185 protein-coding genes, 4 tRNA genes, 3 rRNA genes, 5 pseudogenes, 1 riboswitch and 1 other annotated feature (1 of these 199 only partly in view) are annotated in these 230,686 nt (G+C 63.4%); of the genes and pseudogenes, 98 read left to right on the top strand and 99 right to left on the bottom strand.

Translation table 11 applies throughout. The features are described from left to right. Positions 1 to 601 carry the 3' portion of a LysR family transcriptional regulator gene (locus tag MB84_RS19185; RefSeq protein WP_245725416.1) on the top strand. 341 nt of this gene lie to the left of the window's left edge, so the window shows 601 of its 942 coding nt (coding positions 342-942); its start codon lies beyond the left edge, outside the window; its stop codon occupies positions 599 to 601. Here the strand turns inward: MB84_RS19185 and MB84_RS19180 are convergent. Beyond that, positions 588 to 1,457, bottom strand: coding sequence for an MBL fold metallo-hydrolase (locus tag MB84_RS19180; RefSeq protein ID WP_046292918.1), 870 nt, complete (start codon positions 1,455 to 1,457; stop codon positions 588 to 590). The genes MB84_RS19185 and MB84_RS19180 overlap by 14 nt on opposite strands. Before the next feature lie 131 nt (positions 1,458 to 1,588). On the opposite strand from MB84_RS19180, the gene MB84_RS19175 reads away from it, so the two are divergent. Genes MB84_RS19175 through MB84_RS19165 form a run of 3 tightly spaced genes read left to right on the top strand, consistent with a single transcriptional unit; the run spans position 1,589 to position 2,875 of the window. Continuing rightward, positions 1,589 to 1,960 carry an ArsR/SmtB family transcription factor gene (locus tag MB84_RS19175; RefSeq protein WP_084009871.1) on the top strand — a complete coding sequence of 124 codons (372 nt, stop codon included), beginning with the start codon at positions 1,589 to 1,591 and terminating at the stop codon, positions 1,958 to 1,960. Between the two features lie 22 nt (positions 1,961 to 1,982). Then, positions 1,983 to 2,429: a YeeE/YedE family protein gene (locus MB84_RS19170; protein WP_046292916.1), complete on the top strand. Its 447-nt coding sequence runs from the start codon at positions 1,983 to 1,985 to the stop codon at positions 2,427 to 2,429. Further along, a complete protein-coding gene (locus MB84_RS19165; protein ID WP_046292915.1) occupies positions 2,426 to 2,875 on the top strand; it encodes a DUF6691 family protein in 450 nt (149 codons plus the stop codon). The genes MB84_RS19170 and MB84_RS19165 overlap by 4 nt, the downstream gene beginning before the upstream one ends. An 11-nt stretch (positions 2,876 to 2,886) precedes the next feature. Here MB84_RS19165 and MB84_RS19160 read toward each other — a convergent pair whose 3' ends face one another. Next, the gene (locus MB84_RS19160; RefSeq protein WP_046294002.1) at positions 2,887 to 4,221 is read right to left on the bottom strand and encodes an MFS transporter; all 1,335 of its coding nucleotides are present in this window, start codon (positions 4,219 to 4,221) and stop codon (positions 2,887 to 2,889) included. Between the two features lie 105 nt (positions 4,222 to 4,326). Further along, positions 4,327 to 4,965 (bottom strand): GNAT family N-acetyltransferase, encoded by a 639-nt coding sequence (locus MB84_RS19155; protein WP_157122790.1) that lies wholly within the window; start codon positions 4,963 to 4,965, stop codon positions 4,327 to 4,329. A gap of 823 nt (positions 4,966 to 5,788) precedes the next feature. Between MB84_RS19155 and MB84_RS19150 the strand changes: the two genes are divergently transcribed. Continuing rightward, positions 5,789 to 6,082: an H-NS histone family protein gene (locus MB84_RS19150; protein ID WP_046292914.1), complete on the top strand. Its 294-nt coding sequence runs from the start codon at positions 5,789 to 5,791 to the stop codon at positions 6,080 to 6,082. A gap of 303 nt (positions 6,083 to 6,385) precedes the next feature. On the opposite strand, the gene MB84_RS19145 is transcribed toward MB84_RS19150, so the two are convergent. After that, positions 6,386 to 7,663: an ATP-binding protein gene (locus MB84_RS19145; protein WP_046292913.1), complete on the bottom strand. Its 1,278-nt coding sequence runs from the start codon at positions 7,661 to 7,663 to the stop codon at positions 6,386 to 6,388. After that, positions 7,660 to 8,379, bottom strand: coding sequence for a response regulator (locus MB84_RS19140; protein ID WP_039400753.1), 720 nt, complete (start codon positions 8,377 to 8,379; stop codon positions 7,660 to 7,662). The genes MB84_RS19145 and MB84_RS19140 overlap by 4 nt, the downstream gene beginning before the upstream one ends. A gap of 628 nt (positions 8,380 to 9,007) precedes the next feature. On the opposite strand from MB84_RS19140, the gene MB84_RS19135 reads away from it, so the two are divergent. The 5 genes from MB84_RS19135 (at position 9,008) to MB84_RS19115 (ending at position 19,546) form a co-directional block, all read left to right on the top strand. Then, positions 9,008 to 10,372, top strand: coding sequence for an MdtA/MuxA family multidrug efflux RND transporter periplasmic adaptor subunit (locus MB84_RS19135; protein ID WP_046292912.1), 1,365 nt, complete (start codon positions 9,008 to 9,010; stop codon positions 10,370 to 10,372). 32 nt (positions 10,373 to 10,404) lie between these two features. Next, a complete protein-coding gene (locus MB84_RS19130) occupies positions 10,405 to 13,590 on the top strand; it encodes an MdtB/MuxB family multidrug efflux RND transporter permease subunit (protein WP_046292911.1) in 3,186 nt (1,061 codons plus the stop codon). Next, on the top strand, positions 13,587 to 16,751 hold the full coding sequence (locus MB84_RS19125; RefSeq protein ID WP_046292910.1) for a multidrug efflux RND transporter permease subunit: 3,165 nt from the start codon (positions 13,587 to 13,589) through the stop codon (positions 16,749 to 16,751). The genes MB84_RS19130 and MB84_RS19125 overlap by 4 nt, the downstream gene beginning before the upstream one ends. Before the next feature lie 157 nt (positions 16,752 to 16,908). Further along, positions 16,909 to 18,489, top strand: a complete 1,581-nt coding sequence (locus tag MB84_RS19120) for an efflux transporter outer membrane subunit (RefSeq protein WP_425415870.1) — start codon at positions 16,909 to 16,911, stop codon at positions 18,487 to 18,489. 418 nt (positions 18,490 to 18,907) lie between these two features. After that, the gene (locus MB84_RS19115) at positions 18,908 to 19,546 is read left to right on the top strand and encodes a response regulator (RefSeq protein ID WP_046292908.1); all 639 of its coding nucleotides are present in this window, start codon (positions 18,908 to 18,910) and stop codon (positions 19,544 to 19,546) included. 46 nt (positions 19,547 to 19,592) lie between these two features. Here MB84_RS19115 and MB84_RS19110 read toward each other — a convergent pair whose 3' ends face one another. Beyond that, the gene (locus MB84_RS19110; protein ID WP_046292907.1) at positions 19,593 to 21,815 is read right to left on the bottom strand and encodes an FUSC family protein; all 2,223 of its coding nucleotides are present in this window, start codon (positions 21,813 to 21,815) and stop codon (positions 19,593 to 19,595) included. Positions 21,816 to 22,138: 323 nt separating this feature from the next. On the opposite strand from MB84_RS19110, the gene recC reads away from it, so the two are divergent. The 3 genes from recC to recD are packed head-to-tail and all read left to right on the top strand — an operon-like array spanning position 22,139 to position 31,643. Continuing rightward, entirely contained in the window at positions 22,139 to 25,573 is a 3,435-nt protein-coding gene (gene recC, locus MB84_RS19105; protein WP_046292906.1) for an exodeoxyribonuclease V subunit gamma, read from the top strand. Further along, positions 25,570 to 29,454 carry an exodeoxyribonuclease V subunit beta gene (gene recB, locus MB84_RS19100; RefSeq protein WP_065225804.1) on the top strand — a complete coding sequence of 1,295 codons (3,885 nt, stop codon included), beginning with the start codon at positions 25,570 to 25,572 and terminating at the stop codon, positions 29,452 to 29,454. Before recC ends, recB begins: the two co-directional genes overlap by 4 nt. Then, a complete protein-coding gene (gene recD / locus MB84_RS19095; RefSeq protein WP_245725414.1) occupies positions 29,451 to 31,643 on the top strand; it encodes an exodeoxyribonuclease V subunit alpha in 2,193 nt (730 codons plus the stop codon). Before recB ends, recD begins: the two co-directional genes overlap by 4 nt. Here the strand turns inward: recD and paeA are convergent. Next, entirely contained in the window at positions 31,591 to 32,952 is a 1,362-nt protein-coding gene (gene paeA, locus MB84_RS19090) for a polyamine export protein PaeA (protein WP_046292904.1), read from the bottom strand. The genes recD and paeA overlap by 53 nt on opposite strands. 499 nt (positions 32,953 to 33,451) lie before the next feature. Between paeA and MB84_RS19085 the strand changes: the two genes are divergently transcribed. Further along, complete coding sequence (locus MB84_RS19085) at positions 33,452 to 34,582, top strand: hypothetical protein (RefSeq protein ID WP_046292903.1); 1,131 nt, start codon at positions 33,452 to 33,454, stop codon at positions 34,580 to 34,582. Between the two features lie 176 nt (positions 34,583 to 34,758). Here MB84_RS19085 and thiC read toward each other — a convergent pair whose 3' ends face one another. Continuing rightward, positions 34,759 to 36,675: a phosphomethylpyrimidine synthase ThiC gene (gene thiC / locus MB84_RS19080; RefSeq protein ID WP_046292902.1), complete on the bottom strand. Its 1,917-nt coding sequence runs from the start codon at positions 36,673 to 36,675 to the stop codon at positions 34,759 to 34,761. A 73-nt stretch (positions 36,676 to 36,748) separates the two neighbouring features. Beyond that, positions 36,749 to 36,847, bottom strand: a riboswitch (TPP riboswitch). Positions 36,848 to 36,946: 99 nt separating this feature from the next. Next, complete coding sequence (locus MB84_RS19075; RefSeq protein WP_046292901.1) at positions 36,947 to 38,602, bottom strand: hypothetical protein; 1,656 nt, start codon at positions 38,600 to 38,602, stop codon at positions 36,947 to 36,949. 302 nt (positions 38,603 to 38,904) lie between these two features. On the opposite strand from MB84_RS19075, the gene blaOXA reads away from it, so the two are divergent. Further along, positions 38,905 to 39,783 carry an OXA-62 family carbapenem-hydrolyzing class D beta-lactamase gene (gene blaOXA / locus MB84_RS19070; RefSeq protein WP_052653498.1) on the top strand — a complete coding sequence of 293 codons (879 nt, stop codon included), beginning with the start codon at positions 38,905 to 38,907 and terminating at the stop codon, positions 39,781 to 39,783. A 72-nt stretch (positions 39,784 to 39,855) separates the two neighbouring features. On the opposite strand, the gene wrbA is transcribed toward blaOXA, so the two are convergent. From wrbA to MB84_RS19055, 3 genes and pseudogenes are all read right to left on the bottom strand, one after another. Beyond that, positions 39,856 to 40,488: an NAD(P)H:quinone oxidoreductase gene (wrbA, locus tag MB84_RS19065; protein WP_046292900.1), complete on the bottom strand. Its 633-nt coding sequence runs from the start codon at positions 40,486 to 40,488 to the stop codon at positions 39,856 to 39,858. Between the two features lie 134 nt (positions 40,489 to 40,622). After that, a complete protein-coding gene (locus tag MB84_RS19060) occupies positions 40,623 to 40,916 on the bottom strand; it encodes a hypothetical protein (RefSeq protein ID WP_046292899.1) in 294 nt (97 codons plus the stop codon). A 256-nt stretch (positions 40,917 to 41,172) separates the two neighbouring features. Further along, a pseudogene (locus tag MB84_RS19055) lies at positions 41,173 to 42,122 on the bottom strand (LysR family transcriptional regulator). 224 nt (positions 42,123 to 42,346) lie between these two features. Between MB84_RS19055 and MB84_RS19050 the strand changes: the two are divergent. Together MB84_RS19050 and MB84_RS19045 are read left to right on the top strand one after the other, a co-directional pair. After that, positions 42,347 to 43,414 (top strand): bile acid:sodium symporter family protein, encoded by a 1,068-nt coding sequence (locus MB84_RS19050; protein ID WP_046292898.1) that lies wholly within the window; start codon positions 42,347 to 42,349, stop codon positions 43,412 to 43,414. Between the two features lie 307 nt (positions 43,415 to 43,721). Then, entirely contained in the window at positions 43,722 to 45,230 is a 1,509-nt protein-coding gene (locus MB84_RS19045; protein WP_046292897.1) for a DEAD/DEAH box helicase, read from the top strand. Between the two features lie 128 nt (positions 45,231 to 45,358). Here the strand turns inward: MB84_RS19045 and gluQRS are convergent, their stop codons facing one another. Beyond that, positions 45,359 to 46,204, bottom strand: coding sequence for a tRNA glutamyl-Q(34) synthetase GluQRS (gluQRS, locus tag MB84_RS19040; protein ID WP_046293998.1), 846 nt, complete (start codon positions 46,202 to 46,204; stop codon positions 45,359 to 45,361). 134 nt (positions 46,205 to 46,338) lie between these two features. Continuing rightward, entirely contained in the window at positions 46,339 to 47,223 is an 885-nt protein-coding gene (locus tag MB84_RS19035; RefSeq protein ID WP_046293997.1) for a sulfurtransferase, read from the bottom strand. A gap of 174 nt (positions 47,224 to 47,397) precedes the next feature. Between MB84_RS19035 and dnaE the strand changes: the two genes are divergently transcribed. Beyond that, a complete protein-coding gene (gene dnaE, locus MB84_RS19030; protein WP_046293996.1) occupies positions 47,398 to 50,988 on the top strand; it encodes a DNA polymerase III subunit alpha in 3,591 nt (1,196 codons plus the stop codon). Positions 50,989 to 51,135: 147 nt separating this feature from the next. Further along, positions 51,136 to 51,987 (top strand): glycosyltransferase family 2 protein, encoded by an 852-nt coding sequence (locus MB84_RS19025; protein WP_046292896.1) that lies wholly within the window; start codon positions 51,136 to 51,138, stop codon positions 51,985 to 51,987. Positions 51,988 to 52,121: 134 nt separating this feature from the next. Here MB84_RS19025 and MB84_RS19020 read toward each other — a convergent pair whose 3' ends face one another. Both MB84_RS19020 and recQ read right to left on the bottom strand, forming a co-directional pair. Further along, the gene (locus tag MB84_RS19020) at positions 52,122 to 52,874 is read right to left on the bottom strand and encodes a glycosyltransferase family 2 protein (RefSeq protein ID WP_046292895.1); all 753 of its coding nucleotides are present in this window, start codon (positions 52,872 to 52,874) and stop codon (positions 52,122 to 52,124) included. A gap of 14 nt (positions 52,875 to 52,888) precedes the next feature. Next, a complete protein-coding gene (gene recQ / locus MB84_RS19015; RefSeq protein ID WP_046292894.1) occupies positions 52,889 to 54,697 on the bottom strand; it encodes a DNA helicase RecQ in 1,809 nt (602 codons plus the stop codon). 163 nt (positions 54,698 to 54,860) lie between these two features. Here recQ and msbA point away from each other — a divergent pair, with 163 nt between their 5' ends. From msbA to rfbC, 5 genes are all read left to right on the top strand, one after another. Next, on the top strand, positions 54,861 to 56,609 hold the full coding sequence (gene msbA, locus MB84_RS19010; protein WP_046292893.1) for a lipid A export permease/ATP-binding protein MsbA: 1,749 nt from the start codon (positions 54,861 to 54,863) through the stop codon (positions 56,607 to 56,609). 97 nt (positions 56,610 to 56,706) lie between these two features. Beyond that, positions 56,707 to 57,291, top strand: coding sequence for a peroxidase-related enzyme (locus tag MB84_RS19005; protein ID WP_046293995.1), 585 nt, complete (start codon positions 56,707 to 56,709; stop codon positions 57,289 to 57,291). A 28-nt stretch (positions 57,292 to 57,319) separates the two neighbouring features. Next, positions 57,320 to 58,384, top strand: a complete 1,065-nt coding sequence (gene rfbB / locus MB84_RS19000; RefSeq protein WP_046292892.1) for a dTDP-glucose 4,6-dehydratase — start codon at positions 57,320 to 57,322, stop codon at positions 58,382 to 58,384. A gap of 7 nt (positions 58,385 to 58,391) precedes the next feature. Then, positions 58,392 to 59,279 (top strand): glucose-1-phosphate thymidylyltransferase RfbA, encoded by an 888-nt coding sequence (gene rfbA, locus MB84_RS18995; RefSeq protein WP_046292891.1) that lies wholly within the window; start codon positions 58,392 to 58,394, stop codon positions 59,277 to 59,279. A 41-nt stretch (positions 59,280 to 59,320) separates the two neighbouring features. Further along, complete coding sequence (gene rfbC, locus MB84_RS18990; protein ID WP_046292890.1) at positions 59,321 to 59,869, top strand: dTDP-4-dehydrorhamnose 3,5-epimerase; 549 nt, start codon at positions 59,321 to 59,323, stop codon at positions 59,867 to 59,869. A gap of 125 nt (positions 59,870 to 59,994) precedes the next feature. Here rfbC and MB84_RS18985 read toward each other — a convergent pair whose 3' ends face one another. The 16 genes from MB84_RS18985 to MB84_RS18910 form a co-directional block, all read right to left on the bottom strand. Further along, the gene (locus tag MB84_RS18985; protein ID WP_046292889.1) at positions 59,995 to 61,248 is read right to left on the bottom strand and encodes a cation diffusion facilitator family transporter; all 1,254 of its coding nucleotides are present in this window, start codon (positions 61,246 to 61,248) and stop codon (positions 59,995 to 59,997) included. A gap of 100 nt (positions 61,249 to 61,348) precedes the next feature. Then, complete coding sequence (locus MB84_RS18980; protein WP_046292888.1) at positions 61,349 to 62,386, bottom strand: methyl-accepting chemotaxis protein; 1,038 nt, start codon at positions 62,384 to 62,386, stop codon at positions 61,349 to 61,351. 197 nt (positions 62,387 to 62,583) lie between these two features. After that, the gene (gene rng / locus MB84_RS18975; protein WP_046292887.1) at positions 62,584 to 64,053 is read right to left on the bottom strand and encodes a ribonuclease G; all 1,470 of its coding nucleotides are present in this window, start codon (positions 64,051 to 64,053) and stop codon (positions 62,584 to 62,586) included. 41 nt (positions 64,054 to 64,094) lie between these two features. Then, the gene (locus MB84_RS18970; RefSeq protein ID WP_046292886.1) at positions 64,095 to 64,694 is read right to left on the bottom strand and encodes a Maf family protein; all 600 of its coding nucleotides are present in this window, start codon (positions 64,692 to 64,694) and stop codon (positions 64,095 to 64,097) included. A 269-nt stretch (positions 64,695 to 64,963) separates the two neighbouring features. Further along, positions 64,964 to 65,758, bottom strand: coding sequence for a glycerophosphodiester phosphodiesterase (gene ugpQ, locus MB84_RS18965; protein WP_046292885.1), 795 nt, complete (start codon positions 65,756 to 65,758; stop codon positions 64,964 to 64,966). Continuing rightward, positions 65,755 to 66,849 carry a sn-glycerol-3-phosphate import ATP-binding protein UgpC gene (locus MB84_RS18960; RefSeq protein ID WP_046292884.1) on the bottom strand — a complete coding sequence of 365 codons (1,095 nt, stop codon included), beginning with the start codon at positions 66,847 to 66,849 and terminating at the stop codon, positions 65,755 to 65,757. The genes ugpQ and MB84_RS18960 overlap by 4 nt, the downstream gene beginning before the upstream one ends. A gap of 2 nt (positions 66,850 to 66,851) precedes the next feature. Continuing rightward, positions 66,852 to 67,697 (bottom strand): sn-glycerol-3-phosphate ABC transporter permease UgpE, encoded by an 846-nt coding sequence (gene ugpE / locus MB84_RS18955; protein ID WP_046292883.1) that lies wholly within the window; start codon positions 67,695 to 67,697, stop codon positions 66,852 to 66,854. Then, complete coding sequence (gene ugpA / locus MB84_RS18950; RefSeq protein WP_046292882.1) at positions 67,694 to 68,590, bottom strand: sn-glycerol-3-phosphate ABC transporter permease UgpA; 897 nt, start codon at positions 68,588 to 68,590, stop codon at positions 67,694 to 67,696. The genes ugpE and ugpA overlap by 4 nt, the downstream gene beginning before the upstream one ends. A gap of 168 nt (positions 68,591 to 68,758) precedes the next feature. Beyond that, positions 68,759 to 70,027, bottom strand: a complete 1,269-nt coding sequence (gene ugpB, locus MB84_RS18945; RefSeq protein WP_425415917.1) for a sn-glycerol-3-phosphate ABC transporter substrate-binding protein UgpB — start codon at positions 70,025 to 70,027, stop codon at positions 68,759 to 68,761. Positions 70,028 to 70,443: 416 nt separating this feature from the next. Beyond that, a complete protein-coding gene (gene rlmH, locus MB84_RS18940; RefSeq protein ID WP_046292880.1) occupies positions 70,444 to 70,914 on the bottom strand; it encodes a 23S rRNA (pseudouridine(1915)-N(3))-methyltransferase RlmH in 471 nt (156 codons plus the stop codon). A gap of 24 nt (positions 70,915 to 70,938) precedes the next feature. Then, the gene (rsfS, locus tag MB84_RS18935; protein ID WP_046292879.1) at positions 70,939 to 71,379 is read right to left on the bottom strand and encodes a ribosome silencing factor; all 441 of its coding nucleotides are present in this window, start codon (positions 71,377 to 71,379) and stop codon (positions 70,939 to 70,941) included. A gap of 61 nt (positions 71,380 to 71,440) precedes the next feature. Beyond that, the gene (locus MB84_RS18930; protein WP_046292878.1) at positions 71,441 to 72,172 is read right to left on the bottom strand and encodes a nicotinate-nucleotide adenylyltransferase; all 732 of its coding nucleotides are present in this window, start codon (positions 72,170 to 72,172) and stop codon (positions 71,441 to 71,443) included. 13 nt (positions 72,173 to 72,185) lie between these two features. Next, complete coding sequence (hemF, locus tag MB84_RS18925) at positions 72,186 to 73,121, bottom strand: oxygen-dependent coproporphyrinogen oxidase (protein ID WP_046292877.1); 936 nt, start codon at positions 73,119 to 73,121, stop codon at positions 72,186 to 72,188. A 143-nt stretch (positions 73,122 to 73,264) separates the two neighbouring features. Further along, positions 73,265 to 74,173: a mechanosensitive ion channel family protein gene (locus MB84_RS18920; protein ID WP_046292876.1), complete on the bottom strand. Its 909-nt coding sequence runs from the start codon at positions 74,171 to 74,173 to the stop codon at positions 73,265 to 73,267. Positions 74,174 to 74,473: 300 nt separating this feature from the next. After that, positions 74,474 to 75,751, bottom strand: coding sequence for a phosphoribosylamine--glycine ligase (gene purD / locus MB84_RS18915; protein ID WP_046292875.1), 1,278 nt, complete (start codon positions 75,749 to 75,751; stop codon positions 74,474 to 74,476). A 2-nt stretch (positions 75,752 to 75,753) separates the two neighbouring features. Next, positions 75,754 to 76,479: a YebC/PmpR family DNA-binding transcriptional regulator gene (locus MB84_RS18910; protein WP_046292874.1), complete on the bottom strand. Its 726-nt coding sequence runs from the start codon at positions 76,477 to 76,479 to the stop codon at positions 75,754 to 75,756. Positions 76,480 to 76,909: 430 nt separating this feature from the next. Between MB84_RS18910 and MB84_RS18905 the strand changes: the two genes are divergently transcribed. Both MB84_RS18905 and MB84_RS18900 read left to right on the top strand, forming a co-directional pair. Beyond that, positions 76,910 to 78,421, top strand: coding sequence for a helicase HerA-like domain-containing protein (locus MB84_RS18905; protein WP_046292873.1), 1,512 nt, complete (start codon positions 76,910 to 76,912; stop codon positions 78,419 to 78,421). 122 nt (positions 78,422 to 78,543) lie between these two features. Further along, positions 78,544 to 79,461: a DMT family transporter gene (locus MB84_RS18900; RefSeq protein ID WP_046292872.1), complete on the top strand. Its 918-nt coding sequence runs from the start codon at positions 78,544 to 78,546 to the stop codon at positions 79,459 to 79,461. 86 nt (positions 79,462 to 79,547) lie between these two features. Here MB84_RS18900 and upp read toward each other — a convergent pair whose 3' ends face one another. Next, positions 79,548 to 80,198, bottom strand: coding sequence for a uracil phosphoribosyltransferase (gene upp / locus MB84_RS18895; RefSeq protein ID WP_046292871.1), 651 nt, complete (start codon positions 80,196 to 80,198; stop codon positions 79,548 to 79,550). A 309-nt stretch (positions 80,199 to 80,507) separates the two neighbouring features. On the opposite strand from upp, the gene MB84_RS18890 reads away from it, so the two are divergent. The 3 genes from MB84_RS18890 (at position 80,508) to MB84_RS18880 (ending at position 82,798) form a co-directional block, all read left to right on the top strand. Continuing rightward, positions 80,508 to 81,287 carry an SDR family oxidoreductase gene (locus MB84_RS18890; RefSeq protein WP_046292870.1) on the top strand — a complete coding sequence of 260 codons (780 nt, stop codon included), beginning with the start codon at positions 80,508 to 80,510 and terminating at the stop codon, positions 81,285 to 81,287. 64 nt (positions 81,288 to 81,351) lie between these two features. Beyond that, positions 81,352 to 81,765 carry a methylglyoxal synthase gene (locus tag MB84_RS18885; RefSeq protein WP_046292869.1) on the top strand — a complete coding sequence of 138 codons (414 nt, stop codon included), beginning with the start codon at positions 81,352 to 81,354 and terminating at the stop codon, positions 81,763 to 81,765. A 58-nt stretch (positions 81,766 to 81,823) separates the two neighbouring features. Further along, positions 81,824 to 82,798 carry a quinone oxidoreductase family protein gene (locus MB84_RS18880; RefSeq protein WP_046292868.1) on the top strand — a complete coding sequence of 325 codons (975 nt, stop codon included), beginning with the start codon at positions 81,824 to 81,826 and terminating at the stop codon, positions 82,796 to 82,798. A 120-nt stretch (positions 82,799 to 82,918) separates the two neighbouring features. Here the strand turns inward: MB84_RS18880 and MB84_RS18875 are convergent, their stop codons facing one another. After that, a complete protein-coding gene (locus tag MB84_RS18875) occupies positions 82,919 to 83,200 on the bottom strand; it encodes a YkvA family protein (RefSeq protein ID WP_046292867.1) in 282 nt (93 codons plus the stop codon). 424 nt (positions 83,201 to 83,624) lie between these two features. On the opposite strand from MB84_RS18875, the gene MB84_RS18870 reads away from it, so the two are divergent. Beyond that, positions 83,625 to 85,115, top strand: a complete 1,491-nt coding sequence (locus MB84_RS18870; protein WP_046292866.1) for a type 1 glutamine amidotransferase — start codon at positions 83,625 to 83,627, stop codon at positions 85,113 to 85,115. 157 nt (positions 85,116 to 85,272) lie between these two features. Here the strand turns inward: MB84_RS18870 and MB84_RS18865 are convergent, their stop codons facing one another. Beyond that, positions 85,273 to 86,433 carry a porin gene (locus tag MB84_RS18865; protein WP_046292865.1) on the bottom strand — a complete coding sequence of 387 codons (1,161 nt, stop codon included), beginning with the start codon at positions 86,431 to 86,433 and terminating at the stop codon, positions 85,273 to 85,275. 917 nt (positions 86,434 to 87,350) lie between these two features. Here MB84_RS18865 and MB84_RS18860 point away from each other — a divergent pair. Continuing rightward, positions 87,351 to 88,571, top strand: a complete 1,221-nt coding sequence (locus MB84_RS18860) for an ISL3 family transposase (protein WP_046289972.1) — start codon at positions 87,351 to 87,353, stop codon at positions 88,569 to 88,571. A gap of 48 nt (positions 88,572 to 88,619) precedes the next feature. On the opposite strand, the gene MB84_RS18855 is transcribed toward MB84_RS18860, so the two are convergent. Further along, positions 88,620 to 89,876 (bottom strand): sigma-54-dependent Fis family transcriptional regulator, encoded by a 1,257-nt coding sequence (locus MB84_RS18855; RefSeq protein WP_084009868.1) that lies wholly within the window; start codon positions 89,874 to 89,876, stop codon positions 88,620 to 88,622. Between the two features lie 181 nt (positions 89,877 to 90,057). Here MB84_RS18855 and MB84_RS18850 point away from each other — a divergent pair, with 181 nt between their 5' ends. Further along, entirely contained in the window at positions 90,058 to 91,002 is a 945-nt protein-coding gene (locus MB84_RS18850; RefSeq protein ID WP_039400645.1) for a LysR family transcriptional regulator, read from the top strand. Positions 91,003 to 91,055: 53 nt separating this feature from the next. On the opposite strand, the gene MB84_RS18845 is transcribed toward MB84_RS18850, so the two are convergent. The 3 genes from MB84_RS18845 to MB84_RS18835 form a co-directional block, all read right to left on the bottom strand. Further along, positions 91,056 to 91,811 carry an SDR family NAD(P)-dependent oxidoreductase gene (locus tag MB84_RS18845; protein WP_046292864.1) on the bottom strand — a complete coding sequence of 252 codons (756 nt, stop codon included), beginning with the start codon at positions 91,809 to 91,811 and terminating at the stop codon, positions 91,056 to 91,058. A gap of 102 nt (positions 91,812 to 91,913) precedes the next feature. Then, on the bottom strand, positions 91,914 to 93,776 hold the full coding sequence (locus MB84_RS18840) for a TRAP transporter large permease (RefSeq protein WP_046293993.1): 1,863 nt from the start codon (positions 93,774 to 93,776) through the stop codon (positions 91,914 to 91,916). A 15-nt stretch (positions 93,777 to 93,791) separates the two neighbouring features. Continuing rightward, complete coding sequence (locus tag MB84_RS18835; RefSeq protein ID WP_046292863.1) at positions 93,792 to 94,811, bottom strand: TRAP transporter substrate-binding protein; 1,020 nt, start codon at positions 94,809 to 94,811, stop codon at positions 93,792 to 93,794. Between the two features lie 673 nt (positions 94,812 to 95,484). Between MB84_RS18835 and MB84_RS18830 the strand changes: the two genes are divergently transcribed. From MB84_RS18830 to MB84_RS18815, 4 genes are read left to right on the top strand one after another with little or no spacing between them, the layout of a single operon-like run. Then, positions 95,485 to 96,651, top strand: a complete 1,167-nt coding sequence (locus MB84_RS18830; protein WP_046292862.1) for an acetyl-CoA acetyltransferase — start codon at positions 95,485 to 95,487, stop codon at positions 96,649 to 96,651. 28 nt (positions 96,652 to 96,679) lie between these two features. After that, entirely contained in the window at positions 96,680 to 98,257 is a 1,578-nt protein-coding gene (locus MB84_RS18825) for an acyl-CoA synthetase (protein WP_046292861.1), read from the top strand. After that, on the top strand, positions 98,254 to 98,790 hold the full coding sequence (locus MB84_RS18820; RefSeq protein ID WP_046292860.1) for a PPC domain-containing DNA-binding protein: 537 nt from the start codon (positions 98,254 to 98,256) through the stop codon (positions 98,788 to 98,790). The genes MB84_RS18825 and MB84_RS18820 overlap by 4 nt, the downstream gene beginning before the upstream one ends. Then, positions 98,787 to 99,209, top strand: coding sequence for a PPC domain-containing DNA-binding protein (locus tag MB84_RS18815; protein ID WP_046292859.1), 423 nt, complete (start codon positions 98,787 to 98,789; stop codon positions 99,207 to 99,209). The genes MB84_RS18820 and MB84_RS18815 overlap by 4 nt, the downstream gene beginning before the upstream one ends. 84 nt (positions 99,210 to 99,293) lie before the next feature. On the opposite strand, the gene alaC is transcribed toward MB84_RS18815, so the two are convergent. Then, positions 99,294 to 100,511, bottom strand: a complete 1,218-nt coding sequence (gene alaC / locus MB84_RS18810) for an alanine transaminase (protein ID WP_046292858.1) — start codon at positions 100,509 to 100,511, stop codon at positions 99,294 to 99,296. A gap of 254 nt (positions 100,512 to 100,765) precedes the next feature. Here alaC and MB84_RS18805 point away from each other — a divergent pair, with 254 nt between their 5' ends. Beyond that, positions 100,766 to 101,095 carry a DMT family transporter gene (locus MB84_RS18805; RefSeq protein WP_046293992.1) on the top strand — a complete coding sequence of 110 codons (330 nt, stop codon included), beginning with the start codon at positions 100,766 to 100,768 and terminating at the stop codon, positions 101,093 to 101,095. A 35-nt stretch (positions 101,096 to 101,130) separates the two neighbouring features. Here MB84_RS18805 and rocD read toward each other — a convergent pair whose 3' ends face one another. Beyond that, positions 101,131 to 102,336 (bottom strand): ornithine--oxo-acid transaminase, encoded by a 1,206-nt coding sequence (rocD, locus tag MB84_RS18800; RefSeq protein ID WP_046292857.1) that lies wholly within the window; start codon positions 102,334 to 102,336, stop codon positions 101,131 to 101,133. Positions 102,337 to 102,530: 194 nt separating this feature from the next. On the opposite strand from rocD, the gene MB84_RS18795 reads away from it, so the two are divergent. Both MB84_RS18795 and MB84_RS18790 read left to right on the top strand, forming a co-directional pair. After that, positions 102,531 to 102,607: transfer RNA gene (locus MB84_RS18795), tRNA-Arg, on the top strand. 81 nt (positions 102,608 to 102,688) lie between these two features. Then, positions 102,689 to 103,147, top strand: coding sequence for a YaiI/YqxD family protein (locus tag MB84_RS18790; protein ID WP_046292856.1), 459 nt, complete (start codon positions 102,689 to 102,691; stop codon positions 103,145 to 103,147). Positions 103,148 to 103,182: 35 nt separating this feature from the next. On the opposite strand, the gene MB84_RS18785 is transcribed toward MB84_RS18790, so the two are convergent. Further along, on the bottom strand, positions 103,183 to 104,055 hold the full coding sequence (locus tag MB84_RS18785; RefSeq protein ID WP_046292855.1) for a LysR family transcriptional regulator: 873 nt from the start codon (positions 104,053 to 104,055) through the stop codon (positions 103,183 to 103,185). Positions 104,056 to 104,372: 317 nt separating this feature from the next. Here MB84_RS18785 and MB84_RS18780 point away from each other — a divergent pair, with 317 nt between their 5' ends. The 3 genes from MB84_RS18780 to MB84_RS18770 are packed head-to-tail and all read left to right on the top strand — an operon-like array spanning position 104,373 to position 110,283. Continuing rightward, positions 104,373 to 105,650: an efflux RND transporter periplasmic adaptor subunit gene (locus MB84_RS18780; RefSeq protein WP_046292854.1), complete on the top strand. Its 1,278-nt coding sequence runs from the start codon at positions 104,373 to 104,375 to the stop codon at positions 105,648 to 105,650. A gap of 5 nt (positions 105,651 to 105,655) precedes the next feature. Then, positions 105,656 to 108,826 carry a multidrug efflux RND transporter permease subunit gene (locus tag MB84_RS18775; RefSeq protein ID WP_046292853.1) on the top strand — a complete coding sequence of 1,057 codons (3,171 nt, stop codon included), beginning with the start codon at positions 105,656 to 105,658 and terminating at the stop codon, positions 108,824 to 108,826. Between the two features lie 17 nt (positions 108,827 to 108,843). Further along, a complete protein-coding gene (locus MB84_RS18770; RefSeq protein WP_245725413.1) occupies positions 108,844 to 110,283 on the top strand; it encodes an efflux transporter outer membrane subunit in 1,440 nt (479 codons plus the stop codon). A 120-nt stretch (positions 110,284 to 110,403) separates the two neighbouring features. Here MB84_RS18770 and MB84_RS18765 read toward each other — a convergent pair whose 3' ends face one another. Further along, positions 110,404 to 111,003 carry a nitroreductase family protein gene (locus MB84_RS18765; RefSeq protein ID WP_046292852.1) on the bottom strand — a complete coding sequence of 200 codons (600 nt, stop codon included), beginning with the start codon at positions 111,001 to 111,003 and terminating at the stop codon, positions 110,404 to 110,406. 202 nt (positions 111,004 to 111,205) lie between these two features. Between MB84_RS18765 and MB84_RS18760 the strand changes: the two genes are divergently transcribed. Next, entirely contained in the window at positions 111,206 to 112,159 is a 954-nt protein-coding gene (locus MB84_RS18760; RefSeq protein ID WP_046292851.1) for a LysR family transcriptional regulator, read from the top strand. On the opposite strand, the gene MB84_RS18755 is transcribed toward MB84_RS18760, so the two are convergent. Beyond that, positions 112,059 to 113,234, bottom strand: a complete 1,176-nt coding sequence (locus tag MB84_RS18755; RefSeq protein WP_046292850.1) for an MFS transporter — start codon at positions 113,232 to 113,234, stop codon at positions 112,059 to 112,061. The two genes, MB84_RS18760 and MB84_RS18755, sit on opposite strands and share 101 nt — an antisense overlap. A gap of 175 nt (positions 113,235 to 113,409) precedes the next feature. Here MB84_RS18755 and MB84_RS18750 point away from each other — a divergent pair, with 175 nt between their 5' ends. The 3 genes from MB84_RS18750 to MB84_RS18740 all read left to right on the top strand — a co-directional run bounded on the left by MB84_RS18750 (position 113,410) and on the right by MB84_RS18740 (position 115,887). Further along, positions 113,410 to 114,303, top strand: coding sequence for a LysR family transcriptional regulator (locus MB84_RS18750; RefSeq protein ID WP_046292849.1), 894 nt, complete (start codon positions 113,410 to 113,412; stop codon positions 114,301 to 114,303). A 148-nt stretch (positions 114,304 to 114,451) separates the two neighbouring features. Next, positions 114,452 to 115,219 carry an autoinducer binding domain-containing protein gene (locus MB84_RS18745; protein WP_046292848.1) on the top strand — a complete coding sequence of 256 codons (768 nt, stop codon included), beginning with the start codon at positions 114,452 to 114,454 and terminating at the stop codon, positions 115,217 to 115,219. A 404-nt stretch (positions 115,220 to 115,623) separates the two neighbouring features. Beyond that, the gene (locus MB84_RS18740; RefSeq protein WP_046292847.1) at positions 115,624 to 115,887 is read left to right on the top strand and encodes a DUF4148 domain-containing protein; all 264 of its coding nucleotides are present in this window, start codon (positions 115,624 to 115,626) and stop codon (positions 115,885 to 115,887) included. A 274-nt stretch (positions 115,888 to 116,161) separates the two neighbouring features. Here MB84_RS18740 and MB84_RS18735 read toward each other — a convergent pair whose 3' ends face one another. From MB84_RS18735 to MB84_RS18715, 5 genes are read right to left on the bottom strand one after another with little or no spacing between them, the layout of a single operon-like run. Continuing rightward, positions 116,162 to 117,667: an efflux transporter outer membrane subunit gene (locus MB84_RS18735; protein WP_425415869.1), complete on the bottom strand. Its 1,506-nt coding sequence runs from the start codon at positions 117,665 to 117,667 to the stop codon at positions 116,162 to 116,164. Next, positions 117,664 to 118,635 carry an efflux RND transporter periplasmic adaptor subunit gene (locus MB84_RS18730; RefSeq protein WP_046292846.1) on the bottom strand — a complete coding sequence of 324 codons (972 nt, stop codon included), beginning with the start codon at positions 118,633 to 118,635 and terminating at the stop codon, positions 117,664 to 117,666. Before MB84_RS18730 ends, MB84_RS18735 begins: the two co-directional genes overlap by 4 nt. Next, positions 118,632 to 118,841, bottom strand: coding sequence for a DUF1656 domain-containing protein (locus MB84_RS18725; protein ID WP_046292845.1), 210 nt, complete (start codon positions 118,839 to 118,841; stop codon positions 118,632 to 118,634). The genes MB84_RS18730 and MB84_RS18725 overlap by 4 nt, the downstream gene beginning before the upstream one ends. Continuing rightward, complete coding sequence (locus tag MB84_RS18720; protein WP_046292844.1) at positions 118,838 to 120,853, bottom strand: FUSC family protein; 2,016 nt, start codon at positions 120,851 to 120,853, stop codon at positions 118,838 to 118,840. Before MB84_RS18720 ends, MB84_RS18725 begins: the two co-directional genes overlap by 4 nt. A 15-nt stretch (positions 120,854 to 120,868) precedes the next feature. Next, positions 120,869 to 121,342 carry a MarR family winged helix-turn-helix transcriptional regulator gene (locus MB84_RS18715; protein WP_046292843.1) on the bottom strand — a complete coding sequence of 158 codons (474 nt, stop codon included), beginning with the start codon at positions 121,340 to 121,342 and terminating at the stop codon, positions 120,869 to 120,871. A 210-nt stretch (positions 121,343 to 121,552) separates the two neighbouring features. Between MB84_RS18715 and MB84_RS18710 the strand changes: the two genes are divergently transcribed. The 8 genes from MB84_RS18710 to MB84_RS18675 all read left to right on the top strand — a co-directional run bounded on the left by MB84_RS18710 (position 121,553) and on the right by MB84_RS18675 (position 132,913). Further along, entirely contained in the window at positions 121,553 to 122,722 is a 1,170-nt protein-coding gene (locus MB84_RS18710) for an acyl-CoA dehydrogenase family protein (protein WP_046292842.1), read from the top strand. Next, positions 122,723 to 124,126: an MFS transporter gene (locus MB84_RS18705; protein ID WP_046292841.1), complete on the top strand. Its 1,404-nt coding sequence runs from the start codon at positions 122,723 to 122,725 to the stop codon at positions 124,124 to 124,126. Positions 124,127 to 124,481: 355 nt separating this feature from the next. Continuing rightward, positions 124,482 to 126,959: a nitrite reductase large subunit NirB gene (nirB, locus tag MB84_RS18700; RefSeq protein WP_046292840.1), complete on the top strand. Its 2,478-nt coding sequence runs from the start codon at positions 124,482 to 124,484 to the stop codon at positions 126,957 to 126,959. A 9-nt stretch (positions 126,960 to 126,968) separates the two neighbouring features. Continuing rightward, on the top strand, positions 126,969 to 127,334 hold the full coding sequence (gene nirD / locus MB84_RS18695; RefSeq protein WP_046292839.1) for a nitrite reductase small subunit NirD: 366 nt from the start codon (positions 126,969 to 126,971) through the stop codon (positions 127,332 to 127,334). Positions 127,335 to 127,413: 79 nt separating this feature from the next. Continuing rightward, positions 127,414 to 130,122, top strand: coding sequence for a nitrate reductase (locus tag MB84_RS18690; protein ID WP_046292838.1), 2,709 nt, complete (start codon positions 127,414 to 127,416; stop codon positions 130,120 to 130,122). Between the two features lie 183 nt (positions 130,123 to 130,305). Continuing rightward, positions 130,306 to 131,100, top strand: coding sequence for a uroporphyrinogen-III C-methyltransferase (gene cobA / locus MB84_RS18685; protein ID WP_245725412.1), 795 nt, complete (start codon positions 130,306 to 130,308; stop codon positions 131,098 to 131,100). A gap of 28 nt (positions 131,101 to 131,128) precedes the next feature. Then, positions 131,129 to 131,704 carry an ANTAR domain-containing response regulator gene (locus MB84_RS18680; RefSeq protein WP_039404017.1) on the top strand — a complete coding sequence of 192 codons (576 nt, stop codon included), beginning with the start codon at positions 131,129 to 131,131 and terminating at the stop codon, positions 131,702 to 131,704. Between the two features lie 9 nt (positions 131,705 to 131,713). Then, the gene (locus MB84_RS18675; RefSeq protein WP_046292837.1) at positions 131,714 to 132,913 is read left to right on the top strand and encodes a CmpA/NrtA family ABC transporter substrate-binding protein; all 1,200 of its coding nucleotides are present in this window, start codon (positions 131,714 to 131,716) and stop codon (positions 132,911 to 132,913) included. Positions 132,914 to 132,922: 9 nt separating this feature from the next. On the opposite strand, the gene MB84_RS30015 is transcribed toward MB84_RS18675, so the two are convergent. Next, on the bottom strand, positions 132,923 to 133,183 hold the full coding sequence (locus MB84_RS30015) for a hypothetical protein (protein ID WP_157122788.1): 261 nt from the start codon (positions 133,181 to 133,183) through the stop codon (positions 132,923 to 132,925). A 251-nt stretch (positions 133,184 to 133,434) separates the two neighbouring features. Here MB84_RS30015 and MB84_RS18665 point away from each other — a divergent pair, with 251 nt between their 5' ends. Both MB84_RS18665 and MB84_RS18660 read left to right on the top strand, forming a co-directional pair. Beyond that, entirely contained in the window at positions 133,435 to 133,773 is a 339-nt protein-coding gene (locus tag MB84_RS18665; RefSeq protein ID WP_065225803.1) for a GFA family protein, read from the top strand. 139 nt (positions 133,774 to 133,912) lie between these two features. Continuing rightward, complete coding sequence (locus tag MB84_RS18660) at positions 133,913 to 134,212, top strand: Hcp family type VI secretion system effector (protein ID WP_046293988.1); 300 nt, start codon at positions 133,913 to 133,915, stop codon at positions 134,210 to 134,212. Between the two features lie 31 nt (positions 134,213 to 134,243). Here the strand turns inward: MB84_RS18660 and MB84_RS30010 are convergent. Beyond that, positions 134,244 to 134,534: pseudogene (locus tag MB84_RS30010) on the bottom strand (integrase core domain-containing protein); the annotation flags it as partial. A gap of 127 nt (positions 134,535 to 134,661) precedes the next feature. On the opposite strand from MB84_RS30010, the gene MB84_RS18655 reads away from it, so the two are divergent. Next, the gene (locus MB84_RS18655) at positions 134,662 to 135,927 is read left to right on the top strand and encodes an IS256 family transposase (protein WP_046291943.1); all 1,266 of its coding nucleotides are present in this window, start codon (positions 134,662 to 134,664) and stop codon (positions 135,925 to 135,927) included. A gap of 90 nt (positions 135,928 to 136,017) precedes the next feature. Here MB84_RS18655 and MB84_RS18650 read toward each other — a convergent pair whose 3' ends face one another. Continuing rightward, positions 136,018 to 137,103, bottom strand: coding sequence for an IS110 family RNA-guided transposase (locus tag MB84_RS18650; RefSeq protein ID WP_046289963.1), 1,086 nt, complete (start codon positions 137,101 to 137,103; stop codon positions 136,018 to 136,020). 289 nt (positions 137,104 to 137,392) lie between these two features. Continuing rightward, positions 137,393 to 138,312 (bottom strand): annotated as a pseudogene (locus MB84_RS29115) (IS3 family transposase); the annotation flags it as partial. Then, positions 137,915 to 138,031: a sequence feature (AL1L pseudoknot), on the bottom strand. Its footprint overlaps the pseudogene before it by 117 nt. A 127-nt stretch (positions 138,313 to 138,439) precedes the next feature. Here MB84_RS29115 and MB84_RS18630 point away from each other — a divergent pair. The 5 genes from MB84_RS18630 (at position 138,440) to MB84_RS18620 (ending at position 142,276) form a co-directional block, all read left to right on the top strand. After that, a protein-coding gene (locus tag MB84_RS18630; RefSeq protein ID WP_425415910.1) for an IS3 family transposase occupies positions 138,440 to 140,013 on the top strand; the annotation gives its coding sequence in 2 pieces (ribosomal slippage) (positions 138,440 to 138,905 and positions 138,905 to 140,013; 1,575 coding nt in all). A 224-nt stretch (positions 140,014 to 140,237) separates the two neighbouring features. Further along, a complete protein-coding gene (locus MB84_RS18625) occupies positions 140,238 to 141,221 on the top strand; it encodes an IS110 family transposase (protein ID WP_046289961.1) in 984 nt (327 codons plus the stop codon). A 60-nt stretch (positions 141,222 to 141,281) separates the two neighbouring features. Further along, positions 141,282 to 141,449 carry an Hcp family type VI secretion system effector gene (locus tag MB84_RS29110; protein WP_245725411.1) on the top strand — a complete coding sequence of 56 codons (168 nt, stop codon included), beginning with the start codon at positions 141,282 to 141,284 and terminating at the stop codon, positions 141,447 to 141,449. A gap of 46 nt (positions 141,450 to 141,495) precedes the next feature. Continuing rightward, positions 141,496 to 142,023 carry a DUF2778 domain-containing protein gene (locus MB84_RS29105; RefSeq protein ID WP_084009864.1) on the top strand — a complete coding sequence of 176 codons (528 nt, stop codon included), beginning with the start codon at positions 141,496 to 141,498 and terminating at the stop codon, positions 142,021 to 142,023. Then, positions 141,995 to 142,276, top strand: a complete 282-nt coding sequence (locus tag MB84_RS18620) for a hypothetical protein (RefSeq protein ID WP_046292835.1) — start codon at positions 141,995 to 141,997, stop codon at positions 142,274 to 142,276. The genes MB84_RS29105 and MB84_RS18620 overlap by 29 nt, the downstream gene beginning before the upstream one ends. A gap of 88 nt (positions 142,277 to 142,364) precedes the next feature. On the opposite strand, the gene MB84_RS18615 is transcribed toward MB84_RS18620, so the two are convergent. Then, a complete protein-coding gene (locus MB84_RS18615) occupies positions 142,365 to 142,706 on the bottom strand; it encodes a zinc ribbon domain-containing protein YjdM (RefSeq protein WP_046292834.1) in 342 nt (113 codons plus the stop codon). Positions 142,707 to 142,931: 225 nt separating this feature from the next. Here MB84_RS18615 and MB84_RS18610 point away from each other — a divergent pair, with 225 nt between their 5' ends. Then, a complete protein-coding gene (locus tag MB84_RS18610; RefSeq protein ID WP_046292833.1) occupies positions 142,932 to 143,342 on the top strand; it encodes a hypothetical protein in 411 nt (136 codons plus the stop codon). Positions 143,343 to 143,486: 144 nt separating this feature from the next. Here MB84_RS18610 and MB84_RS18605 read toward each other — a convergent pair whose 3' ends face one another. From MB84_RS18605 to MB84_RS18595, 3 genes are read right to left on the bottom strand one after another with little or no spacing between them, the layout of a single operon-like run. Beyond that, positions 143,487 to 144,005 (bottom strand): phage tail protein, encoded by a 519-nt coding sequence (locus MB84_RS18605; RefSeq protein ID WP_046292832.1) that lies wholly within the window; start codon positions 144,003 to 144,005, stop codon positions 143,487 to 143,489. A gap of 20 nt (positions 144,006 to 144,025) precedes the next feature. After that, complete coding sequence (locus MB84_RS18600; RefSeq protein ID WP_046292831.1) at positions 144,026 to 144,559, bottom strand: phage tail protein; 534 nt, start codon at positions 144,557 to 144,559, stop codon at positions 144,026 to 144,028. A gap of 9 nt (positions 144,560 to 144,568) precedes the next feature. After that, positions 144,569 to 145,069 carry a phage tail protein gene (locus MB84_RS18595; protein ID WP_245725410.1) on the bottom strand — a complete coding sequence of 167 codons (501 nt, stop codon included), beginning with the start codon at positions 145,067 to 145,069 and terminating at the stop codon, positions 144,569 to 144,571. A gap of 587 nt (positions 145,070 to 145,656) precedes the next feature. Here MB84_RS18595 and MB84_RS18590 point away from each other — a divergent pair. Continuing rightward, entirely contained in the window at positions 145,657 to 150,954 is a 5,298-nt protein-coding gene (locus tag MB84_RS18590; RefSeq protein WP_169835025.1) for an IPT/TIG domain-containing protein, read from the top strand. 63 nt (positions 150,955 to 151,017) lie between these two features. Here MB84_RS18590 and MB84_RS18585 read toward each other — a convergent pair whose 3' ends face one another. Then, positions 151,018 to 151,518, bottom strand: a complete 501-nt coding sequence (locus MB84_RS18585) for a PaaI family thioesterase (RefSeq protein ID WP_046292829.1) — start codon at positions 151,516 to 151,518, stop codon at positions 151,018 to 151,020. 79 nt (positions 151,519 to 151,597) lie between these two features. Here MB84_RS18585 and MB84_RS18580 point away from each other — a divergent pair, with 79 nt between their 5' ends. Both MB84_RS18580 and MB84_RS18575 read left to right on the top strand, forming a co-directional pair. Then, the gene (locus MB84_RS18580; protein WP_046292828.1) at positions 151,598 to 152,965 is read left to right on the top strand and encodes an aminotransferase-like domain-containing protein; all 1,368 of its coding nucleotides are present in this window, start codon (positions 151,598 to 151,600) and stop codon (positions 152,963 to 152,965) included. Between the two features lie 139 nt (positions 152,966 to 153,104). Next, complete coding sequence (locus tag MB84_RS18575; RefSeq protein WP_046292827.1) at positions 153,105 to 154,073, top strand: bifunctional helix-turn-helix transcriptional regulator/GNAT family N-acetyltransferase; 969 nt, start codon at positions 153,105 to 153,107, stop codon at positions 154,071 to 154,073. An 11-nt stretch (positions 154,074 to 154,084) separates the two neighbouring features. On the opposite strand, the gene MB84_RS18570 is transcribed toward MB84_RS18575, so the two are convergent. The 4 genes from MB84_RS18570 to MB84_RS18555 form a co-directional block, all read right to left on the bottom strand. Continuing rightward, positions 154,085 to 154,609, bottom strand: coding sequence for a cysteine hydrolase family protein (locus tag MB84_RS18570; RefSeq protein WP_046293985.1), 525 nt, complete (start codon positions 154,607 to 154,609; stop codon positions 154,085 to 154,087). Positions 154,610 to 154,866: 257 nt separating this feature from the next. After that, positions 154,867 to 154,943: transfer RNA gene (locus MB84_RS18565), tRNA-Met, on the bottom strand. Between the two features lie 125 nt (positions 154,944 to 155,068). Then, positions 155,069 to 155,797, bottom strand: coding sequence for a transporter (locus tag MB84_RS18560; protein WP_046292826.1), 729 nt, complete (start codon positions 155,795 to 155,797; stop codon positions 155,069 to 155,071). 140 nt (positions 155,798 to 155,937) lie between these two features. Then, positions 155,938 to 156,135, bottom strand: coding sequence for a hypothetical protein (locus tag MB84_RS18555; protein WP_157122787.1), 198 nt, complete (start codon positions 156,133 to 156,135; stop codon positions 155,938 to 155,940). A 65-nt stretch (positions 156,136 to 156,200) separates the two neighbouring features. Here MB84_RS18555 and MB84_RS18550 point away from each other — a divergent pair, with 65 nt between their 5' ends. Continuing rightward, positions 156,201 to 156,611 (top strand): metal-dependent hydrolase, encoded by a 411-nt coding sequence (locus MB84_RS18550; RefSeq protein ID WP_245725409.1) that lies wholly within the window; start codon positions 156,201 to 156,203, stop codon positions 156,609 to 156,611. Between the two features lie 90 nt (positions 156,612 to 156,701). Here MB84_RS18550 and MB84_RS18545 read toward each other — a convergent pair whose 3' ends face one another. Continuing rightward, the gene (locus MB84_RS18545) at positions 156,702 to 157,712 is read right to left on the bottom strand and encodes a serine/threonine protein kinase (protein WP_046292823.1); all 1,011 of its coding nucleotides are present in this window, start codon (positions 157,710 to 157,712) and stop codon (positions 156,702 to 156,704) included. A gap of 600 nt (positions 157,713 to 158,312) precedes the next feature. Between MB84_RS18545 and MB84_RS18540 the strand changes: the two genes are divergently transcribed. The 5 genes from MB84_RS18540 to rrf all read left to right on the top strand — a co-directional run bounded on the left by MB84_RS18540 (position 158,313) and on the right by rrf (position 163,538). Then, positions 158,313 to 159,845: ribosomal RNA gene (locus tag MB84_RS18540) — 16S ribosomal RNA — on the top strand. 64 nt (positions 159,846 to 159,909) lie between these two features. Then, positions 159,910 to 159,986, top strand: a tRNA-Ile gene (locus MB84_RS18535). A 51-nt stretch (positions 159,987 to 160,037) separates the two neighbouring features. Beyond that, positions 160,038 to 160,113, top strand: a tRNA-Ala gene (locus MB84_RS18530). Positions 160,114 to 160,418: 305 nt separating this feature from the next. Next, positions 160,419 to 163,296: ribosomal RNA gene (locus MB84_RS18525) — 23S ribosomal RNA — on the top strand. Positions 163,297 to 163,425: 129 nt separating this feature from the next. Further along, a 5S ribosomal RNA gene (rrf, locus tag MB84_RS18520) occupies positions 163,426 to 163,538 on the top strand. The 16S, 23S and 5S rRNA genes sit together here with 2 tRNA genes alongside, the layout of an rRNA operon. Before the next feature lie 324 nt (positions 163,539 to 163,862). On the opposite strand, the gene aac(6') is transcribed toward rrf, so the two are convergent. The 12 genes and pseudogenes from aac(6') to MB84_RS18455 all read right to left on the bottom strand — a co-directional run bounded on the left by aac(6') (position 163,863) and on the right by MB84_RS18455 (position 177,970). Further along, positions 163,863 to 164,339: an aminoglycoside 6'-N-acetyltransferase gene (aac(6'), locus tag MB84_RS18515; protein WP_046292822.1), complete on the bottom strand. Its 477-nt coding sequence runs from the start codon at positions 164,337 to 164,339 to the stop codon at positions 163,863 to 163,865. Between the two features lie 219 nt (positions 164,340 to 164,558). Further along, positions 164,559 to 165,158 carry a peroxidase-related enzyme gene (locus MB84_RS18510; protein WP_046292821.1) on the bottom strand — a complete coding sequence of 200 codons (600 nt, stop codon included), beginning with the start codon at positions 165,156 to 165,158 and terminating at the stop codon, positions 164,559 to 164,561. Then, positions 165,155 to 167,091: pseudogene (locus MB84_RS18500) on the bottom strand (acyl-CoA thioester hydrolase/BAAT C-terminal domain-containing protein). Before MB84_RS18500 ends, MB84_RS18510 begins: the two are co-directional and overlap by 4 nt. Positions 167,092 to 167,165: 74 nt before the next feature. Beyond that, positions 167,166 to 168,746, bottom strand: a complete 1,581-nt coding sequence (locus MB84_RS18495) for an ABC transporter substrate-binding protein (protein WP_046292819.1) — start codon at positions 168,744 to 168,746, stop codon at positions 167,166 to 167,168. Between the two features lie 81 nt (positions 168,747 to 168,827). Then, the gene (locus tag MB84_RS18490; RefSeq protein ID WP_046293983.1) at positions 168,828 to 169,826 is read right to left on the bottom strand and encodes an ABC transporter ATP-binding protein; all 999 of its coding nucleotides are present in this window, start codon (positions 169,824 to 169,826) and stop codon (positions 168,828 to 168,830) included. 68 nt (positions 169,827 to 169,894) lie between these two features. Further along, positions 169,895 to 170,905 carry an ABC transporter ATP-binding protein gene (locus MB84_RS18485; RefSeq protein WP_245725408.1) on the bottom strand — a complete coding sequence of 337 codons (1,011 nt, stop codon included), beginning with the start codon at positions 170,903 to 170,905 and terminating at the stop codon, positions 169,895 to 169,897. Between the two features lie 8 nt (positions 170,906 to 170,913). Further along, entirely contained in the window at positions 170,914 to 171,858 is a 945-nt protein-coding gene (locus MB84_RS18480) for an ABC transporter permease (RefSeq protein WP_046292817.1), read from the bottom strand. Then, on the bottom strand, positions 171,858 to 172,832 hold the full coding sequence (locus MB84_RS18475) for an ABC transporter permease (protein ID WP_046292816.1): 975 nt from the start codon (positions 172,830 to 172,832) through the stop codon (positions 171,858 to 171,860). The genes MB84_RS18480 and MB84_RS18475 overlap by 1 nt, the downstream gene beginning before the upstream one ends. After that, on the bottom strand, positions 172,829 to 174,340 hold the full coding sequence (locus MB84_RS18470) for a flavin-containing monooxygenase (protein ID WP_046292815.1): 1,512 nt from the start codon (positions 174,338 to 174,340) through the stop codon (positions 172,829 to 172,831). The genes MB84_RS18475 and MB84_RS18470 overlap by 4 nt, the downstream gene beginning before the upstream one ends. Then, positions 174,337 to 175,317, bottom strand: a complete 981-nt coding sequence (locus MB84_RS18465; protein ID WP_046292814.1) for a LysR family transcriptional regulator — start codon at positions 175,315 to 175,317, stop codon at positions 174,337 to 174,339. Before MB84_RS18465 ends, MB84_RS18470 begins: the two co-directional genes overlap by 4 nt. A 390-nt stretch (positions 175,318 to 175,707) precedes the next feature. Then, entirely contained in the window at positions 175,708 to 177,468 is a 1,761-nt protein-coding gene (locus tag MB84_RS18460) for an exonuclease domain-containing protein (RefSeq protein ID WP_052652573.1), read from the bottom strand. 37 nt (positions 177,469 to 177,505) lie between these two features. Continuing rightward, entirely contained in the window at positions 177,506 to 177,970 is a 465-nt protein-coding gene (locus tag MB84_RS18455) for a DUF2471 family protein (protein ID WP_052652571.1), read from the bottom strand. A 168-nt stretch (positions 177,971 to 178,138) separates the two neighbouring features. Here MB84_RS18455 and MB84_RS18450 point away from each other — a divergent pair, with 168 nt between their 5' ends. After that, positions 178,139 to 178,843 (top strand): glutathione S-transferase C-terminal domain-containing protein, encoded by a 705-nt coding sequence (locus tag MB84_RS18450; RefSeq protein WP_046292813.1) that lies wholly within the window; start codon positions 178,139 to 178,141, stop codon positions 178,841 to 178,843. Positions 178,844 to 178,907: 64 nt separating this feature from the next. Here the strand turns inward: MB84_RS18450 and MB84_RS18445 are convergent, their stop codons facing one another. Then, entirely contained in the window at positions 178,908 to 180,086 is a 1,179-nt protein-coding gene (locus MB84_RS18445) for a GGDEF domain-containing protein (protein ID WP_046292812.1), read from the bottom strand. 134 nt (positions 180,087 to 180,220) lie between these two features. Between MB84_RS18445 and MB84_RS18440 the strand changes: the two genes are divergently transcribed. After that, entirely contained in the window at positions 180,221 to 180,799 is a 579-nt protein-coding gene (locus tag MB84_RS18440; RefSeq protein ID WP_084009861.1) for a DUF4019 domain-containing protein, read from the top strand. Between the two features lie 123 nt (positions 180,800 to 180,922). Here the strand turns inward: MB84_RS18440 and MB84_RS18435 are convergent, their stop codons facing one another. Continuing rightward, a complete protein-coding gene (locus MB84_RS18435) occupies positions 180,923 to 181,561 on the bottom strand; it encodes a GntR family transcriptional regulator (RefSeq protein WP_052652567.1) in 639 nt (212 codons plus the stop codon). An 899-nt stretch (positions 181,562 to 182,460) separates the two neighbouring features. On the opposite strand from MB84_RS18435, the gene MB84_RS18430 reads away from it, so the two are divergent. Further along, complete coding sequence (locus tag MB84_RS18430; RefSeq protein WP_065225802.1) at positions 182,461 to 183,612, top strand: alpha/beta fold hydrolase; 1,152 nt, start codon at positions 182,461 to 182,463, stop codon at positions 183,610 to 183,612. Between the two features lie 24 nt (positions 183,613 to 183,636). Here MB84_RS18430 and MB84_RS18425 read toward each other — a convergent pair whose 3' ends face one another. Together MB84_RS18425 and MB84_RS18420 are read right to left on the bottom strand one after the other, a co-directional pair. Next, on the bottom strand, positions 183,637 to 184,236 hold the full coding sequence (locus MB84_RS18425; RefSeq protein ID WP_046292810.1) for a GNAT family N-acetyltransferase: 600 nt from the start codon (positions 184,234 to 184,236) through the stop codon (positions 183,637 to 183,639). After that, positions 184,236 to 184,826 (bottom strand): helix-turn-helix domain-containing protein, encoded by a 591-nt coding sequence (locus MB84_RS18420; protein ID WP_046292809.1) that lies wholly within the window; start codon positions 184,824 to 184,826, stop codon positions 184,236 to 184,238. Before MB84_RS18420 ends, MB84_RS18425 begins: the two co-directional genes overlap by 1 nt. 135 nt (positions 184,827 to 184,961) lie before the next feature. On the opposite strand from MB84_RS18420, the gene MB84_RS18415 reads away from it, so the two are divergent. The 6 genes from MB84_RS18415 (at position 184,962) to MB84_RS18390 (ending at position 192,559) form a co-directional block, all read left to right on the top strand. Continuing rightward, positions 184,962 to 185,483, top strand: coding sequence for a GNAT family N-acetyltransferase (locus MB84_RS18415; protein ID WP_046292808.1), 522 nt, complete (start codon positions 184,962 to 184,964; stop codon positions 185,481 to 185,483). Between the two features lie 610 nt (positions 185,484 to 186,093). Next, positions 186,094 to 189,075, top strand: a complete 2,982-nt coding sequence (locus MB84_RS18410; RefSeq protein WP_046292807.1) for a xanthine dehydrogenase family protein molybdopterin-binding subunit — start codon at positions 186,094 to 186,096, stop codon at positions 189,073 to 189,075. Further along, the gene (locus tag MB84_RS18405; RefSeq protein ID WP_046292806.1) at positions 189,072 to 189,770 is read left to right on the top strand and encodes a (2Fe-2S)-binding protein; all 699 of its coding nucleotides are present in this window, start codon (positions 189,072 to 189,074) and stop codon (positions 189,768 to 189,770) included. The genes MB84_RS18410 and MB84_RS18405 overlap by 4 nt, the downstream gene beginning before the upstream one ends. 160 nt (positions 189,771 to 189,930) lie before the next feature. Then, complete coding sequence (locus MB84_RS18400) at positions 189,931 to 191,181, top strand: c-type cytochrome (protein ID WP_046293978.1); 1,251 nt, start codon at positions 189,931 to 189,933, stop codon at positions 191,179 to 191,181. A 90-nt stretch (positions 191,182 to 191,271) separates the two neighbouring features. Further along, on the top strand, positions 191,272 to 191,955 hold the full coding sequence (locus tag MB84_RS18395) for a helix-turn-helix transcriptional regulator (protein ID WP_046292805.1): 684 nt from the start codon (positions 191,272 to 191,274) through the stop codon (positions 191,953 to 191,955). A gap of 229 nt (positions 191,956 to 192,184) precedes the next feature. Next, on the top strand, positions 192,185 to 192,559 hold the full coding sequence (locus tag MB84_RS18390; protein ID WP_039402439.1) for a VOC family protein: 375 nt from the start codon (positions 192,185 to 192,187) through the stop codon (positions 192,557 to 192,559). Between the two features lie 121 nt (positions 192,560 to 192,680). Here the strand turns inward: MB84_RS18390 and msrA are convergent, their stop codons facing one another. From msrA to msrB, 3 genes are all read right to left on the bottom strand, one after another. Next, positions 192,681 to 193,427, bottom strand: a complete 747-nt coding sequence (gene msrA / locus MB84_RS18385; protein ID WP_046293977.1) for a peptide-methionine (S)-S-oxide reductase MsrA — start codon at positions 193,425 to 193,427, stop codon at positions 192,681 to 192,683. Between the two features lie 146 nt (positions 193,428 to 193,573). After that, positions 193,574 to 195,421, bottom strand: a complete 1,848-nt coding sequence (locus tag MB84_RS18380; RefSeq protein ID WP_046292804.1) for a cytochrome c biogenesis protein DipZ — start codon at positions 195,419 to 195,421, stop codon at positions 193,574 to 193,576. 76 nt (positions 195,422 to 195,497) lie between these two features. After that, the gene (gene msrB / locus MB84_RS31045) at positions 195,498 to 196,112 is read right to left on the bottom strand and encodes a peptide-methionine (R)-S-oxide reductase MsrB (RefSeq protein ID WP_084009860.1); all 615 of its coding nucleotides are present in this window, start codon (positions 196,110 to 196,112) and stop codon (positions 195,498 to 195,500) included. 246 nt (positions 196,113 to 196,358) lie between these two features. Here msrB and MB84_RS18370 point away from each other — a divergent pair, with 246 nt between their 5' ends. Next, positions 196,359 to 197,114, top strand: coding sequence for a response regulator transcription factor (locus tag MB84_RS18370; RefSeq protein ID WP_046292802.1), 756 nt, complete (start codon positions 196,359 to 196,361; stop codon positions 197,112 to 197,114). Then, positions 197,111 to 198,601 carry a sensor histidine kinase gene (locus tag MB84_RS18365; protein WP_046292801.1) on the top strand — a complete coding sequence of 497 codons (1,491 nt, stop codon included), beginning with the start codon at positions 197,111 to 197,113 and terminating at the stop codon, positions 198,599 to 198,601. Before MB84_RS18370 ends, MB84_RS18365 begins: the two co-directional genes overlap by 4 nt. Here MB84_RS18365 and MB84_RS18360 read toward each other — a convergent pair. From MB84_RS18360 to MB84_RS18335, 6 genes are all read right to left on the bottom strand, one after another. Beyond that, positions 198,585 to 199,610 carry an RHS repeat protein gene (locus MB84_RS18360; RefSeq protein ID WP_046292800.1) on the bottom strand — a complete coding sequence of 342 codons (1,026 nt, stop codon included), beginning with the start codon at positions 199,608 to 199,610 and terminating at the stop codon, positions 198,585 to 198,587. The genes MB84_RS18365 and MB84_RS18360 overlap by 17 nt on opposite strands. A gap of 287 nt (positions 199,611 to 199,897) precedes the next feature. Then, positions 199,898 to 201,277 carry a DASS family sodium-coupled anion symporter gene (locus tag MB84_RS18355; protein ID WP_046292799.1) on the bottom strand — a complete coding sequence of 460 codons (1,380 nt, stop codon included), beginning with the start codon at positions 201,275 to 201,277 and terminating at the stop codon, positions 199,898 to 199,900. Positions 201,278 to 201,546: 269 nt separating this feature from the next. Further along, positions 201,547 to 202,221, bottom strand: coding sequence for a glycosyltransferase family 2 protein (locus MB84_RS18350; protein ID WP_046292798.1), 675 nt, complete (start codon positions 202,219 to 202,221; stop codon positions 201,547 to 201,549). Beyond that, positions 202,218 to 202,817 (bottom strand): class I SAM-dependent methyltransferase, encoded by a 600-nt coding sequence (locus MB84_RS18345; protein WP_046292797.1) that lies wholly within the window; start codon positions 202,815 to 202,817, stop codon positions 202,218 to 202,220. The genes MB84_RS18350 and MB84_RS18345 overlap by 4 nt, the downstream gene beginning before the upstream one ends. Then, positions 202,814 to 203,572 carry a PIG-L deacetylase family protein gene (locus MB84_RS18340; protein WP_046292796.1) on the bottom strand — a complete coding sequence of 253 codons (759 nt, stop codon included), beginning with the start codon at positions 203,570 to 203,572 and terminating at the stop codon, positions 202,814 to 202,816. The genes MB84_RS18345 and MB84_RS18340 overlap by 4 nt, the downstream gene beginning before the upstream one ends. Further along, on the bottom strand, positions 203,560 to 204,627 hold the full coding sequence (locus tag MB84_RS18335) for an acyl-CoA dehydrogenase family protein (protein ID WP_052652563.1): 1,068 nt from the start codon (positions 204,625 to 204,627) through the stop codon (positions 203,560 to 203,562). Before MB84_RS18335 ends, MB84_RS18340 begins: the two co-directional genes overlap by 13 nt. Positions 204,628 to 205,002: 375 nt before the next feature. On the opposite strand from MB84_RS18335, the gene MB84_RS18330 reads away from it, so the two are divergent. Together MB84_RS18330 and groL are read left to right on the top strand one after the other, a co-directional pair. Beyond that, positions 205,003 to 205,293 carry a co-chaperone GroES gene (locus MB84_RS18330; RefSeq protein WP_039396568.1) on the top strand — a complete coding sequence of 97 codons (291 nt, stop codon included), beginning with the start codon at positions 205,003 to 205,005 and terminating at the stop codon, positions 205,291 to 205,293. A 49-nt stretch (positions 205,294 to 205,342) separates the two neighbouring features. Beyond that, positions 205,343 to 206,989 carry a chaperonin GroEL gene (groL, locus tag MB84_RS18325; protein ID WP_039396571.1) on the top strand — a complete coding sequence of 549 codons (1,647 nt, stop codon included), beginning with the start codon at positions 205,343 to 205,345 and terminating at the stop codon, positions 206,987 to 206,989. A 180-nt stretch (positions 206,990 to 207,169) separates the two neighbouring features. On the opposite strand, the gene MB84_RS31620 is transcribed toward groL, so the two are convergent. Continuing rightward, on the bottom strand, positions 207,170 to 207,505 hold the full coding sequence (locus MB84_RS31620; protein ID WP_342672608.1) for a LysR substrate-binding domain-containing protein: 336 nt from the start codon (positions 207,503 to 207,505) through the stop codon (positions 207,170 to 207,172). A gap of 23 nt (positions 207,506 to 207,528) precedes the next feature. After that, positions 207,529 to 208,113 (bottom strand): annotated as a pseudogene (locus tag MB84_RS31615) (LysR family transcriptional regulator); the annotation flags it as partial. Between the two features lie 101 nt (positions 208,114 to 208,214). Between MB84_RS31615 and MB84_RS18315 the strand changes: the two are divergent. Further along, a complete protein-coding gene (locus MB84_RS18315; protein ID WP_046292795.1) occupies positions 208,215 to 209,426 on the top strand; it encodes an MFS transporter in 1,212 nt (403 codons plus the stop codon). 99 nt (positions 209,427 to 209,525) lie between these two features. On the opposite strand, the gene MB84_RS18310 is transcribed toward MB84_RS18315, so the two are convergent. After that, positions 209,526 to 210,104 carry a MarR family winged helix-turn-helix transcriptional regulator gene (locus tag MB84_RS18310; RefSeq protein WP_084009859.1) on the bottom strand — a complete coding sequence of 193 codons (579 nt, stop codon included), beginning with the start codon at positions 210,102 to 210,104 and terminating at the stop codon, positions 209,526 to 209,528. A gap of 79 nt (positions 210,105 to 210,183) precedes the next feature. Between MB84_RS18310 and MB84_RS18305 the strand changes: the two genes are divergently transcribed. Next, the gene (locus tag MB84_RS18305) at positions 210,184 to 211,062 is read left to right on the top strand and encodes an EamA family transporter (protein ID WP_046292794.1); all 879 of its coding nucleotides are present in this window, start codon (positions 210,184 to 210,186) and stop codon (positions 211,060 to 211,062) included. A gap of 79 nt (positions 211,063 to 211,141) precedes the next feature. Here MB84_RS18305 and moaC read toward each other — a convergent pair whose 3' ends face one another. Continuing rightward, positions 211,142 to 211,621, bottom strand: coding sequence for a cyclic pyranopterin monophosphate synthase MoaC (moaC, locus tag MB84_RS18300; protein WP_046292793.1), 480 nt, complete (start codon positions 211,619 to 211,621; stop codon positions 211,142 to 211,144). Positions 211,622 to 211,839: 218 nt separating this feature from the next. Between moaC and MB84_RS18295 the strand changes: the two genes are divergently transcribed. Then, complete coding sequence (locus tag MB84_RS18295; protein WP_245725405.1) at positions 211,840 to 213,432, top strand: M48 family metalloprotease; 1,593 nt, start codon at positions 211,840 to 211,842, stop codon at positions 213,430 to 213,432. Positions 213,433 to 213,465: 33 nt separating this feature from the next. Then, positions 213,466 to 214,458, top strand: a complete 993-nt coding sequence (locus tag MB84_RS30005; RefSeq protein ID WP_157122786.1) for an MFS transporter — start codon at positions 213,466 to 213,468, stop codon at positions 214,456 to 214,458. 5 nt (positions 214,459 to 214,463) lie between these two features. Here the strand turns inward: MB84_RS30005 and MB84_RS18285 are convergent, their stop codons facing one another. From MB84_RS18285 to MB84_RS18265, 5 genes are all read right to left on the bottom strand, one after another. Next, positions 214,464 to 215,108, bottom strand: a complete 645-nt coding sequence (locus MB84_RS18285; protein ID WP_046292791.1) for a DUF2946 family protein — start codon at positions 215,106 to 215,108, stop codon at positions 214,464 to 214,466. Positions 215,109 to 215,153: 45 nt separating this feature from the next. Then, positions 215,154 to 216,185: a YheT family hydrolase gene (locus tag MB84_RS18280; RefSeq protein ID WP_046292790.1), complete on the bottom strand. Its 1,032-nt coding sequence runs from the start codon at positions 216,183 to 216,185 to the stop codon at positions 215,154 to 215,156. Between the two features lie 16 nt (positions 216,186 to 216,201). After that, the gene (locus MB84_RS18275; protein ID WP_046292789.1) at positions 216,202 to 216,657 is read right to left on the bottom strand and encodes a nuclear transport factor 2 family protein; all 456 of its coding nucleotides are present in this window, start codon (positions 216,655 to 216,657) and stop codon (positions 216,202 to 216,204) included. 57 nt (positions 216,658 to 216,714) lie between these two features. Continuing rightward, the gene (gene waaF, locus MB84_RS18270; RefSeq protein ID WP_046292788.1) at positions 216,715 to 217,740 is read right to left on the bottom strand and encodes a lipopolysaccharide heptosyltransferase II; all 1,026 of its coding nucleotides are present in this window, start codon (positions 217,738 to 217,740) and stop codon (positions 216,715 to 216,717) included. Between the two features lie 79 nt (positions 217,741 to 217,819). Next, the gene (locus tag MB84_RS18265) at positions 217,820 to 218,014 is read right to left on the bottom strand and encodes a zinc-finger domain-containing protein (RefSeq protein WP_039396595.1); all 195 of its coding nucleotides are present in this window, start codon (positions 218,012 to 218,014) and stop codon (positions 217,820 to 217,822) included. A 453-nt stretch (positions 218,015 to 218,467) separates the two neighbouring features. Between MB84_RS18265 and MB84_RS18260 the strand changes: the two genes are divergently transcribed. The 5 genes from MB84_RS18260 (at position 218,468) to fba (ending at position 223,839) form a co-directional block, all read left to right on the top strand. Continuing rightward, positions 218,468 to 219,319, top strand: a complete 852-nt coding sequence (locus tag MB84_RS18260; protein ID WP_245725404.1) for an AzlC family ABC transporter permease — start codon at positions 218,468 to 218,470, stop codon at positions 219,317 to 219,319. Then, a complete protein-coding gene (locus MB84_RS18255; protein ID WP_046292787.1) occupies positions 219,319 to 219,642 on the top strand; it encodes an AzlD domain-containing protein in 324 nt (107 codons plus the stop codon). Before MB84_RS18260 ends, MB84_RS18255 begins: the two co-directional genes overlap by 1 nt. Positions 219,643 to 219,728: 86 nt before the next feature. Next, positions 219,729 to 220,934, top strand: coding sequence for a phosphoglycerate kinase (locus MB84_RS18250; protein WP_046292786.1), 1,206 nt, complete (start codon positions 219,729 to 219,731; stop codon positions 220,932 to 220,934). Positions 220,935 to 221,208: 274 nt separating this feature from the next. Beyond that, positions 221,209 to 222,642: a pyruvate kinase gene (pyk, locus tag MB84_RS18245; protein ID WP_046293972.1), complete on the top strand. Its 1,434-nt coding sequence runs from the start codon at positions 221,209 to 221,211 to the stop codon at positions 222,640 to 222,642. Positions 222,643 to 222,774: 132 nt separating this feature from the next. Continuing rightward, on the top strand, positions 222,775 to 223,839 hold the full coding sequence (gene fba, locus MB84_RS18240; RefSeq protein WP_046292785.1) for a class II fructose-bisphosphate aldolase: 1,065 nt from the start codon (positions 222,775 to 222,777) through the stop codon (positions 223,837 to 223,839). A 156-nt stretch (positions 223,840 to 223,995) separates the two neighbouring features. On the opposite strand, the gene MB84_RS18235 is transcribed toward fba, so the two are convergent. Together MB84_RS18235 and MB84_RS18230 are read right to left on the bottom strand one after the other, a co-directional pair. Then, positions 223,996 to 225,216, bottom strand: coding sequence for an ISL3 family transposase (locus MB84_RS18235; RefSeq protein WP_046292470.1), 1,221 nt, complete (start codon positions 225,214 to 225,216; stop codon positions 223,996 to 223,998). A 32-nt stretch (positions 225,217 to 225,248) separates the two neighbouring features. Continuing rightward, positions 225,249 to 225,833, bottom strand: a complete 585-nt coding sequence (locus MB84_RS18230; protein WP_046292784.1) for a hypothetical protein — start codon at positions 225,831 to 225,833, stop codon at positions 225,249 to 225,251. A gap of 498 nt (positions 225,834 to 226,331) precedes the next feature. Here MB84_RS18230 and MB84_RS18225 point away from each other — a divergent pair, with 498 nt between their 5' ends. The 4 genes from MB84_RS18225 to MB84_RS18210 all read left to right on the top strand — a co-directional run bounded on the left by MB84_RS18225 (position 226,332) and on the right by MB84_RS18210 (position 230,609). Further along, positions 226,332 to 227,804 carry a hypothetical protein gene (locus tag MB84_RS18225; protein ID WP_157122785.1) on the top strand — a complete coding sequence of 491 codons (1,473 nt, stop codon included), beginning with the start codon at positions 226,332 to 226,334 and terminating at the stop codon, positions 227,802 to 227,804. A 157-nt stretch (positions 227,805 to 227,961) separates the two neighbouring features. Beyond that, positions 227,962 to 228,852 carry a phosphoribosylaminoimidazolesuccinocarboxamide synthase gene (locus tag MB84_RS18220; RefSeq protein ID WP_046293971.1) on the top strand — a complete coding sequence of 297 codons (891 nt, stop codon included), beginning with the start codon at positions 227,962 to 227,964 and terminating at the stop codon, positions 228,850 to 228,852. A 16-nt stretch (positions 228,853 to 228,868) separates the two neighbouring features. Then, entirely contained in the window at positions 228,869 to 229,375 is a 507-nt protein-coding gene (purE, locus tag MB84_RS18215) for a 5-(carboxyamino)imidazole ribonucleotide mutase (RefSeq protein ID WP_039396619.1), read from the top strand. 40 nt (positions 229,376 to 229,415) lie between these two features. Then, positions 229,416 to 230,609 (top strand): 5-(carboxyamino)imidazole ribonucleotide synthase, encoded by a 1,194-nt coding sequence (locus tag MB84_RS18210; protein ID WP_046292782.1) that lies wholly within the window; start codon positions 229,416 to 229,418, stop codon positions 230,607 to 230,609. Positions 230,610 to 230,686 lie beyond the last annotated feature (77 nt).

The following is a 230,686-nucleotide window of genomic DNA, read 5'->3' as shown; positions in this document are numbered from 1 at the left end:
TCTCGGCGTGGCGTATCCGTCGTTGCGCATCCACGTGACGATTCTGAAAAGCGGCGTAATCGAGAGCGGTTACGACGCGGGTGACTTCGATATCGGCTTGTCGATGCGCATTCTTGGCAAGTCGCTGGGGCGCGATGCCGTCGCAGGCACCCGTGCGCTCGGACGCGAGCCGCTCGACTGGGTGGCGTCTTCGGATTTCACGCTGGACGCGGATGCGCCGCTACCGCTGCTGGTGCTGCCCGACACGTGCGCGTTGCATCGCTTCACGACGCAATGGCTCGACGAGCAGCAGGTGCCGTACACGATCGCGCATGTGGCGTCGGGGGTGGCGGGCTTGCAGTTGGCGCTGAGTGCGGGGTTGGGCGTGGCGTGTCTGAATACGTCGGCGGCGGGCCCATCGCTCGCGCGTGTCGACAAGCTGATGCCGGGGCGGCGCTTGCCGCCGCTGCCGGAAGCCGAGTTTCATCTGCTACCAGCGCGCCGGGGTGAGCCCGAGTGGGTGACGCAGGCCCGCGACGCGCTGGCCGAACATCTGACGACGTCTGCGTCGCTGCCTTCGGCTACATCGGCTATGTCGGCTATGTCGGTTACAGCGCGTTGAGCGGAATCTTCAGATAGCGCGTGCCGTTCGCCTCCGGCGCGGGCATGTCGCCTGCGCGGATGTTCACCTGCACGGCGGGCAGGATCAGCGTCGGCATGTCGAGCGTGCGGTCGCGCGCTTCGCGCATCGCGACGAAGGCGTCCTCGTCGATGCCCTCGTGCACATGGATGTTCGCGCGCCGTTGCTCGCCCACGGTCGTCTGCCAATGCGCCGTGCGCCCAGCCGGTGGATAGTCGTGACACACGTAAAGACGCGTCGATTCGGGCAGGGTCAGCAGGCGTCGGATCGAGCGGAACAACGTGTGCGCGTTGCCGCCGGGGAAGTCGCATCGTGCGGTGCCCACGTCGGGCATGAACAGGGTGTCGCCCACGAAGACGGCATTGCCCACCCGGTACGCCATGTCCGCTGGCGTGTGGCCCGGTACGAACATCGCCTCGGCCTGCAATGCGCCGATGGCGAACGTCTCTCCATCTTCGAACAGATGGTCGAATTGCGAGCCGTCGGGCGGCACGTCTGCGCCCAGATGGAACAGCTTCTTGAAGACGTGCTGCACGTCGCGGATGTGCGCGCCGATGGCGATTCGTCCGCCCACACGCTCCTTGAGCCAGCGGGCCGATGACAGGTGGTCGGCGTGCGCATGCGTCTCGAGAATCCAGTCCACCGTCAGCTTCTGCGCAGCGACGAAGTGGAGCACGCGCTCGGCCGAACCGGTGTGCGTGCGACCGGCCTTCGGGTCGTAATCGAGCACCGGGTCGATGATCGCCGCGCGACCGCCGGGCGCATCGAATACGACGTAAGTCACCGTGGAGGTGACCATGTCGAAAAAGGCTTCGATGTGTGCTGGCGTGGCTGACATGACCGGCTCCTGCGAAAATTTATCGATTCATATATTATAAATCGGTAAAGTGTACGCGTTACACGTGACATCCTGCGAAAGGGCGCGACATTGGGTCGCGGTCCGGTTTCCTGATTTGCATCGATCCTGCCATGCTACGAGTCACTGCGCTATCCCATGTTGCGCCTGTCGCCCCTTCTGAGGCTGTCGCCTGGGCTGCGTCGCTCGACCTCGCGCGCTTGCGTGCCGCTGCGCACGACGCGACGGCGCTGTTGCGTGCCCTCGCCAACGAGGACCGTCTGCTTATCCTGTGTCAGCTCACTCAGGGCGAGCGATCGGTGGGCGAACTTGAAGCGCAGCTCGATATTCGGCAGCCCACGCTCTCTCAGCAACTCGCCGTGCTGCGCAGCGAAGCGCTGGTGACGACCCGACGCGACGGCAAGCGCATCTACTACGCCGTGGCGCAAGGCGCCGTGCTCGCCGTGCTGGCGTGTCTCTACGATCAGTTCTGTCCGCGATCCTGACTCCACGACGGAGCCTCTCCTCATGACACTCGACACCCTTCATTTCACGCCGTGGGCATCGCTTGCGGGTGGTGTGCTGATCGGCATTGCGGCCGTCTGGCTGATGTTATCTGCCGGCCGGATTGCAGGCATCTCCGGCATCGCGGGCGAGTTATTGCGGCCTCGTGCGGGCGACGTGGCCTGGCGCGTCGCATTCATCGTCGGCCTGATGGCTGCACCGTGGGTGTACCGCGCCGTGGCGATCGTGCCTGACGTGCAGGTGGAGGCGAGCACGGCGATGCTCGTCGCTGCGGGCCTGCTGGTCGGCTTCGGCACCCGGCTCGGCTCTGGCTGCACCAGCGGACACGGTGTGTGCGGGCTGTCGCGCCTGTCCTGGCGCTCGCTCGTCGCGGCGCTGTGCTTCATGGCGACGGGACTCCTGACGGTGTATGTCGTGCGTCATGTGCTTCATGTCGGAGGTGCCGCATGAAAAAGATGCTCTTCGCTCTCATCGGCGGCTTGGCGTTCGGGCTGGGACTGATTCTCGCGGGCATGGCGAATCCCGCGAAGGTGCTCGGATTTCTGGACATCGCAGGCAAATGGGATCCGTCGCTCGCTTTCGTGATGGGCGGCGCAATCGCGGTGGGACTCGCGGGGTTTCGGCTTGCGCACTCGCAAGCGCTGGCGTGGACCGGCGAGCCTCGCGCCTGGCCTGCCATGAAGGGTCTCGACAAGCGGCTGGTGAGCGGCGCGTTATTGTTCGGCGTTGGCTGGGGGATCGCGGGGATTTGCCCCGGTCCCGCGCTCGTGCTGCTTGGCGCGGGATCGGGCAAGGCGCTGGTGTTCGTCGTCGCGATGATCGTTGGCATGGCGGTGCATGCCGTCGTGACCTCTGGCGATTCGGCCACGTCTGCCAGCGGGGAAGGGGCGAAGTAACGCCTCCGCTTTCAGTGCTTGCGTGCGAGTTCCGTGCCCGCGTCCGCCGGCAGTTGCCGTGTGACGGGAATGGACAGCCATGAGAAGAGGCCGACCACGAGGAAGGCGGGGATGAAGTCGCTCGCCACCAACTCGGTATGGCCGGCCAGTCGGCTGCTCGCCTGCAGCACCATCCCCGAAATCGTTACCCCAAGCCCCAGGGACAATTGCTGAACGACGCTGGCGAGACTGGTGGCGCGACTTGCGTCCTCGCTCGCGATGTCGGCGTAGACGATGGAGTTCAGACAGGTGAATTGCAGCGAAGGGAAGAAGCCGCCGAACGCCACGACGCCAAGCATGACGATGACCGGCGTATTGTGTGTGAACAGTCCGTACGAGGCGAGCGCCAGCCCGGCCAGTCCGGCGTTCACGATTAGCACCTGGCGGAAGCCGAATCGCGCCAGCACTCGCTGGGCAATCGCCTTCATGAAAATCGCGCCGAACGCCGAGGCGCAGGTGATCATGCCGGACTCGAACGGGTCCATGTGCAGACCTTCCTGTAGCGCCAGCGGCAACAGGAACGGCACCGCACCCAGGCCGATACGAAAGAGCGAACCGCCGAGCACGCTTGCATGGAACGTCGGAATGCGCATCAGACGGAAGTCCAGCAGCGGTGCTTCGACGCGGTTGGCGTGTCGCCAGTAGGCGTAGACGAATACGCCGCCCAGCACGCACATGGCGATCACGACCGTGTCGCTGACCTGATGCTCGCCGATCATCGCCAATCCCAGCATCAGCAGACCGCTGCCGAGTGCCGAGAGGATGAAGCCAATCGCGTCCAGCGGGCCTGCATCGCCACCGCGCTCGTTATCGATGTACTTCCCCGCGAGATAGATGCCGAGCAGGCTCACGGGAATATTGACGAAGAAGATCCAGCGCCAGTGCAGATACGCGGTGATGGCGCCTCCGAGCGGCGGCCCGATGACCGGGCCGAGCAGGGCGGGCATGGTCAGATACCCGATGGCTTTCACCAGATCGTGCTTGGGTACCGCGCGGAAGATCACGAGCCAGCCGACCGGCACCATCATCGCGCCGCCCACGCCTTGCAGGAAGCGGGCAAAGACGAAGGTCGGCAGCGAAAACGACACCGCGCAGAGAATCGAACCGGCCATGAAGATGCCGATGGCGGTGCGGAATACATTGCGCGCACCGAAGCGGTCGGAGACCCATCCGCAGATCGGAATGAAGATGCCCAGCCCGACCACGTATGCGGTGAGCGCCATCTTCAGTGAAATCGGATCCTGATGGAGGTCGCGTGCCATGGCTGGCAGCGAAGTGGTGATCACCGTGGCGTCGATGTTCTCCATGAACAAAGCGCAGGCGATGATGAGCGGGATGATGACGGCGCGCGACACGATGGGGGGAACGGCTGGCGCAAAGAGTCGGATTCTCCCACGATTTAAGCGTCCGCTTCAATCTCGCAAGCGACGTTCATCCCTTATTTGCCGCCAATCGGCGGCGTCCAGCCGGTAAAGCACGTGACGGCGCAGCCGGTGGCCGGGCGGAATCAGCGGGTGCAGAAAGTCTTCGTCGGGGCAGTGGCGCATGCCGATGCGTTGCATTACGGCGCGTGATCGAGCGTTGGCGGGCACCGTGAACGAAACGAGATCGTCCATGCCCAGCGTCTCGAAGGCGTAGCAAGCCGCGGCGTTGGCCGCTTCCGTCGCATATCCCTTCGACCACCAGGCGCGGGCGAGCCGCCAGCCAATTTCCACGGCCGGGACGAAAGGCGCATCGAACCCGACGCGCATCAGTCCGACGAAGCCCCCGAACGGCGTGACGCCAGGGATCTCCAGCGCCCACGGGCCGTAGCCGTGGGTGTCCAGATGCTGCGCCAGCCGCAGCGCGACTGCGTCGCTTTGCGCACGATCGAGCGTCGTCGGAAAGTGGCGCATGACGTCTCGATCGGCGTTGAGCGCGGCGAACAGCGGCAGGTCGCTGGTGCGCCACTGGCGCAGGATCGTGCGGCCAGTCGTGATGGTGGGTGCCTCGGTGTCGAAAGGCGAGGGTGAATCCGAGGCCGTCGTCGATGTCGTCATGCGTTCCTTCATGCGTCTCAATCCGTAGGAGATCGGTGCCAATTCAATTCGGGAATTGGCGAATTCGGTTAATCAGCAAATGCTTAATTCGACCGCCGAGGTTATGGCATTCGATCCGGATGGCCCGACAGTGCTGGCTTTGGCGGGCATCGGGGCGCTGGCGAATTAGCTTATCTTACGAAAACTTCCCGGATTCGTGAAATCAGATTCCCGTATGAGTTTGACGTATACGTCAACAAAAAATGACAGTTTGCCTGGTGCCGCAATTTGTTCGTATGCCGACTCGTGGACGCTCTTCACCTGTAATGCGGACGAGATGTTGACGTATTTCGTTAAATCCTCAACTCAACTTATCCGTAAATTGCGGCAGTCGGTTGAGAATTGTCCGAATGATTGCAGTGCTTCGGATAACAGAATGATCGGAATGCGCTTAAATATTTGTGATCGTATATTTTGATGCGTCGATTTATGTGAAAACGCGATGTGCCGGGCGACTCGAAGGGATAGACGAGGAAAGCTTTCTAACCCTTGCAGCATGAAGCGTGAACCAATAGTGCCGTGTGGAGTCCTCAGCAGCGGCCAGAGGATTCATCTCATATCGCGGCGGAATTGCCGGTGGCCCCAACTTGTTTTCGGAGGGGTTATGGGGTGAAGGATGGTGACGGCAATCCCGGATATATGCCCCGACTCTGTGCATTTTCTGAAGTGTCCCTCGGACAATTCAATGCAATTTCTGCGTCCACAGACTCATTTGATGGAAATGCGGTTTTCAAATTATTAAAACTCGTGCTATTTTAAGTGGCGATCCATTTTTAACAAGGTAAGGACACGCCAGATGGCAAGCTATAAGGAACTCGTCGCGCAACGCGACAAAATCGAAAAGCAGATCGAAGAGGCCCGCGCCCGTGAAGTGGCTCAGGTCATTGCCGCAGTCAAACAGAAGATCGAGGAATACGAACTCACCGCGAAGGATCTCGGTCTTGCGACGACGGACGGCCGCCGCCGCCCGGCCCGCGCGCCCATCGCTCCGAAGTACCGCAACCCCGAGACCGGCGAAGTGTGGTCGGGCCGTGGTCGCGCGCCGAAGTGGATTGGCAAGAACCGCGAGAAATTCCTGATCGCGAAGTAATTCGCCGGCGTTAGCCGGACTGGCATTGCCGGTCACATGCCAGGGAGGTTGGGGAGTCAATATCGCTGTGCCTCACTCGCACAGTCTTTGCCATCTCTCCATCGTGTCCCTGTGAGCAGTAAAGCGCAGCCCAGTAGTCGCATTGCCCCCCAACCCGGATCGCCTGGCTGTGGCTTGATGTGATGCAGTGCCGTAAAAGTCAAAACCCGCCGTTCGTTCATCGACGGCGGGTTTTTTCATTCAGCGGGAATCGGCGCGGGCGTCCGGTATTCGAAGCACTTTGTCCCCCTGTCCGTCGTTCTCTTACCCCTCTGCACCGGGATCGTCCGGCGGGAACATCAACGTGACCTGCAAGCCACCGGAGGCGCGGTTGGCGAAGGAGACGCGTCCGCCGAGTTGCTGAGTGAGCTTATCGACGATGGCGAGACCGAGGCCGCAATGGGCATTGCCGCCGCGCGCCGGGTCGAGGCGCACGAACGGGCGCACGATACGATTGATGTCTTCGTTTGGAATGCCCGGGCCGCTGTCCTCGATCACAAGACGCCAGCCACTTGCGTCTTGCGACGTGCGGATCGTCAGCGGCGCGCGGCCATACGTCACGGCGTTATCGAGCAGATTGTTCACGATGCGCTCCAGATACGTCTGGCGCAGTTTGAAGCCTGGCCCGGCCTGCAAGTCCAGGTCGATGGTGTATCCCAGATCGAGGAACGGCGCGATCAGCGAGGGGATACGGGCTTCGACGGGCGAGGCGGCGCTGTCGAGCTCGACGCCACGCGCGAACAGCAGGAACTGGTCGACGATGCGCGTCATCGATTCGGCGTCGCGGGTGATGCCTTCGCTCATCTGCACGTCGTCGAGCATCTCGGCGCGCAGACGTAGTCTTGCGAGCGGCGTTTTCAGATCGTGCGCAATGCCGGCGAGCATCGTATTGCGCTCCCGGTCGGTCTGGACGATGTCCTGACTCATGCGATTAAAACGCTCAGTCAATTGCCGCAGTTCCAGCGGGCCGCGCTCTTTGACCTGCGTTCGAACGCGATGGGTCGCCAGTTGTTCGGCGGCGGCCGCCATGTCACGTACGGGGCGCTGCAATTGCCACGCGGCGAACAACGCGAAGATGACGGTGATCCCCAGCACGGCGGCCAGACCCGGAAGAATCGTTGCGGTCCCGGGCGGATTTCGTACGGACAGTACGGGTGTCGCAATCCAGTAGTCACGGCCCGGCAGACGCGCCCAGATCCGTGGCGGCGGCGTGCGTTCCACACGCAATTGCGTGCCGGCAGGCAGACGACGGGCGAGTTCGGTCGTCAGGCGCGCGCTCTTGCTGGCCGGTTCGAAAACATCGCCGTGCGCGAACGAGACGGGCACGACCTGAACGAGATCGGGCAGCGTGAGCGTCGAATTACCTTCGTGGACCTCGGACGCCGCCTTGATGATGAACGCCATCTGTTCGGCGGCGTTCTGCACGCGCATCTCGTCGTGATCGCTGCGAAGAATCGTGAGATACGAGAAGTGACTGATGACCAGCGCCGCGATGATAAGCACCGCGAGTCGGCCGAACAGCGTGTCGAAACGGCCCTTCATGCGGTGGCCATGTCGGCGCGTTGGCCGTCGGGAACGAAGATATAGCCGCGTCCGCGCACGGTCTGAATAAAGCGCGGGCTTTGGGCATCCTCGTCGAGCAGACGGCGCAGGCGCCAGATCTGCACGTCGATGCCGCGATCGTTCACGTCGCTGTCGGCACCGTACAGCAGTTCGATAATGCGTTCGCGCGACAAGACCTGCATCGCGTGGTTTACCAGCAGGCGCAGCAGGCCGTATTCACCGTCCGAGAGCGTGAGCAATTGCGAGTCGCGGGTCAGCGTGCGGCTGCGGAAGTCGAGCATGAACGGGCCAAACGCGTAATTCTCGCGCTGCTCCGGAACGGCGGCGTCGGGCGTCTTGCGACGGCGCAGCACGGCGTTGATGCGCGCGAGCAGTTCGCGCGGGCTGAAGGGCTTGCCCAGATAGTCGTCGGCGCCGATCTCCAGTCCGACGATACGGTCGATTTCGTCGCTGCGTGCAGTGAGCAGAATCACCGGCACGTCGTCGTTGCGCGCGCGCAGGTCGCGCAGTGCAGTCAGACCGTCCACCTTGGGCATCATCAGATCGAGCACGATCAGGGCCGGGCGCTCGCGCTCAAGGCGTGCGGCCAGCCCTTCGCCGTCGTGCATGACTGCGACGGAGAAGCCGTGGCGGCTCAAATACTCGCGCAGCAGGTCACGCAGATCGGGATCGTCGTCGACAACAAGAATCTTCATATTCGCTCGGACAGGTTGTGTCGTCATGATAGTGGCCCCGCTGCGCGGCTTTGCACGTGTTTTGTTTCCGGAAATTACAGTCTTGGTCGCCTGTAACGATGCGTAATAATAGTGCGAGCCGCGATAACACAGGAAACACGCGCGGATTTCATCCGGGTCGAGTAAGCTTCGGTCTCTTAATCAGACTGCCTGATGAGCCCTGACGGAATCGGTTTTGCCGGTGTTTCGTCGCGCGTCATCCTTCATCGGCGGTCGGTCTGGCAGTCAATCGCACACCCAATCGCACGTCTCACCTCACGGGAACGCTGCGCCAAGGCACTGCACAGCGATGCACGGCAAGACGATGTAAGGCCTCTGCGGACATGACCGGCAGGCACGTGCGAACCATCGCTCGTCCGGCCGGTCATTTAGCAGCGTCGGACAATTCCGATCGACGGCACAGAGAAAACTCTTGTAACAAGCGATCCCATCGAGCTGTTACAACCGTCTGCTATGCTGGTCAGCCAATGAGGTGCATGCCGCTGTTCCTGGGCTTTCCGGGCAGTTTGCCGCACCGCAGCAAACCAAAGAAAAGAACGTCGTCCGCATTGGACGAATCCGCCAACTACTCCGCTGTTACGAGGAAGTCATGACCGAGCACGGTCCCCACGGTTCCGAAAAACCGAACGGTTCTGAGCGTTCGCCTGCCCCGCAGGTGCCGCCGACGCCCCCGGTTTCGCCGACATCCACCGAGCCGTCGCGCAAGCGCCGTTGGCTTGTGCCGGGCATTCTCGGACTGATCGTCGTGCTTATCGCCGGGGGTGTTTACTACCGTCTGCACTCGCAGAACGCCCAGGGGCCTGCGCAGGCCGGTGGCCGCCGGGGCGGGCCGCCGGCGGGCATGGCGGGCGCGGGCGCGCCGGCTACACCGGTCACAGCCGTCACGGCAAAGACCGGCGACCTGCCAGTCTTCCTCAACGGGCTGGGTACCGTCACGCCGACGCGTAGCGTCACCGTGCACTCGCGCGTGGACGGCCAGCTCATGAAGGTGCATTTCAAGGAAGGCGATCTCGTCAAGGCGGGGCAACTGCTCGCCGAGATCGATCCGCGTCCGTTCCAGGTGCAGGTCACCCAGATGGAAGGCCAGTTGGCGCGCGATCAGGCGCTGCTCAAGAATGCGCAGCTCGACCTCGCACGATACGAAACGCTGCTCAAGCAGGATTCGATTGCCACGCAGACGGTCGACACGCAGCGCGCACTCGTCAAGCAATACGAAGGGACCGTCAAGTCAGATCAGGGCCAACTCGACAATGCACGCTTGCAATTGACCTATGCGAGCGTCACGGCGCCGGTCTCCGGCCTCGCCGGGTTACGTCAGGTCGATCCGGGCAACATCATCCACGCTTCGGATACCAACGGGATCGTCATTATCAACGAGGTCACGCCGATCACTGTCGTCTACACCATTCCCGAAGACAGCCTGCCGAAGGTCGTCAAGCGCTCGCGCGGCGGCGAGACGCTGCCCGTCGAGGCGTTCGACCGGGCAGGCAAGATCAGGCTGGCCGACGGCAAGCTCGCCTCCATCGACAACCAGATCGATACGACGACGGGCACGGTCAAGCTCAAGGCCGAGTTCGCCAACGCCGACGGCATGCTGTTCCCGAATCAGTTCGTCAACGTGAAGATGCTGGTGGACACGCTCAAGGGCGTGACGCTCATTCCGAGCGCCGCGGTTCAGCGCGGCACGCAGGGCAGTTTCGTGTACACCGTCCAGCCGGACCAGACGGTCAAGCTCAAGACGGTGAAGCTCGGACCGACCGACGGCACGAACATGGCGGTGGAGTCCGGGATCGATCCTGGCGAGAAGCTCGTGATCGACGGCATGGACAAGCTGCGCGACGGCGCGAAGGTCGAAGTGATCACGGCAGAGAGCCGAGCCGCAGCGGTCGCGCCGCGCGCCCCGGGCGAGAGGCGTAACGGCAACGGCGGCGGGTCTCGCCGTCAGGCGCAGTGAGCCGCAGTGAGCCATACCCACCAACGTCGCTCATGAATCCGTCACGTCAGTTTATTCTCCGACCGGTCGCCACATCGTTGCTGATGCTGGCGATTCTGCTTGCCGGTTTCGTTGCCTACCGGCTGCTGCCGCTCTCCGCACTGCCGGAAGTCGACTATCCGACCATTCAGGTCGTCACGCTGTATCCGGGCGCGAGCCCGGATGTAATGACCTCATCGGTGACCGCGCCGCTGGAGCGTCAGTTCGGGCAGATGCCGGGCCTGAACCAGATGTCGTCGACCAGTTCGGGTGGGGCGTCGGTGATCACGCTCCAGTTCTCGCTCGACCTCGGCCTCGACGTGGCCGAGCAGGAGGTGCAGGCCGCGATCAACAGCGCCAGCAACCTGCTGCCGAGCGATCTGCCGATGCCGCCGATCTATAACAAGGTCAATCCGGCGGATACCCCGATCCTGACGTTGGCGATCATGTCGAAGACCATGCCGCTGCCGAAGCTGCAGGATCTGGTCGACACGCGCGTGGCGCAGAAGATTTCACAGTTGCCGGGCATCGGTCTGGTGAGCATTTCCGGCGGGCAGCGCCCGGCCGTGCGGATTCAGGTCAACCCGCGTGCCATCACGTCCTATGGGCTGAACATCGAAGACGTTCGTACTTCGATTGCGGCCGCTAACGTCAATCAGGCGAAGGGGAGTTTCGACGGTCCGCTGCGCGCGTCGGCCATCGACGCGAACGACCAGTTGGCGTCCGCAGACGAATATCGCAATCTCGTCATCGCCTATAAGAATGGCGGGCCGATTCGTCTGTCCGACATCGCCGATGTGATCGACGGCGCGGAGAACACCAAGCTCGCTGCGTGGGCCGACACCACCCCGGCCATCGTGCTGAACGTGCAGCGTCAGCCGGGGGCGAACGTGATCGAGACCGTCAATAAGGTCAAGGCTTTGCTGCCGCAATTGCAGGCAGCGCTGCCGGGCAGCATCGACGTGCAACTGCTGACCGATCGCACCACGACGATCCGTGCGTCGGTCTCGGACGTTCAGTTCGAATTGATTCTTGCCGTCGCTCTGGTGGTGATGGTGATTTTCGTCTTTCTGCGCAATGTATCGGCCACCATTATTCCGAGTGTGGCGGTGCCGCTCTCGCTGATCGGTACCTTTGGCGTCATGTATCTCGCCGGCTTCTCGATCAATAACCTGACGCTCATGGCGCTGACCATTGCGACTGGCTTCGTGGTCGATGACGCCATCGTGATGATCGAGAACATCGCCCGGTATATGGAGCAGGGTGAGAAGCCGTTGCAGGCGGCGCTCAAGGGGGCCGAGCAGATCGGCTTCACCATCATTTCGCTCACGTTCTCGCTGATCGCCGTGCTGATTCCGCTCCTGTTCATGGGCGACGTGGTGGGCCGTCTGTTCCGCGAGTTCGCGGTTACGCTGGCGGTTTCGATTCTGATTTCGGCGGTGGTGTCGCTGACGCTGACGCCGATGATGTGCGCCAAGTTGCTGCGTCACGTGCCGCAGGAGAAGCAGGGCAAGTTCTATCGCAAGACCGGCGAGTTGTTCGATCGCATTATTGCGAAGTACGGCGAATGGCTCACGTGGGTGCTTGATCGCCAGCGGGCCACGCTGCTCGTCGCGCTCGGCACGCTGGTGCTGACGGTGTTGCTCTACCTGTGGGTGCCGAAGGGCTTCTTCCCGGTGCAGGACACCGGCGTGATCCAGGGCATTTCCGAAGCGCCTCAATCCATTTCGTTTGCGGCGATGGGCGAGCGTCAGCAGGCGCTCGTCGCGCAGGTGCTTAAAGATCCCGCCGTCGAATCGGTGTCGTCGTTCATCGGCGTGGATGGCGTGAACGCCACGCTCAATAGCGGGCGTTTGCTCATCAACCTGAAAGACAAGGCGGCACGCGGGATCGACGCCTCCGAGGTGATTCGCCGGATTCAGCCCGAAGTCGCGAAGGTCCCCGGCATCGCGCTCTATATGCAGCCGGTACAGGATCTGACGATTGAAGACCGTATCAGCCGCACGCAGTATCAGTTCACGTTGCAGGATCCCAGCCTCGATACGCTGGGCGTCTGGGTGCCGAAGCTGGTCGACAAGTTGCAACACGTGCCGCAACTGGCCGATGTGACAAGCGACTTGCAGGTCAACGGCTTGCAGGCGTATGTGGAGATCGACCGCGATACGGCGAGTCGTCTGGGCGTGACGCCTGCGGCTGTCGATCAGACGCTATACAGCGCTTTCGGCCAGCGCCTGATTTCTACGATCTATACGCAGGCGTCGCAGTATCGCGTGGTGCTGGAAGTGGCCAACGACTTCCAGCGCGGGCCGGATGCGCTCAAGGGTATTTACGTCGCGTCGACGACGGGCGTGCAGGTGCCGCTCACGTCGTTCGCAAAGATTATCGAGAAACCCACGCCGCTGGCGATCAACCATCAGGCGCAATTCCCGGCGGCAACAATCTCGTTCAATCTGGCCAAGGGGGCATCGCTCGGTGACGCGGTGAAGGCGATTACCGAAGCGGAACAGTCCATCGGCTTGCCGGTGAGCACGCAGACGACTTTCCAGGGCGCTGCACAGGCGTTCCAGGCGTCCCTCTCGAATACGCTGTGGCTGATTCTCGCGGCGGTCGTCACGATGTATATCGTTCTGGGCGTGCTCTACGAGAGCTACATTCATCCGATCACCATTTTGTCGACGCTGCCGTCGGCCGGCGTGGGTGCGCTGCTTGCGCTCATGGTTTCGGGCAACGACATCAGCGTCATCGCGATCATCGGCATCATTCTGCTGATCGGCATTGTGAAGAAGAACGCCATCATGATGATCGACTTCGCGCTCGAAGCGGAGCGCGAGCATGGCATGGCACCGCGCGAGGCGATTTATCAGGCGTGCCTGCTGCGGTTCCGGCCGATTCTGATGACGACGATGGCCGCTGTGCTGGGCGCGTTGCCGCTGATGCTCGGCTCCGGTGTCGGCTCCGAGTTGCGTCAGCCGCTCGGTATCACGATGGTCGGCGGTCTCATGGTCAGTCAGGTGCTCACGCTCTTCACCACGCCGGTGATCTACCTGTGGTTCGACCGCTGGGCGATGCGGGCGCGTGCATGGCGCGAGCGTCGCTTCGGACCGTCGGATAGCGAAGGTCACGACGATCATGGCGGTCATGGTGGCCCGGGGGGGGCCGGTCCTGCCGGTGCGGTGACAACGGACGGTCCGGCACGATGAACCTGTCGGCTGTCTTCATCAAGCGCTCGGTCGCGACCGTACTGCTCACCATCGGGGTGACGCTGGCGGGCATCGTTGCCTTCGGGTTGTTGCCGGTCTCGCCATTGCCGCAGGTGGACTTTCCGACGATCTCGGTGTCGGCGTCGCTGCCCGGCGCGAGTCCGGAAACGATGGCGGCCAGCGTGGCCACGCCGCTGGAGCGTTCGCTCGGACGCATCGCCGGTGTTACGGAAATGACGTCGAACAGCACGCTCGGCTCGACCCGCATCACACTGCAATTCGACCTGTCGCGCGATATCAACGGCGCGGCACGCGACGTGCAGGCGGCGATCAACGCGGCACGCAGCTTGCTGCCAACGGGCTTGCCGAGCAATCCGACCTATCGCAAGGTGAACCCGGCGAGTGCGCCGGTGATGATCATTGCGCTGACGTCCGAGAGCATGACACGCGGCCAGATGTACGACGCGGCATCGACCATCCTCGCGCAGAAGATCTCGCAACTCGAAGGGGTGGGCGACGTCACGGTGGGCGGCAGCTCGCTACCGGCCGTGCGCGTCGAACTCAATCCCACGGCGCTCAACAAGTATCAGATTCCGCTTGAGACGGTGCGTACTGCGATTCAGGCCGTGAATGCGAACCGACCGAAGGGCGCGCTTGAAGACGGCGACCGCCGCTGGCAGATTCTTGCCAACGATCAGGCGAAGACCGCCAAGGAATATCTGCCGGTCATCGTCGCCTATCAGGACGGACGTCCGGTGCGACTCTCCGATATCGCCGATGTGGTCGACTCGGTGCAGGACGTGCGCAATGCCGGTTCCGCCAACGGCAAGCCCTCGGTGCTGCTCATCATTACGACGCAGCCCGGTGCGAACATCATTCAGACGGTCGACGGCATCAACAAGATCCTGCCGAACCTGCGCGCTTCGATTCCGGCGGCGATCAATCTCGACGTGGTGATGGACCGGACGCCGACGATCCGGGCGTCGCTCAAGGAAGTCGAGCGCACGCTGCTGATCTCGATTGCGCTCGTGATCATGGTCGTGTTCCTGTTCTTGCGGAACTGGCGCGCCACACTGATTCCGAGCGTGGCCGTGCCGGTCTCGCTGATCGGCACATTTGGGATCATGTATCTGTGCGGCTTCAGTCTCGATAATCTGTCGCTCATGGCGCTCACCATTGCGACGGGCTTTGTCGTCGACGATGCCATCGTGGTGCTGGAGAACATCTCCCGGCATATCGAAGAGGGCTTGAGTCCGTTCGCGGCGGCGCTCAAAGGGACGCGCGAAGTCGGCTTCACCGTACTCTCGATGAGCATTTCGCTGGTGGCGGTGTTCATCCCGCTGCTGCTCATGGGCGGCATCGTCGGCCGCCTGTTCCGCGAGTTTGCGGTCACGCTGTCGGCGGCGATCATGGTCTCGCTCGTCGTGTCGCTGACGACCACGCCGATGATGTGCGCACGGCTGCTCAAAGGGCGGGCCGCGCCGGGTGTGCCCGCCGACACCGCGCCGCTTGCGTCTGAACCGCCCAAACCGCCGTCCGTCTGGATGCGCATGGGCAACTGGACCGAGCGCATGTTCGAGGCGATGCTGCGCGAGTACGAGCGCTCGCTTGCCTGGGCGCTGCGCCACGGTCCGCTCATGCTGCTGATTCTGCTGGCGACGATCTGTCTGAACGTCTGGCTCTACATGGTGGTGCCGAAAGGCTTCTTCCCTCAGCAGGACACCGGGCGGATGATCGGCTTCATTCAGGCCGACCAGGCGATCTCGTTCCAGGCCATGGAGAAGAAGCTCGCAGACTTCATCAAGATCGTGCAGGCCGATCCCGATGTCGCAACGGTCACGGGTTTCACTGGCGGTTCGAATCGCAACGGCGGGTCGATGTTCGTCACGCTCAAGCCGCTGGGCGAGCGAAAGGTGACGGCCGATCAGGTGATTGCACGTTTGCGGGGCAAGCTGGCCAAGGAGCCGGGCGCGATGCTGTACCTGCAATCCGTGCAGGACATCCGCGTGGGCGGGCGTTCGAGCAATGCGCAGTATCAGTACACCTTGCAGGCGGACGACCTCCAGCAGTTGCGGGAGTGGGAGCCGAAGGTGCGCAATGCGATTTCGCGTCTGCCGAATCTCACCGACGTGAACACCGATCAGCAGGACAAGGGCCTTCAGACTACGCTCGACGTCGATCGCGATCAGGCGTCGCGGCTCGGTCTGACGATGAGCCAGATCGACAACGTACTCAACGACGCGTTCGGTCAGCGCCAGGTCTCGACCATCTACAACCCGCTCAATCAGTACAAGGTCGTCATGGAAGTGGCCCCGCAATGGTGGCAAAGTCCGGAGTCGCTCAAGGACATTTACGTGGTGACGTCGGCGGGGGCTCAGGTGCCGCTTTCGGCCTTCGCGCGTTATCGTCCGACGAATACGGCATTGGGCGTGTCGCATCAGGGCCAGTTCGCCGCGAGTACGATTTCGTTCAATCTGCCGGCGGGCGTGTCGCTTTCGCAGGCGCAGGCGTCGATCAACGATGCGGTGGGGCGTCTTGGCATGCCGACGTCGGTGCAGGGCAGTTTCCAGGGCACGGCGCAGGCGTTCCAGTCGGCATTGTCCTCGCAGCCCATCCTGATTCTGACGGCGCTGTTGACGGTGTACATCGTGCTGGGGGTGCTCTATGAGAGTTACATCCACCCGCTCACGATTCTGTCGACGCTGCCGTCGGCGGGCGTGGGCGCGTTGCTGGCGCTGCTGTTGTTCAATACCGAGTTCAGCATCATCGCGCTCATCGGCGTGATTCTGCTGATCGGCATCGTGAAGAAGAACGCGATCATGATGATCGACTTCGCGCTCGATGCGGAGCGACGTCACAACTTGCCGCCGCGCGAGGCGATCTTCAAGGCGTGCGTACTGCGTTTCCGTCCGATCATGATGACGACGATGGCGGCCATGCTTGGCGCGATTCCGCTGGCGCTGGGTACCGGCGACGGCGCCGAACTGCGCCAGCCGCTGGGCATCTCCATCGTGGGCGGCCTGCTCGTGAGTCAGGTACTCACGCTCTATACGACGCCGGTGGTGTATCTGTATCTCGATCGTGTGCGGCTGCGCTGGATGCGTTGGCGCGCACGTGGCCAGACCGGCCACAGCGACGTCGGGGAGATTGGCCATGGCTGATGCAATGCGTGATGCGCTCCCGTCGACGGCTGCGCTGGCGCCCCTGACTCCCGGCGCGTCCTCAACGTTTGACGCCTTTGCCGTCTCAGTTAATTCAGTGACCTCTGTTGCGGCCGAAGGGCCGATGTCCGCTATGCCTCGTACCGTAAATCGTCAAATGTCCAACGATCGCTCTCACGCCGCTGCCGTGAGGGGGGCGAATGCACCCGGGCGTGGATTGGGAGTGTCGCCGCGCGTGCGTCGTTCGGCAACGGTCCTCGCGGCGAGTGCGGTGTTGTGGCTTGCGGGGTGCGCGCTGGGGCCGGACTACGTTCGCCCGGAGATCGACACACCGGCGGCGTTCAAGGAAACCGGTGACTGGAAACTGGCCGAGCCGAACGACGCAGCCGACAAGGGCGAGTGGTGGGCCATTTATCAGGATCCGGTGCTTGCCGATCTGATGTCTCAGGTCGACATCAACAACCAGAACATCAAGCTAGCGGAGGCGAACTATCGTCAGGCGCTCGCGGTGGCGGGGCAGGCCCGCGCGGCCTTCTTCCCGACGATCGGTGCCGATGCGGGTGTGACGCGCAGCAGTTCGCGCGTGAGCAATACGGCCATCAGCGGCTCGGGCGTGGGAGGGATTTCCAACAGCTACAGCTTGTCGGGAACGGCAAGCTGGGAACTGGATATCTGGGGCAGCGTGCGCCGGTCGGTGGAGGCCGGTAATGCGAGCGCCGAGGCAAGCGCGGCGGATCTGGCGAACGCACGTCTGTCGGCGCAGGCGTTGCTCGCCCAGAACTACTTCGATCTGCGCGTGACAGATGCGCAAAAAGCGCTGCTTGGGCGCACCGTCGCAGCCTACGAGCAGACGCTGAAACTCACGCAGAACCAATATGCCGTGGGCGTCGCGCAACGTTCGGACGTCATTCAGGCGCAGACACAATTGCAGCAGGCACAAGCGTCCGCGCTCGATATCGAAGTGACGCGTGCGCAGCTCGAGCACGCCATCGCGCTACTCGTCGGCAAGGCCCCGGCCGTGTTCTCTCTGACGCCTGCACCACTGCGCGCCGCCTTGCCACCCGTGCCGGTCAGCTTGCCGTCGAAACTGCTGGAGCGTCGTCCCGACATCGCGTCGGCGGAACGTTCGGTGGTCGCCGCGAACGCGAAGATCGGCGTGGCGAAGGCCGCATTTTTCCCGACGCTTTCCCTTTCGGCCACGGGGGGATTCCAGAGCAACAGCTTTGCGGACTGGCTGACATTGCCGAGTCGTTTCTGGTCGGTCGGCCCGGCGCTCGCGGCGACATTGTTCGATGGTGGCTTGCGACGCGCACAGACCGACGCGGCGATTGCCGCCTACGACGCGCAAGTCGCGACGTACCGCCAGACCGTGCTCACGGCATTCCAGTCGGTCGAGGACAATCTGGCGGCGCTTAACTATCTGGGACGCGAGGCCGCCGTACAGAATCAGGCGGTCCAGTCGGCTCAGGAAGCGGCGCAACTGATCCTCAACCAGTACAAGGCTGGGACCGTCGGATTCCAGAATGTGCTGACGGCGCAGGCGACTGCGTACACCACGGAGCGTACGGCCCTGACCATTCTCGGCCGGCAGTTCACCGCGAATGTGTTGCTCGTGACGGCACTCGGCGGTGGCTGGCATGGACTGCCGCAGGACGGTGCGGCAGCAAGCGGCGCGGCCAGTGGCGGGGCCGAAGCGCCGAACGGCGGCAAGGCGTCGGGGCCCTCCGCGCAGGAATAACTACGCATCTCGGGAGGCGCGCAACGCGCCGACCATCAAATCCAGCGCAGGTGTTTAAGGTAATTCCGACTTTCGCAAACGGAATGCCGCAAACCCGAGCTGCGAATCTTCCGGTCGACGGTGACGCGAGTAGCACAAACTCCCTCGTTGTGTGTCTGTGCAATTTCACGTCCGTGCAAGTCGCTTCAAGTAGTTAGCGTGCAGTACCCGCTCTATCAGGCTGCATGCGGGCCTCCCCCGGATGGACCACACTGCGTGGCAAGCGGCTGCGTCCGATACAACTATGTGACGTTTCCCATCCGGTCGGCCTGTTCCCTTTTTGCCAGAATGGACCCGCTTCGTTGTGACGGCCGACGCGAAGCACCGTGTGCGTCCCACGGTCACCAAGGTCTGCCAAACGAAGAGAAGGGGGGACAAAATGACGATCAATGTCGTGGTCGCTGACGACCATCCGATTGTGCGATTTGGAATACGTCGTCTGCTCGAAGAGCGAGAGATGATCCATATGGTCGGGGAGGCAGGAAATTCGTCGGAGTTGGTCAATCTGCTCGCCAAAGCGCCGTGCGACATCCTCGTCACCGACTTCTCCATGCCCGGCGGCAACTTCAAGGACGGGCTCTTTCTCATCGGCTATGTGCGCCGTTACTTCCCCAACATCAAGATTATCGTCGTCACGATGCTCGAGAATCTCGCCATTCTGCGCGGCATGCTAAAGCTCGGCGTGCACTCGATTCTCTCGAAGCTCGATGAGCAGAGCTCGATTGCCGACATCGTGTGCGTGGTGGCCTATGGCAGCCGTTATATTCCCGCTGGCCTCGCGACGCGCCTGCACGACTCTCTGATCGACGACCTCGAAATCGATGCGTCGAAGCTCTCGGGACGCGAAGTCGAAGTGGTGCGCTTGTTCGTCTCCGGGCTGACCATCAGCGAGATCGCATTCCAACTGAGTCGCAGCGTGAAGACCGTGAGCTCTCAGAAGACCAACGCCATGCGCAAGCTGGGGTTGGATCGAGACGTCGATCTCTATCACTACGCAACGCGAACCGGCATCACCTGAAGCACAGGCGGTCCGGCCCGGTGCGGCCCGGTGCGGCATGACGCGTTCACGCGGGCAGACGAATCGCCCGCATGTCGCGCAGAATCAGCTCGCCCGCGCGCAACATCTGTTTGAGCTGGTGCACGACCTGCTTGATCTCCTGCACGTGCGCGTCGACGGCGTCGGGTTGCTGTTCCTGCGCGACGACAAGAGCATCGAGACGCTTCGTGTAATCGCGCATCGCTTCGGTGGCGGCCTGCGTGTCCGTCGGCACGGATGCCGCGGGCGCGGCGACTGCTTGCGAGAGCAGGTCGCTGATCGCAGCGACTACCTGCCCCAGCTCCCCGCTCTTGTCTGCTGCGATCTGTCGCGGCAGCACGTCCGACAGGCCCGTGATGTACGACGCCATCACATGGTTCTGCACCAGCAAATCGTTCAGCTCCGCAACGGCGACCTGCTTGGACTTCGGTTCCAGCATCATCCGCTTGAAGGCGGCACCGAAATTCCCGAAGGCAATGTGCATGTCCTTGCGCGCCATGCGATAGGCGAAGTCGTCGCGTTTGCCGTCCAGCGCGGCGCTCGATTCGAGATAGGTGCGCGTGGACTGGACCGCGTTGCGGATCAGCGGCCCCATCAACCGGTATTCCCAATACGGGAACAGATACGAACACACCAGCGCAATGGCCGATCCGATCAGCGTGTCGATCGCGCGCTCGCCGATCACCGAGAGCGAGCCTGGCAGCAGGAAGTGGAACAGCAGCAGCACGTACGACGACATGAAGACGACCGACAAGCCGTAGTTGAACAACGACAGGCTGTTGCCCATGACCATGCAGAAGAACATGAGCGCGAGCAGAATCCAGGCCTTGTGAACGAAGGACAAAATCACCAGCACGCTCACACAGCCGATCAGCGTGCCGGTCAGACGCTGCGCGTTCTTCTGCTTCGTCAGGCTGAAACCCGGCTTCAAAATCACGATGATCGTGAGCAGTACCCAATAGCTGTGGTCCTGCCCTGCAAGCAACGACCAGTTTTCGCAGATGAGCAGCCCGGCGGCGATGGCAATCGTCACCCGCAATGCATGACGGAAACTCGGCGACGAAAAAGTCAGATTTTTCCAGAGAAGTTTCGGAGAAAAGCTCTGTCGTGAGGTAAAGCGTTGCAGAGCCTGGTCGATCTGCACTTCGGTCGCGCTGCCCGCGGTGCTCACGTCGGTGTTGCGGTGCATCCGCTCGACGATACGTGTGGTGCTCCACACGCGGCGGAACGTGCTGGTGAGCGCCTGATAGGCCTCCGGGGATTTCTGTTGCAGCGACTGCTTGCGCATCAGTTCGATTTCGTACTCGATGGCCCGGAACTCTGCGCGCCAACTGCGTTGTGCCCGCGAGGGCTCGTTGGTCGCGATGGCGTAGCCGATCGCATCCACCTCGATGGCGATCTTGCGGATCATGTCGCGGAAGAACAGGAGCACGTCGTTGTTGGCGAACTCGCGACGCAGCATCGGATAGTCGGTATGCACCGACACCACCGTCTCATGCAGGTCGACGATATTGATGAACAGATTGAACAGCATGGTGCGGCGGGGTTCCAGCGCACCGATGCGCAACCGGGGCAGGTTACGCAGAATGATCTCGCGTGCCGCCTGCTGCTTTTCCACCACATTGACCTGTGCGGCAATCAGACGGCGGTAGCAGTCGTCGATATCGGTCGACGTATCGTAGAAGGCCGCTTTGGCTTCCAGATACTCGGACGTGACGAAGAAGCACTCCGCCAGCGTTTGCTGCTCGATGCGAAACCACCAGATGCGACAGACGAACAGACTGAAATAGGTGTACCAGAGCCCGCCGGCGAGTACGGCCCCGGCGTCGAGCACCGCCTGATGGCGGGTGAGGTCCGCCTCGACGTTGAGGACCATCATCATGAGGCAGGCGAAGCTCACGAGCGAGGCGCGAAATCCATAGACCACGAGCATCGACAGACCGAACGTCAGAATCAGCGAGGTGATCCAGAGTTGCCACGGCTGTGCGGCCGTCGCCATGCCGGTGATCAGTACCGTCAAGGCGCCGAGGAGCGTGCAGCTCAGCAGTTCGGTGTGCTTGTGACGCAGCGGCCCGTTGATGTCGACCACGCTCGCGCAGAGCGCGCCGGAGGCGACCTCGATGCCGAGCAGGTGCTGATCCATCCCCCAGAACAGGACGAGCGCGGGCAGGATGACGCCGACCGCCTGCCGGGTGCCGCTGAAAAAGTAGTGGCTATAGAGAAACTTCTTGATATCGGTCTGGTAGTCCATGCGTCGGTTGCGAGGGTTCCTCAGCAAAGCTGGCCGCGCGTTGGGGTGGGGCGCGGCGCAGTGAGAGTCTAGCCGATGCCCGGCGTGCCGCGAAGTGGGGATACCGCCGGTTACACGCGGGCCGCCGATGGGCGCCGTCGTGTGCGCCGGGCGTGGCGTCGGGCCGCCGTCACGCTGTCGTCCACCCCGCAGTCACCCCGCAGTCACCCCGCAGTCACCCCGCAGTCACCCATGACGGGGTGAGCTTTCGGATCTGTCCGATGGGCTTTGGCACAGGGCATTTGTTATGCTTGCGAACAGACTCGCTAAGCCGCCACGCCCGCATGCTCCATCTATTCTTCTCCAACCGGTTCACCACGCTCGAAGCCGCCCTGTTGCGCGACATCGCACAGGCGCCTGACGCGTCGGCGGGGGCGGGCAATCCCTTCGAGACGGAAACCATCGTCGTGCCCAGCGTGGCGGTGCGCCGCCGACTCGAACTGGACTATGCGGACGTCTTCGGTGTGTGTGCAAACGTCCGCCTGACGTATCTGGCGCAATGGCTCTGGGACATGGCAGGCAAACTACTCACCGTGCCGGAGAGTTCGCCGTTCGCGCCCGATCGGCTGGTCTGGCCGCTGTATCAGTGTCTCGCGCAGCCGTGGGTGGAGGCGTCGCCGCGGCTGGCCGGATATCTGGCCGGGGCAGACGACGTCATGCGATTCGAGTTGGCCGACCGACTGGCCCACATCTACGATCAATACCTGACTTACCGGCCGGACTGGCTGGAGCGGTGGCAATCCGGTGAAGTCATTTCGCCGGGGACGTCGACGGCCTGGGGCGACATCCAGCGGGCCGACGAGGCCTGGCAAAGCGCCTTGTGGCGGCAGGTGCTGGCGCATCTGGAGATTCGCGAGCGCCACCCGACGCTGCGGGCCATCGACCGGATCGAACAACTGACGCCCGAGAGCGTTCCTGCTGGCTGGCCGTCCCGGGTTTCCGTGTTCGCGCTGTCGTCGATGCCGCCGCTTTCCATGGCGTTGCTCAAGGCAATGTCCCGCCTGATCGACGTGCACCTTTATGTCCTCAATCCCTGCGAGAGCTACTGGTTCGACATCGTGCCACCGTCGCGGCTGTCGTATCTGACACAACGTGACGGCAAAGCGCACCGCGAGGTGGGGCACCCCCTGCTGGCGGAATGGGGACGGCAGACGCAGTCGCACATCGATGCGTTGTACGCGGACCTTGCGCCGCAAGCGGTGGAGGACCACGCGCTGTTTCAGCCGAATCCCGAGCCCACGCTGCTGGCCGCGTTGCAGAACGGCATTCTTTCCCTGGACGATGGTCGTCATGGCGCACCCGATGGGGTCGCGGCCGATGGCTCGGTGCAGGTGCATGTCTGCCATAGCCTTGCGCGTCAGATCGAGGTGCTGCACGACCGCCTGCTGGCGTGCTTCGACGAAATCCCCGATCTGCGTCCCGACGACGTGTTGATTACCGTGCCGGACCTTGGCCGTGCGGCGCCTCTTATCGATGCCGTGTTCGGCACGGCAACGCCCCGCATTCCTTATCTGGTGACCGGCCTGCCGCCGACGCGCACCAACCCAGTCGCACGCGCTTTCGCGTCGATTCTGGCATTGCCGCAGCAGCGGGTGGCAGCGTCGAGTCTTGTCGAACTCGCACGCACGGAAGCGGTAGCAGAACGTTACGACCTCGGCGGCAATGTGCTCGACGCCATTCAGAACTGGCTGCACAGCGCCGGCGCACGCCGGGGCTGGCGCGGAGATGCCTTGCTGCGGCTTGAGGGCACCGGCCAGACGTCACGCGATGGCGCGATGGCCGGCGCCGGTGTGGACGCACCTCCTGCGCTGGAGCGCCATACGCTGGGCGACGCCATGATGCGCCTGTTCCTCGGCTACGCTTTGCCGGACGACGCCATGCCGGTCGACGACTGGCTGCCCGTCGGCGGGATCGAAGGCGGCAGAGCCGAGCTGCTGGGACAACTGGCGCGGCTGATCGACGATCTCGATATGACGGCGGTGTCGCTCCAGACCGAGCGGACCGGCCTCGCGTGGCGCGATCAGTTACTGGCAATGCTGGAGCAGTTCTTCTCGGATGAGCCGCGTTTTGCCGACGACGTCGCCGAAGTGCGTATGGCCATCGAACAGATCGGTACCGCCATCGCCGACGGTGCGCCTGAGGTGCATGTGCCGGTGGAAGTGGTGGCGCGCGTGTTGGCCGACGCGCTCGACGATCCGACGCGCGGCGGGGTACCGTCGGGACGCGTGACGTTTGCCGCGATTCCGAGCTTGCGTCTGTTGCCGTACCGCGTGGTCTGCATGATCGGCATGGACGATGGCGTCTTACCCGGGCGCGTGCGCGCCGACGAGTTCGATCTCATGCGGGCGCTCCCACAACGTGGCGACCGCCAGCGTCGCGATGACGAGCGCAATCTGTTCCTCGATTTGATGCTGAGCGCACAGGACCGCTTTCTCATCACCTATACGGGGCGAAGCGTTCGCGATAATGCGCCGTTGCCGCCATCCACCGCCGTGGACGAATTGCTGGACTTCACGGGGCAGTTGCTCGCGCCGGTATCGCAGGGATTCGACCTCGACGAGCAGCGCAAAGCCCGTGACACGCTTGTCGTCCTGCATCCGCTTCAACCGTTCTCACCCGCGTACTTCGACGGGCGCGCGCCGTCGCTGTACAGCTATGACGTTGCCAACGGCGAGGCCGCTCAGCAATTGGCCGGTCAATTGGCGTCCCCTGCGCCGGACGCAGCCGCAACGCCATTCGTCCACGCGCCATTGCCCGCCATTGCGCAGACGCATCTGACGCTCGACGACTTGTTACGCTTTTGGCGCCACCCGGGGCGGGCATGGGCGCGCGACCGGCTGGGCTTGTCGCTCGGCGACGTGCTTACCGAAGTCGAAGACGAAGAGCCGTTCGTACTCGACTGGTCGGGGCGCGACGCGCTCGCCGCGCGGCTGCTACCGCGTCTGTTGCGTGACGACGCTCAGGATGCCCGGGCACAGGCGGCGGCGATCGAGCGTATTGCGAACGTCAGTCACGAGCTGCCAGGAGGGGCGACGGGTGCGGTATGGCGTCGACGTGAACTCGGTGGACTGCGCGCACTGGCCACGCGAGTGAGGGAAGCGCAGGCGGAGGGCACACAGGAGTTGCTCGTGACGTTGCCGCTCAAGCCCGCGCTCCCACCGTCGTGGACGGCATCGACGGATGCGATCTGGCACGGCGATGCGACGCTGTGCGCAGATTGCTTGCTGCAAGGGCGTCTGGCCCCGGTGTCGCGCCACGGACTCGTCATGCACCGCTATGGCAGCTTGCGTCCGAGCGATCTGCTCGCCGCCTGGCTCGCCCACCTCGCGCTATGTGCCCATTTGCAGCAGCCGGAACATGCGGGGCTTGAAGTCGCACCTCGAACGCTATGGTACGGAGAGGACGAGACATTTGCGCTGCGTCCCGTGGACGATGCGGCGGCGCTGCTCGCGCAATGGGTGGCGCTGTTTCGCCTTGGGCAGACGCGGCCTTTGCCGTTTTTTGTGCGCAGCGCCTGGAAGCTGGCGAGCACCGGGAAAATGACGGATGCCGAAAGCGCATGGTCCGGCTCTGCGTTCGCGCGCGGCGATGCCGACGATCCCTATACCAAGCTGATCTGGCGGGGCGTGGAAGACCCGCTGGCGTCACCGTTCGACTTGCTGGCGAACACGGTGTTCGGACCGATGGTGCAGCACCTTGAACTCGTGGAGGGCGCATGACGCAACTCATCGACCTCGACGTTTTCGGTTGCGATCTCGATGGCGTCTGCCTGATCGAAGCGTCGGCCGGTACAGGCAAGACGTGGAACATCTGTGCGCTCTATGTACGGTTGTTGCTGGAGAAGCAACTAAGCGTCGAGCAGATTCTGGTCGTGACATTCACGAATGCCGCAACGGCAGAATTGCGTGAGCGGATTCGGGGGCGGCTGGCAGGACTGGTCGCCGCGATGGCCCCGGTCTTCGATGAGGACGAAGGCGAGGGCGGCGAAGATGACCGAGACAATGACGGAGACGACTTCCCCGACTTCGACCCGGATGCCAGCGACGATCCGCTATTCAACGTGATGATCGCCGGGCTGATCGAGCGCGGGGATATGTCGCCGAAGGCCGTTCGCGAATGCCTCCAGCGTGCGTTGCGCGGTTTCGATCAGGCGTCGATTCACACCATCCACGGTTTTTGCCAGCGAGCACTCGCCGAAGTGCCGTTTGCCGCCGGGCTGCCATTCGCTTATGAGTTGGTGCCGGACGACAATGGCGTGCGGCACGATCTGGCGGTGGAATTCTGGCGTCGTGTTGTCGAGCCGATGGCGGCGCAGGACGACAACTTCGCCGCATGGCTGGTGGACCGCAAGCGTTCGCCGGGCACGCTCACGGATCAACTGGCGCGTCGTCTGAAGAAGCCGATGTCCGAATTGCGTTGGCCGGAGGCCGTGCAAAGCGATGCGCAAACGTCGCCCGATTCGGCGTTGCTGGCGACGTATTTGGCGGCATGCGATTGCTGGGAGGCCGAGGCATCGGTGATTGCCGACCTGATGCGCGCGGTACTGCCTTCCTATAAGAAGAACATCTACAACGAGACGTCTCTCCCGCAGGCTGTCTCGGCATGGCAGCGATATCTCGGCGCGCGCGATGCCGGTGCGCTGCTGGCACCGAAGGCCGAGTTGCTGACGACGACGCGGCTCGCCAGGGACATCAAGAAAGGGGAGACGCCCCCCGAACATCGCTTCTTTGAAATGGCGGACGTACTCGTTCGGGCGCGCGCAGATGCCGACGAGCGCTACGCGATGCAGTGGCTGCGAATCTTGCGTGAGTGGCTGATGCAGGCGCCGGAACAGCTGGCGCTGCGCAAGCGCGAACTGCGCGTGGTGTCATTCGACGACCTGCTTGGCAATATCGCTCGCGCGTTGCATCAGCATCCCGATCTGGCGGACGCGCTGCGCGAGCGCTATCCGTGCGCATTGATCGATGAATTCCAGGATACCGATCCGCTGCAATTCGCCATCTTTAACGCCGTGTACGGGCATCGGCCCGCAGCATCGGGGGACGCTTGGGACGAAGCGACGCAAACAATGCCAGCGGCCAGCGGACGCGGCCCGATGTTCATGGTCGGCGATCCCAAGCAGGCCATCTACAGTTTCCGTGCGGCGGATCTGCATACTTATCTGGCCGCGCGCGAGAACGCCGACGCGGCGTACACGCTCGCCGTCAATCAGCGCTCCACGCCTGCCATCATCGAAGCCGGCAACCGCTTGTTCGGTGCCAACGATCGTGCGTTCGTTCTTGACGGGCTGACGTACCCGCCAGTGCGTCCAGGCACGCGTCGTCGTCCTCCCTTGACGGACGTGCGGGATGTCGCCGACTTGACGGTCTGGTGGCTGCCCGACGCCGACGAGCCGCTACCCAAGGACGAGGCGCAGCAAGCGTGCGCGCGCGCAACGGCGGCCGAAGTGGCGCGCTTACTGGCGGGGGCGTCGCGCGGTGAGGTAATGGTCGGCGACGAGCCGCTCGCGCCCGGCGACATTGCCGTGATCGTACAGACGCACCGTCAGGGCGCGCTGATGAAGTCGATGCTTGCCGAACATGCGGTAGGGAGCGTGGAGTTGACGCAGGACTCGGTTTTCGCGAGCGAAGAGGCGGAAACCTTGCTGCGTGTCCTTCGTGCGGTAGAGGCACCGGGCGATGTCCGAGCCCTTCGCGCTGCGCTCGCGACCGAGTTGTTCGGACTCGATGCCACGGCGCTTTACCGTATGCAGACAAGCGATGCCTCCGATGCGGAAGCGATCGCGTGGATCGAGCGCCTGCAACGATATCGTCAGTTGTGGACGGATCGTGGGTTCTCGGCAATGTGGCGCACGCTCATGCGCGAGCTTGGACTTGCGGCACGGTTGGTTGCGCAGCCCGGCGGAGAGCGTCGTCTGACCAACTTCATGCATCTGGCCGAACTTGCACAAGCGCGATGGGCAGAGCAGCCGGGCATGCCTGCGTTGCTGCGCTGGCTGGCGTCGCAGCGCAATGCCAGCGGCGGCGAGGAGGCGCAGTTGCGACTGGAGTCGGATCAGAATCTGGTCCAAATCGTGACCGTTCACAAATCGAAAGGCCTTGAGTACGGCGTCGTGTTCTGCCCCTTCCTTTGGGACGGTTCGGTGCGCGACGGTGGCGGTCTCGAAGGTCTCGAGTACCACGATGGTGCGACGGCAGTCATCGACTTCACCGACGCGGCGGGCAAGGGCTCGCCTGCCGCTGCCGCCTTGCGACAGGAACAGTCGGCGGAGCAGGCACGGCTGCTGTACGTTGCGCTGACGCGCGCGGTGTACCGCTGCTATCTTGCTGCGGGCATGTATTCGTCGCGTCGTAGTGTGAAGGAGGCGTGCGGCGGCATGCTCAACTGGTTAGCTGCCGGGCAAGGGACGACGTTCGACGCATGGATTGCTTCGAACATCGATGCCGATGAGCGCGTTGGGGCGATTCGCTCGGCGTGGAAAGCGCTTGTTGGCGGGCCACTTGACGTCGTGCCGTTGCCAGTGGGCGATGCGCTCGGCGGCGACACGCGCGTCGTGCACGACGCTGCGCCGCAACTGACCACGCGTGCGAGTACGCGCGCCTTGCGCGAAGCATGGCGCATCGGCAGCTTCTCCGGATTGCTTGCGGGCATGCACACCGGACCGCAACTCGGTGGTGGGCAATTGAGTGCACCGGAACGCACGCGGCCTGATTACGACGCGCAAGCCAATGCGGGACCGACGTTTGCGCTGCCGCCGGAAGGCGATGACGCCTGGCCGCCTGCCGACGACATTCTTCGCTTTCCGCGTGGCCCTGCTGCCGGGGAGAGCTTGCACCGAGTGTTCGAACTGGCCGATTTCCAGTCGCGCGCCCAGTGGTCGCATGCGGTGTCGCGGGCGCTGCGCGAGCGTCCGCCGGGACGTGGCGCGGAGCAAAACGACACATGGCGCGCCATGATGACGAACATGTTGAGTGACACGCTCGCCACGCCGTTGCGTCCCGGCATGCAACTGGCGGATGTCTCGCTGGCCGAGCGTCTTACCGAGATGGAGTTCACGTACCCGGCGGATGCGGTGTCGCTCGACGCACTGCGCGGCCTGTTGCGCCAGTTCGGGTATCCCGATTTGCCGCTGGACGCGACGGTCCTGCGGGGCTATCTCAAAGGCTTCATCGATCTGGTGTTCCGTCACAGCGGTCAATGGTGGATTCTCGACTGGAAGTCGAACTACCTCGGCACCGCCCCCGAGAACTACGGCGGCGAAGGTCTGCGCGAGGCGATGGCCGAACACGGTTATCACCTCCAGTACCTGCTTTACACGCTGGCGCTGCATCGCTATTTGCGGCGTCGCTTACCTGATTACGATTACGACCGCGATATGGGCGGCAGCCTCTATTTGTTTGTGCGGGGCGTGCGTCCGGACTGGGCCAGCGCGCATCTTGCCGGTGATGAAGTCCCGGGCGTTTTCTTCGACAAGCCGTCGAGGGAAATGGTCGATGCACTCGATGGCCTGTTCGCCGCGGGTGAAAACGCGGCGCTGGCTCAGGCGCTCTCGCTGGATACGCGAGGTGCTTCGGCCGTGACCCACGGAGAGGACGCATGAGCGATAGGCGCCACATGGGCGATGCGTCCGGCGCACCGCTGGCCGACAGCGGCGCGGTGCGACTTGCGCAAGGTTTCGCGCGTCGCATGGGCTTGCTCGCGCGAGGCAACGGTGCCGATGAGCTCACGTGCCGCTACGTTCGGCGGGCGGCGCTCGAAGTGAGCCTTGCCACGTCGGAAGGTCACGTATGCGTGCCGCTCGACAACCTGCTCGACGCGCAGGCCAGCGGCGAGCTGTTTCCCGGTGACGCACCGGCATTGTCCGTCTGGCGAGAGGCCCTCTTCGCAAGCGGCTTGTGTGCCCCGGCCAGCCTGGCGCACGTGATCGCAGGCGATGTCCAGGCAGATGCTTATCCGCTCTTGCTCGACGACCGGGATCGTCTGTATCTGGCTCGCTACTATCACTATGAAGCGCGCCTTGCGCTCGCGCTGGGACGAAAACTGACCCTGAGCGGCGAGGCGACGTCGGCATCGACGGCACCGACTTCGGCGATCACGGAAGAAGACCGTCAGCGCTTGCAACGCTACTTCCGCAATGGCGTGCTGCACTCGCCCGAAGGCGAGCGCGAGCCAAATTGGCAGATGGCGGCAGCGGCGCTCGCATTGCAGCGTTCGCTGGTCGTGCTCAGCGGCGGTCCGGGAACGGGGAAGACGACGACGGTCGTCGGTCTGATTGCGTGTCTGCTGGAGCGTGACGCCAACCTGCGCGTTGCGCTCGCAGCACCCACTGGCAAAGCGGCACAGCGCATGCAGGAAGCCCTGACGGCCCGTCAGGACTTGCCGGAAACGGTGCGACTCGCGCTCCCTGACGCGGCGGTGACGTTGCATCGACTGCTCGGTGTATTGCCGGAATCGGCGGAGCACGTCGGGCGACGCTTTCGTCATCACGCAGGCAACCCGTTGCCCTATGACCTCATCGTGGTGGACGAAGCGTCCATGATCGATTTGTCGATGGCGACGCAACTGCTGGAAGCGGTGCCGGAGGGCGCGCGTCTGGTATTGCTGGGCGACAAGGATCAGTTGGCGGCCGTCGAGGCGGGAGCGGTGTTCGGCGAACTGAGCGCCCAGCGGGTGTTTTCGCCATCGATGCGCATGCAGTTGCTGTCGGCACTCGGCTGGCCGTCAAACGACTTACCTCGATCGGGGCCGTTGGCCGTGAGTCGCGACAGCGCGTCGAAAACGAGCGCTGGGCCGACGGCACAAGCTCGGGCCCCGCGCGGTCTGGAGGACGCCGTCGTCTGGCTGGAACGCACCTATCGCTTCGGCGCGAACTCGGCGATCGGTCGTCTGGCCACGGCCATCAAGACGGGAAAGGTTATCGATGCGCGCAAGGAGTTCACTGTTATCGAGCGCGAGTCCGCTCGCATCAATACTGGGGGAGAGCCGGGTGACGCACGCTCAGACGCCAGCCCGGTAGACCGCGTGCTGTTAAGCGAAGATGGCGGAATCCAGTTGTCGCCAGTAACACTGAACGCGCTGGCCGATGGCTACGGCGAATACCTCGATGCGCTCGCTCAGGCGTTTGCGACGATTGAGCAACTGGGCGATCCCGCTGCGGCCACGACCGCCGACATTGCGATGGTTGCTCAGCCCGTCTTTGCCGCTTTTGGGAAGTTCCGCGTGCTGTGCGCGACGCGGGGTGGGCGACGAGGCGTCGAGTTTCTCGGTGCACAACTGACGGCACTGCTGGCGCGTCGTGCGGGTGTAGCGTTGGGCGCGGGGGGCGGTGCGTGGTTTGCGGGGCGTCCGGTGCTGGTGACGCAGAACGAATACGCGCTGAACCTCTTCAACGGCGATATCGGCATTGCGTTGCCGCTTGGACCTTCCGGTACGCTGCGTGTGACGTTCGCTACGCCGGACGGCGGCTATCGCCTCTACTCGCCTGCCAGTTTGCCCGCGCACGAAACGGCGTTCGCAATGACGATTCATAAGTCGCAGGGATCGGAATTCGAGCGTGTCGCGATAGTGCTGCCCGAGCAGGCAAGTCGGGTGTTATCGAGAGAACTGATCTATACGGGGGTCACGCGTGCGCGCCGGGAGGCGTGGCTATATGCGCCGTGGCCGGTGATCGCCTCGGCCATCGCGCGCCCGACGCAGCGCGATGGCGGACTGACCGACCGTCTGACGGAGGTGCTGACTACGATGTCTGATTCTCCGACGGATTCGCCTTCAGCTTTGCCGCTGCGATAGCGGCCTCGGCAACGGCACCGATGCGGGTGACGAGCAACTGGTCGATCTTGTAGTTGTCGATGTCGACCACTTCGAACTTGTAACCCGCCGCCTCGGTGGCTTCCGACTTCTTCGGAATGCGCTTGAGCTGATAGATCATGAATCCGGCGATGGTCTCGAACTCACCCTCGCCGGGGAGTTCGTCGATATCGAGCGCCTTTTTCACGTCCTCGACCGACGTGACACCGTCGACGAGCCAGGAGTGTTCGTCACGCTGCACGATCTGGTCTTCGTCGGCCGGGTGGACGACGTCGCCCATGAGTGCGCCAACGATGTCGTTAAGCGTCACCACGCCGACCACCAGACCGTACTCGTTGATGATGACGGCGAAGCCTTCCCGGGTTTCCTTGAAGCGTGCCAGCGCTTCGGACAGGTTGAGCGTGTCCGGGATCACCAGCAGTTTCTTGGCGTAGAGACGGTCCAGATTGCGGATTACGCTGGAGAGGTCTTCGCTCGCAATGCGCTGGAGCAGGTCCTTCGAGTCGACGTAGCCGAGCACGTTGTCGATTTCGTCGCGACACACGAGATACTTCGAATGCGGACTTTCCGTGATTTTCTGACGGATGCTGCGCTCGTCTTCGGCGATGGTGAAGTACACCACGTCGTCGCGGAAGGTCATGACCGAGCCAACGGTGCGCGACTCCAGTTCGAACACGTTCTCGATCAGATGCAGTTCCTGCTTGCGTAGCACACCGGCCTGCGCTCCGGCGCCGACCATTGCTGCGATGTCTTCCGACGTGATGTTGTCGATCGCATGGGTGGGCAGCTTGAACATGCGCAGAAACAGATTCGCTACACCGTTAAAGAGATAGACCAACGGGCGCAGGACTTTGAGGCAAAGCAGCATCGGATCGATGATGGCCATTGCGACGCGCTCGGGATTGACCATGGCGAGACGCTTCGGAATCAGATCGGCGAACTGGATGAAGGCGATCGTAATGAACAGGAACGACCCGATGCCAGCCAGTCGGAGCGCGAGCGCCTCATCGGTGAATGGCGATAGCCAATCGAACAGATAACCGGTGAGGAAGCTCTCGCCGAGCACCCCGCCGAGCACGGCGACGGCATTCACGCCGATTTGGACGACGGTGAAGAAGTTGCCGGGCTGTTCCTTGAGCGCGAGCACTTTGACCGCCTGTTCGTCGCCCTTCTCCATGAGCACCTGGAGTTTGGTGCGCTTGGCGGCAGTGAGCGAGATTTCGGAAGCGGAAAAGAAGGCGCTTGCCAGCACTAGCAAGAGAATACTGAAAAGAAAGCCATAACCGCTCATATTGTTGTCCCTGTAAGTGCGAGTGCGGATACATAGCCGCGACGCAGGCCGGACCGGTTCGCACGGGAGTGGGTCCGGGAGCAGGGAGACATTTCGAAACAAGGCCGGCGGGCCATCATTTTGAGATGCCTTCGGGCTGGAGCGCGGGCGCAGCGTACCCGCAGGGCGGGTCGCGTCAGCCGCGTCGGCTGTACCGCTGTCCGATAGCATGCCATAAGTTCGGGGCACTCCGACAGCGCGATCCCCGCGTACCGGAAGCCCACCGCGCGCATTCGGACGGCCCGGCTGTCCACTCCGAGGCGGTCGCTTGCACGAGCTGCGAGAGTCCGCGTGCAGAACCGAAAATTCCCGAACGACCGTTCGGGCATCGTGGACGCCGTCTCGAGCACGCCTGGCGGCGCCATCCGAGTCGTGTCGGCGTCTGTGGGTCCGGCGCAGGCGACGTCGAGACCGTGGTGCACGCCACGCATCTCCCTTTCCCCTATTTGAGGACTTATCGATGACTTTCGGTATGCAGTTAGCGAATCACGCGTCCGCCATGGGCGGCCTTGCCCCGATGCCCGTCACACTTCATCCCGCCGGACTCAACAACGTCGCAGGCATGCCGCTCACGCGCATCGCAAACATACGAGGCGCTGCCTTGGAGCATCCCCGGACCGTGGGGGCGTCGCAGGCGAGCGCTGCAGTGCAAGCAACGGGTCACGCCAATCGCGACACGGGGCGTTTTCAGTTCGCGGCCGACTTCACGGCCGATCTCGCGGACGTATCGTCGCAGGAGGGGCGGGCCGGTGAGACATCTTCGGGCAGGCTCGTGGACGTCGACAGTGTGGATGTCCTTGAAGCACCGATGACCGGGGACGTGCTGGGAACCCTTCTCGCACCGCGCGTCGCGCAACCGGTCCTGTCGCCTGCGGCGCTGGCAACACTGCACGTCTGTGCCAGTGCGCATCAGGTCAGCACTCGCGTCGCCTCGCTGGACGGGCGCAATCACCCGGTCGTCATGCCGGACGGACGCAGCGAACGCGCGCAAGTCTGTCGCGACATCGTCAACGGTTCGTTGCTCGGGACCGACGGACGTAACGGCACGGTGCCGTACGAGCCGACGCGTGCCGACGTAACGAAGACGGTGGCGGACACGGCGCGTCGATGGACCGGCAAGCCCGCACTGGCAGGCAAGAAGGAATGGTCGACGGCATGTCTCGTGCGCGAGACGCCATCCAAATTCATTGGCAAGCTGAATGCGCGTCTGCAAGGCGGCACGCGTCCCATGCCTGCGAGCGAAAGGACCGAGTGGATGCTCCGTGTGGGGTTTGCCGCCGGGCTGCCGATGCATCAGGCGATCGTGCGCGGCGATCTGCCCGCGTCGATCGGGTTGGGCACGGACGAGTGGGCGAAGCTCGCGCTCGGCGTCGAGCAACTGGGCGAGCGTCACTGGGAGATGCGTCACACCGAAGTGATGGATGCCGCAGCCATGCCCGCGACGAACACGGAGGCGTTCACGGCGCTCGCAACGTCGATGCATTCGGTCGCCAAGCACATCGCCACAGAGCGGCTGCGCAACTATCTCACGCAGCGTGGCGTGCCCACGGTGCCAGCCGCAGTCACCAGCGAATCGCCTTCCGTCGTATAACGACGGGGTCAAACCTGTCGGCAATGCCGTCTGCCTGACTTAGGCAACGGCAGTCGACGACGTCATCGAAACAAAAAACGCGCCCGGTATCACCCGGGCGCGTTCTTTGCTGCGCGATGGTTTGCCGCACTCGGCAGCGACTTCGATGCTCGCTGCCGCGCACGTTCTCGCGTTAATCAGGTGCGACGATAGATTTCCGCACCGCTCTTCACGAACTCGACCGCCTTGACCTCCATCCCTTGCTTGAGGGCGGCTTCATCGGTGAGCCCCTGCTTGGCGGCGTAATCGCGCACGTCCTGCGTGATCTTCATCGAGCAGAAGTGCGGTCCGCACATCGAGCAGAAGTGAGCGACCTTGGCCGAATCCTTCGGTAGCGTCTCGTCGTGGAATTCACGCGCCTTGTCCGGATCGAGACCGAGGTTGAACTGGTCTTCCCAACGGAATTCGAAGCGTGCCTTCGAGAGCGCATTGTCGCGAATCTGCGAGCCCGGGTGACCCTTGGCGAGGTCGGCCGCGTGGGCGGCGAGCTTGTACGCGATGATGCCTTCCTTCACGTCGTCCTTGTTCGGCAATCCAAGGTGTTCCTTCGGCGTGACGTAGCACAGCATGGCGGTGCCGTACCAGCCGATGGTGGCCGCGCCGATACCCGACGTGATGTGGTCGTAACCCGGAGCGATGTCCGTCGTCAGCGGTCCGAGCGTGTAGAACGGGGCTTCGTCGCAGTACTCGAGCTGGAGATCCATGTTCTCCTTGATGAGCTGCATCGGCACGTGGCCCGGGCCTTCGATCATGACCTGCACGTCGTGCTTCCACGCGATCTGCGTGAGTTCGCCCAACGTCTTGAGCTCGGAGAGTTGCGCTTCGTCGTTGGCGTCGTAGATCGAGCCGGGACGCAGGCCGTCGCCCAGCGAGAACGCGACGTCATACGCCTTCATGATTTCGCAGATCTCTTCGAAGTGCGTGTACAGGAAGCTTTCCTTGTGGTGGGCGAGGCACCACTTGGCCATGATCGAGCCGCCGCGGCTGACGATACCCGTCATGCGGTTAGCCGTCATCGGCACATACGCGAGACGCACGCCGGCGTGGATCGTGAAGTAGTCGACGCCTTGCTCGGCCTGCTCGATAAGCGTGTCGCGGAACATTTCCCACGTCAGGTCTTCGGCCTTGCCGTTGACCTTTTCGAGCGCCTGATAAATCGGCACCGTGCCGATCGGCACCGGGCTGTTACGCAGGATCCATTCACGCGTTTCGTGAATGTGCTTGCCGGTCGACAGATCCATGACCGTGTCGCCGCCCCAGCGGATCGCCCACGTCATCTTGTCCACCTCTTCGCCGATCGACGACGTCACGGCCGAGTTGCCGATGTTCGCGTTGATCTTCACGAGGAAGTTACGGCCGATGATCATCGGCTCGGATTCCGGGTGGTTGATGTTGTTCGGGATGATGGCGCGCCCGCGTGCGATCTCGTCGCGCACGAATTCCGGCGTGATTTCGGCGGGAATGCTGGCACCGAAATGCTGACCCGGGTGCTGGCGGGTGAGCAGCTTCGCGAGACGCTCGCCTTGCGGGCCCGCGGCGCGCACGCTTTCGATGTACTCCTGACGGCGCAGGTTTTCACGAATCGCGATGTATTCCATTTCGGGCGTGATGATGCCCTGACGCGCGTAATGCATCTGCGTCACGTTCTTACCCGCCTTGGCGCGGCGCGGCGTGCGGTGCAGGCCCGGGAAACGCAGATCGGCGGTCGCGCTGTCGTCGGCGCGCTCGCGGCCGTAGGCCGAGGACAGGCCCGGCAGGGCTTCGGTGTCGCCGCGCTCTTCGATCCACTTCGCGCGCAGCGCGGGCAGGCCGGAGCGGATGTCGATGGTCGCGTTCGGATCGGTGTACGGGCCCGAGCAGTCGTAGACGTAGATCGGCGGATTCTTCTCGCCGCCGAAGCTCGTCGGCGTGTCGGCTTGCGAGATTTCGCGCATCGGGACCTGAATGTCCGGGCGCGAGCCTTCGACGTAGATCTTGCGGGAATTGGGCAGCGGTGCGATCGCGGCTTCGTCCACGCGCGCGTTGGCTGAGAGGAACTTCGGATTGGCGTTCATGCAATGTCTCCTGGCGGGGCACGTGTTGACGCCGACAATTTCGGCGCAAAGCGGCTCAGGAGCATGAACGGGGGCGAGGAATTTCTACGCTCCCTGCGCTGGCATTATCCAGATCAGGTTCTAAGGGTATTTCTCACCCACAACTCACGTTGCAGGACCCCTGCGCTTAGCTTTGCGGCAACGATACACCGACACGCGGGGCAAAACAAGCACGATGTGTCCCGAAAAACGTGAACTGGAAATGGTGCGGTGCGACATATCGACGGGCGTGTCAACCCTCCAGCGCCACCCGCACCTCGCGTTGAAAATCGCGCGGCATCAGGCGTAGCGCATCACGGAAAAAGCGCCGGTCGGGCGGCGGCAGCATCGGCAGTACACGACCGAGCGATTGCGCGGCGTGGAGTGCCTGCGGCGAGTCGCCATCCTGATGCAGCGCGAACCACAGCATTTCGAACCACAGATTGGCGAGCTGCAACGGCTCGAAGCGCACGCGTCCTTCCTCGTGGTCGGCGAGTGTGGTGGCCACGACATCCGTCCAGCGCAGGAAACCCTTGGCGCGCGAGAAGGGCGCGCCGAATGGCTGGACGGCATCGAGAAACGCATCGACCGCGAGGGGCGTACTCGCGCGCAGCGTCTCCAGATCGGGATCGCGTCGCACCGGGACGGCACCACGCGCTATGCGCAGCAGGAACACCGTATTCCAGACGGAATTCCCGCCTACGCCGAAGCGGTCGCAGATCCACTCCGACAAACCGATCCACCGCAATGCCTGACGCTGGACGTCGGCCGCCGCAAGCCTTCTGCCCGGATCGATCAGCGCCTCTTGCCAGAACAGCCAGAGCGACAAGCCGATGTTGGCGGCGACGTGCTGGGCCAGCTCGATGGAGTCGGCTTCGAACGCCGCTTGCAGGGCGTCGGAGAAGGCCGCCAGCGCATCGGCGGCGGATTGCGCTCGGGCAGGCATCGGGCCGTTGCGCGCGGCGTGCGACTTGTACAGCAATGCCTGGAGATTGCGGCTCTCGAAGCGAATGCGCGGGTTGTAGACGAGGCACGGGGCGAGCGATGCGTCGTCGCTGATGCGTTGCAGATGCGCGAACGCACCCGCCTCGTCACGTAATGCGTAGGCCTGCCATGCCTGCACGATCCAGTGCATGGCGCGTAACGTCGGCGAGCCGGGTTGGCTCGCACCGAAGGTGGCCGCGAGCGTGGCTAACGTCTGCTTCGTGCGCGCGGCGTCTCCCATGCGACGCCACACGATGGTCTCGGCGAGCAGCGCAATGCCACGCTGTACGCCGTCCACGGCACACACCTGCGCTGCATGGAAGCACGGGATTGCGCCTGTGCGCTGGCGTCTGGCTTCGCTTTGCGTCGAAGGCGGCGGCGGCGCGAAGAACACGCCGTCCTGCATGTCGCGCTTGCCGAGCGTCAGGTGATGCCAGAACGCGATGTCCTGCATGACGTAGTCGAGTGCGGGCGACTGGGCGTCGGGCGCGCTGTCCTGCGGCAAACCAAGAAATGCGGCGATTGCGCGGCGTGGATCGGCAGGTGTCGTGTCGCCGATGACGATGACGATGCGCGACATCTCGTGCGCAGCGAGCCAGAACGGTCCTTTGCCACGTCCGCGCGTCGGCAGCAAACGCACATCAGCATGATGGTCGTCGCCCGAGCCGACCGCGACGCCCCATCGCGCAAAGTCCGAAAACGCGCGGCTGATGAGCATGCGCAGATCGCCCCCGAGGCCCGCCTGATCGAAACGGATCTTCAGCGACGCAAGCGTTACCGGCGACGCCTCGAAATGCGCCGCGTAATAGACGCGCATCAGCAACCACAGGCTTTGGTATCGCACCGGCTGACCGTCGATTTTCTGCGGCGCGTCGAGTCGCACGACCAGGGCGGAAGGGAGCGACGGCTCGGAGGTGTCGTTCATGTTGACTGAGTGACTTGGGCAGCAAGCTTGGCAGGGACCGGTGCCGTGCGTTGTGGCGCGAACGGCGTGCGCACGTCCCACGCATTCATGGAAGGGGCGAGCCGATGATACGGCGGTTACGTCGGTTACGGTAGCTTTGCTTTGCAGCTATCGAAACCCACACTAAGCTGCAAACGCTTTCGAAAAAGTAGTGCCTGGCCAGCGCGACTCGTATCGGCAGCGACGACGTTTCGACGTCGCTGCCACACTCGGTGTGTCATCTTCATGTCACCACCGGTCTTCTGAAAAATAAGGATAACGAAATGAAACGTATTCTCTCTCGCTGGCGACGCGTGACCATCGTGCTGCGTCTGGCGTCGGCGCTCGTCGCGCACGGTCTTTTGGCCTCGCCGGCGCACGCGCTGGAATTGTCGCAGGCGTCCGTGCCGGGCGCACCTTCCGTGGCCGCCCCCGTCAACTTGACCGAGCGTGCCGACTGGGGCAAGTTCTTCGCGGCGGAAAACGTGAAGGGCACGGTCGTTGTGCTCGATGGCAAGACGCAGACGTATCAGGCATACGATTCGGCGCGCGCCGAGCGGCGCATGTCGCCGGCGTCGACGTACAAGATCTTCAACAGTTTGCTGGCGCTGGAATCGGGCGCGCTGAACGACGAGCGCGAGACGATTCCGTGGGACGGAAAGCCGCGCCGGATGAAGACGTGGAATGCGCAGATGAATTTGCGAGAGGCGTTTCGCGTGTCTTGCTACCCCTGCTATCAAGTCGTCTCGCACAAGATCCCGCGCGCGTATGCGCAGGCGAAGCTCGACGCCGTCGGGTACGGCAACCGGACCATCGGCCGTGTGAACGACACCTATTGGGTGGACGACAGTTTGCAGATCTCGGCGCGCGAGCAAGTCGATTTCCTGCAACGTCTGGCGCGCGGCACGTTACCGTTTTCGGCGCGTTCGCAGGACATCGTCCGGCAGATTTCCATTGTCGAGGCGAATGCCGACTATGTGCTGCACGGCAAGACCGGCTGGTTCGTCGACAAGAAGCCGGATATCGGCTGGTGGGTGGGCTGGCTGGAGCGAGACGGCAATCTGACGATGATCGCGCTCAACATCGATATGAACGGAGACGCCGACGGGCCGAAGCGTGCGCGTATCGTGCGCGAGGTGCTGAAGAACCTGAAGTTGATCTGATTCCGATGCCGTACGACGCGAACGCCGGCGGGCGTCGCGTCGCACGCATTGCCGGAGACTGGCCGACGCGTTTTACAGCGTGCGTCCGTGTTTGAGTGCCGCGGCGATTTCCGCGACGTGACGGCCTTGCGTCCTTGCAATCGTCAACTCGTTCTCGCTCGGCTGACGTGAGCCGTCGGCGGCTGCGAGTGTCGTGGCGCCGTAGGGAGAGCCGCCGGTGATCTCTTTCATATTGGTGAGCGCTGGCTCGGTGTACGGCACGCCGACGATGATCATGCCGTGGTGCAGCAGCGTGGTGTGGAAGCTGGTGATGGTCGTTTCCTGACCGCCGTGCTGCGTCGCGGTGCTCGCGAACACGCTGCCGACTTTACCGGCGAGCGCACCTTTGGCCCAGAGGCCGCCGGTCTGATCGAGGAAGTTGCGCATCTGCGCGGTCATGTTGCCGAAGCGCGTCGGGGTGCCGAAGACGATCGCGTCGTACTCGGGCAACTGGTCGACGCGCGCGACGGGCACGCTGGCGAAGGCAGCGCGTGCGGCCTTTGCGCCGCTCTTTTCCAGCACGTCGTCGGGGACGAGTTCGGGGACTTGCATGACATCGACGTCGGCGCTGGCGACGCTGCGTGCGCCTTCGGCGACTGCTTCGGCCATCTTGTAGATGTGCCCGTACATGCTATAGAACACCACCAGGATCTTGGCGTTGGCCATGGAATTCTCCTTTGGGGTCGAAAGATGCCAGCGTCGCGGACCGTCGGCCGCGCGAGGCGAGCCGTTCCATCATAGTCGACGCGGGTGACGCTTTGGCGTAGCCGCGACCCGCTTCAGCGTAACCGCGACTCGCTTCAGCGTAACCGCGACCCGATAAGGCAACCCAGCGCCAACGCTGCCATAAGCACCGTCACGCTCGCTGAGAGGCCGCCAGCCAGCGCGAGTCCCGTGGCGGCGAGCCCATGCGCCATCACGGCCGCAGGCACGAGTAGCGTGGCGCTCACGACACACCAGCGCATGACGTAGCGCCACATGAAGCGACTCACGATCTGCATACGCGCGTCGAGTTGATGCCGCTGCCAGAAAGACAGATCGGCTGCCGCGTGGAAGAGCCACAGCGGGCTGAAGTATTTGATGAACAAGTCCATGACGCCGTACCGGAAACACAATGCCCGCACGGCGCGGGCATGTCGTCGAGGCACGATGGCGGGGCAGACGCCCGATGGCACATTCACGCACTTGGGGGGGAGTCGACGCATGGGTATTGTAGCAGGCGCTCACTTACTTTGATGTGTCGACACCCGCCCCGATAAGGCATTTTTTTGCTGAATTTCGCTCAACGGCACGCAAACTCCATGTATCCGCCTGTTATTCCCATCATGTCAAGGAGAGGCGCCTGGCGTGTCACTTGCGAGGCTTGCCCGACGCAAGCGGGTGTGGCGTGTTGGCTGTGATCTGCTGGATCAATTCCCAGACGGACTGCGCGGCGGGGGAGAGCGTCCGGTTCTTGCGGCGTACCAGCATGATGGTACGGTCGATCTGTGGCGTGAGCGGCAAGGCCACGAGCCGGCTGTCTGCCTCCGGGCCGTTCGCCGCGAGCCCGGGTATTGCAGGCAACGCCAGCGCAGGCATGATGCTGATGCCGATACCCGCTTCGACCATCCGGAAGACCGTGATCGCGTGCCCGACTTCCTGCGCCACCTGACAGTACGCACCGTGTTCGGCCAGTGCGCGGTCGATCAGCGGTCGGCTGCCGGACGCGTAGTCGAGCAACACCAGCTTCTCGCCATTGAGTTCCTTCCACGTCACCTCGGTCTGCTTCGCAAAGCGATGTGAGCGATCGCATACCACGAGAAACGGCTCGACCATGATGGGTTCGCCCACCAGATCGTCCATACCCTCCGATGCGACGATCACGCCAAAATCGACTTCGCCGTGTCGCACGCTGTCCGTCGCGAGCGTCTGGACCTGATCGCGCAGCATCAGGGTGATGTCCGGATAGCGGGCGGCGCACGCCGAGATGCATTCGGGCATGAGATTCGCGGAAATGTCGGCGCGCTGGCCACGCGCACCCGGCCGCGACGCTCCTCCGCCAGCCCGTGCGTGTCGCGCAGGGCGCTCTCCAGTTCGTCGAGCACCCGGGCGAGGGTGGCAGAGAGGCTAGCGCCCACTTCGGTCAGTGTGACCTCCCGTGTGGTTCGGTCGACCAGCTTGAGCCCGAGTTCTTGCTCCAATTCCCGGATGCAGCGGCTCACGGCTGGCTGAGTCAGGCCGATATCCTCGCCCGCGCGGCTGAAACTGCCGTGCTCGGCCACTGCGAGGAACACTTTGAGCTGGCGCAGCGAGATATTCATGCGTCTTTGGTATGAATAAAATTTTTAAATGAATTTGTATTTTAACTACCCTTGCGCTCTAATACGTAAAAACCCGTAGCGCGAGCGCACACTTCCGGTCACTTTCCTGTCATTTTTTGACACAGTCGACCTCGCTGGCGGCCCCCAATGCCGTCGCGTCCCGTGTTCTGGCGGAACGGGCTTTGTCATTTCAGACGTATCCGAGAGAGTATTCAAGAGCAACGATGGCCAGACCGCGTTTCCTTCCCGACAATTTCACGTTGATGCTGGTGGCTGCCGTTGCGCTGGCCAGTTTCCTGCCTGCGCACGGCGAGGGCGAAGTCGCCTTCAACCTGCTGACCAACGTGGCGATTGCCGCATTGTTCTTCCTGCATGGCGCGAAGCTGTCGCGCGAAGCCGTGCTCGCTGGCGCGACCCACTGGCGTTTGCATCTGCTGGTGTTCGCCAGCACGTTCGCCATTTTTCCGATCGTCGGCGTGGCGCTCAAGCCCGTGCTGTCGTGGATGGTGACCCCGGAGTTGTATCTGGGCATCCTCTTCCTGTGCACGCTGCCCGCCACGGTTCAGTCGGCCATTGCCTTTACCTCGATGGCGCGCGGTAATGTACCGGCCGCGGTGTGCAGTGCCTCGGCGTCCAGCCTGTTCGGCATCTTCATTACGCCGCTGCTGGTCGGCCTGATCGTGATCCATCACGACGGCACCGGCGGCGCGTCGCCGTTCGACTCCATCGGCAACATCATGTTGCAACTGCTCGTGCCGTTCATTGCCGGGCAGTTGTCGCGCAAGGCTATCGGCAAATGGGTGGAGCGCAACCGCGGGCTGCTCAAGGTCGTGGATCAGGGCTCGATTCTGCTGGTGGTCTATACCGCGTTCAGCGAAGCCGTGAACACGGGGCTGTGGCATCAGATTCCCCCGCTGGCGCTGCTGGGCCTGCTGGGCTGCTGCGCAGTCATTCTGGCGATCATGCTCGCGATCACGACGTATTCGGCGCGCTGGCTCGGATTTTCGCGAGAAGACGAGATCACCATCGTCTTCTGCGGTTCGAAAAAGAGTCTGGCGAGCGGCATTCCCATGGCCAAGGTGCTGTTTGCGACCGGCCCGCTCGGCGCGATTGTCCTGCCGCTCATGCTGTTCCATCAGATGCAACTGATGGTGTGCGCGGTGCTGGCGACGCGTTACGCCAATCGCCAGCGGGCTGCGCAGGCGGCGAAAGCCGTCGCGGGCAAAGCCGCGCCCGGTGCCAAGTCCGGCAAGCCGGAGAGCGGCAGCGCCAACGCGGGCGCGGGCCGCTGAGCGCCTGAAGCGCATGTGCCTGGACGCATTCGCCAACGCCTGACCCCACGTATTATCCGATCGACACGGCCCGGCAAGGGCCGTTGTCACACGTTGGTCGTGCGCAAGTGCTAGAATTGCGTCTGTTTCGCTTCTTGACGACCACCCCGGTCCGGCGGCGCCCGACGCATCTGTTACATGACAGACCCCTCTCGCGCCAGCCTTGAGCATGGCGCGCAGCGCCCCTTGAATCTTCGCGAGTGAGCTTTGATGCGGAAACCCTTCCGCGTGGCGGCCCCCGTTTTTTTAAAAGAGATGTCCCTTCATCATGGCTGATGTAAATGCTGTTCCGATCCCCGGCTTCGATAGCTTTGGGCTGCATGCGGACATCTTGCGGGCCATCGCCGAGCAGGGCTACACCCAACCGACCCCCATTCAGGCACAGGCCATTCCGGTGGTGCTGTCCGGTCGCGACGTCATGGGTGCCGCACAAACCGGGACCGGCAAGACTGCCAGCTTCTCGCTGCCGATCATCCAGCGCCTGCTGCCCGATGCCAACACGAGTGCATCGCCCGCCCGTCACCCGGTGCGCGCGCTGATCCTCACGCCGACGCGCGAACTCGCCGATCAGGTGGCTGACAACGTGCGCTTGTACGCGGCTCATACGGCGTTGCGCAACACCGTGGTGTTCGGCGGCGTCGACATGAATCCGCAGAAGGATGCCCTGCGCCGTGGCGTCGAAATTCTGATCGCCACGCCGGGCCGTCTGCTCGACCACGTCGAACAGAAGACGGTGAACCTGAGCCAGGTGAAGATGCTGGTGCTCGACGAAGCCGACCGCATGCTCGACATGGGCTTCCTGCCGGATCTCCAGCGCATTCTGAATTTGCTGCCGAAGCAGCGCCAGACGCTGCTCTTCTCGGCTACGTTCTCGAACGACATCAAGCGGCTCGCATCGAGCTACCTCGCGAACCCGGTCACGATCGAAGTGGCGCGTCGCAATGCGACGGCCGATACGGTCGAACAAGTCGTCTACGAAGTGGATGAAGACGACAAGCGTGCGGCTGTGGTCCAGATTCTTAACGAACGCGATCTGAAGCAGGTCATCGTGTTCGTGAACAGCAAGGTCGGCGCAAGCCGTCTGGCGCGTCAGCTTGAGCGTGACGGCATCGTGACGGCCGCCATTCACGGCGACAAGTCGCAGAACGAGCGTATGCAGGCGCTCGAGGCGTTCAAGCAGGGGGGTATCCGCGCGCTTGTGGCGACCGACGTCGCTGCACGGGGTCTGGACATCTCCGATTTGCCGGGCGTCATCAACTACGATCTTCCGTACAACCCGGAAGATTACGTGCACCGCATCGGCCGTACCGGTCGTGCCGGCGCGTCCGGCGAAGCGCTCTCGCTGTGCGCACCGGACGAGCGCAAGCAACTCGTGGAAATCGAGAAGCTGATCAAGCGCGAACTCAAGCGTGGCGAGTTGGTGATGGAGCGCCGCAGCCGTTCGCGTGACGACCGTGGCGATCGCTACGAGCGCAGCGACCGCGGTGAGCGTGCGGAACGTGGCGAGCGCAGTGATCGTGGCGAGCGTCATAGCCGTCATGACGGCCTGCGTGCTGGCCGTAGCGGCGGCAGCACGCCGCGTCGCGTGCGTCCGGAAGATGAATTCTTCTACAAGCCGTACGAGCCGTCGCCGTCGGCGGGTGAGTCGCAGCGCGACCATCGCACGTCGATCGACGCTGCTGCACCGACGACCTTCGGGGCGCCGTCGGAAAAGGCCCCCAAGCGTCAGGTCGCCGCACTGCTCGCGGGCTTCCCGCGCAAGGCGCAGGACCGCTAAGCAAAGGGTGAGCGCCGGGTGCGGTCGTCTCGGCGCCGCGCGGTCGTCGAAAAAAAGCCAGCGTAAGCACGCTGGCTTTTTCATTGGGCCGTCCCATCCGAACGGGACGGGACAGTGAGCCGAAGATGTCAGCGGGCGTGCTGCGCCTGCCACGCGAGCGTGGCTGCCGCGTAGAAATCATTGCGATGGGAGACGTCGGCGAGTGCCGCTGGCAGCCCGAGGTGCGAGGCCGCTTCCTTGAGGGCTGCGAGGACCGCGTCGGGTGTATCGAGCGACAGCGGCGCGGCACCGTTCTGCTTGCTCAGCTTCTCGCCGTCGTCGGCCATGACGAGCGGCACGTGCAGATAGCGAGGCGTCGGTGCACCGAGGCAGGCTTGCAGGTAGATCTGACGGGCGGTCGAGTCGAGCAGGTCGGCCCCGCGCACGATGTCCGTGATGCCCTGCAACCGATCGTCGACGACGACCGCCAACTGGTAAGCCCACTGTCCATCGGCACGCTTGAGCACGAAATCCCCGACTTCCGTCGCGAGGTCCTGCGTGTGCGATCCCATCCAGCGGTCTTCGAAGTGCATATGCGCGGCGTCGCCATCCGGCACCCGAAGACGCCATGCGCGCGCCGTCTTGCCGTGCAGACCATCGCGGCAGGTGCCCGGATAAGCCAGCGTGCTGTGACGCGCATGCACGCGCGTGAGCGAGTCCGCGATTTCGCGACGGGTACATCCGCAGGGATAGACGCGACCATTTGTCGTCAGGGACGCGAGCGCCTGCTCGTAAAGCGCATGGCGACGGCTTTGCCAGACAATCGGTTCGTCCGAATGCAGGCCGAGACGCGTGAGCGTGTCGAGAATGTTGTCGGCCGCACCGGGCACGCAGCGCGGTTCGTCGAGATCCTCCATGCGCACGATCCAGACGCCCCCGTGCGCGCGGGCGTCGAGCCAACTGGCCAGTGCCGTGACGAGGGAGCCGCGATGCAGCGGTCCGGTCGGGGAGGGAGCGAAGCGTCCGCGATAGGTGCCGACGCTTGCGCGGGCCGACGACGTCGGGGCGTCGGCGGCTGGAGGGGCGGATGAGGCGGCGTCGTGCGCCGAAGCCTGCGCCACCCGGGGTCTCAGGCCAACGTTGCCGCCACAGCCGCAGCGGTATCGGCGGCGGTGGCGCTTGCCTTGTCCCGCACGCAAGCCGGGCACTGCTCGCCTTCGATGTAATCGGGGCTGCGCTGGCCCTCAGCTGTCACCACGGCGCGGCAGGCGAAGCACTGCTTGGTCGTCGACGGGGCGAGGTCCGGCGTGAGCGCGGTGCGGTAGTCGAACACGAAGCAGTCGCCCTGATAGTGCGCGCCGCCCACCTCCTCGAAGTACTTGAGAATGCCGCCGTCGAGCTGATACGTGTGCTCGAGCCCGATGTCGCGCATATAGATGGCGGCCTTCTCGCAGCGGATGCCGCCGGTGCAGAACGACACGATGGTCTTGCCCTCGAAGTCTGCGCGATGTGCGGCGATAACGTCAGGGAATTCCGAGAATTTCGTAAGGCGGTAGTCGACGGCGTTGTCGAACGTGCCCACGTCCACTTCGAAGTCGTTGCGGGTGTCGAGCATCACGACCGGACGACCTTCGTCGTCCTGTCCGGCGTCGAGCCAGCGCTTGAGCGTGGCGGGATCGACGCCCGGCGCGCGTCCGTCTGCCGGTTTGATGACCGGCATCTTCATGGTGATGATCTCTTTCTTCTGGCGCACCAGCATCCGGCGGAAGGGCTGATCGTCGGAGAGACTTTCCTTCACTTCCAGATCGGTGAACCGCGCGTCGGCGCGCAAGCCCGAGAGGAAGGCGTCGATCGACTCGCGCGACCCCGCGAGGAACAGGTTGATGCCTTCCGGCGCGAGCAGGATGGTACCTCTCAGGTCGAGCGCGTTGCAGCGCTCAAGCAGGGCCGGGCGCAGGGTCGCGATGTCGTCGAGCGTGACGAACTTGTACGCAGCGATGTTGACGATAGACATGGCAACGAAATTCCGCAAAAGCGTGAAGCAATAAACCGCCATTATCGCCGATTCGGTGCAAGTTCGCGCTTGATTCAGGACAAAGCCGGGCAAATGAGGGTGACGCTGGCTTTGCACGCGGGCCGCTGCGAGACAGCCCGGGCGCGCGGCGAAATCCGGCGACGCCGCGTTACAATACGGCCCATGTCAGAACCTCGCTTCGTCCACCTCCGTCTCCACTCCGAATATTCGATCGCCGATGGCATCGTGCGGCTCGACGACGTCGTCAAGGCCGCCGCCCGCGACGGCCAGGGCGCGCTCGCGCTCACCGATCTCGCGAACATGTTCGGAGCCATCCGTTTCTATAAAGAAGCCCGTGGCAAGGGCGTCAAGCCGATCATCGGCTGCGATGCCTGGATCACGAACCCGGCCGACCGCGACAAGCCCTCGCGTCTGCTGCTGCTCGCGCGCGACCGGGAAGGCTATCTGAACCTGTGTCAGTTGTTGTCCAAGGCCTGGCTCGGCAACCAGTACCGGGGACGCGCGGAGATCGAGCCGTCGTGGCTTCAGCCCGATGGTCTCGCCCGTGGCCTGCTGGCGCTCTCCGGCGCGCAGATGGGCGACGTGGGGGCGGCATTGGCCGCAGGCAACCCCGATCTGGCGTTGCAGTGCGCGAAACATTGGGAAAGCGTTTTCCCGGGGGCGTTCTACATCGAACTGCAACGCACCGGCCAGCAAGGCATGGAGGCGTACGTGCAACAGGCGGTGCAGTTGGCGGCGAAGGCCGGGCTGCCGGTCGTTGCCACGCATCCCATCCAGTTCATGACGTCCGACGATTTCACCGCGCACGAGGCGCGCGTGTGTATCTCCGAGGGCGAGATGCTGGGCAATGCCCGCCGTGTGCGCCGTTTCACGCAGGACCAGAGTTTTCGTACGCAGGACGACATGCTGGCTGCATTCGAGGACGTGCCGTCCGCGCTGGCCAACACTGTCGAGATTGCCAAGCGCTGCAACCTGACGCTCGAACTGGGCAAGCCGAAGCTGCCGCTGTTCCCCACGCCGGACGGCATGTCGCTCGACGACTATCTCGTCCAGTTGTCGAAGGAAGGGCTGGAGACGCGCCTCGCGCAGTTGTTCCCGGACGAAGCCGAGCGCGACAAGCAGCGTCCCGAGTATTACAAGCGGCTCGATTTCGAGACCGGCACCATCATCAAGATGGGCTTCCCGGGCTACTTCCTGATCGTGGCCGACTTCATCCAGTGGGCGAAGAACAACGGCGTGCCGGTCGGACCCGGTCGTGGCTCGGGGGCCGGCTCGCTCGTCGCCTATGCGCTGGGCATTACCGACCTCGACCCGCTCAAGTACAACCTGCTGTTCGAGCGCTTCCTGAACCCGGAACGTGTGTCGATGCCCGACTTCGACATCGACTTCTGTCAGGACGGCCGCGACCGGGTCATTCAGTACGTGAAGGAAAAGTACGGCGCGGACGCCGTTTCGCAGATCGCCACCTTCGGCTCGATGGCGGCCAAGGCGGCGGTGCGCGACGTGGGCCGCGTGCTCGATCTCGGCTACAACTTTGTCGACGGCATCTCGAAGCTGATTCCGTTCAAGCCGGGCAAGCACGTCACCATCGACGATGCGCTCAAGGAAGAACCGCAACTCGCCGAGCGCTTCCAGACGGAAGACGAAGTGAGGCAACTGATCGAGCTGGCGCAACGGGTGGAAGGGCTCACGCGTAACGTCGGCATGCACGCGGGCGGTGTGCTGATCGCCCCGGGCAAGCTCACCGATTTCTGCCCGCTCTACACGCAGGGCAGCGGCGAAGATGCCAGCGGCGTGGTGAGTCAGTACGACAAGGACGACGTGGAAGCCGTCGGCCTGGTGAAGTTCGACTTCCTGGGCCTGACGACGCTCACGATCCTTAACTGGGCCGAGCGCTACATCAAGCGTCTGCATCCGGAGATGGCGGATTGGTCGCTCGATCAGGTCTCGCTCACGGACCCGGCTGCGTTCAGCATTCTCAAGAAGGCCAACACGGTCGCCGTGTTCCAGTTGGAAAGTCGCGGCATGCAGGGCATGTTGAAGGACGCCCAGCCTGACCGCTTCGAGGACATCATCGCGCTGGTGGCGTTGTATCGTCCGGGCCCGATGGATCTGATCCCGAGCTTCTGCGCGCGTAAGCACGGCCGCGAGAAGACGGAATATCCGGATCCGCGCGTGGAGCCGGTGCTTCAGGAGACCTACGGCATCATGGTCTACCAGGAGCAGGTGATGCAGATGGCGCAGATCATCGGCGGATACTCGCTCGGTGGCGCCGACTTGCTGCGCCGCGCGATGGGTAAGAAGAAGGCCGAGGAAATGGCCGAGCACCGCGAAATTTTCGCCAAGGGTGCCGCCGAGAATGGCCTGACGCGCGAAAAGTCGGACGAAATCTTCGACTTGATGGAAAAGTTCGCGGGCTACGGCTTCAACAAGTCGCACGCCGCCGCGTATGCGCTGCTGGCCTACTACACCGCGTGGCTGAAGGCCCACCATCCCGCCGAATTCATGGCCGCGAACATGAGCTTGGCCATGGACGACACGGACAAGGTCAAGATCCTCTACGAAGATTGCCTCGCCCCGGCCAATGGGCTGGGCGTGCTGCCCCCGGACGTCAACGTCTCGGCCTATCGCTTTGAGCCGGCGGACTCGAAGACCGTGCGTTACGGTCTGGGTGCCATCAAGGGGAGCGGTCAGTCGGCGATCGAGGAAATTCTGCGCGCCCGTGAGGGCAAGCCGTTCACCGACCTGTTCGACTTCTGCGCGCGTATTGACCGTCGCGTGGTGAACCGTCGCACGATTGAAGCGCTGATTCGCGCGGGTGCGTTCGATTCGATTCACGACAACCGGGCGCAGTTGATGGCGTCGGTGCCGATGGCGATGGAAGCGGCCGAACAGGCGAGTGCTGCCGCGAATCAGGTCAGTCTGTTCGATCTGGGCGACGAAAGCCTGCAGGCACCGCTGGAACTGGCCGACGAACCCGCATGGACCGACAAGCGCAAGTTGCAGGAAGAGAAGCAGGCGCTCGGCTTCTACCTGTCGGGTCACATGTTCGACTCGTATTCGGACGAAGTGCGACGCTTCGTGCGCACGCGTATTCGCGATCTGTCCGAAGGGCGAGATCGTCTCGTTGCTGGCGTGATCTCCAGCATGCGCACCATGATGACGCAGCGCGGCAAGATGCTGATCGTGCAGCTTGACGACGGGACCGCCACGCTCGAAGTCACGATCTTCAACGAGCAGTTCGAGGCGAACAAGCACCTGTTCAAGGAAGACGAGCTGCTGATCGTGCACGGCAATGCGCGACCGGATAGCTTTACGGGTGGCCTGCGTTTCACCGTCGAAAGCCTGATGGACCTCGGCCGCGCGCGGGCGCGCTTCGCCCGGGCGCTCAAGCTGTCGTTCAACGGCAATGCCGACTGGACGCGTCTTCGCGCCACGTTGCAACCGCACTGCACGATGTACCGCGTGGCCGCCACGGCGGGCGCTGGCGGTGGTGGCGGCTTCAATGGCGGCGGTGGGTTTAATGGGGGCGGTGGAGGCGGCGGAGGCTTCGGCCGACGCAACGGCAACGGCGATGGTGACGCGGAAAAGCAAAACGGCCTGCCGGTGCATATCGTCTATCGCCGCACGGACGCCGAGTGCGAGTCGCGTCTCGGCGACGACTGGAAGGTGCAGCCTGGCGACGAGCTGCTCGGCGAGCTTCGTCAGTGGCTTACTACCGACTCGGTACAAGTCGTTTATTGAGGCATCGGTGCGGATAAGGCAGCGCGCGTCGGCTGCCTTCGCTGACCGGCGCGTTGGCGTAGTCGCGCTTTGTCCCCGTTGCCCCGATTGCGCCGATTGCCCCGATTTGCCACATTGCCCGCCGTTCGATATCACAAGGAAATCCGGATGTTCTCCATCATCGTTCCGACCTGGAACAACCTCGCCTTGCTGCAACTGTGCGTGCGCAGCATCCGACAGAACTCGCGTTACCCGCATCAGATCATCGTGCACATCAACGACGGTTCCGACGGTTCGCTCGACTGGGTCCGGGCGGAGGGGATCGAGCATACGGCGTCGCCCGATAACGTCGGGATCTGCTACGCGGTGAATCAGGCGGCGGCGCTGGCGCGCGAGAAGTACATCGTCTATCTGAACGACGACATGTATTGCTGTCCGGGTTGGGACACCACGCTGATCGAGCGCGCCGAGGCACAACCGGACAAGGCGTTCATGCTGTCGGGCACGATGATCGAGCCCGTGGATACTGGCAACCCTTGCGTGCTGGTGCAGGACTTTGGCCGTGACGTCGATACGTTCGACGAGGCGGCATTGCTCGCCGCCGTACCGACCTACAAGAAGCCCGACTGGTTCGGCGCGACATGGCCGCCGACGCTCGTGCATCGCGACTGGTGGTTCCTCGTCGGTGGCTACAGTACAGAGCTGAGTCCTGGCATGAGCAGCGACAACGACTTCTCGATGAAGATGTGGGGCGCAGGTGCGCGCCGCTTTGTCGGCGTGGGCGCAAGTCTTGTCTATCACTTTCAGTGCAAGAGCACCGGCAAGGTGGTCAAGAACGACGGGCGCACACAATTCCTGCGCAAGTGGGGCATGACGCAGTCGATCTTCGATCGCTACTACCTGCGTCGCGGCACGCCGGTGCCGTCGGGCAGCGATGGCCGTCTCGCCGAGCCGGTCGACGACAGCAAACTCCGCTGGCAGTTGTTCCGCTCGCGTATCAAACGAGCGCTGGCGAAGTAAGCGCGGAAGACGCCGTGCGCTGAATGAGAAACGGACGCCTGTGGCGTCCGTTTTGTTTTGGGAGTATCGCGGTGAAGTCGCTGTGTTCGAACGCCGCGATTCGGCGGCTTCATCCGCCCGTGCCGGGGCCGCCGTCAGACGTCGCCGCGTCGGAGCAGGGCGTACTTCAGGAATGCACTGCGGGCGTTCATGCGGGCAATCGCGGCGCCAGCCGCGCCGTCAAGAAAGCCACGGCGTAACACGTAGGTCCGAACGAACGCCCATCCGCCATTGATCCACGGCTTGAGCGCAGAGACGCGTTTGCCGCGCAACGACATTTCCCTGGCACCGGCGCGTGCATATCGCTGCACCTTGTCCTCGACCTGACGGACTTCCGTGTAGCTGTAATGGAGCAGATGGTGGGTGAGGGTACCGATCTCGCCGTCGACGATTACGCGCTCGTGCACGAGGTTGTCGGAGAAGCGTCCCGCTTCGCGGCGAAACAGTCGCAGCACGTAATCGGGATACCAGCCGCAATGTTTCACCCAGTGCCCCAGGAACTGCGACAGACGGGGCATGCGATAGCCGGTGTGCGACGCATGTGCGATCGCCGCCGCGATCTCGGCCGCCAGTTCCGGCGTGACGCGCTCGTCCGCGTCGAGCGACAGCACCCACGGTTGCGTGGCGAACGACAGCGCGCGATTTTTTTGCGGCCCAAAGCCCGGCCAGTCGGGGGTGACGTGCACCTCCGCGCCGGCGGCGCGCGCAATATCGGCGGTGCCGTCCGTACTCTCGTTATCCACCACGACGATTTGCGACGCGAACGCCATCACCGATGCAATGCAGTCGGCGATGTTGTGACGTTCGTTGCGCGTGAGGATCGTGACGGTCAGCGGCAATGTTGGCATGGGCGGGCGTAGACTCAGGCGTTCAACAATTCGACGAGCGCTTCGCCGTAACGCTCGATCTTCGCTTCTCCGAGGCCGGTGATGTCGACCAGTCCTTCGCGGTGACGCGGGCGGCGCTGAGCGAGTTCTCGCAGTGTACGGTCGTGAAGGATAACGTAGGCGGGGACGGCCTGCGTCTTCGCCATTTCCTGACGCCACGTGCGCAGCTTCTCGAACAATTGCTGATCGGCCGTATCCAGCTCGATGGCTTGCGACGACGCATATCCGGCAAAGCGGCTCTTCTTGCTCGCCGTGGGACGCTGACGCCGCAGCGATACGACCGTCTCGCCCTTGAGCACCGGACGCGCCGCCGCATTCAGCGTGAGCGCCCCGTACTGGCTGCTGTCCGGCTCGATGATGCCGTGCGCGATCAGCTGACGGAACACGGCCCGCCAGCCCTGATCGTCCATCTCGCCGCCCACGCCAAAGGTCGGCAGGCTTTCGTGGCCGAACTGACGAATCTTATCCGTGCTGCGCCCGCGCAGCAGGTCGACCAGATGGCCTGCGCCGAAGCGCTGGCCCGTACGCAAGATTGCCGACAGCGCTTTTTGCGCTGCAATCGTGCCGTCGAAGACTTCCGGGGGATTCAGACAGACGTCGCAGTTGCCGCACGGCTCGCTCGACTCGCCGAAGTACGACAGGAGCACGGTGCGGCGGCAGCGTGGGGCTTCGCAGTAGCCGAGCAGCGCATCGAGCTTCTGGCGTTCGATGCGCTTCTGGAGGTCCGGCGCGTTCGACTCGTCGATCCGGCTGCGGTGGACTACCACGTCGTTCAGGCCGTAGGTCATCCAGGCTTCGGCGGGTTCGCCGTCGCGTCCGGCGCGTCCCGTCTCCTGATAATAGGCTTCGAGGCTCTTGGGCAAGTCCAGATGGGCCACGAAGCGCACATCCGGCTTGTCGATGCCCATGCCGAAGGCGACGGTCGCGGCCATGACCAGCCCTTCCTCGCGCAGGAAACGCTGCTGATGCGTGCGGCGCACCTCGGCGTCCAACCCGGCGTGATACGGCAGCGCGGGAATGCCTTGCGTTTCCAGCCACGCGGCCGTTTCTTCCACCTTCTTGCGCGACAGACAGTAGACGATGCCCGCTTCGCCGCGATGTCGACTCAAAAAGGCCAGCAACTGCTTGCGCGGGTTGTCGCGGTCGACGATTTCGTAGCGGATATTCGGCCGGTCGAAACTGGAGACGAACAGGCGCGCGTCGGTCAGGCCGAGCCGCGTCTGAATTTCCTCGCGGGTTGCGGCGTCTGCCGTGGCCGTGAGCGCAATGCGCGGCACACGCGAATAACGCTCATGCAGCGCCGAGAGCTGGATGTACTCCGGACGGAAGTCGTGTCCCCATTGCGAGACACAGTGGGCCTCGTCGATGGCGAACAGCGCCAGTTGCCCGCGTTCGTCGAGCCGGTCGAGCAGATTGAGGAAGCGGTCGGTCAGCAGACGTTCAGGCGCGACGTACAGCAGATCGAGTTCGCCTCGTGAGGCGCGGCGTTCGATATCGACCGCTTCGTCGAAAGCGAGACTGGAATTCAGATAAGCAGCGCGGACGCCGGCCTGCAGCAAGGCGTCGACCTGATCCTGCATGAGGGCGATGAGCGGAGAGACGACGATGCCGATGCCCGGGCGCAACAGCGCGGGGATCTGGTAGCAAAGTGACTTGCCGCCGCCCGTGGGCATGAGCACGAGTGCATCGCCCCCGTCGGCCACATGGTCGACGATGGCGGCCTGATCGCCACGGAATGCGTTATAGCCGAATACGGTACGGAGAACTTCGAGTGCGCTTGCCATGCGCCGGAGTATACCGGTTCCACCCGGCGTCCGGCGTGCCAACAGCCCCGGAAATCCGGCGTTGAAGCGATTTTTGAGGCGTGGTCCGAGTCCGCTTCGGACACGTCCCGACGGGACCGCCCGGTACGTTAGAATAGCGGTTTTCCCGCTGTCCCCGACTTACATGAGCGCACCGCACAAGCCCACCGGACCGATTCTGCGACGTCTGCTGGGCTATCTCCAGCCATATTGGCACATGGGCCTGCTGGCCGTACTCGCCATGGCGCTGGTGGCGGCCACCGAAGCGGCCATCCCGGCAGTCCTCAAGCCGGTGCTCGACAAGGGGTTCTCCGGGGGCGATCCGTGGAAGCTCTGGTACGTCCCGGCTGCCGTGATCGGCCTGGCCGTGATCCGGGGGCTGGCGCAGTATTCGGCCAACTATATGCTGTCGTGGGTCTCGAACCGCGTGCTGCTCGACCTGCGCGTGAAGATGTTCGAGCGTCTGCTGCACGCCCCGGCCGCCTACTACCAGCGCGAGACGACCAGCACGCTCATCAACGCGATCGTCTACGAAGTCAATCAGGTGCTCGGTGTGCTCACTACGGTGCTGATCACGCTCGTGCGCGATTCGCTGACCGTCATCGGCCTGCTGGGGTATCTGTTCTACCTGAACTGGCGTCTGACGCTGGTCGTCGCCGTCATTCTGCCGCTGATCGGCTGGCTGGTGGGCAAGATCAACCGCCGCCTGCGCCGTCTCAATCGCGAGCAGCAGACGCTGACCAACGCGTTGTCGTATGTGGTGGAAGAGGCGGTGGGTGGCTACAAGGTCGTGAAGATCCACAACGGCGAAGAGTACGAGAAGAACCGTTTCGACAAGATGACCAGCAAGCTGCGCGGCTACGCCATGCGCGTGACGGTCTCGGGCGGGCTCGCCCAGCCGGTCACACAGGCACTGGCCTCGCTGGCGCTGGCTATCGTGATTACCGTCGCGATGATCGAGTCGTCATCGGGCGAGATGACCGTGGGCGGTTTCACGGCGTTCGTCACCGCCCTCCTGCTGGTTGTGTCCCCGCTCAAGCATCTGATGGACGTCAACCAGCCGCTGCAACGCGGCGTGACGGCCGCCGAGCTGATCTTCGAAGTGATGGACGTCGAAGTCGAGCCGGCCGGCGGCGAGCGCACGCTCGAACGCGCGAAGGGCCGTGTGACGTTCGATCAGGTGAGTTTCAACTACGGCGCGAGCGAGCGCCCGACGCTCGACAAGATTTCTCTGGAGGTCGCGCCGGGCGAGATGGTGGCGCTGGTCGGCCCTTCGGGTAGCGGCAAGACGACGATGGTCAATCTGGTGCCGCGCTTCTTCGATCCGACCGGCGGGCGCATTCTGCTCGACGACATTGCGCTCAACGATCTGCGTCTGGCCGATCTGCGCCGTCAGATTGCGTTCGTGAGTCAGGACGTCGTGCTGTTCAACGACACCATCGCCGCGAACGTCGCCTACGGTCAGGAAGTCGACGCCGAGCGCGTGCAAGCAGCCCTGCGTGCTGCCAATCTGGCCGATGCGGTCGCTGCCATGCCCGATGGCGTGAACACGCTGGTGGGCGACAACGGCATGCGCCTGTCGGGCGGCCAGCGTCAGCGTCTGGCGATTGCCCGTGCGATCTACAAGGACGCGCCGATCCTGATTCTGGACGAAGCGACGTCGGCGCTGGACTCGGAGTCCGAGCGTCATGTGCAGGCGGCGCTCGAAGTGTTGATGGAAGGCCGTACCACGCTGGTGATCGCGCACCGTCTGTCGACCATCGAACGGGCCGACCGTATCGTCGTGCTCGAACATGGCCGCATCGTGGAGCAGGGATCTCACCAGGCGCTCGTGGCGCATAATGGCCTCTACGCCCATTTGCACCGCATTCAGTACGCACAGCAGCAAGCGTGATAACGGGAACGCCTGCCGGTGCCGCGTGTGCTGTGGGTGCCGGAACGTCATGCCGCATACCGCATACCCCTGCATTTGAGGCTTTGAGGAGACTATGATGAGCCAGCCGCCGATCAGTCGCTTTCCCGTGCCGGACCTCGCCGCGTTGCCGGACGATATTCGCGCGCGCATCGACGCGGTCCAAGAAAAGGCGGGCTTCATCCCCAACGTCTTTCTCACGCTCGCGCACCGTCCCGACGAATTTCGCGCATTTTTCGCGTATCACGATGCCTTGATGCTCAAGGACGGCAATCTGAGTCAGGGCGAACGCGAGATGATCGTGGTCGCAACCAGTTCGGCGAATCAATGTCTGTATTGTGTGGTCGCGCATGGCGCGCTGGTGCGCATCTACGAAAAGCAGCCGTTGCTGGCCGATCAGGTAGCCGTGAACTATCTGAAGGCGGACCTGACCGAGCGTCAGAAGGCGATTCTGGCGTACGCGATGAAGGTCTGCGAGCGCTCGCACGAAGTGTGCGACGAGGACTACGCCACGCTGCGGCGCTACGGACTGAACGACGAGGATATCTGGGACATCGCGTCCATTACGGCGTTCTTCGGCATGTCCAATCGGATCGCTAACGCCATTTCGATGCGGCCTAATGACGAATTCTTCCTGATGGGGCGCATGCCTCGCATCCGTTAAACCTACTTCTCACAAAACTTCGATACCTATGATCTTCGTGACTGGCGGCGCCGGATTTATCGGCGCAAACTTCGTTCTCGACTGGCTCGCGCAATACGATGAACCGGTCGTGACGATCGACAAGCTCACCTACGCGGGCAATCTGGCGAATCTGGCGAGTCTCGAACGCGACCCGCGTCACCACTTCGCGCAGGTCGACATCTGCGATCGCGCAGCGCTCGACAAGCTGTACGCCGAACACCGTCCGCGTGCCGTGCTGCACTTCGCAGCCGAAAGCCACGTCGATCGCTCCATTCACGGTCCGGGCGATTTCGTCCAGACGAACATCGTCGGCACCTTCACGATGCTCGAAGCCGCCCGCGCCTATTGGGGTTCGCTCGAAGGCGAAGCGCGCGATAACTTCCGATTCCTGCACGTGTCGACGGACGAGGTCTACGGTTCGCTGAGCCCGACGGATCCGGCGTTCACCGAGACCACGCCCTACGCCCCGAACAGCCCGTATTCGGCGTCGAAGGCGGGGTCCGATCACCTGGTGCGTGCGTATCACCACACGTATGGCATGCCGGTCCTCACGACCAACTGCTCGAACAACTACGGTCCGTACCAGTTCCCCGAGAAGCTGATTCCGCTGGTGATCGCCAATGCGCTCGCCGGCAAGCCGCTGCCGATCTATGGCGACGGCAGCAACGTGCGCGACTGGCTGTACGTTGGCGACCATTGCTCAGCCATTCGCGAAGTGCTTGCCAAGGGCGTCCTGGGCGAGGTCTACAACGTGAGCGGCTGGAACGAGCAGAACAACTTGTCGGTCGTGAAGCATCTGTGCACGTTGCTCGACGAGTTGTCGCCGCGCGCGGACGGCAAGTCGTACGTCGATCAGATCACGTTTGTGACGGATCGTCCGGGACACGATCGCCGTTACGCCATCGATGCCCGCAAGCTTGAGCGCGAACTGGGCTGGCGTCCGGCGCAAACGTTCGAGACCGGCATGCGCAAGACGGTGCAGTGGTATCTGGCCAACGGCGAATGGGTGCGTCAGGTGCTCTCGGGCGAGTACCAGCGCTGGATCGAAACGCATTATCAAAAGAAGAACTGAGGCACGTATGAGTACCCAACGTAAAGGCATCATTCTTGCTGGCGGCTCCGGCACCCGCCTGTACCCGGCAACGCTGGCCATCTCCAAGCAGCTGTTGCCGGTCTACGACAAGCCGATGATTTATTACCCGCTCACGACGCTGATGCTCGCGGGTATTCGGGATGTGCTGATCATCTCGACGCCGCAGGACACGCCGCGCTTCGAGCAACTGCTCGGCGACGGCAGTCAGTGGGGCCTGAATCTGCAATACGCCGTGCAACCGTCGCCGGACGGTCTCGCGCAAGCGTTCCTGATCGGCGCGGACTTTATCGGTAACGATCCGTGCGCGCTGGTGCTGGGCGACAATCTGTTCTACGGGCACGATTTCGCCGGGCTGTTGCAGGCGGCGAATGCCCAGAAGGATGGGGCTTCGGTGTTCGCCTATCCGGTACACGATCCGGAGCGCTACGGCGTGGTGACGTTCGACGATAGCGGCAAGGCCATCGAACTGGTGGAAAAGCCGAAGGAGCCGAAGTCGCGCTACGCCGTGACCGGCTTGTACTTCTGCGACAACAACGTCATCGATATCGCGCGCTCGATCAAGCCGTCGGCGCGTGGCGAGCTGGAAATCACCGACGTCAATAACGAGTATCTGAAGCGCGGCAAGCTCAATGTCCAGATCATGGGCCGCGGCTACGCGTGGCTGGATACGGGCACGCACGAGTCGATGCTCGAAGCGAGCACGTTCATTCAGACGATCGAGTCGCGACAGGGCCTGAAGGTCGCCTGCCCGGAAGAGATTGCGTACCGGAGCGGATGGATCGACGCCGCTGCGATAGAAAAACTGGCGCAACCGCTGGCAAAGACGGGTTACGGTCAGTATCTCCTCTCGATGCTGCGTGAGCGGGTGTTCTGAGCACGCGCTTCCCCGTTATTGATTCTTACCGGTACTCCAATATGCAAGTGGCCCCTACTGCCATTCCGGCCGTGCGCGTGATCGAGCCCAAAGTGTTCGGCGACTCGCGCGGTTATTTCTTCGAAAGCTTCAACCAGCGCAACTTCAACGATGCGCTCGGCGAGACGCTGACGTTCGTGCAGGACAACCAATCGTTCTCCGCGCGCGGTGTCTTGCGTGGGCTGCACTATCAGGTCACTCAGCCGCAGGGCAAGCTGGTGCGTGTACTGCGCGGGGAAATTTACGATGTTGCCGTCGATATCCGCGAGGGTTCACCGACGTTCGGCAAGTGGGTTGCGCAAGTGCTGAGCGCGGAAAACAAGAAGCAGCTGTGGGTGCCGGCGGGCTTCGCCCACGGGTTCGTGGTGACCTCGGAGACGGCCGAAGTGCTCTACAAGACCACGGACTACTGGGCACCGCAGTTCGAGCGCTGCATCCGCTGGGACGATCCGACGCTGGCGATTCCCTGGCCGCTCGACGGCATCACGCCGATCGTCTCGGACAAGGACAAGCAGGGCATGCTGTTCTCGGACTACGAGCACGAGGCTTGAGCGGGACGTCGAAGTCGTCTCATCGCTGATCCTGTTGGCACGCTCATGCCACTGATCGGCGACGGCCGCCGTGGCCTTCTCGTCAGTCGACGATGCAAGATGCGGCGGCCGATCTATTTGACGGCTTACATCGAGGTCTCGGTACGCTCGGCATCGCCGGAGATGCCCTGCATCCCCGACATCCCCGCCGTTTCCCCCGTCACCCCAAGCACGCGAACGTACCGCAACCCCAGCGACGCGAAGCGCGCGGTCAAGGCATCGGCAACGGTCTGTGAGGCCGCCTCCATGCCGCCGGCGTCGCTCAGCCCCGCCTCGCGCAGTCCTTCGACGATGACATCGGCTTCCAGACCGTTGTTGAGGTAATGCAGCTTGACGTCGTGCAACGCGAGCGCGTTCGCCCGACATAGCAATTCGGCGGCCCCAACGACGACGGCCCGTGCGGGCCACTGTTGCAGCGCGGTACCCTTCGCGTCGCTCTCGGGGTCGACGTGCACCAGCACGTCGAGAATCTGCGACTCGTTCATGACAGCGGCACGCGCCTGTTCTGCGATGTAGTGCCCTTCGGACACGGACAGGCGCGCGTCGACAAGAATGTGGACGTCGACGACGATCTCGTCGCCCATGCGGCGCGTGCGCAACCTATCGATGGCGCGCACGCCGGGGGTGTCGAGCAGCCGTTGGCGAATGGCGACGGTGGTGGCGTCGTCCACACCGCGATCGATGAGGTCCTGCAGTGCGTTCCAGCCGAACTTCCAGCCGGTGCGGCCGATCATCAGCCCCACGAGTGCGGCGGCGAGCGGGTCGAGGATACGATAGCCCGCCAGATTGCCCAGAATGCCGCAGGCGACGACGAGCGAGGAGAGTGCGTCCGAGCGTGCGTGCCACGCATTCGCCACCAGCATCGCGGAACGCACGCGTTGCGCCGCACGCAGCATGTAGCGAAAGAGTCCTTCCTTGCTGACGAGTACAAACACCGCGACGACCAGCGCGACAGTGTGGACCTCGGGGATTTCGTCCGGATGCAATAGTCGCTCGATGCCGCGCCACAACATTCCCGCGCCGACGACCAGCAGAATCACACCGAGAAAGAGCGATGCCGCATTTTCGTAGCGACTGTGGCCGTAGGGGTGGTCGGCGTCCGGCGCTCGGGCACTGCCGCGTGCGGCGGCGAGCACCACAAAGTCGGAGACGATGTCGGAGAGGGAGTGAATGCCGTCGGCGATCAACGCCTGTGACCGTGCGAAAACGCCGATGACGATCTGCGCCGTCGTCAGCACGACGTTGACCCAGATACTGACCCAGGTGGAATGGCGTGCGACGACGTGCTTGTCGAGCGCCTCGCTCGATGCTGCCAGATTGTCGTAGTTGGAGTAAGGCATGGCCGGGGCGCGCTTCGGGCGCGACGAAATCGGAACGGTCTCGTATTGTATTGCGGTTACCCGAGCGTGCAGGCGATCCCGCCCCGACATGCACAGAAACTCACACGTGCTGTTGCCTGACGACGCCGTACCATCCCAGGCCCTTGTACGTTTCGTAGCCCGGCGTCGCGGCGAACGCGATCGTCGTGCGATTGACCACGTCGGTGTAGAAGCCGGTCGACGCGCCGTCGGTGCGCAGCGCGAAGGTCTCGCCGAGCACGCCTTTCCCGTCGGAACGGGCAATCACACGGAACGAGGCGTCCACGATCATGCAGCGCGTGCGCGCCCATTCGTCTTCATTGAGACGAACGCCTTTGACGACCGCTTCCGCTTGTGGCGCCCAGTCGAAAAAAATGACCAGGGCGCCCAGCACGCGGCCGTCCGGCAAGCCGTGCTCCCGGATGGCGGTCGAATACGTGGCCACCTGTGCGTGCTGGAGGTGCGCCAGCGTCTGGACGTCGCTGGCGACGTAATCGGCGCCGCTGCGCGTTTTGAGCGCGGCTTTGAACCAACTCGCGTCCGACACATCGCTGCCGATCGCGGGATAGGTCGAGCGACGACCGTTCGCCACGACGATCCCCTGCGCATCCACGACCCAGAGGTCCTTGTACACGGTGTAGCTATCCAATATGACACCGAGGCGCGCGGACGCATGCGCACATGTCTCGGGATGCGGGTCGGTCAGGCAAGCCACGACGGCAGAGTCCGTGGCCCACCACCGCACATCGCACGATCGCTCATACAGGTTGCGGTCGATGACGTCGATCATGTTGAGCGCGAGATCGGCACAGCGTTGGCCTGCGTGTCCGCCCATGCGCTCGATCATGAGATCGCCGAGTTCGGTGAGTTCCTTGAGCGAACCGCTCAGTTCCTTGTTGAGCGAATCGGTGACCTCGCCAATACGCTTCGAAACGTGCTTGACCTGATTGGCCACCACGGCAAAGCCCTTGCCCGCGTTGCCTGCGCGAGCGGCTTCGATCAACGCGTTTAGTGCGAGAAATGTCGTCTCCCGGTTGATCTCGTTGATGTCCCCGATCTTGCTGACAGCCAACTTCCTCACCGCGTGGGTCAGGTCGACGATTGCTTTCGGATTCGCCATTCGTTTGCCCCTTTCATCGTTTTAATTAAACGCTTAAACGCAAGAACCGGGCCATGTGGCGATCATGACCGGTCGTGGTGCATCGGGGACGGTGACAAGCGAGGAACGCGGGGCGCTGCGAGAGGGGTGGGTGCCCAAGGACGGTGCTGGTGCGCACCGGGAGCGTGAACGCGCCCGGTGCCGTGGGTGCCGCCGGGTTACATCAGAATGATGTCGTACTGCTCCTGATGGAACGACGATTCCACTTGCAGCGAGATCGGCTTGCCGATGAAGTCGATCAGCATCGCTAGGTGCTGCGATTCTTCTTCGAGGAACAGATCGACGACTTCCTGCGACGCGATCAGACGGAACTCGCGCGGATTGAACTGGCGCGACTCGCGCAGAATCTCGCGCAGGATGTCGTAGCACACCGTGCGCGGCGTCTTGACCTGCCCCTTGCCCTGACACACCGCACACGGCTCGCACAGCACGTGCGCGAGCGATTCGCGGGTGCGCTTGCGGGTCATCTCCACCAGCCCCAGTTGCGAGAAGCCGTTCACCGTGATGCGCGTGCGGTCGCGTGCGAGCGCCTTCTTCAGCTCCGCGAGCACGGAATCGCGATGGTCGGCGCTTTCCATGTCGATGAAGTCGATGATGATGATGCCGCCCAGATTACGCAGCCGCAACTGGCGCGCAATCATCAGCGCCGCTTCCAGATTGGTCTTGAAGATCGTGTCGTCGAAGTTGCGCGCACCGACGTAGCCGCCGGTGTTCACGTCGATGGTCGTCATCGCTTCGGTCTGGTCGATCATCAGATAGCCGCCGGACTTCAGATCGACGCGACGCGACAAGGCGCGCTCGATTTCCGTCTCGACGTTGTACAGATCGAACAGCGGACGCTCGCCCGTGTAGTGCGTGAGCTTGCCGAGCACCGCCGGCGTGTAGACCGCCGCAAACTCGGCCAGCTTCTGATACGTCTCGCGCGAGTCGACGAGGATCTTGCCCGTCTCTTCATGCACGAAGTCGCGCAGCACGCGCTGGGCCAGATTCAGATCCTGATACAGCAGCGCAGGGGCGGGCACACGCGTGCTCTGCTCGCCAATCGTCTGCCATGACTTGCGCAGATAGGCGATGTCGTTGGCGAGTTCGGCGTCGGCCGCATCTTCCGCAATGGTGCGCACGATGAAGCCGCCTTTCTCGTCGTCCGGTACGAGCGCCTGAATCTTGCTGCGCAGCGCCTCGCGCTCGGCTTCGCTCTCGATACGCTGCGAAATGCCGATATGGAGCTCCTGGGGCAGATAGACGAGCGTGCGTCCGGCGATGCTGATTTGCGTCGACAGGCGCGCGCCCTTGGTGCCGATCGGGTCCTTGATGACCTGCACCATCAGCGTCTGCCCTTCGAAAACCGTCTTCTCGATGGGCGGCTGCGGATGCGGCACGGACGTGTCGTTATTGGCGCGCGGATGCCAGATGTCGGCCACATGCAGGAACGCCGCGCGCTCCAGGCCGATATCGATGAAGGCCGACTGCATGCCCGGGAGCACGCGCACCACCTTGCCCAGATAGATGTTGCCGACCAGACCGCGCGAGAGCGTGCGCTCGATGTGCAGTTCCTGCACGGCGCCGAGCTGCATAAGCGCCACACGGGTTTCCTGTGGCGTGATATTGACCAGAATGTCTTCGTTCATAAAGTGTCGACCAGACTCGAAATGCGTGGGGCCAGGTAGCGTTAGAAGTCGACGCCCGCCTGACGCAGCAGCGCGGCGGTTTCGCAAAGCGGCAGTCCCATGATGCCGGAGTAGCTGCCGTCGATACGCATCACAAACTCGGCGGCCTTTCCCTGAATACCATAAGCGCCCGCCTTGCCTTTCGGTTCTCCCGAGGCGACGTAGCGCTCGATCTCCTCGCGGCGCAGCGGCCGGAACCATACGTGCGAGATGTTGACCGCCTGATGGATCTGTCCGTCGGCACAGACCGCCACGGCGGTGAGCACACGGTGACGGGTGCCCGACAGACGGGCGAGTACGGCGCAGGCGTCGGCGTCGTCGAAGGGCTTGCCGAGGATGGTGCCGTCGAGACAGACGGTCGTGTCGGCCGTCAGGATCGGCGCACCGGGCAGTCCTGCACGCGCCAGACGGGCCACCGCCGCTTCGGCCTTGGCGCGCGTGACGCGCTGCACATAGTCGTCGGGCGGCTCCCCAGGCAGCACGGCTTCGAGTGCTTCGGCGTCCTCGTCGGCATGGGGCAGCAGCAACTCGAAACGAATGCCGAGCTGTTGCAGCAGTTCCTGACGGCGGGGGCTTTGCGAAGCGAGATAGATGTACGGCATGGCGGCTTGGCTTGAATTCGTCCAGCCCGGCACACGGCTTTGCAGACATTGCAGCGCGCGCACCGGGCCGCTGGATGGGCTGGGCGAGGGGAACGCCCTATTATGCCGCCTTGCGACCCCGCCCGCCACCATACGGCTGCAGCAGGCGGGTGCCGTTTTTCATAGGAATTACGTGCGAGAGGGGGCTTTCGAGGACGGCAGGGGGCGAGGGAACGAGCGGGCATGCAAGGCGCGGGGACGTCTGCGACGCCCCCACGGCCCATCGCCGCTCAGAGGTCGGCGAGGAAGTCCGCGCCGATCAGGTCGATGCGGTCGGTGCAGATGGCGTCCACGCCCCACGCGGCCAGTTCGCGCGCGCGTGCCGGCTCGTTGACCGTGTAGACGAGCATATGCAGCCCGACGGCTTTGATCTCGGCGACCTGCGGGCCGTCGAGATGCTTATGGCTTGCATGCAGCGTGACGGTGCCCAAACTGCGGGCATCGTCGCGCCAATGCGTTGGCACGGCCTCGTACAGCATGCCGCGCGGCAGTTCCGGCACGGCAGTCGCCGCCGCTTCGAGCGCCTCATAGGAGAATGACGAGAGCAGCGGCGGCTGGGCCTGACCCGCCCACAACGCCTTGACGGCCTGCGCCACCAGCGTGCCTGTCTCGGCTTCACGCCCCGGGCACGGCTTGATCTCGACGTTCGCCGCGAGTCCCAGCGCCTGACAACGCTCGGCCACCTGCGCCAGCGTCGGCATCGTCTGACCTGCAAAGCGGCCGTCCGCGCCAAACCAGCTGCCCGCGTCGAGCTTCTCGATCTCGGCGTACGTCATCTGCGCCGCCGCGCCGTGGCCGTCGCTGGTGCGATCGACGGTGTCGTCGTGAAGCAGGAAGACGACGTTATCCGCCGAGAGTTTGGCGTCGAACTCGACCATGCGCAGGCCGAGCGATGCGCCCATCTCGAAGGCGGCCAGCGTGTTCTCCGGCGCGAGCTTGCCGCCACCGCGATGCGAGACGACGCGCGGATACGGCCAGTCTCGCCACAAATGGGCGGTTGCCGGGGCCGGGTTCGTGCCGCTCATGCTTCCACCCGCTTGCCCGTCGACGGATCGAACAGATGCAGCGCCTTGGCGGAAATGGCCAGCGGCATGACGGAACCCGCCGCCGGACGCAACTCGTGCGGCAGACGCACCGTCACGTTTTGCTCGCCCCAGCGGCCGTGCAGCAGATTGTCCGCGCCGAGCAGTTCGAGCTGATCGACGACGATGCTCGTCTGTGCGGCGAACGCACCCAGACCGTTCTGCTGTTCTGCGGGCACCAGATGTTCCGGACGCACGCCAAGCACGAGTTCGCGCCCTGCGTGGGCCATGCTCGTCGGCGGCAGACGCAGCGCCGGGCCGCCGTCGACTTCGAACGTACGGCCTTCCGCATCGACCCGGCCCTTGAGCAGGTTCATCGCGGGCGAGCCCATGAAGCTCGCCACGAAGAGCGACGCCGGACGCTCGTAGACGTCGGTCGGCGTGCCGATCTGCTCGGCGTAGCCCTTGTTCATCACGATCACGCGATCGGCCAGCGTCATGGCTTCGACCTGATCGTGCGTGACGTACAGGCTGGTCGTCTTCAGACGCTTGTGCAGACGCTGAATCTCCAGACGCATTTGCACGCGCAGCTTGGCGTCGAGGTTCGAGAGCGGTTCGTCGAACAGGAACACGGCCGGCTCGCGCACGATGGCGCGGCCCATGGCCACGCGCTGACGCTGACCGCCCGAGAGTTCGCGCGGCTTGCGCGCGAGCAGGGGTTCGAGTTCGAGAATGCGCGCCGCCGCGAGCACGCGCTCTTCGATAGCCTTCTTGTCGATGCCGCGAATCTTCAGGCCGTACGACATGTTCTGGCGCACGTCCATGTGCGGATACAGCGCGTAGTTCTGGAACACCATCGCAATGTTGCGATCCTTCGGCTCCAACTGGTTGACGACCTGCGAGCCGATCAGAATGCTGCCTTCGCTCACCGATTCGAGGCCGGCGACCATGCGCAGCAGCGTCGACTTGCCGCAGCCCGACGGGCCGACGATGACCACGAACTCGCCGTCTTCGATGTCGATGTCGACACCGTGCAGCACGTAGTTGTTCTGGTCGTAGGTTTTCTTGACGCTATGGAGTTTGAGATTTGCCATGATTACTTATCCGAATCGACCAGACCGCGCACGAACCAGCGTTGCATCAGCAGCACCACCGCGAGCGGCGGCAGCATGGCGAGCAACGTAGCGCTCATGACGAGTTGCCATTGGGTAGCGGTGTCGCCGCTGCCGATCATGCTCTTGATACCCACGACCGCCGTGGTCATGTCCGGCGCGTTGGTCACCAGAATCGGCCACAGGTATTGATTCCAGCCATAGATGAAGGTGATGACGAACAGCGCTGCAATGTTCGTCTTCGACAGCGGCAGCACCACGTCGAAGAAGAAGCGCATCGGCCCTGCGCCGTCGATGCGTGCGGCTTCGACGAGCTCGTCCGGCAGCGTCATGAAGAACTGACGGAACAGGAACGTGGCGGTGGCCGAGGCGATCAGCGGGATCGTGAGACCGGCGTAGCTGTTGATGAGCCCGAGGCTCGAAATCCCCTGCACCGTCGGGAAAATCCGCACTTCGACCGGCAGCATCAGCGTGACGAAGATGAGCCAGAAGAACAGATTACGCAGCGGGAAGCGGAAATACACGATGGCGAAGGCCGACAGGATCGACACCGAAATCTTGCCGATCGTGACGACCAGCGCCATGAAAAGACTGTTGCCGAGCATCAGTCCGAAGGGCATGGCAGCGTTGCCGGTGCCCGCGCTCCACACCGTCGCGAGGTTCTCGAGCAGGTGCGTGCTCGGAATGAGCGACAGGGGAACGTTGAAGACTTCGCTCTCGTTCATGGTGGCGGCGACGAACGCCACGTAGAGCGGGAAGACCACCAGCAGCACGCCGATTATCAGCATGACGTGGCAGAAGATATCCAGGCCGCGACGGTTCTCGATCATGCGTATTGCACCTTGCGTTCGATGAAGCGGAACTGCACGACCGTGAGCACGATGACGATGACCATCAGCACCACCGACTGGGCAGCCGAGCTGCCGAGGTCGAGCCCCTTGAAGCCTTCCGAGTAGATCTTGTAGATCAGCGTCATGGTCGACTGGCCCGGACCGCCGCCGGTGGCCGCATCGATCACCGGGAAGGTGTCGAAGAACGAGTACACGAGGTTGACCACGAGCAGGAAGAACGTCGTCGGCGAAATCAGCGGCAGCACCAGCCCGAAGAAGCGCCGGATCGGGCCTGCACCGTCAATCGCGGCGGCTTCCACGAGCGAGCGCGGAATCGCCTGCAACCCGGCGTAGAAAAACAGGAAGTTGTAGCTGACCTGCTTCCAGATCGAGGCGAGCACGACGAGGAACATCGCTTGTCCGCCGTTAAGCGCGTGGTTCCACTCGATGCCGACCTTCGCCAGGCCGTAGGTGACCAGACCGATACTCGGATTGAAGAGGAACGCCCACAGCACGGCGGCAATGGCGGGTGCCACGGCGTACGGCCAGATCAGCAGCGTCTGATAGAGGCGCTTGCCGCGCGTGACCCGGTCGGCCATCGCCGCGAGCAACAGCGAGATGAGCAGTCCGCAGACGGTGACCAGTCCGCTGAAAATCATCGTCGTCTTGAACGAAGCGAGATAGAGCGAATCGCCCCACAGCGAGGTGAAGTTGTCGAGCCCGACGAATTCGCTCGACAGGCCGAAGGCGTCTTGCGTCGACGTGGATTGCCACAGGGCCTCGCCCGCAGGCCAAAGGAAGAACAGGGCCGTGATGATGAGCTGCGGCGCGACAAGCGCGTAGGGCAGCCAGCCGGTGCCGAAGCGGGGGCGTTCTCTGGAATTTTGCGCCATAACGTAGTGACCGAAAAAAACCAAACCGGCCCGCGTATCACGCGAGCCGGGGTGGTGTCATTGTAACGTCACGATTCACGCGGCAAATGCAGGAAAAGCCCCGGCATTGCGTGCGTTATCGTGCGTTCGTCGAACGCCTATCGACTGCATATCGACGGCTGATTCGACTTAGCTGCCCTGCTTTGCAAAGCGCGCCAGCAGGTCGTTGCCACGTTCGACTGCCTTGTCGAGCGCGGCCTTAGGCGTTTGCTTGCCGCTCCACACGCCTTCGAGTTCCTCGTCGACCACCGTACGGATCTGCGGCATGTTGCCCAGACGCAGGCCGCGCGTGTACGGCAGCGGGTCCTTGTTGAGCATCTGCTTGATGGCCGTGTCGGCACCCGGGTTCTTCGCGTAGAAGCCTTGCTTCTCGGTCAGCTCGTAAGCCGCCTTGGTGACGGGCAGATAGCCAGTGTCCTGGTGCCACTTGGCGGCCACGGGCGGCGACGCGAGGTAGTTCAGGAACTTGGCCACGCCCTTGTACTCGGTGGCCGACTTGCCCGCGAGCACCCACAGGCTGGCGCCGCCGATGATGGCGTTTTGCGGTGCGCCCTTCACGTCGGCGTCGTACGGCATCATGCCCACGCCGTAGCTGAACTTGGCGTACTTGCCGATGTTGGCGAGCGCGCCCGACGTCGTCATGGCGATACCGCAGTCGCCGCTGTAGAACTTCGAGGTCACTTCATCCTTGCGGCCCACGTACGTGAACGTTCCGTTCTTGGCCATATCGGCCAGGAACTGGATGTGCTTGACCTGTTGCGGGCCGTTGAACTCCAGCTTGGCGTCGAGGCCGCCGAAGCCGTTATCCTTCGTGGCGTACGGCAGGGCGTGCCAGGCGCTGTAGTTCTCAAGCTGCGTCCACCCTTGCCAGCCCATCGTGAAACCGCATGACATGCCCGAAGCTTTCAGCTTCGCGGCAGCGGCGTTCACGTCGGCCCATGTCTTCGGCGGGGTGTTCGGATCGAGACCGGCCTTCTTGAAGGCGTCCTTGTTGTAGTACAGCACCGGCGTCGAGCTGTTGAACGGCATCGAGATCAGGTGGTTGGTCTTGCTGTCGGCGTAGTAGCCGGCGATGGCGGGCACGAACGCCTTTTCGTCGAACGTCTCACCGGCGTCCTTCATCACTTGCCACACCGGCTTCACGGCCTTCTTCGCGCCGATCATCGTGGCGGTGCCCACTTCGTACACCTGAAGAATGGCCGGCGCATTGCCGGCGCGGAAGGCGGCGATCCCTGCGGCCAGCCCCTGCTCGTAGTTGCCCTTGTAGATCGGGACAATCTTGTAGTCGCTTTGCGATGCGTTGAAGTCGGCGGCGATCTGGTTGACGCGATCGCCGAGGGCCGATTCCATCGAATGCCAGAATTGGATTTCCGTGGCGGCCAAGGCCGACGTGCTCATGCCGAGTGCCAGTGCGGCGCCAACGCCAGCCAGGGCGAACGTGCGCAGGGAAGGTTGCTTCATGCCAATCTCCGGGGGTTCACGAGAAGTCAAGGGTCTGATTGTGTGAGTGGACCCTACTTGTTCGCGGTGCGAACTGTAGCGCCGCGTAGACTAACACGTCGCCGTGTTATTTCCATTCGCAGTGCACAACGCGTGTTGCACGCGAGTGCAACGGGGGGATTGACACGACACAAAGTGCCCCGTCCAGCAAGGCCCGGCGGGGCATGGAAAGTCCGGTACAACGTTGCGTTGCACCGCAAAAAGCGTTTGTGACTTATGGATGACTTATTTTTTGTCATACAAGGACGGCGCACCCGATGTCACGCAGAGTCACGCAATGTCACGTGGCCAGCCATCCCGTCGACAGGGCGCCGTCAGACCCGATGGTAGGGGTGATTGGCGTTGATGCTCCACGCGCGATAGAGCTGTTCGGCAAGCAGCACGCGCACCATGCCGTGCGGCAGGGTGAGGCTGGACAGGCGGATGAGGGTGTCGGCCCGCGACTTGAGGGTCGGATCGAGCCCGTCTGCGCCGCCGATCACGAAGGCCACGTCGCGCCCGTCCTGTTGCCAGACGGTGAGCGACTGGGCCAGACGCATGGTGGTGAGATCCTGTCCGCGTTCGTCCAGACAGACGAGACGACAGCCGCGCGGCAGCGCCGCGTCGATACGTTGCGCTTCGGCGGCCATGACCGTCTCGGCGGTGCGGGAGTTGGAGCGCTGCTCCGGCTTGATTTCCTTGAGTTCGATGCGCAGCTCGGGCGGCATGCGCTTGGCGTACTCGGCGAAGGCGGTCTCGATCCAGCCGGGCATCTTGTGCCCGACTCCGAGAATGAACAGACGCATGTCGGCAGGATCGCGTACGGCGTCTTACTTGCTGGCCTTGCGACGGGCCGGTGCCGGGGTGGCCGCAGGCGCGTCTTCCTCGTCTTCGTCTTCCGCGCTGGCCTTCGCACCGGCCTTGGTGCCGGCGGCCTTCAGGCGAACGGGCTTCTCGCCCCAGATTTCTTCGAGGTTGTAGTACTGGCGCAGGGCTGGCTGCATGATGTGCACGATGGCGTCGCCCGTGTCGACCAGCACCCATTCGCCCACGTCTTCGCCTTCCATGCTGACGATGTCGCCGCCAGCGGCCTTGACCTTGTCGCGTACGCTCGCGGCCAGTGCCTTGGTCTGGCGGTTGGACGTGCCGCTCGCGATGATCACGCGCTCGAACAGGGCGGTGAGGTGTTCGGTGTTGAACACCTTGATGTCCTGGGCCTTGACGTCCTCGAGGGCGTCGACGATCAGGCGCTGAAGTTTACGAATATCCATAGTGCGTTTATTTGGTGAAACAGGGGTGCGAGATAGCGGCCCGGCAGTTGCCGTGGGGCCGTCAGGCACGGTACAGGTGTTGCGTGCGGATGTACTGCCACACGGGTTCGGGCAGGTTTGCCGGGGGTGTGACGGTGTCTCGCGCGTGCGCCAGCATGGCGCGCAACTCGGTGGCGGAGATGTCGACGGCCAGTGAGTCGTCGATCAGGATGCCGCCGCATGGCGTGGATTGTACCCCGAGCGCGGACTTTTCCCGTTCAGCGAAGACCTGACGCAGTTCGGGGGACGCCGTTTCGCGACTGAAACCGGGGCGCGCCGCCGCACAGACATGGGCGTAATCGAACAGTTCGCGCCACGCGTGCCACGTGTCGAGCCGCACCAGTTGGTCCGAACCGATGAGCAGGGAGAGCGACACGTCCGGCCCGACGTCCTGCCGCATTTCCCGCAAGGTATCGACGGTGTAACTCGGTCCGGCGCGTTCGATTTCGCGCGTGCTGACGATCACTTGCGTCGACGGATGGGTGACGGCCAGTTCGGCCGCCAGCCCCTCTGAGGCAAGCCGGGTCATCGCCAGCCGGTGTTCGGCTGCCGTGCTGCCTTGCTTCTGCGGCTGCTGCCCGGCGGGCATCAGCACCAGTTCGTCCAGCGCGAGCGTGCGCGCGAACAGCGCGCCGAGCGCGAGATGGCCGGTGTGGATCGGATCGAACGTGCCGCCGAGCACGCCGATACGCTTGCGCGCTGGGAGGGACGGGGTGGCCGGGGTGCCGTGTACTGCAGCAGAGGTGAGGGTCATGCGCGCAGAGCCTTCACACCCACTCGCGACGCACGAGGAAATCGGTGTAGAGCTTTTCTTCGGGCGTGCCCGGCGCCGGCTTCCAGTCGTAGTGCCATTTCACGAGCGGGGGCATCGACATCAGAATCGCCTCGGTGCGTCCGCCCGATTGCAGGCCGAAGTGCGTGCCACGATCCCACACCAAATTGAATTCGACGTAGCGGCCACGGCGATGCGCCTGAAAATCGCGCTCGCGTTCGCCATACGGCATGCCGCGACGGCGCTCGACGATAGGAACGTATGCGTCGAGGAACGCATCGCCCACGCTTTGCATGACGGCAAAGCCGGTGTCGAAGCCACCGCCGGAGAAGTCGTCGAAGAAGATGCCGCCGATGCCGCGCGGCTCCTGACGGTGCTTCAGATAGAAGTACTCGTCGCACCACGTCTTGAAGCGCGGATACCACGAGGTGTCGAACGGATCGAGCGCGTTCTTGCACGTCTGATGGAAATGTCGGCAGTCTTCTTCGTGCGCATAGTAAGGCGTGAGATCCATGCCGCCGCCGAACCAGAACGCGGGCAATTCGCCGGGCGCGGTCGCGATCAGAATGCGCACATTGAAGTGCACCGTGGGGCAGTACGGATTACGCGGATGCAGGACCAGCGAGACACCGAGCGCTTCGAAGCCGCGTCCGGCCAGTTCGGGCCGCGACGCGCTGGCCGACGCAGGCAGCTTGTCGCCGATCACATGGGAGAAGTTGACGCCGCCGCGCTCGAAGAAGTCACCGTCGTCGAGCACGCGGGTACGCCCGTCGCCACGCAGCGCGCCGTCGGCGGGACGCTGCCAGTCGTCGACGAAGAAGCGTTTGCCGTCCAGGCGCTCCAGCGTCTCGACAATGCGGTCCTGAAGCCCGAGAAGATACGTGCGTACCGCGCCCGTGTCCGGCGCCGGTGCGGTGTCTTGCGCTGTCATTCTGTGACGTCCCTTGCGTGGTCTGTGTATGCAAATTGCGGTTTTATCCGCGATTGTACCGGCACGAGGGCAGACGCGGGCGGGCGGCACCGCGTGCCGATGCCGCCCGAATGACTTGAATCAAAGGAGGGGGCGCGGGCGTTTCAGGGCGCCGGCGCGTTCGGAAGTGTTCCGGCAGGCGCGGTGCCCCCTGCGCCCGGCACGATGGGTGGCACAGCGCTGGTGCCGCCGACCGCCGGTCCGGCCACGCCCGGTGGGGGCATGAGGATCTGCCGCGTGGCGGGCACCGGCCAGTGGGCCGTGCCGCCGACTTCGGCAATCGCCTTGTTGGTGTCGAAGTAGACCTGCCAGTAGTCGCGGTTGTGGCAATAAGGCCGCACCGCGAGCACGGGCCCGGACGGATTGAACTCGAGAATCTCGACGTCCACGGCAGGCTTCTCGACCACGTTGGGAATCTGCGCGACGCGTGCCTTCAGGCGGGCCACGGCGTCCTTCAGGTCTACCGTATGCGCGAGCTGCGCCGTGAGATCCACGCGCCTGAAGGCGTTGGCGTCGTACACGGTGATGTTGTCGCCGAACACCTTCGTGTTGCCGACGTACACGCGCAGGTTGTCTGCCGTCGTGAGCGTGGTGACGAACAGGCCGATCTCGTCGACCACGCCCGTCACACCGCCCGCGCTGATCATGTCGCCGGACTTGAACGGACGCAGCACGATCAGGAAGATGCCCGACGCGAAATTCGACAGCAGGCCGGACCAGGCGGCCCCGATGGCGATACCGGCGGCGGCAAGCAGGGCAGCGAACGACGTTGTTTCGATGCCGCAGACACTCAGAATGGAAAGGATCAGCGCGATACGCAAGGCAATGCGCATCGTCGATTCGGTATAGCGAACGAGGGTGGGATCGATGTGGCGGCGATTCATCGCGCTGCGAACGAGCCGCGCCAGCAGATTGATGACGATGCCACCGACGATCCAGATGACGACGGCCATCACGATTTTCAGGCCGAACGGCACCAGATAATCGTTGACCAGCTTATCGAGGTCGAACATGTAAGTCTCCGTCGAGCGAGGGTCTGTCGGGAAAACTGCATGAATGCCGCCGGGGCTGGCCGGCCGCGCGCTCTCGGGGTAAACCTTCGATGTCACGCGACGCCAGCGTGCCAATTTGCCCAGCGCTTGTCAATCGCGGGGCAATGAAGATGTGAGGCGGCCCATCGAGGGGGCAGGGAAGGTGGGGGATGGACGACGCCGACGCCTGCGCCAAAAGACAACGGCCCGGGGAACACGATGTTCCCCGGGCCGTGGCGAAGCGATCCGGCGGAAGTAACGTAAGGGCCGGACGCTGGCGACTTACTCCGTCTTGCGCGCGAGTGCGCGGTTGCCGATGTCGTGGCGATACTGCATGCCGTCGAAGCTGATCTGATTGACGGTCTGGTACGCCACGCTCTGCGCGCCGCGTACGGTGTCGGACAGGCCGACTACGCACAGCACGCGTCCGCCCGTGACCTTGAGCACGTTGTCTTCGAGCTGCGTGCCTGCGTGGAACGTCACGCATTCGTCGGTCTCTGCCGGGACTTCCGAGATACGGTCGCCCTTGCGCGGCGTGTCCGGGTAGCCATGCGCGGCTAGCACCACGCCCAGCGCATAACGACGATCCCAGTCGAGTTCGATCTTGTCGAGCGTGCCCGCAATCGCGTGTTCGACCACCACCGAGAAGTCGCCCTTCAGACGCGCCATGATCGGCTGCGTTTCCGGGTCGCCCATGCGGCAATTGAATTCGAGCGTCTTGACGTTGCCGTCGGCGTCGATCATCAGACCGGCGTAGAGGAAGCCGGTGAAGCGAATGCCGTCGGTCTCCATGCCGCGCACCGTCGGCATAATGATCTCGCGCATTACCTTCGCGTGAATCTGCGGCGTGACGATCGGCGCGGGCGAGTAAGCGCCCATGCCGCCCGTATTCGGGCCCTGATCGTTGTCCAGCAGACGCTTGTGATCCTGCGACGTGGCCAGCGGCAGCACGTTCTTGCCGTCGACCATCACGATGAAGCTGGCTTCTTCGCCTTGCAGGAATTCCTCGATCACCACGCGCGCACCGGCGTCGCCGAGCTTGTTGTCCGCGAGCATCATGTCGACGGCGTTGTGCGCCTCTTCCAGCGACATCGCCACGACCACGCCCTTACCGGCGGCCAGACCGTCGGCCTTGATGACGATCGGCGCACCCTTGGCGTCGATGTAAGCGTGCGCGGCGGCCGCGTCCGCAAACGTCTCGTAATCGGCGGTCGGAATGCCGTGACGCTTCATGAACGCCTTGGCGAAGTCCTTCGACGATTCGAGCTGCGCGGCTTCCTTCGTCGGTCCGAAGATCTTCAGGCCACGGGCGCGGAAGATGTTGACGATACCGGCGGCAAGCGGCGTTTCCGGGCCGACGACCGTCAGTGCGATACCTTCGCGTGCGGCGAATTCGGCCAGCACGTTCGGATCGCTGATCGGCACATTGCGCAGACGCTCGTCGAGCGCCGTGCCACCGTTACCCGGCGCGACATAGACCAGTTGAATACGCGGCGATTGGGCAAGCTTCCACGCGAGCGCGTGTTCGCGGCCACCCGAGCCGACAACCATGATCTTCATACTTATTCCCCGATGACGGCGTTGGTGAACACTTCCTGCACGTCGTCGAGGTTTTCGAGCGCGTCGAGCAGCTTTTGCATCTTCACGGCGTCGTCGCCGGTGAATTCCACTTCGGTTTGCGGCTTCATCGTCACTTCGGCGACTTCTGCCTTCAGGCCTGCGGCTTCGAGCTTGTCCTTGACGGACTGGAAGTCGTTGGGCGGGCAAACCACTTCGAAGCTGCCGTCTTCATTGGTGATGACGTCGTCCGCACCGGCGTCGAGCGCCACTTCCATGAGCGTGTCTTCCGGGGTTTCCGGCGAGAACAGGAACTGACCGCAGTGCGTGAAGAGGAATGCGACCGAGCCGTCGGTGCCCATGTTGCCGCCGAACTTCGAGAAGGCGTGACGCACTTCGGCCACCGTACGCACACGGTTGTCCGTCATGGTGTCGACGATCACGGCCGCGCCGTTGATGCCATAGCCTTCGTAGCGGATTTCTTCGTAGTTCGCGCCGTCCAGACCGCCCACGCCGCGATCGATCGCGCGCTTGACGTTGTCCTTGGGCATGTTCGCGTCGGCAGCCTTCTCGACGGCCAGGCGCAGGCGCGGGTTGCTGTCGGCGTCACCGCCGCCCAGGCGGGCTGCGACCGTGATTTCCTTGATCAGACGTGTCCAGACTTTACCGCGCTTGGCATCTGCCGCAGCCTTCTTGTGCTTGATGTTGGCCCATTTGCTATGACCCGCCATGAATTTCTCCGTCGTGCCGCGCTGAGCGGCGAAGTATGCTCTGCCGGCCTGCGCAGTCCGGCGCGGCCAACCGTTGAAACGGGAGCGCCCGCCACCGTGGGGTCGCGGGCGCCGATTGCCTCGCCGCCCCGTCGCCTCGCACGGAGCCTGTCGGTCGCGTGGGGCATTTCGGGGCGGTGCAGTCCGAGCGGCCACCTGTGCCGCTATAATCGGAGGCAATTTTATCATGCCGCCGCACCGTGCCACGGGTGTTTGCTGCGCCGTGTCACGAGCCACGCCGCGTCTACCACAGAGGTCGCTCATGCCCAAGAAGCCCGTGCCGTCGCAAGCGTCGTCCACCGCGACCCCCGCCGCTCCCGTCTCTCCGGCCGCAACATCGACTGCTTCAACGGGTTCCGCTCAAGCATCCGCTCATGGTCCCGATGAGGGGATGGTGATCGCGCGCAACGCCCAGCACCTGCTTGGCCTGCTGCCCGCGATGGGCAACCGCCACGGGCTCATCACCGGCGCGACCGGCACTGGCAAGACCGTCACCCTGCAAGTGATCGCCCAGGCATTTTCGGACATTGGCGTGCCCGTCTTCCTGGCGGACGTCAAAGGCGACCTGACGGGGATCACGCAGCCCGGCGTCGAGACACCCAAGCTCAAGGAGCGCATCGCCAACCTCGGCTTCGACACCCCCGACTGGCACGGCAGCCCCGCCACGCTGTGGGACGTCTTCGGCGAGCAGGGCCACCCCGTGCGCGCCACCATCTCCGATTTGGGGCCGCTCCTGCTCTCTCGCCTGCTGGGCCTGAACGAGACGCAGACCGGTGTGCTCAATCTCGTCTTCAAGATCGCCGACGACAACGGCCTGTTGCTGCTCGACAGCAAGGACCTGCGCGCCATGCTTCAGCATGTGGGCGACAACGCGTCGAACTTCACCACGCAGTACGGCAATATCTCGGCCGCCTCGGTCGGGGCGATCCAGCGCGGGCTGCTCACGCTGGAGCAACAGGGTGCGGACAAGTTCTTCGGCGAGCCAATGCTCAACATCGAAGACTTTATGCAGACCGACGCGCAGGGCCGCGGCATCGTCAACATTCTCGCGGCAGACAAGCTGCTGGCCGCCCCGCGCATCTACGCCACGTTCCTGTTGTGGCTGCTCGCGGAGCTGTTCGAGCGCCTGCCGGAAGTGGGCGATCCCGATAAACCCAAGCTCGTCTTCTTCTTCGACGAGGCGCATCTGCTGTTCAACGAAGCGCCAAAGCTCTTGCTCGAACGCATCGAGCAGATGGTCCGGTTGATTCGTTCGAAGGGCGTCGGCGTGTACTTCGTGACGCAGAACCCGGTCGACGTGCCGGACACGGTGCTCGGCCAGTTGGGCAACCGCGTGCAGCACGCGTTGCGCGCCTATTCGCCGCGCGATCAGAAGGCGGTGAAGGTCGCGGCGCAGACGATGCGCGCTAACCCGTCGCTGGACATCGAGACGGTGATCGGCGAACTGGGCGTCGGTGAGGCCTTGGTGTCGCTGCTCGACGAAAAGGGGCGTCCGGCCATCACGGAGCGCGCCTACATCGCGCCGCCGGCGTCGCGTATCGGGCCGATCACGCCGCAGGAGCGCACGGCGCTGATGGCGGGCTCGCTCGTCGCAGGCGTGTACGAGAAAGCCGTCGACCGCGAGTCGGCGTACGAGAAGCTGGTGGGGCGCACACAGGAGCGGCAGCCGGACGGCACGCCTGCGCCAGCGGGCGGTGCACCCGCCGGGGCCGGTGGTGCGGGTAGCGGTGGCGGCTGGCTCGATTCCCTCGGCGGCCTGCTGGGCGGTAGCGGCTCGCGCAGCAAGGATTCGCCCGTCGAAGCGATGGTCAAAAGCACGATGCGCACCGTCGGCAGTCAGCTCGGTCGCGAAATCGTGCGCGGCGTGCTGGGAAGCATCCTGGGCGGCAACAAGCGCCGGTAAGGCGGATACTGACGCGGATACGGGCGTGCAGCGCGCGCCCGCGTTCACTTGCTTCTCGCGTCTTCTTTGCCCGTGTTGCAGATCCTGCTCCCGTCAAACAATAAAAGGTCGCTCACTCGCCGATGTCCCTCAAATCCTCGCTGGAGCCGGTGCGAACCGGTGTCGCACACGATCCCTTGTGGCTGCGCGCTGCACCGCTCATCTTCCTGTTCCTGTGGTCCGTCGGTTTCACCGTCGCCAAGATCGGTCTGGCGTATGCCGACCCGCTGACCTTCCTGGCGTTGCGTTACGGGCTGGTGCTCGTGGTGCTGGCGCCGCTGGCGGTCGTCATGCGCCCGCCCTTGCCGAAGACGGCGGCGGCATGGGGTCATCTCATCGTCATCGGCCTGCTGATTCAGGCGCTTTATTTCAGTATGACGTATCTGGCGCTGCGACTCGGCGTGTCGGCGGGCAGCGTGGCGCTGATCACGTCGCTGCAACCGATTCTCGTGGCGCTGGCGGTGCCGCATCTGGTGGGCGAGCGCGTGAGCGGGCTGAACTGGATTGGCCTCGGTCTGGGACTGGCGGGGGCGGCGCTGGTGATCGTGGCGCGCTCGGCGGTGGAGGCGACGTCGGCCGTCGGGTTGCTATTGACGTTCGTGGCCCTCGGCGCGATTACGTGCGGCACGCTCTACGAAAAGCGCTTCGGTGTGGGCCAGCACCCGGTGACCTCGAATCTGGTGCAGTACTTCGTCGGGTTCGCGGCGACGCTGCCGCTCGCGTGGTGGCTCGAACCGATGCACGTCGCGTGGACTTGGCAACTCGGCCTGACGCTCGTCTACCTGGTGATCGGCAACTCGATCATCGCGATTTCGTTGCTGCTGGCGATGATCCGGCGCGGCGAGGCGTCGCGTGTGTCGGCGCTGTTCTTCCTCGTGCCGCCCTCGGCGGCGCTCGCGGCGTGGCTGATGGTCGGGGAACATATGCCGCCGTTGGCCTGGGCGGGAATGGTGCTAGCGGCCGTCGGCGTGGCGATGGCTACGCGACGCAAGGCGGCATGAGGTAGGTGCAGCACGGCGCGTCCTCCAAAAGCAAAAGCCCCGGCAGGACCGGGGCTTTCTCATCGCTTCATCGTTTCATCGCATCATCAGTTCTTGGTGCCGAACAGGCGGTCGCCTGCGTCGCCGAGCCCCGGAATGATGTATGCGTGGTCGTCCAGACGCTCGTCGAGCGAGGCGACGTAGAGCTTCACGCCCGGATGCGCGTCGAACAGCACCTTCACGCCTTCGGGCGCGGCCACGAGCGCGAGGAATGCAATGTTCTCGGGCGTGACGCCGCGCTTGATGAGCACGTCGACGGCATGCACGGCCGAGTAACCGGTCGCGACCATCGGATCGCACAGGATGAAGCGTCGGTCGGCCACGTCGGGCAGGCGCACGAGATACTCGACCGGACGATGCTGCTCGTCGCGATACACGCCGATATGGCCGACGCGTGCGGACGGCACCAGATCGAGCAGTCCGTCGCTCATGCCGACACCGGCGCGCAGCACGGGCACGATGGCGAGCTTCTTGCCCGCGATGACCGGGGCGTCCATCTCGACCATCGGCGTGTCGATGCGCTCGGTCGTGAGCGGCAGGTCGCGCGTGATCTCATAACCCATGAGTAACGTGATCTCGCGCAGCAGACCGCGGAACGTGCGCGTCGACGTTTCCTTGTCGCGCATGTGCGAAAGCTTGTGCTGGATCAGCGGGTGATCGCAGATGAAGAGGTTCGGGAATCGGGTGTCTTGTTTCATGGCAGGCAATTTGGGGCTGGGCCGCCGGATCGCCGGGTCGGTATGACCCGGTCGGCGTCGCATGGCGGCGATTTTAGCCGATGCAGACGATGCCGGTCCGGGTTTCGATCCGGTCTGCCCGAAATGCCACTCGAAATACTCTCCCGAATCCGGGCTGAATTCCGATGGCGATTCGCCGAAGGCGCCGCCCCGGACCGGACGCGACGTCACAGCAGCGTTCCTGCGATTCCCTTAGAATCGCTGCAAGACGGCTGCAAGACGCTGAAAAGCGGCCAACGACCAACGCATCACTTGTCTTGAAGGCAGAACATGGATCTGGGAATCAAGGGCCGCACCGCGCTGGTGTGCGGCGCGAGCAAGGGGCTGGGACGCGCTTGCGCACAGGCGCTGGCCGAAGCTGGTGTCAATGTCGTGATCGTCGCGCGCACGGCCGACGCGCTGAACGCCACCGCTGCCGACATCCGTGCGGCCACGGGCGTGAACGTGACCGCGGTGGCCTGCGACATCACCACGCAGCAAGGCCGTGCGCAGGCGCTCGCTGCCTGCCCGCAGCCCGACATCCTTGTGACGAACGCGGGCGGTCCGCCCCCGGGCGACTTCCGCGACTGGCAGCGCGACGACTGGATTCGCGCACTCGACGCCAACATGCTCACGCCCATCGAACTGATCAAGGCCACGGTCGACGGCATGATTGCGCGGGGCTTCGGGCGCATCGTGAACATCACATCGTCCGCCGTGAAAGCACCCATCGACATTCTCGGGCTGTCCAACGGAGCGCGCTCCGGGCTGACCGGCTTTGTCGCCGGACTGGCGCGCACCACCGTGTCGCACAACGTCACCATCAACAATCTGCTGCCGGGCGCGTTCGACACCGATCGTCTGACGGCGACGCTGGAGGCGTCGGCGGCCAAGAACGGTCAGAGCGTCGCGGACACGCGCAGCAAGCGCGCTGCGGCGGTTCCGGCGCGACGCTTCGGCCAGCCCGAGGAGTTCGGCGCGACCTGCGCCTTCCTGTGCAGTGCGCATGCGGGCTATATCGCCGGACAGAACGTGCTGATCGACGGCGGGGCTTACCCTGGCACGTTCTGAGCCGCGCCACGGCGCATCCCTCTATCGGACTCACTGCACTCATCTGCACTCAGGACTCGCATTCATGACGGTTTCGACGGTACCCAAGGTAAGAATTGCGCTGATCGCGCACGACAAGAAGAAGGACGAGATCCTCGCGCTCGCACGCGATTACGTCGAGGTGCTGCGTCAGTGCCAACTCGTCGCGACGGGCACGACGGGCGGGCGCATCGCCACGGAACTCGGTCTGGACGTCGAGCGCATGCTCTCCGGCCCGCACGGTGGCGACTTGCAGATCGGCGCGCAACTGGCCGAGGGGCGCGTGGACATGGTGCTGTTCCTGCGCGACCCCATGACGCCGCAGCCCCACGAACCCGACATCAACGCATTGGTGCGCGCTTGCGACGTGCACAACGTCCCGTGCGCGACGAACAGTTCGACGGCGCGTCTGCTGCTCGAACAACTGATCGTGCGACTGGCCGCCCAACCCGTGGCGTGATCGTCGGCAACGCTGCGCCAAGATACTCAACTGACAGAAAGGAGCGAGGAAGACGACCATGACGAAAGCCATCCGCATCGAACAGAACGGCGGTCCCGAAGTGATGAAGTGGGTCGATGTCGAAGTCGGAGAACCGGGTCCGGGCGAGGCGCGCGTGCGCCATAACGCCGTCGGGCTGAACTACATCGACGTTTATTTCCGCACCGGGTTGTATCCGCAGCCGCTGCCTGCCGGTCTCGGTATGGAAGCTGCCGGTGTGGTCGAGGCGGTGGGCGAGGGCGTGACGCATGTGAAGCCCGGCGACCGCGTGGCCTACGCGAGCCGTCCTTGCGGGGCTTACTCGCAGGCGCGCGTGATGCCCGCCGCACCGCTGGTACGCTTGCCCGACAACATCAGCGACGATCAGGCTGCGGCCATGATGCTGCAAGGCATGACGGCGCAGTACCTGCTGCGTCGCACGTATCCGGTCAAGGCCGGGGACACCATCCTGATTCACGCCGCCGCCGGTGGCGTGGGGCTGATCGTGTGTCAGTGGGCGAAGGCGCTGGGCGCGACCGTGATCGGCACCGTCGGCTCGGACGAGAAGGCCGCGCTGGTGCGTCAGCACGGCTGCGATCACCCGATTGTCTACACCCGCGAGAACTTCGTCGAGCGCGTGAAGGACATTACGGGGGGCGAAGGTGTGCCGGTCGTGTACGACTCCATCGGTAAAGACACCTTCATCGGGTCGCTCGACTGCCTGCGTCCGCTGGGCACGATGGTGAGCTTCGGTAACGCGTCCGGCCCCGTCACGCAAATCAACACGGCGGATCTGGTGTCGCGCGGCTCGTTGTTCTTCACGCGTCCCACGCTGTTCAACTACACCGCCAAGCGCGCCGATCTGGACGCCACGGCCAACGAGTTGTTCGATGTCGTCGGCAAGGGCACGGTCAGGATCGAGGTCAATCAGCGTTACGCGCTGGCCGACGTTGCACAGGCGCATCGCGATCTCGAAGCGCGCAAGACCACCGGGTCGACGTTGCTAATGCCCTGAGCCACTCGCGCGCGTTTGCACGGTTTGCGCGACGCCAATGAAAAAGGACGCCTCGGCGTCCTTTTTCGTTTCCTGCAATTACCCGCCCGCAAGCACCCGACAGCGCCCCGTCAGCGCATGTCAGGCCCGCTGAGTGAACACATGCGCGCGCGCGTCCTCGCGCACATCGACCGGCAGGCGCTTGATGAGCCAGTGGACCACCGTGCCGATCACGACCACGTCGTCGAGCAAACCGAACACCGGCACGAAATCCGGGATCAGATCGATGGGGCTGAGCAGATAGACCGCGAGCAACACCACAACAGGCAACAGCCAGCGCGGACGGCGCGGGTCACGGGCCGCATGCCAGAGCACGCGGAAATCATGGCGGGCGATTTGCCACAGTCGAAGAAAACGCTTCACTTGCAGACTCCTGGTACCAATGCGTCCGCCGGTAAGCCCCGGTCAGGGCCGGGTAACGTTGGACGCTGAAACACGATTACACTCAATCGACACGAACGTCGTTCAATGCCTATCTAATATCGTGCAATTTGTCTCGATTATACGCAATCGGCTTGCTGCGCGCCGCCGTGCTTCACCGCCGCCGGCATGCATTCCATGCGTAACAATGAACTAAGACATCGCCCGGCCAGGACGGTTTCATCGGTGCGGGAAAGCAGGGGAGGGGGGCAATGGCGGGGCTGTCGTCGCGAGGCCTGCAAAAAGGAGGGGCGTCCGGGATAGCGGTTGCGGCGGGATTGTGGCGGCGGGATAATTCCCGGGCCGACGTGGTCAATCCTACTTTCCCCTTTCGTCCCTCTTTTTTCGGACGCATCCAAACGCCATCATGACCGACGCTCAAGATCCGAAATCGCCGCAGCAGCCGTCCAAGCCCGAATCCGATACGAGTAAGAGCGCAACCTCGCCGACGGTCCCGGCCGCACCGGCACACGAATCCGCAAAACACAGCGACTCACCTGCGGACTCGCCTGCGACGCGTTCGTCCGAGTACGTGGAGCCCGCGTCGCCTGCGACGCCGCGTCCCACGGGAAAGCCGGTGGCCGGTACCGCCGAAGGTTCCGGCGACATGCCGCCTAATCCCGACACGCTGACACGTCCTGCACCGCCTTCCGAGGCGGCCAGCGCCACGCGCGCGGATGGATCGGACGATTCGAAGGCCGAGACGCCCGCGTCCGGCGCGCCAGCGGCCAGGCCCGCCGCGCCTGCGTCGGCCGCTGAGGTGGCGTCCGACCGCAATCCGATCGGCTCACCCGTTCCAAAATCCGGCGACGACGTGAAGGCAGCCGGTGTGGGGAGTGCCGGGGGCAACATCGGCGAAACCGGGGCAGGTGCTACTGGTGGCGCGGGTGGCGGTGCAGGCGGTGGTGAGCCGCCGCATCAGCCGTCGTTCGGCGCGACCGGGCCGCGTCCGGGCAGTCCGGCGTCGATGGGCGGTCAGCCGTCGTACTTGCAGGCGGGGGACTCGCCGTGGTCGGTCCTGCGCCGGATCATGTCCGCGCGCTTTCGCGCCTGGTACGACCGCGCCGGTCAGCGCATCACGCAACGCACGCTGAAGATCGGTATCTCGGCACGTATCTTCCATCCGGAGCCGGGTTCGAAGGGATTGCGCAGCAAAACGCTGCAATACCTCGAAGAGTCGATTGCGCACTGGGTGATGTCGCGCGATGTGCTCGTCTTCATGATTCCGACGGTGGACACGCAAGGCTTGCTTCACCCGAGCCACATTCGTCTGCACGATTACGCGAAGCACCTCGACGGGCTGGTCTTGCAGGGCGGGGCGGACGTCTCGCCGCTCACCTATTCGGAAGTGGCGACGCGTCACGAATGGCAGGGCGACCGCATGCGCGACATGTACGAACTCGAGTTGCTCCATGAGTTTGTCGAGCAGGGCAAGCCGATTCTCGGCGTCTGCCGTGGCTGCCAACTGATCAACGTGGCGTTCGGCGGCACGTTGCATCAGGACATTGCGACGGATTTGCCCGTAGCGATCCCGCACGTCACGGAAACGTACGAGCACAATCGTCACACGCTGACCTTCCCGGAAGGTTCGTCGCTCGCGCAGATGCTGGCGCCGGTCGATGTGCCCATCGTCAACTCGATTCACCACCAGTCGGTCAAGACGCTGGGGCGCGATTTGAGCGTGGAGGCGGTGTGTGCGGAGGACGGTGTGGTGGAGGCGATTCGCTACCGCAAGGCACCGTTCGTGATGGGCTTGCAGTGGCACCCGGAATTCCACCGCGCAGGCGGTCCGGAGTTTCTCGATTGCACGCCGGTGCTGGACAACTTCCTGCGTGCCGCACGCGAAACGCGTTTCTGATGTGACACGCCGTCGGGCGGCGCTGTTCGATGCAGCGCCGTAATGTCCCGGCAATACGGCAATACGTGCGCGCAATAAAAAATGGCAGCCCGAAGGCTGCCATTTTCATGTCGGGAGCACCGCGATACAACTGCCGGTGCTCACGCCACTTCGATGCTTAGAAGCGGTGACGGATGCCCGTGCCCACAACGGTTTGCGAGCTGGTCGACGACATACCGCCGGCAGCGCCGACACCGGCTTGGAGGCCCGTGCCTTCGTTGTCGGAGATGTGCTGGTACGAACCCGTCAGGTACACATCGGTGCGCTTCGACAGACGGTAGTCAGCTTGCAGCGTAACGGTGTGGAACTTCGGCTTCTTGTCCGTCGAATCTTGCTTGGCCATCGTGTACGTGTACGCGGCCGACAGCGAGACTGCCGGGGTCAGCATGTAGCGACCGTTGACTTCGAAGTTGTCGAACTTCAGACCGTCGTTGCCGAAGGCAACTGCGGTGCTGTTGTAGTTCAGACCCGTCAGACCTTGCAGTTGGGTGTGGGTGTACACCAGGCCGACCGTTGCCGGGCCGAAGGCGTAGTTACCACCGATACCCCAGACGCGTTGCTTCGACGACTGGAACACCGAATCACCACCCGTCGACGTGTCGACAGCGCCCGTGCCGTTGTTGTTACCCGGATTGCCTTGGCGCTCCAAGTAAGCAGCAGCCACCGTCAGCGGGCCGTTTGCGTAGTTCACGCCGGCGCTGAATGCACGGTTGTTGGCGAAGTCGCCGGCCTTGTTCGAGAAGCCATACAGGCCGCCGAACGTCAGGCCGTTGTAGTTGGCGCTCGAGTACTTGACCGAGTTGTTCACACGGAACGAGTTGTTCGTGTTGTCGTTGTCATACGGGTGCGAAGCGATCGTGCCGCCGAACGACGAACCGTTCAGCGTCAGCGGTGCCAGGTAGTCGACCAGCGAGTCGTATTGACGACCGATCGTCACAGCGCCGAAGCGATCGTTTTGCAGACCAACGAAGGCTTGACGACCGAACATGCGGCCGTTTTGGCCCGACGTGCCGTTGTTGATAGAGAAACCGTTTTCCAGCACGAAGATGGCCTTGTTACCGCCACCCAGATCTTCCGAGCCCTTCAGGCCCCAACGGCTGCCGTTGACCAGGCCGCTCGTTGCACGGAAGTTCTTCGAACCCGAAGCCGACGACGTGGTCGAGTTGCTCGTGTAAGCGATGCCGGCGTCGATCAAGCCGTACAGGGTGACGCTGCTTTGAGCGTGCGCGGTCATCGAGAACGCGCCGACGACGGCAGCGGCAAGAAGAGTTTTTTTCATGGTTTAAGCTCCAGTAACGTGACACGAATCGCAGAATTCGCGTGTAAACAGAACGCGGCGAAACAGAACATGTCGAGGTGACGATTCATCACGCTTCATCACTCGCGGACCCGTACAGCTATCGGCACTGCTCTGTTGACAGGGGGCAGTGTATGAGTCACCGCTACTCCCGCCTATTTCAGAATCCGCAAGAATCTATTTCAGATATGAAAAGAATTCGTGAGACACGTCCTAAAGCATTGTCGGACAAGGGGTTGGCTTGATTAAGCCTAGGCGAGAAATCGCGATGCAAGCGATGTGTGTTGCGCTCGGGACACAGTGTGGTGTGCAAGTGAAAGCGCGTGCCAAGCATTGCCAGCACGGGTTTTGCGCGCGACATGCATGTTCGCGTTAAGTTCCATCGCAGTGAATGCACGCATCAGTGACGGCTCGCGCCCGATGCGTTGTGTGAAAAGTGCGATGTGAATGTGTGTGAAGACGTGAGGTGCGAGTGAGTGCCGGTGAGTGTGTTGGCGCGATGTGCGACGTCGCTATAAAGAGAACGATTCATCGTCGTGTCGGGTGGCTGCCATCTCGCTGTCATTCGGCTCACGTACTCGCGCGCATTGAGCCATTTCTGAGATGTTGGCAAGCGCGTGTAATCGGCGCGAGCGAAAAAGGCCTTTATTTATGGGGTTTTACGGACTATTGCGAGTCGCCGAATAAATCATTGCGTCGAATGATGACAATGATTTTCGGGTGCGCACCTATACTACGTTCCGCGAGAAGTAGACTTTTGCGTTGAGTGAAAAGTCTCCAAACCTTGGCGCGGCCTCATTGGCCGCGCTTTTTTTTGGTTCATCGCGCAATAGCGTGGAGGGATTTGACAAGTTTTCGTACTCTTGATGGCAGGAATTTGCCATCAGGAGTGCGTGGAGATGCTGGATCGCAAGCTGCTGGAGTCGCTGGGAGGCTGGCAGGGCTATGCCGTCGAACGCGTGGAGTGGCCCGAGGGCACAGGGCGCACGCTGTCGATCTATTTGAAGCCAACCGCCAAGGTGATGCTGTGCGAGCAGTGCGGCGCACGATGTCGCCAGGTCCATGAGACCACGGTGCGCCGGGTGCGAGATCTGCCGTTATTTGAGTACCGGGTTGTTCTTCATGTTCCACGCCGGCGCTTGTTGTGTGAGCAATGCGGTGGCCCGCGCCTGGAGCGGCTTACTTGGCTGGGTCGCTACCAGCGGGTGACGGATCGGCTTGCGGCGGCCTGCAGCCAATTGCTGCAATCGAGCAACGTGCAGGCGGTGGCGAGGTTCTTCGAGCTGGGTTGGCATACCGTCAAGACGCTGGACAAGGCCCGGCTCCGAGCGTCAGTGCGCGAACCGGATTGGTCCAGGATCGAGTATTTAGCGATGGACGAGTTCGCCCTGCATAAAGGGCATCGGTACGCGACGGTAGTCGTCGATCCGATCAGCAGGCAGGTGCTGTGGATCGGCCCAGGACGCTCACGCGAGACGGCTCGGGCGTTCTTCGAGCAATTGCCGCGTGGGGTCGCCCAACGCATCAAGGCCGTAGCCATCGACATGACTACGGCCTACGAGTTAGAAATCCAGGCCCACTGCCCACGGGCGGAGATCGTCTATGACTTGTTCCATGTCGTGGCCAAGTACGGACGAGAGGTCATTGATCGGGTGCGCGTGGATCAGGCCAACCAACTGCGCCAGGACCGTCCCGCGCGCCGGGTCATCAAATCGAGCCGCTGGCTGTTATTGCGCAACCGCGACAAGCTAGACCGGCAGCAGGCCGTCCGGCTCGACGAATTGCTGCAAGCCAACCAGCCGCTGCTGACGGTCTATGTCCTGAGGGACGAACTCAAGCGGCTCTGGTTCTACCGAAGACCTGCCTGGGCAAAACAAGCCTGGCACCACTGGTGCGAGCAGGCCGAGCAAAGCGGAATAGCCCCCTTGAACACCTTCGCTCAGCGTCTGAAAGGCTATCTGCATGGCATCCTGGCCAGATGCCGACATCGTCTAAACACCAGCATCGTTGAGGGCATTAACAACACTATCAAGGTCATTAAGCGGCGCGCCTACGGCTACCGAGACCAGGAATACTTCTTCCTCAAAATCCGCGCCGCCTTCCCCGGTAATGCTCAATGAACCTTTTTTTTGCCTGCGAATTATTCGCCTGCGATTCTTGTGTCGGGGCTAGGCGTAGTGCCTTGTGCTGAGGGCTTCGCCGCAATCGCGAACATGCGGAATGCTCAACTGCTTGAGCTTGCGATACAGCGATGCACGACAGAATCCTAACGTGCGCGCGGCCGCTGAAATGTTCCAGCGATGTTGTGCAAGCGCCTGCAGAATGCGTTCGCGTTCCTGATCGTGCGGTTCGTGGGACGCATCGTGTGCACGATATTGCGTGTGCGAAGCAAGGCTCGCAGCATAGGCCGTTTCCTCGATCCGAGCGTCGCGCGGCGCCTCATGGCGATTCGCCGGGTACGACGAATGCAACGCAGGCGAGAACGCAAGTTCCGGCGGCAGATCGTCCACACACAAACGTTCCCCACTCGTCACGGCACACGCATATCGCAATGCCGCGCGCATCTGACGCAAATTCCCCGGCCACGCATGCGCGAGAAGACACGAGAGCGCGTCGGACGTCACACGCGCGAGCGCCTGGTCGACACGCAGGCCCGGCCATTCGTCGCACAACATGCGCGCGATCAGCTCGCGCTTGTCGTCGCGCTCACGCAAGGTGGGCAGCGTCAGCACGCCGACGGCGATCCGGTAGTAGAGGTCTTCACGGAACGTGCCTTGTGCGACAGCGCTTGCCAGATCCTGATGCGTGGCACAGATCAGTTGGACATCGATCGGCACCGGCTGACTCGCCCCTAGCGGTGTGACTTCGCGTTCCGATAGCACGCGCAGCAAACGCGTCTGCATCGCGTACGGCATGTCGCCGATTTCGTCGAGGAACAGCGTGCCGCCATCGGCTTGCTGCATCTTCCCTTTCATTCCCCCGGGTAACGCGCCGGAGAAAGCGCCGCGCTGATAGCCGAAGAGCTCGCTCTCGATGAGATGCTCCGGCAGCGACGCCGTGTTGATTGCGACGAACGACTGTGCGCGTCGCTCGCTGTATTCATGTAATGCGCGGGCGAGAAACTCTTTGCCGGTCCCCGTCTCACCGAGGATCAGCACGGGCAGGCCACGGTCGACGAAGCGTTTGCCGCGCGCGAGCAGATCGCGCATGCGGGCATCGGTGCCGCACAGATCGTCGATGTCGAGGTAATCGGGGCGATGTTGACGGGAGGCTGGGGCCGGGGCTGGCACGCGGACGACGCGCTCGGCCAGTGCGGCGATGTTGTTGAATGCGGTATTGGCACTATGGGCAGTGGCTGCGCCGAGGGGGGCGGCGTGGCCGACAGGTCGAGCGGGGGCGGGCGCTACAGCGAGGTGAGCGGGCATGACTTGTCTCCTTCTCGTATTGGTACGAAAGGGCGCCGTCGGTGGCTTGTGGCCTGGCGATTCCTGACGTCTCTTTATGTCGCGGCCGGCTCGGGTGACCTACCGCCAAAGCAGGATACGACCGCGCAGTCATAACATCCAATACAATATTGATGCGCTATTAATACCTCAGGGGTATCAAATGATCGAGTTGCGCCATTTTCAGTACTTCGTGGTGCTCGCGCAGACCCTGCACTTCGGCCGCGCGGCCCAGCAGTTACATATCTCCCAGCCGCCGCTCTCGCGTCAGATTGCCTTGATGGAAGCGGAACTGGGCGTGCAGTTGTTCGAGCGGACGAATCGCAGCGTGCGTCTCACGCGGGCGGGCAATCGCTTCTATCAGGATGCAGTGGAAATCCTCAACGCCGTCGATCGGGCGCGTCGCAACGTGGTGGCGGCAAGCCGTGGGGAAGACGGTGCGATTACGGTCGGTTTCATGATGTCTTCGGCATACAACATCTTGCCAGCGCTCACCCGGACGTACGCGGCGGCGTTCTCGCGCGTCGACATGAAGCTTGCGGAGACGCTGCCGAACCTGCTGGCAGAGGCCGTACGCGCGGGCCAGACCGACGTCGGCATCATGTATCGTCCCGAGGATCTGACCGGTTTGGACACGGCCACGGTGTTTCGCGAAGAGATGGTGGCGGTGATTCCCCGCACGCACCCGCTGGCGAAGGTCCGCGTGCTCGACGCCGCGCAACTCGCCGAGGAGTCGTTCGTGAGCATTCCGCGCGAGATCGCGCCGCTTGTCTACGATCTGGTCGTGACCCACTGCCGCCGCTCGGGGTTCTCGCCGCACATCCGGCTCGAAACGAACCTTCAGCAGACGATCATCAACCTCGTGGGGGAGGGGCTGGGGGTGGCGATGGTGCCGATGTCGATGAGTAGTGCGAGTGCGTCCGGCAATGCGGTGTTCAAGCCGCTGCGCAATGCGCCGGTGGCCGAGGTGGCGCTGTTATGGAGTCGGGACAATCACAACCCGTGCGTGGCGACGTTCGTGGAGAATGCGCGCAGCGTGTGGCGCGAGATGCAGCGCGCACCGGGCGCGCGGCTGGTGCCCGATCTGCCGGACACCAGCGTGCTTTGAGCCTGGCGGGCTAAGGCGCGGTGAGCGCGACGATCGCGTCGCGCCTGCCCTCGTCAGATTTCCAGAATCCCGGCGGCGACGAAGCCGCCGTCGACCGGCAGGATATGGCCGGTGACATACGACGCGTCGTCCGACGCGAGAAAGCTCACCGCACCGGCGATTTCATGCGGCTGTCCGTAGCGCCCGAGCGGCGTCGTCTCCGTGTAGTGACGGCGCGAAACGTCCGAGTGCAGCACTTTGGTCAGCGGCGTGTCGATGGGGCCGGGGGCGATCCCATTGGCGGTGATGCCGAAGGGGGCAAGTTCGATGGCCATCTGGCGCGTCAGCCCGATCACGGCCGCCTTCGACGTGCCGTATGCCGTGCGTCCGGCGCTGGCAAGAATGCCCGCGACCGACGCCAGATTGACGATCCGTCCCCAGCGCTGCTCGCGCATGAGACGCGCGGCGTGCTGCCCGCATAGCAGGGTGCCCGTCAGATTGACGGCCATGACCTGATGCCAGTGATCGAGCGGGTAGTCGAGAAACGGGAACGTCTTGGCGACGCCCGCATTGTTCACCAGCACGTCGCAGCGCCCGTGCCGCCTGGCAATCTGTGCAAAGCCGTCGGCAATCGACGCCTCCTCGCCCACGTTCATGCCCAGCGCCCACGCGCGCCCGCCCGACGCACTCAGCGCTGCGGCCGTCTCAGTCGCCGCACCTTCGTTCAGATCGGCCACGACGACCGTCATGCCATCCTTGACCAAACGTTCGCAAATGGCGGCGCCGATACCCATTCCACCGCCCGTGACTACTGCTACCTTCTCCGTCATGCTATGGACTCCTAAATGTACTGATGGCTACAGCACGGGCCCCGCCGCCAGCTGTGCGGCGGAGCCCGTCGGTGATACCGCGAAACCGTTACAGGGTTAGCGTTACTTCAGGAAACCGATCGAGATCCAGGGGATGAAGACCACGACGAGCAGGGCGACGAGCAGCGCGCCCATATAGGTCCACATCCGGTTGAACACTTTGTCGGGCGATGTCTTGCCAATGGCGCACGCGGCATAGAAGCCCACGCCGAGCGGCGGAGCGAACAGGCCCATCCCCATCGAGAGAATGACGACCATCGCGTAGTGCACGTCGTGAATGCCGAGCGAGCGGGCGACCGGGAACAGCAGCGGGCCGAACAGCACGATGGCGGGAATGCCTTCGAGCACGCTGCCGAGCACGATGAACACGACCATCGAGATGAGCAGGAAGCCGACTTGTCCACCCGGCACGCCGTGCATCAGGCCGACGAGCTTCGCGGAGAAACCCGATTGCGTGAGCGCCCAGGCCATGGCCGTCGCCATGCCGATGATCAGCAGAATCGCGCCGGAGAGTGCGGCCGTTTCCGTGAGCAGCGGATAAAGACGCTTGAAGTTCAGGTGCTTCCTGAAGGCGTGGACGATCAAGCCGATCACGATCGTGTAGGCGATACCGATGGTCGAGACTTCGGTCGCTGTAGCCGCGCCCTCGATCACGGCCGTGCGGATGAGGATCGGCAGCGCGAGGGCGGGCAGCGCCACGATAAACGTCTTGCCGATGACGCCCCACGGTGCGCGACGTGCTGCGCTCGGCGCTTCCTTGCGCGAGCGGGCAAAGCACACCACGACGATGGCGAGTGTGGCGATCACGGCAGGCAGCAGGCCGCCGACGAAGAGCGCCGTGATCGACACACCGCACACCGCACCGATCGTGATGAGCACGAGGCTCGGCGGAATCGTCTCGGTCATGGCGCCGGTGGCCGACAGCAGCGCCACCAGGTCTTCCTGCTTCGAGCCCCGGCGTTGCATCTCGGGGAAGAGCGCCGGGGCGACGGCTGCCATGTCGGCCGCCTTCGAGCCGGAAATGCCCGAGACGAGGAACATCGCGCCGAGCAGCACGTATTGCAGGCCGCCACGCACGTGGCCGAGCAGCGATGCCATGAACTCGATCAGACTGCGCGCCAGACCGCTCATCTCGATGAGCGCACCCAGCAGCACGAACAGCGGCACTGACAGCAGCACGAGGCCGGACATGCCTTCGTCCATGCGGCTCACGACGATTTGCAGCGGTGCGTCCGTCACCAGCGCCAGATACGCGAGCGTGGCGGTCCCGAAGGCAAACGCAATCGGAATGCCGCCGGCCACGCATGCGCCGACAATCAGCACGAAGAAGATCAGCAGGTTGTAGTTGCCCATCGCGATCAGCGCAGGGCGGCCGAGCCAGAGCGCCGCACCGAGCGCTGCGACGAACAGCACGCCGAGGCCGAACTGACGCGCACTGGAGCAGCGTGCCATGCGTGAGATTGCGGCAATGAGCATGAGCGCCGCGCCTACCGGCAGGGCGGCTGCGCGCAGCCCGTCGGGGATTTCCAGTGCCGGCGTGGTGATGTCCATCTGTTCGATGGCATGCGTGTACGCGGGCATGATGATGAGCGCGACGAACACGCACACCGTCAGCGCGGCCATGGTCTGGAACCAGTCGCGCCAGGCAGCGGGAAGCTTGTTGACGATGGCGGACAAGCGCATGTGCTCGCCCCGGTCGAGGGCAAGCACCGCGCCGAGCATCGAGAGCCAGATGAACAGCATCTGCGCGAGCTCATCCGACCACGTGAGCGGATTGTCGAACCCGTAACGCGAGACCACGCCCGCGAGCAGGATGAGAGTTTCCGCCACCACCAGCAGCACGGCAACCGCCTCGGTGACTTTCATCACCGCGCGGTTGACGTGGCAGAAGAGGCGGGCGAGCGCGTGCGTCGGCTCGGCCGTCATCGTCAACGTTTCCATTTACGCGAGCTTCCCAGTGTACTTTTCCAACATGGCCCATGCTTCGTCGCCGAACTTCTTGTGCCATTCGGCGTAAAAGCCGGCGGCGCGAAGTTTGTCGCGGAACTGCTCGTTGTTCGGGGCGTTGAACACCAGACCCTTCTGCTTGAGCTCCGCCATCACGCCATCGTTGAGCTTGCGCACGTCGTCGCGCTGCGCCATGGCGGCGGCGTTCACGTTGGCGGTGACAATCTCCTGAAGGTCCTTCGGCAGCTTGTCCCACTTCTGCTTGTTGGCGAGGAACCAGAAACCGTCCCACATGTGGTTCGTCATCGACACGTATTTCTGCACTTCGTAGAGCTTGGCCGTGGTCAGCAGCGCCAGCGGGTTTTCCTGCGCTTCGACGATGTGCGTCTGCAGGGCCGAATACACTTCGGCGAAGTTGATCGACGTGGGCGACGAATCGAACGCCCTGAACATCGACGTCCACAGCGGGCTCGTCGGCACGCGGATCTTCAGGCCCTTGAGGTCGGTCGGCGAGTTGATCGGACGGCTGCTCGTGGTGATCTGGCGATAACCGTTCTCCCAGATCTTGTCGAACGCGAACACGGTCGTCTTCGCGATCTGGCCGCGCACGTGCGCACCGAGATCGCCGTCCATGGCCGCCCACACCTGGCTGTAGTCCTTGAACGCGAAGCCCACGCCCGAAATCTGTGCGGCGGGTACGAGCGTGCCGAGAATCAGCGGCGAGAGCGTGAAGTAGTCGATCGCACCCGAACGAATCTGGCTCAGCATGTCGCTGTCGGAGCCCAACTGATTGTTCGGATAGATCTGGAAGTCGATGCGGCCTTTCGATTGCTCGGCGATCTTCTGCGCCATCTCCTTGGCGCGGATGTTCATCGGATGGCTGACCGGCAGGTTATTGGCGAACTTCAGCGTGAATTCGGCAGCGTGCGCCTGCGTCTGATACAACCCCGTAGCGGCGGCGGCCGATGTGGCGGCCACAACCTTGATGAAATGGCGGCGATCCATAGTGCTCATACTGCATGTCTCCTGATTATTGGTTTGGTGACTGCGTCTGAAGCTCGGGGCGTGCAAGCGTGCTGCGATGCAGCGTCCCGGCCAACTCGAAAAAGTGGCTGGCTAATCTTACGCAAATCGAATGCCAGTTCGGCATCCGAACGGGAAAACCCTTACGTTGTTAAGCATCAGTGAATTCCCGAAGGCGGTGCTGCGCGTGGACCGTGCGCCCCGCTTGGGCCTTTCATCAGGCGCAACAGGCGTGCGCGACGCTGGCGGGGCACGGCGCGTCTTGCTGCGCGTGCGAGGCTCGCCCGGACACAGCAAACATGCGGGTGTGACACCTGTCGCATTTCGCCGACGCGTTGCGACACCTGTCGCAAATGCCGCCACGCCCGGTGCGACAGGTGTCGCACGCATTTCGGCATGCCGGGCATTGCTGCGGCACAGCAAATTTTCTTCATCCGGTGGGCTTCAGAATTCACTTGATGGGCCAGCGGCTCCCGCTTTACGCTTGCGTCAATTGCATAGGCGCCACAAGCGCAGCAAGGGAACGACCTCGCAACGACGACTGACCGGGCCGTCGACGTGACAGATCAGGCGTTGCGCTGCCCGTGTACTCGCGCCTTGCAAGGATCTGGCATCGAAATTGCTCACCGGAGTCTGGATGACCCCAATTTTCCGGAGACACTTCATGGTTGCTGCATGCCTTACCGGCTGGGCCCACTCCCAGTTCGGCAAACTCGATAACGTCGACGCCGAGGTCCTGCTGGCCGACGTCGCCCAGGCCGCCCTCGACGATGCGGGCCTCTCGCCCGAACAGATCGATTCCATCCACGTCGGTACCTTCAACGGCGGCTTCCTGTATCAGGACTTCCCGTCGTCGCTCATCTTCAACCGCATCCCCGGCCTGCGTTTCAAACCCGCCACGCGCTACGAAAATGCGTGCGCGACCGGTTCCGCCGCCGTACATGGCGGGCTGCAATCCATCGAAGCGGGCAAAGCCACCCATGTGCTCGTGATCGGCTTCGAGAAGATGACCGAACTCGCCACGCCACAGGTCGGCGAAGTGCTGCTCAAGTGTTCGTATGCGCGTGAGGAGGCTGGCATTCCCGGTGGCTTCGCGGGCGTGTTCGGCACCATCGCGCAGGCCTACTTCGAGCGCTACGGCGATCAATCCGACGCGCTCGCGCGCATTGCGGCGAAGAACCACCGCAACGGCTCGGTCAATCCGTATGCGCATATGCGTCGCGACTTCGGTTACGACTTCTGCCGCAACGTCTCCGAGAAGAACCCGTTCGTGGCCGGTCCGCTCAAGCGCACCGACTGCTCGATGGTGTCGGACGGTGCGGCTGCGCTGGTCATCTCCAAGGCAGATGTCGCACGCAGCATGCCCAAGGCGGTCGGTTTCCGCGCGGCCGTGCAGGTCAACGACTATCTGCCCCTCTCGCGACGCGACCCGCTGGCGTTCGAAGGCGGTCAGCATGCGTGGCGTCAGGCGCTGGGTGTGGCCGGGGTGTCGCTGAAGGATCTGTCGCTGGTCGAGACGCATGACTGCTTCACCATCGCCGAGCTCATCGAATACGAAGCCATGGGGCTGGCCAAGCCGGGACAGGGTGCGAGTGTCCTGGCCGAAGGGTTGACGGAAAAGAACGGCCTGCTGCCGGTGAATCCGTCGGGCGGTCTGAAGGCGAAGGGGCATCCGGTGGGCGCGACCGGTGTGTCGATGCACGTGATGGCGGCGATGCAACTGACGGGGACGGCGGGCGACATGCAGATTCCCGATGCGAAGCTGGCGGGCGTCTTCAACATGGGCGGCGCGGCCGTGGCGAACTACGTGAGCATTCTCGAAGCGCGCTAAGCGTGCCGGGCCATCAAGGAGACGAGAAATGCTCAAGAAGGTCATGAACCTCGGCCGGATGTTGGCCGACGTCGCGCGGCGGCACCCGGACGAACCCGGGCTGATCGTCGGCGAGAACGTCACGACGTGGGGCGAGATCGATGCCCGCGTGAACGCTGTGGTCGACGCGCTGCGCAAGCTCGGCGTGAAGAAGGGCGACAAGTTGCTCGTGCATTCGCGTAACAACCTGCCGATTTTCGAGAGCGCATGGATCGCGTTTCGCCTCGGGGCCGTGTGGGTGCCGACGAACTTCCGCATCACCGCCCCCGAGGCGGCGTATCTGGGGCAGTCGAGCGGCGCTTGCGTGATGATTTATGACGCGGGTTTCGAAGGCCACGTCGATGCGGTGCGTGCGGCGTCGCCCGCATTGCGCCACGTCATCGCCCTCGGCGCACCGCGCGCGGGCGAGTTGCATTACGAGACACTCGTTGCCGAACACATGGGGGCTCAGGGTTACGAGGAGGAAGTCGAATACGAAGATCCGCTGTGGTTCTTCTACACCTCGGGCACGACCGGCCATCCGAAGGCGGGCGTGCTCTCGCACGGGCAGATGGCGTTCGTCGTCACCAACCATCTGGCCGATCTGATGCCCGGCATTACGTATCGCAGCCGCTCGATGGTCGTTGCCCCCTTGTCGCATGGCGCGGGCATTCACGCCATCGTCAACACGGCACGCGGTGCGGCCAGCGTGTTGCTGCCGGGCGAGAAGATGGACGCGGAACAGGTCTGGCAGGCCATCGAGCGTCACCGGGTCGACAACATGTTCACGGTGCCGACCATCGTCAAGATGCTGGTGGAAGATCCGACGGTGGACCGCTACGACCATAGCTCGCTGCGCTTCGTAATCTACGCGGGCGCGCCGATGTATCGCGCCGATCAGAAGTACGCGTTGCAGAAGCTGGGCCGCGTACTGGTGCAGTACTACGGACTGGGCGAGGTGACGGGCAACATCACGGTGTTGCCGCCGTGGCTGCACAGCGATGACGACGATGCGCCCGATGCGCGCGTCGGCACGTGCGGGGTGCCGCGCACGGGTATGGAGGTGGCGATTCTGGACGAGCAGGGGCAGCGTCAACCGGCGTTCGCGTCGGGCGAAATCTGCGTGCGCGGTCCGGCCGTCTTCATGGGGTATCACAACAATCCGGACGCCAACGCCAAGGCGTTCAAGGACGACTGGTTCCACACCGGCGACCTAGGCCATGTGGATGCGCAGGGATTCCTGTACATCACGGGCCGGGCGTCGGACATGTACATCTCGGGTGGCTCGAACGTCTACCCGCGTGAGATCGAGGAAGCGCTGCTCACGCATCCGTGCGTGTCGGAGTGCGCGGTGCTTGGCGTGCCCGACCCCAAGTGGGGCGAGAGCGGGCTCGCGGTGGTGGTCGCCCGGGAAGGCATGGCCGCACAGGCCGATGAACTGCTCGGACATCTCGAAGCGCGTATTGCCCGCTACAAGTGGCCGCGTCGCTTCGTGTTCTGGAGTGCCATGCCCAAATCGGGCTACGGCAAGATCGTGAAGAAGCAAATCAAGACGATGCTCGAAGAGCAAGGAGACTATCGACTATGAAACCTGCGCTTTCACGGGTCTATCGACATGCAGGCGCCCCCACGTTACCCCGTGTGGAAGACTGCGTGTTGAGCGGGCAGCACGAACTGCGCGTGACGATCCGGACCGGTGCCAATCTCGGCGAGGCTTTACGCGCGGCGTTATCCCGCTATGCGTACGGCGGCGGCGTCGGGCGTTTCTGTGCGGGGACCGCGCGAGGTCTGCGGTACCACATGATCGAGAACACGACGGATGCGGATCGTCCCTTCGGCTATGGTGAGCCGGTCGACGAGACGCGCGAAGTCGATCTGATCGGCGGCGCGATTACCGTGGGCCGAACGGCCGACGGCGCGACGCTGATGCACTGCCATGCGGGCTTTTCCGATCCGTCGGGCGAGCTGCATGGCGGGCATCTGATTCTCGATCACACGTGGGCCGGAGACGAACCGGTGGTGATTCGTCTGTGTCTCTTTGCGCACGGTGGATACGTGACGGGCGACGACGAGGAGACACGGTTCCACCTGTTGCGCCCGGTGGCGGGAGAACTGTCATGAGCGTCGCGCTGGATGTTCCCGTCGCCATCGAAAATGGCACATTGGGCAGGTTGGTGGTGGCGCGCCTGAAGCCGAATCAGGATCTGACGGAAAGCATCGAGGCGCTGTGCGCCGAGCATGCGATTGCGCGCGCGATCGTGCGTGGCGCAGTGGGGAGTCTGATCGATGCGAGGCTGGCGTTTCGCGCCGGCGACGGCTGGCGCGAACAGGTGGTGAACGGCCCCGGGGTGGAGATTCTCAACGTGTTCGGTGAGGTCGATACACGCCCGAAGGGGGCGGATTCGGCAAGCGCCATGCCGATGCTGCACGGCATGGTGGCGGACACCGAGGGGCGCATGTTCGCGGGACGCTTCGTGCGCGGCGGCAATCTCTCGTTCATTACCATCGAGGTGACGTTGCAGGAGTGGTTGCCCGCCTGAGCGTGTGAGCGGCGGCGCAAAACGAAAGGGGGACGCATCCGATGCGTCCCCCTTTTTCGTCGTGATCGGCGCATGCCGTTGTGCTTAAGCGGTGACCGGCTGCACCAATCCGTCTTCACGGAACATGTGCTTGATGCCGCGCACCGCCTGACGGATGCGCGACTCGTTTTCAATCAGCGCGAAGCGCACGTATTCGTCGCCATACTCGCCGAAGCCGATGCCTGGCGAGACCGACACCTTCGCCTGCGCGAGCAGCTTCTTGGCGAATTCGAGTGAGCCGAGCGTGCGGTAGGGTTCGGGAATGCGTGCCCAGATGTACATCGACGCCTTCGGCAGATCGACCGCCCAGCCCGCTTCCGTCAGTCCTTTGTAGAGCACGTCGCGGCGGCGCTGGTACTGCTCGCGAATTTCCTCGACGCACGTCTGATCGCCCTCGAGTGCGGCAATGGCGGCGACCTGAACCGGCGTGAACGTGCCGTAGTCGTGATAGCTCTTGATGCGCGCGAGCGCTGCGACCAGTTCCGCATTACCGACCATGAAGCCGATACGCCAGCCGGCCATGTTGTAGCTCTTGGACAACGTGAAGAATTCGACGGCGACGTCCTGCGCGCCGGGCACCTGCATGATCGACGGCGCTTTGTAGCCGTCATACACGATGTCGGCATAGGCCAGATCGTGCACCACGAGAATGTCGTGCTTGCGTGCAAGATCGACGACGCGTTCGAAGAATTCCAGTTCGACGCATTGCGCCGTGGGATTCGACGGGAAGCCGAGGATCACCATCTTGGGCTTCGGATGGCTCTCGCGAATGCCGCGTTCGAGTTCGGTGAAGAAGTCGATCCCGGGCGTCATCGGCACGGAGCGGATGTTCGCACCGGCGATGACCGCGCCGTAGATGTGAATCGGGTAGGACGGATTGGGCACGAGCACCGTGTCGCCCTGATCCAGCGTGGCGAGCATCAGGTGGGCGAGGCCTTCCTTCGACCCGATGGTGACGATGGCTTCTCGCTCCGGGTCGAGTTCGACGTCGTAGCGGTCCTTGTACCAGTGGGTGATGGCGCGACGCAGACGCGGAATACCGCGCGAGGTCGAATAGCCGTGGGTATCGGGACGTTGTGCGACTTCGACGAGCTTGCTGACGATATGCGGCGGCGTGGCCCCATCGGGGTTGCCCATCGACAGATCGATGATGTCTTCGCCACGACGGCGCGCGGCCATCTTCAGTTCGGCGGTGATGTTGAAAACGTACGGGGGAAGACGATTGATGCGCGCAAAGCTGCGCGAGCCCTGAGAGCTGGACATGTTGAACCCTGGAACGTAAGCGCCCGGAACCGTCCGAGCGACGCCGGTGTGCTGGCCACACCGTGACGGCGACTGTAGCGCGGCGTCGGGCGCTTTGGCAAGACATTCTTGCAGGCGATTTTTGCGATGGACGAACACGCCATCGTTCGCGCGGTCATGCGCACGAGGACGCTCGACGTGGGCGGCGCTGCGCAAGGCCGTCGGTTAAGATGACCGGCCTTGAACCGGGCAGCGCGAAAGCGAAAGGAGTGTCGATGGCGTACGTGTACCTGTTGGTGGCAATCGTGGCAGAGGTGATTGCGACGTCGGCATTGAAGGCCTCCGATGGCTTCTCGCGCGTGGGTCCCGTAGCGCTGGTCGTCGTCGGGTACGGCATCGCGTTCTACATGCTGTCGCTCACGCTGCGCACGATTCCGGTGGGCATCGCCTATGCGATGTGGTCGGGCCTGGGCATCGTGCTCATCTCGATTGCGTCACGCGTGCTCTTCGGGCAGAAGCTCGACGCTCCGGCATTGCTCGGCATGGCGCTGATCATCGCCGGGGTACTGGTGATGAATCTCTGGTCGAAGTCGTCTGCCCATTGAGACGGTCGACATGTTCGACATGTGGCGCGCCCGGATCAGCGATGACCTTCGGCTTCGGCAAGTACTGCCTTGAGCGCGGCGATACAGCTGTCGATCTCTGCGCGTTCGATGACGAGCGGCGGCGCGAGACGCAGCACCGTCGCGCGGGTTTCCTTGGCGAGGACACGTCGTCGCAGCATCCCCATCGAGAGGTCGTGAGCGTCGGCCCGCGCCGGATCGACTTCGATGCCTGCCCACAGACCGCGACCGCGCACTTCCCGAATCAATGGCGAATGAATCGCATGCAGGCGCGATAGCAGGTATTCGCCCATCTCCGCACTTCTGCCCGGCAGGTCTTCGTCGGCCATGACGTCGAGCGCTTCGAGTGCGACGGTGGCTGCCAGCGCGTTGCCACCGAACGTCGAGCCATGGCTGCCCGGCTCGAACAGGTCGATCACGTCGCGTCGCGCGACGAAGGCGGACACCGGCAGCAGGCCGCCTCCGAGGGCTTTGCCGAGCATGATGCCGTCCGGCACGATGCCTTCGTGCTGATAGGCAAACCAGCGGCCGGTGCGCCCCAGACCCGATTGAATTTCGTCGAGCAGCATAAGGACGTTCTGCTCGGTACACAGTTGACGCAGTCCGCGAAGAAAGCCGTCAGGCGGCACGACGATACCGCCTTCGCCCTGAATGGTTTCGAACAGGACGGCGCAGGTGTTGGGGGTGATGGCGGCGCGTACGGCGTCGATGTCGCCATACGGCACGCGGATGAAGCCGGGCGCGAACGGGCCGAAATCGGCGCGATAGGCGGGTTCCGACGAGAAGCCGACGATGGTGGTGGTGCGTCCGTGGAAATTGCCGTCGGCGACGATGATTTCGGCGCGTTCGGCGGGAATCCGCTTCACGCTATAACCCCAGCGGCGCGCCGCCTTGATGGCGGTTTCGACGGCTTCGGCGCCGGTGTTCATGGGCAGGGCGCCGCTCAGTGTGGTGAGGTCGCAGAGGCGTTCGAGAAAAGCGCCGAGACGGTCGGTGTAGAAGGCGCGGGAGACGACGGCGAGGCGCTGCGCCTGCGCGGTGAGCGCGGCGACGAGACGCGGATGCGCGTGCCCGTGACTGACGGCGGAATAAGCGCTCATCATGTCGAGATAGCGATTGCCCTCGACGTCCCAGACCCAGACGCCCTTGGCATGCGAGAGCACGACGGGCAGGGGTGAGTAGTTGTGCGCACCAAAGCGTTGTTCGCGTTCGATCTCGTTCATGAGCGCGTTCCTCCACACTCGAAGTCTAGATGCGAACGAGATGGCACGCAAAGGGGACAAGTCCCGAAGCGCCGCGTATGAAACTGGCTTGTACGTGCGCTATAATCGTCGATTACTCGGATGTGGCGCACGTTTCACGTGCGCGCAGCCCCCGGGTCTCTCCGGCAGCGATATCCGATCGCCGCCATCACGCACTGCCCATAGCTCAGTTGGATAGAGCATCGGCCTTCTAAGCCGACGGTCGGGGGTTCGAATCCCTCTGGGCAGGCCAGCTACCGCATCCGATAAAAGCGACAAAGATTCTCTTCGCGTTGCCGTATCATGGTCGCCTCTCTGGAGGAAGTGACCTGAAATGCAAGTGCTAGTCGACGCCGACGCCTGCCCCGCCGCCATCAAGGAAATCCTGTTCCGCGCGGCCAAGCGTGAAGAAATGATGGTCACGCTGGTGGCAAATCAGTTTCTGCGCACGCCGCCGTCACCGTTCGTCCGATCGATTCAGGTGCCGTCAGGGTTCGATGTGGCGGACGCGCGTATCGTCGAGATGGTCGAAGCGGGGGATCTGGTGATTACCGCGGACATTCCGCTCGCGGCGGCGGTCATCGAGATGGGCGGGCGTGCGCTCGACCCGCGCGGGAGCTGGTTCACGCCGGAGAACATCAAGGAGCGCCTTTCCGTGCGCGACATGATGGACCAGTTGCGCACCGCGGGGATCGAGACCGGCGGTCCCGCCCCGTTCAGTCCGCGCGACAGCAAGGCGTTTGCCGGTGAACTGGACCGCTTTCTGGCGCGTCAGCGCAAGTCACCTCGTTAGGCTTGCCCGCGCGGCTTCCGCGCCATGCATGGTTTTCAGGTCCCCTTTGAACTCGCCCGCAGCAATTCCCCGAAGCGCGCTTCGCACCAGCGCATGACATCGTTGGGTTCGCGACCGAACCGCCACAGCATGCGCACCGGCAACTGCGGAAGACCGAGATCGTCGCAACGTAGTTCATGAAGATCTTCGTACGCCGCAATATCGATGGGCAGCACTGCCCAGCCAAGCTTGTCCACGACCATGCTGGCGATGACGTACGAGCTGTCCGCGCGCCAGATCGACGGGCTCAGTTGCAGCGGCGTGATGTCGTCCATCTGCAACAGAAGCTGACGATATTTCGCGAGATCGCCGCGCGTGACCTGATCGCGATAGGCCAGCGGATGGTCGCCCGCCACAAATACGCCCTGCACAGCCGAGCCGATGTACTTGTGGCCCAGCGCCGACGAGATCGCCCCACGGTCGACGTGAAAGCCGATATCCGCGCGCTGCTTCTCCACGTACTCGGCGACTTCCGTCGAGGTGCCGTTCAGGAGCGTCAGTTCGAGATAGGCGAATTGATAGGCGAGGTCGCGCACCAGTTCGCTGACGGCCTGATACGGCAGCGCCTCGTCCAGCGCCAGCGACAACTGAGGCTGTTCGCCGAACGCCAGCGCGTTCGCCCGATGGTTCAACCCCTCGGCCTGCCGCAACAACTCCTTGGCTTCGAGCAACATCACCTCGCCCTGATCGGTGAGGCGTGCATTCCGACGGCTGCGGTCGAATAGTTCAAATCCCAAATCCGCCTCGAGCAGCGAAATCGCCGTACTCACCGCCGACTGGGCTTTCCCCATGCGACGCGCGGCAGCGGATATCGAGCCGTCCTCCGCTGCCGCCACAAAGTAGCGCAATTGTTCTATTGTCCAGTTCATCCATTCATTTTATAGATAGGTTCCAACTTTTTCTAACAACAATTTCGCGGCAGAATCGCGCAGCTCCAATTGAAACGCCAGATTGAAACGCCAACATAGGCTTGGCGGCAGACGACCGGATCCCCCCGGTCCGGTGGTCTCGGGCATAGACCTCCTTCGCGCAACGCGTACCTGCCGTCCATGGTGTCTCCGGAGCGATGTGGGGCCCCGGTCCTCCCCCATCGCTGGCGCATATGCGGCCAGCCCGTCGCTCGACGCCGCGCACCGAACGCGGTTGCGACACCCTTGACCGGATGTCGTAAATTCAACGTGCTTACATGTCATCGAAAATCGATAACCGAACTCTCCGTACCCGTTTCGGAGTCCTGACGGGTGTCTCCGCCACCCTGATCGCCAGTGTGTTGCTTCTCGCCGCGTGCTCTGGCCGTGACAAAAAGGAAGACGCCGACGCTACACCGGAGGCCGTCGTGCGCACGGTCGAGCGTCGCGCCGAGCCGCTCACGACCGAGCAGCCCGGTCGTCTCGAGGCCTACCGCAGTGCCGACGTGCGTGCCCGCGCGGGCGGCGTCGTCATGGAGCGCAAATATCAGGAAGGCCAGAAGGTCGCCAAGGGCGATGTGCTGTTTCGCATCGACCCGCAGCCGCTATCCGCTGCGCTTGACGCCGCACGCGGTGCGCTCGCCAAGGCGCAAGCCGAACACGATTCCGCCAAAGACAAGATCGAGCGCTATCGCGGCCTGCTTGAGGAGCGTGCCATCAGCGCCCGTGAAGACGCCGAGTCCCGTGCCGCCGAAGCGCGTACGCGTGCCGAAGTGCTGGCCGCGCGCGCCGAAGTGCGCAAAGCGGAACTCAACCTCGGTTACACGAGCGTTGTTTCGCCCATCGCGGGACGCGTGCGTCGTGCCGAAGTCACCGAAGGCGCGCTGGTCGGTCTCGACTCGCCGACCCTGCTCACACGGGTGGAACAGATCGATCCGATCTACGTGAACTTCTCGCAGCCCGCCGCACAGGTCTACGCCATGACGCGCGACCTGCGGGCAGGCAAGCTGGAGCACGGCAACGAGGCAGCCGCACCGCAGGTGCACGTCACGCTGCCGGACGGGCGCGAGTACACCCTGGCCGGCAAGCTGCTCTTCACGGATCTGGCGGTCGACCCTGGCACGGACACCATCGCCATGCGCGCATTGCTGCCGAACCCGGACGGCGTGCTGCTGCCCGGTGCGTTTGTGCAAGTGCGCATGCAGGGCGCGGTCAATCCGAACATCGTGCGTGTGCCGCGCGAAGCGCTTACGCGCACCACGGCGGGCGCCATCGTTCGTGTGGTCGACGCCGATGGCCGCGTGCACGACCGCAGGGTCCACGCGGACGCCATCGAAGGTCACGACTGGCTGGTGACGGACGGTCTCAAGGGCGGCGAGCAGGTCATCGTTCAGAACCTGACGCAGTTTTCCGACGGCATGAAGGTGAAGACCAAGGTCGCGGGCAATGACACCAAAGTTGCCAAAGACGTGAAGCGTGCGGGCGAAGAGACCGCCAAGTCTACCGACGCCGAGCCTCAGGGCAACGGCAGTCCGGCCTCCAAAGCGGAGACGTAATTCAAATGGCTCGTTTCTTTATCGATCGCCCGGTTTTTGCCTGGGTGATCTCTCTGATGATTACGCTCGTCGGCCTGCTGGCCATTCGAGCGCTACCCGTCGCGCAATACCCTGACATCGCGCCGCCGATGGTCAGCGTGTACAGCAGCTACCCGGGCGCTTCGGCGAAGGTCGTCGAAGACTCGGTCACGGCCATCATCGAACGTCAGATGAACGGCGCGCCGGGGCTGATGTATACGTCGGCCACGAGCGGTAACGGCGAGTCGTCGGTCAACCTCACGTTCCGTCAGGGCACCAGTCTCGATCTGGCGGCCGTGGAAGTGCAGAACCGGCTGAAGACGGTCGAGTCGCGCTTGCCTGAGGTCGTGCGTCGCTATGGCGTGAAGGTCGAACGTGCGGCCGACAACATCCACATGGTGGTGACGCTGTCCTCGCGCAATCCGGCCATCGGCGAATTCGATCTGGGGGAGCTGGCGGCGTCGCAGGTCGTCAACCAGCTCAAGCGCGTGCCGGGCGTCGGTCAGGTGCAGTTCTGGGGCACGGAAAAGGCCATTCGCATCTGGCCCGACGCGACGAGACTCGTCGCGCTCGACCTCACGGCGTCCGACATCGTGTCCAAGGTGCGCGCCTATAACGCGCGCGTGACGGTCGGCGATCTGGGCGCTGGCTCGACGCCGACGTCCGCACCGATCAACGCCAACGTCGTCTCCGACACCACTTATTCCACGCCGGAGCAGTTCGCGAGCATTCCGTTGCGCGTGCGCGCCGACGGTTCGGCCATCCGGCTGGGCGACGTCGCGCGCGTGGAACTGGGCGCGTCGGACTACAACTATTCGTCGCGCGTCGACGGGTTGCCGGCTACCGCCATGGGCATCAAGCTCGCGGCAGGCTCGAACGCCGTCGAAGTGATGAAGGCCGTGCGCGCCGTGATGGACGAACAGGCGAAGCTGTTCCCGGCGGGCGTCGAATATCAGATGCCTTACGAGACGGCGTCGTTTGTGAAGGTGTCGATTCAGAAGGTCGTGAAGACGCTGCTCGAGGCCATCGTGCTCGTGTTCATCGTGATGTACCTGTTCATGCAGAACCTGCGTGCGACGCTGATCCCGACGCTCGTCGTACCGGTGGCCTTGCTGGGCACGTTCGGCGTGTTGCTGGGCCTGGGGTACTCCGTGAACACACTCACGATGTTCGGCATGGTCCTGGCCATCGGCATTCTGGTGGACGATGCCATCGTCGTGGTGGAGAACACCGAGCGGATCATGGTCGAGGAGGGGCTGTCCCCGTATGCGGCGACGGTCAAGGCGATGAAGCAGATCAGCGGCGCCATCATCGGCATTACGGTGGTGCTGGTGATGGTGTTCATTCCGATGGCGTTCTTTTCGGGCGCGGTGGGTAACATCTACCGGCAGTTCGCGGTCACCCTCGCGGTGTCGATCAGCTTCTCGGCATTCCTCGCACTCTCGCTGACACCGGCGCTGTGCGCGACGTTGCTGCGTCCGGTGGCGCACGACCACCACGAGAAGCGCGGCTTCTTCGGCTGGTTCAACCGCACGTTCGCGATGGGCACCGAGCGCTATACGCGCCGGGTCGACAAGACGCTGCGTCATCCGTGGCGCTCGATGCTGGTGTACGGCGCGATTCTGATCGCGGTGCCGCTGGCGTTCGTGCGTCTGCCGTCGGCCTTCGTGCCGGAGGAAGACACCGGCAGCTTCATGGTGATGGCCTCCGAGCCGCAGGGCGCAACGTTGCCTGAGGCAATGACGGCGCTCAAGCGTATCGAGAGCTATCTGATGCAGAACGAGCCGGTCAAGCACGTGTTCGTGCTGGGCGGCTGGAACGAGTTCGGCGCGGGCCCTGGCGGTGGCATGTTGTACGTCACGCTCAAGGATTGGCACGAGCGCACGTCGAAGCATGACGGCGTGAACGCCATCGTCGAGCGCGTGAACGCGAAGTTCACCGGCCAGCCGGACCGCATGATGATCGCGATGAACAGCCCGGCGCTGCCGGAACTCGGTTCGTCGAACGGCTTCAATCTGCGCTTGCAGGATCGTGCGGGTGTGGGCGCGGAAGTGTTCACCGCCGCGCGCGACGAGTTGCTGCAAAAGGCGGCCAAGGATCCCGTGCTTAAGAACGTGATCTTTGCCGGGCAGGGTGAGGTGCCGCAGATCGACATCGCCATCGACCGTCGCAAGATGGAAGCGCTCAAGGTCGGCATGGACGATGTGAATACCACGCTCGCCACCATGTTCGGTTCGGAGTATGTGGGCGACTTCATGCTCGGTGCCGAGAATCGCCGCGTGGTCGTGCAGTCGGACGGGCGTCAGCGCGTGTCGCCGGAAGACATCGGCAATCTGCGTGTGCGCAACGCCAGCGGGGAGATGGTGCCGCTGTCGTCATTCGTCACGCTCAAGTGGAAGCTCGGCTCGCCGCAACTGAAGCGCTACAACGGCTATCCGTCGTTCACGCTTCAGGGCGAATCGGCGCCAGGCAAGAGCAGCGGCGAAGCCATGGCGCGCATGGAGCAACTGATGTCGGAGATGCCTGCGGGCATCGGGCACGAGTGGAGCGGTCAGTCGCTCGAAGAGCGGGCGTCGGGCGCGCAGGCGCCGATCCTGTTTGCGCTGTCGGTGCTGGTGGTGTTCCTCGCGCTCGCGGCGCTTTACGAGAGCTGGGCGATTCCGGCGGCGGTCATCATGGTGGTGCCGCTCGGCGTGATTGGCGCACTCGGCGCGGTGAGTCTGATGGGCATGCCCAACGACATCTACTTCAAGGTCGGCCTGATTGCGACCATCGGTCTGTCGGCGAAGAACGCCATTCTGATTGCGGAAGTGGCCAACGATCTCGCGAAGCAGGGCATGACATGGTTCGATGCGGCGGTCGAAGCTGCGCGACTGCGTTTGCGTCCGATCGTGATGACTTCGCTGGCGTTCGGCTTCGGCGTGGTGCCGCTGGCGATTGCGACCGGCCCGGCGTCGGGTGCGCAGCGCGCGATCGGTGTGGCCGTGCTGGGCGGGATCGTGACGGCCACGGTGCTGGCGATCTTCCTGGTGCCACTGTTTTTCCTGCTGGTGGGCCGTTTCGTGCGCCGCTCGCATCTGGGCAAGGATGCGCCGCACCATACGCACGATGGGCATGATGGGCATGACGCCGCACCGGCCGTCGAGGGGAAAGTATGACGATGTTTCGACCCCGCATGCGCGGGATAACCGTGGCCGGCGTGTGCCTGTTCGCGTTGCTGGCCGGATGCACCATGGCGCCGACGTATGAGCGTCCGGGGGCACCGATGCCAACGACGTACGAAGCCCCGACGGGCAGCGGTGCGCATCTCGCACTCGCCGATCCGCTTTCCGCCGACGCCGATTGGGCCGAGGTCTTCACGGACGCGGACTTGCAGACGCTGATTCGCCGTGCGCTCGCACAGAATCGCGACTTGCGGCTGGCGTCGCTGCGCGTGCAGGAAGCGCGCGCGTTGTACGGCATCGAGTCGGCCAATCTGCTGCCGAGCGTTCAGGCGGGCGGCGCGTTCTCCCGTCAGCGTTACTCCGGCACGGCCGGGCAACCCGATGGCGCAAGCGACACGCCGGGCGGTTATGTCGCCAACGATGTGCGTGCGACGGTGGGGGTGAGCGCGTTCGAGCTGGACTTCTTCGGGCGTGTGCGCAGTCTGCGCGACGCCGCGCTTCAGGAGTACCTGTCGAGCGAGGAAGCCCAGCGCGCGGCGCAGGTGAGTCTGGTGGCGGAAGTGGCGACGACCTATATCGGACTGGCCGCCGCGAACGAGCAGATCGCTTACGCCCGCGATGTGCTGGCGGCGCGTGAGGACGGCATTCGCGTCATTCGTCTGCGCGCCGAGCGAGGGCTGGTCGACGACCTCGACCTGAACACCGAGACGACGCAGGTCGAAGTGGCGCGGGCGGCGCTCGCCGAGCGCGAACGTCAGCGCAGCGAGATCGTGCACGCGTTGCAGGTGCTCACCGGCGATGTCGGCGCGAAGCCCGCAGCGGCGGCGTCGCTCGACGGTGCTTTCGTGGTACCGGTCGCGGCGGGCTTGCCGTCGTCGTTGCTGATGCGTCGTCCGGACATTCGTCAGGCCGAAGCGAAGCTGCGCGGGGCCAACGCGAATATCGGCGCGGCGCGCGCGGCATTCTTCCCGTCGGTCCGACTGACGACCGACATCGGCACCGCCAGCGCCAGCTTCTCCGATCTGTTCGGCGCAGGCACCGGCGTGTGGTCCTTCATGCCGCAGATCACCGTGCCGATCTTCAGTGGCGGGCGCAACATTCAGGGCCTCAATCTGGCGAATGTCCGCAAGGAGATGGCGGTCGTCTCGTACGAGCGCGCGATCCAGACGGCGTTTGCGGAAGTCGACGATGCGCTCACGGCGCAACAACTGCTCGCGCGTCAATATCAGGCGCAAAAGCGTGTGTCCGATGGTGAGCGTGAGCGGTTGCGGCTGGCCAAGCGTCGCTACGTGAACGGGGTGGCGAGCTATCTCGAACTGCTAGACGCTCAGCGCAGCGAATTCCACGCGGCGCAGCAACTGATCGACGTGAAGCAGCGAGTACTCGTCAATCATGTGGCGCTGTATCGTGCGCTGGGGGGCGGATGGAAGCCTGAGAGTGAAGCGTCGTGACGTGACCGTAGCGTGATCGCATCGGTCTACGTCAATCGAAAACCCCGCCGGGTCTTGCGATCCGGCGGGTTTTTTTCATGCGTAGCCGTCAGCCACCTGGCGACGACAGGCGCGAAGGCATCAGAACGCGAAGCGGCCTTCCGAAGCGATCTTGGCGAGCGGCTCGCGCGGGCTCGGCACTTCGCGAGCGCGCAGGCCTTCGGGCAGTGCGTTCACGTCGCCGCCCGGACGGCCGATGGCGATGGCCGCCTCGATCTTGTACTTCGACGACAGATCGAGTGCGTTGCGGATCTTGTCGTGTTCGATACCGGCCAGACCGTGCGTCGCCCAGCCCGCGAGCGAGGCTTGCAGGGCGAGGTAGCCCCAGGCTGCACCGGCGTCGAAGCTGTGGGTCGGGGCCGGGACTTCCTGGTCGCTGCCCGGGGGCGTGAGCGTCGACTTCGAGATCACGAGAACGATGGCGGCGGCGTTCTTGGCCCACGTCTGGTTGAACTCGTTCAGGAAGCCGACGAACTGGTCCCAATGCGGTGTGCCGCGGCGGGCGAAGACAAAGCGCCACGGTTGCGCGTTGTAGGCCGACGGTGCCCAGCGAGCCGCTTCGAAGAACGACAGCAGGGTGGCTTCGGGAATCGTTTCGTCCTTGAACGCACGCGGCGACCAGCGGGCCACGAATTGCGGGTCGATAGGATGATCGGCTTGGCGGGTGTTGATATCGGTCATGCGAATTGTCTCGTCGGATAGCGTGCAGTCGGTGCACTCGGATACATCGGATCGGGCCGCTAGGATACCCCGCGCGGCTGCCGATCCCAACGAATATCGCCGCACGTGCATATGACTTGCGGTTATCTCGGCAGGCACGTCTTTGTCGTCGCAGCGGCGTCATTGTCTGCGCCACCGCCGTCCCGCGATATCATCGCGCTCCATGAACACCTTAAAGAACATGCGGATCTTCGTGCGCGTGGCCGACGTCGCGAGCTTTGCCGGTGCGGCGCGCGCGCTCGACATGACCACGCCACAAGTGTCCAAGGCCATCTCCGAGCTCGAAGCGCACCTGCGCACGCGGCTGCTGCATCGCACGACGCGCAAGCTTGCCCTGACCGACGCAGGCAAGCGCTACCTTGAGCGTTGCCGCGACATCATCGCGCTGGTCGACGTCTCGGAGGCCGAAGCCGGGGCGGCCAGCGCCGCGCCCAGCGGCACGCTGCGTCTGCACGCGCCAGCCAGCTTCGGGCAGGTGTTCGTGGTGCCCGCATTGGCGCGCTTCCTCGAGCAGTACCCGGACGTCGAGGCCGACTTGCTGCTGTCGTCGCGCGTGCCCGATCTGCTGGAGGAGAACATCGACGTGTCGCTGCGGCTCGCCGCGACGCAGTTGCCCGATTCGGGCCTGGTGTCGGCACGGATTTGCCGGATGGCGTCGGTGCTGTGCGCAGCCCCCCAGTATCTCGCCAGACATGGCGCACCGCGCTCGCTGGACGAACTGGCGCAGCACACGCAGGTACGCCTCAACGCCCCGCATTACGCCGTCGATCACTGGCTTTTCGATGGTCCGGACGGCAGCGTGAAACTGCCGGTGCCGTCGGGGCGGCTACGCGTGAACACGGCTGACTCGCTGGCGGCGGCGCTCATCAGCGGCTGTGGCGTGGGGCCGGTGCCGTTGCTCTCCGTACTCTCGGCGTTGCGCAGCGGTTCGCTGGTGCGGGTGCTGCCCGAGTACGCGCTGCAGGGGACGAACGTCTACGCGGTCTACGCGTCGCGGCTGTACCTCGACGCGAAGGTCAAGACATGGATCGAGTTTCTTCGGACATTTGTCGAGCAGGCGTTGTCTGCCCCAGACGCCGCAGCGATAGCGCAGCCACCGCGATCAGCAGGCCGATGACCAGTGACCCCCAGAGGATGGCCGCGTCGCCCCAGTGCGCGCGGGCTACCGAGTAGGCCCAGGGGGCGACGGCCGAGACCGCGAAGGCGGGCGTGAGCAAGGTGCCGAGCGCCCGCGCATAGGCTTCATGCGAGAAGAGTTCCAGTGGCAGGCTGGCGCGCAGCAGCGTCGCCAGTCCGTTCAGCGCGCCGAAGAAGAAGATGAAGACGCCGGCGACGACGACGGACGACATCCCTGCCAATCCCAGCGCGAAGCACAGCGGCAACCCACCGCCGACCACGACGTTGAGACTCACCGCGCTCGACTGGCGTGGCTGAAGCCATTCCAGCGTTCGCGCACACACCTGACCCAGTCCCCAGAGCGCGGCGAGCCCGACCGGTAGCCCTCGCACGCTCAACAGGGAGGTAAGGTGTGCCGCCATCCCCGACGACACGATCGACACCAGCGCCATGATCGCGCCGTAGAGCAGGGCGGGCCGCCAGGGGAGTGGGGCGCGTGTCTTGTTGCTGGCGTCGGTAGCCGGTGCACGCGGGGGCGTCGGCGGCAGGCTGCGCAGCAACGCCCACGCCAGCAGGCCGAACGCGCCATACACAGTCACGCCCGGACGCCATCCCCATGTGTCGCCGCGCCAGTTGCCGATCGGCCAGAAGACGGTCGTAGCGAGGCCGCCGATCAGTGTGATCTGCGTCATCGGCCGACGGGCGGTGGGGCCGTAGAGGGCGGCCAGCGTGGCGAAGGCGGCGTCGTACAGCGACAGCCGCATGCCCACGCCCAGCAGGCACCACGCGGCGTAGAACTGCACGAGCGTCGTGCTCGTGGCCAGTGCGGCGCATCCGGCGGAGCAAATCAGGGTGCCGAGGCACATCACACGGCGTCCGCCCATGCGTTCGAGCCAACGGCCCGAGAGCGGCGACACGGCGGCCATCACCAGCATGGCGAGCGACGGACCGGCGAAGACCCACGTCTGCGCCCAGCCCGTGTCGCGTGCGATGCGCCACGCAAAGGCGCCGGGCAGATAGAAACTCACGCCCCAGTTGATGAGTTGTGCGAGGCCGAGCCGGAGAACGTGAGGCATGACGATATGGAGGGCAATGACGGATTCGTACCGGATTCAGGCGTCATCGCGAAACGTCGACGAGGCGTTGGTGCGTTCGGACGTCCCGGACCGACGTCACGCTCTGCATGGTGCGCTCGTCCCATCTCTTGGTAAAGTCTTGGCATCTTATCCGGTTCATAAGGAAAACTTTGAGATGCGACGCTTGAATCTGGATCAGTTGCATACTTTCGCCGAAGTCGTCGACGCCGGAAGTTTCTCTGCGGCAGCAGTGCGTCTCGACCTGTCTCAACCGGCCGTCAGCCTTCAGGTGCGTCAACTGGAGCAACGCCTGAACGTGCGCCTCATCGAGCGAGTGGGTAAGCGGCTTAAGCCGACGTCAGCCGGGCTGACGTTGCTTGAACACGCGCGCCGCATCGATGCCGCCGTCGAAGAGGCGATGCAGGCGCTGACGAGCCACGCGCAGGGTGTCGCCGGGGAAGTCGGCATCGGCACGGGGGCGACGGCCTGCATTCATCTGCTGCCGCCCATGCTGCGCGCGATGCGCAAACGGCATCCCCAACTGGACATCCGGGTGAGCACGGGCAACACCGACGATGTCGTTGCGGCCGTTACGGAAAACCGGCTCGATATCGGCCTCGTGACGTTGCCTGCGGCGGGGCGCAGCCTGCACGTCACGCCGGTGTTGCGCGACGAATTCGTCGCCATCGCACCGGCGAACGACAACACGTGGGGCGACGAAATCACGCCGCACGCGCTGGCCGCCGCGCCCATGGTCGCGTTCGAGTCCGGCAGCAGCACCCGGCTGCTGATCGACGACTGGTTTCTGCAAGCCGGGTTGCGCATGCGTCCGGTCATGGCGCTGGGCAGCATCGAAGCGATCAAGGAGATGGTGGCGGCAGGACTCGGTTACAGCATCGTGCCGAAAATGTCGGTGAATGCCGTTCATCATCGACGCGGATTGCGTATATCGGCACTCACGCCGGAATTAACGAGAACGTTGGCGATTGTCGTCAGGCAAGATAAACCGCTTACGCCGGGATTGCGAAAAGTCTTGTCGGCATTGGAGGGGCTGGGCAGCGTACTGTGAAATTCGATGAGAAAATGATTCGCACTCCACGTGAAAAAGCGTCATTGTTTTATTGGGCAAAATTACTCCCCGCAAAACACGAGGCTCGGACTACAATGCGCGAATAACGGCATCCAAACCGGCAATTATTGAGAACGTGTAACTCGCAATGCATCACAACCTTTATCGATATGAGGGGCTGCTGGGGGCCCGCTCGGTCGAGGCGCTGGACGCCGAGTTTCAGAAGCTGACGCAAACGCTGGAATACGACGCGCTGTTTTATGCCCCGTTGTTGCCGCGTCGCGAGCGTGAAGCCGCTGCATTCCAGATGGAAGATCGAATCATTTCTGCGCAGGGCATGCCGAGCCGTCACATCTTCACGACGTTCCCGCCTGCCTGGATCGAGCGCTATCAGAGCGCTGGATATGCCGAAGTCGATCCGGTGCTGGTGGCGGCGAATCTGTCGCCGCTGCCGATTCTCTGGCGCACGTTTCTCATGCAAAAGCGACCGCATCCGATCTTTGCCGACGCGAGAGCGCATGGTCTGGGCAGTGGCGTATCGATCCCTATCTACGGCGCTGCGGGTGAGCGGGCGATCTTCAGCGCGGCGACCGCAAAATCGCCGGAAGAATCGGCCGAACTCGAAGTGCGCATGGTCGGTGAAATCTATCTGACGGCGCTGTATTTCCACCAGGCGATTCAACAACTCGACATGCAGTGGGTAGCCAGCCGCTGTACCGGCAAGCTCAGCCCGCGCGAAATCGAAAGTCTCTTGTGGGCGGCGCGCGGGAAGACGGCTTGGGAAATCGGACTGATCCTGAAGATCTCCGAGCATACCGTCACGTTTCACATCAATAACGCCAAGCGCAAACTCGGCGCGGTCAACCGGCATCAGGCCATTGCGGCCGCGATCAGCACCGGTCTGATTTCCCCCTGAAGTTATCGCCGTAGTTCCCCGCAGTAACGCCTTATCAAATAGGGTTCGTGAGCGCTAATGCCGGGCGTTCACGGAACCGCTTTCCTTTGCGACTTCAGATCGCAAACGGTCGGTTTTTCAGCCTGTCTGTAGCCCGACTTTCATTGGGCGAGAAACGCGCGATTTTCGAGAGATCCGTATGAATTCACATGGGCCGCCTTAGCCCATTGCGCGACATATTTCCGCCATTTTCGAGACATTCCCCCTTGAATTCATCCGATTTCACACCTTTTCCGAAACGGTGTGTTGTCGCTTTGAGGCTAGTTCAATTCCTAGGGAAAACTATAATTTACTCATGGCGAAAACTGATTAGTTAGCGGTTTTCGTCACTTTGAACGACATACGAACGATAAAAGGAGTTTTCCATGAAAAAGAACCTGCTGAGCGCCATTGCGCTGGTTAGCCTGACCGTAGCCGCCGGCTCGGCTTTCGCTGCCGAGCAATCGACCGGTGTGACCCGTGAACACGTGCGTGCCGAACTGCAAGCTGCACGCGAACTCGGTCTGTCGCCGGTGACGGAATTCAACTTCCCGTACACCTTCGAGCAATCGGTTCAACTGCAAAAACGCACCGCTGAAATCGAAGCTGCACGACACATCGCTGTGCCGCAAGCCCCGTCGGTGAACTGAAGTCTCGATGTGTGGAAGGGGGACTGTCCGTCCCGAGATGTACTAAAGTTCTGAAGCCGTACCCGATTCGCCGACGGCCCGCCTGATTCGTTCGATCGCATCGACGACGCTAACGAGTCCCGCCCGCGCTGCGCGAATCTTTTTCACGACGCCTTAGCGCGTCACTTGCCACAGCCCCGCCAGAGGACCTCGGTCCCGACGGGGCTTGTGTGTTTCTGAAGGTCCGGCAGCGTATCGTGAAATACGCGCGTGCGACCTCGTTTCAATGCGTGGATCAATGCGTAGATGCGTCGGACGAATCAGATTCGGCCAAAGCGGCCTTGTCGTGAGCGACGCTCGATTGCCATCCGCCGCCCAGCGCCAGGAACAGATTGACCTGATCCATGGCGACCTGTGTCTCCGAGGCGGCGAGCGCGGCTTCGGCGCTCGCGTGCGTGCGTTCGGCGTCGAGGCTCGTGAGGTACGGCGCACGGCCAGCCTGATAGAGCTTATGGTTCTGTTGCGCAGCGGCACGGGATTTGTCGCGCGCGTCGCGCAGCGCATCGTCGCGTTGCAATTCGCGGGTGTACGCCGAGAGCGATGTCCGCGTTTCTTGAATCGCCTTGAGCACCACACCGTCGAAGTGCGCGAGCGCGGCCTTCGCGCCGGCTTCCATCCCTTTGATGTGCGAGCGCACGCCGTTGGTCGGCAGCGACCACGAGATCATCGGACCGACGGTCCATTGCTCGGTGCGCCCCTGACCGAAGTGTTCCAGCACGCCGTTTGCGCCAATCGATGCGCCGAAGCGAATCGTCGGGTAAAGGTCTGCCGTCGCCACGCCGATCCTGGCCGTGGCCGATGCCAGTTCGCGCTCTGCCTGACGCACGTCCGGGCGACGCTTGAGCAGCGCGGTGCCGTCACCGACGGGCAGCGCCTGCGTGAGTTGCGGAATACGACGACATTGCGTGAGGCTTGCGTCGAGCGTGCCAGGTACCTTGCCGAGCATCACGGCCAGCCGGTAGTTGGCGGCTTCGTTCTGCGCCAGGTAATGCGGCAGCGCGGCACGCAATGTGTCGGCTTGCGCCTGTGCGCGCAGCAGATCGGTCGGCTGATCGCGCCCGGCGTCCACCAGCTTGCGGGTGATCGCGACGCTGCGCTCCTGCAACTTCAGTTGCTCGTTGGCAATGTCGTACTCGTGATTGGCCGCGCAGCTTTGCACGTACGCCCGCACGGTCTCGGCCGCCACGCTCACGCGCGCGACATCGAGAGCAGCCTGACTCGCTTCGGCGGCGGCGAGTGCGGCTTCGTCCGCACGGGCCAGCTTGCCGAAGAAGTCGATCTGATAGGAGATGCCGAGCGTGGCGACGGCAATGTTCACCACCGGCAGCTTCTCTTCCTTGAGCAGACTTTCACCCGAGATCTGGGCGCGGGCCGCTTCGGCCTGCACACCCCCCTGCGGCAGATTCTCGGACTCCACTTCGTGATACAGCGCGACCGCACGTTGCACGTTGGCTAGCGCCACGCGCACGTTCGTATTGGCGGCGAGCGCTTCTTTCACTAGCGCGTCGAGCGTCGGATCGTCGTACAATTGCCACCAGTCATCGGGCACCGCTTCGAGGGAGACCGCAGCCGTCGGCGCAACCTTCGCGAGCGCGCCGTTTGCCTCGGGCGAGCGCATGACCGACTGCTCGGGCAGATGATAGTCCGGTCCGACGGTCGTGCATCCTGCAACGAGTGTGGCCGCAGCGGCCACGGCGCTCAGTAGAAGGAGGCGGGGCCGGGTTGTCTTCGTCTTACTCACTTGCGCACTCCTGCCGGTGCATCGCTTCGCGTGACGGCGGCCATCGCCGTCGGTGCTGCGCCGTCGGGCTGCGCCGCGTGCTTCGGTTGGGGGGCTTTGCCCTGACCTTCGACGACCGTCACCGTGGCGGTGCGACCGGCGACGAGGCGCATGTCGGCGGGCACGTCGTCGAGCGCGATGCGCACGGGAATGCGCTGTGCGAGACGGACCCAGTTGAAGGTGGGGTTGATGTTCGGCAGCATCGACGCGCCGCTGGTGCGGTCGCGATCCTCGATACCGGCGACGATGCTTTGCACATGCCCGTGCAACACGTGACGCTCGCCCATCAGGCGAATCTCCACTTTGTCGCCGATATGGATGCCGCGCATCTTGGTTTCTTCGAAATAGCCTTCGACGTGCAGCGAACCCGCATCGACCATCGAGAGGACCGGACGACCCGTTGTCACGTAATCGCCCACGCGCGGCAGACGGTCGTTCAGGTAGCCATCGGCAGGCGCGAGCACGCGCGTGCGCGCCAGATTGAGCTTCGCAAGGCGCACCGCAGCGTCGGCCTGGGCGACGGCGGCTTCACCGGATTCGACCTTGGCCTGACCGGCTTCAACAACTTCCTTGGCCACCACTTCCGTCAACTGACGATTGCGTGCGTTCTCGCGACGCGCCTGCGCGAGCGTGGCGCGCTGGGCGGCGGCGGTCGCTTCGGCCTGCTGCAACGCGAGCGTGTAGCGATCGCGGTCGATCACGAACAGCAGATCGCCACGGTGCACCGGCTGGTTGTCCTTGACCTCGACGTCGGTAATCAGGCCGGAGACGTCGGGGGCGACCTGCACGATGTCGGCGCGAATACGGCCATCGCGCGTCCACGGGGCGACGGTGTAGTAGTCCCAGAGATGCAGCAGCACGTAGACCGCCACGCAGGAGACCGCGAGCGTCAGAACGACAGGGCCGAGAGAGCGAAGTTTCAGTTTCATGGTTGGCAGGCGTGCGCCACGGCGACGATGCCGCCCAGCGCGATGATGTACACAGCAAGGTTGAATAAGGAGCGGTGCCAGACGAGCTTGTAAAAGCCGATGCGCGCCAGTACGAAGCGCAGCGCGCCCGTCAGCACGAACGCCACGACCATCAGGGCCAGCAGCGTCGGCACGAATACACCGTAGATGTCGATATCGCCGCTCATGGGGCACTCCGTGACGAAGCGGGGGAAGGGGATGCAGGCGGGAAGAGTGCGACGTGGATGTCCATGAGCGAGGCGCGCGCACTGCGCGAGGCCTGATCGCTATGGGCCACCAACGAGCGCACGGCGCCCAGCAGTTTGTCTCGCAGCGTGGCGTCGGGCTGGCTCACCTGTGCATCGAGTCGCGACTGGTAGAAGCGCGCCACGTCGCAGAGCACGGCCTCGACGGCATTACGCTGCGATGGATTCAGATTCGGCAATTCGCGTTGCAGGGCGAGTGCAGAGAGTTCGACGCGCACTTCGGTGAAGCCGTCGCTCGACGTTTCGCTTTCGCTCGCCGCCAGACGCGGTACCAGTTGGCCGAGCCGGTCGAGCAACCGCGCCCGCAGCCGGTTGTGTTCGCTCACCGAGCGGCCCAACGCATTCTTTGCGATATCGCGCCAGCTCGAATGAATCAGTCGACGCATGGCGACGCGGGTGCCGAACGGGCGCGTCTGCAAGGTCCACAACAGGGCGAAGAGTACCCCGGCCAGACCGGCGACGTTGTTGTTCAGGAAGCTCTGGAAGTCGGCGTTGTAGCCGCCCTGAATCCCCACGAAAGTCGCCGTGTTTACGGCCACGAGCATGGCCACCATCGTGAAGCGCGGCTGCGGGATCAGTGTGCCGAGCAACACGAACGGCACGGCGAACAGTGCAACGAGCAGACCGAAGTCATGGGCGTTCGTCAGGATGAAGAAGACGTACACGGCGGCGAACACCACGCACACGGCCGTCGCCCAGAAGAACGAGCGGATGAACGGTGCGGGCTCGTCCATCGCTGCGAAGAAGCAGCAGGCAACCGCGCCGAGCGAGACAGCGGCCGCGCCGTCGTTCCAGCCCGTATAGATCCACGCCATGCCCATCAGGAACGTGCACAGTGCTGCCGAGATCGTCGAGAACAGCAGCAGGCCGTGATTGTAGTGACGCGCACCACCCAGCTCCCAGTGCGGGAAGGCGGGCGTCCATTCGGGCGCATCTTCCTGCAGGCCGAAGCGGCGTTGCAGCGAGGCGCAGTCCTGCCACAGTTGCACGAGCGAGCGCAGGCGGTCTTCGGTCGCGGACACGAGCGCGCCGTACCAGTCGGACGCTTCGCCCGCCGATTGTGGCGGCTTGAGCAGATGGGCGGGCGCGGGCGACGGTGCGCCCCGGCGCAGCCACGCGACGATTTCCGCCATCTTGGCTTCGAGCGCTTCGGGCGCACCGTTTGGATGCCGCCGCAATGTCTGCACCAGCGACGCCACGGTCGAGAGCACCGGCATCATCATCGTCATGCGCCCGCGCAGTTCCTGTGCGTCGCGCACGCGCTCGGATGTATCGGCGTCATACGACAGTTGGCCGATCAACTGATCGAGCGCCAGAATGTCGGCCGCCATGCGATGACGGCTCATGTGACGCGTGGCCTTCCCCTCGGGGTCGGCCGAGAGCATGTCGGTGGTCCAGCGCGCGGCGTCGGTGAGCCAGCGGGTCGAGCGGTCGTGCAGCACTTTCGCCACGCTCGTGGGCAGAACCACCGCGCCCACGACGCTGGCGCAGACGATGCCGAGAATGATCTCTTCCGAACGCGCGACGGCAATGTCGAAAATGCCCGACGGAGTATTCACGGCGGGCAGGGCGATGAGCGGCAGCGTGTACGACGCCAGCAGGAACACGTAGCTGCGAGGCGAGCGGTGCAGCAGCGAGATGTAGAGCAGTGTGCCGGTCCACAGACCGACGGCGGCCATCAGTAATTCAGGTGTGTTGACGAGCGCGGGCACGAACGCAATGGACGCCGCAGCACCCAGCAGCGTGCCGAGCACGCGGTACAGCGCCTTGGAGCGGGTTGCGCCCGTGAGCGGATGCGAGACGATGTAGACGGTGGCCATCGCCCAGTAGGGGCGCGGCAGGCCGAGTGCGAGCGCGATGTAGAGCGCCAGCATCGAGGCAACGAACGCCTTGATCGAGAAAATCCAGTCGCGGGAGGAAGGCCAGGTAAGCACGGTCGACGTCTTTGACTACTTCTTGGGGAGTTCCATCGTGAGGATGGAACCGTCCGGATCCGCTGCACGGTTGAGCGTTTCGAACACGCGCAGCACGGCGTCGAAATCTTCCCGGGGAATGTTCGCGAACACTTTCGCGCGCAACTGGCTGAGTTCGACTTCGAGCTTTTCGGCGAGCGTTTCACCCGCTTCGGTGAGTCGCAGCGCATTGGCGCGACGGTCGCTCGCGTCGACCTCGCGCACGACCAGACCGGCCGCACACAACTGATCGAGCAGACGCACGAGCGACGCCCCTTCGAGCCCGACGTACTCGGCCAGCTCGACCTGACGCACACCCTGGCCAAGACGGCGGATGAACAGCAAGGGGCCGGCGCTCGCTGCGGAAATACCGTATTCGACGATGGCGCCCTGCGATAACTGGCGCCATTGTTTGCCTGCCAGCAGCAGATGGCTGGTGAAGACAAAACGGAGCGATTCTAGGGATGTCATGGCGAAAGATTATATGTTAACTAATAATTAGGATGCTAGCTAATAGGCTGTTGCGAAATCCGTGGGAATCGTGGGAAGCCTCGGCCGCCAATCGTCGCGAAGGCAGATGTGGCGTGCCTGTCCGGGATTGCGACGGGTAAGATAGCGGCATCGGGCGCGCGGGCTTTGCGACCGCCGCCAAGTGTTACGACATATTTCAAGGGACGCCCAATGACATCCAAGGGACTGGATAGCGAATCGTTCGAGTTGTTGCTCGCGGCGGTGCAACGCTTCATCCGCGAGCGGCTCGTGCCCGCCGAGAACGACGTCGAAGAACACGACGAAGTGCCTGCCGTCCTCGTCGACGAGATGAAGGAGATGGGACTGTTCGGGTTGTCGATTCCCGAGGAATTCGGCGGAATCGGATTGTCGATGGCGCAGGAAGTGCGTGTGGCCTATGAATTCGGACAGACGTCGCTGGCCTTCCGGTCGGTGTTCGGCACGAACGTCGGCATCGGCTCGCAGGGCATTCTGATGGACGGTACCGACGCGCAGAAGCGCGATCTGTTGCCGCGCGTGGCGAGCGGAGATCTGATCATGTCGTTCGCACTGACGGAGCCGGATGTGGGATCGGATGCGGCTGCGCTCAAGACCCGTGCGGTGCGCGACGGCGACGTCTACGTACTCGACGGCGTGAAGCGTTTCATCACCAACGCGCCGCGCGCCGGAGCGTTCACGCTGATGGCGCGCACCGGCGGCGAGGGCGCGGGTGGCATTTCGGCGTTCATCGTCCCCGCTGACACACCGGGGCTGTCGCTGGGCAAGCCGGACAAGAAGATGGGCCAGCGGGGGACGAAGACCTGCGACGTCGTGCTGCAAGGCGCGCGCGTCCCGGCGTCGAACATCATCGGCGGCGAGGCGGGCAAGGGCTTCAAGACGGCCATGAAGGTGCTCGACCGGGGGCGTTTGCACGTGGCGGCGCTCGCCTGCGGCATGGCGCAGCGCATCCTCGACGAGTCCGTGGCCTACGCGCGTGAGCGCAAACAGTTCGGCGAGCGCATCGGCGACTTCCAGTTAGTACAGGCGATGCTCGCCGACAGTCAGGCCGAACTCTACGCCGGGTGGTCGATGGTGCAGGACTGCGCCGCGCGTTACGACGCGAAGCCTGTCGGCACGCGCGACGCCGACGTCAGCACACGGGCCTCGTGCGCCAAGCTGTTCTGCACGGAAATGGTCGGACGCGTGGCGGATCGCGGCGTGCAGGTGCACGGCGGGGCGGGCTACATCAATGAATACAAGGTCGAGCGCTTCTATCGCGACGTGCGTCTGCTGCGCCTGTACGAAGGCACCACGCAGATTCAGCAACTCATCATTGGACGCGCGTTGATGCAGGGGGATTGAGTGAGCCGACGCGCGCTGCCCTTTCTGGTGGCGTCGACGTTCTTCATGGAGAACCTCGACGCTACCATCATCACCACGTCGCTGCCCGCCATGGCGACAGACTTCGGCGTCGCGCCGTCGCAACTGTCCATTGGTCTCTCGGCTTATCTCGTCGCTCTCGCTGCGTTCATACCGGCGAGCGGCTGGCTGGCGGACCGGCTCGGGCCGCGTCGCGTGTTCCCCGCCGCCATCGCACTTTTCACGCTGGCGTCGGTGCTGTGCGCGATGAGCACGGGCCTCGGCATGTTCACCGCCTGCCGGGTGCTTCAGGGGCTGGCCGGGGCGATGATGGTGCCGGTCGGGCGACTCGTCGTGCTGCGCAATACGCCCAAGCCGGAGCTGGTGCGCGCCATCGCAACGATCACGTGGCCGGGCCTCGCCGCGCCGGTCCTCGGTCCCGCGCTCGGCGGTTTCATCTCATCGACGTGGAGCTGGCACTGGATTTTCCTGATCAACGTGCCGCTGGGCCTCGCGGCGTTCGCGGGCGCGTTGTGGCTGGTCGGCCCCTCGCCGGGCGAGCGCAAACCTTTCGATCGGCCGGGCTTCGTGATGAGTGGCGTCGGCGCGAGCTTGCTGATGTTCGGCGTCGAGTTGGCGAGCCGCACGCCCGCCGACTGGCCGATGGTGGTCGGTTGCCTGGCCGTCGGATTGCTCTCGATGGGCGGGGCGATCCGGCACTTCCTGCACACGCCGCACCCGCTCATCAATCTGGCGGCCATGCGCGTACAGACGTTCGCCGTGACGGTGTGGGGCGGTTCGCTTTTTCGCATGACGATCGGCAGCGCTCCGTTTCTGCTGCCGCTGATGTTTCAACTGGCGTTCGGTCTGAGCGCGGTGACGTCCGGCCTGCTGATGCTCGCACTCTTCGCGGGCAATCTGGGCATCAAGCCCGCAACGACAGCCATCCTTAAGCGCTTCGGCTTCCGTCGTGTGCTGCTGGGCAACGGTGTGCTTGTCGTGATCGGCTTCTTGATGTGCGCCGCACTGTCGTCGACGACGCCGTTCTGGATCGTCGCGCTCGTGCTGCTGTTCGGCGGCATCTGCCGGTCGATGCAGTTCACGACGCTCGCCACGATGGCGTTCGCCGACGTGCCGCCCGACGACATGAGCGGCGCCGCGACGCTGTCTTCCGCGCTTCAGCAGATGATGACGGGCATGGGCATCGCGCTCGGTGCGCTCATCCTCAAGTTCACGGAAGTGGCGGGTGCCGCACCGTTCAGCACCGCGAGTTTCCGTTGGACGTTCGTCGTCATGGCTGCGATTGCTTTACTCGCACTGATCGACGGCATACGCCTGCCGCACGATGCTGGCGCACAAGTCAGCGGACATAAATCGCCAGATGCCAAGCCGAAGGAAGCCGCTTGACGCACCGCATGCTGGCATCAAGTTGGTGCGCGCGGGGCGGCGGTCCCGCGTCATGCACTGGTGCGGTGCAGCAGATTTGACGTTTCTTCACTCCATTTTCGGGCATTTCCCATAGACAACTTCTGATCTTCTCCTTGCCAGACAATGCTCGGTGGCTGATGTCTCACGTGCTGGCACGCTTGTTGCGTAAGCGTTAGTGCCAGCGGCAAAGGCGTCGCCGGCAACGAATTCAGGTGCGACGTCGGGCGGGACAGCCTACGACGTACCCACAGGACAACGGCGTCCCTCTGTGCTTCGGCACGGATGGACGCCGTTTTGTTTTTCGGGCGCTGCAGGCGCAACAGGAGAAGACAGCATGCGCAAACCTCGTCTGGTCGTCATCGGCAACGGCATGACCGGCATCCGTACGCTCGAAGAGCTGCTTGAGATTGCGCCGAACCAATACGACATCACCGTGTTCGGCGCCGAGCCGCATCCGAACTACAACCGCATCCTGCTCTCGCCGGTGCTCGCTGGCGAACAGGCGTTCAAGGACATCGTGCTCAATCCGCTCGACTGGTACGCGCAGAAGGGCATCACGTTGCATTTGGGGCGCGAGGTCACACAGATCGATCGTCGGCGCCGCGTGGTGCGCTGCGCCGACGGCACCGAAGCGCCGTACGACCGTCTGCTGATCGCGACCGGCTCAAGCCCCTTCATTCTGCCGGTGCCGGGCAAGGATCTCGATGGCGTGATCAGCTATCGCGACATTCGCGACACCGAAATCATGATCGAGACGGCCAAAGTGAAGCGTCACGCGGTGGTGATCGGCGGTGGACTGCTCGGACTCGAAGCGGCGAACGGCCTGAAGCTGCGCGGCATGGAGGTCACAGTCGTGCATCTGGCCGACACGCTGCTGGAGCGTCAGCTCGACAGCACGGCAGGCAAGCTGCTGCAACAGTCGCTCGAAGCGCGCGGCCTTGTGTTCCGTCTGTCGCATCAGACGTCGGAGATTCTCGGCGACGAGAACCGCTGCGTGCGCGCGGTGAAGTTCAGCAACGGCGACGAAATTGCGGCGGATCTCGTTGTGATGGCCGCAGGTATCCGCCCGAATACCACGCTGGCCGAAGCGGCCGGGTTGCACTGCGCACGCGGCATCGTAGTCTCGGACACGCTGCAAACCTACGATCCGCGCATCTACGCCGTGGGCGAATGCGTGAGCCATCGCGGTGTGGCGTACGGTCTCGTCGCGCCGTTGTTCGAGCAGGCCAAGGTCTGTGCGAATCACCTGGCGCTCATGGGCATCGGCAGCTATCGCGGCTCGGTCTTGTCCACGAAGCTCAAGGTCACGGGCATCGATCTTTTCTCGGCGGGCGACTTTCTGGGGGGCGAGGGCACAGAGGAAATCGTGCTGTCGGACCCGGCGAGCGGCGTCTACAAGAAGCTCGTGATTCGCGACGACAAGCTCGTCGGTGCCTGCCTGTACGGCGACACGGCCGACGGTGCGTGGTACTTCAAGCTGCTGCGCGAAGGACGTACGTTGGGCGAATTGCGCGAGCGCATCATGTTCGGCGAGTCGAGCGTGGGCGACGTGGGCACGCAAGGGCAGAATCGCGCATCGGCCATGGCCGATACCGATGAGGTCTGCGGCTGCAATGGCGTCTGCAAGGGCACCATCGTCAAGGCCATCACCGAGAAGGGCCTGTTCACGCTCGATGAGGTGAAGAAGCACACCAAGGCGGCCAGTTCCTGCGGATCGTGCGCGGGTCTTTGCGAACAGATTCTGATGAGCACGCTTGGCTCGACCTACGACGCCGCGCCGAAGGAGAAGGCCGTGTGCGGCTGCACCGATCTGTCGCACGCGGATGTGCGTCGCGCAGTGCGCGAGCATCGCCTGACCACGCACCGCGCCGCCTTCGACTTCCTCGAATGGCGCACGCCCAACGGTTGTGCGACGTGCCGTCCGGCGTTGAACTACTACATGCTCAGCACGTGGCCGAAGGAAGCGGTGGACGATCCGCAAAGCCGCTTCGTCAACGAACGCGTGCATGCCAACATCCAGAAGGACAACACGTTCTCTGTCATCCCGCAGATGAAGGGCGGAGTGACGAATGCGAGCGAGCTGCGCCGCATTGCCGACGTGGCGGACAAGTATCAGATTCCGATGGTTAAGGTCACGGGCGGTCAGCGCATCGACTTGCTCGGCGTGAAGAAGGACGATCTGGTGAATGTGTGGCGCGATCTGGGCATGCCGTCGGGCCACGCTTATGGCAAGTCGATCCGCACGGTGAAGACGTGTGTGGGCAGCGAGTTCTGCCGCTTCGGCACCCAGAACAGCACGCAGATGGGCATCGATCTGGAGACGATGCTCGCGAACATGTGGTCGCCCCATAAGGTAAAGCTGGCCGTGTCGGGCTGCCCGCGCAACTGCGCCGAAGCCGGAATCAAGGACGTGGGCGTGATTGCCGTCGACTCGGGCTGGGAGCTGTATGTGGGCGGCAACGGCGGCATCAAGACCGAAGTGGCGCAGTTCCTCGTGAAGGTGAAGACGGCCGAGGAGGTCAAGGAGTACACCGGCGCATTCCTCCAGTTGTATCGCGAAGAAGCTTACTACCTCGACCGCACGGTGCATTACCTCGATCGTGTGGGCCGCGATTACGTGAAGCAGCGCGTGGTGGCGGACGCCGCCAATCGACGGGCACTGTACGAGCGTCTGTTGTTTTCGCTCGACGGACTGCCCGACCCGTGGCAGGCGCGTATCAATGGTGCGCAAGCCAGCGAGTACCGGCCACTCACCCTGCCGACGTCGAGCGCCACGCCTGCCGAAGTCACGTCCGAAACCACGACTGCCTGAGGAGATTTCATGACGACGCCATCCCAACCGATCTGGCTGCATATCTGCGAAGTGAATGCGATCCCGCGTCTGGGCACGCGCGTGCTGACCCACGCGAGCGGCAACATCGCGCTGTTTCGCACCGAGAGCGACAACGTCTTCGCGCTGCGCGACAAGTGTCCGCACAAGGGCGGCGCGTTGTCGCAGGGCATCGTGCACGGCGAGAAGGTGACGTGTCCGCTGCACGCCTGGAACATCGATCTGAAGACGGGCGATGCCTGCGCGCCGGATGTCGGCTGCGCTCAGCGCTTCCCGGTGCGGATCGACGCAGGCGAGGTGTATCTGTCGATTGACGAGACGGTGAGCACTCCCGCGATGGAGACGGTAGCGGCCTGACGTTTGCCGCGTTCTTCATCGTTTTACGCAATATTTTGCGCAATACCCACGACACACACCCACAAGCGCCGGAGTCCTCATGACAACTCTCACGCAAACCACCTGCTGCTACTGCGGCGTCGGTTGCGGCATGCTCGTCGAGAGCGACGGCGAGCGCATCGTCGGCGTGCAGGGCGATCCGAACCATCCGGCGAACTACGGACGGCTGTGCAGCAAGGGCATGACGCTGCCGCTGACAGCGCAATCGCTCACCGGGCGTGTGCTGACGCCCGAGATGCGCGCCACGCGCGATGCCGGGCGTGTCCCCGCAACGTGGGACGCTGCGCTGGAGACGGTGGCGTCGCGCTTTGCCGACGTCATCCGCCGTCACGGGCCGGACTCGGTGGCGTTCTACGTCTCGGGGCAGTTGCTGACCGAGGACTACTACGTCTTCAACAAGCTCGCGAAAGGACTGGTGCGCACCAACAACATCGACACGAACTCGCGACTGTGCATGTCGAGCGCCGTGAGTGCATACAAGATGGCGCTCGGTGCCGACGGCCCGCCCACGTGCTACGACGATCTCGAAGCCGCCCGCACCGTGATCTTCGCGGGCAGCAACATGGCGTATGCGCATCCGGTGCTGTTCCGCCGTCTGGAAGCGGCGAAGGCGCTCGACCCGTCGATTCGCTGGATCGTGGTCGATCCGCGCCGCACCGATACGGCGGCGATGGCGGACTTGCATCTGTCGATCGTGCCGGGCACGGACGTCGCCTTGTTTCACGGCATGCTGCACCACCTCATTTGGGAAGGGCGCATCGACCGTCGTTATATCGATGCGCATACGGAAGGGTTCGACGCCCTCAAGCAAGTGCTGCGTGCTTACCCGCCGCAGCTCGTCGCGGATATCTGCGGCATCGAAGAGTCGGCGTTGCGTCAGGCGGCAGACTGGTTCGGGGACAGCCCGGCGGCGCTTTCGCTGTATTGCATGGGGCTCAACCAGTCGAGCCACGGCACGGAAAAGAACCTCGCGCTCATTCATCTGCATCTGGCAACGGGGCAGATCGGACGCGCCGGCGCCGGGCCGTTCTCGCTGACCGGTCAGCCCAACGCCATGGGCGGCCGAGAAGTCGGCGGACTGGCGACCATGCTCGCCGCGCATCGCGATATCGGTAACGCGGCCCATCGTGCCGAAGTCGAACAGCGCTGGGGCGTGCAGGGGCTCTCCGCCACGCCGGGGCTGCCTGCTGTGGAGATGTTCGACGCCGTGCGCGACGCACGCATCAAGGCAATCTGGATTGTCTGCACGAACCCAGTGCATTCGATGCCGGACAGCGCACGCGTACGCGAAGCGCTGGCGACGGCGGAGTTCGTCGTCGTGCAGGAGGCGTTTCATCAGACGGATACCGTACCGTACGCGGATGTGCTGCTGCCCGCCGCGAGTTGGGGCGAGAAGGCCGGTACCGTAACGAATTCCGAGCGCCGGATTTCCCGAGTGCGTGCGGCCGTCCCGGCACCCGGCGATGCGCGTGCGGACTGGTGGATTGCAAGCGAGGTGGCGCGGCGTCTCGCGCCGAAGCTCGACGCGTCGCCCGAGCCGTTCGTGTTTTCGTCCATCGAGGCGATCTTCAACGAGCATCGCGCGCTCACGCTCGGTCGCGATCTCGATATCGGCGGCATCGACTACGCCTTGCTGGAGCGCGACGGTCCGCAGCAGTGGCCGTATCCGGCGGGCGCAGCGCACGGCGCGGCACGTCGCTATGAAGACGGCGTGTTCGCGACCGGCGACGGCCGTGCACGCTTTCACGCGTTCGAGTATCGCCCGGTGGCCGAGCCCATTAACGCGCGACATCCGCTGCGTCTGATTACGGGACGATTGCGCGATCAGTGGCACGGTATGAGCCGCACGGGACGCGTGTGGCAGTTGTTCGAGCACGCCCCTGAACCGGCACTGACGATGCATCCGGCGGATGCCGCGCGTCGCAGCTTGCGGGCGGGCGAGTTCGTGCGCCTGTCGAGCCGTCGCGGCGAACGGGTGCTGATGCTGGCGTTGAGCGACGACGTGGCGTCGGGCACAGTGTTCGTCCCGATGCACTGGAGCGGTCAGTTTCTCGGTGGCGGCGGCGTGAACGACACCACGATCGGTGCCGTCGACAAATACTCGAAGCAACCGGAATTGAAGCATGCAGCGGTGCGCGTCGAACCCGTGACCCTGCCTTGGCGCGTAGCGGCGGTGCGTCGTGGCGACGCGCTGCAATTGCACGCTGCCGTGCAGCCTTTGCTCGCGCAGCGACGGTTCGCGACTGTGCGTCTTGAGGGCGAAGACCGGCTGGTAGTGACGGCCGCCGATGCCGAGCCGGATGCCGATTGGCTGGAGCGTCTGCATACGGCGCTGGCCCTGCCGCGAGACGAGTCGCTATTGGAGTATCGAGACGCGCGCCGTGCCATGATCAAGCGCGTGGCGTGGCGAGACAAGCTCATCGACGGCGTGCTGGTCGCAGGCAGCGAGGCGGATGTTGGGGGATCGACGACGTTGCTCGCCCGCGTTCGGGAGGCTTCGCCGTGGACCCGCGCGCGTCACGCCGTGTTCGTGGCCGATAGCGGCCCGGCGGCACCGCGCGACCGAACCGTTTGCCAGTGCAAGTCGGTCACGGCGTCCAGCATCGACGCGGCTATTGCCGCTGGCTCGGATGTCGCGCAACTCAAGGCGAAGCTGGGTTGCGGCACGGTCTGCGGATCGTGCGTGCCCGAGTTACAGCGCATGTGCGCCACTGCGGCCTCGGCGTCGATGGCGACGAACGCGGCGTGAGCGCAATGACGAATCGTGGTGGCGCGAAGAGCGCGGGCGGAACGGGCGGGATGGCCCAATTGAGCGACGCGGGCGGCATGGATGGCGAGGGCAATTCGAACGACCTTGGCCTCACCGTGCACAAGGTGCGCAAGGCGCCCACACAAGACATTGAAGGCAACGAGGAACCGAGGGAGAAGGATCATGAAGAACGGCAAAGTCACGCTGCTCAGCGCCGGGCCTGGCGCGCTCGATCTGCTGACGTTGCGCGCGGCGCGCGTGCTCGGCGAGGCCGACGTGTTGCTCGTGGACGATCTGGCCAATCCGGAGATCGCCACGCTCGCACCGCAGGCGCGCGTGATTGCCGTGGGCAAGCGCGGCGGTTGCCGATCGACGCCGCAGGCGTTCATCGAGCGGATGATGTGCCGTTTCGCGAAGCGCGGCGCGCATGTGGTGCGAGTCAAGGGCGGCGACGCGCTGATGTTCGGTCGCGCGGGCGAGGAGATGACGGCGTTGCGGCGTGCGGGCGTGCCGGTCGAGATCGTCAACGGCATTTCGTCCGCGTTCGCGGCGGCGGCCGGTCTCGGCATGTCGCTCACGCACCGCGATCACTGCGCGGGCGTGACCTTTGTCACGGCGCACCGGCAGGACGGCAGTGCCCCCAACTGGGCGGCGCTCGCCGCGACCGGCACCACGCTGGCGATCTACATGGGACTACATCGGGTGGAGGAATTGAGCGCGACGTTGCTGGCGCATCTCGATGCGGACACACCGGCGGGCGCGGTGCAGTGGGCGGGCACACCGCAGGAGCGCCGCATGGTGACGACGCTGGCGCGACTGGCGGCCGACGTGCGCGCGCAAGGCTTCGCCAGTCCGGCCATTCTTCTCGTCGGCGGGGCCGTGGGTGAGGCGTCGATGGCGAGGGGCGGGATGGGCGGGATGGGCGGGATGGGCGGGGTGGGTGTGATCGTTGAGGAAGTCGTCGCACGTGCCGCCTGACGTCCCCATCACCCCGGGCGAGCACGGCATGTTGCGCGTGCTGCTCGTGACCGATACCGACAAGCCGATTGGCGAGTTGCGGGCGGCGCTCGCGCGTCTGGGATGCGAGATGCTGGCCGAGGTCGCCAAGCCGCAGGCGTTGCCGCGCGTGGTGGAAAGCGAGCGGCCGGACGTGGTCATCATCGATACCGAGTCGCCGTCGCGCGATACGCTGGAGCAATTGGCGGTCATGAATGCGGCTGCGCCGCGTCCGGTGCTGATGTTTTCCGCCGACGGCAATCAGTCGCTCATTCGTGCAGCCGTCGACGCCGGTGTTACGGCGTATTCCGTCGAAGGGCTGGCGGCGGACCGTCTCGCGCCGATTCTCGAAGTCGCGCTCGCGCGCTTCGCGCACGAGGAGAAGTTGCGCGCGCGGCTGGCCAAGGCGGAAAGCGAACTGGCCGACCGCAAACTGATCGACCGCGCCAAGCGGCTGCTCATGGACCGGCGACGGATTTCCGAGCAGGAGGCCTACGCCATCCTGCGCAAACGGGCGATGGATCAGGGCGAGAAGCTCGTCGAAGTGGCGCGCCAACTCGTCTCTATTGCCGAATTACTGGGATAGACACTGCACATGTCGACGTCATCATGGTTGGCTTCCGATGGGCCATCGCCGGATCGACAAGATCGAATTTCGGATAATGTGCCGGAGAAGCGTCATTTGCGCGTGGGGTTCGTCGCGCTATCGGATGCCGCGCCGCTGGTCGTGGCGAAGCGCCTGGAACTGGGGCACGAGCATGGACTCACGCTGGAGCTGAGTCGGGAAGCGTCGTGGGCAGCGATCCGCGACAAGCTGCTCACCGGAGAACTGGACGCGGCGCATTCGCTCTACGGGCTGGTCTATGGCGTGCAACTGGGCATTGGCGGGCCGCGCGAGGACATGGCCGTATTGATGGTGCTCAACCGCAACGGCCAGGCGGTGACGGTGACGCCATCGCTGGCCGACGCGCTTGCTGAGACGGGCGATTTACGTGAGGCATTGGCGTCGCTCGGTCGCAAACCGGTGTTTGCGCAGACGTTCCCGACGGGCACGCACGCGATGTTCATGAATTACTGGTTCGCCGCGCAGGGCATCGACCCCTTACGCGACATTGCCAGCATCGTGATCCCGCCCGCGCACATGGTGGCGGCGATGGAAGAGGGCGGGCTGGACGGCTTCTGTTGCGGCGAGCCGTGGCATGCGGTGGCGCAGGCGCGCGGGTTGGGGCGCACCGTCGCGGTGTCGAGCGATATCTGGCCGAATCATCCGGAGAAGGTACTCGCCAGCCGGCGGGACTTCGTCACCCGTTATCCGAAGACGGCGCAAGCGCTGGTGCGCACGCTGCTGAGCGCGTGCCGGTGGCTGGGCATGCCGGGGCATCGGGCGGAAGCGGCGGGCTGGCTGGCCGAACCGGCGTGGGTGGGCGCACCGCGCGATCTGATCGCGGCGCGCTTGCTCGGGGATTTCGGACGGCTGTCCGGGCGGCACGCGTTATTGCCTGTGAGCTTCTTTGACGGCGGCGCGGCGAATTACCCGCATCCGTCGGACGGGATGTGGTTCGTTTCCCAGTACCGCCGTTGGGGGATGGTGGGGGACGATGCGGTCGTTCATGCTGCGCAAATGGCGGCGGAAGTGAATCAGACCGACTTGTTCGCGGCTGCGGCGAGCGCGGAGGCGGTGCCGGTGGTGTCGGCAGCAACGGGCGAAGTGCTGTGCGACGGTCGTCGGTGGGATGCTGCGAGTGCTGTCGACCTGACGGCTTACATCGACGGATTCGCCATTCGGTCGCGGTGAGTGGCCGTCTTACTGTGCGAAAACGTCGCAATCGACGCCGCCACGGGCAAGACAGGCGCGCACAGCGCGCTCGCGGTCACGGTGGTGCATGTTCAGGTGATAGACGAGCGCGAGCAGGACGACTTGTCGCGACACGTTGGCGAATACGGGTTCGAGTCCGGCTGCACGGGCCAGTTCACGGCGCAGGACCGGGTGCAGGCAGGCGAGGGCGAGGATCGCGAAAGATCCGGGGACTGCGAGAAACGCCGCTAAAGCAATCTTCTTTTTCATGGCCGTCGTGTGTGGTGAGGGCGTTGTGAGGACGCACCTGCTGGAGACGGTTGGGTTCTTAACGGAAACCGGCGCACCGATGTGCGCCGGTTTTTCCATTTTGGCGGGCGTCTCCTCCCGTCTCACTGCATCACAGTCACTGCATCACAGCATGTGTGTCAGTGTAGGGAGCCGCCTCATTTCGATAAACGCGCGAAAATGAAAGCCTCTCTTGCGTAAAGTGAGGGGAATCGTGTCAAGGAGGGAGTCGTATGTCGACGGTGCTTGAAGGACGCTGCTTATGCGGTGCCATCCGCTTCGAGATTCGTGCGCCGATGGTCAAATTCAGTCATTGCCATTGCTCGCAATGCCGCAAGGGGCACGGCGCGGCATTTGCCAGCTATGGACGAACGCGCCGTAAAGACCTTTACATCCTGTCGGGTAAAGAGCGCATCAAAGCGTATGCGTCGTCCGAATCGGTCCGCCGGGAGTTTTGCGCAGACTGCGGGACGTCTCTGTTCTGGTCGGGCAACAGCCCGGAAATGGCCGATTGGATCTCGGTGGCGTTAGGGACGATCGACACCCCTTTCGCCGCTCCGGGAGTTCGATGACGATGCTCTCGCTCCGGAATTGACGGTAATCGCGGGGGCTAACCCTCATTTGGGACATAGCTCATTGCCGACACCATCTGCCCAAGGTATCAATACGCTCCCCACGCAATCAACGCGTTTTCATGTGGAGAGATAAAGCATGGCAATACCTGCGCACCTATGGCTCGAAGATGACGGTGGAACCGCCATCAAGGGCTCCTCGAGAGTGACCAAGCGAGAGGGCAGCATCGAGATCATCGGCTTTAGTCACGGAGTGAATCTTCCCGTGGACGAACATAGCGGCCAGATTACCGGCACGCGCACGCATTCATCAATGATGGTGGAAAAGGAGTTCGACGCTTCGAGTCCTTACCTGTACAAGGCGGTATCGACTGGGCAGACGCTGTCGTCGGCATCGCTGGTTTGGTATCGCATCAACGACGCGGGCGCAGAAGAATGAATCGCCCCGGCTTTCGAGGAGGCCGGTTGGTTTAAGTTAACGCAGGCGCTTCAGCAGTATTTCTGAGTTGCCTGTAGTAGTTTGCCTCAGCCTCGGCTGGCGGGATATAGCCCAGCGGTTCCATCAGCCGATGATGGTTGTACCAGGCTACCCATTCCAGGGTGGCGAGCTCGACGGATTCCTTCGTTTTCCAAGGCGCTCGCCGGTGAATCAGTTCCGTTTTGTATAGACCGTTGATCGTTTCCGCCAGGGCGTTGTCATAGCTGTCGCCGCGGCTGCCGACCGATGGCTCAATGCCCGCTTGGGCAAGTCGCTCGGTGTACGAGCTATTGTCGAATCTGGTGTACGGGGTGCTTTGGGAAATATGAGAAGGCGGTGGCGGTTTAGCTGAGAATGTTGCTTGTCGAAGGCACACCGAGCAAAGCCGGCGCGAGCCGGCCCCGACCACCATGAAGAAGATTACGAAAGAAACGAACGGCAGTAAAGCACAAACGAAGAGCGCGCTCGATGAACTGATCCAGCAAGGCGCGCGGCAGATCATCGAGCAGGCAGTCGAAGCGGAACTGGCGAGCATGCTTGAACAGTACAGCAACGTGAGGTCGATCGACGGTCGGCGTGCCGTGGTGCGCAACGGCTACCTACCAGAGCGCGAAGTCGTCACGGCCATCGGTCCGGTGCCGGTTCGGGTACCGAAGGTGCGTGATCGCTCGGGTTCGGGCATCCGCTTCAATTCGGCGGTCGTGCCGCCGTACGTTCGCAAATCCGCACGCGTGTCGGCCGCACTACCGTGGCTGTACCTGCGAGGCATCTCGACGGGCGACATGAGCGAAGCCATGGGCATCATGCTGGGCGGCCAGGTCAGCGGCCTGTCGCCAAATGTGGTGAGTCGTCTGAAGGCGCAATGGGCCGATGAGCATGCTCAGTGGAATCAGCGTGAGTTGTCGTTGGCGCGCTGGGTGTACTGGTGGGCTGACGGCATTCACACCGGCGTGCGCAGCGACGATTCCGACGGCCAGTGCCTGTTGGTGATCATTGGTGTCAAACCGGACGGAACGAAAGAGCGTGTGGCGATCAGTGACGGGTATCGGGAATCGAAGGCGTCGTGGGCCGAACTGCTGCTCGATCTGAAAAAGCGCGGTCTGCAGTCAGGGCCGCTGCTGGCTTGCGGAGATGGTGCGATGGGATTCTGGGCAGCGATGGAAGAAGTGTTCCCGCAGACCAAGCATCAGCGCTGCTGGTTCCACAAGATGGGCAACGTGCTCAACGCGCTGCCGAAATCGCAGCAGGCCCGCGCCAAAAAGGCGATGCAGGACATTTGGATGGCCGCCACGCGTGCCGAAGCGCTGGTTGCCTTCGATCACTTCGTTGATACCCACTCGGCAAAGTATCCGAAGGTGGTCGAAAAGCTGACGCAAGATCGCGACGAGCTGCTGGCATTTTACGATTTCCCGGCCGAACACTGGCAGCATCTGCGCACGACGAATCCGATTGAATCGACCTTCGCGACGGTGCGTCACCGCACCAAGCGCACGCGCAACTGCGTCTCGCGCGCGACGTTCCTCGGCCTGGCATTCAAGCTGATCGAGTCGGCCGAAGACTCGTGGCGGCGCATCCGCGCCCCCGAAAAGATCGCGACGATGCTTGACGGGATGACGTTCAAGGATGGAGAGCCGGTGACCGACAGCACACCGGCTCAGCAGCCCCTGGCCGCCTAATCTTGCTCACGCCCCGTACACCAGATTTGACTTTAACTCTCGGTGTACCGAATGGAAACATATTGCGATCCCCTGACGCCCTTCTAAAGGTCAAGAGGTAAATTGGGTCTGCGCGATCTGGCGGTAACGTTGCCGGATGGCGTAGAAGACCTCTCGTGCGATATAGCGCTTGAGGCATCGAATCGCTTCAAGCTTTGAGTGGCCCTCGCTGACGCGTTTGGCGACATAGGCTTTTGTGCGATCGTCGGTTCGCAATCGACCGATGGCGATAATGTGCAGGGCGCTGTTGGCCGCGCGATCTCCACCGCGATTCAGTCGATGTCGTGTCACCTTGCCAGAAGACGCCGGGACGGGACTCACTCCACAGAGGGCGGCGAAGCTGGCCTCTGACTGAAGCCGGTCGCTGTTGTCGCCAGCGGTCAGTAGCAGTTGCGAAGCGGACTCATAGCCAATTGAATACCGGGAGACCAGATCGGGGGCGAGTTCATCGACCAGAGCCGCGATCATGACATCGAGGTCGGCGATCTCGTCGTGCAACTCGAGATACCGACGCCCCAGTGATTTTAATGCAATCCGGTTGGCAGAGATCAGGCTCCGATAGTCAGACAGATCGGGACGCCACGCGGCCAATGTTCGAATAAGCTGCATCCGTGTCATCTTGCGCAGCGATTCGCGTAACTCGTCAGGCGCGCTGATGATGGTACTGTGAATTAGTTGCAATGCAACGCGCCTCGCGGAGATGGCGGTCTTCCGGCAGACTTTCAGAACGCGCAGCGATTCAATCATGCCGTCGCGTGTCTTGGGCGTGACTGTACGCACACCAGCAAAGGCAGCATGCGCCGCGTTGCAAGCGTCCAGCGTGTCGTCCTTGCCGCGTTTGCGCCGGTCGCTCCTGTCGGGTGCCGTGACCTCAAGCACCGTTACGTGGGCCAGTTGAAGGTAGCGAAGCAAGCCCGCTCCGTAGGAGCCGGTGCATTCGACGCCAACCCGGGCAAGCTCTCCGAATGAGCGCATCCAGAGCAGCATCTGTTTGTAGCCATGCCGCGTGGTAGGGAAGCATTCACTGCCGAGCAGACGATCGTGTTCGTCAACGACAGCTGCAACATGCACGTCCTTATGGGTATCCACGCCGCCCACAACGTTGCGATATCCAGAAATAGCCGGTTCTTCTTTCATGAGCCTTGCTCCGGTTGCCGATGAGATTGAGGCGATTTCACCGGCATCGAGTACCTGGACAAGACAGTAAAGCGACAGAGCGTCAGGCCCTTCTTGAGTCACACGTATCGACGAGGCGAAACCTCGCCGCTCGGCGGTTCCGGACGATCGACAGGTCAGGGGAAAGACACTACGTCGATCGGAATGTGGGTCAGGTCGCCCGGAACGCTTTACGGCACCAAAAGTCGCCGGACAGCCCTCATTGAAAGCCGCGAGAAGCCCGGAAACATCTGATACCCGTATTCTTACTGTCGGAGTGATGGATCAGCGTCCCGTCGTCGCCCGGTTGGCGGGCATACAGCGCTTGTTCAAGCGCATCGAGTACGAAGTCGGTGCGCATGGTACGACTCACCCGCCAGCCAACGATGCGTCGTGCAAACACGTCGATGACGAACGCCACGTACAGCCAGCCCTGCCACGTCGAAACGTAGGTGAAATCGGAAACCCAGAGCTGATTCGGCCGGTCGGCTTTGAATTGGCGATTGACCCGGTCCAGCGGGCGAGGTGCCGAGACATCGGGAATCGTTGTGCGAACCCGTTTGCCGCGCACCGCGCCTTGCAATCCCAGCCGCTGCATCAGTCGCTCGACCGTGCAGCGGGCCACCCGAATTTGCTCCCGGTTCATCTGCCTCCAGACCTTGTCTGCGCCGTAGACCCGCATGTTGGCGTGCCAGACACGCTGGATTTCCGGGCACAGCACGTCGTCACGCTTGACTCGGGCGCAGCGCTTGGATGGATCGCGAAGCTGGGCAGCATGGCGCCAGTAACCCGACGGGGCAATCCGCAAAACCTTGCAGATCGACTCGACCCCGAAGGTGTCGCGATGCTGATCGATGAAGGCTTTCAGGACTTGATACGGCGGTCGAGCTCCGCCTGGGCGAAAAACGCGCTGGCCAGTTTGAGAATCTCGTTGGTCTTGCGCAATTCCTTGTTCTCGCGCTCCAGCGCCTTCAGGCGATCACGCTCGCTCGCGCTCAGGCCGGCACGTTCGCCGTTATCGATCTCGTCGCGCTTGACCCAATCGTTCAGCGTTTGCGGCGTGCAGCCGATCATCGGCGCAATCGACTCGACCGCCGCCCACAGCGACGGATGCTCGCTACGCTGCTCGCGCACCAGGCGCACTGCGCGCTCCCGGACTTCCGGGGAAAACTTGCTCGATCTCTTGTTCATGGCTCCATTCTCTCAAGAGTTGGAGCCTTGTATCTTCGTCTTCGTGATGGTTAGCTACCCCCCGGCGTCATACTAGTTGTCGCCTCTGAACTTCCTTATTAAGTAGCGTCAGAGGTGTAAGTTGAAAGTGAAACAAACGTATTCTGTCGAGTTCAAGGAGCAAGCGCTGTCGAAGGTCCTGCGGCGTGGGAGCCGCACGGTTGGCGCGGTGGCCGACGAATTGAACGTGAACGTACTGACATTGAGGAAATGGATGAGAGGCGCCGCTGCCGCGAATCGGAGCTCGGGCTCTGCACACGCAAAACGACCGGAAGATTGGTCGCTGGAGGAACGGCTAATGGCCTTGCAGGAGAGCCATGGTCTGGTCGACGAAGCCTTGCATGGCTGGTGCCGGGAGCGCGGCTTGTTTGCGCATCATCTCGCGCAGTGGCGAGCGCAGTTCTGTGCCGCGGGCAGAAACGGTGATAGCCGGCGCGAAAGCGCCCAAGAGGTGCGGGTTCTGAAGCAGGCCAATGTTGAACTGCAGCGCGAGTTGAAGCGCAAGGAGAAGGCGCTGGCTGAGGCTGCGGCGCTACTGGTGCTGCAAAAAAAGTACCGTGCGCTGCTCGGGGACGAGGCCGAATGACGTCGTCTGAGCAGCGCAAAGTATTGATTGGTCTGATCACCGAGGCGACTCGGGCCGGGGCTCGCCAAGCACGCGCGTGCGTCATTCTGGGGCTCAGTGCCCGCACCGTTCAGCGCTGGCAGCGCGGCGAACCTGACGCAGTGGACCGGCGCACATTACGACACCACGAGCCGCGCCATAAGCTTAGCGCCGAGGAGCGCGCCGAGCTTCTGGCGGTGGCGAACTCGGCCGAATTGGGTCATCTGCCGCCCAGCCAGATCGTGCCGCGCTTGGCAGATCAGCAACGCTATATTGCCTCGGAATCGACTTTCTACCGGGTCCTGAAGGCCGAGAAGCAACTCGCCCACCGGCGCAGCGAACGGCCGGCCCAGGCCCATAGCAAGCCCCGTGCGGTGTGCGCGCGTGCGCCGAACCAGTTGTACAGCTGGGACATCACCTATCTGCCGAGCACGGTTCGCGGGCAGTATTTTTATCTGTACCTGTTTCTGGACGTGTTCAGCCGAAAGATCGTTGGTTGGCAGGTCTATGCGCAGGAAAGCAGCGCACTGGCCAGTGAAGTGCTCAAGGACCTGTGTGCGCGCGAAGCGATACCACCCGACCAGGTGATTCTGCATTCGGATAACGGCGGCCCGATGAAAGGTGCGACGATGCTCGCCACCCTCCAGACGCTGGGCGTCATGCACTCGCTCAGCCGCCCGGGCGTGAGCAACGACAACCCTTATTCTGAATCGTTGTTCAAGACCCTAAAGTACCGGCCGACTTACCCGCTGAGGGCATTTGACACCCTGCTCGCCGCACGCACCTGGGTGGGCGCGCTGGTGCGCTGGTATAACGAAGAGCACCGTCACAGCGCGATCCGGTTCGTGACGCCGGCGCAGCGCCATGCCAATCTCGACCAGACCATTTTGGATCGACGAGCAGCGCTTTATGAGGCCGCCCGGCAACGCCACCCGCTGCGCTGGAAAGGCCGCACGCGCAACTGGCAGCGCGTCGATGCTGTGCACCTGAACCCGGATCGCATCGACCACCAGGACGTCGCCGCACAGCGCCGTAGTCAGGAGAGAAAGGCCGCCTGAAATTTATTCGTGGAGGCGACAACTAGCTTGAAAATTTCCGCTACCGTCACATGAGGTGAAGTGAGCATGTTTGGAGCCTGAAGGCTTGGACCTTGCTGTGGAGATAATGCCCTTCGCCTCGCCCTCACCAGCACAGACACTGAACGGTAGCCAAGGGCGTGGACCCTGTATGTACAAGGCAAGTGGGTGAGTTGGTATTGATTCCTCGATTAAGGATCAAATTGATGTTCTACCTCGGTATTGATGTTGCCAAAGCCAAGCTGGATTGCTGCCTGCTGGACATGACAAACGGCAAGCATAGTACGAAGGTTGTTGCCAATAGCCGCGCCGGCCTAACCGATCTGTTGGGCTGGTTGGGCAAGAGACACACCGAGCCGAGCCACGTACATGTCGCGCTCGAAGGTACCGGCGTCTATCACGAGATGGCCGCGTGTGGCCTGCACGATGCCGGGCTCTCCGTGTCTGTCGTTAATCCTGCGCAGGTGCGTGCTTTTGCGACGGGAATGGGCGTGCGCACGAAGAACGACATGGTAGACAGCCACGTGTTAGCGCGCTTTGCGATGCACGCACAGCCAATGCGCTGGAGTCCTCCAGCGCCCGAGGCTCGCATACTTCAAGCACTGATGGCGCGCCGTGAAGCGCTTGCACAAGATCTTCAGCGTGAGCGCAACCGGCATGAGAAAGCGGAAATCACGGCTCCAACGGCGCTAGTCCTGCATTCGATTCTCGAGACGATCGAGTTTTTGGAGCGCCATTTAGCCAGCCTGCAACGCGAGATCGATGATCACATTGCTGCCCATCCGGGCCTTAAAGCAAACTTGATGCTGCTGCAAAGTATCCCGGCAGTTGGCCCTCAGGTAGGCCGCACGCTGCTTGCCATCATGCACGCGCGCCACTTCGATTCTGCAGAACAACTTGCGGCGTATCTCGGCCTGGTGCCGGTGCAGAGGCAGTCGGGATCGTCGATCCAGGGCCCTTCACGTTTATCGAAGGCCGGGCCGCCCAAGGTACGGGCAACTCTCTACATGGCGGCCGTCGTCGCTAAACGCTATAACCCCCACATCAAGGCATTGTGTGAACGCTTGGCAGCGCGTGGCAAATCCACCATGTCTATACTCGGCGCTGCAATGCGTAAGCTTGTGCATCTGTGTTTCGGCGTTCTGAAGACACGACAGCCTTATCGGGCGAACTACGTCGCAATCGCTTGACGGGCAAGACGGTATCTCCACAAAATCCGGGGCGGTTCAGAACCATATTTCACGATGAGCATGGAAGGCGTCAAAGTCACCGGTGTGAATCCGGGAATGGGAAATACCAAACTCGCGGGCCTGTCCCAACTCAATCACTCGGAGTCAGTTTCGCTGATGTACGAGCGCATCACGTGGAAATACATCGACGGCAATATCGAATTCTCGGACGCGTGGAACGAGCGGTGAGCACGACGAACGACTGTTACCTCCCAGTTGCCCTCTGAGGACGTCCATGCCACTGCAAGGAAAATTCGTTGTTAGCGGTCAAGACCTATCTCCATTGGTGATCTCGGGTGTAGGCACGTTCCCGGCATTTTCAGGGGATGGAAGTTATCGAAATCAAGGCGGCTGTACGGCTCGCCCCAATCAAGGTCCGATCCCCGCAGGGAGATACTGGATCGTGGATCGACCTAAAGGAGGCGTTCGGACACTGCTTATGAACACCGCCGTTGAAGTTAGGTTTGGTTTTACACGAAGCCCCGTAGACTACTCCGAGTGGTTTGCGTTGTATCGCGACGACGGGATGATCGACGACTACACCTGGACGGAAGGTGTCAAACGGGGGAACTTCAGACTACATCCTGCTGGCGGACGTGGCATCTCTCTCGGCTGCATCACGCTGCAAAGCCGCGCCGATTATGCGGCGCTTCGTCGCGCAATTCTGAAAACACCGACCGTCCATCTCCGTGACACCGGTTTATCAACGTACGGATGGATTGACGTCACGACATATGGAAACGCTTGTTCGCAAGAGTCTTAAGACGCTTATCTTCATCATCATCTTTTTCTATGTGGCGAGCCAGATCAGCACGCCCTTGCCAATGCCAGCCGAGCATTCGCGGATACTCGCGAGTATCGGGGATTGGCTGGGTGTCAGTGACTTGGATTTTCTGTATGTCTCGTTGCTATTCACTGCCGATCTCGTCGTGACGATCCTTGCCTACCAGGGGGTGATCAGATTACTGGCCTGGGGAGCGAGAAAAGTTCACTTGGGAGGTGATGAAGTTGGCTAATACTGCTCCCCATTAGAGTGGCTCGATCCGCCCGTTTGTACAGAGAACCGAAGCCCGTGGAATGGATGGCCAACGGGCAGTTCTTTATTTACACCTTCTTCACGAACTCCGTTTTCAGGCTCATTGCGCCGAAGCCGTCGATCTTGCAATCGATGTCGTGATCGCCGTCGACCAGGCGGATGTTCTTCACTTTGGTGCCGATCTTGATCGTGCCGCCGCCGCCTTTGAGCTTCAGGTCCTTGATGACCGTGACGGTATCGCCGTTTTGCAGAATCGCGCCGGTGGCGTCGCGATAGACGCGCTCGGTCGGCTCTGCCGCAGCTTCGGCCTGCGCCGACCATTCGTGACCGCATTCCGGGCAGATGCACATTCCGCCGTCTTCATACGTGAATTCGGAGTTGCATTTGGGGCACGGGGACAGAGCGCTCATTTGATATTTCCCTGAAAGAATGCGAAGGCAATACGAGCGCGAGAGTATAACGGTGTCGGCCGGAATTCCCCTTGCGCTGGCTCAAGCATAGGGGGCGGAATGCACACGGGCATTGAAATCCCTAATGGCTCCCGGGCGTCACACCGGCGATACTGGTTTGGCCGATAATGGGCGCCACGCCCGCCATTCCCTGTCGTACCCCCCCTTAACCGCGCTGTCCCCGTCATGGCCGCCGAGATTCAGATTCCCATTCGTACGGAGTGCCCGCCCGGTGCCTGCACCTGCGAGCGGGAAATGCTGTTGCAGGATGCCCAAGGCGACCGGCGCATTCTCATGCTGACGCAAGCCGAGGAAAAACGGCTGATCGCGCGAATCGAGGCGATTTCCAGTTATGGCGACCTGAATCGCATGATCGGATTGATGCACGCCCAACTCGGCATCCGATTGCGCATTACGCCAAGCCCGAACGAAGTCAAAACGCTGCGCGGCATCATCATTCAATTGGACGCGCAACCCGGCTTGTGCCGGAAAACCCGCTCCAACATTCCCGCCGCCATCCGACGTTGCCTCGATGCGCGCCCCGAGATCGCTTATGCGATTCTCGATTCGCATGATTTGTTGGGTGGCGGGCACTGAATCCGCCATTCGTGCCGTCCGCCTCGCGTGATGGTGATCCCCGCTCCCATGAAAAAAAGCCCGTCGCGCAAACGCTGACGGGCTTTTAAACGCCTTGGAGATACTGGCGTGCGGCCGTTCCATGACGAAGGCAACTTTCCTCCCTCACGGGCGCGGCGGGTACTCCCCGGGCTGCACTGCAATGCAGAAGTTCATCGGCAGGTACGGTTGCATATTGGTGTGAGGCTGACCACCGCCAACGGTGCCTATCGTCTGCGGCGCGAGTGCCACCAACGTTGGCGACGAATCCTCGACGAACGCGTTGGCACCCGACGTGATGAAGCGAGCGGGCAACTTGTCGTCACCGGTCACATTGCCCGGACGCGCATTGTTCGCGTAGGCGGTATGCGTATGCAACGGCATGTTTTCATCCGTCAGCGTGACCGTCGTTTTGCCTTCCTTGTTTCCCAGCTCCGCAGGCGCGCTCATCCCCTGCGCCACGTAGCCCCGCAGATCGGGCACCGCGAACGTGGTTCTGCCGTCCCCGCCGAATCGATTGCCAATCACGGAGAACAGCGCGGTGAAACGGCTGATCGGAAGGAGTGAACCGTCGCAGGGAAGCCAGTTGACCGGCGCGTAATTGAAGGCGTAGATGCGAATCTCGCCAACGTAGTATTCATCCATTTGTTTGCCCCGGTTTTCGGTCAGCCCTGCGAGGGATAGATGCCATTGACGGCGATGATGTAATTCACCGTCGCGGTCGGCATGATGTTGTCATGTGCGGTCGGCTCTGCATTGCCTGCAGGCTTGATGGCCTTGGGCGACAACCCCGCTTTACTGGGCGGATTGCGCGTGCCGGCGTCGTAGAAGTTGGCCGTGGTCTTGGCCAGCATCATGCCCTCGGCCGGTGCAGGCGCGCTCGCGTCGGTCGTCGTGGCATTGACGGTGTGCGAGTGCCCCGGCACGTCGGCCGACGTGAGCGTGACCGTCGCGCTGCCGACCTTTTGCCCCAGCACGCGATTCGTCATACCAAGGCCCTGGCCCACACCGATCGGCACCTGATGACGCAAATCGGGCAATGCGAACGTGCTCGTGCCGTTGCCGCCGTAACTCGTGCCGATGACCGCGAACAGCACTTCGTAATCGGAGATGTTGAGGACGGTGCCATCACACAGCAGCCAGCCCTGCGGCGCGAAGTCACCCGCGAACATACGGATTTCGCCATAGTAAGGCGTCATGTCGAACTCCTAATTACGTGGGGGGAAAAGGCCGTTGACGCAGATCATGTAGTTCACGACCAGAGACGGCTGCATATTGTTGTGACCCGGCCCGTCGCCTGTCGTGCCGCATGCCTCGGGCGATTCGGCAACCAGCGTCTGTTCCGTCGGCAGACCGTACAGCGCATTGCCATCGGATGTTTTTTCGTCGGTCGCAACCACACTCTTCGCGAACAGATGGTTCTTGTCAGGGCCTGCAGTCGGCTGCGTGCCACTGTCCGTTGCGGCGTGAAACGTGTGCGTGTGACCCGGCACCTGCTGCGTCGTCAGTACGACCTTCTCCGTGCCGCCGCTCACGCCCTGCTCATACGTGCCGGGCAACCGGTGCATGGGCGTACGGCCGCGCAGATCCGGCAGGGCGAAAGTCGATCTGCCGTCGCCACCGTACTGAACGCCGAGTAGCGAGAACAGCACCGGGTTGAGGTTGACGTTCAACATCTGTCCCGCGCAAGGCAACCAATCTCGTGGCATAGCGCCACCCGCAAACATGCGTATTTCCCCGATATAAGCTTCCACTGGCTCTTCCTCGTTATGTGGCAGTGCCACGATTTTGATTTATTCGTTCGCGAAAATTCTGCTATCCGAACGTGTGGATTTAACGCGTTTTTCTTGTTTGGAATTTTGGTGTTTTGATTTAAAACGAGCGTTTTAACATTCTCGCAGGATGGAAATTGTTGAGGGAATTGGTAGGTAAAAACCCTTGATTTGAATGCCTTCGTGTTTGAATCTCGTCATCGTGTCTTGACAGCGATTTTCATGTTTTTTACGCTTGCGAACGCATTCGCGGGGCATTGATTGGCGCCAAAAAGCATTAATAAAGCTGTGCCTGTTTGTGTGATAGGGGATCACCGCTGTTTCTCCCTGACGTGCCTGTGCGACTGGTAAAAATAACAATGTAATTCCCGAGCGCCTTTCGTCGGGGGTTCGGGGAAAACATGTTGCTCAGCGTTCGTTCTCGCCACGTCGCTTCCGGCGTTCGCGTCGGTCTTTTGGTGGATTGGTTATTCCACCTGAAGTGTCTATTCACGGTGTTCGCGCTCTTGTGCGCGTCTTCGGCCATGGCCGACTGCACCTGGAATATTCCGGCCGGGACTGCGCCCTACACGGAAAGCACCACCAGCAATGCCGCACTGGCGGCCTGCGACCCGAACCTGGGCTCGGGCACCAGTGGTGTCTATACGGCGGCGAACGGCAGTACTGCGGATATTGTCCTGTCGGATCAATCGAGGCTGAGTATCGACGTCAACGACCAGACTCAGGATATCTACAGATTCACGCCAGGCGCGAATTCGACGCAAACGTCCTGGACATTCACCTTGTTTCTGGACAACGGCAACGGGACCTATGGAAATCCGCGTGTACTGACGGTCAATCGCGAACGAGGTGTGCCAACGATCACGTCGCTGGCAACGTCCTTGGGCACAACGAAAGGTTCGACGGCCGGTGGCACGTCGGTGACGATCTCGGGCACGAACTTTGTGACGAGCGGTCCCCCAGCGGTGACGTTCGGGGGGGATGCGGGCACGGATGTGACAGTCGTTAGTCCGACGATCATGACGGTCAAAACACCGAGTCATGCCGCCGGCCTTGTCAACGTCAGCCTGTCGACCTCCGGTGGAACGGCGCCGACACCGGCTACGTTCACGTTCGTCGACCCGCCGACGGTCACGGGCGTGACGCCGAGCCAGGGCGAAACTGGCGGGGGGACCAGCGTCACGATTTCCGGTACGGATTTCACGTTTGTGACGGACGTGCTGTTCGGTGGCACGTCGGCACAGTCGATCACAGTCAACAGTGCAACGTCCATCACGGCAGTTGCGCCTGCAGGCAGCGGCACCGTTCACGTCAGGGTCGCGGCTGTCGGTGGGACGAGCGCAACCAGCGCAGCGGACCAGTTCACTTACGCCAACATCCCGACAGTAACGAGTGTGACGCCCAATCAAGGGCCTTCGGCTGGCGGCGGCCTCATCACGATCAACGGCACGAACTTCGTCGCCGGTGCGACCGCCGTGAGTTTCGGCGGCACGCCAGCGACTGGCGTCAACGTCACCAGCAGCACGTCGCTCACTGCGACCATCCCCGGCGGGACTGCCGGCGCGGTGGATGTCACCGTCACGACCGCAGCGGGTACGAGCACAACGTCGGCAAGCGATCGGTACACCTATGTCGCCGCGCCGACAATCAGCGGAATTTCGCCCGCATCCGGCGCGGCCCCGGGCGGCACTTCCGTGACGATCACGGGATCAGGTTTTACCGCCGGCGCGTCGGTGACCTTCGACGGTACCTCCGCGACCGGCCTGACGTTCAACAGCCCGACCTCGATAACGGTGACGACCCCCGCGCATGCCGCAGGTCTCGTCGACGTGGTCGTGACGACCGCAGGCGGCAGTGTGACGCTGCCCACGAGTTTCACGTACGCTTCGGCGCCCACGGTGACGAGCGTAGCGCCTCAATCCGGGCCAACGGCAGGCGGCACGTCAGTCACCATCACGGGCACAAACCTGAGCGGCGCGACACAGGTGACGTTCGGTGGAACGAATGCCGCAACGTACACGGTCAACAGTGGTACGTCGATCACCGCAACGTCGCCCAGCGGCGCAGGGACGGTGGATATCCGGGTGCAGACGCCGGGCGGTACCAGCGCAATCTCTGGCGCCGACCGATTCACGTACGTCATCCCGCCGAACGTCACGGCCATCGCGCCTGCGACGGGACCCGGTGCAGGCGGCACATTGGTCACGATTGTCGGTACGGGCTTCACCGGTGCGACCGTCGTGACCTTTGGCGGGAGCAACGCGACGGGCTATACGGTTAGCGGCGACACGTCGATCACCGCGACATCGCCTGCGGGCACCGGTATTCAGGATGTGCGCGTAACGACAGCGGGAGGGACCAGTGCCGTGAGTGGGGTCGACAAGTTCACCTATGTCTCTGCGCCGACGATCACCGGTGTGACCCCCAACATTGGCCCGGACAGCGGGGGCGGACAGGTGACCATCAGCGGAACGGGCCTCAACGCGGTGACCGGTGTCAAGTTTGGCAGCACCAGCGCCGGGTTTACGCTTGGCACGGCAACGTCGATGACCGCGACGGTGCCTGCCGGCACGGCGGGGACCGTGGACGTCATTGTCACGTCGGCAGGCGGGAGCAGTGCCACGGGCGCGGCGGATCGATATACCTATGTCGCAAAACCCACGGCGGCGCCTGTGTCGATGACCGTCGCGTTCAACAGCGCTGCGACGCCAGTCAATGTCGACCTCTCTAACGGTGTCACGTCGGTCGGGGTCAGCCTGCAAGCGACCAATGGCACGGCCACGGCTGTGGGCACATCGTTGACCTACAAACCGAATGCGGGATTCTCGGGCACGGATTCCTTCTCCTACACGTTGACGAACCTCGCAGGCGCATCGTTGCCGGGGGTCGTCTCCGTAACCGTTTCGCCTTCGACGTTCGCTTATGCGCCGTCGTCGCCTCCGGCTGGCGCTGTCGGTGTGTTCTACACCTCGGATTCGCTGAAGTCGGCCTCGGGTGGCACGGCACCTTACACGTACGCCCCTGTCGGTACGCTGCCACCTGGCCTGACGCTCGATCCGAGCGGTACGTTGTCCGGCACGCCGACGACAGTAGGCGCCTACTCGTTCAAGGTGCAAGTCACCGACAATCTCACGGCGGGCGGCCCGTACTCGATCACGAGCGGTACCATCGCCATGTCGGTGACGCCTCCGACGATCACGTTCAACCTCTCGTCGTTGCCGGACGGTGTCGCGGGTGCGGCATATGCGCAGACGATTCAGGCGAGCGGCGGGGTCGGGCCATACACGTACACACTGATGACGGGCTCTTTGCCTGCAGGTATCAACTGGAATCCGGCGACTGGCGTCATCAGCGGCACACCGACGCAGACGAACACTGGCGCATCTTTCATCATTCTGGCGACCGACAGCAACCATTTCTCCGCGACCTTGCCGCTGACGTTGCGCATTGCCGCGCCGGTACTCGACGTCACCCCGACGACGCTGTCCGCCGCAATATTGGGGCAGGCGTATTCGCAAGTCGTCACAGGAAGTGGGGGGAACGGTCCCTACACCTTCGTGGTGACGGGCTTGCCGAACGGGTTGACGTTCACGTCGGGGACCGCCGGGGGTACGATCTCCGGCACGCCGACGGCGGCCGGTGTCTTCCCGATCTCGGTCAAGATGACCGACAGCACGAGTGGCACGGGCGCGCCGTTCTCCAAGAACAAGTCGATTAGCCTGACGGTGAACACGTCGACGATGACGCTGAGTCCTACATCGTTGCCGACGCCGTTCGCGGGGCAGGCGTACAACCAGACAGTGACGGCAGCGAATGGCGTCGCGCCGTATCGTTACAACGTCACGACGGGCACATTGCCCAACGGCTTGTCGCTCGATCCGGCGACGGGCATTCTTTCCGGCACGCCGACAACGACCGGCGCCAGCACGTTCACCGTCACCGCGACGGATTCGAGCACGGGGCCGGGCACGCCGCTCACGGCGACGCAGAGCTACAACTTCAACATCACGGGCCAGGCGGCATCGGCCCCCCCGGTGCAAACGCAAACGCTTTCGAACGCACCCGTTACGTTCCGGGCGACGGCCAAGGCCGTGGGCGGGCCGTTCACGCGCATCGCCATTGCGACGCCGCCATCGAGCGGTACGGCCGTCGTCAATGGCGAGGACATCGTCTACACGCCGACGCCGAGCACGAATGGCGATGTGACGTTTGCCTACACGCTGACCAACGCGGTCGGTACGTCCGCGCCGATTCCGGTGACGGTAACCGTGCGGGCCGTGCCGGTGACGGCTGCACCGCAAGAGGCGTCTGTCGCCGCCAACGGCACGGCCGACTTCGACATCACTACCGGCGCGACGGGAGGGCCGTTCACGGGCGCGAACGTCGTGTCGATCTCACCGGCGAATGCGGGTACGGCAACGATCATCAGCACAGCGGCTGCGCCCGCCGCAGCGGGGACCGCGGGTGCCGCCGTCGCCACAGGGAACAAGTACACGTTGCGCTTCGTCCCAGCCGCCACGTTTGCCGGTGTCGCGGTGCTCTCGTACACGATCTCGAACGCGAACGCCACATCCGCACCCGGTACGGCGAAGGTCACCGTCGCGCCGCGCAAGGATCCGACGACCGACCCCGACGTGACCGGTCTCATCGGCGCACAGGTCGAAGCCGCGCGACGCTTCGCCACCACACAGATCGGCAACTACAACCAGCGTCTCGAAATGCTGCACGGCAAGGGGCGCGCGCCGTCGAGCAACGGGTTGAACGTGGTGCTGCCGTCGGCGGATCGCGGCAACAGTCGCGACCCGGCGCGATGTCAGGATGTCGTCGGCATCACGGATCGCGACGCCTGCCTGCGAGGGGAGGTCAGCCCGACGGCGATGAATAAGGCCAGGAGCCTCGACGTGCGCGATAAGTCGGACAAGAACGCGGGCACGAGCGGCGTTGCTACGGGCGACGGTCCCAACCTGCCCGGCGAAGGCGAGAACGGCGACCAGCGTTTCGCTTACTGGACGGCGGGTACGGTGGACTTCGGTTTCGCCAACACGGCCGCCCAGCGCTCGGGCTTCAAGTTCACGACCGGTGGCGTGACGATGGGCGCGGACTATCGCTTCTCCGATCAGTTCTCGCTGGGCGCGGGCGTCGGTTACGGGCACGACTCCACCGACATTGGCAGTTCCGGTACACGCAGCACGGGCGACAGCTATAGCGGTGCGTTGTACGCGAGCTATCGTCCGATTCCGGTGCTCTTCGTCGATGCTGTCGCAGGCTTTGGCACGCTGAGCTTCGACTCGCGCCGCTGGGTTGTCGACGCTAACGACTTCGCGCAAGGCAAGCGCAACGGCCAGCAGTTCTTCGGTTCGTTGTCCGCCGGGTACGAGTATCGTACCGACGACTGGCTGTTCTCGCCGTACGGCCGTCTGACGGCGTCGCGCTCCACGCTCGATCAGTACAGCGAAACCGGTGCGGGGCTCAACGCGCTCACGTATTTCAAGCAGAACGTGAATACGCTCTCCGGCACCCTGGGCGTGCGCGCCGGTTTCGCGAAGGCGACACGCATCGGGACGTTCTCGCCCTACATTCGTGTGGAGTTGCAGCACGACTTCAACGGGCAGAGTCTGGCGGGACTGGCGTATGCCGATATCGCGTCGAGCGGACCGGTGTACTTCGTGCCGGGCAGTCCGTACGGCAGCGACCGCGTGCAAGTCGGTGCGGGAACGAAACTGCGCACCGGTGCGCTCATCTTCGGGCTGGATTACAGCGTGACGACGGGGATGGGCGGATTGCAGCAAGGCTTCCGATTGACGTTCACGGCACCGTTCTGAAGGTCGCGTCAGTGATTGAACAGGCCCGCCGGTCGGATGATCGGCGGGCCTGTTCATTTTCTGTCATCGACCTCTGGCGTGCTCCCCGCGCAAGGTCATGACGGCGCTGTCCACGCGCGCGACGACCTTGCCGTCCTCACGTTGGATGTCGCATTGATAGTGCGAGACGGTGCGTCCGCGATGCGTTGCCCACGCGCGGGCCAGCAGACGTGCGTCCCACACCGGGCGCAGAAACGTCGCCTTCAGATCGATGCTCGTGAACGTCTCGCCTTCACCCATGAGTGTCGAGTGTGCGGTGCCGATGGCTGCGTCCGCCAGTTCGCACAGCAGGCCGCCATGCACGGTGCCTTGCTGGTTGCCGTGGATCTCAGGGTGGGTATCCAGTTCGATGACGGCGAGCGCCTCGCCGACTTCCACGATCCGGAAGCCGAGGAATTGCGAGATCGCCGTAGGGTAGCGCATATGGATGGATTCGTTGCCGCGCAGCGTGCCGTCGAGCAGTCGCTGCAAATAGGTCAGCACGGGGTATTGCGCGTCCTGGGGGATGTCGGTCGTCTGGGGCATGGCGGTCTCTTTTGACGTTTGCGATCTGAAGTGTCGCCGCCTAGAATCGGACAATCAAGAAATTGTCCTACGTACAGTCATGACCGATTCCCCTGTCTCTGCGCTCGTCGAACGCCTGTCGGCCGATATTCGCAGCGGTGCGCTGCCGCCAGGCTCGGCACTGCCGACGCATCGAAAACTCGCCGCGCAGTACGGCATGGCGATTGCGTCCGCGACCAAGGTCTACGCAAAGCTGCGCGATCTGGGGCTGGTCGTCGGCGAGGTCGGACGGGGGACATTCGTTCGGGATCGTCCGATGCAGCGCGAGTGGGACGTCGATGACGAGGCGCGGCTGAGTTCCAGCGCGGTGGATCTGTCGTTCAACCATCCGTCATGGCCGGATCAGAGCGAGTTGCTGCGCGCGACGTTGCGTGAGTTGGCGACGGCGGGCGATCTCAGTGCGTTGATGCATCAGCAGCCGCCCGGCGGTCGGCAACACGAACGCGAGACGGTGGCGGCGTATCTGCGTCGTGCGCGCGGGATCGACGTACCGGGGGCGCGCGTCTTTCTCGTCGGTGGCGCGCAACAAGGCCTCGACGTCCTGGTACGAACGACGTTGCGCCCGGGCGATGCCGTGGCCGTCGACGCATTGACGTATCCGGGGTTCAAGATGACGGCGTCGCTGGCAGGGCTGGCGTTGAAGCCCGTCGCGGCGGAGCATCGCGGGCAGGGTGCGGGAAGTGGACATGTGGGGCCCGATCTCGATGCGCTCGAAGCGATATGCCGTCGCCATGCCGTGAGGGCCATCTATACGATGCCGACGTTGCACAACCCGCTGGGTTGGGTGTTGAGTAGGGCACAGCGTCGGCGTTTGGTAGAGATTGCACGACGTCACGACTGCCTGATCATCGAAGATGCGACTTATGCGTATCTCGTCGATAACGCGGGGCCGCCCATCGTCACGCCCGCACCCGAGCGTACGTTTTACGTATCGAGTCTCTCGAAGAGCGTGGCGACGGGGTTGCGCTTCGGGTATGTCGTAGCGCCTGAGGCGTACGCAGCGCAGGTCAAACGTGTGGTGCGGGCCTCGTACTGGAGTCTGTCGAGTGTGGTCACGGCCATCGCGACGCGCTGGCTCGCGAGCGGTGACGTCGAGCGTCAGGAGGAGCGCCAGCGCGCGCAGGCGAAGTGGCGTCAGACGGTTGCCCGTGAGGCGTTGCGCGGTATGGAGGTGGTCGCGCATCCGTCGTCTTTGTTTCTCTGGCTGCCGTTGCCCGAGGGGTTGCGCATGGACCGGGCGGCGTCTGCGCTGGCTGCGCGCGGCATCGCCGTATCGAAGGCGCAGGCCTACGCCACGACGCGGCACGCGCCTCATGCGCTTCGGCTGGGGTTGAGTTCGATGAGCGAGGCGCAGGTCGCGCCGGTGCTCGCCGAAGTGCGCGAGGTCATCGACCGAATGCCGCTGTGACGGCGGCAGCGGCATTCGGGCATCACGGGATTTCACCACCTTGCATAAGTTGCGCCTCGCAACTATATTGGTTGCGTGGCGCAACTTTCTTGCGTCACCGTCATGACTGACGTCATTCGCGACCTATGTGAGATGCCCTATGGACCTCGTCGATCTGCCCGGTAAGCCGCGCGAAGCGGAGATTCTCGAACTCCGCGATTTCTCCAGAAAACTGGTGCGGGAGCTGGGGTTCATGCGTACCACGCTCGCCGATAGCGATCTCGCGCCATCGGCCGTCCACGCCATCATCGAAATCGGCGCGACGCCCGGCATCAGCGCCAAGGACCTCGGCAATATTCTGCGTCTCGACAAATCGAACACCAGCCGACAAGTGGCGAAGCTAGAGGCCAGTGGCCTCGTGCGGCGCACGACCGCCAACGACGACGCGCGAACCTCCGAACTCTCGCTGACCGAGGCCGGGCAGAAGCTGCGGCGCAAGATCGACCGTTTCGCAACCGATCAGGTGTCGAGTGCATTACGACGTATCGTGCCCGCAGATCAGGAAGCGCTGGTCCGCTCGCTCGGGTTATATGCCGATGCGCTCGCCCAGGACAATTCGGCAAAGCGGGGGGATGAGGCCGGGATCGATGCGCAGATTGCGGAGGGTTATCAGCCCGGATGCATCGGCGATATCGCCAGCCTGCATGCACGCTACTACGCGGAGCACTGGGGCTTCGGCGCTTACTTCGAGAAGAAGGTGGCGACCGGGCTGGCGGAGTTTGCCGGGGCGTTGCCAGCGGAGGGCAAGGCGCTATGGTTGTACGTCGAAAACGGGCGCACGCTGGCCTCGCTCGCCATCGATGGGAATCTGGAGACGGGTGTCGCCCACTTGCGTTGGTTCATCGTGGACGACGCGCTGCGTGGCTCTGGCGTTGGACGGCGTCTCATGTCGGCCGCCATGGCGTATGTCGACTCGCGTTTCAACGAGACCTACCTGTGGACCTTCAAAGGGCTCGACGCCGCGCGCCATCTTTATGAATCGTTCGGTTTTCGTCTCGCCGAGGAAGCGGAGGGCGAGCAATGGGGAAGCCGCGTCGTCGAGCAGCGGTTTAACCGTCGCAAGGGATGAATGGCAGCGATCTACGTCAGAATCGACAGGGCGTCGGCAAGCGACAGCACCGTCGTTCTCGAGTCGAAGGCTGTTGCGAAAAGGTGATCGTGAACGATCGTATCGGGGTCGTAGCAACAGTCCTTCACCGTGAGAAGTCGGTAATCGGCGTCGCTTGCGTAGGCCACGGAAGACAGCATGACGCCGGTCGAGGCGATGCCGACCATCATCAACGTGTCGATGCCGCTCGCGCTCAGTCGTAACTGAAGGTCGGTGCCGTAAAAAGCGCTGGCGCGATGCGCGAGGACGAGCGGCTCGTCCGGTCGTTGCGCCAGTTCAGGCGAAATGGTGTCGTCGACGAACAATCCCAGCCGTTTCACGCCTTGCCCGTTGCGGTTCATCGGGCTGACTTCCGGATAGCCGGGACTAAAGTGGAATTTGACGAAGTAGACGGCGATGCCGCGGGCGCGCGCCGCGTCGCATAACGCACGTGTGTTGGCGAGCAGCGTCGGCGCGACGGCGGGGAACAGCGCGAGGATGTCCGTCTGATAGTGCATGACGATCAGTGCCGTCTTCGCCGGAATGAGTGGGTTGTTGAGCACGTCCGGGCTCTGTAACGCCGCATCGGTGGTTTTGCGTTCGACAGATGACGTCATCGGATGTCTCGATAGAGAGTGACGCGACGACTCTATCAGAAGGCTTCGGGCGACTGCGCTGCGGCGAACGGCACGTTGTTGTTCGATTGCGCGGCCGTGCTGTGCTGAAAAGCAAAAAGCCTTGATTTCTTCGCGAAATCAAGGCTTTTTACAATGTTTGGTTGCGGGGACAGGATTTGAACCTGTGACCTTCGGGTTATGAGCCCGACGAGCTGCCAGACTGCTCCACCCCGCGTCTGAGAAGAAGAATAATACGGGTATTCTGCGCATTGTGTCAAGCATTTGTGACACTAAATTTAACGCGCTTCCAAAATCCATGCGCGAGGCGTGCGTTTTTTAGGCATCCTGCGCATTCGCTGCTCACCACCGGATCGTGACGCCTGCCTGTACGGAATGGCTGAGGGACGCGGGATTCAGGCCGCGTTTGTAGCCGACGTCCAAATCGAGATCCTTCGTCGGACTGTAGACGACCCCGATCAGTGCGTAGGCCGGTTTGGTTGACGTCGAGCTGTCGGGATTGGTGGCCAGGCCGATGTCGCCAACGAGTCGCACCTCTTCCGTCACGCTGAAGAGCACTGCCGTCGACGCATTCCACAAGCTCGTGCGATTGCCTAGGCCGTTGTTGTTCCATGTGTACCCGACGTTCGCGAGAAACGTCCAGCGGTCGAGGTTGTACTGCATCAACAGATTCGCCCCGGTCGTCGCGCGGCCGTTGCCAAGGCCACGGTCCTGACTGGCCGTCGGGAGTGTGATGAAAGGCTTGAGGCCCAGGCTCCACTGTTCCCCTTCGAGGAAGCGCCACTTGGCTTGCAGTTGGAGATCGGTGAAGCCGCTGGTCCAGCCGTCGCCGTCGGGGCGCGAGCGCTGATAGGGCGCTTGAATGGCGACATCGAGATTAGGGAGCACGCCATACGTCAGAGTGTTGTTCCACTGTTGTTGACGCGACGTCGGTTGCGTCAGCCATTCGCTGTTGAGTTCAAGCTGCCAGTTGCCCGTGTCTTGCGTGCCGGTGTCGTCCGTGACTAGCGGGTTCATCGCGTGTGCGGCAAGCGGTGCGAGTGTCGCTGCGAGGATCAGAAACTTCTTCATCGAAAACTCCGGCGGGGACCTGTTCTCTGGTGCTGCGTCGTTTTGTTGCGGATTCGCTGTGAATCCGATTGTCGATTTGCCGGGCGCGCGACGCAATGCGCGATCGGTCGGCGGGATCGTACGGGCCGCATATGACACCGTCAATCGGACTGGACTGAAAAACCGGCGAACGTGTCGTATTTGCCGATGTTCCCGATTCGGGAGGGGCGGAGGTCTTGCGTGTTGATTTTCGGTGTGGTGACGAACGACGCAATCGTGCAAGCCGCGGCCGGTGCGCGGTGGTAGACTTCGGCCTCTTTTCGAGCGCGGAATCGCGTGCGATTTTCGCGGGCCATCACCTACTCACTCGTCCTTCATGCAAGCCAGAAGTCATCTTATTTTCGGTGTCGGTGCTACCTGGCTGATGCATCGCACCGGTTGGGCCGCCAGCGTCCATGCGTGGCCGCTGACACTCGTCGGCGCGTTGCTGCCCGATATCGATCATCCGAAAAGTGTGTTGGGTCGACGCATTGCACCGGTGTCGCTGTTGATTTCCGGATTGTTCGGGCATCGCGGCATGACGCACTCTTTGTTGCTGCCCGCGCTCGCCATCGCGGCATGTCTATATGGTTGGGGGCATGTGCCTGCGTGGATGCTGGCGTTATGTGCGGGATATCTCTCGCATCTGCTGGCCGACTGGTTGACGCCTTCCGGTGTGCCGCTTTGCTGGCCGCTTCGAACGCGTTTTCGGTCGCCGCTATATGTGACGACAGGGTCGAGCGCGGAGTGGTGCGTCGCGGCGGCGCTGGCGTTCGCGATGTGGCGGTGGTGGTAGTGCGCCCGGCGGCGCGCGTTCGACGATGTGCTTTGTCGGGCTCGGGTGCCGGGCGGTGAAGATTGAGCGGTTCGAGTGACTGAGCGACGGTTAGCGCCAGGTCAGCGGCGGTTCATCCATCAATGCCACTTGTTCGCGAAGCTCAAGGATTCGATCCTGCCAGTAACGTTGCGTGTTGAACCACGGGAATGCGGCAGGAAACGCGGGGTCGTCCCAACGTCGGGCGAGCCAGGCGCTGTAATGCAGTAGGCGCAACGTTCGCAAGGCTTCCGTCAGATGCAGTTCGCGGGGATTGAAGTCGGCGAAGTCTTCGTAGCCGGAGAGGACCTCGTCCAACTGACCGGTCATTTCAGCGCGCGTGCCGGAGAGCAGCATCCAGAGGTCCTGCATGGCCGGGGCCATGCAGGTGTCGTCGAAGTCGACGAAGTGCGGGCCCGCGTCCGTCCATAGGACATTGCCGCCGTGGCAGTCGCCGTGTACCCGCAGCAGTTTGACGTCTCCTGCTCGCTCATAGGCGCGCGCGATACTGTCGAGCGCCAGGTCGACGATGGTGCGCCAGGCGTCGCGCAAGTCGGGCGGGATAAAGTCGTTCGTCCACAAATAGTCGACGGGGGCGCGGCCGTACGTGTCGATGTCCAGCGTGAGGCGGTGTTGGTACGGTTGCGTTGTGCCTTGGGCGTGGATGCGTCCGAGAAAGCGTCCGAGCCAGTTGAGCGTGTCCGGATCCTGAAGCTCGGGGGCGCGGCCGCCACGTCGCGGGAAGAGGGCGAAGCGGAAACCGTCGAAGTGATGCAGGGTTGCGCCGCGAATCTCAAGCGGGGCGACGACCGGGATTTCCTGCTGTGCGAGCGTCTGGGTGAAAGCGTGCTCTTCGAGGATGGCGTCGTCGGTCCAGCGCTGCGGACGGTAGAACTTCGCAATCAGCGGCGGACCGTCTTCCATGCCTACTTGATAGACGCGGTTCTCGTAGCTGTTGAGGGCGAGCAGACGCCCGTCGCTATAACTCCCAAGTTGTTCCACGGCGGTGATGACCGTGTCGGGGAGCAGTGAGGCAAACGGGTGCTGGGGTGCGTCGGCGCCTTGGGGGAGATCGGTGTTCATGCGCGTATTGTGCCCAAAGGTGAGGGCGCGCGTGCGGGGGTGTCGAGCCTCTCTATATATAGAGGCTCGACGTATGCGACGCGAGACAAACCGAGGGAAATGCGCCTTCGTAAAAATAGTTTCACAAAGGGCTTGCGCTCGCTCACGAAGGTCATTAATATTCCGTCTCTCGCAACGACAGCGACGCAGCGAAAGCAGCGACGAAGTTGAAGCGACGGGCTGGAAAGCCCGGTGGTTAGTGGTTTTGGAGCTTGCGAGTCGCTACGGCGACGAACGAAGAAAGCGAAAAAAAACTGTTGACGACGACGAGAAGTTGCGACATAATCTCACTTCTCTGCTGCTGATGCAGCGACGCAGAAAACGAAGCGACGGCGCGGTAACAAAGCGACGAAGTTAAGTCAGATGCGATTGATCTTTAAAAATTAAACAACCGATAAGTGTGGGCACTCGATGAATGGTGCGTCTGCTTCGGCAGATAAGCTTTAAATTTATTGAGGCTCACATAGTAATAGGTAAGTTAAGTAATTAACTTGTCAGCATACTTTGAGAGCGACCGGTTCGAGTGATTTATCACGAAAAACCGAAAACAGTAACAGGTTTAAACTGAAGAGTTTGATCCTGGCTCAGATTGAACGCTGGCGGCATGCCTTACACATGCAAGTCGAACGGCAGCACGGGTGCTTGCACCTGGTGGCGAGTGGCGAACGGGTGAGTAATATATCGGAACGTACCTTGTAGTGGGGGATAGCTCGGCGAAAGCCGGATTAATACCGCATACGCTCTGAGGAGGAAAGCGGGGGACCTTCGGGCCTCGCGCTACAAGAGCGGCCGATATCAGATTAGCTAGTTGGTGGGGTAAAAGCTTACCAAGGCGACGATCTGTAGCTGGTCTGAGAGGACGACCAGCCACACTGGGACTGAGACACGGCCCAGACTCCTACGGGAGGCAGCAGTGGGGAATTTTGGACAATGGGCGAAAGCCTGATCCAGCAATGCCGCGTGTGTGAAGAAGGCCTTCGGGTTGTAAAGCACTTTTGTCCGGAAAGAAATCCTCTGGGTTAATACCTCGGGGGGATGACGGTACCGGAAGAATAAGCACCGGCTAACTACGTGCCAGCAGCCGCGGTAATACGTAGGGTGCAAGCGTTAATCGGAATTACTGGGCGTAAAGCGTGCGCAGGCGGTTTTGTAAGACGGATGTGAAATCCCCGGGCTTAACCTGGGAACTGCATTCGTGACTGCAAGGCTAGAGTATGGCAGAGGGGGGTAGAATTCCACGTGTAGCAGTGAAATGCGTAGAGATGTGGAGGAATACCGATGGCGAAGGCAGCCCCCTGGGCCAATACTGACGCTCATGCACGAAAGCGTGGGGAGCAAACAGGATTAGATACCCTGGTAGTCCACGCCCTAAACGATGTCAACTAGTTGTTGGGGATTCATTTCCTTAGTAACGAAGCTAACGCGTGAAGTTGACCGCCTGGGGAGTACGGTCGCAAGATTAAAACTCAAAGGAATTGACGGGGACCCGCACAAGCGGTGGATGATGTGGATTAATTCGATGCAACGCGAAAAACCTTACCTACCCTTGACATGTACGGAAGTCTGCTGAGAGGCGGATGTGCTCGAAAGAGAACCGTAACACAGGTGCTGCATGGCTGTCGTCAGCTCGTGTCGTGAGATGTTGGGTTAAGTCCCGCAACGAGCGCAACCCTTGTCCTTAGTTGCTACGCAAGAGCACTCTAAGGAGACTGCCGGTGACAAACCGGAGGAAGGTGGGGATGACGTCAAGTCCTCATGGCCCTTATGGGTAGGGCTTCACACGTCATACAATGGTCGGTACAGAGGGCTGCCAAACCGCGAGGTGGAGCTAACCCCAGAAAACCGATCGTAGTCCGGATCGCAGTCTGCAACTCGACTGCGTGAAGCTGGAATCGCTAGTAATCGCGGATCAGCATGTCGCGGTGAATACGTTCCCGGGTCTTGTACACACCGCCCGTCACACCATGGGAGTGGGTTTTGCCAGAAGTAGGTAGCCTAACCGTAAGGAGGGCGCTTACCACGGCAGGATTCATGACTGGGGTGAAGTCGTAACAAGGTAGCCGTAGGGGAACCTGCGGCTGGATCACCTCCTTTCTAGAGCATGCACTGGAAGTTGAGTGTTCACGCTTATCGGTTGTTGACTGCGTAGATCTAAGTCGGGTCTATAGCTCAGTTGGTTAGAGCACCGTCTTGATAAGGCGGGGGTCGATGGTTCGAGTCCATCTAGACCCACCAAGCTTTTAACCACTGTGCGATAGACTCAAGTGGTGGTAAGTCGGCTTGATTGGGGGATTAGCTCAGCTGGGAGAGCACCTGCTTTGCAAGCAGGGGGTCGTCGGTTCGATCCCGTCATCCTCCACCAAAAACCTTAGATCGCATCGATGTCAGTCAAAAGCGCTTTACGTCTGTAGTCCAATCCCTCGTGATGAATTACAAGCTGAGTGAAAGCTTTTGAATGACAGCAATGTCATGCAGTTTATGTTCTTTAACAATTTGGAAGAAGAAGTAGTACAACGGAAGCGCGTTAGAGATGGCGCGTGGAAATTGTACGGGTTGTGATTGTATCAACCAGTATTTAAGTGATCGAAAGATGACTTGGAATACGGCACAACGCGAATACTCAACCTGTAGCGAATGTCCTGCTTCGGCAAGACACACTCGTTATAGGGTCAAGCGAATAAGTGCATGTGGTGGATGCCTTGGCGATTACAGGCGATGAAGGACGCGATAGCCTGCGAAAAGTTGTGGGGAGCTGGCAAATAAGCATTGATCCACAAATGTCCGAATGGGGAAACCCGGCCTTTTAGGTCATCCTAGACTGAATACATAGGTCTAGCGAAGCGAACGCGGCGAACTGAAACATCTAAGTAGCTGCAGGAAAAGAAATCAACCGAGATTCCCAAAGTAGTGGCGAGCGAAATGGGACCAGCCTTCAAGATTTAGCACCGGTGTTATCAAAACGGAATGGAAAGTCCGGCCATAGTGGGTGATAGCCCCGTATGAGAAAACTCTGGTGTGGAACTAAGCTTGAGAAAAGTAGGGCGGGACACGTGAAATCCTGTCTGAAGATGGGGGGACCATCCTCCAAGGCTAAATACTCGTAATCGACCGATAGTGAACCAGTACCGTGAGGGAAAGGCGAAAAGAACCCCGGGAGGGGAGTGAAATAGATCCTGAAACCGCATGCATACAAACAGTCGGAGCCTCGTAAGGGGTGACGGCGTACCTTTTGTATAATGGGTCAGCGACTTACATTCAGTGGCAAGCTTAACCGAATAGGGAAGGCGTAGCGAAAGCGAGTCCGAATAGGGCGTTCAGTCGCTGGGTGTAGACCCGAAACCAAGTGATCTATCCATGGCCAGGTTGAAGGTGCGGTAACACGTACTGGAGGACCGAACCCACTAACGTTGAAAAGTTAGGGGATGAGCTGTGGATAGGGGTGAAAGGCTAAACAAACTTGGAAATAGCTGGTTCTCTCCGAAAACTATTTAGGTAGTGCCTCGTGTATCACCTTCGGGGGTAGAGCACTGTCATGGTTGAGGGGTCCATTGCGGATTACCTCGCCATAGCAAACTCCGAATACCGAAGAGTGCAATCACGGGAGACAGACATCGGGTGCTAACGTCCGGTGTCAAGAGGGAAACAACCCAGACCGCCAGCTAAGGTCCCTAAATATTGCTAAGTGGGAAACGAAGTGGGAAGGCTAAAACAGTCAGGAGGTTGGCTTAGAAGCAGCCACCCTTTAAAGAAAGCGTAATAGCTCACTGATCGAGTCGTCCTGCGCGGAAGATGTAACGGGGCTAAGCAATATACCGAAGCTGCGGATGCGAGCTTGCTCGCATGGTAGGAGAGCGTTCTGTAAGCCTGTGAAGGTGTCTTGTAAAGGATGCTGGAGGTATCAGAAGTGCGAATGCTGACATGAGTAGCGATAAAGGGGGTGAAAGGCCCCCTCGCCGTAAGCCCAAGGTTTCCTACGCAACGTTCATCGGCGTAGGGTGAGTCGGCCCCTAAGGCGAGGCAGAGATGCGTAGCTGATGGGAAGCAGGTTAATATTCCTGCACCGTCGTATGATGCGATGGGGGGACGGATCGCGGAAGGTTGTCCGGGTGTTGGAAGTCCCGGTCCCTGCAGTGGAGAAGGCGCTTAGGCAAATCCGGGCGCGTAATTCAAGGCTGTGGGGCGAGCGAACTTGTTCGCGAAGCAATTGGAAGTGGTTCCAAGAAAAGCCTCTAAGCTTCAGTCATACGAGACCGTACCGCAAACCGACACAGGTGGGCGAGATGAGTATTCTAAGGCGCTTGAGAGAACTCGGGAGAAGGAACTCGGCAAATTGGTACCGTAACTTCGGGATAAGGTACGCCCTTGTAGCTTAACTGGCCTGCGCCAGGAGGGTGAAGGGGTTGCAATAAACTGGTGGCTGCGACTGTTTAATAAAAACACAGCACTCTGCAAACACGAAAGTGGACGTATAGGGTGTGACGCCTGCCCGGTGCCGGAAGATTAAATGATGGGGTGCAAGCTCTTGATTGAAGTCCCGGTAAACGGCGGCCGTAACTATAACGGTCCTAAGGTAGCGAAATTCCTTGTCGGGTAAGTTCCGACCTGCACGAATGGCGTAACGATGGCCACACTGTCTCCTCCCGAGACTCAGCGAAGTTGAAGTGTTTGTGATGATGCAATCTACCCGCGGCTAGACGGAAAGACCCCATGAACCTTTACTGTAGCTTTGCATTGGACTTTGAACCGGTCTGTGTAGGATAGGTGGGAGGCTTTGAAGCAGGAACGCTAGTTTCTGTGGAGCCGTCCTTGAAATACCACCCTGGTTTGTTTGAGGTTCTAACCTAGGTCCGTAATCCGGATCGGGGACAGTGCATGGTAGGCAGTTTGACTGGGGCGGTCTCCTCCCAAAGTGTAACGGAGGAGTACGAAGGTACGCTAGGTACGGTCGGAAATCGTGCTGATAGTGCAATGGCAAAAGCGTGCTTAACTGCGAGACTGACAAGTCGAGCAGGTGCGAAAGCAGGTCATAGTGATCCGGTGGTTCTGTATGGAAGGGCCATCGCTCAACGGATAAAAGGTACTCTGGGGATAACAGGCTGATACCGCCCAAGAGTTCATATCGACGGCGGTGTTTGGCACCTCGATGTCGGCTCATCTCATCCTGGGGCTGTAGCCGGTCCCAAGGGTATGGCTGTTCGCCATTTAAAGAGGTACGTGAGCTGGGTTTAAAACGTCGTGAGACAGTTTGGTCCCTATCTGCCGTGGGCGTTGGAAGTTTGAAGGGGGCTGCTCCTAGTACGAGAGGACCGGAGTGGACGAACCTCTGGTGTACCGGTTGTCACGCCAGTGGCATCGCCGGGTAGCTATGTTCGGAAGAGATAACCGCTGAAAGCATCTAAGCGGGAAACTCGCCTTAAGATGAGACTTCCCTAGGAACTCGATTCCTTTGAAGGGTCGTTCAAGACCAGGACGTTGATAGGTCAGGTGTGGAAGCGCAGTAATGCGTTAAGCTAACTGATACTAATTGCCCGTAAGGCTTGATCCTATAACCAGTGTGTTTTTCCTGGTGTGAGTATCGCTGTGCCGATACAACTCATAACCCACAAGAATTGTTGTACTACGCTTCTTCCGAATTGGTTTTGCTGACCCCGCTCAGCAGAACATACAAGTTAAGCCTGATGACCATAGCGAGTTGGAACCACCCCTTCCCATCCCGAACAGGACCGTGAAACGACTCCACGCCGATGATAGTGCGGATACCCGTGTGAAAGTAGGTAATCGTCAGGCTCCCCTTAAAAACCCCTTGCTACTCACGTAGCGAGGGGTTTTTGCTTTGTGGGGCGTACTTGTACACGAATCCACTGCACCCTCAGCCTTAACAGGCTGTGCCTTGGTCAGCGCTTTGGTTATGGCTCTCGGTTAATCGATCATCTCAAATAACGTCGATAGAGCCGCGTTGCAATATGCACGGCGTTTCGGGTAGCGCGATTCTGCAAGTCATCCGATCGACGCGCGTTGTTGTAACGCCAGAGCGCCGTCAGTTTCCTGACGTTGCGGCTCACCTGAACTACGTTTTGCTCGACCGTCCTTGCTCAATCGCCTATTCGCGTATCAACGCGTCGTGCCAGTGCGGCAACGCTTCCTGAAGAAAACGACGCGTTCGGTTTCCGCGAAGCCAAGTGCCTTGTGGAGCCTCTGGGAGTCGACATTGTTGATGTCGGTGTCGGACGCAAACTCCTCACATCCTTGCAAGACACCCCACTGCTCGACCGATGTACATAGGGCGCGCGCGACACCCATACGTCGAGACAAAGGGCTAACGTAGACGCCTTCGAGAAAGACGGCAGGGGATGTGTCGCAGCCGTTGACGTAGTCGCGTCGTATCGACGCCTCCGCAAATCCCAAGGCGTCTCCGTCCGGAGACATGGCAATGACCGCTAAGTAGCGTTCTGGCTGCGACAGCAATTCTTCGGTCTCTTGCCGATGCTCGGCTTCACTCGCTTGAGGCCAAAGATCTTTCCTTAGCGAACGCCAGGGCGTAAGTTCGTCAGTGCCGATCGGTTTGATGTGAAATTGCAGATGGGGCATTGCTGAGTTCCCGTTTCAAGTCCAGACGCCTCAGCCTACACTGACCATTCACATCCTTGCGCCCAAAAGAAAACGCGCTGCCCAACGGACAGCGCGTTTTGTATTTTCAACGTCAGCTTTACCCGCCGCCACGTTGGATCGCAGCAGCCAATGCCGGAGGCTCAGGTTCGCCCAGATTCAGCTTGAGTACTATTAATGCGAATGTCGCCCGCTGCTACATCAGACCGCCGCTACCGTCTCCGGGAACACCGGTTCGCCTAGATTCAGCATCAGACGGTTGGCCCACGCGAAGATGGCGATGGAGTGGATCAGGTCGAGGATCTCCGCATCGGTCAGGCCGACGTCGCGCAACGCCTGCAACTGCGCCGGACGCACATCGCCAGGCGTCTCCGTCAGCGCAATCGAGAACTGCGCAATCGCTTTTTCGCGATCCGTCGTCCCTGCTGTGCGCGGTTCATCAAACACTTCACGGATGACGTCGTTACGTTTCGCCAACTGCTCGAATCGCTGCGCATGCACCGATGCGCAATACACGCATCCGTTGATACGCGAGACGACCGTCGTCGATAGTTCGCGCTCAGCGCGCGGCATGCCGCCCGGCGCGTACATGATGGCATTGAACGCCGCAGAACGTTGACGAAGGATCTCCGGTTGATGCACGAGGAAGAGGTAATAATCCGATGTCTTGGCCTTCGGATGACTTTCTTCCAGCACCGCTACCTGCTCCGGCGTCGCCTTCTCGAGTTCGACCACATCGAGCCAGGCGTCCCAGTCGAGCGACTCGTTGGTAAATCCATGCGAACGGATGATTTCGCTCATGCCGTCACCTCCTGCGGAGCCAGTTGTTTGAGTGCTTGCAGTCCTGCAACCAGACGCGTCTGATACGACAGGAACGCAATCAGCTGTGCCAGCGCGACGATGGCCGGTGTCGTCAATCCCGCCGCCGGCAGCTTGTGCAGCGCTTCCTTATCCCCCGCCACCGGATTCTCGATCAGCGTGCGCGTGAACGTCAGCATCGCGCGCAGACGTGCATCCGCTACGTCGTCCGGCGATCCCGATTCCGCGGCCTTCAACTGCGCTGCATCGACATCATGCTTGCCCAACTCGGCGCGATAGTGCGCAGCGAGCGCTGGCGAGGGCGTCAGGCGGCTTGCGTACAACCCGACGAGCAAGCGCTCCACGAGCGAGATACCTTCGAGCGCCGGATCGAACAGGCCGTCGTAACTACCCTGCGTGGCGACGGCCACTTTGTCGCGCGCATGACGCAGCGTATGCGTAGCCGTCCCCGGCGTCAGACCCGCGACGCGGTCGACGAGATCGTTGGCGATGTCGTATTGAGTGTTGGCGGTCATGATTGTCCTTGTGAATGAGCGCGCTCGGCCACAGCCTGCGCGAGGAACGCCTGCACCGCAGCCCACGAACGCTCGTCGGCGATCGCATTGGCGTCCGGCTCGCCGCCGCCGGTGCTGATCTTGCCTGAGACGGGATGCGCGTACACGAGCTGCGTGGTCGGTACAAACGGGAACACGATGGCGTGCCCCGCCCGGTCGAAATCGAGATGCTCGACCACATACGGATGTGCATGCGTTGCGAGCCGCTCCGTTACCATCCGCGAATAGAGACTCGACGGCCACGAACCATCATCCTGCGCCGACAGCAACATCACCGGTCCGCGAATCTTCTCGACGGGGATGCGTGCACGCTCGACAGCATCCGCATCGTCGAGCGCCGTCAGCATGGCCTTGGCGTGACGATGGGGCGGCGGACCTTCGTCGAAGGGGGCCCACGACGCCGTCCGGTTGTTTTCCCAGATGTGAGGCAACGGCTTGCCGTCGAGCAGCCAGGTCGGGCCTTCGCGACCGATGGCCGGATCGCAGGCATTCTGCGCACTGTGGATCAGCGCACTCGGTACGTAGCCGATCACCGCAGAGACGGCCTCCGGGAACGTCGCACCGAGCAGCAGCACCAGCTCGCCACCCCGTGATTGCCCCGAGAGGGCGACGAAGTCATGGGCCGGGCGCACCGTCCTGCGCAACCAGTCCAGGCCCTGCTTGAAGTATTCGAGCGGTGTATTGGAAATGTAGTCGGGCAGCCCCGGTCCCTTGAAGTAACCGAGGGCGAATGCCGCGTAACCATGCGACGCATACAACGCAGCGCCCGGCTCGTTGATCCCGCCACCGGACCCGTTGAGGATCATGACGGCGGGATGCGGGCCTTCGCCCGGCGGCAGATAAAGCGTGCCGACGAGCCCGTCTTCACGAACGTCGCGTCGCGTCACGCCCTCGGCGGCAAGCCGCTGAGTGAACGACACCGACGAAACGCGCGAAGTCGGTGCCTGCGCGGATGCCACGTCTGCCGCCAATGCGGCCGATGCCCTGGCCGATCCATGGTCGTGCGAGCCGACGTGTCCGACGTCTGCCTCCTGTGCAAACACAGTGGTCACCAACGGAGCGATGACCGGTTGCGGGAACACATCGCGACTCTCGCCGTCTTCGGGCACCTGCGACCAGATCAGGCCCATCGCAGACACCCCCTGATAGCTGCCGCTGACGGGAGCGTCGCGCGACACGTCGACGACGCCCTCGGCATCGGCCACGAACGTGGCATGCGCGTGCCAGACCACGCCGCCTGCCCGCGCGGTACGGGCAGCCAGCGTGATATGTGCGCCGGGCGTCGCGCCGCGCACCACGAGGTGACGCGGCACGTCGATCAGCGCGTCGGCGGGCGTCGCGGTCAATGTCAGCGAAGACATCGACGATTGCGTCGACGAATCAGACATCGAACCGGCAGATGAAGTAAGGGATGACGTCATAACGCGTCGACGCCTTACTTCGCGGCCTTGGTCACTTGCATCGCGACGGTGCGATCGCTCGTGAACGGCGTGACCTTCAGACCCTTACGTGCGGCCCAGATGTTCTGGTAGTGGTACAGCGGGATCGTGCCGACGTCGTCCGTCTCGACCTTCACCGACTGTCGCAGGATCGCTTCACGCTTGCCTTCGTCGAACTCGGCCGTCGAGGCGTCGAGCGCCTTGTCGATGGCCGGGTTGCTGTAGTGACCCCAGTTCGAAGCGCCCAGCCCCTTCTTCGCGTCGACCGTCGCCAGCACGTTCACCAGCGCGTAGCTCGCTTCACCCGTGCCGTTACCCCATGCCAGCATCGTCATGGCGTACTCGTTCTTGTTCGCGCGGCCCGAATACACGGCCCAGGGCACCACTTCCACCTGCGTCTTCACGCCGATACGCGTCCAGAACTGCGCCACGGCCTGTGCCGTCTCCGGCCCTTGCGGGTAGCGGTCGTTCGGCACGTGCATGGTCAGCTTGAAGCCTTCCGGGAAGCCCGCCTCGGCCAGCAGCTTCTTGGCTTGTGCGGCGTCGAACGGAATGTCCTTCACGTCCGGGTTGTAGCCGAAGGTGTCCTTCGGCATCCACTGGTTGGCCACGCTGGCCGCGCCCTGCATGATGCGCGAGACGATCGCTTCGCGGCTGATGGCGAGCGACAGCGCGCGACGCACACGCACGTCGAGCAACGGGTTCTTCGCGAGCGGCTTGCCAGCGTTGTCGGTAATGTACTGGTTGGTGCCTTCACGGAACGACGGTTGCAGCAGCATCACGCGCAGACCCGGATACGGATACACCGTCACGTTCGGCGCTTTCTTCAGACGCGGAATGTCCGACGCCGGGACCTTGTCGATCACGTCGACGTCACCGGCCAGCAGCGCAGCCGTGCGCGCGGCGCCGTTGTTGATGTAGCGATAGTCGACCTTCTCCCACTCCGACTTACCGCCCCAGTAGTTGTCGTTGCGCACCATCTCCACGCGGTCGCCCGGCGTGTACGAGACGTACTTGAACGGGCCGGTGCCGACCATGGCGCGTCCCGCGTTGTAATCGTCGGTGTTCGACTTCTCGCCGACGTGCTTGCTCACAATGTGCACCGACGCGAGGTTGAGCGGCAGATCCGGGTTCGGAATCTTCGTCTTGACGACGAGCGTGAGCGGGTCCGGTGCGCTCATCGTGTCGATGGTGCGCAGGTAGCCCGCATAGGTCGCCACGCTGCCGGGCACGTTACGCGCGCGTTGGTACGAGTAGATGAGGTCGGCGGCCGTGAACGGCTGACCGTCATGCCACTTCACGTTCGGACGCAGCTTGAATTCCCACGTCTTCGGGTCGAGCGCCTTCCACGAGACGGCGAGCCCCGGCTGGAGCTTGTTCCACTTGTTCTCGACGAGCAGATCCCAGAAGTGCAGGCTCACCGAGCGGTCACCCGCGTGGTTGTTCAACTGGGGGTCGATCGACGACAGCGGGTCGGCAAACGCGATGCGCAGCGTCGAGGAGTTGGCTTGTGCGGAGGCCGCTGCGCTCGTCACGAGCAGGGCAGCCGCCAGAGAGGACAACAAGAAGCGTTTCATTATCAATCGATCCTGGTCGTTGGTGATTCGTTAAGGTGATTCGTTAGGGCGAATGCCGGTGAGTTGTCGGCGAACTTCGGGTCAGTTGTCGTTCAGATGACACGCACTGACGTGATTGATGGCCACCCCGCGCAGTGTCGGCACTTCCGTGCGGCAACGCGGCGTGGCGTGCGGACATCGCGGATGGAAGTGACAGCCGGACGGCGGCGCAATCGGGCTCGGGATTTCGCCGCGAATCGCGGAGAACGTCTTGTGACGCACGTCGATGCGCGGAATCTCGGCAAGCAGCGCCTGCGTATACGGATGGTTCGGGCGGCGGAAGACTTCCTCGACCGGCGCGCTCTCGACGATGCGTCCGAGGTACATGATCACCACGCGATCCGAGAGATGCTCGACCACGCCGAGGTCATGACTGATGAACACGTACGTAAGACGCAGTTGCTCGCGCAGGTCCATGAACAGATTCAGAATTTGCGCCTGAATCGACACGTCGAGCGCGGCGACCGCCTCGTCGCACACGAGCAGATCGGGATTGACTGCCAACGCGCGGGCGATGCCGATACGTTGACGCTGCCCGCCGCTGAACTGGTGCGGATAACGGTGGCGCAGCGCGGGATCGAGACCGGCGCGTTGCAACTGCGCGCTCACGTAATCGTCGAACCCGGCGCGATCCGTCAGACCATGCACGAGCGCGCCTTCGCCGACGATGCGGTCGATGCGCAGTCGCGGGTTCAGACTCGCGTATGGATCCTGGAAGATCATCTGAATCTTCAGACGCGCATCGCGTTGCTCGTCCGCCGACAATGCCTCAGCGGGCCGTCCGTGAATCTGCACTTCGCCGGAGGACGGTTTGAGCAAGCCCGCGAGCATGCGTCCGAGCGTGGACTTGCCGCAACCCGACTCGCCCACCAGACCGACTACTTCGCCGGGCTTGACGATGAGGTCGACATTATCGACCGCACGCACGACGGCAGGCGGATGCGCGAGGCCGGCGCGCTCCAGCAGACGTCCGGCAGGGCCGACGTGACGCTCGCCGAAGCGCTTGCTGACGCCGCGCAGCGCCACGATGGGCGCAGGCAGGGTGGCGCTGGGACTGACCGATTTGCCGAAACCGGCGGTGGCCGGCTGACTTTGCGGCAGCGGCGTGTTCATACCATCTCCTTTTGCAGTGCAGCGCCCGGGTGGAAGCAACGCACGAGGCGACCCGGCGACGTCTGCGTCATCTCGGGGCGCTCGCCGCACACCGACGTCGCGTAGGCGCAGCGCGCCGCGAATGCGCATCCCGCTGGCATGTTCGTCAGATTCGGCGCCATGCCGGGAATCTGACGCAGACGCTGGCCGCGTTTGTTCAGACTCGGCAAGCTGCCGATGAGGCCTGCGGTGTACGGGTGTTGTGGTGCGTCGAGGACCGCGTCGACCGCGCCCTGCTCGACGATGCGTCCCGCGTACATCACGGCGAGCGTATCGGCCAGACCCGCTACGACCGACAGATCGTGCGTAATCCAGATGAGCGCGGTGCCGTTCTGACGCGCCAGCTTCTGTACTTCGGAGAGGATCTGCGCCTGAATCGTGACGTCGAGCGCCGTGGTCGGTTCGTCCGCAATGATGAGATCCGGGCGGTGCAGCATCGCGATGGCAATCGCCACACGTTGACGCATGCCGCCCGAGAGCTGATGCGGATACGCGCGCAGGCGCTCGTCCGGGCTGGGAATGCCCATCATGCCGAGCGTGTCGCGTGCGAGATCGCGCGCCTGCGACTTCGACATCTTCTGATGTGCGCGCACCGCCTCGATCATCTGCACGTCGACGCGCAGCACGGGGTTGAGCGTCATCATCGGATCCTGAAAGATCATCGCGATGCGATTGCCTTGCAGGTGACGCAATTCGGCGGCGGACATCTTAGTGAGGTCGCGACCCTGGAACAACACCTCGCCGCCAACGATGCGACCCGGCGCATCGACCAGTCCCATGATCGAGAAACCGGTCACCGACTTGCCCGACCCGGACTCGCCGACGAGCCCCATGATGTGACCCGGCGGCAGCGAGAACGAGACGTCGTCCACGGCCGGTAACGTACCGGCGCGCGTGACGAATTGCGTGCGCAGATTGCGCACTTCCAGCGTGAGCGGTGCGCTGGTGGACGAGGGGGAGGAAGTCACTGCGCCGCTCATTTCTGCAACCTTGGATTGAACACGTCGCGCAGGCGGTCGCCCACGAGATTGATGGCGACGACCGTGACGAGCAACGCCAGCCCCGGATACAAGCTGATCCAGTAGTCGCCGGAGAGCATCGTCTGATAGCCGTTGGCGATGAGCAGGCCGAGCGACGGTTCCGTCACCGGCACGCCAAGTCCGAGGAACGACAGCGTGGCTTCGAGCGTGATGGCGCGCGCGACCTGCAACGAGCCGACGACGATCAGCGGCGGCAGGCAATTCGGCAGAATGTGCCCGAGCACGATGCGCCAGTTCGGGATCGCCTGGCAACGTGCGGCTTCGACATACTCGCGACGTGACTCGACCAGCGCCTGCCCGCGCGCGGTTCGCGCGAAGTAGGCCCATTCGAGCACGACGAGCGTGAGCACCACGTTACCGATGCCCTTGCCCACGTACGCGAGGATCATCAGCGCGACGAGAATCGACGGGAACGACAGCAGCAGGTCGACCAGGCGCATGATGAATGCATCCACGCGACCGCCTGCATAGGCGGCGACCAGACCGAGGATGGTGCCGAGAATGCCAGCGACGAGCGCCGAGCCGATGCCCACGCCCAGACTGATCCGCAGCCCGTAGATGATGCCGGAGAGCAGGTCGCGCCCCTGACCGTCGGTACCGAGCCAGTAGGTGTAGTGCGCGTCGACGTTTTCCGAGCCAGGCGGCAGCCGGTTGTCCAGCACGTTGAGTTGCCCCAGATCATACGGATTCTGCGGGGAGATCCACGGCGCGGTCAGCGCGGCGACGATCAGCACCACCAGCACGACGAGACCGAGCACGGCGCTCTTCGAACGCAGCAGCTCGCGCAGGCCCTGCTGCCATGGCGATTCGCGACGCACCGGCACCGGTTCGACTGTGAGCGCTGGCGTTGGCGCGTTATTGGGGGATGGATTCAGCGACATCAGGCAGCGGCCTCCACGCGCACACGCGGATCGAGCCACTTGTAGAGCACGTCCACGATCAGGTTGAGCGACACGAACAGGCACACCACGACGATGAGATACGCCACGATCACAGGGCGGTCGAGCGCGTTGATGCTGTCGAGAATGAGCTTGCCCGCGCCGGGCCATGCGAACACGCTTTCTGTCACGACGGCGAAGGCGATGGTCGAACCGAATTCGAGACCCAGCACCGTCACCAGCGGAATCAGCGTGTTACGCAGCACGTGCACGAGCACGACCCGCAGCGGCGACAAGCCCTTGGCGCGCGCGAATTTCACGTAGTCCTGCGGCAGCACTTCGGACACCCCGGCGCGCGTCAGACGCAGCACCAGCGAAATCTTGAACAGCGCCAGATTGAGAGCAGGCAGAATCAGGTGACGCAACCCGTCAAGGGTGAGGAACGACCATTCCACGCCGAACAGGCGCGCCGTCTCGCCGCGACCGCTCGCGGGCAGCACGCCCAGATGCACCGAGAAGAACATGATGAGCATCAGGCCGACCCAGAACGTCGGCAGCGAGAAGCCCACGATGCTGCCCGTCATCAACAGTTTCGAGATCGGGTTACGCGGGTAGAGACCGGCGAACAGGCCCAACGGAATGCCGATGACCACCGCGAGGACGAGTGCGGCGAACGCGAGTTCGAGCGTCGCGGGCAGGCGTTGCAGAATCAACTGGATGGCCGGGACGTTGTACACGTAGCTGTTGCCCAACTCACCGTGCAGCGCGCCCGCGATGAACGACAGGTACTGTCGCCACAACGGCTGGTCGAGGCCGAGCTGCGCAATGATGCGGGCGCGGTCGATCTGGTCGACGTCCTGACCGATCAGGATGTCGATCGGATTGCCGATCGCGTGCAGGCCGACGAACACGATCAGCGTCATCAGCCACACCACTAACACCGCTTGCAATACGCGGCGCAAAATCCATGCGGTCATGATGCGAGACGCTCCTTGTCCGAGCGTGCGGTGGTGGCAACGGCAGCGACATCCGCTGGCGGCGGCGCGGGGGTCCATTCGTCGCCGTAGACCTCGGGCTCCTCATACGCCTGCATGCTGGCGTAATGGTGCTCGACGTCCTCACGATAGAACGTGCCCGCCAGCCCTTGCGCCAGACGCTTCGCGCCTTCGCTCACGGCCGGGATGTCGCCCGACAGCGCGCCGTGCGAAAGCGTGGCCGGTGCGCAGAAGCAATGGATGCGCTCCAGACCCGGGCACGTGCCCGGCGTCTTCTCCTGAAACTCGAACGTCGGGCCGAGGTCCGGCGAGTCCGACAGTTCGACGTCTTCGTCACCTGCTGCGGGCGTATAGCGGTCGCTCCACTTGCGCACGAACTTCGAGAAGGCGGCGAACTCGGAGCGGCCGTCGATATCGATGCGGAATCCCGTCGCGAAGATGAGGAAGTCGAGCACGAACGTGCCTTTGGCCGTGCGTACGTGCAGTTCGTCGCCGACCGGGGTGACGTCGAGAATCGGTGCGCCGAGGTTAAAGCGTGCGTTGTCGTGACGCGAGACGCGCAACGTGCTGCCTCGCGGCGGCGGCACCTGCTGCACGTTGATGTAGTGACGGATGCGCCACTTCCATTCGTCCGGCAGATTGACGTGACCGTGCGTGAGGCCGGGATTGCCTGCGCCTTTGCCCTTGTTGACGCGCGGAATGTCGGCACGGCGAATCAGCATGTCGACGCTGGCGGCACCCGCTTCGAGCGCGGTGGCGGCGCTGTCCATGGCCGAGGCCCCCGCACCGATCACGCCCACGCGCTTGCCGCGCAGCGTTGCGTAATCCATCACGTCGGACGAATGCGCGTAGAAGCGTCGAGGCAACTCGCGTGCGAAACCGGGGACGGTCGGCCCGCCGAGGCCGTCGCGTCCTGTGGCGAGCACCACATGGCGTGCGTAGACCTTGCGTTCGCCTTCGGGCGACGTCACCGACAACTCGACCAGACCGTCTTCGCCGCGCGGCGTGATGGCGGTAATGCGATGCTCGTTACGTACGTCGATGGCGAGGACGTCGCGATACCAGCGCAGGTACTCCATCCATTGCAGACGCGGGATCTTGTCCAGGGCGTCCCAGGCGTCGATGCCGAACTGCGCTTCGAACCATGCGCGGAAGGTGAGCGCGGGCAAGCCGAGCGCCGGGCCGGTGAGCTGCTTGGGCGAGCGCAGGGTTTCCATGCGCGCGGTCGTGGCCCACGGACCTTCGAAGCCGCGCGGCGACTGATCGAAGATCACGGCACCCACGCCGAGGTGCGTGAGCGACGTCGCAGCTGCGAGTCCGGCCATACCGCCGCCGATGATGGCGACGTCGAGTACGGGCTGAGCGTTGTACGTGCGCTCGGGTACCCAGCGCTTGGCAGGCAATTCGAGCCAGGCGAGGTCCTGACGCAGACGCGCTTCGAGCGCGGCCAGGCCGGTGGCGGAGGTCGGGGTGGTCGTGGACAGGGTCATGACGACTGAGCTTCCTTGGGAGCGGGCAAGTCGCCGTAGAGCGACTGAAGGACTTGAGCGTGTTCGGTGGCGGCGCGTTGGACGAAATCGGGCAGCAGCGCGCGGGCGGCGTCGGCCAGCGCATCGACGAGGGCGAGGGCGGCGGGGGACGGCGCACGGGCGTCGCGCGTGATGACGCCAAAGAAGAACGGAATATCGGCGTCGATGGGCCGCACAGCGACGTCGGCCAGCGGCAGACCGTAGGCCGTCACCGGTTCGAGAACGGCCACACCGAGGCCCGCGCGCACGGCGGTCATCGCATTGATCGCCGCATTCGTCTCGATGAGACCGGCCGGTGCGACACCTGCTTGCGAGAATGCCTGATCGAGACGACGGCGCAGACGATACGGGTTCTGCATGGTAATGATGCGACGCCCGGCGCACTCCGCCAGCGGCAGACGATCGTGACGGGCCAGCGGGTCGTCGCTGCGCACCGCAGCCACGCAAGCCGATTCGCCGATCCAGTGCACGACGATGCCGCGATGCTCCAGCGGCAGGCTGGTCACGCCGATGTCGGCTGCACCGGTCAACACGGCATGTACGACCTGCTCGGGCGACGTGCTGCGCATCTGGATCTGTTGGGCGTCGTGGGCGAGACCGGGCAACGCGAGCGCAGCGGGCACCAGCCCGGCGGCCAGCGCCGAGGTGGCGGCCACGTGCAGCGGGCGGGTCTGGCCGCGCGCGATCTCGTCGGCGCGGGCGCGAATCTGCTGCAAACCGGCGAGCACGTGCTCGACGTCTTCAAACAGGAGAAAGCCTTGTTCCGTGGGGGTGACGCGCGGGCCGCTGCGCGTGAACAGGGCGTAACCGATCTCGGCTTCGAGCTCCTGAATCATGCGGGTGATGGCAGGTTGCGAGCGCCCGAGCAGACGCCCGGCTGCAGTGATGCTGCCGGTCGACATGACCGCCGCGAAGGCTTCGAGTGGGCGTAATTCCATCTGGCTCGGTGTGGGGATGAGAACGGCGCACGTACCCCTACGCGCGCTTTCTCCGGTCGTCGACGACGCCAGCGCCGTCGATGTCGCAACCTGTTGTATTCGGATTGCGTATTCTTCGACCTACAGCATGCATCCTGCAAATACTTAATGTTTATATGCTCATGACCCGAAGTGGAAAGGAGGGTTTTGCCTAGGTGACGCAAGGGGGAAAAGAAATTGCGTGGGCCGGAAGGCCTTGGGAAGCGTCTCGCCGGGTGAGACACGGGCGTTCGCTTCGGGCGATTGAACTTGCTGGATGTGGGGTTTTTCGTCTCATCGCTTAAGACGAGACGCACGTTGCACTGCCCGCGAGGAGGCCGCGTGTGGGACGTGTGTGTGACGCGTAGTGCGTTACCGGACGTCGAACGGGAGCCGAAGCTGGTCAGGATCTTCAGGACGTGGCTGACGGCGACGCAAAAGCGCCACACTTCGCGGTTTCCTGGGCGCGGCGTCGGGCCGCTCGACGTGGCTCAGACGAAACGCGGGCCGGGTGAGCAGCAGCACCGTCAATGGGGCAGCGACACGGCGTGCCGGGGGCCTAGGGGGGACGGCGGCGACCGAGGTCTCGTCCGTGGCGCAGACGGCCGGGTCTGCGGGCAGGACCGCTGGCAGGACCGCTGGTAGGGCGGCGGGCAGAGGGCCGGGGACGAGCGGGGCCGCCGGTTCCGTATTCCGTGAGACAGCAAGACGTCGACCCAGCAAGCGGTAGATGTCGGGGTCGAAGCCCGTCGCCGCAGGCATATTGTCGACCAGCGCGTCCAATGCATCGCGCGATGCAACGCTGCCCAGATACTGCCACCGGTCGATGACGTGGTATTCGACGTCGTCGCCGCCGTGCTCTTCGATGGCGATGGGGCCGTCGTAGGGCCACGTGTCGAGTTGCAGGGTCGCGAGGGCTTCGCGCGTGCGTTTCGTGTGGTCCGCCAGCGGTGCTTCGCCCACGCACACCCCGTCGCAACGTTTGACCTGATAGCCGAAGCAAGGACGCCCCTTCGCGACCTTCTCCAGCCCCAGTTGTGCGCAGCACAGTCGATGTTCGTCGGCCAGCGCACGCAACGAACGCTCCGCACCGTTGCGCGACGAGAACGTGCCGTACAGCGATTCGGCCCCGGAAAAGTCCACCGTCTTTGCGCTCACCAGCTGCGGCGTGTCGCTTTCCTGCGTCAACTGCCAACTGTAGAGACTCGCCGAGCGGCGCAGCATCCGGTTGTGCACTGGCTGCAACTGTTTGACCAACTGCGATTCAAGCAACAGCGCACCGAGTTCTCCGACCGTGCGCCGCACCTCGACGCGCCGGATTTCCTGCGAGATGCGCAGATCCTTGGCGACCTGATGATCGCTGGAGAAGTGCGAGCGCACCCGCGCGCGCACGTCTACGCTCTTGCCGACATACAGCAGCGTGTCGCCTTCGCCATAGAAGAGATAGACGCCGGGACTGTCGGGCAGCGCGTCGATGGCTTCGTCAGGCAGTTGCGGCGGCTGGCTCGATCGTTTCGTCACGCGTTGCACCGCTTGTCCGATCAGGTCGGGCGTATAGAGCGTGTGGAGTTTTTGCCAGAACTGCCAGAGCAGGTCGGCATCGGCCAATGCGCGGTGACGGCCCTGCGGCGCAAGGCCAAAGCGAGCGATCAGGGCGTCCAGCCCATGGCGGGCGGCCGACGGAAACAGCAAGCGCGACAGACGCACCGTGCACAGGACATCCGCCTGAAAACAGATGCCCGCGCGGCGGAATTCGTTCTTGAGAAAGCCGTAATCGAAGCGGGCGTTATGGGCGACGAACAGCTTGCCGTGCAGACGCTCGGCAAGCCCTTGTGCGAGCGTGTCGAACGCGGGCTGACCGCGCACCATCTCGTTGGTGATGCCCGTCAGCTTCTGAATGAAAGGCGGAATCGGCTCGGCAGGGTCAAGCAGCGTGCTCCACTGTTCGATGCCGTGGGGGCCGACTTCGACCACACCGATTTCGGTGATGCGATCCTCAAGCGCATTGCCCCCGGTCGTCTCCAGATCGACGAAGACCATCGGGGCGGGCAGCGAACGGGCGAGCGCGTCCGGATCGATACCTTCCGGCAGGATCGGCACGGCATTGGCGTCTTCGACTACGTTCTCGAACACTTGCAGGACCTCGTTTCCGGTGCGGGCTACCCAGCGCTCAGGCCGAACACGCCGAACCACCGGCGGGGGCTGTCGACAGACGCGCCGAAGCGCCAGCCATGAACGACGGGGCCGCACCGTCTGTGGTCGGTTCGTCGTCGGCGAGCGCGGTGAACGCGGTGACGATGGCGCGAAAGACGGCCGGTGCCGGGGCGTCGGGCCATTGCAGGTCGACGGCCGCGTCGAGCGACGGCAACTCGCCATCGCGGCGAAGCGCTTCATCGCCGGGCAGACGCAGCAGGCCTGCAAGTACCCACGGCTCGTGTCGTGCCTGAAGCCCGATATCCGCTTCCGCTTCGTCGGCAATGGCGACCAGCGTATGCCAGTCGAGCGGCGCGCCATCTCCCGGCACGACGGTCGTCAGGCGTTGCTGCGCATAGCGCGCGGCGATCTCGCGGACGATGCCCGCAAGGTCGCGTTCGGCGGCGCTCAGCGCCAGTTGATCCCAGTCGATGGTTTCCATGAGATGTTCCTCGATTGGAGGACATCATACTGTATAAAACCACAGTGTGCACGCCACGTATCCGGAGCGTGAACAAGTGACGACGGCGGCGGATGGGGACAGGCTCGTCGCGGCGGTTGCGTCGTGTAATACTCTGCGCCATTCTTTTCGCTCAGGAGCACGCCTGCGATGTTGACACTGCAAACCTTCGGCCCCGCCTTCGGGCTGCCCGATGCAAGTCCGTTCGTCGTCAAGGCGGAGATGCTGCTCAAGCTCGCCGGGGTGCCGTACCGCACCGATCGTGGCGGTTTTCGGCGTGCGCCGAAGGGCAAGCTGCCCTATATCGAGGACGATGGCGAGATCGTCGCCGACTCGACGCTGATCCGGATGCACATCGAGCAGAAGTACGGGGTCGACTTCGACAGGCGTCTGACGCCGGAGCAGCGCGGCGCGGCGTGGATGTTCGAGAAGGCGCTGGAAGATCACTTCTACTGGTATGTCGTGCAGGCACGCTGGTGCGACGACGCGAACTTCGCCAAAGGGCCTGCGTCGTTCTTCCGTTCGATTCCGTGGCCGGTGCGTCCGCTCGCGCAGGCGATGATCCGTCGCAAGATCCGCAACACGCTGCACGGGCAGGGCACCGGGCGTTACAAGCCGGAGGAAGCGACGCGGATACTGGCGCGCGGTGCGCAGGCGGCGGCGCAGATGCTGGGCGACAAGCCTTACTTCTTCGGCGACACGCCGTGCGGTGCCGATGCCACCGCGTTCGCCTTTATCTCAGGCGCGCTGACGCCAGCGTTTCATATGCCGCTGCGCGACGAGATCGAGCAACACCCGAATCTGACAGCTTACGTAGCGCGTATGCGCAGTGAGTTTTTCCCTGAGCTTGCCTGAACCTGTTTGCGCCTTGCCCGCGCGGCGGCGGCGCGTCTCCCGCATCGTCGCCGCGCGGGCGCCGTCAACCCGCTTCGGACGCCGTCTCGTCGCTGGGCAGCACATCGGAGAGCACGAGATTGCGCCCCGAGATTTTCGCGGCGTACAGCGCCCGGTCGGCGCGCATGCACAGGGCTTCGAGGCTTTCGCGTTCGACCCATGTCGCCACGCCGCCGCTCAGCGTGTAGTGGCACACCCCGAAGGGCCCCGCCACCAGATGACGGCTCGCCTGCGTGCGCAGGCGCTCGGCAATGCGAATGGCCCCCGCTGTGTCGGTGCCGGGCAACAGCACCGCGAACTCCTCGCCGCCGAGCCGCCCGAAGACATCGCCCTCGCGCAGACTGTCGCGCACCAGTTTCACGAACTCACGCAACACCGTGTCGCCACCCGCATGGCCGTGGGTGTCGTTGATCGACTTGAAGTGATCCAGATCGATGACGACGATGGACAGCGGCCAGCCGCGCGCCACTGCACGCACCATCTCCTGACGCGCGAGCAGATCGAAATGCTTGCGTGAGAGCGCGCCCGTCAGATAGTCGCGGTTGGCCGCTTCTTCTGCCGTGGCGAGCATCGCATCGTGAATCATCAGCACGGCGCCCATCGTCATCGCGGGCATCACGATCGTACCGATGATGAGCATGATGGTGTTGAACAGCGTGGGTGCGAACACTTCCGGACCGGGCGCGGGCGTCCATCCGAAGATCGCGCCCCGCACGATGTGTGCGACAGAGAACGCCGCTGCCATGGCGGCCGTCAGCCAGTAGTTGTAGCGCTGACGGCGCGGCGGCACGTGACGCAGGATCAGCACCGACACCGCCAGCAGCCAGATCGCGTGATACGCCGAGACGATCACCACGCGCAGCTGTGGGTTGTCGATACCGTAGTAGAAAAACAGGATCGCCGCCGTGAGTACGCCGAGCGACGCCCCCAGCGCGGGCCAGTGCGGCCGCCGGCCGAGAAAGCGCGCGCATCCGGCGAAGTAGAGCAGCAAGCCGCCCGACAGCGTCAGGTTCGCAACGGGGATCGACAGGAAATCGGGAACGACGCCGCGCAATGCGAACAGCGGCAGCGCGACCAGAACGGCGACATTGGCGAGGGACCATTCCCGAACCCCGGCCACGCGTGAGCGTAGCAGGGAACCCACGATCAGCAACATCATGAAGCTGAGCAGTGAGGTGATCGCGAGCAGGGACGTCGTCAACATGGCAATGGCCAATGCGTGGGGGCTGGCATGTGTTGAGCATTGTAATGTACGCCGCGACGCGCGTTACATTCCATTGAGGGCGACGCCAGTAGAATGACCGGGTCAGTCATTTTTGCTTCGAGGATTTTTCGTCAATGCCGACGACCCCATTCAACGCATCCCTTCATTCCCGCCTTTCCGTCCGTTTCCGCCATCGCGCTGCGATGCGTGCGACGGCGCTTGTCCTCGGCGTGGCCACCGGACTCAGCGCCATGTCGGTGCACGCGCAGCAAGAGCCGATGCGACGCCGTGCGGCGCAGCCGCCCTTGTTCGCCACGCCCGCGAGCGGTGCCGAGGCCGGCACGGCACCGGCGGCCGACATCAATCGCGACGTGCGCCCCGCGCTCGAAGCTGCCAACCTGTGGTTGGGGCTTGCCGACATCAACCGTGGGCAACAAAGCTGGGATCAGGCCGCGCCGGTATTTCAGCGGGCGATTTCGGCCGAAGACTGGGCCGCGAATCTGCAAGCCGCGCGTGGGCCGTTGGGGAAGGTGAAGTCACGTAAGACGCTGGATGCTGTCTTTACCCGCACGCTGCCCGGGCAGCCGGACGGGGAATACGTGGTGATTCAGTACGGGACCGTGTTCGAACACAAGGCCGAAGCGCATGAAATGGTCACGATGGTCTTCGGTCCCGACGGTCGCTGGCGCGTCGCCGGTTACCTCGTGCGCTAAGTTCGGCAATGCGGCGACGCAGCGATTGATCGATCAAGCCCGCTCAGGGAGCGGGCCTTTCAGCGTTTCAGCGTCTCAGCGTCTCAGCGTCTCAGCGTCTCAGCGTCTCAGCGTCTCAGCGTCTCAGCGCGGCAGCGCGGGCTCGACGATGTCCATGGTCGTCTCGACGTGGGTGCGGGCGATCTGTTCGGCAAGCGCTTCGTCATGCGCGCGCAGGGCCGCGACCAGTTCGCGATGCTGATCGTTGGTGGTGCGCAGTTGTTCGTCCGAGAACATGACGGGCACGCGCAGCGCCCAGTAATAGAACTGCGTACGTTCGTGAAACTGCGCGATCACGACGTTATCTGCCGCCTTCACGATCAGGTCGTGGAATTCCGTATTGAGACGATTGAGCGCCAGACGCGGCAGATTGGCCGTCGGCTCCATCTGTTCGATGAGGGCATCGAGCGCGTCGCACATCTCGGGCGAAATTTTGCGTGCCGCCAGGCGGGCGGTCTCGGATTCGATGGCGATACGGCTCTCGAAGATGGTGCGCACGGGCAGATGATCGGCTCCCTGAACTTCCCAGCCACGGTTACGGGCGATAAAGCCTTCGCCTTGCAGGATCAGCAACGCTTCGCGCACGGGCGTGCGACCGACGCCCAGCAATTGAATCAGATCGTCCTCGATGAGGCGCTGCCCCGGCTTGAGCTCCGAAGCGAGAATCATTCCGCGGATCTTGCTCCGCACTTCACCGGTAATCAGGTTGCTGGGCGCTTTCATCTGATGCTTGTGTCTTCCCTAGAGCCGGCGCGTGCGCCGTGTACTTCGACTTCGGTGAGCGTTGCCGACCTCGCCGGACCGCTCGGGCATGAGACTGCACGATGTAGGTGTCATGCATGCATCCGGGCGCGTCGTGTGCCCTGTCCCCCCATGCCGCTGCGGATTTTACCGAGTTTCTTTCGGCACCCCGAAAACCGTTCCCAAAAGGTCAAAGTCTTGCCAGTCATGCGCGACAGGCACGACGCCGGTCCGGTTTTGCACAATTCTTTTGGTTTCCGAAGCGAGGGCTCGCTTATACGCACGTTTGAAGTGTCGGAAAAGTACCATAACGCGAGGCGTGGCGGGGTTCGCGCTCACTTACTTGTGGTGTGAGCACCCACCGTCATAGCGTTGCGGGTACCGAAACATGCGAGACGCCGCGGCGCTGGAAAATTGCTGAAGATGTGAAGAAAGCGCCGCGAATAACCCCTCAAAAATAATGGGTATTCGCCAGCCGGTTCGTTCGGGCTTCCGTCGACGGTTGCCATTTTTCGCCAGCTTTTTCCCAGCATGCGGGATTCGGCCGACGCCGCATGTGATCGGTCAGCGTGTCACGGCAGCGATTTGTTTGTGAAAACGGTCAAATGAGAATAATTCAGGGCGATTGTTGATGGAATCGGTGCAAACCCGCCGAACACCCGGACGCTCGATTGCACCTGGCCCCGAATGTCGCTCCCAGCCAGCGCTGCCCTTCGTGAAATGCCGTCGCATGGCAGAATCGACGCAACCGCATTCGTCCTCTTTGTCTGCGTCGCTCTGTTTTCTTCGGGCTGTTTTCTTCGCGTTGTTCTCGTCGCGCTGTTCTCATTGTTTTCCCTGTCGAACTTGCGTGCTTCGGCGCGCCCCTCACTCATCGACTCATGCCTTCATCGCTCTCCCAGTGCATGCACCGTTTGTCGCGATACGTCGTTGCGACCCTGCGCGCCGGTGCGCTCGTCGGTTTCACTTCGCTCGTCGCCGCAAGCGAGGCGGGGGCGGCAAGTGCCGCGCCCACGCTCCCGGCCAGCGCTCCCCCGGCGAATGCCTCGGCGAGCGGTCCGCTGAATGCCAGGGCCAGTCCCGACAGCAACGCCGGTCCCGCTTACGGTCCGGAATTGCAGGGCTTCGACTATCCGTATCCGGTCAATCGCTTCGACTTCACGTCGCAGCGCACGCCGCTGCATATGGTCTATCTCGACGTGAAGCCGTCGCAGCCGAATGGCCGGACCGTCGTCCTGCTGCATGGCAAGAATTTCTGCGCGGCGACCTGGAGGGAGACGATCGACACGTTATCGGGCGCGGGCTACCGCGTCATCGCGCCGGATCAGATCGGCTTCTGCAAATCGAGCAAGCCCGCGCAGTATCAGTACAGCTTCCAGCAACTGGCGAACAACACGCATGCATTGCTCGCGTCGCTGGGTATCGAGACGGCGACCGTCGTCGGGCATTCCACCGGCGGCATGCTGGCGGCGCGCTACGCGCTGATGTATCCGGATGAGACGCAGCAACTGGTGCTCGTCAATCCTATCGGTCTGGAAGACTGGAAGGCGATGGGGGTGCCGTCGAAGACGGTGGACGAGTGGTTTGACCGCGAGTTGCGCACGAGCGCCCCGGGCATCCGTCGCTATGAACAAGCGACGTACTACGCCGGACAATGGAGCGAGCGCTACGAGCCGTGGGTGCAGATGCTCGCAGGGATGTACCGCGGCCCGGGCAAGCGCATCGTCGCGTGGAATTCGGCGTTGCTCTACGACATGATCTATACGCAACCAGTCGTGTACGAACTCGGGCAGATTCGCGTGCCGACGTTGCTGATGATCGGTGACAAGGACACCACCGCCATCGGCAAGGATTTCTCACCGCCAGAGGTGCAGGCGCGCGTCGGGCACTACGCCGAGCTGGCCAAAACGACGCAAGCCCGAGTTCCCGGTTCCACGCTCGTCGAATTCCCCGATCTGGGGCATGCCCCGCAGATGCAGGACCCGGTGGCGTTTCACAGGGCGCTGCTGGCCGGACTGGCGGCGCTGCGCTGACGGACGTGTCGGTGGCGGGCGGCGTCAGAGGTGCTTGTAATAGAACGTTGTCGCGCAGAAACCGCCGTCAGGCATGAGGGCGAACTTCGGCACGTCGCCCGCGCGCTGCCAGCCGCTGCGCTGGTAGAGGCGCTCGGCATCGCCGCCGGTGACGGTGTCCAGTACCAGCACGTGGCGATCGAAGGCACGTGCGACGTCGTCCAGCGCAGCCATCAGTTGCGCCGCGACCCCCTGACGTCGTGCAGAACGGTGCACGAGCATCTTGGCGACGTCGGCGCGATGCGGCTGATTCTCAGGCAGATCGAGGACCAGTTGCACCGTGCCGACGATTGCGCCGTCGTCTTGTGCGCCGGGCGCACCGCGCGCCCTCGGCGCTTTATGACGCGCCACGAGCAACACCCGTTCTCCGCGACCGACGCTTGCTGCCACCTTGCGCCAGAACGCCGTCGCGCGCTCACGCGTGAGCGGCAACATGAAGCTCACCGACGCGCCGCCTTCGACGCAATCGATCAGCACGTCGGTCAGCGCATCGACGACGGCGAGCGCCTGATCGCCATCGAGTTGTTCAACGACGATTTTCCCGGGTGCAGTGGGGGTGACAGGAAGGGCGGTGTCGCGGGGCATCAGGGCATTCTCCGGGGAGCGACGAACGGCAGCGTCACGAGCCCGACGAGATAGCGGGCAGTGGCCGACGCAGGATTATGAAAGCCGATCGGTTGATCGAGGCGCATCGCCAGGCAATCGCCGGTATCGAGTCGCCACGTGGTGTCGCCGAGCGTGATTTCGATGGTGCCGTCGACGACCCAGATCTGCTGCCAGACTTCGTTGTCTCGCGCGCCGGTGTCGTAGGCGACACGCTCGCCCGGCGGGAAATGCACTTCCACGAACTGGAGCGGTGACGGTTGGGCTGGCGAGAGGTTGCGTCTCACATAGCCGGAATCCGGATCGGTCCACACCGGCTGATCGGCACGACGGGCGAGCGGCGAGGGCGGCTTGTCGTCCTTCGCGTGGGCGTCGAAGAGCGAAGCCAGCGTGACGTCGAGCGCCGTGGCGAGCTTTTCCAGCACATTGGCCGTCGGGCTCGTTTGCGCACGCTCGATGAGCGAGATACTCGAGCGACTCACGCCGCTGCGCTCCGCCAACGTGTCGAGGGAATAGCCGCGCTCGCTGCGCAGGTCGCGTACGTGACGGGCAATGCGTTCGTTGATATCCATGAATTCCAGTTTAATGGAAATTAATTTCTAGTAAACTAGATGTCACTCGATGCATTGCCGAAGCGTGACCCGACGTGTTGCCAATGGGCTGACTGAGCCGTCCACCGACGGCACCTTGCTTGCAGGACCACTGATATGACTTCCCCGACCCGTGCGCTGACGACGCTGACGATCCGCGACGCCCTCGATGCCGATCTTCCCGTGATCCGCGACATATACAACGATGCCGTCGAGCACACGACAGCCATCTGGAACGAGATCCTGGTGGATCTGGAGAGTCGTCGCGAGTGGCTGGCGGCGCGTCTGAAGCGCGGGTACCCGGTGATCGTCGCCGAGCGCGACGGCAAGACGCTCGGCTACGCATCGTTCGGCGACTGGCGCGCGTTCGACGGCTACCGTCACACCGTCGAGCATTCGATCTATATCGACAAGAATGCGCGCGGCGGCGGCATCGGTGAGGCGCTTATGCGCGCACTGATCGAGCGCGCCCGTGCCCTCGACGTCCACGTGATGATTGCGGCCATCGAAGCGCAGAACACATCGTCGATTCGTCTGCACGAAAAGCTGGGCTTTCGGCGGGTCGGCACCTTCAGCGAAGTGGGCACGAAGTTCGGTCGCTGGCTCGATCTGACGTGCATGGAATTGCGTATTGCCTGATACCTCGCGCGCGTACCGCGCGCCATCGCCGCGACCGCTCGCGCGCAACAAAAAAGCCGCACCGCACCATCGCTTCGATGCCGCTGTGTCCCATCGGATATAGCGGCATTTCTCATTGGACATAGGCAACATCACGCGAGGCGAATGTCGCCTGCACGCGCTCGTCGCACGGTGCGCCGTGCGTTGCACAGCGCGTGCGTTCTCACGCGGTGCGTCATGTCAAATCTTGTCAATCTCAGAGGTGGCGTGTAGGCTTGAAACGTCCGGTGTCACTCATGAAGCGTGTTCTTATAGAACTTCACGAGCGCATCACGGCACGCGAATGTTACGCATTGCGAACATGCATCGTGGGTCAGCGGCGTCGTGTTTTCCGTGGTGACCGCGTGAATCGTTGCAGTGCCGTTTTGTCGTTCGGGAGTTGCAGGGCCGCAATGGTGATCGTGGCACGTCCCCCCAAAACAAGACGGACGGAACGCATATGCCGCGCCTGCCAAGAAAACACTGTCCGACAGCGGCTGTGTCGAGCGAAGACGCTCGTCATGACGCTGCTTCCGCAACCCCCCATACACTTCCGAATTCCGCCGATCCCGAAGCGTCTGCTGGCTTCGCGATGACGCGTCGCGGCTTTCTCAGGGCGTCGGTCGTCGCGGGCATCTCCGTGTACATCGCGCCGATGGGAAGTCGCGCGTTCGCGGCGCTCTTCGAGGACAAGAACCTCACGCCGGTCGCCTGGGATGCTGCCAGGGGACAAGCCAAATTCCGTATCGACGGCACGGCCAAAGTCACCGGCAGCAAGATCTTTGCGCGTGACGTGCGCGCGCGCGACATGCCGGGCTGGCCCGCGCAGCAGGCGCATGCGTTCGTGCTACGCGCGACGCTCGCCGACCGTCCATATCTCGGCTTCGATCTCTCGCGCCTGGACGACGGTCTGCAACCCGACCGCGTGGTGACGGCAGAGGATCTCGCACGCGACGGCATCGCGTTCCCCGAGTTCTACGGCGACGACATGCTGTTGCCGGTCGGCAAGACACCGGCGTATCTCGGTCACGCGGTCGCCATCCTCGTCTATCGCGACTTCGCGCGTTTTCGCTTCGCCAAGGACAAGCTCAAGTTCCACGACGAAATCATTCGCTACGGCGACGTCACGGGGCCGCTGGAGCGTGACCCGTGGGGCAGTTTCCGTTACGTGCGCGTGGGCGGCAAGACGGCGTATGACGATGACGTTTACTCCAGTCTCAAGGACGCCCCGATCTTCCCGAGCATGATGCGCAAGCACCTGCCGGTGTGGCCCGACGGTAACGATCACGGTAAGCTCGACGAGCAGGGCATGGCGTACGCAGGCAAGATCGGCGAATCGCTCTCGCATCCGCCGGCGAACTGGCTGGTGATGTCGCGCGAGTACCGCACGCAGTCCGTCGACACGGCGGCGCTCGAACCCGATAACGCCAACTGCTGGTACGACGCCGCCACGCAGACGCTGCACATGGTGGTGCCCACGCAGTCGCCGTCCGAAGTCGCCGAGAACGCGGCTGCGATGGCCGCGAAGGGGCATTTCCCGGTGAAGCGGCTGATCGTCTATCCGTGCTACACGGTGGGCTACGGCTCGAAAGGCCACTACAACATGCCGTTCTATGGGCTGGCCGCTGCGATGTACGGCGACGGCTTGCCGGTGCGCCTCGCCAACGATCGTTACGAGCAGTTTCAGACGTCGCTCAAGCGTCACGCCTTCACGATGCGCTATCGCATCGGCGTCGACAAAGAGACCGGCATGCTGCAAGCGTTCACGGCCGACATGGAGTGCAACGGCGGCGGACGCATGAACTTCTCGCCGTCGGTGGCGATGGTGGGCGCGACGGCGGCCCAGTCCATCTATTACTTCCCGCAGAGCGATCTGGCAAGCGTGGCGATTGCGTCGCGCGCCATCGATGCGGGGTCGGCGCGTGGCTACGGCACCTTGCAGTCGATGGCCGCGACCGAAATGATGATCGACGAGATGGCGGCGCAACTTGGCGTCGACGCCATGGACTTCCGTCTCAAGAACGCGCTGCGCTCGGGCATGAAAAACACGCAGGGTGCGATTCCTGCGGGTGCGGTGCGCGTGGACGAAGTGCTCGCACGCGCGAAGGCGCATCCGTTGTGGACGCAGCGCGACAAGAAAAAGGCCGAGTACGAGGCGGCGCACCCGGGGCGTCGCTACGGCGTGGGTTTTGCCTGCGTGCAGAAGGACTTCGGCACGGGCGCGGAGACGTCGTTCGCGCGCGTGGAGTTCGACGAAACCGGCAAGATTTCGCTGCATCACACGGCGGCCGAAATTGGCACGGGCACGTCGACGTCGCAGGCCGTAGCCGTGGCGAAGTGGCTCGGCATGCCCGCCACCGAGGTGCACATCGCCATCACCGACTGGCCCGAATTGCCGGTGGTGACCAGCGGCGATCCGTATCTGATGTCGCAGGCCGATCAGGACAGACTCGCCGCCAATCCGCGCTGGTCGCCGGGGTATGCGTCGCCGTCGAGCGCGACGAACTCGGCCTTCTATTTCACGCACAGCACGCGCGAAGCGGCGCGTCTGCTGTTCCTGCAAGGGCTGTGGCCGGCGGCGCTGTCGATCTGGCGTCGCGGGCTGGGCGGCGGGCAGGCCGCGCCGCTCGTCGTGCGTGCGGAAGATGCCCGCTGGGTCGACGGCAAGCTCTCGGCCGCCGGACTCGAAGCGTTGCCGCTCGGCTTGCTGGCGAAGACGGCCTACGAGCAGGGCTTCGTGACGGGCGCGACGGTGCACGTCTTCAACCGCTGGCAGTGGGCCGAAGCGGACTGGGATCTGGGAGACGGCGTGACGCAGCGTCTGCCGGTCGACGGCATCGCCCTGCGCTTCGGCAAGGGCGGGGCCAACGCATCGGCCGCTGGTGCGCAAGCGCCTGCCACGCAGACGCCGGCTGCCAAGGGTACACACCGTAGCGGCAACGCACCGGCGAAGTCGGCTTCATCGGCGATGGCAGCGGCGGCGGCGTCCGGTGCGCAGGGCGCGAAGGGGGCGCCGCAGCCCGCCGCAGCGGGGCAGCAAGTGGCGGCCCCCACGCCCGCGACCGGCTATCGCACGATGGACCGCAAGCGCGTGTATTACCCGCCCGTGCAGCGAAACAACGCGGCGGTGACGTATTACAGCGCCGTGGGCACGCTCGTCGGATTGTCCGTGCACGAAGCGTCGGGCAAGGTCGAATTGCTCACGCACCACTCCATCATGGAGTGCGGCAATCAGATCTCGCCGCAACTGGTTTCAGGCCAATTGCAGGGCGGTCTTGCGATGGGCATCGGTCACGCCTTGCACGAGTACCTGCCGTTATACGAAGACGGCCCCGGCAACGGCACGTGGAACTTCAATCGTTATCACCTGCCGCGCGCGGTGGACGTCGCCGTGTGGACGCAGACAGGTGAAGTGCTGCCTCCGATCTCCGAGACGGACGTGCCCAAGGGCATTGCCGAAGTCGTGATGATCCCGGTGGTGGGCGCGATTGTGAACGGCCTCGCGCACGCGATCGGCCATCGATTTACAGCGTTGCCGGTGACACCGGAGAAAATCCAGGAGGTACTGGCATGACGGATACGAGTAGCGCACCGCAGGCCGCGTCGAATGCGAACGCGGCCTCAGGCGCCGAAGCCCCAATGAACATCGCGAGCGCGGCGAGTGCCGCTGCCGCAGCACCGGCTGTCCCCGCTGCATCGCCTGCGCCCGCCAGCGGCAAGAAGCCGTGGGAGACGTTGCCCGTGACGGTCAAGATTAACGGCGAGTCGCACGGTCCGATGGACGTACCCGCCGGTCTCATGATGATCGACTTCCTGCACGAGACGCTGGGCCTGACCGGCTCGCGTCTGGGCTGCGGTCAGGGCATCTGCCACGCCTGCGTGGTGATCGTCGATCACGCCGACGGCACCAGCGAAACGGTGCGCACCTGCATTACCGGCGCGAACTATTTCGACGGCAAGACAGTGCGTACGGTGGAAGGCCACGCGACGCGTGACGCCGATGGCCAAGTCACGCTCGCCCCCATCCAACAGGCGTTCCTCGATCACTTCAGCTTTCAGTGTGGCTACTGCACGCCTGGCTTCGTGAACGCGGCAACGGTGCTGATCGAGCGACTGAAGCGCAACCCGATTGCACGCGCCGATCTGGAAGGTGCGATCACCGAAGGACTGAACGATCAGATCTGCCGGTGCACGGGCTACGTGCGCTACTACGAGGCCGTGCGCGACGTCGTACTGAAGACGCCCGGTTGCATCAAGGACTCGAAATGAGGGGCGCGAAATGAGGGAAACTGCTATGCACCTGACGCGCGTCACCCGATGGAGCGTTCGCTCGGCATGTCTCGCCGCCGTGATGCTTGTGAGTGCGTGCAACGATTCGACGACGCCGAAGCCGCCCGAGCCGGGCAAACCACCGCAGCCGAAAACGTCGATGGTGCCGTCGCTCGTGACGAGCGCGATGGCGGCGGATGCGCCTGCTGCGGCATCGGTCCCGGCGTCCGCATCATCGGTGTCGGCCGCCGCCGCCGCACCCGCCACGACACCGGCCGCTCCGTCCGGGCTGATCGCTCGCGGCAAGTATCTGACGCGCGCGGCCGACTGCGCCGCGTGCCATACGCGTGGGGACGGTGCGCCGTTTGCTGGGGGCGTGCCGCTCAAGTCGCCGTTCGGCACGTTCTACGGCACGAACATCACGCCGGACAAGGCGAACGGCATCGGCGGCTGGACGGCCGACGAGTTCTACCGCGCGTTGCATGACGGCATCGCACCGGACAAGGCGTTGTACCCGGCCATGCCGTACACGTCCTACCGGCAGATGACGCGCGCGGACAGCGACGCCATCTATGCTTACCTGATGTCGGTTAAACCCGCCGCCGTGCCTAATCGCAAGCACGACCTTTCGTTCCCGTACAACGTTCGCATGGCCATGCGCGCATGGGACTGGATGTTCCTCAAGGACACGCTGCCCGATGCGTCCAAAGGCCAGTCGGCGGACTGGCTGCGCGGGCGCTATCTCGCCAACGCGCTGGGCCACTGCGCGGAATGCCACACGCCGCGTGGCACGTTCGGTCAACTGGACAAGGCGAAGCCGCTCGGCGGCGCTGCGCTCGCGCGTATCGCTGCACCCGATCTGACGCCTGAGGCGCTGGCGGCACGCGGCTGGACGGTGAAGGATCTGCGAACGTTCCTTGGCACCGGCATTGCGCCCCAAGGCTCGGCGTTTGGCGAGATGTATCCGGTCGTGCATCTGAGCACGCAGTACCTCACGCCGGACGACCTGCGTTCGCTCTCGACGTACCTGCTCGGCGACGCACCACCCGCGCCGACGCCGTTGCCGCAGAACCCGGACACGAGCAAGCTGATGGCGGGACGCAATATGTATCTGGCGGTGTGCGCCGGATGCCACGCGGCGGACGGCACCGGCAAGCCGCACGTGGCCGTCTCGATGCTGGGCAATTCGACCGTACGTCAGAAGGATCCGCGCAATCTGATCGGCACGATTCTCGATGGTGTGGAAGCGCAGAAATTCCCGGGGCTGGAAGCGATGCAGGACATGCCGGGCTTCGACAAACGTCTGACCGATGCGCAGATCTCCGAGCTGACCAACTACCTGCGCGTGGCCTACGGCGGGCAGGCGGGCGATGTGAACTCCGAGATCGTCAAGCAGTTGCGTCAGAAGTAATGCGGACGGTGTAAGACAAAGGTCAAACCGACAACCGCACTGCGTCGCACGGCACCGCATCGCGCGGGACATGGCGCATAATGACGCGCCATGTCCCGCACACAACGTCTCTTCTCCCTCATGCAATTGCTGCGCCGTCACCGCTATCCGGTGTCGGGGGCCGCGCTCGCCAGTTCGCTGGGCGTGAGCCTGCGCACGCTCTATCGCGACATCGCCGAATTGCAGTCGCAGGGTGCGCATATCGAGGGGGCGCCGGGGCTGGGGTACGTCCTCAAGCCGGGCTTCATGTTGCCGCCGCTGATGTTCTCGGAAGAGGAGATCGAGGCGATCGTGCTCGGCTCGCGCTGGGTCGCCAGGCGCACCGACGGCGCGTTGGCGGACGCGGCGGCGAACGCACTCGCGAAGATCGCGGCGGTGTTGCCGTCGGACCTGCGCACGTCGCTCGAGGCGTCGACATTGCTCATCGGACCGGGCGATCCGCTGCCGCCGATGATCGTCGATCTGACCGATATTCGCGAGGCCATTCGCGCCGAGCGCAAACTTCATCTGTCCTATCGCGACGAAGCCGGACGCCTGTCCGAGCGCGTTGTCTGGCCGTTCGCGCTGGGTTTCTTCGACCGCGTTCGCATGATCCTCGCGTGGTGCGAGTTGCGCGACGATTTCCGCAGCTTTCGCGCCGACCGCATCGAAGCCATGACGGTCACCGAAACGCGTTATCCACGCGGACGCCGCACCTTGCTCAAGGCGTGGCGCGAGACGTCGGGAAAGGGTTGAGCCTGACAAGGTTGCTCCGGCGATCCAATGCGTCCGAAGCATGAGAAAAATCCACCCTCGGATGCATCGAATTCACGTTTGAAAATGGCGTTCGACTGCTGACAAAATCTGACAGCATCGCTTCGTACGATGGCGTTCATGGCAGCGCGCAACGGCTTTCATTCTCGGCGTGACCGAGACGCGTGCTGGCGATGAGAACGTCATAGATAACGAACGACAGGAGCTTGTCATGCTGCATCCGGATATGGTGAATTTGTACGTCGCGAGTCCCCCTGAGAGCGCGGGTTTCTACGCCGAGCTGTTCGGCATGGAGCCGGTCGAAGCGTCGCCGGGGTTTGCGTTGTTCACGCTGCCTACGGGCATGAAGTTGGGGTTGTGGGCGCGTTATTCGGTCGCGCCGACGGTGATCGCGCCACCGGGCGGCAGCGAGGTGGTGTTTCCTGTGCAGTCCAAAGCACACGTCGATGCGACGTGGGAAGACTGGAGCGCACGCGGCATCACGATCCTGCAGGCGCCGACGGATATGGACTTCGGTCGGACGTTCGTGGCGTCGGACCCCGACGGTCATCGTCTGCGTGTGTATAAGCTGTCGGACGAGCGTTAACGTTTGGGGCGACGACCGCCACGGCGAACGGGGTGCGGTGACGTGCCTCGCCAGCCCATAGCCAGCCCATAGCCGGTATGACGACCGGCTGTGCGCTGGAGGCTTCGATGACTTCGTTCGACTACTTCGCCGACGCCGTCTTTACGAGGACCGGCGTGTCGCGGTACTGCGCGGGGAAGACCCGTTTGAGATCCTTCACCTTCGGCAGATCGTTGATCACGATGTACGGATAGTTCGGATGCTCCGTCAGGAAGTCCTGATGATACGTTTCGGCGGCATAGAAACCCGTGTACTTCTCCACTTTCGTCGCGATGGGTTTGCTGTACGCATGGGAGGCGTCGAGCTGCGCGATGTAGGCGGTCGCGACCTGACGCTGCGCGTCGGTCATCGGGAACACCGCTGAGCGGTATTGCGTGCCGCTGTCCGGGCCCTGACGGTTCACCTCCGTCGGGTTGTGGGCCACCGAGAAGTAGATTTGCAGCAGCTTGCCGTAAGAGACCTGCTGCGGGTCGAACGTGACCTGCACCGACTCGGCGTGTCCCGTCGAGCCGCTGCTCACGGTTTCGTAATCGGCGGTCTTGGCGGTGCCCCCGGCGTAGCCGGACTCGGCCTTCGTCACGCCCTTCACGTGCTGGAAGACACCTTGCACGCCCCAGAAGCAGCCGCCTGCGAAGACAGCCGTTTCGGTCCGGGCGCCGGTCGACGGTTCGTCGAGCTTCGGTGCGGCGATGACGACGGACGGCTCCGCGCTGCCGAAGGCGTACGCGCCGATTTGCCACGCGAAGACCCCGGAGGCGACGGCGGCCGTGCCGAGGAGCACGCGTCGCAGGCGGGAGGCGGGCGAAGTGGGACGGGACGACTTCTGCATCTGATGCTTCGAATTGGACTGGGTCATTTCAAAACTCCCGGCGTCGACGGACGCCACGGTGGCGACAGATATTGATGGATGCGGAGAAGATTCGGTGCGCTCCGTGATGCCGTTAGCGATGCTTCCTGCGAAGCGCCCGATCGGTCTCAACCAAATGTGAATGCGTAAGCCGATGCGCCCGGATCGAGAAACTCAATGGCGAACGTGCGGTCTTGCACGTCGCCCGTCTGGCGCACCAACTGATAAAGACGTTGCGAGGTCACGGTGCCCGTGCCGTCGGCAGCCACGTCGGTGCCATGCGCGTTGCCCGGCGCCTGAGCGTCGAGCGTCACACGAAAGCGCACGGGCTTGCCGTTGGCGTCCGGCCCGAGCACGAGGTGCAGATCGCGGGCATGGAAGCGATAGACGATGCGTGCACCGGCTTGCGTGGCCGTGGCCTGTTCCGGGCCGACATTCCAGTGTCCGGCGAGTCCCCAGTCGTTCAGCGACGGTGCGCCCGGCGCGCGATAGTCGCTGACGGCGTCCTTCACTGCACCGCCCGGCGACGTGAAGTGCTCGGCGCGCGCATACCCGACATAGGTTTCCGGCGAGCCCACGTCGCTCATGTCGGGCGCTTGCTCGACACCGGCGGTCTTCACGTCGGCGATGCCGTCGGCGACTTGTTTCGCCCCGGCTTCGCGCAGCAATTGCTGGATCACGCGTTCCGATTCGGCGTAATTGCCCTCACCGAAGTGGTGATAGCGCACGCGACCCTGCGCGTCGACGAAGTAGTGCGCCGGCCAGTACTGGTTGTTGAAGCCGCGCCAGATGGCGAAGTTGTTGTCGATGGCGACCGGATAGTCGACACCCAGATCTTTCACCGCCTTCTTGACGTTGTCGATGTCGCGCTCGAAGGCGAATTCGGGGGCATGCACGCCGATGACGACCAGCCCCTGATCGCGGTACTTCTGCGCCCACGCCTTCACGTAGGGCAGGGTGCGCAGGCAGTTGATGCACGAGTACGTCCAGAAGTCGACGAGGACGACTTTGCCGCGCAGTGCCTGAGCCGTGAGCGGGGGCGAGTCGAGCCATTGCACGGCGCCGTCGAGCGAAGGCAACTGCCCCTCGACCGGCAGCGGTGCGGGTTCATGCGCGGCGGTGCGGACCACGGCATTGCTCGCGGCCGTCATGGCCGGGCTGTTGGCGGTGGTGTTCGCATCGGTTTGCGGCGCTTGCGGTGCGTTGCCGCTGTCGTTGCCGTTGGTATTTCGGCGCGCGCCCAACTGATCGACCAGATGCTGTTCGATGCCGCCGGTCGAGGCCGTCGAAACCTGTGCCAGCACGCCCGTATCGAGGCCCAGGGCAATAGCGGCGACGCCTGCGAGCATCAGACCGCCGAGCACGCGGCGAATCCACTCGCCTGCGCCCAGCGAGCGCTTCATGGTGGCGAAGACGCATCCACCGACGATCAGGGCCAGTGCGAGCGACGTGGCAGCGCCTGCGGCGTACGCGACGAGCAGCAGCGTCGTGCCGGCGCTCGCGCCTTGCAGTGCGGCGCCCGTCAGCACGAGGCCGAGGATCGGGCCAGCGCACGGTGCCCAGAGCAGGCCCGTAGCAATGCCAAGCAGGAACGACGCGCCGGGACCGGTGCCCCTGGATTCGCCCGAGGCGTTGTCGTCGCTCTGTGCGGATTGCGTCAGACGGTTGCCCAGCGACACGAGCGGGTGTGTGAGGCGCTCGGCGAGCTTCGGAAAGAGCAGCGTCGCGCCGAACACGGCGACGAGCGCGAGCGCCAGCCAGCGGCCGTATTGGTTGGCCTGCACGACCCAACTACCGCCGACGGCGGCCAGCGTGGCGACCAGTGCGAACATCAGCACCATGCCCGCGAGCATGGGCAGCACGCTGCGCGAGAACGACTGACCGGCACGCGAGAACACGAACGGCAGCACCGGCAAGATGCACGGGCTGACGATCGTCAGAATCCCGCCGAGGTACGCAAGGATGAGCAAAGTCATGAAGCGCTCCTTGAGCGGCGTCCGACCTGCGGACGCTGTGAGCTTTTATTCGGGGCTACGTCGTAGCGGGCCGATATCAGGCGGCTTGCGGACGGAACGTCATCGCAAGACCGTTCATGCAATAGCGCAGGCCGGTCGGCTTGGGACCGTCGTCGAAGACGTGGCCCAGATGGCCGCCGCAACGGCTGCAATGCACTTCCGTGCGCACCATGCCGAAGCTCCGGTCCGTATGCGTGCCTACGGCCTTGTCGAGCGGCGTCCAGAAGCTCGGCCAGCCGGTGTGGCTGTCGAACTTCGTGCGCGACGAGAACAGCGGCTGCGCGCAGCCCGCACAGGCAAACGTGCCTGCACGGTGCTCGTCGTTGAGCGGGCTGGAGTACGGACGTTCGGTGCCTTCCTGACGCAGGATCTCGTATTGACCGGCGCTAAGGCGCTTGCGCCATTCGGCGTCGCTCATGGCCACCTCGAAGTGTTCAGTGACCTTCGCGTTGGGGCCGTCGGCCGCCAAGGCCGGGCGCACCAGACGCGGCACCAGCCCGGCGGCCGCTGCGGCGGCGGCCGCCGTCGCGCTCAGTAGAAACAAACGGCGCGCGGGTGTGGGGGCGGCGCTCGCCGCCACGGCACGTGCGGGCCGCGTCGCCGGTGTGTCGGGCTTCCGGGGTTTGGGCGGGTACAAATCGGACAATCTCATGACATCCTCCGGTCAGTAGGACGATCCGGCACGGGCTGGCCCCGCCGCAGCAAGGCTTGGGAGCCTGGGGAGCGCGACGGCGGTGGTACGGCACAGAGGGGATCCGTGCCGGATCGATGCCTGAAGCGTAGTCCCCCGGCGATGGCGAAGTCCTCACGTAAAATTAAACAATTCGTGATACCTCGCAGGGCGCGATCTGCGCACAATGAGGCCTTCAAGACTCACTTTCCGGGAGCTTCCCGTCCGATGGAATCGCCGCGCCGTGTCCTGCTCGTCGAAGACGACGTGCATATTGCCGACCTGCTCACGCTGCATCTGCGCGACGAGCGGTTCGAGGTCGTGCATTGTGCCGATGGCAACGAAGGTCTGCGGCGGCTGGCCGAAGGCGGCTGGGACGCCCTGATCCTCGATCTCATGCTGCCCGGCGTCGACGGACTGGAGATTTGCCGCCAGGCGCGACAGATGACCCGCTACACCCCCATCATCATCACCAGCGCGCGCGCCAGCGAGGTCCACCGGATTCTGGGACTGGAGCTGGGCGCCGACGACTATCTCGCCAAGCCCTTTTCGGTGCTGGAGCTGGTCGCGCGGGTCAAGGCGCTGATGCGCCGTGTGGACGCGCTGGCCCGCAACGCCCGCATGGAGGCGGGCAGTCTGGCGATTGCCGGACTGTTCATCGATCCGATTGCGCGTGAAGCCACGCTCGGCGGCAAGCTGCTCGATCTCACGCCGCGCGAGTTCGATCTGCTGTACTTCTTCGCGCGCCAGCCTGGCAAAGTGTTCTCGCGCATGGATCTGCTCAACGCCGTGTGGGGGTATCAGCACGAAGGATACGAGCACACGGTGAACACGCACATCAACCGGCTGCGCGCCAAGATCGAAGCCGATCCCGCGCAGCCTACCCGCATCCTGACGGTCTGGGGACGCGGTTACAAGTTCGCGAACGACAGTGCACCGGAGGGTTCGGGCACGGGTGGCGGCACCGACGCGGGAGTCGCATGATGCGTCGCTGGAATCTCTCCCTGACCCAACGCCTGTCGGTTGTGTTCGCCGTGCTGCTGATCGTGTGCAGCGGCACGTCGGCCTGGATGCAGGTGCAGGCGAACCGCATGCACGAAGCCGAAGTGATTCAGGGGCTCTCGCGCGGGCTGGCCGAGCACATTGCCGCGAACGCGCAACTGATGGATGCGAACGGCATGAAGCCGGATGCGGTGCGACGTCTGTTCGGGCAACTGATGGTCGTGAATCCGAGCGTCGAGGTCTATCTGCTCGACGAGCAGGGACGCATCACCGGCCACGCTGCGCCGCAAGGGCATGTGCGTCGCATGCAGGTCGATCTCGGACCGGTGCATCGTCTGATCGACGGCGAGGCGCTGCCGATCTACGGCGACGACCCGCGCAACGCCGATGTGCGCAAAGTCTTCAGCGCCGCGCCGTTGCGCGTGGACGGGCGCGAAGTCGGTTACGTCTACGTTGTGCTGCTGGGCGAGGCGCACGACCGGTTCGCCGAACGCGGGGCGACGAGTGCTGCACTCAACACGGCGCTGTGGTCGATCGGTCTCGTGGCGGCGCTCTGCCTGATCGCGGGTCTGGCGGCGTTTGCACTCATTACGCGTCCCCTGCGACGTCTGACGCAGACCGTGCGCGAATTCGACATCGACGCCGCACCTCCGCCGGTGCCCGCGCTGTCGACGGATGCGCTGGCGGCGGAGCAGGCGCGTCCGAGCGACGAGATCACGGTGCTGGAGCGGGCGTTCCGTCAGATGGCCGAGCGTCTGGGCACGCAATGGCGCACGCTGACGCGTCAGGATCAGGAGCGGCGCGAACTCATCGCCAACATCTCGCACGATTTACGCACGCCGCTCTCGTCCCTGCACGGCTATCTCGAGACGCTTTCGCTCAAGGACGCAACCCTCACGCCCGACGAGCGGCGGCGCTATCTCGGCATTGCGCTGGATCAGAGTCGCAAGGTCGGTGCGCTGGCGCAGTCGTTGTTCGAGCTGGCGCGTCTTGAGCATGGGTTTGTGCAGCCGGAACTGGAGCCCTTCTCCGTGACGGATCTGATACAGGACGTCTTCCAGAAATTTGAACTCAGCGCCGAGTCGCGCGGCGTGGCGTTACGTGCGCAGCTCGCGCCGCAGATTCCGGCGGCGCGAGGCGATCTGGGTCTGATCGAGCGGGTCTTCACGAACTTGCTGGAAAATGCGCTGCGTTATACGCCGTCCGGCGGCGAGATCACCGTGGCGGTGGCGCCGGCCGGTTCGGAAATCGAAGTTCGGGTGAGCGATACGGGGCCGGGGATTCCGGAGAGCGCGCGAGAGGGCTTGTTCGAGCGGCCGTTCACGGTCGGCGGGGCGCGCCGCGAGGGCGGGCTGGGATTGCGGATCGTGCATCGCATCCTGCAACTGCACGACCGGCGTATCGCGTTGGTGGACACATCCGGTCAGTCAGCACAGGGCGCGACGTTCCGCTTCACTTTGCCGACGTAAGCTTGTCGCTGGTGGTCGATGCGGTCGATTCAGCGGCCGGTGCCGGTGCCGATGCCGATGCCGACGATGCGGTAGGCGGCGCCGGTATAGCGGGCGCTGCCACTGGGGTATCGAAGTACGTCAGCTTTCGCACGAAGACGTTCGCGAACGGGTCGACTCTGTCGCCGGGGGCGGTAATGACGATGCGCACGATATTGCCGTGGCCGTCGTACTTGTAGTGGTATTCGGAGACGTGGCGCTCGCCGGTGGCCGCGTCGGTGCGGGTTACGCGGACGAGTTCATGGCGCGGGGAATACTCCGAGATCTCGTTGTCCCACGCGAGCGGGAGCCATTGGCCGTCGATGAAGGCGGCCGCGCCGTTGTCACGCACGATGCGTCCGCCGTCGGGCTTGCGCTCCACGCTGGCGAACGTGCGATACGACACCGTTTTCGGTGCCGGGCGCGCGCGCCCGTCGGCGGTAATGACCTGACGCGCCTCGTTCGGCGCTTCCCACTGACGCGACAGCGCGAAGCATTCGTCGTCGAACTGGCGCGCCTGAAGCGTGCCGGGGCGGCGATGGCGAAGGCTATTCGAGCTGGACACCAGCGTGCGTGTCCATTCGAGATGCCCCTCTTCCTGCCGCACTTGTTCCTTCCACGCGGGATGTCGCGTTGCGTGCACGATCCACTCGTCCGGCCCTTGCCAGTCGACACTGCTGCCATTGATGCTGTGCAGGCGACCCTCGGCGTCGTAGGTGTAGCGGCCGCGATCGGTGCTGGCGAGCAAGTGACCCTGCGCGTCGAATTCCATCACGAAGCGATTGCCGTTATCGAGCGGACCGACTTTGCCGGTGACGCGGTCGTAGCTCGCGATGAATCGCGTTTCCTCGATCTTGCGAACGCCAGCGGGAATGCCGCCGAAGTTGCGCATGAGGTCGTCTTCTTCGCGCAGCGAGGTTTGCACGCACCACGGCAGCGGCGCGACGGCCTGCGGTGTTTCGGTGGATGGAGCGGCGGGGGCGGCGCTCATCGGCGACGTCGTCGCAGCGCGGGGCGTCTGCGGGCTTGCCGGGGAGGCCGGGAGTGCGCCGGGTCGCGTGCCTGCGCAACCGGTAAGCACTGCGGTGAGTGCGGCGAGTGCCAGAGCACCGCGCACAGGACGTAAAGAAAGCATGGATTGGACAGTTCGGGCAGGTGAAGCAGACATCATCGCAACGGATTGCCGGAGGTATTTTTCCTAGATTATACCGGCTCCGTGTGACGCGTCTGCCGGAGTGACCGAGGGGGCGCACGAGAGGTCGCCCCCGGTGCGCGCCATTAGCGCCAGAGCGTCCATGCGAAGCCCGTGACCACAAGGATGCAGACGATATTCATGACGAATCCTGCGCGGACCATCGAGCGTTGCGGCACGCAGCCGGTGCCGAACACGATGGCGTTGGGCGGGGTGGCCACCGGTAGCATGAAGGCGCACGACGCGCCGATGCCGATCACCATCGTCAGCAAAGCTTCGGGCATACCCAGCGAGACCGAAATGGCGGCGAAGATCGGCACGAGAATCGCTGCGCTGGCCGTATTGCTCGTCAGTTCGGTGAGGAAGACGATGAACGCGGCGGTGATCAGCAGGACGACGAGCGTCGGGCTGGTGGCGAAGATGCTTGACACGGCCTGCGCCATCACCACGCTGGCGCCCGAGTCGCGCAAGACCACGCTGAGCGTGAGGCCACCGCCGAACAGCAGCAGCACGCCCCAGTCGGTGTGGGCCTGAATCTGCTTCCATGAGGCGACGCCGGTCGTCGCGATGAGAATGGCGGCGAGCAGGGCGATCAGCGTGTCGAGTTGCTTGACGCCGCCGAGCCACACCGAGATCTGCTGGCTGAAAATCCAGCTCATGACCGTGAAACCGAAGATGCCGACGGCGGCGATGCGCTGGCCGGTCCACGTCATGGGCTCGACGTCGAGGTCGACCTTCTGGTCCAGACGTGGGAGCAACACCAGATACGTCGTGGCAATCATGAGCGGCAGCAGCACGGCCACCAAAGGCACGCCGAATTTGGCCCACGTGAGGAAGTCGATCCCCAGATGCGACGCGACCATGGCATTGGGAACACTGCCGACGACAGTGCCCAGTCCGCCGATATTGGCGCTGTACGCAATGCCGAGTAGCAGGAAGGTGAACGTGCGGCGGTCGCGATTCGCGTCGAGTTGCGAGAGGATGCCCATCGCCAGCGGCAACATCATGGCGGTCGTCGACGTGTTGTTGACCCACATCGACAGCATGGCGGTGGTGAGGAACAGCATGATCGCCGCCCGGTTCATGCGTCCGCCGGCGAGCTTCAGGAGCCGGTTCGCGAGGAAGCGATCGAGGCCCTGAATTCGCATGGCGGTAGCGAGCGCAAAGCCGCCGAAGAAAAGGAAAACGATCGGATGGGCGAACGACGTCAGCGCGGTGGGAACTTCGAGAATGCCGAGCAGCACGGCAAGGACCGGCACCATCAGTGCCGTGGCCGTCAGGTGAACGGCTTCGGACAGCCACAATACGGCGATGAAAACGGTGAGTGCGAGTCCTCGGTTGGTCTTGTCGTCGAACGGCAAGAGGGTCATGAGCGCCACCATCAGGATGGCATTGGCAAGCAGCACGCCGGCGTCGCGGGCGGACATCGCCCATTGGCGGGTGACGGTTGCGGCAAATTCGTTCATCTCCTGGTACCTCGGTATGGCATTGTGCTTCGTGGAGCTTCCCATCGTAGCAATCTACGCGGGAGAGGCGGGCGCGACATGACGCATGACGGCGCATGACGCAGCGCGATGCACGAAATGCGGCGCAGAGGCCGACATTTGCGCGTTCGCCTTTGATGCCACGGATGTGTGTGAGGTGCCTTAGGAAATCGCTCATACGTAATGCTGTGTGGTGAGAATGCTCACCCGCGCCGGGCCGGTCGCTGCCTCAAGTTTGGCTCATGTTCGGCTCATGTCCGGCCATGGTCCGGCCATGCCTGCCGAAGCGCATCGGCAAACCCGGCGCTCACCCGCGAGAATGGCCGTGCCGACGTCGTCACTCGCGGGAGTGCGCTCCATGCGATGGACACACCGGCTTTTTCCAGACGCGCCACCAGCGCCTGATCTTCGCTGCACGTCATCGGGTCGAATCCGCCCAGGCGTTGGTACACCGCCGCATCGATGCCGAGGTTGGCGCCATGCACATGACGGTGTCCGTCGTGATCCTGGTAGTGAGCAAGAAATGCCGCCCGCGCCCGTTGCGCGTGGATACCGTGCGATTCCCAATGCATGACGCCGACCGTGCCGCAGACCACTTGTGCGTCCAGCGACAATTGATCGACGAGCCAACCGGGAGAGACGATCGTGTCGGCATCGGTGAAGGCGAGCCAGCGAGCGCCTCTCTCGATCAGATGCTGTGCGCCACGCGCACGTGCCATGCCGACGTTGCGAGCGTGGCACGCCAGCGCCGTCACGGGCCATGTTCTGACGCGCTCGGCCGTCGCGTCGGTGCACGCATCGAGCACCACGACGACGGCGACCGGTTCACCGCAAAGCGCTGGCTGCTGCGCTGCGCGCACGATGGCTGCAAGACAGCGATCGATGTGGTGCGCCTCGTTGTGTGCCGGAATGCAAACGCCAATCATGGTCGACCCTCCCTCTCTTTACGCCAGACGTCCAGTCGAAACCGCTGGTCTTCATGCGCCACGCATCGCACCAGTCCGCTTAGACGCTGCACCGCTTCATGCAGTACGTGCGTCGGCTGCACCCGGTCGTCGAACGCTGGCATGTAATGGCACATCACCCACTCGCCACCTGTGTCGAGCGAACGCAAGCACGCCTGCATCAGGTGCGTGAAACGCTCGGGCGGCAGATAGTAGGCAAGCTCCGAGACGATCACGAGATCCACCGAGGCGCGCTCGGCGAGAGGCCATGCCTCCGGCACCGACATCGCATCAAGCGACACATTGTCGATGCCTCGCGCTGCAAGCCGGGCACGGCAGCGCTCGATGGCGCTCGGCGACAGATCGACCGCATGCACCCTGTCGCATCGCGAGGCCAGCGGGGCGGTGATCTGACCGAGGCCGCAACCCAGTTCGAGCGCTGCGGCATAACGCGGTCGTCCGAGCGACGCGAGCACCAGATCGCGCTTGCGCTGTTCGTACCATGACGAGTGCACCGACCACGGATCCTCGCTCGCGCGATAAAGGGCGTCGAAATCGGGGGCGTCGGCGTGCGTCATAGGAAGAACACCTCGAACGGTCGTTGCCATCGGGCGAGCGCATAGGCGGGCAATACCGGGGGCGCACCGGTGCTCGGATCGGGGCCGAGCTGACTGCGAAAGGCGCTCATCGCCTGCCGCTTCGCGAGCCGGTCGCGGCGCGGCAGACGCACGGCGACCGCGCGCTCGAAGGGCAGGTCGCCTGTGGCAGGATCTGCCCAATGCCAGCCCCAGATCGGCATTTCGATGACGCGGCATCCGATAGTCTGCGCAGCGCGAAGGCACGCGCGCGCGACGGCTTCGTGATCGGGGTGAGCGTCGAATCGCCAGGGCGCGACGACGGTGTCGCCGGGCATGAGCGCGCGGCACAGGGCATCGGAGATCCGGGATTCGTGGACAGCGACCTGACCATCCGGGACGCGCAGGCGATGCCGCCGGGCGCGCAGCGACAGCCGTTGCTGCGCGGTCAGACTTTCGTGAACGCGGATCTCGGCCAACTGAGCGGGCGTCCACACCGTCGAGCCGGGATGGCTGGCCTCGCCGTCCGTCACCGCCCAGAGGTGGACGTCGACGTTACACCGCGCCCATTGGTGCAGCGTGCCGCCGCATCCGAGCACTTCGTCGTCGGGGTGCGGCGCAACGACGTGCACCGCATGGCCCGGTACGACGAGCGCGCGCGCGGGCACGGTTGGCAACGGGTGTCGGCGAAACCAGTGTTGCCACGTCGCCTCCGCGGTGCCTTCTCCGGCAATGATGCGTGCGCTCAGAGTGTCCATAGCTGGGCGTTGTCGGATGTGAGGACGGCTCGGCCGAGTTCGGCAAGATCTCGCTCGGCATGGCTCTGACGGATGAACACAGGCAGGTCGGCCAGGAGTTGTGCAAAGCGGGCATTGCGACACATCGGGCCGGGGCCCACGGCGCGCGGTGCGTGTCGCAATACGGTCTCGACGCACGCTTCGACCGACAGCCGGGCGCGCCGAACATCATGAAGGCACGACGCATCAGGATGCGCGTCGATTGTGTGGGCGGTTGCGCGCAGTACGCTCGCGGCCTGCGCCAGCGCGACGTCGATGACCCCCATGTGCGCTAGCGCGTGAGGGTCGTCGGGTCTGCCGGACACGGTCTCGCGCACGACATCGGCAATGCCTGCTGCCGCACCGTACCAACACGCCGCAATGCCCGCACCGCCATGATGAAAGCCGGGGCGCGACAGATACGCCCCGGGCGCGCCAATCCGGTGTGCGCGCGCGTCGTGAAACGTGACGTCGAAACTTTGCGTGCAGGCCATGCCGATGGCATGCCATTCGTTGGGTTTGACTTCGATTCGGCCGGTCTGTACCTGGGCGAGGTCGACGAACACGAGGCAGGGGGTGTCGCCGTCCCATGCGCTCACGAGCGCCGAACGTACATGCGGGGCGCCGGAGCACCACGCTTTTGTGCCGGAGAGCGTGACTTCGCGGTTGTCTCGTTCAAAGGGTGTGAGCGTGACGCGCGCCGTGGGCGATTCCGAACACCAAACGGCGCAGATGCCGCCGTGAAATGGGGACGATGCGGCGGATGCCGGGGCTCGGGGCGCGAGGTCCTGGAGTTCATGGAGGATGGCCAGTGCGTCGGTGTGACTCTCGAAAAGCTTGGCAAAGCAAAGGTCGACACTGGCGGCATCCGCGAGCATTCGCCATCGCACGAGCGTGTCGCCGCCGCCGGGATATGGCAGTGCGTCGAGACCTTCGTCGATCAACGTCTGCAACGATTCGTAGGGACGCCCGGGTCGGTATCGCTGCTGCAAGAACGTGCGCAGCGCGGCGGCAAGGCGCGCTGGCGTCAGCGGCATTAGTGGTGTTAGCGGGCGCGATACATTCACAGTGCCTCCCCGTTCCGGACGTTTGCACGGGCGATGCTGCCAGCGCAGCGGCGAGAGTACGAATCGTCACCCGTTAGATGAACTTTATCAATCGGGCGCGCGAATCGATACCGGGCACCGTCTGACATTGCTGTAGGCGGGCACTGGCGGGGACTGTGGCGGTCCTCGCCGACTTTTTGCGGCCAATTTCATCTCAGGGAAAACCCCGCGTCTTGAAATCGTAAAACCCCGTCCCTATAATTAGCACTCGTTGGCACAGAGTGCTAACAACCATGAATTCACCATATATGCAAATATTTGCATATTTAGTTTTGACGATCTCACTGAGAGAAAGAGGAGCTTGTAATGAACCTTCGTCCCTTGCATGACCGCGTAATTGTCAAGCGCCTGGACAACGAAACGAAGACGGCTTCGGGCATCGTGATCCCGGAAGCCGCCGCCGAAAAGCCGGACCAGGGCGAGATCCTGGCCGTCGGCCCGGGCAAGCGCGATGATCAAGGCAAGTTGATCGCACTCGACGTGAAGGTGGGCGACCGCGTTCTGTTCGGCAAGTACGCCGGCCAGGGCGTGAAGGTCGACGGCCAGGAACTGCTGGTCATGCGCGAAGAAGACATCATGGCCGTCGTGGCCGCCTAAGACTGTCTGCCCCCAGACATCTACGTAAAGAATTCAAGGAGTTAATGCAATGGCAGCTAAAGAAGTCGTTTTCGGCGATGCCGCTCGTGCCAAGATGGTCGAGGGTGTCAACATCCTCGCCAACGCCGTCAAGGTGACCCTGGGCCCGAAGGGCCGTAACGTCGTGCTCGAGCGCAGCTTCGGCGGCCCGACCGTGACCAAGGACGGTGTGTCGGTCGCTAAGGAAATCGAACTCAAGGACAAGCTCCAGAACATGGGCGCGCAAATGGTCAAGGAAGTCGCTTCCAAGACCAGCGACAACGCCGGCGACGGTACCACCACCGCAACGGTGCTGGCGCAGTCGATCGTTCGCGAAGGCATGAAGTACGTTGCCTCGGGCATGAACCCGATGGACCTGAAGCGCGGTATCGACAAGGCTGTCGCCGCTGCCATCGAAGAGCTGCGCAAGATCAGCAAGCCCTGCACCACGAACAAGGAAATCGCTCAGGTCGGCTCGATCTCGGCCAACAGCGACACCTCGATCGGTGACTACATTGCCAAGGCAATGGACAAGGTCGGCAAGGAAGGCGTGATCACCGTCGAAGACGGCAAGTCGCTGCAAGACGAGCTGGACGTCGTCGAAGGTATGCAGTTCGATCGCGGCTACCTCTCGCCGTACTTCATCAACACCCCGGAAAAGCAAGTCGCGATCCTGGAGAACCCGTTCGTCCTGCTGTTCGACAAGAAGGTGTCGAACATCCGTGACCTGCTGCCGGTGCTCGAGCAAGTCGCCAAGGCTGGCCGTCCGCTGCTGATCATCGCCGAAGACGTCGAGGGCGAAGCCCTGGCAACGCTGGTGGTCAACAACATCCGTGGCATCCTGAAGACCTGCGCCGTCAAGGCCCCGGGCTTTGGCGACCGCCGCAAGGCCATGCTGGAAGACATCGCCATCCTGACGGGCGGCCAGGTCATCGCCGAAGAAATCGGCCTGACGCTGGAAAAGGCCACGCTGGCTGAGCTGGGTCAAGCCAAGCGCATCGAAATCGGCAAGGAAAACACCATCATCATCGATGGCGCCGGTGAAGCCGTGAACATCGAAGCGCGCGTCAAGCAGATCCGCGCCCAGATCGAAGAAGCCACCAGCGACTACGACCGTGAAAAGCTGCAAGAGCGCGTGGCCAAGCTGGCCGGCGGTGTTGCCGTGATCAAGGTCGGTGCTGCGACCGAAGTCGAAATGAAGGAAAAGAAGGCACGCGTGGAAGACGCGCTGCACGCTACCCGCGCTGCCGTGGAAGAAGGCATCGTCCCGGGCGGCGGTGTCGCGCTGCTGCGTGCTCGCGTGGCCGTGTCGGACCTCAAGGGTGCCAACGCCGACCAGGACGCCGGTATCAAGATCGTGCTGCGCGCGATGGAAGAGCCGCTGCGTCAGATCGTCACCAACGGTGGCGAAGAAGCCAGCGTCGTCGTGGCTAACGTTGTTGCCGGCAAGGGTAACTACGGCTACAACGCATCGTCGGGCGAGTACGGCGATCTGGTGGAAATGGGCGTTGTGGACCCGACCAAGGTCACCCGCACCGCACTGCAAAACGCCGCTTCGGTGTCGGGCCTGCTCCTGACGACCGACTGCGCCGTTGCCGAACTGCCGAAGGAAGATGCTCCGATGGCTGGCGGTATGGGCGACATGGGCGGTATGGGCGGCATGGGCATGGGCATGTAAGTCTCGCAAGAGACTGCATGACTGGGGTGCCGCAAGGTACCCCGAACGCCCGGCTGTCGGGCTTCGCGCAAGGATCTCGATCCGGGTGTCGAAGCCCGCGCCTGAAACGGCAACGAACGCTTCGGAGTTCGTTGCCGTTTTTTTATGGGCGCCTCAAATACCTTGACGCAAATGTCCCCGTTAGTCGGATTTGATCGGCGACGGCATTAACGGCACCGTGGCCGCAATCTCGTCCTGCAGCCAATCCCAGAAGGCATGAATGGCCCGCTCACGCGGATGATTCTCCCGCCAGCTCACGTGGTACTCCAGACTCGGCGGAATCCGCACGTCGCCAATTTGCACCAACTCCCCTGACGCCAGCGTGTCGCGCACCAGCAAACTGCGCGCGGTGGCCACGCCATGACCCGCCAGCGCTGCGCGCAACAGCAATCCCGAATCGTCGAAGATCGGCCCGCGCGTCGGCTCATGCGGCGGCAATCCGGCGGCAATCCGGCGGCCACTTGCCAGTCGCGCCATGATCGGTAGGCGAAGCGCAGCATCGGCAGTTTGGGTGTATCCGCCACCGTGAAGCCCGGCACGCTGGCGATCAGCGCCGGGCTGCATACGGCGATCACGAAGTCGTCGAGCAATTTTCGGGTCACGAACCCCGGAATTTCTACGCGCTGATGCCAGATGCCGACATCGACGGAATAGGGATCCGGGGCCGAGATGTCGGCGTGAATACGCACGACCAGATCGATGCCCGGGTGAAGTTTGCCGAAGCGGTCGAGCCTGGGAATCAGCCACTGCGCAGCCAGATCGGTCATCACGCTGATTTCCAGACGGACGATGGCGGGCGTGGCGTCGGGCGTAATGCCCGCTTTGGCTTCGTTCATCGCTTCGTCCAGTTCCGTCATGCCGATGCGGACCCGCTCGGCCAGACGCGCCCCGACGCTCGTCGGAATCATCCGCGCGCCCACCCGCCGGAACAGCGTCGTGCCCAATTGCTGCTCCAGCGAGCGCATATGGTGACTGACCGCACTGTGCGTCAAATTCAATTCCTCGGCGGCGCGGGTAAAGCTCCGGTGACGCACGGCAGCCTCAAGCGCACGTAGGGATTGGAGGGGAGGGAGGTGTTGGAACATGACGTCAAATTCTACTCACAATGCGAGCACAAAGGTTTCGTTGGCTTCGCTGCGCTGTTTTACCGACAATCGATACCCAAGCTGAACCTAGGGTTTACTCCATGTCGAAAGCATTTCGAATTTTCGTGCTGTTCGCCTGCGGATACTTCGTCTCATACGTGTACCGCGGTGTGAACATCGGGTTTGCGCCGTTCATGACGCGCGACCTCGGTCTCTCGTCTGCCGATCTCGGTTTGCTCACGAGCCTTTATTTCCTCGGTTTTGCCGGTGCGCAGTTGCCAGCGGGCGTGCTGCTCGACAGGTTCGGGCCGCGCCGGGTGTCGTCGCTGGTGTTGCTGCTCGCGGCGGCCGGCGCGGCGTTGTTCGGTCTGGCGCATGGCGTGGGCGCGCTGATGGTTGGGCGTCTGCTCATTGGTGTCGGTGTGTCGGTGTGTCTGGGCAGTGCATTCAAGGCGCTGGCGCAGTGGTTTCCGGTGGCGCGTCTGCCGTTGCTCAACGGTCTGGTGATGGCCGTGGGCGGCATGGGCGGCGTCGTCGTCGGCGCACCCCTGAACTGGTTGCTCGGACTGACGGACTGGCGCGTGGTGTCCTTCGGACTGGCGGCGCTCACCGTATTCACGTCCATCGCGCTGTGGTTCGGCGCGCCGGAGAAGCCCGGGTCGCATGCACAGGGCGGCTTGTCGGAGGCGCTGCAAGGCGTGCGCCAGGTGCTCGGTAGCGCGATGTTCTGGAAGGTGACGTCGCTCTCGGGTATCACGCAGGGCGTGTTCTACGCAATGCAGTCGCTGTGGATGGCGCCGTTCATGCGCGACGTCGAAGGGCTGTCGGCGGCGCAGGCGGCATCGCTCGTGTCGGTCGTGGGGCTGGCGATGATGGCGGGCAGCGTGGTGTTCGGGGCGGCCGCCCGTTCGCTGGAGCGTCGGGGAGTGAGCGTGTTTGCCTTCTCCGGCGTCGGCATGGTGTTGTTCGTCGGGGTGCAGTTGCTGCTGATGCTGCGCACGCCAATTCCGCCGGTCTGGCTGTGGGCGGCTTACGGCATCTTCGGCGGCACGGGCATCCTGTCTTACGCCGTGCTCGCGGAATATTTCCACGGCACGCTGATCGGACGCGTCAACACCTCGCTCACGCTCGTCATCTTCCTGCTGATCTTCCTGTGCCAGGTCGGCGTAGGCGCGGTACTCGGCGCGTACGCGGCGCACAGCCCGCAGGGGCACTTCACGGCGTGGACGGTGCTGATCGTACTGCAATTGGTCGGTGCAGTTTGGTACTTCTGGCCACAGCGCCAGCGCGTCGGCAAGGTCGCTGCGGCCTGATCCGCGGAAGGTGCGAGTAGGCCGCCGGGTGGGCGCGGCATGCTGCAGTTCAAAGGCTCGCCATTGTGCGAGCCTTTTTCTTGACGTCGAGACAAGCCCTTATTTCACGCGTTCCAGCGCCTTAAGCCAGTCGCCCAGCCCGGACTCGACGTTAACGAGCGTCGCCTTGGTGAGCGGTGCGAGCATGCGGTGTTCGTTGGCCACGTGCGCTTCGACCGCACGTTCGATCAGGGCGAAGCCGCCATCGGTCAGTTGGACGAGCGTGCTGCGTGCGTCGTCCGGGTTCGGCACGCGAGCGATCCAGCCCCGTGCCTCGAGGCGTTGCAACCGGTGCGTCATGGTGCCCGACGTCACCATCAGCGTGGAGAAGAGCGCCGTCGGCGCGAGCCGGTAAGGCGCGCCGGAGCGACGCAACGTCGCCAACATATCGAATTCCCACCCGCTCATGTCGAATTCGGCGAACGTGGCGTCGAGCTGCTGCTGGACGAGCGCCGCGCACCGCTTGAGGCGGCCGATCACGCCCATGGGCGACACGTCCAGATCCGGACGCTCGCGGTGCCACTGCGCGAGGATGCTGTCGACCGCGTCGCTATTCGTCGACGCGTTGTCCTTTATCTCAATCGTCGCATTCCCCTCACTCCCCGTATTCCTCGCTTTCCCAGTTGATCGCTTCGCCATGCTGCAAACCCCATTTATCTTGACATCAAGACAAAAGGATACCAAACTTCGATTTATCTTGAATTGAAGATAAATTGCGATGACCCGAATTTCTGCACAGACGACGAACACGGCGTGGCTGGATGTGTTCTTCACGGCCCTCGCCCCGATGATCTGGGGATCGACCTACATCGTGACGACGCAGGTGTTGCCCCCTGATCGTCCGTTCACGGCGGCGCTGATTCGCGTGCTGCCGTCGGGATTGCTGTTGTTGCTCTACGCGCGACGCTGGCCTGCGCGCGGGGACTGGGCGCGATTGCTGACGCTCGCCGCACTGAACATTGGCGCATTTCAGGCGCTGCTGTTCGTCGCGGCGTACCGGTTGCCGGGCGGTCTGGCGGCGGTCGTCGGTGCGATTCAGCCGTTGCTTGTCATGGGGCTGGCGTGGGGCGTGGATCAGCGGCGGCCGCTGATGGCGACGGTGTGGGCGGCGATTGCCGGTGTCGTCGGGATGGGCGTGCTGCTGCTTTCGCCTGGGACGGTGTTCGAGCCGGTCGGCATTGCGGCCGCGCTTGCTGGCGCAGCATGCATGGCGGCTGGTACCTATCTGACGCGTCGCTGGCGACTGAGCATGCCGGTGCTGGCGCTCACCGGCTGGCAACTGCTGTTGGGTGGCTTGATGCTGACGCCGGCGGCGTTGCTGGCCGATCCGCCGCTGCCGTCGCTCACGGGGTGGCAGACGGCAGGGTATGTCTATCTGTCGATGGCGGGGGCCTTGCTGGCGTACGCGTTGTGGTTTCGTGGCATCGCACGTCTTTCGCCGGTGGCGGTGTCGTCACTGGGATTGCTCAGTCCGTTGACGGCCGTCGTACTCGGTTGGGTGCTGCTCGGTCAGGCGATCAAAGGACTGGCATTCGTGGGACTTGCGATGGTCTTCGCGAGCATTCTGGCGGTGCAGTGGACGGCGTCCCGGACGTGAAGCCTTCGCGGGCTTTGTCCGGCCGCCGTCCAAGCGGCGTGCGACGTGCGTGCGTGCGACGGAATCGCCGATGCCGTGATTACTCTGTTGCCACCCAATCGCCCGACTTGCCGCCGTGCTTTTCCAGCACGCGAACGTCGGTCATCGTCATGCCGCGATCCACGGCCTTGCACATGTCGTAAATCGTCAGCAGGCCGACTTGCACGGCGGTGAGGGCTTCCATCTCGACGCCGGTGCGCCCAATGGTCTCGACCTGCGCGCGGCAGTGCACGGCGTTCGCGCCGTCGTCGACGAGAAACTCGACCGTCACGCGCGTGAGCGCCAGCGGATGGCACAGCGGAATCAGATCGGCCGTGCGTTTGGCGCCCTGAATGGCGGCGATGCGGGCGATGCCCAGCACGTCGCCTTTCTTGGCCGTGCCGGTGCGAATGAGCGCCAGCGTTTCCGGCTTCATGCGGATGGTGCCGCGCGCGACCGCGATGCGGTGCGTGCTGTCTTTGCCGCCGACGTCAACCATGTGGGCCTGTCCGGCGGTGTCGAAGTGGGTGAGTTCTGCCATGAGTCGATGCTGAGAAAGTGCAGGAAATGGGGCGGAGATCGGGCGGGATTCAGTCGGGCGTCAGTCGCCATTCGTTCTGAAATCGTGCGCGATCATGCAGCCCGCGTCGGCGAATTCGCCGATGTTTTTATCGTTCGGGCGACGGTGCGGAACGTCCGCGTCTGGCTGCTATCATAGCAGCAGCCTCGAATGATCAGCGCCACGCGGCGCCCACGCCCATGACGTCCATGCCGACGCACGCCCGTCATCCCAATCCCCTCGATTCAAGTTCGTCTGGCGTCGCCCGCTGGCGGCGCATCGTCGCCGCTTTGATGCTGCCGGTGATGACGGCGACGACGTTCGCCGCCGCGATCATGCCGACGCAAGCGCTCGCCCAGGGCTTGCCGACCCTCGGCCAAAGCTCGGCCGCCGACCTCTCGCCCGCGATGGAGCGCAAGCTGGGCGAGCGCGTGATGCGCGAGATTCGCGCCGATCCCGATTACCTCAACGATCTGCTGCTCTCGGACTACGTCAATGCGCTGGGCAGCAAGCTTGTCTCGGCTACCCGCAAGGTCGGCATCGACGCGAGCCAGAGCTTCGAGTTCTTCGTCGTGCGCGACGCCGCGATCAACGCGTTCTCGCTGCCCGGTGGCTTCATCGGCATCAACACCGGGCTGATCGTCACCACGCGGACCGAATCGGAACTCGCCTCGGTCGTCGGGCACGAGACGGGGCACGTCCTTCAGCATCACATCGCACGCATGCTCGGCCAGCAGGCCCAGAACTCGTGGATCGCGCTGGGCGGCCTGCTGCTTGGCTTGCTGGCCGGTATCGGTGCGCGCAGCTCGGATCTTGGGATGGGCATTGCCATGGGCGGGCAAGGGCTGGCCGTCGACCGGCAACTGCGTTTCTCGCGCGACGCGGAGCGCGAGGCGGATCGTGTCGGCTTCCAGTTATTGCAGGCCGCCGGTTTCGACACGTATGCAATGCCGACATTCTTCGAGCGTCTGCAACGCGCCGATGCGATCAACGAAGCGGGCGTGCCTGAATATGTCCGGACTCACCCGCTCACGACGGAGCGCATTGCCGACATGCTCAACCGCTCGCGCAGCGCCGGTTATCGTCAGCCGGAGCAGTCGCCGGAATACGCATTCGTGCGCGCACGCTCGCTGGTTTTGCAGCAGAAGTCGGCGAGCGATTTCGCGGCCATTGCCGACGCGCAACGTACCGCCATCCGGACGCAGACCGCGCCGAACGTGGCGGGGGCATGGTATGCGGTGGCACTGGCCGAAATGAAGCAGCGACGTTGGGAGCCTGCGCGCGACGCGCTCGAGCGCGCGCGTACGGCGTTCGGGGGAACCGGGCCGGGCACGCCGAGTCTGGCGGTGCTGGCGTCCGATCTCGCGCGGCTATCCGGCAAGCCGGACGAGGCGCTGCGCGTCGCCACGCAGGCGCGCGCGGCCTTCCCGCTGTCGCAAGCGGCGGACATGGCCTACGCGGACGCACTCGTCGCCAGCCAGCGCGTCCCCGACGCCACGAAGTTCCTGCAATCGCAGGTCGAGCGCTACCGCAGCGAGCCGATCTGGTGGCGTGCATTGGCTGGCGCATGGGCCGCAGGCGGCAAACGGGCGCGTCAGCATGAGGCGCTCGCCGAGCAATATGCACTGCAAGGTCAGTGGATGGCGGCAGTGAGTCAACTCAAGCTCGCGCGCGACGCCGGGGATGCCGATTTCTACGAGCTCTCCACCATCGACGCGAAACTGCACGAGTTCCAGCGCCGGTACAGGGAAGATAAGGAAGACGAGAAGGAATTCAACAAGCAGTTCGGCTGACGGCAAAGTCCTGTCCTCTGGGTGGTGAACGATATGGTTGCTGTAGTGGCCTTCGCCGTCACGCAACCACTGCTGAGCATCTATCCGGCGGAGACCATCGGGAAACAACGTGCATTGTCCGCGTTTCGCATGCGTCGGATTATGGCGAACCTTGGCCGAATTGGCGGGCCATTACTGGCCGGATATGCATTGGCGCGCTTCAGTCAGCAATACGCCATGGTTTGTGTTGCTGCGCTCGGATGTCTTGTGTTGCCGCTGGCGCTGCGACTCCCGGCATTACCTGCAGGGCGTTTCGCGGAACGATCTGTTTCACCCAGCCTACGGTCGTATTGGCGTTCCGCGCTCGCTGGCTTTGTGCTTAAAGTCCGTTTGCCTGCCGAGCGTTTTTTTTCGTTGCAGGATATCTTGCTCGGTATTGCGACGGCAGGAATTGTTCCGATGCTGATCCCCCAGTGGGTCAAGCATGCGGGCCTTGCGAATTCACAAGTGGGGTGGTTGACCGCCCTGTTCGTTGTCGGGTCGATTGGCGGTGTCGTTGTCGTGCACCCGCTGTTGTCCGGCGTGCTGCAACGAAGGTATGGCTATCTATCGGTTTGGGCTGCGTTCTGTATCGGTCTCATTGCCATAACTGCCTCACATGCTGTCGGCGCGCTTGGCGCTGCGCTGATTGCGACGGGCGCCTTCGGGGCCTGTCTGTCCATGACTGGCATCGATCGGCGAGTCATCGCGATCCCGCCATCGGTCCGTATCAGAGTCGCAAGCGCAACTTTGCTTACCGGACAATTGACGAGTATGTCCTCGTTCGCGTTTTATGGTGCGTCGTACGCGTGGAGCAACGTGGGCGGGCGCTATGGGCTCTACGTCGGTTTGGCTTGCGCCGCCGCGCTGGCCGTCCGTCTCGCGCGTGAGCCTTGGTGGTTGCTGAAACAGAATGACGCCGAAGAGGATATCGAGACGTTCTACATCCGCCGGTATCCCAAGCTGTTCGAGGAAAACAAGCACGTCCGGGACCACACCGTTGTGTAGCGTAGTCAATCCTTATGGTCAGTTCGCGGGTCTCGCTCGAACCCAAACGTCTGCGGAAGCGTGCCCGCATGAACAGTGGTCAGCGCAAGCGTGTCGCCATTACGCCAGTGCAGACGCACCGCAGCCTTCGCATCGGCGGTGTCGTCTGCCGTCTCCGCCACTTCGAACGCCTGTGCAAGATCAGACACCTGCGTGAGCAGATCGATATCGTGATCGTGCAGTAGCGCCAGCGGCGCGGTCGCGTTCCCCGCGTCCTTCGTCCCCACAAAGGCGACGCTGCCATCCTCGTCGAGCAGACAGGCCTGCGGCACGAACGTCTTGCCCAACTGATCCGTCAGCACGGGTGCGCCGCGTCCGTCGTTCGCCGAGGCGTCCCACGTGAGGCGCACCACGAACGGCGCGTAAGCCAGCGAGACGTACACGCGTTGCGGGCCGTTCTGGAAGTACCAACGTCCGGCCTCGTCGCAGGCGTAGTTGCGTGCGATGAACGCGATCAGCGCCGCGTGACGAATCGGGTCGCCCGCCGTGCCTTCCGCCTGCGTCTGCTCGTCGCGCATGCGCCACTGGCCGCGACGATCCAGAGCGAGCCAGCCATAGCAGTGCGGCACATTGGGCCATTTGGCCATTGCCTGTCGAACGATCTCATCCATTAGGACACCTTAATGTGTGTCGGTATGTGCGATGCGCGGTCGAGCTCACGCGGCATTGGGCACAAACTGACGGAAATAGTCGATGACCGTGCGCGGCATCCACGTCAGGCCGCCCGGAAACGGTCCGCTCATGAAGCCGACGTGTCCGCCATGCGCCGGTTGCAGCAGTTGCACGAAGCGGCCGACGTCGCCTTCGCCGGGCAGCGCGCTGGCCGGTTGGAACGGGTCGTTGCGGGCGTTGATGACGAGCGTCGGAACTTCGATGGCGGGCAGAATCGGCTTGCTCGACGCGCGTGTGTAGTAGTCGAACGCGCTGTGAAAACCGTGCAGCGGCGCCGTCACGACATGATCGAACTCGCCGAGATCGCGTGCCGCCATCATCAACTCCCGGTCGTAGAGTCCGGGGTACTGGTCGAGTTTGGCCAGCGCCTTCTTCTTGAGCGTGCCCAGGAAATTGCGCGTGTACACCATGTTGAAGCCGTGCGAGAGCGCCAGACCGCCCGCACGCAGATCTAGCGGGGCGGAGATGGCGCAGGCGGCGCTGACGACTTGTGTCGCATGCCCCTCGCGCTCGCCGAGCCAGCGCAGCAGCACATTGCCACCGAGCGACACGCCCGCCGCGAAGATCGGGCCGGACGTGTGGGCACGCAGGCGCTGCAGCATCCAGTCGATTTCGGTGCTGTCGCCGGAGTGATAGAAGCGCGGGGCGCGGTTCATGCGTCCGCTGCAACTGCGAAAGTGGGGAATCACGCCGCGCCAGCCCTGTGCTTCGACTTCACGCATCAGCGTGCGGGCGTAATGGCTGCCCGAGCCCCCTTCCAAACCGTGGAACAGCACGATCAGCGGTGTTTCGACGAGACCGTCGGGGGCGGGCGGGGTCTTCTGCGAGGCGGGCGGCGCGACCAGCCAGTCGACGTCGACGAAGTCGCCGTCGGGCGTATCCCACGTCTCGCGACGGAACTCGACCGACGGGCGGCGGCCCAGCAACGCGGGATAGATCGTCTGGCTGTGGCCGTCGGGCAGCCACCGGGGCGACCGGTAATCCTGAGGCAGAAAGACGGCCGGGCGCGCTGTCATGCGACCACCGAACGGCTCAGTGCAGCCCGTCCGGACGCGCGTGCATCATCAGGCTGAATTGCTCGACGGCATGCGGCGGCAGGGGGCTTGAGTGGATGTGGGCGAAGCGCCAGTCGCCTTGCTCGTGCACCAGCACGTAGGTCGTGTGGATCAGCTGGGCGGTCGTTTGCCCAGCGTCTTCCTTGCCCACGCGAATGGCTTCGGTCGCCGTGTGCACGACCGTGCCGACGGTGTCGTACTCGGTCGTGTCGAGCGAGTCGATCAGCACGACGCTCTGCGCGAACTGGGCAACGAGGCCGCTGCGGATCTGCTCAAGGCCGTCCCAGCGGGTGCCGTCGGCGCGAATGTAGCTGACGAAATCCTCGTTCGCCCAGAGTGTCATCGCGCGATCCGTCTGACCACGGCGCAGCGCGTCATAAAAGGCCGTGATGGTTTCACTGGCGGCATCGAACAGACGGACAAAACGTGGCATGAGGATTTACCGTTGAGTGTTACCAGGATCGAACCGAAAGCTTGCCGTGCGCGGCGCTCAGCGCTGCGTCAGCAAAATGTTGCGCAGATTCGCGAACACGTGCTCGGGCATCAACTCGTTCAGACAGCGTGTGTGGCCCAGCGGACATTCGCGAGCAAAACACGGGCTGCACTCCAATTGTAGCCACAGGATGTGCGCGTGCTCGGACAGCGGCGGCGTGTGGCGCGGATCGGACGAACCGAACAAGGCGATCTGCGGGCGGCGCAGGGCGGCCGTCACATGCATCAGGCCGGAATCGTTGCTCACCACGGCGTTCGCGCGTGCGAGCAGGGCGCAGGCCTCGGCCAGCGACGTCTGCCCGCAAAGATTGCGCACGAACGGTGCATCGGCGGCGATTTGCTGCGCCAGCGCACCGTCCTTGCCCGAACCGAGCGCGACGATCTGCGCATACGGGAACGAGCGGCGCACCAACTGCGCGAGCTGCGCGAAGTGTCCCGGCGGCCAGCGCTTGGCCGGTCCGAACTCGGCGCCCGGGCAGAACACCACGAGCGGCACGCGCAGATCGAGGCCGAAGCGCGCGAACACGCGGGCCGATTCGTTCAGGTCGGCTTCGATGCGCGGCGTCGGCAACGTCTCGGGCAGCTTGGCGCCCGGTGCGAACGCGAGCGCAGCATAATGCCGCACCATCGGCGGGCGCTCGTCCTTGCGCGGATTGGCGTGACGCACGTTGAGCAGGCCGTAGCGCTGCTCGCCCTTGTAGCCGATGCGCAACGGAATGCGCGCCAGCCACGGAATCAGTGACGATTTCAGGGAATTCGGCAGCACATAGGCGGCGTCGTACCCCTCGTCGGCCAGCACGCTCGCGAGCCGGTAGCGCTCGAGCGGCTGCAACTTGCCGTGCGCGAGGTCGGTGGCGACGACGCGCGAAATCTCCGGCATGCGTTCGAGCACCGGGGCGACCCAGCCGGGCGCGATCGCGTCGATGGTCAGACGCGGATGCAGACGCTTGAGCAGGGTAAACAACGGCTGCGCCATCAGCGCGTCCCCAATCCAGTTGGGGGCGATCACCAAGGCTTTATGCATCGTGGCGGAGACTCAATTCGTTAAGCGTGGCGATGAAACGCGCCCGGCGGCCGGGCCGTTTCACGAGGAAGACGCAGGATCAGTGACCCTTGATCACGGTGCCGGGCTTCAGGCGATAGCGCGTGCCGCAATAGGCGCAGGCGGCTTCGCCGTGGCTCACGTCGATGAACACGCGCGGGTGGCTGCTCCAGAACTGCATCTTCGGGTTCGGGCAGTGGACCGGCAGATCTTCAGCGCCGACTTCGACGACCGGCATTTGTTTGACTTCGCTCATGGGGTTCGGACCGTGGTGATATCGATGAATTCGCGGCGGGCCGCGAATCCGAAGTTTTGAGGATTGCCCGGACGGTGTCGGTCACTGGGTGACGTCCGCCCGTTTACCAAAAGACGCTATTGTAAAGCAGCCGCCGCCCTTTGCGGACGGCTAGCCGCCCCGACGGTCATGGCCGGGTACGCGTGGCGCGTATGCCACAGCGACGGCGTTGCATCAGAAAAAACACGCGAGTGACGGCTTTGCGCGTACTAAGTAACTATTTACCGTGGCTATAATGGCCTCACGTCCGCCACCAATGATGAACATATTCACGAGACAATCCGGCAGCCCTGGCGGGCGCCGTGACCGCTAGCGGTCATCTCGGGCGTGCCGGGCGCCGTCGGGACCGCTTCGCCCCGTAATGCCAGACACCGCGTCGCTCACCCCGGCGCTGCCCCCCAGCCGACCATGTCAATGTTTCGTTTGCCTGCCGCTGAACGTGAAGGGTTCGCGGCCGGTTTCCGCATTATTTCGCCGCTTTTACCCGCCATTTTTTCATGGGGTCTGGTGACAGGCGTCGCCATGAGCAAATCGGTGCTGAGCGTGCCGCAGGCCATCGGCATGAGCCTGATGCTCTATGCGGGGTCGGCGCAACTGGCCTCGCTGCCGCTGTTCGCCGCGGGTATGCCGCTCTGGACGATCTTGCTCACGGTCGGCATCGTCAATCTGCGCTTTGTGATCTTCAGCGCGGGCCTCCAGCCGCACTTCTCCTATCTGTCGTTGCCGCGTCGCATCGCGCTGGGTTACGTCAATGGCGATCTCGGTTTCGTGATGTTCATGAACCAGAACTTCGCGAACGGCTACGTACCGGGCAAAGAGGGGACGTATTACGGCATCACGCTGAGCAACTGGGCGGTCTGGCACGTGTCGTCGATTCTCGGCATCGTGCTCGGGGCACTGGTGCCCGATAGCTGGGGGCTGGGCTTCGCGGGCACGCTCGCGCTCATTCCCATGATGGTGCACACGATCAACAGCCGCTCGACGATGCTGGCGGTCGCGCTCGCGTCGCTCATCGGGGTGCTCGCGTTCGATTTGCCGTATCGCCTCAATCTCGTGCTGGGTGTGCTCGGCGCGCTGGCTGCGGGCATGGTGTGCGACGAACTGGCGGCGCGCCATGCGAAGCGCCTGGCGCTGGCCAACCCGGTGCGGGTGCCGATTTCGACAGGGGACGACGTGGCGGCAAATGCGCCGATGACGACGAAGATCGGCGAAGCTCCGTCGGACGCCGTCCAAGAGGAACGCCGCACGTCGGGAGAGCGTCGCTGATGAGTACCTTCGAAATCTGGTTCGCCTTCGTCGCGATGACGGCCATCACCATCGTCACGCGCACCTTCTTCCTGCTCGCGGGCGAGCGCGTGACGTTGCCGCAGCGTCTGCAGCGTGCCCTGCGCTACGCGCCGGCGGCGGCGCTGGCCGTCATCGTCGTACCGGAGGTCGTGCTGCTCGATCATCAGTTCGCCATGCATCTGGGCAACCACAAGCTCGCGGCGGCGGTGGCGGCCACGGGCTGGTTCATCTGGCGGCGCAACATGATCGAGATGATCGTGATCGGGATGGTCGTTTATACGCTGGGGCGACTGTTCCTGTAGGTGGAACGTCGGACCTGCAAAATGGGCATCGGAGCGGTCGGATCAGTTAAAATGCATGTTTTTCCCACCATTTATTCCGGATTCTCATGGCTTCCGTCGTACGTCTTTCCGATTTGATCGCCCAGGGCCGCCTCGCCGGCAAACGTGTCTTCATCCGCGCCGACATGAACGTGCCGCAAGACGATGAGGGCCGAATCACGGAAGACACGCGTATCCGCGCCTCGGTGCCCGCGATCCAGATGTCGCTCGACGCCGGCGCTGCCGTGATGGTGACCTCGCATCTGGGCCGCCCGACGGAAGGCGAGTTCAAGCCCGCCGATTCGCTCGCCCCGGTGGCAAAGCGTCTGTCGGAATTGCTCGGCCGCGACGTGAAGCTGATCTCGGACTGGGTCGACGGCGGTTTTGACCTGGCCCCGGGGGCGGTCGTGCTGCTGGAGAACTGCCGCGTCAACAAGGGCGAGAAGAAGGACAACGACGAACTGGCGCAGAAGATGGCCAAGCTGTGCGACGTCTATGTAAACGACGCGTTCGGCACGGCCCACCGCGCCGAAGCCACCACGCACGGCATCGCCAAGTACGCGCCGGTCGCTTGCGCAGGCCCGCTGCTCGCCGCCGAACTCGAAGCGCTGGGCAAGGCGCTGAACGCACCGGCGCGCCCGCTCGTGGCCATCGTGGCCGGCTCGAAGGTTTCCACCAAGCTCACCATCCTCAAGACGCTGGCCGACAAGGTCGACCAACTGATCGTGGGCGGTGGCATCGCCAACACGTTCATGCTGGCCGCCGGTCTGCCCATCGGCAAGTCGCTCGCCGAAGCCGATCTGGTCGAAGAAGCCAAGGCGATCATCGACGCCATGGCCGCGCGCGGCGCCTCGGTGCCGATCCCGACGGACGTGGTGTGCGCGAAGGAATTCAGCGCGAACGCCGCAGCGACCGTTAAGGCCGCCGCCGACGTGGCTGCCGACGACATGATCCTCGACATCGGCCCGCAAACGGCCGCCAAGCTGGCCGAGCAACTGGGCAGCGCGGGCACCATCGTCTGGAACGGTCCGGTCGGCGTGTTCGAATTCGACCAGTTCGGTCACGGCACGGAAACCCTGGCGCGCGCCATTGCTGCGGCCAAGGGCTTCTCGATTGCCGGTGGCGGCGACACGCTCGCGGCCATCGCCAAGTACGGTATCGCCGATCAGGTCAGCTACATCTCGACCGGCGGCGGCGCGTTCCTCGAATTCCTCGAAGGCAAGACGCTTCCGGCCGTCGACGTACTGGAACAACGCGCGGCCCAGTCGAACTGATCGGGCGGAACGCGTGGAATTTGTGTTGGGTTTGCTCCGAAACGCGCAAACCCTGGTGGAGCGGGGCTTGCAGGGGAGTTCGTAGGTCCGGAAAACGTTCGCCGAGGGCGGTTTTGATCGCTTTATTGCGAACGTCAGAGATCGAATCAAACGATTTCGTACGGACAATACAAACTTTTTGGTTAACCTGCGGCGGCCTAATTGCGTTACAAACCTCTAAGCGCCAGTAATGTCGAAAGCGCTGTTACTCAAAGAGGATGAAGAGATGGATGTAATGAACCGCTCCACCAAGATCGTCGCCACCATCGGTCCGGCATCGAGCACGCCGGAAGTGCTTTCGCGCATGATCGCCGCAGGCGTCGACGTCGTTCGCCTGAACTTCTCGCACGGCAAGGCGCAGGACCACATCGAGCGCGCCGAAATGGTGCGCGCGGCCGCTAAGGCGGCGGGCCGCGAAGTGGCCATCATGGCCGACCTGCAGGGCCCGAAGATTCGCGTCGGCAAGTTCGAGAACGGCAAGACCACGCTCGAAGCCGGCGCCAAGTTCATTCTGGACAGCGAGTGCGAACTCGGTAACGACGAGCGCGTCGGTCTGGACTACAAGGAACTGCCGCGCGACGTGCGCACGGGCGACGTGCTGCTGCTCAACGACGGCCTGATCGTGCTGATCGTCGATCGCGTGCTCGGCAGCGAGATCCACACGACCGTGAAGGTCGGCGGCGACCTGTCGAACAACAAGGGCATCAACCGGCAGGGCGGCGGGCTGACGGCCCCGGCGCTCACGTCGAAGGACATGGAAGACATCAAGACCGCGATGGCGCTGGGCGCCGATTACGTCGCGGTCTCGTTCCCGAAGAACGCCACCGACATGGAAATGGCGCGGCGACTGGCGAACGTGGCGGGCGAGCCGTACGGCATCAAGCCGCTGATGATCGCGAAGATCGAGCGTGCGGAAGCGATTCCGGCGCTCGAAGAGATTCTGGCAGCCTCGGACTGCATCATGGTCGCGCGTGGCGACCTGGCCATCGAAGTCGGCAATGCGGCGGTCCCGGCGCTCCAGAAGCGCATGATCAAGCTCGCGCGCGAGATGAACAAGACGACCATCACGGCCACGCAGATGATGGAGTCGATGATTCACAACCCGGTGCCGACCCGCGCGGAAGTGTCGGACGTCGCCAACGCGGTGCTCGACGGCACCGACGCGGTGATGCTGTCGGCGGAAAGCGCGGCAGGCAAGTACCCGGTCGAGACGATCGAGACGATGGCGGCGATTTGCGTCGAAGCCGAGCGCTCGGAAACGGTGGAACTCGATCGCGACTGGCTGGACCAAACTTTTACGCGCATCGACCAAACGATTGCGGCCGGTGCCCTGTTTACCGCGTATCATCTTGGCGCGAAAGCCATCGTGGCGCTGACCGAATCGGGCGCGACCGCGTTGTGGCTGTCCCGTCACAAGATTCATGTGCCGATTTTTGCGCTGACTTCGCAGATGAGCAGCCATCGCAAAATGGCGCTGTATCGCAACGTCTACGCGATGCGCGCCGACGCCACGCATGACCGCGATCACGCGCTCAAGCAAGCCGAACAACTGCTGCTTTCGAACGGCATTGTGAAGCGCGGCGACACGATCGTGCTGACGGTAGGCGAGCCGATGGGGCAACCCGGCGGCACCAACACGTTGAAGATCGTTCAGGTGGGCCAGGCATGACCAAGCGGGCCGCGCGAGTACGGCGAGGCGGTGCATATGGCACCGACCGCGCCGGGCGCGAGCTGTCGTCATGCGGGGCGCCTCCGGATCGAAGAAAGATTTGCTTAGTTTTGTGATTCCAAGGAGAACATCATGCCCCTAGTCTCTATGCGACAGCTGCTCGACCACGCCGCCGAAAACGGCTACGGTCTGCCGGCCTTCAACGTCAACAATCTGGAACAGGTTTCCGCGATCATGGCCGCTGCCGACGAAGTTGGCGCGCCGGTCATCATGCAGGCCTCGGCCGGTGCCCGTAAGTACGCTGGCGAAGCGTTCCTGCGTCACCTGATCTCGGCGGCCGTGGAAGCCCACCCGCATATCCCGGTCGTGATGCACCAGGATCACGGCCAGTCGCCGGCGGTCTGTATGGCTGCGATCAAGAGCGGCTTCTCGAGCGTGATGATGGACGGTTCGCTCGAAGCCGACGGCAAGTCGGTCGCCAGCTACGAGTACAACGTCGAAGTGTCGAAGAAGGTCGTCGAGTTCTCGCACTACATCGGCGTGACGGTGGAAGCCGAGCTGGGCGTGCTGGGTTCGCTCGAAACGATGAAGGGCGACAAGGAAGATGGCCACGGCGCGGACGGCACGATGACCCGCGAGCAACTGCTGACCGATCCGGATCAGGCCGCCGACTTCGTGCACCAGACGCAATGCGACGCGCTGGCCATCGCCATCGGTACCTCGCACGGCGCTTACAAGTTCAGCCGCAAGCCGACGGGCGACATTCTCGCCATCGACCGCATCAAGGAAATCCACCGCCGCATTCCGAACACCCACCTGGTGATGCACGGTTCGTCGTCGGTGCCGCAGGAACTGCTCGCCGAGATCCGTGAATTCGGTGGCGACATGAAGGAAACGTACGGCGTGCCGGTCGAAGAGATCGTCGAAGGCATCAAGCACGGCGTGCGCAAGATCAACATCGATACCGACATCCGTCTGGCCATGACCGGCGCGATCCGTCGCTATCTGTTCGAAAACCCGAGCAAGTTCGACCCGCGCGACTACTTGAAGCCCGCACGCGAAGCCGCCAAGCAGGTTTGCAAGGCGCGCTACCTGTCGTTCGGCTGCGAAGGTCAGGCTGGCAAGATCAAGTCGGTCTCGCTCGACAAGATGGCCGAGAAGTACAAGAGCGGCGATCTCGCTCAGATCGTGAAGTAAATCCGCGCATCGCCGCCGCGCCGGGTTCCCCGGACGGCGCAATGCCCGACCTGCGAGGGGAGGACGCTGACGAACGTCGGACGCCCGATCCTCCTCAGGTCGCAGGCCCGGCTTTCGCCAGCACGCGCTGGAACAGAAGCCGGGCTTTTTTTTGGTTCATTGAGCATTACCGGGGAAGGCGGCGCGGATTTTGAGGAAGAAATATTCCTCGTCGCGGTAGCCGTAGGCGCGCCGCTTAATGACCTTGATAGTGTTGTTAATGCCCTCAACGATGCTGGTGTTTAGACGATGTCGGCATCTGGCCAGGATGCCATGCAGATAGCCTTTCAGACGCTGAGCGAAGGTGTTCAAGGGGGCTATTCCGCTTTGCTCGGCCTGCTCGCACCAGTGGTGCCAGGCTTGTTTTGCCCAGGCAGGTCTTCGGTAGAACCAGAGCCGCTTGAGTTCGTCCCTCAGGACATAGACCGTCAGCAGCGGCTGGTTGGCTTGCAGCAATTCGTCGAGCCGGACGGCCTGCTGCCGGTCTAGCTTGTCGCGGTTGCGCAATAACAGCCAGCGGCTCGATTTGATGACCCGGCGCGCGGGACGGTCCTGGCGCAGTTGGTTGGCCTGATCCACGCGCACCCGATCAATGACCTCTCGTCCGTACTTGGCCACGACATGGAACAAGTCATAGACGATCTCCGCCCGTGGGCAGTGGGCCTGGATTTCTAACTCGTAGGCCGTAGTCATGTCGATGGCTACGGCCTTGATGCGTTGGGCGACCCCACGCGGCAATTGCTCGAAGAACGCCCGAGCCGTCTCGCGTGAGCGTCCTGGGCCGATCCACAGCACCTGCCTGCTGATCGGATCGACGACTACCGTCGCGTACCGATGCCCTTTATGCAGGGCGAACTCGTCCATCGCTAAATACTCGATCCTGGACCAATCCGGTTCGCGCACTGACGCTCGGAGCCGGGCCTTGTCCAGCGTCTTGACGGTATGCCAACCCAGCTCGAAGAACCTCGCCACCGCCTGCACGTTGCTCGATTGCAGCAATTGGCTGCAGGCCGCCGCAAGCCGATCCGTCACCCGCTGGTAGCGACCCAGCCAAGTAAGCCGCTCCAGGCGCGGGCCACCGCATTGCTCACACAACAAGCGCCGGCGTGGAACATGAAGAACAACCCGGTACTCAAATAACGGCAGATCTCGCACCCGGCGCACCGTGGTCTCATGGACCTGGCGACATCGTGCGCCGCACTGCTCGCACAGCATCACCTTGGCGGTTGGCTTCAAATAGATCGACAGCGTGCGCCCTGTGCCCTCGGGCCACTCCACGCGTTCGACGGCATAGCCCTGCCAGCCTCCCAGCGACTCCAGCAGCTTGCGATCCAGCATCTCCACGCACTCCTGATGGCAAATTCCTGCCATCAAGAGTACGAAAACTTGTCAAATCCCTCCACGCTATTGCGCGATGAACCTTTTTCTTTGGGCATTTGCAATTGGAATTTGCCGCCCAGCTCGGAGCGGATGGTCGCGGTGATCATCTCCACGCCGTCGACGATCAGCGTCATCGGTTCGTTCATATGCTGACGGGAGAAGTCGCGCATGCGCGCGCTCGCGCTGTCGCGCAGGCTCATCGTGATGACGACCTCGGTGTCCGTCGATCCATTGGCCGTCTGCGCCGGAAACTGCAATCCCAATTGTTCGATATCGCGCGCCGCGTAAAGCGCGAAGCGCGCGATGGCATCGTCGTCTTCGGGCGCGGCGATGGCGATCAGCCGGGGGAGGGCGGGGCGGTCGCTGGCGTCGACTGCGCTCCCGGCGGACGCCGTGCGGGGTGGCGTTGCCCGATGAACGGGGGCGTGCTGGGTCCGGGGTGTGGCCGTCGCGGCTGCCGTCTGCGCCAGAACTGATGCGTTTGACAGTAACAGCAGGGCGACGGCAACGACCGTGACCGACGCGAAGCGTCCGAAGACGGCCGTGCGGCTGCCTTCGTCAGGCCATCTCCCCATTCGTCCGACACATGGCTGCCGGATTGTGCGCGGTGTCGATGAGATCGTCATGGCAGCCCCCTCGGCCTTGTCAGGCCACTTTGGTCGGGTGAACGTTTCCATTGTAGGTAACATCCGGGCCGGTCGACGGACGTAACCGCGGTTCGTTGCGCGTCTCGTTCCGCTTCCTTCCCGCTTTCTTCCCTCTTCCTTCCCTCTTCCTTCCCGCTTCCTTCCGCTCTCATCCCACACCCCGACACCGATGCAAAACGACAGGCACCGACCCGTTCCCGGAAGTCCGGGGCGATGACGCGTGGCAGTCTCCTGCCTCCCGTCAACCTGCCCGTTCCGGGCACCCCGGAGTTATCGATGCCGTTCAATCGCTTCCCCAAGACAATGACCTGGTGTTTTGGGTTTTCGAGACCCGAAGCGTCTCCACCGCCCGCGCGCGCCCATGAGATGGCCAGCACGCTGCGCGATACCCGCCATCCTGATCCGTCGACGGCCGGGACAAGCCGCGTGTCCCAAGTGTCACCGGTGTCTTGCGCGTCGTCCGCGACCGACTCGCCATCGTTGGAGACGAGCACGACGATGGCGGCGGACTTCAAGCGAGTCACGTCGCACGATCTCCGAGACCGCGCCGCATCCAGCCAAAACACCGCTGTCGCCCCGTCCATTTCGCTTTGGGAGTACGACGATCCGACGCCCGGCTGGGCGGCGCCGCTGCGCGAGACGGCGCAAGCGTGGGTCGAGCGTTATGGCGTGAACACGGCGACGCTTATTCGCGTGGACGGCGAGTGCACCCGTTTCGCCCTGCTGGAACTGGACGGTCACCGTTTCATCGTCGGGCCGACGGCGACGCCGTCCGAAGCGCATAGCCTCACGCACATGCTCAAGACGACGCCGCAGATCGGCGCGATCTTCTGCGTCGAGCCGGGCACGATGCAGCGACCGCGCGAGCGCGACGGCGGCGCGTCGGACGGCGCAGGCTATCGGGAGCGTCCGGTCGGCGATTACATCGCCCGGGTCACGCGCCGGGGCGGCCGACGCAGCGCGCCGGGCGCGCAGGGGCACGACGCTGGCATGCTGCCGTGCGTGACATCCGGCCGCCTCCATCTCGATGGGGGGCTGTCGCACGTGCAGTTCATGGAGTTCACGGGCATGGAGCGCTTCGACACCCCGATCGACGGTGCAGCGCTCTGGCGCGCCGGTAAAGGCGTAGCGGGTTTCATGCGAGCGCATCCGGGCAAGATCCCGCTCGTCTGCTCGGAGCGGGGGATCGCCCGGCCGTGCGCCGTGATTGCCAGCGCAGCGCTGCAATTGCGCGGTGGCGACGCCCGGCTGCGCAGCCTCCTCGCGCACGAGGTTGTGCGCCAGCGCGCCGAAGCCAGCGATCACCACATCAACGTGGCGGCGCGCAGCTTCGATCTGATCGCGGAACTGTCCCGGCTCACGACGATGTTGCGCGAACCGGGGCGGGGCGACACGCGCAGCGAGCGCAAGGTGCACATCCTCAGGCAGCAACTGATGGGAAAAGACCTCGGCGTCAGGATCGACTGGCAAAGCGGTGAGGGACGTCGCCGACTCGCCGACTATCTCGAAGCGAACTTCGAGAAGGTGTCGCCATTGCTGGCGTCGGGCGGCTTGCCGCCGGGTACGGCCATGCTGTGGTTGCGTGACGAACTCGACGTACTGAATGGCATCCGCTTCCTGTCTCCCGCGTACGTCGATGGCCACACGGACCGGATCTCGCAGGAGGCCATCGCCGTCAACGATCCGAATGCCGTGCGCCTCGTGTCGTTCGACGACTACGGCCTTACCTGCGACAACAAGTATTACGACGTCAGTTCGGTGACGGGCTGGTACCGGCACTGTCTGGGGGCGTCGAAGCCCCTGTCGAATCCGGTTTCGCGTGCGCCGGTCGTGGCGCTGCTGGTGCGGGCATCGGAAAAGGCGCGGCTCGAAGCGCAGTTCCGCCGCTGGCAGGTCTAAGCCGTCGAAGGGCAGAGGGGGCGGGCGGCCCATGGGATGGGAGGATGACAGCCCCATCGACTCACCGGACCGACATCTTCGTGAAACGCCCCCCGACGCGCGTATAATTACGCCTTTGCCCTTCCTGATATTGGGTCCCGCCGTGACTACCCCCGCTCTGAACGCCCTGTACGAATCCTCCCTCAAGAGCCTGCCGCTGCTCTCGCGCGGCAAAGTGCGCGATAACTACGCCGTCGGCGACGACAAGCTGCTGATCGTGACGACGGACCGCCTCTCGGCGTTCGACGTGATCATGGGCGAGCCGATTCCGGGCAAGGGCCGTGTGCTCAACCAGATGGCCAACTTCTGGTTCGACAAGCTCGCACACGTCGTGCCGAACCACCTGACGGGCGTGGCCCCGGAGACGGTCGTCTCTGCCGACGAAGCCGCGCAGGTCGCCGGCCGTGCGGTCGTGGTCAAGCGTCTGAAGCCGATCCTCGTCGAAGCCGTGGTGCGTGGCTATCTGGCGGGCAGCGGCTGGAAGGACTACCAGGCGACGGGCGCGGTGTGCGGCGTGAAGCTGCCAGCCGGTCTGCAAAACGCGCAGCAACTCCCCGAGCCGATCTTCACCCCGGCGGCCAAGGCCGAACTGGGTGAACACGACGAGAACATCAGCTTCGACGACATGGTGAGCCGTATCGGTCGCGAACTAGCCGAGCAGATCCGTGAGATCTCGATCCGTCTGTACAAGGAAGCCGCCGCTTACGCCGCCACGCGCGGCATCATCATCGCCGACACGAAGTTCGAATTCGGTCTGGACGACGACGGCCGCCTGCACCTGATGGACGAAGCGTTGACGGCCGATTCGTCGCGCTTCTGGCCGGCCGACTCGTACGCCGTGGGCAGCAACCCGCCGTCGTTCGACAAGCAGTTCGTGCGCGACTGGCTGGAAACGCAGCCGTGGGGCAAGACCCCGCCTGCACCGGCGCTGCCGACGGAAGTGGTCGAGAAGACGGCGGCCAAGTACCGCGAGGCGCTCGAGCGCCTGACCGGCCAGCAACTGGCCTGAGCGGGGCGCCGAGACTATGAGCGACAAACAAGCCGTGGCCCCGCGCGTTGGCGTGGTAATGGGGTCCAACTCGGACTGGGAAGTGATGAAAAACGCGGCCGCCATTCTGGCCGAGTTCGGTGTGCCTTACGAGGCGCAGGTCGTCTCGGCGCACCGCATGCCGGACGATATGTTCCGTTACGCCGAAGCCGCGCGCGAGCGCGGTCTGGTCGCGATCATCGCCGGTGCTGGCGGTGCCGCGCACCTGCCGGGCATGATCGCCGCCAAGACGACCGTGCCGGTGCTGGGCGTGCCGGTGCCGAGCAAGTATCTGCGTGGCGAAGACTCGCTGCTGTCGATCGTGCAGATGCCCAAGGGCGTGCCGGTCGCCACCTTCGCCATCGGTGAAGCCGGCGCGGCCAACGCGGCGCTGTTCGCCGTCTCGATGCTGGCCGCCGACGACAAGACGCTCGCGGACAAGCTCGAAGCGTTTCGTGCGAAGCAGACCGAAGCGGCGCGCGGCATGACGCTGCCCGCGCTGTAAAAGAAAAAACGTCCCTGCTACCGTCTGTTTCTAAACGTCGATGAATTCCGTCTCCGCTGCGCCCGTCCTTCCCGGCCAATGGCTGGGTATGCTGGGCGGCGGCCAACTCGGCCGCATGTTCTGTTTCGCCGCCCAGTCGATGGGTTACAAGGTCTGTGTGCTGGATCCGGACCCGCGCTGCCCGGCCGGTGCCGTGGCCGACCGTCTGATCGTGGCCGATTATCGTGACGAAACGGCGCTCGCCGAGCTGGCCGCGCTATGCCCGGCCGTGTCGACCGAGTTCGAGAACGTGCCGGCGCAGTCGCTCGATTTCCTCGCGCAAACCACGACCGTGAGCCCTGCCGGGCGCTGCGTCGCGATCGCGCAGGATCGGGTGGCGGAGAAGCGTTTCATCGAAAGCTGCGGTGTGCCTGTGGCCCCGCATCTGGTGATCGAGTCGAACGAGGCGCTCGCCGCCATAGGCGACGCGGCCATCGCGAGCGTGCTGCCGGGCATTCTGAAGACGGCGCGTCTCGGTTACGACGGCAAGGGGCAGGTGCGTGTGAACACCCCCGCCGAAGCCCGCGAAGCCTATGCGGCGCTCGGCGGCGTGCCGTGCGTGCTGGAGAAGCGTCTGGCGCTGGCTTTCGAAGTGTCGGTGCTGAGTGCACGCGGCGCCGACGGCAAGGTCGCCACCTACCCGCTCGCCCAGAACGTGCACATCGACGGCATTCTCGCGACGACGACGGTGCCTGCACCCGATGCGGCCCCGGCCATTGCCGACGCGGCGCGTGCGGCGGCGGCGGCGATTGCGTCGCAAATGGATTACGTGGGGGTGCTGTGCGTCGAGTTCTTCATCCTGAAGGACGGTTCGCTGGTCGCGAACGAAATGGCGCCGCGTCCCCACAACAGTGGTCATTACACCATCGACGCCTGCGCTTCGAGCCAGTTCGAACAGCAAGTGCGCGCGATGGCGGGACTGCCGCTCGGCGAGACGCGTCAGCACTCGCCGGCCGTGATGCTCAATGTCCTCGGCGACATCTGGTTCGACGGCCCGGCCAAAGACCAGCCCCGTACGCCCGCCTGGGCGGCAGTGGCGGCGCTGCCGTCCGCTCGCGTGCATCTCTACGGTAAGGAAGACGCGCGCGTGGGCCGCAAGATGGGCCACATCACGTTCGCCGGTGAGACGCTCGATGAAGCCCGCAAGGCGTGTGTGAGCGCCGCAGCGAGCCTCGATATCCCGCTGGAAGACTAAGCGCGCGATGTCCACGCCTTCCTCGACCTCCACGACCTCCACGGCCTCTAAGTCCTCGACGACGTCCCCGTCCGATG

Origin of the sequence: Pandoraea oxalativorans, from assembly GCF_000972785.3 — a bacterium.
In the GTDB taxonomy this organism is placed as follows: domain Bacteria; phylum Pseudomonadota; class Gammaproteobacteria; order Burkholderiales; family Burkholderiaceae; genus Pandoraea; species Pandoraea oxalativorans.
The sequence above is the reverse complement of the archived record's forward strand: the minus strand, read 5'-3'. Positions and strand labels throughout refer to the sequence as shown.

Excerpts from the sequence above, each read along its gene's own strand:
- ugpE (WP_046292883.1), bottom strand. The coding sequence starts at position 67,697 with ATGATCGAGAACCGTCGCGGCCTGGATATCTTCTGCCACGTCATGCTG.
- purE (WP_039396619.1), top strand. The coding sequence starts at position 228,869 with ATGAGCGACAAACAAGCCGTGGCCCCGCGCGTTGGCGTGGTAATGGGG.
- MB84_RS18750 (WP_046292849.1), top strand. The coding sequence starts at position 113,410 with ATGCGACGCTTGAATCTGGATCAGTTGCATACTTTCGCCGAAGTCGTC.
- MB84_RS18755 (WP_046292850.1), bottom strand. The coding sequence starts at position 113,234 with ATGCCTCACGTTCTCCGGCTCGGCCTCGCACAACTCATCAACTGGGGC.
- MB84_RS18335 (WP_052652563.1), bottom strand. The coding sequence starts at position 204,627 with ATGCCGCTGACGCCAGCGCGCCTTGCCGCCGCGCTGCGCACGTTCTTG.
- MB84_RS18960 (WP_046292884.1), bottom strand. The coding sequence starts at position 66,849 with ATGGCAAATCTCAAACTCCATAGCGTCAAGAAAACCTACGACCAGAAC.
- MB84_RS18625 (WP_046289961.1), top strand. The coding sequence starts at position 140,238 with ATGTTCTACCTCGGTATTGATGTTGCCAAAGCCAAGCTGGATTGCTGC.
- rng (WP_046292887.1), bottom strand. The coding sequence starts at position 64,053 with ATGAACGAAGACATTCTGGTCAATATCACGCCACAGGAAACCCGTGTG.
- MB84_RS18585 (WP_046292829.1), bottom strand. The coding sequence starts at position 151,518 with ATGCCCCAGACGACCGACATCCCCCAGGACGCGCAATACCCCGTGCTG.
- paeA (WP_046292904.1), bottom strand. The coding sequence starts at position 32,952 with ATGAGCGGTTATGGCTTTCTTTTCAGTATTCTCTTGCTAGTGCTGGCA.
- MB84_RS19165 (WP_046292915.1), top strand. The coding sequence starts at position 2,426 with ATGAAAAAGATGCTCTTCGCTCTCATCGGCGGCTTGGCGTTCGGGCTG.
- MB84_RS18255 (WP_046292787.1), top strand. The coding sequence starts at position 219,319 with ATGAGTACCTTCGAAATCTGGTTCGCCTTCGTCGCGATGACGGCCATC.
- MB84_RS19150 (WP_046292914.1), top strand. The coding sequence starts at position 5,789 with ATGGCAAGCTATAAGGAACTCGTCGCGCAACGCGACAAAATCGAAAAG.
- MB84_RS30005 (WP_157122786.1), top strand. The coding sequence starts at position 213,466 with ATGGTTGCTGTAGTGGCCTTCGCCGTCACGCAACCACTGCTGAGCATC.
- MB84_RS19025 (WP_046292896.1), top strand. The coding sequence starts at position 51,136 with ATGTTCTCCATCATCGTTCCGACCTGGAACAACCTCGCCTTGCTGCAA.
- MB84_RS18340 (WP_046292796.1), bottom strand. The coding sequence starts at position 203,572 with ATGGACACTCTGAGCGCACGCATCATTGCCGGAGAAGGCACCGCGGAG.
- MB84_RS31620 (WP_342672608.1), bottom strand. The coding sequence starts at position 207,505 with ATGGCGCGACTGGCAAGTGGCCGCCGGATTGCCGCCGGATTGCCGCCG.
- MB84_RS18355 (WP_046292799.1), bottom strand. The coding sequence starts at position 201,277 with ATGAACGAATTTGCCGCAACCGTCACCCGCCAATGGGCGATGTCCGCC.
- MB84_RS18820 (WP_046292860.1), top strand. The coding sequence starts at position 98,254 with ATGAAACCTGCGCTTTCACGGGTCTATCGACATGCAGGCGCCCCCACG.
- thiC (WP_046292902.1), bottom strand. The coding sequence starts at position 36,675 with ATGAACGCCAATCCGAAGTTCCTCTCAGCCAACGCGCGCGTGGACGAA.
- ugpQ (WP_046292885.1), bottom strand. The coding sequence starts at position 65,758 with ATGAGCGGCACGAACCCGGCCCCGGCAACCGCCCATTTGTGGCGAGAC.
- MB84_RS18455 (WP_052652571.1), bottom strand. The coding sequence starts at position 177,970 with ATGGAAACCATCGACTGGGATCAACTGGCGCTGAGCGCCGCCGAACGC.
- MB84_RS19060 (WP_046292899.1), bottom strand. The coding sequence starts at position 40,916 with ATGGACTTGTTCATCAAATACTTCAGCCCGCTGTGGCTCTTCCACGCG.
- MB84_RS19160 (WP_046294002.1), bottom strand. The coding sequence starts at position 4,221 with ATGGAGAACATCGACGCCACGGTGATCACCACTTCGCTGCCAGCCATG.
- ugpA (WP_046292882.1), bottom strand. The coding sequence starts at position 68,590 with ATGGCGCAAAATTCCAGAGAACGCCCCCGCTTCGGCACCGGCTGGCTG.
- MB84_RS18580 (WP_046292828.1), top strand. The coding sequence starts at position 151,598 with ATGACCGATTCCCCTGTCTCTGCGCTCGTCGAACGCCTGTCGGCCGAT.
- MB84_RS18570 (WP_046293985.1), bottom strand. The coding sequence starts at position 154,609 with ATGCACTATCAGACGGACATCCTCGCGCTGTTCCCCGCCGTCGCGCCG.
- rlmH (WP_046292880.1), bottom strand. The coding sequence starts at position 70,914 with ATGCGTCTGTTCATTCTCGGAGTCGGGCACAAGATGCCCGGCTGGATC.
- MB84_RS18920 (WP_046292876.1), bottom strand. The coding sequence starts at position 74,173 with ATGTTCGACCTCGATAAGCTGGTCAACGATTATCTGGTGCCGTTCGGC.
- MB84_RS18430 (WP_065225802.1), top strand. The coding sequence starts at position 182,461 with ATGCCTTCATCGCTCTCCCAGTGCATGCACCGTTTGTCGCGATACGTC.
- nirD (WP_046292839.1), top strand. The coding sequence starts at position 126,969 with ATGACGACGCCATCCCAACCGATCTGGCTGCATATCTGCGAAGTGAAT.
- MB84_RS18930 (WP_046292878.1), bottom strand. The coding sequence starts at position 72,172 with ATGACCCTCACCTCTGCTGCAGTACACGGCACCCCGGCCACCCCGTCC.
- rocD (WP_046292857.1), bottom strand. The coding sequence starts at position 102,336 with ATGAACGAGATCGAACGCGAACAACGCTTTGGTGCGCACAACTACTCA.
- MB84_RS18660 (WP_046293988.1), top strand. The coding sequence starts at position 133,913 with ATGGCAATACCTGCGCACCTATGGCTCGAAGATGACGGTGGAACCGCC.
- MB84_RS18575 (WP_046292827.1), top strand. The coding sequence starts at position 153,105 with ATGGACCTCGTCGATCTGCCCGGTAAGCCGCGCGAAGCGGAGATTCTC.
- MB84_RS18380 (WP_046292804.1), bottom strand. The coding sequence starts at position 195,421 with ATGACTTTGCTCATCCTTGCGTACCTCGGCGGGATTCTGACGATCGTC.
- MB84_RS18280 (WP_046292790.1), bottom strand. The coding sequence starts at position 216,185 with ATGACAGCGCGCCCGGCCGTCTTTCTGCCTCAGGATTACCGGTCGCCC.
- MB84_RS18545 (WP_046292823.1), bottom strand. The coding sequence starts at position 157,712 with ATGAACACCGATCTCCCCCAAGGCGCCGACGCACCCCAGCACCCGTTT.
- MB84_RS18345 (WP_046292797.1), bottom strand. The coding sequence starts at position 202,817 with ATGACGCACGCCGACGCCCCCGATTTCGACGCCCTTTATCGCGCGAGC.
- MB84_RS18605 (WP_046292832.1), bottom strand. The coding sequence starts at position 144,005 with ATGGATGAATACTACGTTGGCGAGATTCGCATCTACGCCTTCAATTAC.
- MB84_RS18470 (WP_046292815.1), bottom strand. The coding sequence starts at position 174,340 with ATGACCCTGTCCACGACCACCCCGACCTCCGCCACCGGCCTGGCCGCG.
- MB84_RS19075 (WP_046292901.1), bottom strand. The coding sequence starts at position 38,602 with ATGAACGACACCTCCGAGCCGTCGCTCCCTTCCGCCCTGGTCGTGCGA.
- groL (WP_039396571.1), top strand. The coding sequence starts at position 205,343 with ATGGCAGCTAAAGAAGTCGTTTTCGGCGATGCCGCTCGTGCCAAGATG.
- MB84_RS18230 (WP_046292784.1), bottom strand. The coding sequence starts at position 225,833 with ATGGGGAGATGGCCTGACGAAGGCAGCCGCACGGCCGTCTTCGGACGC.
- MB84_RS18860 (WP_046289972.1), top strand. The coding sequence starts at position 87,351 with ATGCTGGATCGCAAGCTGCTGGAGTCGCTGGGAGGCTGGCAGGGCTAT.
- MB84_RS18360 (WP_046292800.1), bottom strand. The coding sequence starts at position 199,610 with ATGAGCGCCGCCCCCGCCGCTCCATCCACCGAAACACCGCAGGCCGTC.
- MB84_RS18845 (WP_046292864.1), bottom strand. The coding sequence starts at position 91,811 with ATGACGGAGAAGGTAGCAGTAGTCACGGGCGGTGGAATGGGTATCGGC.
- blaOXA (WP_052653498.1), top strand. The coding sequence starts at position 38,905 with ATGAAACGTATTCTCTCTCGCTGGCGACGCGTGACCATCGTGCTGCGT.
- MB84_RS18850 (WP_039400645.1), top strand. The coding sequence starts at position 90,058 with ATGATCGAGTTGCGCCATTTTCAGTACTTCGTGGTGCTCGCGCAGACC.
- MB84_RS18855 (WP_084009868.1), bottom strand. The coding sequence starts at position 89,876 with ATGCCCGCTCACCTCGCTGTAGCGCCCGCCCCCGCTCGACCTGTCGGC.
- MB84_RS19085 (WP_046292903.1), top strand. The coding sequence starts at position 33,452 with ATGACTTTCGGTATGCAGTTAGCGAATCACGCGTCCGCCATGGGCGGC.
- MB84_RS18305 (WP_046292794.1), top strand. The coding sequence starts at position 210,184 with ATGACCCGAATTTCTGCACAGACGACGAACACGGCGTGGCTGGATGTG.
- MB84_RS18295 (WP_245725405.1), top strand. The coding sequence starts at position 211,840 with ATGACGTCCATGCCGACGCACGCCCGTCATCCCAATCCCCTCGATTCA.
- MB84_RS18775 (WP_046292853.1), top strand. The coding sequence starts at position 105,656 with ATGGCTCGTTTCTTTATCGATCGCCCGGTTTTTGCCTGGGTGATCTCT.
- MB84_RS18765 (WP_046292852.1), bottom strand. The coding sequence starts at position 111,003 with ATGACCGATATCAACACCCGCCAAGCCGATCATCCTATCGACCCGCAA.
- MB84_RS19125 (WP_046292910.1), top strand. The coding sequence starts at position 13,587 with ATGAACCTGTCGGCTGTCTTCATCAAGCGCTCGGTCGCGACCGTACTG.
- MB84_RS18745 (WP_046292848.1), top strand. The coding sequence starts at position 114,452 with ATGCATCACAACCTTTATCGATATGAGGGGCTGCTGGGGGCCCGCTCG.
- alaC (WP_046292858.1), bottom strand. The coding sequence starts at position 100,511 with ATGTCCAGCTCTCAGGGCTCGCGCAGCTTTGCGCGCATCAATCGTCTT.
- MB84_RS18890 (WP_046292870.1), top strand. The coding sequence starts at position 80,508 with ATGGATCTGGGAATCAAGGGCCGCACCGCGCTGGTGTGCGGCGCGAGC.
- MB84_RS19115 (WP_046292908.1), top strand. The coding sequence starts at position 18,908 with ATGACGATCAATGTCGTGGTCGCTGACGACCATCCGATTGTGCGATTT.
- MB84_RS18785 (WP_046292855.1), bottom strand. The coding sequence starts at position 104,055 with ATGAACTGGACAATAGAACAATTGCGCTACTTTGTGGCGGCAGCGGAG.
- MB84_RS18495 (WP_046292819.1), bottom strand. The coding sequence starts at position 168,746 with ATGAAACGCTTCTTGTTGTCCTCTCTGGCGGCTGCCCTGCTCGTGACG.
- MB84_RS18450 (WP_046292813.1), top strand. The coding sequence starts at position 178,139 with ATGTTGACACTGCAAACCTTCGGCCCCGCCTTCGGGCTGCCCGATGCA.
- recQ (WP_046292894.1), bottom strand. The coding sequence starts at position 54,697 with ATGGCAAGCGCACTCGAAGTTCTCCGTACCGTATTCGGCTATAACGCA.
- MB84_RS19170 (WP_046292916.1), top strand. The coding sequence starts at position 1,983 with ATGACACTCGACACCCTTCATTTCACGCCGTGGGCATCGCTTGCGGGT.
- MB84_RS18725 (WP_046292845.1), bottom strand. The coding sequence starts at position 118,841 with ATGAGCGGCGATATCGACATCTACGGTGTATTCGTGCCGACGCTGCTG.
- MB84_RS18880 (WP_046292868.1), top strand. The coding sequence starts at position 81,824 with ATGACGAAAGCCATCCGCATCGAACAGAACGGCGGTCCCGAAGTGATG.
- MB84_RS18275 (WP_046292789.1), bottom strand. The coding sequence starts at position 216,657 with ATGCCACGTTTTGTCCGTCTGTTCGATGCCGCCAGTGAAACCATCACG.
- MB84_RS19035 (WP_046293997.1), bottom strand. The coding sequence starts at position 47,223 with ATGTCTATCGTCAACATCGCTGCGTACAAGTTCGTCACGCTCGACGAC.
- MB84_RS19005 (WP_046293995.1), top strand. The coding sequence starts at position 56,707 with ATGAGCCAGCCGCCGATCAGTCGCTTTCCCGTGCCGGACCTCGCCGCG.
- MB84_RS18680 (WP_039404017.1), top strand. The coding sequence starts at position 131,129 with ATGTTGCGCGTGCTGCTCGTGACCGATACCGACAAGCCGATTGGCGAG.
- MB84_RS18870 (WP_046292866.1), top strand. The coding sequence starts at position 83,625 with ATGACCGACGCTCAAGATCCGAAATCGCCGCAGCAGCCGTCCAAGCCC.
- MB84_RS19175 (WP_084009871.1), top strand. The coding sequence starts at position 1,589 with ATGCTACGAGTCACTGCGCTATCCCATGTTGCGCCTGTCGCCCCTTCT.
- MB84_RS19050 (WP_046292898.1), top strand. The coding sequence starts at position 42,347 with ATGGCCAGACCGCGTTTCCTTCCCGACAATTTCACGTTGATGCTGGTG.
- MB84_RS18590 (WP_169835025.1), top strand. The coding sequence starts at position 145,657 with ATGGCCGACTGCACCTGGAATATTCCGGCCGGGACTGCGCCCTACACG.
- cobA (WP_245725412.1), top strand. The coding sequence starts at position 130,306 with ATGAAGAACGGCAAAGTCACGCTGCTCAGCGCCGGGCCTGGCGCGCTC.
- MB84_RS18760 (WP_046292851.1), top strand. The coding sequence starts at position 111,206 with ATGAACACCTTAAAGAACATGCGGATCTTCGTGCGCGTGGCCGACGTC.
- MB84_RS19130 (WP_046292911.1), top strand. The coding sequence starts at position 10,405 with ATGAATCCGTCACGTCAGTTTATTCTCCGACCGGTCGCCACATCGTTG.
- MB84_RS19135 (WP_046292912.1), top strand. The coding sequence starts at position 9,008 with ATGACCGAGCACGGTCCCCACGGTTCCGAAAAACCGAACGGTTCTGAG.
- rfbB (WP_046292892.1), top strand. The coding sequence starts at position 57,320 with ATGATCTTCGTGACTGGCGGCGCCGGATTTATCGGCGCAAACTTCGTT.
- MB84_RS18650 (WP_046289963.1), bottom strand. The coding sequence starts at position 137,103 with ATGAAAGAAGAACCGGCTATTTCTGGATATCGCAACGTTGTGGGCGGC.
- MB84_RS18400 (WP_046293978.1), top strand. The coding sequence starts at position 189,931 with ATGGTGCCGTCGCTCGTGACGAGCGCGATGGCGGCGGATGCGCCTGCT.
- MB84_RS18805 (WP_046293992.1), top strand. The coding sequence starts at position 100,766 with ATGGCGTACGTGTACCTGTTGGTGGCAATCGTGGCAGAGGTGATTGCG.
- MB84_RS18370 (WP_046292802.1), top strand. The coding sequence starts at position 196,359 with ATGGAATCGCCGCGCCGTGTCCTGCTCGTCGAAGACGACGTGCATATT.
- MB84_RS18415 (WP_046292808.1), top strand. The coding sequence starts at position 184,962 with ATGACTTCCCCGACCCGTGCGCTGACGACGCTGACGATCCGCGACGCC.
- MB84_RS18250 (WP_046292786.1), top strand. The coding sequence starts at position 219,729 with ATGGCTTCCGTCGTACGTCTTTCCGATTTGATCGCCCAGGGCCGCCTC.
- MB84_RS19180 (WP_046292918.1), bottom strand. The coding sequence starts at position 1,457 with ATGTCAGCCACGCCAGCACACATCGAAGCCTTTTTCGACATGGTCACC.
- MB84_RS18790 (WP_046292856.1), top strand. The coding sequence starts at position 102,689 with ATGCAAGTGCTAGTCGACGCCGACGCCTGCCCCGCCGCCATCAAGGAA.
- recB (WP_065225804.1), top strand. The coding sequence starts at position 25,570 with ATGACGCAACTCATCGACCTCGACGTTTTCGGTTGCGATCTCGATGGC.
- MB84_RS18830 (WP_046292862.1), top strand. The coding sequence starts at position 95,485 with ATGGTTGCTGCATGCCTTACCGGCTGGGCCCACTCCCAGTTCGGCAAA.
- purD (WP_046292875.1), bottom strand. The coding sequence starts at position 75,751 with ATGAAGATCATGGTTGTCGGCTCGGGTGGCCGCGAACACGCGCTCGCG.
- MB84_RS18480 (WP_046292817.1), bottom strand. The coding sequence starts at position 171,858 with ATGTCGCTGAATCCATCCCCCAATAACGCGCCAACGCCAGCGCTCACA.
- MB84_RS19145 (WP_046292913.1), bottom strand. The coding sequence starts at position 7,663 with ATGAAGGGCCGTTTCGACACGCTGTTCGGCCGACTCGCGGTGCTTATC.
- MB84_RS18865 (WP_046292865.1), bottom strand. The coding sequence starts at position 86,433 with ATGAAAAAAACTCTTCTTGCCGCTGCCGTCGTCGGCGCGTTCTCGATG.
- MB84_RS19120 (WP_425415870.1), top strand. The coding sequence starts at position 16,909 with ATGTCCAACGATCGCTCTCACGCCGCTGCCGTGAGGGGGGCGAATGCA.
- moaC (WP_046292793.1), bottom strand. The coding sequence starts at position 211,621 with ATGGCAGAACTCACCCACTTCGACACCGCCGGACAGGCCCACATGGTT.
- MB84_RS18435 (WP_052652567.1), bottom strand. The coding sequence starts at position 181,561 with ATGAAAGCGCCCAGCAACCTGATTACCGGTGAAGTGCGGAGCAAGATC.
- rfbA (WP_046292891.1), top strand. The coding sequence starts at position 58,392 with ATGAGTACCCAACGTAAAGGCATCATTCTTGCTGGCGGCTCCGGCACC.
- MB84_RS18675 (WP_046292837.1), top strand. The coding sequence starts at position 131,714 with ATGTCGACGTCATCATGGTTGGCTTCCGATGGGCCATCGCCGGATCGA.
- msrA (WP_046293977.1), bottom strand. The coding sequence starts at position 193,427 with ATGCAGAAGTCGTCCCGTCCCACTTCGCCCGCCTCCCGCCTGCGACGC.
- MB84_RS18815 (WP_046292859.1), top strand. The coding sequence starts at position 98,787 with ATGAGCGTCGCGCTGGATGTTCCCGTCGCCATCGAAAATGGCACATTG.
- MB84_RS19155 (WP_157122790.1), bottom strand. The coding sequence starts at position 4,965 with ATGAAGGAACGCATGACGACATCGACGACGGCCTCGGATTCACCCTCG.
- MB84_RS18655 (WP_046291943.1), top strand. The coding sequence starts at position 134,662 with ATGAAGAAGATTACGAAAGAAACGAACGGCAGTAAAGCACAAACGAAG.
- waaF (WP_046292788.1), bottom strand. The coding sequence starts at position 217,740 with ATGCATAAAGCCTTGGTGATCGCCCCCAACTGGATTGGGGACGCGCTG.
- MB84_RS18510 (WP_046292821.1), bottom strand. The coding sequence starts at position 165,158 with ATGAGCGAAATCATCCGTTCGCATGGATTTACCAACGAGTCGCTCGAC.
- rfbC (WP_046292890.1), top strand. The coding sequence starts at position 59,321 with ATGCAAGTGGCCCCTACTGCCATTCCGGCCGTGCGCGTGATCGAGCCC.
- MB84_RS18665 (WP_065225803.1), top strand. The coding sequence starts at position 133,435 with ATGTCGACGGTGCTTGAAGGACGCTGCTTATGCGGTGCCATCCGCTTC.
- MB84_RS18420 (WP_046292809.1), bottom strand. The coding sequence starts at position 184,826 with ATGGATATCAACGAACGCATTGCCCGTCACGTACGCGACCTGCGCAGC.
- MB84_RS18910 (WP_046292874.1), bottom strand. The coding sequence starts at position 76,479 with ATGGCGGGTCATAGCAAATGGGCCAACATCAAGCACAAGAAGGCTGCG.
- MB84_RS18265 (WP_039396595.1), bottom strand. The coding sequence starts at position 218,014 with ATGAGCGAAGTCAAACAAATGCCGGTCGTCGAAGTCGGCGCTGAAGAT.
- MB84_RS19140 (WP_039400753.1), bottom strand. The coding sequence starts at position 8,379 with ATGAAGATTCTTGTTGTCGACGACGATCCCGATCTGCGTGACCTGCTG.
- MB84_RS18395 (WP_046292805.1), top strand. The coding sequence starts at position 191,272 with ATGTCCCGCACACAACGTCTCTTCTCCCTCATGCAATTGCTGCGCCGT.
- MB84_RS18780 (WP_046292854.1), top strand. The coding sequence starts at position 104,373 with ATGTCATCGAAAATCGATAACCGAACTCTCCGTACCCGTTTCGGAGTC.
- MB84_RS18475 (WP_046292816.1), bottom strand. The coding sequence starts at position 172,832 with ATGACCGCATGGATTTTGCGCCGCGTATTGCAAGCGGTGTTAGTGGTG.
- MB84_RS18690 (WP_046292838.1), top strand. The coding sequence starts at position 127,414 with ATGACAACTCTCACGCAAACCACCTGCTGCTACTGCGGCGTCGGTTGC.
- MB84_RS18730 (WP_046292846.1), bottom strand. The coding sequence starts at position 118,635 with ATGAAACTGAAACTTCGCTCTCTCGGCCCTGTCGTTCTGACGCTCGCG.
- MB84_RS18610 (WP_046292833.1), top strand. The coding sequence starts at position 142,932 with ATGGCCGCCGAGATTCAGATTCCCATTCGTACGGAGTGCCCGCCCGGT.
- MB84_RS18840 (WP_046293993.1), bottom strand. The coding sequence starts at position 93,776 with ATGACGGCCGAGCCGACGCACGCGCTCGCCCGCCTCTTCTGCCACGTC.
- MB84_RS19045 (WP_046292897.1), top strand. The coding sequence starts at position 43,722 with ATGGCTGATGTAAATGCTGTTCCGATCCCCGGCTTCGATAGCTTTGGG.
- MB84_RS30015 (WP_157122788.1), bottom strand. The coding sequence starts at position 133,183 with ATGAAAAAGAAGATTGCTTTAGCGGCGTTTCTCGCAGTCCCCGGATCT.
- MB84_RS18900 (WP_046292872.1), top strand. The coding sequence starts at position 78,544 with ATGTCCCTCAAATCCTCGCTGGAGCCGGTGCGAACCGGTGTCGCACAC.
- fba (WP_046292785.1), top strand. The coding sequence starts at position 222,775 with ATGCCCCTAGTCTCTATGCGACAGCTGCTCGACCACGCCGCCGAAAAC.
- MB84_RS19020 (WP_046292895.1), bottom strand. The coding sequence starts at position 52,874 with ATGCCAACATTGCCGCTGACCGTCACGATCCTCACGCGCAACGAACGT.
- MB84_RS18710 (WP_046292842.1), top strand. The coding sequence starts at position 121,553 with ATGACATCCAAGGGACTGGATAGCGAATCGTTCGAGTTGTTGCTCGCG.
- MB84_RS29110 (WP_245725411.1), top strand. The coding sequence starts at position 141,282 with ATGGAAGGCGTCAAAGTCACCGGTGTGAATCCGGGAATGGGAAATACC.
- MB84_RS18425 (WP_046292810.1), bottom strand. The coding sequence starts at position 184,236 with ATGCCCCGCGACACCGCCCTTCCTGTCACCCCCACTGCACCCGGGAAA.
- MB84_RS18885 (WP_046292869.1), top strand. The coding sequence starts at position 81,352 with ATGACGGTTTCGACGGTACCCAAGGTAAGAATTGCGCTGATCGCGCAC.
- MB84_RS18770 (WP_245725413.1), top strand. The coding sequence starts at position 108,844 with ATGCGCGGGATAACCGTGGCCGGCGTGTGCCTGTTCGCGTTGCTGGCC.
- msbA (WP_046292893.1), top strand. The coding sequence starts at position 54,861 with ATGAGCGCACCGCACAAGCCCACCGGACCGATTCTGCGACGTCTGCTG.
- MB84_RS18620 (WP_046292835.1), top strand. The coding sequence starts at position 141,995 with ATGGAAACGCTTGTTCGCAAGAGTCTTAAGACGCTTATCTTCATCATC.
- MB84_RS18905 (WP_046292873.1), top strand. The coding sequence starts at position 76,910 with ATGGTGATCGCGCGCAACGCCCAGCACCTGCTTGGCCTGCTGCCCGCG.
- MB84_RS18405 (WP_046292806.1), top strand. The coding sequence starts at position 189,072 with ATGACGGATACGAGTAGCGCACCGCAGGCCGCGTCGAATGCGAACGCG.
- MB84_RS18390 (WP_039402439.1), top strand. The coding sequence starts at position 192,185 with ATGCTGCATCCGGATATGGTGAATTTGTACGTCGCGAGTCCCCCTGAG.
- MB84_RS18210 (WP_046292782.1), top strand. The coding sequence starts at position 229,416 with ATGAATTCCGTCTCCGCTGCGCCCGTCCTTCCCGGCCAATGGCTGGGT.
- MB84_RS18445 (WP_046292812.1), bottom strand. The coding sequence starts at position 180,086 with ATGTTGACGACGTCCCTGCTCGCGATCACCTCACTGCTCAGCTTCATG.
- MB84_RS18985 (WP_046292889.1), bottom strand. The coding sequence starts at position 61,248 with ATGCCTTACTCCAACTACGACAATCTGGCAGCATCGAGCGAGGCGCTC.
- pyk (WP_046293972.1), top strand. The coding sequence starts at position 221,209 with ATGAACCGCTCCACCAAGATCGTCGCCACCATCGGTCCGGCATCGAGC.
- MB84_RS29105 (WP_084009864.1), top strand. The coding sequence starts at position 141,496 with ATGCCACTGCAAGGAAAATTCGTTGTTAGCGGTCAAGACCTATCTCCA.
- MB84_RS18350 (WP_046292798.1), bottom strand. The coding sequence starts at position 202,221 with ATGATTGGCGTTTGCATTCCGGCACACAACGAGGCGCACCACATCGAT.
- MB84_RS18440 (WP_084009861.1), top strand. The coding sequence starts at position 180,221 with ATGCCGACGACCCCATTCAACGCATCCCTTCATTCCCGCCTTTCCGTC.
- MB84_RS18365 (WP_046292801.1), top strand. The coding sequence starts at position 197,111 with ATGATGCGTCGCTGGAATCTCTCCCTGACCCAACGCCTGTCGGTTGTG.
- MB84_RS18285 (WP_046292791.1), bottom strand. The coding sequence starts at position 215,108 with ATGGATGAGATCGTTCGACAGGCAATGGCCAAATGGCCCAATGTGCCG.
- MB84_RS18595 (WP_245725410.1), bottom strand. The coding sequence starts at position 145,069 with ATGCCACGAGATTGGTTGCCTTGCGCGGGACAGATGTTGAACGTCAAC.
- MB84_RS18235 (WP_046292470.1), bottom strand. The coding sequence starts at position 225,216 with ATGCTGGATCGCAAGCTGCTGGAGTCGCTGGGAGGCTGGCAGGGCTAT.
- MB84_RS18330 (WP_039396568.1), top strand. The coding sequence starts at position 205,003 with ATGAACCTTCGTCCCTTGCATGACCGCGTAATTGTCAAGCGCCTGGAC.
- hemF (WP_046292877.1), bottom strand. The coding sequence starts at position 73,121 with ATGACAGCGCAAGACACCGCACCGGCGCCGGACACGGGCGCGGTACGC.
- MB84_RS19110 (WP_046292907.1), bottom strand. The coding sequence starts at position 21,815 with ATGGACTACCAGACCGATATCAAGAAGTTTCTCTATAGCCACTACTTT.
- MB84_RS18600 (WP_046292831.1), bottom strand. The coding sequence starts at position 144,559 with ATGACGCCTTACTATGGCGAAATCCGTATGTTCGCGGGTGACTTCGCG.
- MB84_RS18550 (WP_245725409.1), top strand. The coding sequence starts at position 156,201 with ATGCATCGCACCGGTTGGGCCGCCAGCGTCCATGCGTGGCCGCTGACA.
- MB84_RS18615 (WP_046292834.1), bottom strand. The coding sequence starts at position 142,706 with ATGAGCGCTCTGTCCCCGTGCCCCAAATGCAACTCCGAATTCACGTAT.
- MB84_RS18310 (WP_084009859.1), bottom strand. The coding sequence starts at position 210,104 with ATGGCGAAGCGATCAACTGGGAAAGCGAGGAATACGGGGAGTGAGGGG.
- nirB (WP_046292840.1), top strand. The coding sequence starts at position 124,482 with ATGCGCAAACCTCGTCTGGTCGTCATCGGCAACGGCATGACCGGCATC.
- recD (WP_245725414.1), top strand. The coding sequence starts at position 29,451 with ATGAGCGATAGGCGCCACATGGGCGATGCGTCCGGCGCACCGCTGGCC.
- MB84_RS18835 (WP_046292863.1), bottom strand. The coding sequence starts at position 94,811 with ATGAGCACTATGGATCGCCGCCATTTCATCAAGGTTGTGGCCGCCACA.
- MB84_RS18740 (WP_046292847.1), top strand. The coding sequence starts at position 115,624 with ATGAAAAAGAACCTGCTGAGCGCCATTGCGCTGGTTAGCCTGACCGTA.
- rsfS (WP_046292879.1), bottom strand. The coding sequence starts at position 71,379 with ATGGATATTCGTAAACTTCAGCGCCTGATCGTCGACGCCCTCGAGGAC.
- upp (WP_046292871.1), bottom strand. The coding sequence starts at position 80,198 with ATGAAACAAGACACCCGATTCCCGAACCTCTTCATCTGCGATCACCCG.
- MB84_RS18260 (WP_245725404.1), top strand. The coding sequence starts at position 218,468 with ATGTTTCGTTTGCCTGCCGCTGAACGTGAAGGGTTCGCGGCCGGTTTC.
- recC (WP_046292906.1), top strand. The coding sequence starts at position 22,139 with ATGCTCCATCTATTCTTCTCCAACCGGTTCACCACGCTCGAAGCCGCC.
- MB84_RS18715 (WP_046292843.1), bottom strand. The coding sequence starts at position 121,342 with ATGACATCCCTAGAATCGCTCCGTTTTGTCTTCACCAGCCATCTGCTG.
- MB84_RS18410 (WP_046292807.1), top strand. The coding sequence starts at position 186,094 with ATGACGCGTCGCGGCTTTCTCAGGGCGTCGGTCGTCGCGGGCATCTCC.
- MB84_RS18560 (WP_046292826.1), bottom strand. The coding sequence starts at position 155,797 with ATGAAGAAGTTTCTGATCCTCGCAGCGACACTCGCACCGCTTGCCGCA.
- msrB (WP_084009860.1), bottom strand. The coding sequence starts at position 196,112 with ATGAGATTGTCCGATTTGTACCCGCCCAAACCCCGGAAGCCCGACACA.
- MB84_RS18825 (WP_046292861.1), top strand. The coding sequence starts at position 96,680 with ATGCTCAAGAAGGTCATGAACCTCGGCCGGATGTTGGCCGACGTCGCG.
- MB84_RS18315 (WP_046292795.1), top strand. The coding sequence starts at position 208,215 with ATGTCGAAAGCATTTCGAATTTTCGTGCTGTTCGCCTGCGGATACTTC.
- MB84_RS18970 (WP_046292886.1), bottom strand. The coding sequence starts at position 64,694 with ATGCCGTACATCTATCTCGCTTCGCAAAGCCCCCGCCGTCAGGAACTG.
- MB84_RS18465 (WP_046292814.1), bottom strand. The coding sequence starts at position 175,317 with ATGGAATTACGCCCACTCGAAGCCTTCGCGGCGGTCATGTCGACCGGC.
- MB84_RS18980 (WP_046292888.1), bottom strand. The coding sequence starts at position 62,386 with ATGGCGAATCCGAAAGCAATCGTCGACCTGACCCACGCGGTGAGGAAG.
- ugpB (WP_425415917.1), bottom strand. The coding sequence starts at position 70,027 with ATGAGCACGTCGGCCTTGGCCGCCACGGAAATCCAATTCTGGCATTCG.
- wrbA (WP_046292900.1), bottom strand. The coding sequence starts at position 40,488 with ATGGCCAACGCCAAGATCCTGGTGGTGTTCTATAGCATGTACGGGCAC.